This window comes from Flavobacterium sp. CG_9.1, from assembly GCF_015751645.1.
GTDB classification, from domain to species: domain Bacteria; phylum Bacteroidota; class Bacteroidia; order Flavobacteriales; family Flavobacteriaceae; genus Flavobacterium; species Flavobacterium xanthum.
The window spans coordinates 1-201,598 of record NZ_JADOVC010000003.1 but is presented as its reverse complement, the minus strand read 5'-3'; the positions used below and the strand labels follow the sequence as shown (position 1 = coordinate 201,598).

The 201,598-nt window shown below is 35.6% G+C and carries 168 protein-coding genes, 2 tRNA genes and 3 pseudogenes; 101 read left to right on the top strand and 72 right to left on the bottom strand.

Annotated features, from left to right (window positions below; genetic code table 11):
• Positions 1–872 precede the first annotated feature (872 nt).
• From IWX83_RS03065 to IWX83_RS03025, 9 genes are all read right to left on the bottom strand, one after another.
• Complete coding sequence (locus tag IWX83_RS03065; protein ID WP_196827537.1) at positions 873–1,664, bottom strand: DUF6503 family protein; 792 nt, start codon at positions 1,662–1,664, stop codon at positions 873–875.
• Positions 1,665–1,843: 179 nt separating this feature from the next.
• Positions 1,844–2,356: a hypothetical protein gene (locus IWX83_RS03060; RefSeq protein ID WP_073353248.1), complete on the bottom strand. Its 513-nt coding sequence runs from the start codon at positions 2,354–2,356 to the stop codon at positions 1,844–1,846.
• 507 nt (positions 2,357–2,863) lie between these two features.
• Positions 2,864–3,844, bottom strand: coding sequence for a phosphatidylserine decarboxylase (locus IWX83_RS03055; RefSeq protein WP_196827535.1), 981 nt, complete (start codon positions 3,842–3,844; stop codon positions 2,864–2,866).
• Between the two features lie 670 nt (positions 3,845–4,514).
• Positions 4,515–4,925, bottom strand: coding sequence for a BrxA/BrxB family bacilliredoxin (locus IWX83_RS03050; RefSeq protein WP_073353245.1), 411 nt, complete (start codon positions 4,923–4,925; stop codon positions 4,515–4,517).
• Positions 4,926–5,012: 87 nt separating this feature from the next.
• Positions 5,013–6,167, bottom strand: coding sequence for a lycopene cyclase family protein (locus tag IWX83_RS03045; RefSeq protein WP_196827533.1), 1,155 nt, complete (start codon positions 6,165–6,167; stop codon positions 5,013–5,015).
• An 88-nt stretch (positions 6,168–6,255) separates the two neighbouring features.
• Entirely contained in the window at positions 6,256–6,771 is a 516-nt protein-coding gene (locus IWX83_RS03040; protein ID WP_196827531.1) for a fasciclin domain-containing protein, read from the bottom strand.
• A 310-nt stretch (positions 6,772–7,081) separates the two neighbouring features.
• Positions 7,082–9,343, bottom strand: coding sequence for a TonB-dependent receptor domain-containing protein (locus IWX83_RS03035; protein ID WP_196827529.1), 2,262 nt, complete (start codon positions 9,341–9,343; stop codon positions 7,082–7,084).
• 148 nt (positions 9,344–9,491) lie between these two features.
• Positions 9,492–10,736, bottom strand: coding sequence for a GTP-binding protein (locus IWX83_RS03030; RefSeq protein ID WP_196827527.1), 1,245 nt, complete (start codon positions 10,734–10,736; stop codon positions 9,492–9,494).
• Positions 10,733–11,086 (bottom strand): MerC domain-containing protein, encoded by a 354-nt coding sequence (locus tag IWX83_RS03025; protein ID WP_073353238.1) that lies wholly within the window; start codon positions 11,084–11,086, stop codon positions 10,733–10,735. The genes IWX83_RS03030 and IWX83_RS03025 overlap by 4 nt, the downstream gene beginning before the upstream one ends.
• 89 nt (positions 11,087–11,175) lie before the next feature.
• Between IWX83_RS03025 and IWX83_RS03020 the strand changes: the two genes are divergently transcribed.
• The 4 genes from IWX83_RS03020 (at position 11,176) to IWX83_RS03005 (ending at position 13,679) form a co-directional block, all read left to right on the top strand.
• Positions 11,176–11,559, top strand: coding sequence for a Fur family transcriptional regulator (locus IWX83_RS03020; protein ID WP_073353236.1), 384 nt, complete (start codon positions 11,176–11,178; stop codon positions 11,557–11,559).
• A gap of 165 nt (positions 11,560–11,724) precedes the next feature.
• The gene (locus IWX83_RS03015; RefSeq protein WP_196827525.1) at positions 11,725–12,372 is read left to right on the top strand and encodes a metal-dependent transcriptional regulator; all 648 of its coding nucleotides are present in this window, start codon (positions 11,725–11,727) and stop codon (positions 12,370–12,372) included.
• 2 nt (positions 12,373–12,374) lie between these two features.
• The gene (locus tag IWX83_RS03010; RefSeq protein WP_073353233.1) at positions 12,375–13,193 is read left to right on the top strand and encodes a ZIP family metal transporter; all 819 of its coding nucleotides are present in this window, start codon (positions 12,375–12,377) and stop codon (positions 13,191–13,193) included.
• Between the two features lie 63 nt (positions 13,194–13,256).
• Complete coding sequence (locus IWX83_RS03005; protein WP_196827523.1) at positions 13,257–13,679, top strand: hypothetical protein; 423 nt, start codon at positions 13,257–13,259, stop codon at positions 13,677–13,679.
• Here the strand turns inward: IWX83_RS03005 and IWX83_RS03000 are convergent.
• The 6 genes from IWX83_RS03000 to IWX83_RS02975 form a co-directional block, all read right to left on the bottom strand.
• Positions 13,676–13,804, bottom strand: a complete 129-nt coding sequence (locus IWX83_RS03000) for a FeoB-associated Cys-rich membrane protein (RefSeq protein WP_072675702.1) — start codon at positions 13,802–13,804, stop codon at positions 13,676–13,678. The genes IWX83_RS03005 and IWX83_RS03000 overlap by 4 nt on opposite strands.
• 65 nt (positions 13,805–13,869) lie before the next feature.
• Positions 13,870–16,098 (bottom strand): TonB-dependent receptor domain-containing protein, encoded by a 2,229-nt coding sequence (locus IWX83_RS02995; RefSeq protein WP_196827521.1) that lies wholly within the window; start codon positions 16,096–16,098, stop codon positions 13,870–13,872.
• A gap of 238 nt (positions 16,099–16,336) precedes the next feature.
• Entirely contained in the window at positions 16,337–18,595 is a 2,259-nt protein-coding gene (locus IWX83_RS02990; RefSeq protein ID WP_196827519.1) for a TonB-dependent receptor, read from the bottom strand.
• A 122-nt stretch (positions 18,596–18,717) separates the two neighbouring features.
• The gene (gene feoB, locus IWX83_RS02985) at positions 18,718–20,820 is read right to left on the bottom strand and encodes a ferrous iron transport protein B (protein WP_196827517.1); all 2,103 of its coding nucleotides are present in this window, start codon (positions 20,818–20,820) and stop codon (positions 18,718–18,720) included.
• Positions 20,814–21,056, bottom strand: a complete 243-nt coding sequence (locus tag IWX83_RS02980) for a FeoA family protein (protein WP_073352424.1) — start codon at positions 21,054–21,056, stop codon at positions 20,814–20,816. The genes feoB and IWX83_RS02980 overlap by 7 nt, the downstream gene beginning before the upstream one ends.
• Positions 21,057–21,219: 163 nt before the next feature.
• Entirely contained in the window at positions 21,220–21,885 is a 666-nt protein-coding gene (locus IWX83_RS02975) for an SCO family protein (RefSeq protein ID WP_073352422.1), read from the bottom strand.
• Between the two features lie 137 nt (positions 21,886–22,022).
• Between IWX83_RS02975 and IWX83_RS02970 the strand changes: the two genes are divergently transcribed.
• Together IWX83_RS02970 and IWX83_RS02965 are read left to right on the top strand one after the other, a co-directional pair.
• Positions 22,023–24,086, top strand: a complete 2,064-nt coding sequence (locus IWX83_RS02970) for a M13 family metallopeptidase (protein WP_196827515.1) — start codon at positions 22,023–22,025, stop codon at positions 24,084–24,086.
• Positions 24,087–24,242: 156 nt separating this feature from the next.
• On the top strand, positions 24,243–26,306 hold the full coding sequence (locus IWX83_RS02965) for a M13 family metallopeptidase (RefSeq protein ID WP_196827513.1): 2,064 nt from the start codon (positions 24,243–24,245) through the stop codon (positions 26,304–26,306).
• A 54-nt stretch (positions 26,307–26,360) separates the two neighbouring features.
• On the opposite strand, the gene IWX83_RS02960 is transcribed toward IWX83_RS02965, so the two are convergent.
• The 5 genes from IWX83_RS02960 to IWX83_RS02940 form a co-directional block, all read right to left on the bottom strand.
• The gene (locus IWX83_RS02960; protein ID WP_370568388.1) at positions 26,361–27,302 is read right to left on the bottom strand and encodes a DMT family transporter; all 942 of its coding nucleotides are present in this window, start codon (positions 27,300–27,302) and stop codon (positions 26,361–26,363) included.
• Between the two features lies 1 nt (position 27,303).
• On the bottom strand, positions 27,304–28,107 hold the full coding sequence (locus IWX83_RS02955) for an SDR family NAD(P)-dependent oxidoreductase (protein WP_196827511.1): 804 nt from the start codon (positions 28,105–28,107) through the stop codon (positions 27,304–27,306).
• 12 nt (positions 28,108–28,119) lie between these two features.
• Positions 28,120–30,429 carry a M28 family peptidase gene (locus tag IWX83_RS02950; RefSeq protein ID WP_196827550.1) on the bottom strand — a complete coding sequence of 770 codons (2,310 nt, stop codon included), beginning with the start codon at positions 30,427–30,429 and terminating at the stop codon, positions 28,120–28,122.
• 103 nt (positions 30,430–30,532) lie between these two features.
• On the bottom strand, positions 30,533–30,880 hold the full coding sequence (locus IWX83_RS02945; protein ID WP_073352410.1) for a hypothetical protein: 348 nt from the start codon (positions 30,878–30,880) through the stop codon (positions 30,533–30,535).
• Positions 30,877–32,406, bottom strand: coding sequence for a bifunctional GNAT family N-acetyltransferase/carbon-nitrogen hydrolase family protein (locus IWX83_RS02940; RefSeq protein WP_196827509.1), 1,530 nt, complete (start codon positions 32,404–32,406; stop codon positions 30,877–30,879). The genes IWX83_RS02945 and IWX83_RS02940 overlap by 4 nt, the downstream gene beginning before the upstream one ends.
• A gap of 184 nt (positions 32,407–32,590) precedes the next feature.
• Here IWX83_RS02940 and IWX83_RS02935 point away from each other — a divergent pair, with 184 nt between their 5' ends.
• Entirely contained in the window at positions 32,591–32,914 is a 324-nt protein-coding gene (locus IWX83_RS02935; RefSeq protein WP_073352406.1) for a single-stranded DNA-binding protein, read from the top strand.
• Positions 32,915–32,992: 78 nt separating this feature from the next.
• Here IWX83_RS02935 and IWX83_RS02930 read toward each other — a convergent pair whose 3' ends face one another.
• The 7 genes from IWX83_RS02930 to metG all read right to left on the bottom strand — a co-directional run bounded on the left by IWX83_RS02930 (position 32,993) and on the right by metG (position 41,676).
• Positions 32,993–33,892 carry a histone deacetylase gene (locus tag IWX83_RS02930; protein WP_073352404.1) on the bottom strand — a complete coding sequence of 300 codons (900 nt, stop codon included), beginning with the start codon at positions 33,890–33,892 and terminating at the stop codon, positions 32,993–32,995.
• A 106-nt stretch (positions 33,893–33,998) separates the two neighbouring features.
• Complete coding sequence (locus IWX83_RS02925; RefSeq protein WP_196827507.1) at positions 33,999–34,628, bottom strand: chloramphenicol acetyltransferase; 630 nt, start codon at positions 34,626–34,628, stop codon at positions 33,999–34,001.
• A 177-nt stretch (positions 34,629–34,805) separates the two neighbouring features.
• Positions 34,806–36,065, bottom strand: a complete 1,260-nt coding sequence (locus IWX83_RS02920) for an OmpA family protein (protein ID WP_196827505.1) — start codon at positions 36,063–36,065, stop codon at positions 34,806–34,808.
• A gap of 286 nt (positions 36,066–36,351) precedes the next feature.
• The gene (locus IWX83_RS02915) at positions 36,352–37,041 is read right to left on the bottom strand and encodes an HAD family hydrolase (RefSeq protein WP_073352394.1); all 690 of its coding nucleotides are present in this window, start codon (positions 37,039–37,041) and stop codon (positions 36,352–36,354) included.
• Between the two features lies 1 nt (position 37,042).
• On the bottom strand, positions 37,043–37,960 hold the full coding sequence (locus IWX83_RS02910; protein ID WP_196827503.1) for a DMT family transporter: 918 nt from the start codon (positions 37,958–37,960) through the stop codon (positions 37,043–37,045).
• Positions 37,961–38,031: 71 nt separating this feature from the next.
• Positions 38,032–39,474, bottom strand: a complete 1,443-nt coding sequence (locus tag IWX83_RS02905; RefSeq protein ID WP_196827502.1) for a hypothetical protein — start codon at positions 39,472–39,474, stop codon at positions 38,032–38,034.
• A gap of 144 nt (positions 39,475–39,618) precedes the next feature.
• Positions 39,619–41,676, bottom strand: a complete 2,058-nt coding sequence (gene metG / locus IWX83_RS02900; RefSeq protein ID WP_196827500.1) for a methionine--tRNA ligase — start codon at positions 41,674–41,676, stop codon at positions 39,619–39,621.
• Positions 41,677–42,231: 555 nt separating this feature from the next.
• Between metG and IWX83_RS02895 the strand changes: the two genes are divergently transcribed.
• The 13 genes from IWX83_RS02895 (at position 42,232) to proC (ending at position 51,692) form a co-directional block, all read left to right on the top strand.
• Positions 42,232–42,543 (top strand): hypothetical protein, encoded by a 312-nt coding sequence (locus IWX83_RS02895; RefSeq protein WP_196827498.1) that lies wholly within the window; start codon positions 42,232–42,234, stop codon positions 42,541–42,543.
• A gap of 13 nt (positions 42,544–42,556) precedes the next feature.
• Positions 42,557–42,721, top strand: coding sequence for a hypothetical protein (locus IWX83_RS02890; protein WP_196827496.1), 165 nt, complete (start codon positions 42,557–42,559; stop codon positions 42,719–42,721).
• The gene (locus IWX83_RS02885) at positions 42,714–43,094 is read left to right on the top strand and encodes a hypothetical protein (RefSeq protein ID WP_231379777.1); all 381 of its coding nucleotides are present in this window, start codon (positions 42,714–42,716) and stop codon (positions 43,092–43,094) included. Before IWX83_RS02890 ends, IWX83_RS02885 begins: the two co-directional genes overlap by 8 nt.
• 52 nt (positions 43,095–43,146) lie before the next feature.
• A complete protein-coding gene (locus tag IWX83_RS02880) occupies positions 43,147–43,317 on the top strand; it encodes a hypothetical protein (RefSeq protein WP_196827494.1) in 171 nt (56 codons plus the stop codon).
• 146 nt (positions 43,318–43,463) lie between these two features.
• Positions 43,464–44,003 (top strand): DUF4375 domain-containing protein, encoded by a 540-nt coding sequence (locus IWX83_RS02875; protein ID WP_073352435.1) that lies wholly within the window; start codon positions 43,464–43,466, stop codon positions 44,001–44,003.
• A 335-nt stretch (positions 44,004–44,338) separates the two neighbouring features.
• Entirely contained in the window at positions 44,339–45,610 is a 1,272-nt protein-coding gene (serS, locus tag IWX83_RS02870) for a serine--tRNA ligase (RefSeq protein WP_196827492.1), read from the top strand.
• Positions 45,611–45,691: 81 nt separating this feature from the next.
• Entirely contained in the window at positions 45,692–47,470 is a 1,779-nt protein-coding gene (locus tag IWX83_RS02865; RefSeq protein WP_196827490.1) for a tetratricopeptide repeat protein, read from the top strand.
• A 138-nt stretch (positions 47,471–47,608) separates the two neighbouring features.
• Entirely contained in the window at positions 47,609–47,923 is a 315-nt protein-coding gene (locus tag IWX83_RS02860; RefSeq protein WP_073352377.1) for a DUF4286 family protein, read from the top strand.
• Positions 47,924–47,925: 2 nt separating this feature from the next.
• A complete protein-coding gene (locus tag IWX83_RS02855; protein ID WP_073352375.1) occupies positions 47,926–48,108 on the top strand; it encodes a hypothetical protein in 183 nt (60 codons plus the stop codon).
• A 1-nt stretch (position 48,109) separates the two neighbouring features.
• Positions 48,110–48,589, top strand: coding sequence for a DUF6036 family nucleotidyltransferase (locus IWX83_RS02850; protein WP_196827489.1), 480 nt, complete (start codon positions 48,110–48,112; stop codon positions 48,587–48,589).
• A 42-nt stretch (positions 48,590–48,631) separates the two neighbouring features.
• Complete coding sequence (gene rsmA / locus IWX83_RS02845; protein WP_073352370.1) at positions 48,632–49,411, top strand: 16S rRNA (adenine(1518)-N(6)/adenine(1519)-N(6))-dimethyltransferase RsmA; 780 nt, start codon at positions 48,632–48,634, stop codon at positions 49,409–49,411.
• On the top strand, positions 49,401–50,753 hold the full coding sequence (gene mgtE, locus IWX83_RS02840) for a magnesium transporter (RefSeq protein WP_073352368.1): 1,353 nt from the start codon (positions 49,401–49,403) through the stop codon (positions 50,751–50,753). The genes rsmA and mgtE overlap by 11 nt, the downstream gene beginning before the upstream one ends.
• A gap of 162 nt (positions 50,754–50,915) precedes the next feature.
• Positions 50,916–51,692, top strand: coding sequence for a pyrroline-5-carboxylate reductase (gene proC, locus IWX83_RS02835; RefSeq protein WP_196827487.1), 777 nt, complete (start codon positions 50,916–50,918; stop codon positions 51,690–51,692).
• A gap of 253 nt (positions 51,693–51,945) precedes the next feature.
• Here the strand turns inward: proC and IWX83_RS02830 are convergent, their stop codons facing one another.
• Positions 51,946–52,395, bottom strand: a complete 450-nt coding sequence (locus tag IWX83_RS02830) for a PA2169 family four-helix-bundle protein (protein ID WP_196827485.1) — start codon at positions 52,393–52,395, stop codon at positions 51,946–51,948.
• Positions 52,396–52,557: 162 nt separating this feature from the next.
• Here IWX83_RS02830 and IWX83_RS02825 point away from each other — a divergent pair, with 162 nt between their 5' ends.
• From IWX83_RS02825 to IWX83_RS02810, 4 genes are all read left to right on the top strand, one after another.
• A complete protein-coding gene (locus IWX83_RS02825) occupies positions 52,558–52,761 on the top strand; it encodes a Dabb family protein (protein ID WP_196827547.1) in 204 nt (67 codons plus the stop codon).
• 49 nt (positions 52,762–52,810) lie between these two features.
• Positions 52,811–53,077, top strand: coding sequence for a hypothetical protein (locus IWX83_RS02820; protein ID WP_196827483.1), 267 nt, complete (start codon positions 52,811–52,813; stop codon positions 53,075–53,077).
• A 3-nt stretch (positions 53,078–53,080) separates the two neighbouring features.
• Complete coding sequence (locus IWX83_RS02815; RefSeq protein ID WP_084129514.1) at positions 53,081–53,407, top strand: hypothetical protein; 327 nt, start codon at positions 53,081–53,083, stop codon at positions 53,405–53,407.
• 77 nt (positions 53,408–53,484) lie between these two features.
• Positions 53,485–53,901: a hypothetical protein gene (locus tag IWX83_RS02810; protein ID WP_073352360.1), complete on the top strand. Its 417-nt coding sequence runs from the start codon at positions 53,485–53,487 to the stop codon at positions 53,899–53,901.
• 72 nt (positions 53,902–53,973) lie between these two features.
• On the opposite strand, the gene nhaA is transcribed toward IWX83_RS02810, so the two are convergent.
• Entirely contained in the window at positions 53,974–55,134 is a 1,161-nt protein-coding gene (gene nhaA, locus IWX83_RS02805) for a Na+/H+ antiporter NhaA (protein WP_196827481.1), read from the bottom strand.
• 143 nt (positions 55,135–55,277) lie between these two features.
• On the opposite strand from nhaA, the pseudogene IWX83_RS02800 reads away from it, so the two are divergent.
• Positions 55,278–56,216 (top strand): annotated as a pseudogene (locus tag IWX83_RS02800) (2-hydroxyacid dehydrogenase); the annotation flags it as partial.
• Positions 56,217–56,670: 454 nt separating this feature from the next.
• A complete protein-coding gene (locus IWX83_RS02795; RefSeq protein WP_196827479.1) occupies positions 56,671–56,952 on the top strand; it encodes a TM2 domain-containing protein in 282 nt (93 codons plus the stop codon).
• A 154-nt stretch (positions 56,953–57,106) separates the two neighbouring features.
• Here the strand turns inward: IWX83_RS02795 and IWX83_RS02790 are convergent, their stop codons facing one another.
• A complete protein-coding gene (locus tag IWX83_RS02790; protein ID WP_073352359.1) occupies positions 57,107–58,909 on the bottom strand; it encodes a lysophospholipid acyltransferase family protein in 1,803 nt (600 codons plus the stop codon).
• 202 nt (positions 58,910–59,111) lie between these two features.
• On the opposite strand from IWX83_RS02790, the gene IWX83_RS02785 reads away from it, so the two are divergent.
• The 3 genes from IWX83_RS02785 (at position 59,112) to IWX83_RS02775 (ending at position 62,227) form a co-directional block, all read left to right on the top strand.
• A complete protein-coding gene (locus tag IWX83_RS02785; protein ID WP_196827477.1) occupies positions 59,112–59,873 on the top strand; it encodes an exodeoxyribonuclease III in 762 nt (253 codons plus the stop codon).
• A gap of 157 nt (positions 59,874–60,030) precedes the next feature.
• Positions 60,031–60,972 carry an OmpA family protein gene (locus IWX83_RS02780; protein WP_196827475.1) on the top strand — a complete coding sequence of 314 codons (942 nt, stop codon included), beginning with the start codon at positions 60,031–60,033 and terminating at the stop codon, positions 60,970–60,972.
• 217 nt (positions 60,973–61,189) lie between these two features.
• Positions 61,190–62,227 (top strand): aldo/keto reductase, encoded by a 1,038-nt coding sequence (locus IWX83_RS02775; RefSeq protein ID WP_073352351.1) that lies wholly within the window; start codon positions 61,190–61,192, stop codon positions 62,225–62,227.
• Between the two features lie 146 nt (positions 62,228–62,373).
• On the opposite strand, the gene IWX83_RS02770 is transcribed toward IWX83_RS02775, so the two are convergent.
• The 6 genes from IWX83_RS02770 to panC all read right to left on the bottom strand — a co-directional run bounded on the left by IWX83_RS02770 (position 62,374) and on the right by panC (position 69,258).
• Positions 62,374–64,341, bottom strand: coding sequence for a transglycosylase domain-containing protein (locus IWX83_RS02770; protein ID WP_196827473.1), 1,968 nt, complete (start codon positions 64,339–64,341; stop codon positions 62,374–62,376).
• Positions 64,342–64,536: 195 nt separating this feature from the next.
• The gene (locus IWX83_RS02765; RefSeq protein ID WP_073352347.1) at positions 64,537–64,971 is read right to left on the bottom strand and encodes a hypothetical protein; all 435 of its coding nucleotides are present in this window, start codon (positions 64,969–64,971) and stop codon (positions 64,537–64,539) included.
• A gap of 341 nt (positions 64,972–65,312) precedes the next feature.
• Positions 65,313–66,674: a DNA repair protein RadA gene (gene radA, locus IWX83_RS02760; RefSeq protein WP_073352345.1), complete on the bottom strand. Its 1,362-nt coding sequence runs from the start codon at positions 66,672–66,674 to the stop codon at positions 65,313–65,315.
• Positions 66,674–67,822, bottom strand: a complete 1,149-nt coding sequence (locus IWX83_RS02755) for an alpha/beta hydrolase-fold protein (protein WP_196827471.1) — start codon at positions 67,820–67,822, stop codon at positions 66,674–66,676. Before IWX83_RS02755 ends, radA begins: the two co-directional genes overlap by 1 nt.
• 222 nt (positions 67,823–68,044) lie before the next feature.
• The gene (gene panD, locus IWX83_RS02750) at positions 68,045–68,395 is read right to left on the bottom strand and encodes an aspartate 1-decarboxylase (protein ID WP_073352340.1); all 351 of its coding nucleotides are present in this window, start codon (positions 68,393–68,395) and stop codon (positions 68,045–68,047) included.
• A gap of 14 nt (positions 68,396–68,409) precedes the next feature.
• Positions 68,410–69,258, bottom strand: coding sequence for a pantoate--beta-alanine ligase (gene panC / locus IWX83_RS02745; RefSeq protein WP_196827469.1), 849 nt, complete (start codon positions 69,256–69,258; stop codon positions 68,410–68,412).
• 108 nt (positions 69,259–69,366) lie between these two features.
• On the opposite strand from panC, the gene IWX83_RS02740 reads away from it, so the two are divergent.
• The 7 genes from IWX83_RS02740 (at position 69,367) to IWX83_RS02710 (ending at position 80,589) form a co-directional block, all read left to right on the top strand.
• The gene (locus IWX83_RS02740) at positions 69,367–70,173 is read left to right on the top strand and encodes a glycogen/starch synthase (RefSeq protein WP_196827467.1); all 807 of its coding nucleotides are present in this window, start codon (positions 69,367–69,369) and stop codon (positions 70,171–70,173) included.
• 20 nt (positions 70,174–70,193) lie between these two features.
• Positions 70,194–71,864 (top strand): DUF4270 domain-containing protein, encoded by a 1,671-nt coding sequence (locus tag IWX83_RS02735; RefSeq protein WP_196827465.1) that lies wholly within the window; start codon positions 70,194–70,196, stop codon positions 71,862–71,864.
• Positions 71,865–71,873: 9 nt separating this feature from the next.
• Positions 71,874–73,721 carry a glutamine--fructose-6-phosphate transaminase (isomerizing) gene (gene glmS, locus IWX83_RS02730; protein WP_073352332.1) on the top strand — a complete coding sequence of 616 codons (1,848 nt, stop codon included), beginning with the start codon at positions 71,874–71,876 and terminating at the stop codon, positions 73,719–73,721.
• 377 nt (positions 73,722–74,098) lie between these two features.
• Positions 74,099–76,924, top strand: coding sequence for a carboxypeptidase-like regulatory domain-containing protein (locus IWX83_RS02725; RefSeq protein WP_196827463.1), 2,826 nt, complete (start codon positions 74,099–74,101; stop codon positions 76,922–76,924).
• A 34-nt stretch (positions 76,925–76,958) separates the two neighbouring features.
• A complete protein-coding gene (locus IWX83_RS02720; RefSeq protein WP_196827461.1) occupies positions 76,959–78,452 on the top strand; it encodes a G-D-S-L family lipolytic protein in 1,494 nt (497 codons plus the stop codon).
• A gap of 264 nt (positions 78,453–78,716) precedes the next feature.
• Positions 78,717–80,228 (top strand): F0F1 ATP synthase subunit beta, encoded by a 1,512-nt coding sequence (atpD, locus tag IWX83_RS02715; RefSeq protein ID WP_073352327.1) that lies wholly within the window; start codon positions 78,717–78,719, stop codon positions 80,226–80,228.
• Between the two features lie 79 nt (positions 80,229–80,307).
• Positions 80,308–80,589, top strand: a complete 282-nt coding sequence (locus IWX83_RS02710) for a F0F1 ATP synthase subunit epsilon (RefSeq protein WP_073352325.1) — start codon at positions 80,308–80,310, stop codon at positions 80,587–80,589.
• 152 nt (positions 80,590–80,741) lie between these two features.
• On the opposite strand, the gene IWX83_RS02705 is transcribed toward IWX83_RS02710, so the two are convergent.
• From IWX83_RS02705 to IWX83_RS02685, 5 genes are all read right to left on the bottom strand, one after another.
• Positions 80,742–80,951, bottom strand: a complete 210-nt coding sequence (locus tag IWX83_RS02705; RefSeq protein ID WP_073352323.1) for a helix-turn-helix transcriptional regulator — start codon at positions 80,949–80,951, stop codon at positions 80,742–80,744.
• A 2-nt stretch (positions 80,952–80,953) separates the two neighbouring features.
• The gene (locus IWX83_RS02700; protein WP_196827459.1) at positions 80,954–81,427 is read right to left on the bottom strand and encodes a DUF2975 domain-containing protein; all 474 of its coding nucleotides are present in this window, start codon (positions 81,425–81,427) and stop codon (positions 80,954–80,956) included.
• Positions 81,428–81,493: 66 nt separating this feature from the next.
• Entirely contained in the window at positions 81,494–82,006 is a 513-nt protein-coding gene (locus IWX83_RS02695) for a DUF2975 domain-containing protein (RefSeq protein WP_196827457.1), read from the bottom strand.
• A 327-nt stretch (positions 82,007–82,333) separates the two neighbouring features.
• Positions 82,334–83,461, bottom strand: coding sequence for a hypothetical protein (locus tag IWX83_RS02690; protein ID WP_231379774.1), 1,128 nt, complete (start codon positions 83,459–83,461; stop codon positions 82,334–82,336).
• Between the two features lie 471 nt (positions 83,462–83,932).
• Complete coding sequence (locus IWX83_RS02685; protein ID WP_073352318.1) at positions 83,933–84,472, bottom strand: hypothetical protein; 540 nt, start codon at positions 84,470–84,472, stop codon at positions 83,933–83,935.
• A 295-nt stretch (positions 84,473–84,767) separates the two neighbouring features.
• Here IWX83_RS02685 and IWX83_RS02680 point away from each other — a divergent pair, with 295 nt between their 5' ends.
• The 5 genes from IWX83_RS02680 (at position 84,768) to IWX83_RS02660 (ending at position 89,651) form a co-directional block, all read left to right on the top strand.
• Positions 84,768–85,907, top strand: coding sequence for an 8-amino-7-oxononanoate synthase (locus IWX83_RS02680; RefSeq protein WP_196827455.1), 1,140 nt, complete (start codon positions 84,768–84,770; stop codon positions 85,905–85,907).
• A gap of 48 nt (positions 85,908–85,955) precedes the next feature.
• Positions 85,956–86,342, top strand: a complete 387-nt coding sequence (locus IWX83_RS02675) for a GxxExxY protein (protein ID WP_196827453.1) — start codon at positions 85,956–85,958, stop codon at positions 86,340–86,342.
• Between the two features lie 49 nt (positions 86,343–86,391).
• A complete protein-coding gene (bioD, locus tag IWX83_RS02670) occupies positions 86,392–87,009 on the top strand; it encodes a dethiobiotin synthase (protein WP_196827451.1) in 618 nt (205 codons plus the stop codon).
• A gap of 57 nt (positions 87,010–87,066) precedes the next feature.
• A complete protein-coding gene (bioA, locus tag IWX83_RS02665) occupies positions 87,067–88,338 on the top strand; it encodes an adenosylmethionine--8-amino-7-oxononanoate transaminase (protein WP_196827449.1) in 1,272 nt (423 codons plus the stop codon).
• 155 nt (positions 88,339–88,493) lie between these two features.
• Positions 88,494–89,651: a beta-ketoacyl synthase N-terminal-like domain-containing protein gene (locus IWX83_RS02660; RefSeq protein ID WP_196827447.1), complete on the top strand. Its 1,158-nt coding sequence runs from the start codon at positions 88,494–88,496 to the stop codon at positions 89,649–89,651.
• Between the two features lie 168 nt (positions 89,652–89,819).
• On the opposite strand, the gene IWX83_RS02655 is transcribed toward IWX83_RS02660, so the two are convergent.
• Positions 89,820–90,299: a regulatory protein RecX gene (locus IWX83_RS02655; protein ID WP_196827445.1), complete on the bottom strand. Its 480-nt coding sequence runs from the start codon at positions 90,297–90,299 to the stop codon at positions 89,820–89,822.
• A gap of 450 nt (positions 90,300–90,749) precedes the next feature.
• Between IWX83_RS02655 and IWX83_RS02650 the strand changes: the two genes are divergently transcribed.
• The 3 genes from IWX83_RS02650 to IWX83_RS02640 all read left to right on the top strand — a co-directional run bounded on the left by IWX83_RS02650 (position 90,750) and on the right by IWX83_RS02640 (position 104,251).
• Entirely contained in the window at positions 90,750–95,015 is a 4,266-nt protein-coding gene (locus tag IWX83_RS02650; RefSeq protein WP_196827443.1) for a T9SS sorting signal type C domain-containing protein, read from the top strand.
• A gap of 256 nt (positions 95,016–95,271) precedes the next feature.
• Positions 95,272–100,185 carry a T9SS sorting signal type C domain-containing protein gene (locus IWX83_RS02645; protein ID WP_196827441.1) on the top strand — a complete coding sequence of 1,638 codons (4,914 nt, stop codon included), beginning with the start codon at positions 95,272–95,274 and terminating at the stop codon, positions 100,183–100,185.
• Between the two features lie 232 nt (positions 100,186–100,417).
• Complete coding sequence (locus tag IWX83_RS02640) at positions 100,418–104,251, top strand: delta-60 repeat domain-containing protein (RefSeq protein WP_196827543.1); 3,834 nt, start codon at positions 100,418–100,420, stop codon at positions 104,249–104,251.
• Between the two features lie 62 nt (positions 104,252–104,313).
• Here the strand turns inward: IWX83_RS02640 and bioB are convergent, their stop codons facing one another.
• From bioB to IWX83_RS02605, 7 genes are all read right to left on the bottom strand, one after another.
• The gene (gene bioB / locus IWX83_RS02635) at positions 104,314–105,399 is read right to left on the bottom strand and encodes a biotin synthase BioB (protein ID WP_066079348.1); all 1,086 of its coding nucleotides are present in this window, start codon (positions 105,397–105,399) and stop codon (positions 104,314–104,316) included.
• Between the two features lie 252 nt (positions 105,400–105,651).
• A complete protein-coding gene (locus IWX83_RS02630) occupies positions 105,652–106,107 on the bottom strand; it encodes a hypothetical protein (protein ID WP_066079607.1) in 456 nt (151 codons plus the stop codon).
• A 115-nt stretch (positions 106,108–106,222) separates the two neighbouring features.
• A complete protein-coding gene (locus tag IWX83_RS02625) occupies positions 106,223–107,152 on the bottom strand; it encodes a bifunctional riboflavin kinase/FAD synthetase (protein WP_196827439.1) in 930 nt (309 codons plus the stop codon).
• A gap of 99 nt (positions 107,153–107,251) precedes the next feature.
• The gene (locus IWX83_RS02620; protein WP_196827437.1) at positions 107,252–109,288 is read right to left on the bottom strand and encodes a M43 family zinc metalloprotease; all 2,037 of its coding nucleotides are present in this window, start codon (positions 109,286–109,288) and stop codon (positions 107,252–107,254) included.
• Between the two features lie 169 nt (positions 109,289–109,457).
• On the bottom strand, positions 109,458–110,132 hold the full coding sequence (pth, locus tag IWX83_RS02615; RefSeq protein WP_073352295.1) for an aminoacyl-tRNA hydrolase: 675 nt from the start codon (positions 110,130–110,132) through the stop codon (positions 109,458–109,460).
• 292 nt (positions 110,133–110,424) lie between these two features.
• Positions 110,425–111,036 carry a 50S ribosomal protein L25/general stress protein Ctc gene (locus tag IWX83_RS02610; RefSeq protein WP_066079356.1) on the bottom strand — a complete coding sequence of 204 codons (612 nt, stop codon included), beginning with the start codon at positions 111,034–111,036 and terminating at the stop codon, positions 110,425–110,427.
• Positions 111,037–111,079: 43 nt separating this feature from the next.
• Positions 111,080–112,021 (bottom strand): ribose-phosphate pyrophosphokinase, encoded by a 942-nt coding sequence (locus IWX83_RS02605; protein ID WP_091255999.1) that lies wholly within the window; start codon positions 112,019–112,021, stop codon positions 111,080–111,082.
• Between the two features lie 292 nt (positions 112,022–112,313).
• On the opposite strand from IWX83_RS02605, the gene IWX83_RS02600 reads away from it, so the two are divergent.
• Positions 112,314–112,393, top strand: a tRNA-Leu gene (locus tag IWX83_RS02600).
• A 104-nt stretch (positions 112,394–112,497) separates the two neighbouring features.
• Here the strand turns inward: IWX83_RS02600 and rhuM are convergent.
• The 3 genes and pseudogenes from rhuM to IWX83_RS02590 all read right to left on the bottom strand — a co-directional run bounded on the left by rhuM (position 112,498) and on the right by IWX83_RS02590 (position 114,704).
• Positions 112,498–113,252: pseudogene (gene rhuM / locus IWX83_RS02595) on the bottom strand (RhuM family protein).
• A 65-nt stretch (positions 113,253–113,317) separates the two neighbouring features.
• On the bottom strand, positions 113,318–113,509 hold the full coding sequence (locus IWX83_RS17130) for a death-on-curing protein (protein ID WP_231379773.1): 192 nt from the start codon (positions 113,507–113,509) through the stop codon (positions 113,318–113,320).
• Between the two features lie 197 nt (positions 113,510–113,706).
• Positions 113,707–114,704: pseudogene (locus IWX83_RS02590) on the bottom strand (GntR family transcriptional regulator).
• Positions 114,705–114,807: 103 nt separating this feature from the next.
• On the opposite strand from IWX83_RS02590, the gene IWX83_RS02585 reads away from it, so the two are divergent.
• The 7 genes from IWX83_RS02585 to IWX83_RS02555 all read left to right on the top strand — a co-directional run bounded on the left by IWX83_RS02585 (position 114,808) and on the right by IWX83_RS02555 (position 124,738).
• Complete coding sequence (locus IWX83_RS02585) at positions 114,808–115,860, top strand: aldose epimerase family protein (RefSeq protein WP_196827435.1); 1,053 nt, start codon at positions 114,808–114,810, stop codon at positions 115,858–115,860.
• A 1-nt stretch (position 115,861) separates the two neighbouring features.
• Complete coding sequence (locus tag IWX83_RS02580; protein ID WP_196827433.1) at positions 115,862–116,962, top strand: glycosyl hydrolase 53 family protein; 1,101 nt, start codon at positions 115,862–115,864, stop codon at positions 116,960–116,962.
• A gap of 7 nt (positions 116,963–116,969) precedes the next feature.
• On the top strand, positions 116,970–118,019 hold the full coding sequence (locus IWX83_RS02575) for a glycosyl hydrolase 53 family protein (RefSeq protein ID WP_231379771.1): 1,050 nt from the start codon (positions 116,970–116,972) through the stop codon (positions 118,017–118,019).
• Positions 118,020–118,205: 186 nt separating this feature from the next.
• Entirely contained in the window at positions 118,206–120,632 is a 2,427-nt protein-coding gene (locus IWX83_RS02570) for a DUF4982 domain-containing protein (RefSeq protein WP_196827431.1), read from the top strand.
• 54 nt (positions 120,633–120,686) lie between these two features.
• A complete protein-coding gene (gene galK / locus IWX83_RS02565; protein WP_196827429.1) occupies positions 120,687–121,856 on the top strand; it encodes a galactokinase in 1,170 nt (389 codons plus the stop codon).
• On the top strand, positions 121,857–122,909 hold the full coding sequence (locus IWX83_RS02560; protein WP_196827427.1) for a UDP-glucose--hexose-1-phosphate uridylyltransferase: 1,053 nt from the start codon (positions 121,857–121,859) through the stop codon (positions 122,907–122,909).
• A gap of 164 nt (positions 122,910–123,073) precedes the next feature.
• Positions 123,074–124,738, top strand: a complete 1,665-nt coding sequence (locus IWX83_RS02555) for a sodium/sugar symporter (RefSeq protein WP_132065252.1) — start codon at positions 123,074–123,076, stop codon at positions 124,736–124,738.
• Between the two features lie 265 nt (positions 124,739–125,003).
• Here IWX83_RS02555 and IWX83_RS02550 read toward each other — a convergent pair whose 3' ends face one another.
• Positions 125,004–125,348, bottom strand: coding sequence for a toxin-antitoxin system YwqK family antitoxin (locus IWX83_RS02550; protein WP_196827425.1), 345 nt, complete (start codon positions 125,346–125,348; stop codon positions 125,004–125,006).
• Between the two features lie 227 nt (positions 125,349–125,575).
• Between IWX83_RS02550 and aspS the strand changes: the two genes are divergently transcribed.
• The 17 genes from aspS to IWX83_RS02465 all read left to right on the top strand — a co-directional run bounded on the left by aspS (position 125,576) and on the right by IWX83_RS02465 (position 142,002).
• On the top strand, positions 125,576–127,321 hold the full coding sequence (gene aspS / locus IWX83_RS02545) for an aspartate--tRNA ligase (protein ID WP_196827424.1): 1,746 nt from the start codon (positions 125,576–125,578) through the stop codon (positions 127,319–127,321).
• Between the two features lie 132 nt (positions 127,322–127,453).
• A complete protein-coding gene (locus IWX83_RS02540; RefSeq protein WP_007137066.1) occupies positions 127,454–127,648 on the top strand; it encodes a cold-shock protein in 195 nt (64 codons plus the stop codon).
• A gap of 289 nt (positions 127,649–127,937) precedes the next feature.
• Positions 127,938–128,303: an NADH-quinone oxidoreductase subunit A gene (locus IWX83_RS02535; RefSeq protein ID WP_066079373.1), complete on the top strand. Its 366-nt coding sequence runs from the start codon at positions 127,938–127,940 to the stop codon at positions 128,301–128,303.
• Between the two features lie 86 nt (positions 128,304–128,389).
• Entirely contained in the window at positions 128,390–128,938 is a 549-nt protein-coding gene (locus IWX83_RS02530) for an NADH-quinone oxidoreductase subunit B (protein ID WP_066079375.1), read from the top strand.
• A 3-nt stretch (positions 128,939–128,941) separates the two neighbouring features.
• Complete coding sequence (locus IWX83_RS02525) at positions 128,942–129,463, top strand: NADH-quinone oxidoreductase subunit C (RefSeq protein WP_196827422.1); 522 nt, start codon at positions 128,942–128,944, stop codon at positions 129,461–129,463.
• A 35-nt stretch (positions 129,464–129,498) separates the two neighbouring features.
• Positions 129,499–130,737 carry an NADH-quinone oxidoreductase subunit D gene (locus tag IWX83_RS02520; RefSeq protein ID WP_073352276.1) on the top strand — a complete coding sequence of 413 codons (1,239 nt, stop codon included), beginning with the start codon at positions 129,499–129,501 and terminating at the stop codon, positions 130,735–130,737.
• 50 nt (positions 130,738–130,787) lie between these two features.
• The gene (locus IWX83_RS02515) at positions 130,788–131,318 is read left to right on the top strand and encodes an NAD(P)H-dependent oxidoreductase subunit E (protein WP_196827420.1); all 531 of its coding nucleotides are present in this window, start codon (positions 130,788–130,790) and stop codon (positions 131,316–131,318) included.
• Position 131,319: 1 nt separating this feature from the next.
• Positions 131,320–132,687: an NADH-quinone oxidoreductase subunit NuoF gene (gene nuoF, locus IWX83_RS02510; protein ID WP_073352272.1), complete on the top strand. Its 1,368-nt coding sequence runs from the start codon at positions 131,320–131,322 to the stop codon at positions 132,685–132,687.
• A 67-nt stretch (positions 132,688–132,754) separates the two neighbouring features.
• Positions 132,755–133,804 carry a 2Fe-2S iron-sulfur cluster-binding protein gene (locus IWX83_RS02505; RefSeq protein ID WP_073352270.1) on the top strand — a complete coding sequence of 350 codons (1,050 nt, stop codon included), beginning with the start codon at positions 132,755–132,757 and terminating at the stop codon, positions 133,802–133,804.
• Positions 133,797–134,849, top strand: a complete 1,053-nt coding sequence (gene nuoH / locus IWX83_RS02500) for an NADH-quinone oxidoreductase subunit NuoH (protein WP_073352268.1) — start codon at positions 133,797–133,799, stop codon at positions 134,847–134,849. The genes IWX83_RS02505 and nuoH overlap by 8 nt, the downstream gene beginning before the upstream one ends.
• Before the next feature lie 150 nt (positions 134,850–134,999).
• Complete coding sequence (locus IWX83_RS02495) at positions 135,000–135,545, top strand: NADH-quinone oxidoreductase subunit I (protein WP_073352267.1); 546 nt, start codon at positions 135,000–135,002, stop codon at positions 135,543–135,545.
• Positions 135,545–136,057 (top strand): NADH-quinone oxidoreductase subunit J, encoded by a 513-nt coding sequence (locus IWX83_RS02490; protein ID WP_073352265.1) that lies wholly within the window; start codon positions 135,545–135,547, stop codon positions 136,055–136,057. The genes IWX83_RS02495 and IWX83_RS02490 overlap by 1 nt, the downstream gene beginning before the upstream one ends.
• Position 136,058: 1 nt before the next feature.
• Entirely contained in the window at positions 136,059–136,379 is a 321-nt protein-coding gene (gene nuoK / locus IWX83_RS02485) for an NADH-quinone oxidoreductase subunit NuoK (protein WP_066079401.1), read from the top strand.
• A gap of 6 nt (positions 136,380–136,385) precedes the next feature.
• Positions 136,386–138,269, top strand: coding sequence for an NADH-quinone oxidoreductase subunit L (nuoL, locus tag IWX83_RS02480; RefSeq protein ID WP_196827418.1), 1,884 nt, complete (start codon positions 136,386–136,388; stop codon positions 138,267–138,269).
• A gap of 9 nt (positions 138,270–138,278) precedes the next feature.
• Positions 138,279–139,721 (top strand): NuoM family protein, encoded by a 1,443-nt coding sequence (locus IWX83_RS02475; protein ID WP_196827416.1) that lies wholly within the window; start codon positions 138,279–138,281, stop codon positions 139,719–139,721.
• A 13-nt stretch (positions 139,722–139,734) separates the two neighbouring features.
• Entirely contained in the window at positions 139,735–141,105 is a 1,371-nt protein-coding gene (locus tag IWX83_RS02470; protein ID WP_196827414.1) for an NADH-quinone oxidoreductase subunit N, read from the top strand.
• Positions 141,106–141,285: 180 nt separating this feature from the next.
• Positions 141,286–142,002, top strand: coding sequence for a DsbA family protein (locus tag IWX83_RS02465; protein WP_196827412.1), 717 nt, complete (start codon positions 141,286–141,288; stop codon positions 142,000–142,002).
• Positions 142,003–142,092: 90 nt separating this feature from the next.
• Here the strand turns inward: IWX83_RS02465 and IWX83_RS02460 are convergent, their stop codons facing one another.
• Positions 142,093–142,689 carry a hypothetical protein gene (locus tag IWX83_RS02460; RefSeq protein WP_196827410.1) on the bottom strand — a complete coding sequence of 199 codons (597 nt, stop codon included), beginning with the start codon at positions 142,687–142,689 and terminating at the stop codon, positions 142,093–142,095.
• A 188-nt stretch (positions 142,690–142,877) separates the two neighbouring features.
• Between IWX83_RS02460 and IWX83_RS02455 the strand changes: the two genes are divergently transcribed.
• Entirely contained in the window at positions 142,878–143,750 is an 873-nt protein-coding gene (locus IWX83_RS02455; RefSeq protein ID WP_196827409.1) for an AraC family transcriptional regulator, read from the top strand.
• Positions 143,751–143,845: 95 nt separating this feature from the next.
• Here IWX83_RS02455 and IWX83_RS02450 read toward each other — a convergent pair whose 3' ends face one another.
• On the bottom strand, positions 143,846–144,523 hold the full coding sequence (locus IWX83_RS02450) for a hypothetical protein (protein ID WP_196827407.1): 678 nt from the start codon (positions 144,521–144,523) through the stop codon (positions 143,846–143,848).
• A 391-nt stretch (positions 144,524–144,914) separates the two neighbouring features.
• Here IWX83_RS02450 and IWX83_RS02445 point away from each other — a divergent pair, with 391 nt between their 5' ends.
• The 5 genes from IWX83_RS02445 to IWX83_RS02425 all read left to right on the top strand — a co-directional run bounded on the left by IWX83_RS02445 (position 144,915) and on the right by IWX83_RS02425 (position 150,816).
• Positions 144,915–146,189, top strand: a complete 1,275-nt coding sequence (locus IWX83_RS02445) for a Y-family DNA polymerase (RefSeq protein ID WP_196827405.1) — start codon at positions 144,915–144,917, stop codon at positions 146,187–146,189.
• Positions 146,180–146,620, top strand: a complete 441-nt coding sequence (locus IWX83_RS02440) for a LexA family transcriptional regulator (protein ID WP_196827403.1) — start codon at positions 146,180–146,182, stop codon at positions 146,618–146,620. The genes IWX83_RS02445 and IWX83_RS02440 overlap by 10 nt, the downstream gene beginning before the upstream one ends.
• Positions 146,621–147,146: 526 nt before the next feature.
• Positions 147,147–147,317, top strand: a complete 171-nt coding sequence (locus IWX83_RS02435) for a hypothetical protein (RefSeq protein WP_175547759.1) — start codon at positions 147,147–147,149, stop codon at positions 147,315–147,317.
• An 82-nt stretch (positions 147,318–147,399) separates the two neighbouring features.
• Positions 147,400–148,194 (top strand): GLPGLI family protein, encoded by a 795-nt coding sequence (locus tag IWX83_RS02430; RefSeq protein ID WP_073354827.1) that lies wholly within the window; start codon positions 147,400–147,402, stop codon positions 148,192–148,194.
• A 6-nt stretch (positions 148,195–148,200) separates the two neighbouring features.
• On the top strand, positions 148,201–150,816 hold the full coding sequence (locus IWX83_RS02425; protein WP_196827401.1) for a carboxypeptidase-like regulatory domain-containing protein: 2,616 nt from the start codon (positions 148,201–148,203) through the stop codon (positions 150,814–150,816).
• A 102-nt stretch (positions 150,817–150,918) separates the two neighbouring features.
• On the opposite strand, the gene IWX83_RS02420 is transcribed toward IWX83_RS02425, so the two are convergent.
• The 5 genes from IWX83_RS02420 to IWX83_RS02400 all read right to left on the bottom strand — a co-directional run bounded on the left by IWX83_RS02420 (position 150,919) and on the right by IWX83_RS02400 (position 157,855).
• Complete coding sequence (locus IWX83_RS02420) at positions 150,919–154,086, bottom strand: efflux RND transporter permease subunit (RefSeq protein ID WP_196827399.1); 3,168 nt, start codon at positions 154,084–154,086, stop codon at positions 150,919–150,921.
• A gap of 90 nt (positions 154,087–154,176) precedes the next feature.
• Positions 154,177–155,238 carry an efflux RND transporter periplasmic adaptor subunit gene (locus IWX83_RS02415; RefSeq protein WP_196827397.1) on the bottom strand — a complete coding sequence of 354 codons (1,062 nt, stop codon included), beginning with the start codon at positions 155,236–155,238 and terminating at the stop codon, positions 154,177–154,179.
• A gap of 4 nt (positions 155,239–155,242) precedes the next feature.
• Positions 155,243–156,583, bottom strand: coding sequence for a TolC family protein (locus IWX83_RS02410; protein WP_132065232.1), 1,341 nt, complete (start codon positions 156,581–156,583; stop codon positions 155,243–155,245).
• Between the two features lie 2 nt (positions 156,584–156,585).
• The gene (locus IWX83_RS02405) at positions 156,586–157,182 is read right to left on the bottom strand and encodes a TetR/AcrR family transcriptional regulator (RefSeq protein ID WP_073354816.1); all 597 of its coding nucleotides are present in this window, start codon (positions 157,180–157,182) and stop codon (positions 156,586–156,588) included.
• A gap of 151 nt (positions 157,183–157,333) precedes the next feature.
• A complete protein-coding gene (locus IWX83_RS02400) occupies positions 157,334–157,855 on the bottom strand; it encodes a YceI family protein (protein WP_073354814.1) in 522 nt (173 codons plus the stop codon).
• Between the two features lie 213 nt (positions 157,856–158,068).
• Between IWX83_RS02400 and IWX83_RS02395 the strand changes: the two genes are divergently transcribed.
• Positions 158,069–159,043: a polyprenyl synthetase family protein gene (locus IWX83_RS02395; protein ID WP_073354812.1), complete on the top strand. Its 975-nt coding sequence runs from the start codon at positions 158,069–158,071 to the stop codon at positions 159,041–159,043.
• A gap of 158 nt (positions 159,044–159,201) precedes the next feature.
• The gene (locus IWX83_RS02390) at positions 159,202–159,552 is read left to right on the top strand and encodes a hypothetical protein (RefSeq protein WP_132065229.1); all 351 of its coding nucleotides are present in this window, start codon (positions 159,202–159,204) and stop codon (positions 159,550–159,552) included.
• Here IWX83_RS02390 and IWX83_RS02385 read toward each other — a convergent pair whose 3' ends face one another.
• Both IWX83_RS02385 and IWX83_RS02380 read right to left on the bottom strand, forming a co-directional pair.
• Complete coding sequence (locus tag IWX83_RS02385; RefSeq protein ID WP_196827395.1) at positions 159,553–160,884, bottom strand: alkaline phosphatase; 1,332 nt, start codon at positions 160,882–160,884, stop codon at positions 159,553–159,555.
• 9 nt (positions 160,885–160,893) lie between these two features.
• Positions 160,894–161,436: a hypothetical protein gene (locus tag IWX83_RS02380; RefSeq protein WP_073354806.1), complete on the bottom strand. Its 543-nt coding sequence runs from the start codon at positions 161,434–161,436 to the stop codon at positions 160,894–160,896.
• A gap of 120 nt (positions 161,437–161,556) precedes the next feature.
• On the opposite strand from IWX83_RS02380, the gene IWX83_RS02375 reads away from it, so the two are divergent.
• The 3 genes from IWX83_RS02375 to IWX83_RS02365 all read left to right on the top strand — a co-directional run bounded on the left by IWX83_RS02375 (position 161,557) and on the right by IWX83_RS02365 (position 169,070).
• Positions 161,557–164,331, top strand: a complete 2,775-nt coding sequence (locus tag IWX83_RS02375) for a 2-oxoglutarate dehydrogenase E1 component (protein WP_196827393.1) — start codon at positions 161,557–161,559, stop codon at positions 164,329–164,331.
• A gap of 204 nt (positions 164,332–164,535) precedes the next feature.
• Positions 164,536–165,774, top strand: a complete 1,239-nt coding sequence (gene odhB, locus IWX83_RS02370; RefSeq protein WP_196827391.1) for a 2-oxoglutarate dehydrogenase complex dihydrolipoyllysine-residue succinyltransferase — start codon at positions 164,536–164,538, stop codon at positions 165,772–165,774.
• Positions 165,775–166,181: 407 nt separating this feature from the next.
• Entirely contained in the window at positions 166,182–169,070 is a 2,889-nt protein-coding gene (locus IWX83_RS02365; RefSeq protein WP_196827389.1) for a T9SS type A sorting domain-containing protein, read from the top strand.
• A 57-nt stretch (positions 169,071–169,127) separates the two neighbouring features.
• Here the strand turns inward: IWX83_RS02365 and IWX83_RS02360 are convergent, their stop codons facing one another.
• Positions 169,128–169,571: a retropepsin-like aspartic protease gene (locus IWX83_RS02360; RefSeq protein WP_196827387.1), complete on the bottom strand. Its 444-nt coding sequence runs from the start codon at positions 169,569–169,571 to the stop codon at positions 169,128–169,130.
• A 138-nt stretch (positions 169,572–169,709) separates the two neighbouring features.
• On the opposite strand from IWX83_RS02360, the gene IWX83_RS02355 reads away from it, so the two are divergent.
• The 5 genes from IWX83_RS02355 to IWX83_RS02335 all read left to right on the top strand — a co-directional run bounded on the left by IWX83_RS02355 (position 169,710) and on the right by IWX83_RS02335 (position 174,156).
• Positions 169,710–170,489 carry a TatD family hydrolase gene (locus tag IWX83_RS02355; RefSeq protein ID WP_196827385.1) on the top strand — a complete coding sequence of 260 codons (780 nt, stop codon included), beginning with the start codon at positions 169,710–169,712 and terminating at the stop codon, positions 170,487–170,489.
• A gap of 65 nt (positions 170,490–170,554) precedes the next feature.
• Positions 170,555–171,691, top strand: a complete 1,137-nt coding sequence (locus IWX83_RS02350) for a 1-acyl-sn-glycerol-3-phosphate acyltransferase (protein ID WP_196827383.1) — start codon at positions 170,555–170,557, stop codon at positions 171,689–171,691.
• Positions 171,681–172,709, top strand: a complete 1,029-nt coding sequence (locus tag IWX83_RS02345; RefSeq protein WP_196827539.1) for an asparaginase — start codon at positions 171,681–171,683, stop codon at positions 172,707–172,709. The genes IWX83_RS02350 and IWX83_RS02345 overlap by 11 nt, the downstream gene beginning before the upstream one ends.
• A 60-nt stretch (positions 172,710–172,769) precedes the next feature.
• Positions 172,770–172,854: transfer RNA gene (locus tag IWX83_RS02340), tRNA-Ser, on the top strand.
• 600 nt (positions 172,855–173,454) lie between these two features.
• On the top strand, positions 173,455–174,156 hold the full coding sequence (locus IWX83_RS02335) for a porin family protein (RefSeq protein ID WP_196827382.1): 702 nt from the start codon (positions 173,455–173,457) through the stop codon (positions 174,154–174,156).
• Here the strand turns inward: IWX83_RS02335 and IWX83_RS02330 are convergent.
• Entirely contained in the window at positions 174,151–174,756 is a 606-nt protein-coding gene (locus tag IWX83_RS02330; RefSeq protein ID WP_196827380.1) for a hypothetical protein, read from the bottom strand. The genes IWX83_RS02335 and IWX83_RS02330 overlap by 6 nt on opposite strands.
• A 224-nt stretch (positions 174,757–174,980) precedes the next feature.
• On the opposite strand from IWX83_RS02330, the gene IWX83_RS02325 reads away from it, so the two are divergent.
• The 8 genes from IWX83_RS02325 (at position 174,981) to IWX83_RS02290 (ending at position 185,883) form a co-directional block, all read left to right on the top strand.
• Positions 174,981–177,422 carry a bifunctional UDP-N-acetylmuramoyl-tripeptide:D-alanyl-D-alanine ligase/alanine racemase gene (locus IWX83_RS02325; RefSeq protein ID WP_196827378.1) on the top strand — a complete coding sequence of 814 codons (2,442 nt, stop codon included), beginning with the start codon at positions 174,981–174,983 and terminating at the stop codon, positions 177,420–177,422.
• Between the two features lie 90 nt (positions 177,423–177,512).
• The gene (gene mscL / locus IWX83_RS02320) at positions 177,513–177,929 is read left to right on the top strand and encodes a large conductance mechanosensitive channel protein MscL (RefSeq protein ID WP_091172689.1); all 417 of its coding nucleotides are present in this window, start codon (positions 177,513–177,515) and stop codon (positions 177,927–177,929) included.
• Between the two features lie 381 nt (positions 177,930–178,310).
• Positions 178,311–179,306 carry an aspartate-semialdehyde dehydrogenase gene (locus IWX83_RS02315; protein ID WP_196827376.1) on the top strand — a complete coding sequence of 332 codons (996 nt, stop codon included), beginning with the start codon at positions 178,311–178,313 and terminating at the stop codon, positions 179,304–179,306.
• Positions 179,307–179,461: 155 nt separating this feature from the next.
• On the top strand, positions 179,462–179,806 hold the full coding sequence (locus tag IWX83_RS02310) for a hypothetical protein (protein ID WP_066079479.1): 345 nt from the start codon (positions 179,462–179,464) through the stop codon (positions 179,804–179,806).
• Between the two features lie 75 nt (positions 179,807–179,881).
• Positions 179,882–182,266: a TonB-dependent receptor gene (locus IWX83_RS02305; RefSeq protein WP_196827374.1), complete on the top strand. Its 2,385-nt coding sequence runs from the start codon at positions 179,882–179,884 to the stop codon at positions 182,264–182,266.
• Between the two features lie 17 nt (positions 182,267–182,283).
• Entirely contained in the window at positions 182,284–182,841 is a 558-nt protein-coding gene (locus tag IWX83_RS02300; RefSeq protein WP_196827372.1) for a type 1 periplasmic binding fold superfamily protein, read from the top strand.
• A gap of 158 nt (positions 182,842–182,999) precedes the next feature.
• Positions 183,000–185,102 carry a prolyl oligopeptidase family protein gene (locus tag IWX83_RS02295; protein WP_231379779.1) on the top strand — a complete coding sequence of 701 codons (2,103 nt, stop codon included), beginning with the start codon at positions 183,000–183,002 and terminating at the stop codon, positions 185,100–185,102.
• 466 nt (positions 185,103–185,568) lie between these two features.
• Positions 185,569–185,883, top strand: coding sequence for an HPF/RaiA family ribosome-associated protein (locus IWX83_RS02290; protein WP_196827368.1), 315 nt, complete (start codon positions 185,569–185,571; stop codon positions 185,881–185,883).
• A gap of 95 nt (positions 185,884–185,978) precedes the next feature.
• On the opposite strand, the gene IWX83_RS02285 is transcribed toward IWX83_RS02290, so the two are convergent.
• Complete coding sequence (locus IWX83_RS02285; RefSeq protein WP_196827366.1) at positions 185,979–187,556, bottom strand: murein L,D-transpeptidase; 1,578 nt, start codon at positions 187,554–187,556, stop codon at positions 185,979–185,981.
• A 503-nt stretch (positions 187,557–188,059) separates the two neighbouring features.
• On the opposite strand from IWX83_RS02285, the gene IWX83_RS02280 reads away from it, so the two are divergent.
• Positions 188,060–190,516 (top strand): AsmA-like C-terminal region-containing protein, encoded by a 2,457-nt coding sequence (locus IWX83_RS02280; protein WP_196827364.1) that lies wholly within the window; start codon positions 188,060–188,062, stop codon positions 190,514–190,516.
• Positions 190,517–190,529: 13 nt separating this feature from the next.
• Positions 190,530–191,039, top strand: coding sequence for a nuclear transport factor 2 family protein (locus IWX83_RS02275; protein ID WP_196827362.1), 510 nt, complete (start codon positions 190,530–190,532; stop codon positions 191,037–191,039).
• Between the two features lie 2 nt (positions 191,040–191,041).
• On the opposite strand, the gene IWX83_RS02270 is transcribed toward IWX83_RS02275, so the two are convergent.
• Positions 191,042–192,646 (bottom strand): murein L,D-transpeptidase, encoded by a 1,605-nt coding sequence (locus IWX83_RS02270; RefSeq protein WP_196827360.1) that lies wholly within the window; start codon positions 192,644–192,646, stop codon positions 191,042–191,044.
• 179 nt (positions 192,647–192,825) lie between these two features.
• Here IWX83_RS02270 and trmB point away from each other — a divergent pair, with 179 nt between their 5' ends.
• The 6 genes from trmB (at position 192,826) to IWX83_RS02240 (ending at position 196,751) form a co-directional block, all read left to right on the top strand.
• On the top strand, positions 192,826–193,503 hold the full coding sequence (trmB, locus tag IWX83_RS02265) for a tRNA (guanosine(46)-N7)-methyltransferase TrmB (protein WP_073353575.1): 678 nt from the start codon (positions 192,826–192,828) through the stop codon (positions 193,501–193,503).
• A gap of 42 nt (positions 193,504–193,545) precedes the next feature.
• Positions 193,546–194,181, top strand: coding sequence for a LysE family transporter (locus IWX83_RS02260; RefSeq protein ID WP_196827359.1), 636 nt, complete (start codon positions 193,546–193,548; stop codon positions 194,179–194,181).
• Positions 194,182–194,232: 51 nt separating this feature from the next.
• Positions 194,233–194,562 (top strand): MGMT family protein, encoded by a 330-nt coding sequence (locus tag IWX83_RS02255; RefSeq protein WP_196827357.1) that lies wholly within the window; start codon positions 194,233–194,235, stop codon positions 194,560–194,562.
• 201 nt (positions 194,563–194,763) lie between these two features.
• The gene (locus IWX83_RS02250; RefSeq protein ID WP_073353583.1) at positions 194,764–195,894 is read left to right on the top strand and encodes an Mrp/NBP35 family ATP-binding protein; all 1,131 of its coding nucleotides are present in this window, start codon (positions 194,764–194,766) and stop codon (positions 195,892–195,894) included.
• 100 nt (positions 195,895–195,994) lie between these two features.
• Complete coding sequence (locus IWX83_RS02245; RefSeq protein WP_073353585.1) at positions 195,995–196,234, top strand: NifU family protein; 240 nt, start codon at positions 195,995–195,997, stop codon at positions 196,232–196,234.
• 199 nt (positions 196,235–196,433) lie between these two features.
• The gene (locus tag IWX83_RS02240) at positions 196,434–196,751 is read left to right on the top strand and encodes a 2Fe-2S iron-sulfur cluster-binding protein (RefSeq protein ID WP_196827355.1); all 318 of its coding nucleotides are present in this window, start codon (positions 196,434–196,436) and stop codon (positions 196,749–196,751) included.
• 31 nt (positions 196,752–196,782) lie between these two features.
• Here the strand turns inward: IWX83_RS02240 and IWX83_RS02235 are convergent, their stop codons facing one another.
• From IWX83_RS02235 to IWX83_RS02210, 6 genes are all read right to left on the bottom strand, one after another.
• Positions 196,783–197,679: a metallophosphoesterase gene (locus IWX83_RS02235; protein WP_196827353.1), complete on the bottom strand. Its 897-nt coding sequence runs from the start codon at positions 197,677–197,679 to the stop codon at positions 196,783–196,785.
• Positions 197,680–197,759: 80 nt separating this feature from the next.
• Positions 197,760–198,491, bottom strand: a complete 732-nt coding sequence (locus IWX83_RS02230) for an SGNH/GDSL hydrolase family protein (RefSeq protein ID WP_196827351.1) — start codon at positions 198,489–198,491, stop codon at positions 197,760–197,762.
• A 63-nt stretch (positions 198,492–198,554) separates the two neighbouring features.
• Positions 198,555–199,337, bottom strand: coding sequence for a DUF3050 domain-containing protein (locus IWX83_RS02225; RefSeq protein ID WP_196827349.1), 783 nt, complete (start codon positions 199,335–199,337; stop codon positions 198,555–198,557).
• Between the two features lie 92 nt (positions 199,338–199,429).
• Positions 199,430–200,608, bottom strand: a complete 1,179-nt coding sequence (locus IWX83_RS02220; protein ID WP_196827347.1) for an acyl-CoA dehydrogenase family protein — start codon at positions 200,606–200,608, stop codon at positions 199,430–199,432.
• A 292-nt stretch (positions 200,609–200,900) separates the two neighbouring features.
• A complete protein-coding gene (locus tag IWX83_RS02215; RefSeq protein WP_196827345.1) occupies positions 200,901–201,173 on the bottom strand; it encodes a type II toxin-antitoxin system YafQ family toxin in 273 nt (90 codons plus the stop codon).
• Positions 201,173–201,382 carry a hypothetical protein gene (locus tag IWX83_RS02210; RefSeq protein WP_196827343.1) on the bottom strand — a complete coding sequence of 70 codons (210 nt, stop codon included), beginning with the start codon at positions 201,380–201,382 and terminating at the stop codon, positions 201,173–201,175. Before IWX83_RS02210 ends, IWX83_RS02215 begins: the two co-directional genes overlap by 1 nt.
• Positions 201,383–201,598: the final 216 nt, after the last annotated feature.

Sequence of the window (201,598 nt, the reverse complement as noted above, 5' to 3'; positions counted from 1 at the left end):
GTGGTTATTTTGTCATTCTGAGGAACGAAGAATCTCTGTATGGTGAGCAGCATCTGCTGGCATGAGAGTTTTCAGAAAGGTCAGGAGACCTTTTAACGCCACCTCAAAGTTGGAAACTTTGCGGAGCAGATGTGGTGGTCTGTGGTTATTTTGTCATTCTGAGGAACGAAGAATCTCTGTATGGTGAGCAGCATCTGCTGGCATGAGAGTTTTCAGAAAGGTCAGGAGACCTTTTAGCGCCACCTCAAAGTTGGAAACTTTGCGGAGCAGATGTGGTGGTCTGTGTTTATTTTGTCATTCTGAGGAACGAAGAATCTCTATATGGTGAGCAACATCTGCTGGCATGAGAGTTTTCAGAAAGGTCAGGAGACCTTTTAACGCCGCCTCAAAGTTGGAAACTTTGCGGAGCAGATGTGGTGGTCTGTGTTTATTTTGTCATTCTGAGGAACGAAGAATCTCTGTATGTTGAGTAGCATCATTAGGCATAAGAGTTTTCAGAAAGGCCAGGAAACCTTTTAACGCCACCTCAAAGTTGGAAACTTTGCGAAGCAGATGTGGTGGTCTGTGTTTATTTTGTCATTCTGAGGAAAAAAGAATCTCTGTATGGTGAGTAACATCATCTGGCATGAGAGTTTTCAGAAAGGTCAGGAGACCTTTTGACGCCACCTCAAAGTTGGAAACTTTGCGGAGCAGATGTGGAGACCCTTCCTTTTTCTGAATGATAGATTGGGGTAAAAAAATTGATGCAATAGTAAGTGTTCACAAGCAGAATACTCATGCTAATGCGATGCAAAAGAGTTAGGAATCTTACAGAGATTCGCCCGCTTTGTGGTTTAAATTTTTAAAGGTCGTAGATTTTGCAATCCAGTTGCTTACTTGTGATTATTGACCACATTCTCCGTCAGTATTTGAGATACTTCTTTTAGTTTTCCTTGTTCGTATAATTTTGGTAAGTCTTTCAAAGGAGTTTTCAAAGGGGCTTCATAATTAATGTAATCCTGAAAAGTTATACCGTCAATTACGCGGGTGTTAAAGGCCACTCTAAAGCGCACACCACCATCATTCACGCGGTAATTATAGGCCAAGTAATCCATTTTATGCGTGGTTGTATTCATCCAGTAGTGATACTCATCATCAAAATCTTTGCCGCCACCGTCTTGACCAAAAGTTACACCTATTGCATCGTATTGCTGTCCTTTGATTGTGATTTCTTCAATGAATTTTTTATTTACGGAAGCATCTTGAAGTTTGTAGGGAAGTGTGGCAAAATAAATAACCGAATTTATTGCCTCTGAATACTTCGCAGAATCTTCTTTGGATAAAGATTGTAACTTGCTATTTATAGAACGTTCAAACTTTTCTGGAGTCAGTAGGTCTTTGATAAGAGAATCTCCCTTTTGAATTTCAGAAGAATATATATAGGAAGCTCCATTATTCTTAAAACGGTACTCTTTACCTCTAAAAATAAAGGAGTAGTTGGCAGTAGTATATAATTTTCCGCCGTGTGCTTCAATGGCTTTATTAATTATAGAATCTGCTTTTGAGAATTTTTTTTCGGTTGCAAGGGTGTCGTTTTTGACGGTTGCTCCATTACTTTCCTTTTTCTTGTTACAGGAGAATAAAAGTGTTGCCAAAACGCAAAGCAATATTAGATTTTTTTTCATTTTTTAAAAGTATCATATTTAGTAACGAACGTTGAAACAATTGCTCTTTTTATAAAAATTTTAACTTAACCATTATTCCTTTCTGATTTTAATAAAATGACTTAGAAATGAATTTTTCGCTGGTTGCAGTTACGTATTCTGATTCTTGGGACTGTCTGTTTAGCGAGGAGATTTGGTCTTTACTTTTTCTTTTCTTCTTCAACAATTAGTTTTAAAGAATTGATATAATCGGTATCAAATTCTATGACTCTTATTTTGCTGGGCTTAAAACTCATTTCGCCTTCAAATTTTCCTTCGGTTCCTAAAAAGTCTATTACGACCTCTTCCTCATTCATTTCTATGAGTTTACCAAGATATAGTGCTTTTTCAGACTTCGTTGCAATTTGAAAAATCTCATATTTGCTTGCTACAAAATAGAGAATGGAAAATACGTCTTTAAGCGGAATTATTTCGGAAGCGCTTGTTTTTAAACCTTTTAGTTTAATTACTCGTTCGGTAAATTCGTGATCCTTATCTTGGATAATAGCCTTTACATTTTTGTTTTTCAATATGGTATAACCATCAATTATAAAATCGACAGGGTTATTTTTAAGTAAGATCCAATCTTCAGTCCAATCAATTAGAAAGCCACTAAAAATTTCTTTTTTGTCGTCAAACTCTATTGTAATTAATTGCCGTAAGTATTTGTCCATGCTAGTTTTTTTAATTTTCAAAAGCGGTTTGTCACTCCTAGTCGTTTTTAGAATCGTCGCGATAAAAGGAAGTTGCTATCTTTGGTTACTTCATACAAAAGTAAAGATACCGATTTTAATACACGACGGCTTGTATTTTTTCGTTCCAATTGCTTACTCCAAAGAGAGTACGGATTTTTAATCAGCATCCGGAGCGACTGCTAATTATTTAAGTGGTATCTAACTATAATATGACTATCCGTCAGTAATACCAATACTAATTTTTGCCAGAGATTGCACAGATTAAAGAAAAGGTGAATTAGAATTACTGGATAAATTCGTGAAAATCTCTTAATTCTGTGGCAAAAAAAGAAAGTTAGTCCTCAAAGTGGGCGGTGATAAAATATAAAATAATACTTTTTAAAACCTTTTTTTGTGGAGAACTAGTGAAAGCAACGAAAAAATTTCTTCGCTACCGTTTTGCCACTATTCGGGCAGTGGGTGCCCATTACAACCCAAATCTGGAAATTAGTGTCTAATCATCGAAACACCAATTTTTTCTCCTACTTTGACGGAAGTTTCATGTCCTTTTAAAGTATTAAGCAATAGATCGGCATCGATATTAATTTTATTTTTTTCAAACAGCAGCACTACCGTGGATCCCCCGAATTTGAAATATCCTTTCTCGTCCCCTTTATTTACAAAATCTCCTTTATGAGTCTGGACTATGCTTCCTACCATGGTCGCGCCTACTTCGGCTATGACAACATCTCCAAACAAAGGGTTGGTAACGATTGTATATTCCCTTTTGTTTAAACAGAATATTTCAGTCATTTTGCGCAAAGCAAGTGGGTTAACTGAATAATATTCACCCTCAATCCGAGTGTTTGACGATACGTTTCCGCTAATGGGAAAATGAAAACGATGGTAATCAGCAGGGGCGAGCCGGATAATCACCAAGGCACCATTAATGTATTTTTTAGCAAGGTTAGCATTATTTAAAAACGATAAAATGTCGAAGAGGTACCCTTTGATGATAAAATCGCTATTGCTGATATCGGCATAGGCCAATATTTTTCCATCTGCCGGTGAGACTGTACTAGTTGCCGTACTATCTACTGGTCTGGCATTATTTTTTAGTTTCCGGGTAAAGAAATCGTTGAAAGTGCGGAACTCTTGTTTCTGGAAGGAGCTCCTGTCGATGTCAAATTCGGCAATAAAGGGTTGTATTTTTTTAGTCGATGAAGGACGATCCATCATAGTACCGTAAAGAGAAGAAACCAACTTTCTTTTCACCAATGCCCACAATGTTGCTTCGCCAACCGGATTATTATACAACCAAACCAGCCATTTTTCGGCAGCCACTTTTTCTGTATTTAACACCCCAGTTTCCCTATCATAATACTGGATGGGAGCTTGTGGCGGCACTGGATAAATAGCAAATAATGCAATGATTACCAATAATAACAGAATGATACCCCAGCTTTTTTTAGTTTTTGTAATTTTCATGCTTGACTTTCTTTTTTATTTCTGGTCGTTTGGCAGTCAAAACTTTTCTGCCATCGTTTCGCTTTCTTTCTTCCGCGGGCTGGATATATTTTATCCAGTTGCTTACCGCAAAGATAACGCGGATTTTTAATTGACGCCCGTAAAGATTGAACAGTGTTTTATTTAGTATCTAGATATGGAAGTGTGCTTTTTAAAATTATTTGTTTTTTTGTGTCTAAGTCTTGAGGGAGAACCTTAACCTTTTCTCAAAAAATCACATACAAACTGTATCAGGTTTAGGAGCTACTCAGTTTCCGTTTGTTTCAAGTGAAATAGACTTTTGGTCGTTTATTACATCAATTCCAAGGAAAAATAGGGTAATAACAAAAAGAATTTTCATAATTATACGGTTCGAATTGGCGCATAAAGTATAGATACCACCAAATAGAGACTTCTTTTTGACACTAATTGTTATTTGGTAAGTTGATTAGTAAAACGGAGTTATAGCAAGGGATTGCAGGAATTATTAAGGATTGTAATTTAAATCCAGACCATTTCTAGCCCTGATTGTAGTGAAAATCCTTTTTTATCCGCTTCTTTAGCGGGAAAAAAGATTGCAACGGAAAGCAGGAAACAGCTCCAAATAAAAAAACCACGAATGAACGTGGTTTTAGTTTGACTCTTTAATGAATTAGCAGTACTCGTTGAAAGCATCTTTTAAGTTTTCAGCAATTAGTTCTGCTGGGCGACCTTCAATGTGGTGACGCTCTAGCATGTGGACTAATTCTCCGTTTTTGAACAAAGCCATAGCGGGCGATGATGGAGGAAAAGGGAACATGTGTTGTCTGGCTGCATCAACAGCATCTTTGTCAACTCCTGCAAAAACCGTGATTAAATGATCTGGTTTTTTACCACCTTCTAAACTCATTTTTGCTCCTGGACGTGCATTTCTTGCAGCACAACCACAAACCGAATTCACTACCACAAGGGTTGTTCCTTCTAATTTCATTGCATTTTCTACTGCCTCAGCACTATGTAAATCTTGAAAACCGGCAGTCGTTAGTTCCGCTTGCATTGGTTTTACCATTTCTTCTGGATACATATCTTTTTTATTTTAAATAAATACTATTTTGAGTTGCAAAGTTACAAAGTTTACCTTCAAGATTTAGAGATGAATTATAAAGTTTTGTTATAGTTTGATTGATTTGAAAACGACATGAAAAATTGCTTTGATAAATAGTGTTTTGGGACATTTCAAAATCACTTTTATGTCTTCTATCAAAGAGGTTTCTTCATCTAAAAACTTAAAAATTAAGCTGGGATTGCCTTTTTTGAACATGGAAGAAAAGATGTGAGAACCCAATTCATTTTTTCGGTCTAAAATATCCAATAATAGGAGATCATAAAACCAGAATTTACTTCTTTTATGAAATTTTCTAAAGTCAGTTTCTCTTTGTAAAAAGGCCACGAGTTCAGTTGATTTTTTATCAGAATTTTTAAAAGTATAGCCCGTACTTGCTTTGGTCCATCCGCCAGAAGTTCCTATATTCAGTACGTTTTTTGTATTCGCCTTCCAAAAAGGGAAACACGTCATAGGAATGCTACCCTGTTCTTTCTCTAAGATTTCATAATTTGTGATACCCAGTTTTTCGATGTAGTGCTGGATCTCGTTTTCGTATTCTTCCTTTTTTAAATGCTGGTGAGAAAACAAGGTGTATTCTAATAACGCTTCTGTTTTAGATGTTGGCAATACGTACATAAAACGGGTATTCCCTTTTTGCTCCACCGAAAAATCCATGAAAGTAGCTTGCTCTGGATTAAAAACGGGCTGCTCGCTTTTTATAAACCAGCCAATAAAATGCTGCTGAAGCAAAGGATATTTTGTCTGACTTACAGCTTTTTGGTTGTTGTAAATGCTATTGAATAATTTGGAACACGAAAAACTATCTTTTTCAGTTTGTACTAGAACAATGGTCTCTGATTCTTCAATGGCCAATACCTTCTGATGAAGGAAAGTAATGTTGTCTTGTTTTGAAAGCAAGTCAAATACTTGGTTGTAAAAATCGAGCCCTTTTGCCATATTATATTGATACGGTTTCAAGTGTAAATCGCGGCGAAAATTTTCATTGGCAAACAAAGCTAAATCCCATTTTTTAGAAATCGATGGTTCCCAAGCGGAGTCCTGCGTTTTCCAAAAGCACCAGGTTCTATCATTCGTTTTTTTGGTGTTTTCGTCCAATATCAAAATACTGCTACCGGCAAATGAACAGGATTGCACCATTTTATATACGGTCATCAAAGCCGATAGTCCTGCGCCTGTAAAAATATAATCATACTGTTTCACTTTGCAAATATAATTTTTTAGAGGCAGTATTAAAAGAATAAACCACGCCAAAGCGTGGTTTATTGATCAATCGTAAAATAAGTAAATATTATTTGTGCATTAAAACAGTGTCAATTACATGAACTATACCATTTGACGCATCTAAATCTACAGCGGTAATTGTTGCAACTCCACCTTTTTCATCCGTAACCATTACATTTTCACCCTTTAAAGATGCTGTTAATGTTCCACCCTGAACGGTCGTCAAAACAGCTTTACCTTTTCCTGCTTTAATAGCTGCAACAACTGCTTTGCTATCGATTTTACCAGCAACAACGTGGTAGGTTAGAATGCCTTGTAGTGTTTTTAAGTTTGCTGGTTCTAATAAACTTGCGACTGTGCCTTTAGGTAATTTGTCAAAAGCAGCGTTTGTAGGTGCAAAAACAGTAAATGGTCCTGCTCCTGTTAAAGTGTCGACTAAGCCTGCTGCTTTCACAGCCGCTATTAATGTCGTATGGTTTTCAGAACCTACGGCTACTTCTACAACGTTTTGTGCAAAAGAGCTAATACCAGTGAAAAGTGCAATTGCTAGAATTGCTGACGAAATAATTTTCTTTGTTTTCATAGTGACAGTTGTTTTCAATAAAATTACGGAGTTTCTAAAACGTACTAATGAAAGTTTGTATAAGTTTAACTTCCGTTTACTCTCAATAGTTTAAAATTATATATTGAAAACTAGTGATTTATAAGGTTACAGCAAGTAATTTCGACTCCTTGCCAAATTTTAAATTTTATGGTATCGTTTTATGAAAACAAAATATAATGAAACAAAACGGTTTTGATAGATAATTACTCAAAAATGGTTTTCAATTTGATGGAGGTAAAAGTAAAACACAAGCTTCTCAGCGCTAAATTAATTTAGGAAACGATATTATCTAATCAATATGATACCGCAGTCCAAGGAACATTCGCCTGCCTTGATTGGGACCGTAGGCGTAGGTTGGGTCAAATGTCAAGGCATAAGGGTTGTCAGCAGTGGGTACAACATTTCCAGTGTTGTCGAACTGCACATTTTTGTCAAAGGGATCATTTGCTCTGGCAATTATAAAAGGATTGCCACGATTGGGCGTCCAATTCAATAGGTTTTTAACACCACTATAAATTTCTAAATTATGAATTTTTTTGAATGTAAATTGAATGTTTTGAATACTAAATGGCAGAGACTTTTCACGTCTTGGGTCCAGAGCACCAAGAAGTGGTAAGCGCATCGATCCTGTGGTATTTCCCGTGTAATCAATAGCTAAAAACCAAGAAGGAATTTCATAATTAATAGCCCAATTGATTGAAAATTTTTCCGTGAATAAGGGTACGAACTTCTGTTTGTTTTGCTTCGTTATTGGATCATAATAACTTGCGCCAACGGTTGCTTTTAGTCCAAATGGCGTAATCCAATCCACATTAGAACTGAGTCCGAAAATTCTAGAATAACCATTTAAATTGTCATAAATAATCTGATTAGGATTTATATCATAATTTGCAAAAATCTTGTTTGTAAAATACGTGTACCAAGAAGAGAGTTCTAAGTTAATTACCCCGGCGTTGGTAAGATTGTATTTTTTTAAATAATTCAAATTTAAATTATAGGAGGTTTCAGGCTTTAGGTCTGTTAGTAAAATAACGGTTCTTGCTCCTGATAAGGCTTGATGATCTTCAGTAAAAAGATTAACAACTCTAAATCCAGTTCCAAAATTAAGCCGCAAAATATCAGTTGTGGATGGCTTGTATTTAAAAGCGAAACGAGGCGTTACGATAGAGCCATGAGCCGCATTATAATCATAGCGCAAACCAAGTAGTGCACTTGTTTTGTCACTGAATTTAATTTCGTCTTGTAAAAAAGCACTATAAATTTTAGAATGATCAGCGTTTATAGTTGCTGCCGTGTTATCATTATAATATTGATATCGAAATGCTGTACCCAAAAGTACCGAATGCTTGTTCCAGTTTTTATCCCAAAGCAGTTGTCCAAAAGCGATTTTTTGACTGGCCAGAAAAGTGGAATTACCGTAAACAGAGTTTTGGTCGTGACCAATTAATGAAAATTGCAAATACATTTTTTCTTTAATGGGAAGTTCATATTTGCCCAAAACTTCATAACGGGAAGTATAAATACTTTCACCATAAACGGCACTTCCGCCTCTAAAACTTTTGTTCCACTGCATTTCGCCGCCCCATCGATCTTCATACAAATACCTTGAAACCAAACTAAATTCTTTTTTTGATTCTCTATTGAAGTTCAATTTACTGAAAATAGAAACTCGGTTTTGTATCGATAAATCTGTAAAATTATCGTTGTTGTTATCAATAGGGTTGTTATAGGTAAAATAATTTACCCCAATCAGGGCGTCGGTCTTTTTGCCGATGGTAGTTCGATAACCCAAATCAATGTTGGTCTCTAGCCACGAAGTGGAGAAAATATCAGCTGTAAAAACAGGAACAGCTTGGGGTCTTTTAGTTATGATGTTGATTAGTCCTCCCACTGCTTCGCTGCCGTATAAAGTAGAAGCCGCGCCCTTGACCACTTCAATTCTATCGATCATCGAAGTGGGTATTCCTGACAACCCATATACTGTCCCAAGGGCGCTGACTATGGGCATGCCATCAATAGTAACCATGGTGTACGGGCCATCTAATCCATTGATGCGTATATCGCCGGTATTGCAAACATTACAATTATTTTGTGGTCGCAATCCATTTACATTTTGCAATGCATCAAAAACAGTACTAGTTGGATTTTGTTTTAAAAACGTTGCCGTTATGATCTCAACAGGAACGGGGTTTTCCAAACGTTTTACAGGTTTTAGCGTTCCTGAAATTACCACTTCATTGAGTTGATTTTGAACCGTTGAAAGTTCAATGTCAATAGTTAGATTCTCATTTTTTTTAATGATGATGGTTATACTCTGAGATAGGTAATCTTCAGCCGAAATGGTAAGTTTATATTTTCCCTCAACAATATTTTCTATGCTATAATGTCCTAAACTATCCGTTTGTGCAGTATAATCAGTTTTGATTAAAAGAAGTCGTGCCGCTTTAATTTTACTTTCGTTAGAAGAAACAAAGCCTGAAATACTCCCTTTTTCTTGGCTGTAGCCAAAGTTTAAAGTCAAAAAAAGCAACAATAAATGTATTTTTTTCATTCAATTTAAATTAAATTTTAGACAAATCTAAAAAATATATTTGACATTTTTAAAATAGTAGCAATTTATCCATAAAATAAAAACGGCTCACCTTGAAGATGAACCGTTTAAGCACCCAATAATTAACCAAAACAATCGGGATTTATAACTAATTTAATTCATTTAATTGAGCCGTTACGGCATTGGTAACGGCTGCTCTTGGAATAGGAAAATCATCTTTGCTTGAGAAAAATCCATCTTGTAAATCCATAATTTCATCGGCTGTGCACAGGCAATTATCGAGTTGGCTTCGAACTTCTGTTTCATTTAATGCCATGCCTATAAATACGATTTCGTTCAGTCGGTCACCAAAATTAGCGGTCCATCGTTCCTCAATAATGTCTTGGTATTCGACAAAATTATTGAAAGTCATCCGTTCACCAAGAGGCATACTTGCCCACCATACGCCGGCACCTTCAGCTTTCATGGATCCGCCGGCTTGACTCCAGTTAATTGCTTGTTCGGGTCTAGAAGCAATCCAGCAAAGACCTTTGCTTCTAAGAATGTTCTGCGGAAAATTGACGGTGAGGTAGTGCCAAAAACGTTGTGGATGAAACGGGCGCTCGTCTCTGAAAACAAAAGATGAAATTCCATATTCTTCGGTTTCAGGCGTATGAATTCCTTCCAATTCCCGCATCCAACCCGCAGAAGATTCCGCTTCTTCGTAGTTGAATAAATGCGTATTTAGTAGCTCACTTGCCGGTACTTTTCCAAGAATTGAAGTGATTATTTTAGCCACAGGATTCAGTTTTGTGATTGAGGCTTTTAATAATGTTAATTCGTTTGCAGTAACTAAGTCGGTTTTATTTAAAATAATAACATTGGCAAATTCAATTTGATCTACGAGCAGGTTAACAATGGTCCGATTATCATTTTCAATATCGGATGCTTTTCTATCTTGTAAGGTTTGTGCTGAACCAAAGTCTTTGAAGAAGTTGAACGCATCTACTACAGTCACCATAGTATCGATGTAGCTAAATTGAGACAAATCAATATTTTCCTCTTCATTAACAAACGAAAATGTTTGTGCCACGGGAATAGGTTCACTTATGCCTGAGCTCTCAATTAACAGATAATCAAAGCGATTTTCTTTGGCTAATTTTTTAACCTCAAGCATCAAATCTTCGCGCAGCGTACAACAAATACAGCCGTTACTCATTTCAACCAACCGTTCTTCGGTACGTGACAAGGTGTTTTCAGCTTTTACTAAATTGGCATCAATATTTACTTCGCTCATATCATTGACAATTACAGCTACTTTCAAGCCTTCTTTATTGTGAAGAATGTGATTGAGTAAAGTGGTTTTTCCCGCTCCAAGGAAACCAGATAATACAGTTACTGGTAATTTTTTCATAAGTGCTTTTTTTTATGATTTTTATAATTCATAAGATGACCCATTATCATCCCGATACCTCCCAGCAGAATTAAACTAGTGTGGTAGTCCAAAAAGATTTCGATCACTACGCCCAAAAGGATCAGTGTTATAGAAACTAAAAGCAACATAATAACACCTAATTTAGCCGTTTTGATAATCCGTATGACAGCCCAAAGCCCTATAAGAACAAATAGTAAATCGATGTAGGGATTGTGAATCAATCCTATAGGCAGTATAGTCAGTAAAGGGAAAAGTAAACAATGAACTAGGCACAAACTGGCAGTTGAAATCCCTAAAATATCCATGTTAAACGATGTTGTTTTCTTCATTTCTCGTATATTTGCTTAATGCAATTGTTTTGCAAATATATAAATATATTTTATAATGCAACAATGTTGCGTTAATAATTTAAGCAAAGATGAAAGCCACTCGAAATACCACTGCTAAAACCACTATTTTAGAAATTATAAAAAATTCAGCAGTCGCTTTGTCGCATACTGAAATTCAGACTTTAAGCCATACTATTTGTGATCGTGTTACTATTTACAGGGTTTTAGATCGTTTAGTAAGAGAAGATATAATTCATAAAATTGTAAATTTAGACGGAACTATAAAATATGCGAGTTGCCATCACGCTCATAATGAAATAAAACATACCCACAATCACATTCATTTTAGTTGTGAGAAATGTCACTTAGTAACGTGCTTAGAGCATGTTGAGCCTACTTTTGATTTACCACCCAATTATCAAGTTAATGAAGTCAATTTTACGCTTTCTGGTTTGTGCCCGAACTGTTTATAAAAAGTAAAATTGTTTTAGACTAGACTAAAAAAATATTTTTGGTGTTCTTTTTTGTTTATATTTGTTGCTGAAGTTATGTTGCAATTTTAATTGTTAAATAATTTTAGCAACACAATTTATTTCTACATCGTTATAAGATGTAGGGAAAATATCCAAAATAATACTATGACCTTTTCAGAAGAAAATTATCTCAAGACCATATACCACCTTATGGCAGTGTCGGATGCTGATATTAGCACCAACGCCATTGCTGAAAAAATGGAAACAAAAGCATCATCTGTCACCGATATGCTTAAGAAACTTGCCGAAAAAGAGTTGGTTAACTACATAAAATACCAAGGGGTATCTCTTACCGAAAAAGGACAACTAGCAGCCAAAATGATTGTTAGAAAGCACCGTCTTTGGGAAACTTTTTTAGTCGAAAAACTAGATTTTTCATGGGATGAAGTACACGATCTTGCGGAACAACTGGAGCATATTAAATCAGAAAAACTAATCAATAAATTAGATGATTTTTTGGGAAATCCTACGGAGGATCCTCATGGAGATGCTATTCCCGATGCTAGTGGAAGAATTACAAAAACAGAAAAACAGCTACTTTCGGAAATGGAGAAAAACCGAGTAGGAATTTGTGTGGGAGTCAAAGACACTTCTTCTGATTTTCTAAAATATTTAGACAAGCAAGAAATCGCTTTGGGTTCCCAAATTGAAATTATAGAAAAGGAAAGTTTTGATTCCTCTTTTAGAATTCGGGTAGAGACCAAAGAAATAACGATTTCATATAAAATAGCCAGTAATTTATATATCAAGTAATTATGTATCAATCAATAGTTGATTATTTCACGAGTATCGACCCAATTTTAGCCGCTTTGTATGCGAGTTTATTCACTTGGTTTCTTACCGCTTTAGGGGCTTCTTTTGTTTTTATGTTTAAAACCATGAATAGAACCGTTCTCGATGGAATGCTCGGTTTTACCGGAGGCGTAATGGTTGCCGCAAGTTTCTGGAGTTTATTGGCCCCAGCCATAGAAATGACTGGTGGTGAAGGTTTTGAAAAAGTTATTCCCGCAGCTTTTGGATTTTTCCTTGGTGCGCTGTTCATTTTTGGCATAGACAAAGTATTGCCGCACCTTCATATCAATTTTAAAGTTTCAGAAGGTGTTAAATCACCTTGGCAACGCACCACATTGTTAGTTTCGGCTATTACACTGCACAATATTCCAGAAGGATTGGCTGTTGGAGTTCTTTTTGGAGGTGTCGCTGCTGGAATTCCTGAAGCTTCTATCGCAGGAGCCGTCACTTTAGCGATTGGAATAGGAATTCAGAATTTTCCCGAAGGGATTGCTGTCGCTATGCCGCTGCGACGTATGGGTATGAGTAGGTGGAAAAGCTTTATGTACGGACAATCTTCCGCATTGGTAGAACCAGTTGCGGCGGTTTTAGGGGCTTTTGCAGTTACATTTTTTACGCCAATCTTGCCGTATGCCTTAGCTTTTGCCGCAGGAGCCATGATTTTTGTAGTAGTTGAAGAAGTAATACCAGAAACACAACAAGATAAAAACACAGATATTGCCACGCTTGGATTCGTTGGTGGGTTTATTGTGATGATGGTGTTGGATGTGGCTTTAGGCTAGGAATCTTTTTTTATTAAGATTTTCAGGCAAATAAAGCGTAGTTTTATATTTCAAAAATAGCCTATGAAAAAGTCAATACTATTCTTTTTTATCCTTATCGGTACTTTTGCTTTGGCGCAAAGCCCAAAAGATCAAAAGATAAAATATGTAACTATAGATCAAAAAGTATGTTCCAATCTAAAGGGTTTTCAATTAGTTTTAAAATCGATTGTTGCTGATTCCCGCTGTCCTGACGGCGTAACTTGCATTTGGGCCGGAGAAGTAACCGCTGTCGTTTCGGTGTATAAAGATTCAAAATTAATTGAAGATGCAACGTTGCTATTCGCAATGAAAAATGAAAAAGAAAATAAAGAGTGGTTTGCTAAGTACTTACCAAGGAAGCAGAAGAAGATAAAAACCATGCAGGTGTTGCCGTATCCAAAAGAAGGAAAGAAAATTGATTCCAATGAATATTGCCTAAAAATTGGCTATTATAAACAGGATTAACTGCAACCACAATCGCCACTTCCACAATTTTTGTCCGACTTTTTCTTTTTGAAAAAGAATTTTTTAATTAGAAAAGCGAGTGCGACGGCTAGTGCGGCAAAGGCTAAAATTTCTTGAATATCCATACTGTAAAAATAAGAAAAAGCAACCGATACCGGTTGCTTTTTTGAGTTAAACTAATGACAATTTTTTACAATTGTGCCATAATTCCAAAGTTGATTCCAAAAGGTTGCCCTGGTCTTAAGCCTGCAGGAACTCTAGAAACTGCATATTCCTTATCTAACAAATTGATTATATTTCCCATTAAGCTAATGTGCTCGTTAAGATTATATTTTGCCGAGAAATCTATAATGAAATTCGAAGCCACTCTGTTATTTGCTGGAATAGTTCCAGTACCAGCTTCTGTTCTGAAAGCATCTACGTATTTTCCGCTAAGGGCAAAATTAAATTTTTCAGTTTCAAATGCTGTTGTGATAGCCAATTGATTTTTAGCAATGTATGGGATTTCATCCCCACTTTCTACATTTCCCCAAATTGTGCTGTTGAAATTGTTTTTCAACTCTGTATCCGTTAAAGTGTAGGAAACAGTCACTGGTAATTTAAATCCTTTTTCTAGGTTGTCTATAATATTATAGGTTGCTAGTAATTCAATTCCTTTTACAATTGCTGCACCCGCATTAAATAAATCACCAGTTCCAGCGCCTCCTCCTGACATCGAATCAGATCCTTGCAGATTTGAAAAATTATTATAGTATCCTATGATCTCTCCTTGTAAAGAATTCTTGTGGAAACGGAAACCCAATTCTGTATTTAAACTGTTTTCGGCATCTTCTCCTGCAGATACACCAGGTGGCGAAAAACCTTTGTGAACACTAGTAAATAAGTTGTAATCATCATTTATTTTGTACAAAATTCCCATTCCTGGAATCCATACATTGATGTTGTTATTGGCTTTTGCCAAGGTAGTCCCAACTCTATTAATATCATTTGTACCATAATTCAGTGAATTTAATTTGATATCTTCATAACGAATTCCTGGAGTAAAAGTAAATCGATCAATGTTCAAATTATAAAGTACATGTGCTGCAATAGCTTCTGCCTTTGTAATTCTATTTGCATCAGTTCCTGGAGTTCCGGTACTAGTTCTGTTCATTACTCCGTTTTGGATAGCGTACCCATCTACCCATTGAAAACGATCTTCGTAATCCTCATGGTAGCGAATACCAAAATCAATATCATGTTTTGCTTTTCCAGTTTCAAAAGTGTAGTTCCCAACGGTTTGAATCCCTTTAGCTTCATACTTACGGTTGTTTGCCTTCACTAACAAGGCGTTGTCAATGGTATTGTCAGCTCCAGTTACGGCTTGATATTCCGCATTGTATTTTGCAGGATTGGTCAGGATATTATTGATGCTCACCTTTGATGACCCTAGTTTTAAAGCGTCTAATTTATACCAGTTTCTTGCGAATTCGTTTTGATACGCTTTTGTGGTTATGCTAAAGTTTTTAGTAGGTCTTATGAAGTGCGTCAGCATGATTTGACGGTGTTCTGTATCGATAAAATCTTCGTTTGAACCTACATATCTTCTGTAGGCATTTTTAGCATAATCTTCATCGGTCAAACCAAGGTAGGTTTCGTTTGCCAAGTCTTCACTGTATTGAACTTTAGCGGTCAAAGACTGATATACTTTAGCATCAGCATCAGTATTAATTCTGAATTTTGCCACGTAATCATTGGCCTGAAAACCTGTATTTCGGGAACTATTGTCAATTTTTTTAAACCCATCTGAATTTCGGTTGTTGTATTCTAATACGTAACCAAAATTTTTATGTTCATCACCAATATTTATGTAGGTCTTTTTAGTATTAAAACTTCCTATGCTTGCGATGACACGTCCAGAAAAACGGTTAGGAATTTGGGTTGAAACCATATTGATAGCGCCACCTGTAGTATAAGGACCGTATTGAATCTGGCTTCCCCCTTTTAATATCTCAAAGGATTGCATTCTGCTAACGGTTGGGAAATAATACGCTGCTGGAGCAGCATAAGGTGCTGGAGCAATAAGAATTCCATCTTCCATTAAAGTGATTTTCTCGCTTCTATTAGGGCTAGTACCTCTCATTCCTATGTTGGGTCGCAATCCAAAACCGTCTTCTTCCTGAATCGTTATTCCGGGCACTGTTCTTAGAATTCGGGAAACGTCATCGTAGTTGAACGTTTTCAGTTCTTTTGGAGAAATAAAATAAGTCGAACCTGCTTTGTTTTTGGCATTGAATTTACTTCCTATAATGGCGTCGGTGGTAATGATAACTTCGTTTAAGCTTTTAATACTGTCTTTTTGTGTTTTCGAAAGTTGTTTTTGTTGTGCAAACACAACTGATGTAACTAGTAAAGAAGCTACGATTAAATTATTCTTCATTTTTTTATTTAGATTGATTCTACGGTGCAAATGTAAAACACAAATCTTATTTAGACAAATTAAAAATAATAAAAATAGATATTTAACGTTTGTTCACTAAGTTGAAAACAATCTGCGTTTGAATAATATTGGTTAGGTACTTATTAGCATAAAAAAAAGGAGTATAAACATTTGTTATACTCCTTTTTAATACTAAATGATTTTCAAACAATTTAGTGTCGATGGTTCACTTTTAGTCTTATAATTTTGCTCCAATAGAGATAAAGAATGTTCGCCCTTCACCAGGTAAAATACCAGGTCCAGGATACCCTCCAGCTCTTCTGGTGGTATATGCTTCATTTGTTAAATTATTAATTCCAGATCTAATATTGTAATTTTTAAGGAACTTATATTCAGCAGATAAGTCAAGCACTCGATAACCGTCTAGTAAACCAGTTACTCCATTTGCTGAAGGTGCTGTAGTATTATTAGCATCAGTATAAATCTTACCAGATGTTTTGTATTGAAGAGTGGATGAAAAATTATTTTTGCTCCAACTTATTCCAAAATTGTGTATGTATCGTGGCGCATTTTCTACTCTATTTCCAGAGAGATTTCTTTCCGAAATGACAACGTTTGGTGCAGTTCCAGTGGCGGAATTAATTTTGAAATCGGTATAGCGAGAGTCAATAAAACTAACAGTAGAGAAAATATCGATATTCCCAATAGTGTTTTCAATCTCTAAAAACCGTGTAACATTTAGGTTTACAAAACCTTCAATCCCTTTATTTACAGTTTCGCCCAAATTAGTTCTGTATAGGAAAGTGCCTTGGTTGGGGTCGTTGTTAACAAATTGTCTGACGCCACCAATTCTATTATTATAGCTCAGATAAAACAAACTAAAATCAAAATTCAGGTAATTTTTAATCGTACCTCTATAACCAAGATCTGCGTTGTAACCGCTAGCATCTTTTAGATTAGGATCGATTACATCCGTAACGGCAGGAGGGGTAATATCTGAGAATAATACGGGTCTGAAAGCTTGTGTAATATTCCCATATATATTAGTTTTACCTATTTTGTATTCCATTCCAAGCCCAAATAATGGTTGGTTGCGGGTAATTTTGTTATTTTGAAATGGAATATCATTTCCAGAGCTGATCCCAAATCTTCCATTTCCAGTTGAGCTAATATACTCATAACGAACACCAGGTATGACACTAAAATTATCGGTCAATTTGAACTGATTTTCGGCAAATAAGGCAATGTTTTCCGTGTTAAAGTTTAAATCCCGTGGATATTTACTTAAAGTCTCTAAATTAAAATCAGAACGTGTTGTTCCTGTACCTTCTTGCTGTCTTCGAGTATTAGCTTTGTAATAGCGTACTCCAAAAGCTAAGTTGTTTATGTTTTTACCAATGGTATAGCTGAAGATATTTCGGTTTTCGATACCAAAATTTTTGTAAAAATCGCGATCTACTCTTCTATTAGCGTAATCGTTAGTAGACGGTTTAATGGCGTCAGCAATATTAGGTGTGGCAGTGAAACCGACACTATTTCTTTCTCCAATTAATCCAAATAGCTTAGTATTAGAGGTGAGCTTATTAGATATTTTGGTGTCAAAGTTTAGAGAAAATAAGTTCCATGGCGTACCAAGCCAGTTTCTTTCTCGTAATGATTGTCTTGGATTGTCTTTGAATTGTTGATCAGTTAAGCCACCAGCTTGCTGCATTTTGTAATCCATACTAGTATATTCTGCGGACAGTTTAGTATCTTTCGTAAAAGCATATTCCATAAACAGATGCGAATTTCTTACCTTATATTTGCTATTTTCTCTCCAGCCGTCAGCACTTCTAGAATGATTGTAAGCATAGTAAGAAAATTTATTTATTTTTCCGCCAATAGCATTATAGCTACTCATCAAGTTATAACTGCCTAACGTGTTTTGAGTCTCAAAAGTGAAGGCCTTTTTTTGTTCGCGCTTTAGTACATAGTTTATCATTCCACCAAATTGTGGTCCAAATTGTAAAGAAGCACCACCACGAACCAATTCAATAGTTTCAACTGCTTCCAATGGCGGATTGTAATAAGCTTCAGGATATCCAAAAACGTCAGATGAAATATCATAACCATTCTGTCTGGTGTTTAATTCCCAACTTCTATTTGGACTTAACCCACGAACACCAATGTTGATTTGAATTCCGGAACCATCATTTTCCCATACAGTGACGCCGGGAACTCTAGAGAAAACTTCGCGTGCATTATTAGTGGTTAAATTAGCAGTGAAACTAGATAGTTTTAAGACTTCATTTTTTTTGCCAGAAAAAAGTACGGTACCCTTTATTTCAGGTTGTCTTTCAGGGCTTTGTTGTAGTGGCGTTATAGCGACATTTTGTAAATTTATGACAGCTGCATTCAAATTTTTAATACTGTCTTTTTGGGTTTGTGAAAGCTCTTTTTCTTGTGCAAACACAACGGTTGTAACTAATAAAAAAGCTACGATTAAATTATTCCTCATTTTTATTTAGATTGATTCTACGGTGCAAAAGTAAAACACAAATCTTATTTAGACAAATTAAAAATAGTGAAATTATTAAATTTAACGTTTGTGGACCGGTTAGCCGTCCGGCTAGGGATCAATTATTTCAAAATCTGATAGGCGATGAGAGCGACTACATAAGCAAAACCCGACATGAAAATTAATTGTCCTACAGGCCATTTCCAAGAATTGGTTTCTTTTTTAGTGATGGCAAGTGTACTGGCACATTGCAGGGCAAAGGCATAAAACAACAACAAGGATATTCCTGATGCGAAATTGAAAATTTTCTCTCCAGTAACTGGATTGACCTCGGCAGCCATTTTATTTTTTATTGTTACCTCATTATCACTTCCTCCCACGCTGTAGATTGTAGCTAATGTGCCTACAAAAACCTCTCTGGCGGCAAAGGAGCTTATGATTGCAATTCCTATTTTCCAATCGTATCCAAGCGGCGAAATAGCAGGTTCGATTGCTTTTCCCATGATACCAATGTATGAGTTTTCTAACTTTTGCGAAGCGACAGCATTTTCAAAATCAGCTGGTGGCAGTGGCTTGTTTTGGTTGTTTTCAATAACAATTTTTTCTGCATTGTCAAATTTCGCACCAGGGCCATAAGAAGCTAGAAACCATAATACGATAGAGATGGCAAGTATAATTTTTCCTGCACCATAAATGAACGCTTTGGTTTTTTCTATCACATTGATTCCAACATTCTTGAAAAGCGGTAATTTATAATTTGGCATTTCAACTACAAAGTAGGTTTTTCCTTTGATTTTCAGAATTTTATTTAAAATGTAAGCGGAAAAAATAGCCATTCCAAAACCTAGTAAATACAACAACATCAAAGTCATTCCTTGCATGTTCAAAAATCCAAAAACACGAGTATCAGGAATTACTAATGCAATAATAATGGCGTAAACGGGTAATCTAGCAGAACAGGTAGTAAAAGGAGTTACTAAAATAGTAATTAAACGTTCTTTCCAGTTTTCAATATTTCGGGTCGCCATTATCGCTGGAATAGCGCAGGCTGTGCCAGAAATAAGCGGGACAACACTTTTACCAGATAAACCAAATTTCCGCATGATTTTATCCATTAGGAAAACCACTCGACTCATATAGCCGCTTTCTTCTAGTATCGAAATAAACATAAACAAGAAGGCAATTTGCGGAATGAATATCAAAATACCTCCAATTCCAGGGATGATTCCCTGCGAAATTAAGTTGGTTAAAACACCGGCTGGCAATTCTTCGGCAGCAAGCGTGCTCAAAGAAGCAAAAGATGCATCGATGAAGTCCATTGGAATTTTAGACCATTCAAAAATAGATTGGAAAATAACAAATAAGATTAGAAAAAAGATCACGTATCCCCAAACTTTGTGTGTAAGTACACGATCTAATCTGCTGCGGTAATCTCTAGCAACGGAAGCATCAATTTTCAATCCTTCTTTTAGAACATCATTGATAAATTGATAGCGTTTTATAGTTTCTTTTTGCTGGAGTCGCTTTAAATCGGAATGCGATTTAGTAAAAGAACTTCTAATTTCATTTCGTTCTAAATTCAGGAAGTTGACGTCCTGTGTAATAACCAACCACAACTTGTAAAGCAGTTGATTAGGAAATGCTTTGCGCAAGCTATTGAAGTAATCTGGGTCGATTACGGAGGCATTCAAGCAAGGTTCAGTTGAAATGGTGCGGTAACTGATAATCAATTTTTTCAATTCGTCAATTCCGTATCCTTTTCTGGAACTAATTAGCGCAATCTTGGTTTTTAGATGATCTTCCAGATACGGAATATCCAGTGTAATCCCTTTGAACTTCATTCTATCTGCCATATTGATGACTAGGATAGTTGGAATTTCGAGGTCTTTTATTTGGGTAAAAAGTAATAAATTCCGTTTTAAATTTTCCACATCGGTAACAACAAGTGCTACATCTGGATACAATTTGTCATTTTTGTTGAGCAATAATTCAATGACTACATTTTCATCAATCGAACTGGCGTTTAAGCTGTATGTTCCAGGTAAATCTAGAATATTCGCCTTAATATTAGTAGGTAATTTGCAAAAACCAATCTTTTTTTCAACCGTAATTCCAGGATAATTCCCCACTTGTTGATTCAGCCCAGTCAGCTGATTAAAAACAGAAGTTTTACCCACATTAGGATTTCCAATTAAAGCGACGTTGATGTTTTGTTTGCTTACCATAAGTTGGTTTTTATAATGTCAACTTCAATTTCTTTTGCAGTTTCTACCCGAATGGCCACATGTGATCCATTAATGTTCAAGTACAAAGGATCTCCAAAAGGAGCAATTTGAAGTAATTCTACTAGATTGCCAGGCAAGCATCCCATTTCCAATAATTTTAAAGGAACGGCATCGATGTCAAAGTCTTTTATAATGGCTTTTTCACCTTTTTTGAGAGAATGGATCGTTGTTTGCAAAACTTATTTAGATTGAATTAAGATTGCAAAAATACACATTTTAAAACAAACACAAATGATATATGTCACATTTATATGGTAATTAAAGCAATTGAATCCAGCTTAAAATAAAGGGGTTGTCTTCGCGAAACCCGAGTTTAAGGATAGGTATTGTAGTAATAGGCTATTCGTTACTCAAAAAAGTAATGTCCTCAATTAAACGTTTCATATCCTCTTTGTTTGTTCCGTCATAAAAACCACGAACTCTCCTTTTGGTATCTACTAAAACAAAGTTTTCGGTGTGAACCATATCGTACAGTTCGCTCGGTTTTCCCAGTTTTACAGCTAAATAAGATTTCCTAGCCATAGTGTAAATTTCTTTTTTATCGCCAGTTACTAAGTTCCATTGGGATGCATCAACCTTATACTTTTTGGCGTAAGCCTGCAAAACTGGAACGCTATCCGTTTCCGGAAAAACAGTATGTGAAAGTAATTTTACTTTTGGATTATGGGCAAAAGCGGTTTGAATTTCAGACAAATTAGTCGTCATTTTGGGACAAATCGATCCGCAAGTGGTAAAGAAAAAATCAGCTACATATATTTTTCCTTCATAATCTTTTTGGGTAATGGTTTTTCCATTTTGATTGATAAAGGAAAAATCAGCAATAGTGTGGTACTTGCTTTTGTACTGAACCGTACTATCTACTAATTCCGGATTTACATCTGCGGGATTATAAATGGGAAGTGTTTTTTTTGGCTTTAAAGCCGAATAAAATAAGGTCAAAACAATGATTGAAAAAACAATAAAAACGCCTAAAAAAAGACGGTATTTTTTTAAAAACTCGGACATGGTACTATTTTGATGCAAAAATACGAAAACGGGATATATTTTTAATTCAAATTAACACAATCTTATTCTGTATAAAGTACATAACTAATCGCTTTTTTATTAATAGCTTTGTGAGGATAACTAAATAACTTAAAATAATGAAGAAAATAAGTAATAAACAGTTACTTTTTGTGATTCCCGCAATCATGGGTTTTGCAGTAAGTGAAGCTCAGACCACGCCAGCTACTAAAGAACCGGGAATTAATGTAATGAACATTGATAAAAAGGTGAAGCCAAGCGATGACTTTTTTAGATATGTAAACGGGACGTGGTTGGACAAAACTGAAATCCCAAGTGATCGAACTTCATGGGGAAGTTTCAACGAATTATTGAAAAAAACGGATAAAGATGCAATGGATATCTTGAAAGAAGCATCTAGAAACCCAATCTATAAGTCCACTACAGATCAAGGAAAAGCAATCAATCTTTTCAAATCAATTTTAGATACGGTTGCCAGAGACAAGCAGGGAATTAATCCTTTGAAACCGTATTTGGCTAAAATTGACGCCATCAAAAATACCAAAGATTTGCAAAAAGTCTTAAGCGAAATGGAACCAGTCGGCGGTATTGGTTTTTTTGGAATTTATGTTGGAGCAGATGATAAGAACAGCAGTAAAAATTCGCTTTATGTAGGTACAGGATCATTAGGATTACCGGATAAGGATTACTATTCAGCGGATGATAAAGATTCGAAAGAGAAACGCGAAAAATACGAATTGCATGTGGCCAAAATGCTGCAATTCATTGGTGAAAACCCAACAAAAGCGAAGGAAAGTGCTCGTAAAATTGTAGCGTTGGAAACGGCAATGTCACAACCAAGATTGGATCGTGTGGAACAAAGGGACGGCAGATTACAATACAATCCAATGACCATTGCAGATTTGCAAAAAATAACACCAGCGCTGGATTGGAAGCAATATTTTACAAGTATTGGTTTCACGAAGCTAGATACGGTGATTGTAAGTGAGCCGCGATATATGAAAGCTTTGCAGACTATTTTGGCACAAAATAAAGTAGAGGATTGGAAAGCATACATGAAGTGGACGTTGCTGCGGGGAGCATCTAGTCAGTTGTCATCTAACATAGAAGTGGCTAATTTTGATTTTTATGGAAAAACATTAACCGGAGCCATCAAGCAAAGACCGCGTGAGGACCGTGCTTTACAAACCGTAAATGGTACTATTGGAGAAGCTTTAGGAAAATTATATGTAGAGAAAATGTTTCCGGCTGAAGCCAAAGTAAAAGCGGAAAAAATGATCAAAAATGTAGTTTTGGCTTACCAAAATAGGATAAATGATTTGTCTTGGATGTCAGCGGAAACGAAAGTGAAAGCCGTGGAGAAGCTAAATAAAATTGCCATTAAAATTGGATATCCGGATAAGTGGAAAGACTATTCTGCTCTGAAAATTGCTAGTACAGAGGAGGGTGGAAGCTATTTTGAAAATGTAAAAAATCTTTCTCGTTGGTCCTTCAAAGAAGACTTGAACAAACTGTACAAACCAGTAGATAAAACAGAATGGGGAATGTCACCGCAAACGGTAAATGCATATTACAATCCCTCGTACAATGAAATTGTTTTCCCAGCCGCTATTTTACAACCACCATTTTACAATTATCAGGCGGATGAAGCAGTAAATTATGGGGGAATTGGTGCTGTCATTGGACATGAGATTTCTCATGGATTTGACGATTCTGGTGCGCGCTACAATGCAGATGGAAATCTTGTTGACTGGTGGACTGCCGAGGATTTAAAACAATTTACAACTTTAGGAACCGCTTTGGCAGACCAGTACAGTGCCCTAGAACCACTACCTGGAATTCATGTTGATGGGAAATTTACTTTGGGAGAAAATATAGGGGATTTAGGTGGTGTTAATGCGGCTTATGATGGTTTACAAATGTATTTAAAAGCTAACGGAACGCCAGAATTAATTGATGGTTACACTCCAGAACAACGGTTCTTTATTTCTTGGGCAACGGTTTGGCGTACTAAAATGCGTGATGAAGCGATAAAAAACCAAGTAAAGACGGATCCACACTCTCCTGGAATGTACAGGGCGTATGTACCTGTGCAAAACGTAGATGCCTTTTATGATGCTTTTGACGTAAAATCAGGTGATGGAATGTACATTCAACCAGACAAACGAGTGAAAATTTGGTAGTATTGTCAATTAGATTAAAAAAAATCCCATTTGCTCTAAATGTTCGAGCAAATGGGATTTTTTATGTCCATTAATCAATAGTTGAACAACAAAATTTAACAAAAACTTTAATAATTTATTGATAGCTTTGCGAGGTTAACTAAAAAACTAAAAAAAATGAAGAAAAACAGCAATAAGCGACTGCTTTTTGTGATTCCCGCAATCATGGGTTTCGCGGTGAGTCAAGCGCAAACTACTCCTGCAGCTAAGGAACCAGGTATCAATGTAAATTACATGGATAAAAAGGTAAAACCAAGTAATGATTTCTTCCGTTATGTAAATGGAACTTGGTTGGATAATACAGCAATTCCAGCAGACAGAACCCGTTGGGGTAGCTTTGATGAATTACGTCAAAGAACTGATGCGGATGCATTGGCAATTTTAAAAGAAGCCACAACAAATCCAAGCTACAAATCGAATACCGATCAAGGTAAAGCAATTAACTTGTACAAATCGATATTAGATACTGTAGGAAGAAATAAGATGGGTATTGCTCCCTTGAAACCCTATCTTAAGAAAATTGACGCGGTTAAAAACGCTAAAGATTTAGAAGCCTTATTAATTGAAATGGAACCTATTGGAGGCATCGGATTTATGGGTGCTGGCGTAGGAACAGATGCGAAGAACAGCAGTAGAAACGTGATTAATTTAGGCCCTGGCGGCGTAGGTTTACCAGACAGAGATTATTATGTTTCTGATGATGCCGATTCCAAAGAGAAACGGGCAAAGTATGTTTTGCACGTGGCTAAAATGTTGCAATATCTGGGCGATAACCCAGCCGTTGCTAAAGTAAACGCAGAGAAAATTCTAGCTCTTGAAACTGCAATGTCGAAACCAAGGTTAGACAGAGTTGAGCGCAGAGACCGTCGTAAGTCATACAATCCTATGACATTGAGTGAGTTGAGTAAATTAACTCCGTCAATCAATTGGAATAATTATTTCACAAAAATTGGCCTGACAAAAGTAGATACCGTAATTGTATCGCAACCCAAATACATGACGGCGCTAGAAACTATTTTCAAAGAAAATAAAGTAGAAGACTGGAAAGCCTACATGCGTTGGAGTTTATTAAATAGAGCTTCTAGTCAACTGTCTACTGAGATTGAAAATGCCAACTGGGAGTTTTACGGAAGAACATTAACCGGTGCAGTAAGTCAAAGACCACGTGACGAAAGAGCCTTGCAAACGATCAACGGAACGGTTGGAGAAGCGTTAGGTAAATTATATGTGGAGAAAAAATTTCCGGCTGAAGCCAAAGCCAAAGCGGAGAAAATGATCAAGAACATCTTCTTAGCTTTCGAAAACAGAATCAATAATTTGTCTTGGATGTCTGCAGAAACAAAAGTAAGCGCGCTTGCTAAACTGCACAAATCAAGAATTAAAATTGGATATCCTGACAAATGGAAAGATTATTCAGCCTTGACAATAAAAAGTCCAGAAGAAGGTGGAACCTATTTTGAGAACTCAAAAAGTATGGCTTTATGGCGTTTTAATGAAAACATAGCCGAATTAAACAAGCCAGTTGATAAAGAAAAATGGGGAATGTCACCACAAACGGTGAACGCGTATTACAATCCATCCAACAATGAAATTGTATTTCCAGCGGCTATTTTGCAACCGCCTTTTTACAATTACCAAGCAGATGAAGCCGTAAATTATGGTGGAATCGGTGGGGTTATTGGTCATGAAATATCTCATGGTTTTGATGATTCAGGATCACGATACAATGCAGAAGGCAATTTAGTAGACTGGTGGACGGCTGATGATTTGAAACAATTCTCCGCTTTGACTGGAGCATTGGCTGCTCAATACAGCGCTTTGGAACCAATACCTGGAACTTTCGTAGATGGTAAATTTACGTTAGGTGAAAATATTGGTGATTTAGGTGGAGTAAACGCGGCTTACGATGGTTTACAATTGTACTTGAAAGAAAATGGTAATCCCGGATTAATTGATGGCTATACTCCAGAACAACGTTTCTTTATTTCTTGGTCGACTATCTGGCGTTCGAAAATGCGTGATGAAGCGTTGAAAAACCAAGTAAAAACGGATCCGCACTCTCCTGGAATGTATCGTGCTTATGTTCCTTTGCAAAATATAGATACGTTCTATAAAGCATTCGATATCAAAGCAAATGATGGCATGTATATCGCACCAGAAAAAAGAGTTAGAATCTGGTAATACAATTTAATACTTTTGAAGAATCCCATTTGTTGCGACAAATGGGATTTTTTTTTAGAGCTTTTCAGTACTTGTTTTTCGTTGTTTTCTCAACGAAACATTAACCATATACAATCCAAACAAAGTAACGCTTCCTCCTATTGCAATAGCCACATTTAGGGTTTCTCCAAAAATTAAAGCGCCTAACAAAACGGCAACAATTGGATTAATATAAGAATAAACAGTGCTGACGGCTGCAGGAAGATTTTGAAGAACATAAATAAAAGCGATGAAGGTAAGAATAGAACCAAAGAGTACTAAGTACGCAATCGACCACCACGAAATCGCTGGAATTTCGCTTAAAGGTACAGATATTCCAGTGGCGCCAGTATACGCAAAAATCAAAATACTAGACAAGAACATTTGTAAACCCAAACTAAAATAGGGATTAAAAGTGGCTGCTTTATTCTTGGTGTATAAAGTTCCAAATGCCCAAGTTAAAGTAGAGATTAACGAAATTATAATTCCAAATCTGAAACTTGGAATTAAAAAGTCACTTAAATGGTCGTAAAAAATGACACAAACACCGCCAAAGCTGATAATCAAACCTACAACGGATAATTTGGACAAACGCTCTCCTCTAAAAAAAGTGATAATAACAATCCACAAAGGAACAATCGCTGCTATGATGGCGCCAAGACCGCTGCTTATGTATTTAACTCCCCAAGTACTTAATCCGTTACTTAATACAAAATTAAGGATGCTTAAAATGATGATCGTTTTCCACTGCTTTCCTTTTGGCCAAGGCGCTTTTTTAAATAGAAAATAGGAAATGTAAAGGAAACCGCCAAGAAACTGTCTAATGGCTACAAGTTGCAAGGCAGGCATGTGTTTTACTCCTTCTTTGGAAGCAATCCAGGTGGTGCCCCAAAAAAAACTAACCCAGCACAAAGCCAACATAGGTAATCCAATATCGCTAACTTTCGACGAAACAACATTCTTAATTTTAGTTCTCACGTTACAAATTTGGTTTCGCAAAAGTATACTTTAAAACCGTTTCTACGCGATCACCCAAAATTATTTTTCCAACTGAATTAGTTGAAGAAATAAACTTTGGCAGGGCCAAATTCAAATCAACAGCCTTTTGTGTATAATACTGCTCACGTGAGGGATGAAAGGGCGCCACCGCATTAAAAGTTTCATTCCAAGCATGCGTACTTATAATTTTTTGAATGATACCAATGCAATCTTCTTGATGGATTAAATTTATAGGCGCATCAGGCTGGTCTAAATTTTCGCGCCCAGCCAGAAATTTTATGGGATGACGGTCATCGCCAATCAAACCACCAAAACGCAATACTGTAGTTTTAAAATGGCTGTTGTTTTGTAAAAGTTGTTCTGTTTGCAGTAATTGCTTGCCGCTTTCCGTATCTGGTTGAGGTACTGTTTCTTCTGAAACAAGAGCAGCAGCATCATTATAAACAGAAGTAGAACTTATAAAAAGTACTTTTGTAACAACTGATTTTTCTATAAACGGAATTATATTCCTAATCTTGGAAACAAAATTCTCGTTCTCTGAACCACGAAGTTTTGGGGGAATATCTATAATCAGAATTTTAGAATTTTCTAGAAAAGCAGTCACGTTTCCAGTAGTTTCTTTTTCTGAAAGCGCAATCAAGAAAGGCATGATTCCTTGCTGTTCCAAAACTTTTAATTTATCCTCGGAGGTCGTTGATCCGCTTACTAAAAAGTTGTTTTGCAGTAAGGCTTTCGCCAAAGGCATGCCCAACCAACCGCAACCCAGAATACTAATTTTTGTCATTGTTACCTTTAATTATTGGATTGTTGAGCTGTCTTTTACAACTTTTAAAATAGGATTTACAGGCGTAGGATTTAAACGATTGTCCACAATTACCGTACTTGGCTTTATTTTTTGTCTAATAACCACGGCATCGTTTAAAACAAAAGGAGTAGGCATCATCCAGTTTTCTCTTTTAGTTATTTCAAATAATGGGTTTGACATTAAATCAAAAGAACTTTCTAGTAGCTCCATATCTACAATCGTTGAAGCATTACAACTAAATTGCATTTCCAAAGGGGCGTTTCCAACCACATAATAACTCAATAATTTTTTTCCTTTACGTTCATACAATGAATTTTTCTGTCCTAAGGTACTTACGCCATTTGCTTTGAAATTATGAATGGTCATTTTTTCATTGGCAAAAATATCATACCGATTGACATTTCGATTTGGAGAAATTCGTATTTTCAAAAACCTTTGATTGCCTACCAATCGGTCCTCTAGGAATTCGATAGTCGGTTTTTGAAGCTCTTTTTTAGGGGCATTTGCAGCGTATGTAAACCCAGAATTGTATTTGCTGAATAACGGAATTTCATTTAAAGAGGATGCTTCTTTAGACTTTTTGCCTAAGTAGCTTTTGGTCCAGGAATCCAGATTAGTGTCATAAGTAGCCCAACTGGCCTTGTCCGTGTCCGCATTATAGACGTATAATAAACTATTCGATTTCGCTTTACCAAATTCATAGCTGGATTCAGAATGTGCTTTCACAAAAAAGCCAATGGAAAGCACTAAAAATGCCAAAGCCCAGATTCCCTTTTTGGCGAAAGCCCCAAAAACGGGAAGCAATAATCCAAAGGTCAAAACGGTAAGAATAGCACTTCCAAACAATACTTTAAGGCCTAAACCAATTGGGAACATTTGGATAAAAGGCGCTATGATTAGTAACGCAGGAATACTTAAAAACAGATTTACTAGTTTATTCGATTTTTGAGTCACAATAAAAATACCAAAAACAGAGAGGCCAAAGAAAATGGGAATAATCAAAAATCCTGCACCTGGTAAAATAAAGGCGACAATTCCGTTGATGATTATCCAAAGGAACAATGGGGCTACAAAGTGATTGATGGTTACCCTTCGTTGTGAAAAAAAATGATAAAAAGCCATACTTATCGCTAAAGCAAGCAACACAAAAGCAGCAATATAAGCGTGCCCGTTATAGGTAAATCCGTTGAGTAAATCGTTGTACTGCGGATAGGCAAACCGTAATCCTTTCCATCCAAAAAAAGTTATAAGTCCGCTTAAAAGCAGGGAGCCAAAGAGAGGAATAAATCCTTTCCCAATTTCCCGTAAGGACAATATGCGTTTGGCTCTTCCTAAAAACAGTAGAAAAATAAATAAGACTAAGGCGAGCAGAACCATTGGCAAAACCCAGCTGAAGGGATAACTTATAAACGTGAAGGGAAGGGTAAAATAAACATAATCTTCGCTAGCTTGTGTGGCGTTTAAATTGGCATTCGAAAAATAATTTAACAGTGGCATCAAGTAAGAACCTTGATGTGCTAAGGTGTTTTTGTTTAAATGATTGATGTCGTCTTGTGCCGTATGATAATTAAAATGGTCATCTATAAAAGCGAAATTATAGCCTTGGATATTACCTTGTTCTCTAAACACGGTCAAGTCAGTATCGTTGGGTAGCATCTTGTAAATGCTGTACATCAGCGAGTTTGAGACTGGAAAAGTAGCCTTTGCCGCAGCGAACTCTTTGACTAATCCTGCATTTCCTTTGTTGGTTTCCATCAGCATGTAACTTGGTCCAGAAGAACCACGTGCTTCAAAATTCAGAACTAAACCTATTTCCTTTGCCCATTGATGTTGCGTCACAAAGAGAGCAGCGCCATTTAACCCTAATTCTTCAGCATCCGAAAATAGAATAATGATGTCGTTTTTATGTGGAGTTTTATTGTACAAAAAGGCGCGAACACTTTCTAAAATGGTTGCAACACCTGAGCCAGCATCACTTGCGCCTGGTGAGTAGGAATGCGGAGCGCTATCATAATGGGAAAGTAATAATAAGGCTTTGGAATTATTGGAGCCTTTTATGCGAGCCAAAATATTTTTTGACTTTACCAGGTTTCCCCAATCACTTAACGTATATCCTCCCTGTATGGAAGTTTGTAATCCCAACTTCTTGAGCTCTCTAACGAGATAGTTGGCGACGACTTCGTGATTTTGTGAACCCACATAATGCGGTTTATTTGAAATGGCTGCTATTAGGTTGGTGGCCCTTTTAGTCGAAAAATCAGTAAGAGAACCTTCGTTGTCAGATGTCCATTGTGGCAGCATCGTAAAGAATAGCAGCCCCAGAATTAGGGAAATGAACAGAACGACGAAAATGGAGGAAAAATCTTTTTTCATTTTTGGTGGGGTAGATTTTGGAATTATAACATTAAATATCTTTTTTGACTAGCATATAGAAATCATTATCCAAAACCATGTACCCTTGATCGTAGAGAAAATAATATGTGTTCCCTGTTTTGGTTTGTAGGATATTTGTAAAAAACTGAAAATCAAATCCTTTACTAAAAAGTTTTGCTTTAGTAGTTTTTGATTTTCCATCAGTGTTAAGTTCAGATAGAATGCGGTAATTTTTGCGCAACTTATTGTTGATGTTGCGCATAAAATTAGTGCTGTCTTTATTTATTTTATTATTGTAGGCATTGCGGCAACCGTCGGTGCAAAACTTTTTGTCTTCGCGGCCTATAATTTTCTCTCCGCATTCTAAGCAGGTTTTCATGGATTTATTTTTTTGATGTCGTACAAATCAGTTCTGCGGTCTTTTAGAATTCGAACGCTTCCATGCTCATGAAGTTCTTTTAGTAAATCTAAATCTACATCTACGATCAGTGTCATCTCTGTATTTGGAGTAGCTTCGGCTTTGATTCCGTTGCTTGGAAAAGCAAAATCTGAAGGGGTAAACACAGCGGATTGTGCATATTGAATGTCCATATTGTTCACCTTTGGTAGATTCCCCACACAACCAGCTATGGCTACGTAACACTCATTTTCTATAGCTCTGGCTTGCGCGCAGTGTTTGACTCTGGTATAGGCATTTTGGGTGTCTGTCAAGAAGGGAACAAATAAAATATTCATACCCTCATCAGCCATTAATCTGGATAGTTCAGGAAATTCCACATCATAGCAAATCATAATACCTATTTTTCCGCAATCGGTGTCAAAAGTCTTGATTTGTGATCCACCCGTCATTCCCCAATGTTGTACTTCATTTGGAGTTACGTGAATTTTGGCATACATCTCTGATGTTCCATCTCTTTTGCATAGAAAACCTACATTGTATAACGTACCGTTTTCTAAATACGGCATGCTTCCTGTGATGATGTTGATATTATACGAAATGGCTAATTCTTGAAAGCGTTTGCGGATTGGTTCTGAATGTTTGGCTAGTTCTCGTATTGCTTCTGCCTCAGACAAATGGTTGTAATCGGCCATTAAAGGTGCGGCAAAAAGTTCTGGAAATAATGCAAAATCACTTCCGTAACCAGAAACGACATCAACAAAAAATTCACATTGTTCGAATAAAGCTTCCAGATTGTTCAATTGGCGCATTTGCCATTGAACCAACCCCAAGCGGATAACACTTTTTTCGAGGTTGATCAATTTGGGACTTTCATCATAATAAATGTTATTCCATTCTAGTAAAACCGCAAATTCCTTAGAGTCGGTATCGCCTTCTAGATAATTTTTCATTACCCTGATTACGTGGAAATCGTTACTCAACTGGAACGAAAGAACGGGATCATGTAATTCTTTTCTTTTTACTTTTTCAATATAATTCTTGGGAGTGAGTGTATCCGAATGTTGACCGTAATTAGGAATCCTTCCAGCAAAGACAATGGCGTTCAGATTCAGTTGTTCACATAATTCTTTTCGGGCGTCATATAATCGTCTTCCCAGACGTAGTCCTCTGTAATTAGGGTGAATAAAAACGTCTATACCATATAACACATCTGCTTTTGAATTGTGTGTCGAAAAAGTATATTTTCCAGTTATATCTGAATAATTATGATTTTTGTCGACTAAACTTTCATCAACAATTAGGGATAATGCAGAACCTACTACTTTTCCATCTACTAAAATTACTAACTGCCCTTCAGGGAAAATGCTTAATAATTTTTCTATATGGTGTTCTCTCCAGTAGGAACCAATCATTTCTGGATATGATTCTACCATAGATTTTTTTAGCTCTTTGTAGTCATCAATTTTCAGATTTCGTAATTCTACCTTGTTTATTTTGGCTTGCATAATAATGTGATTTTTAACAAATATAACTAAATTAATCCATTTACAAACGGTTACAAATAGTTACAACCGAAAGTAAATAGTTAGCAACCGAATAAAGATTTGAACCTGTTGCATCTTTGCCCTGTTGAATCGAAAGAACGTTTTAACAAAAAACTATAAACACTAATATATAAATTTACACGCCATGAAAAACAAAGTACAATTAATCGGAAGAGTAGGTCAAGATCCTGAAGTAAAAACTTTAGAAGGAGGAAAAAAATTAGCAACCGTTAGCATAGCCACAAATGATGTATACTATAAAGAGAACGGTGATAAAGTAGAACAAACCGAATGGCATCGGGTTACTGCTTGGGGGAAAACAGCTGATATCATTGAAAAATATGTGACTAAGGGAAAGGAAATTGGTATCGAAGGAAAACTAACCCACAGAAGTTATGATGATAAAAACGGCGAAAAACGCTATGTAACTGAAATCGTTGCCAATGAGGTGTTGCTTTTAGGAAAATAGATTATATTTAAAAGGCACGAATTTCTGTATTAGAAGTTCGTGCTTTTTTTTTGATCCATTAGCGGTATGAAATGTTTTTTAAAAAATATCTTTTGCCACTCTATAGGTATTGGCGTGCGCTTCAATAATCGTTTTTATATCAGGAGAGTAGCCACCACCCATAGAAACCTGTACAGGAATTTGATGTTTTGAGCAAAGTTCAAAAACCAGTTCATCTCTTTTTTTACAGCCTTCCACGGAGCAGCCTAGCTTTCCTAATTTATCCGTAGCTAGAATATCAACTCCTGCTAAATAAAAAATAAAATCGGGCTTTTGAGTCGCTATTAATTTCGGAATTACACTTGCAATGGTATGGAGGAATTCCTCATCCGTTGTCCCATCGTTGAAAGCAATATCTAAATCAGAGGTTTCTTTTTTGAAAGGATAATTGGTTTTACCATGCGTAGAAAAAGTAAATACATGCGGATTGTTCTGAAAAATGGTAGCCGTTCCATTGCCTTGATGCACGTCTAGGTCGATAATTAAAATTTTCTTAGCCAAGTTGTGGTCTAGTAAAAACTGAGCAGCAATGGCTTGATCATTGAGCAAACAAAAAGCTTCTCCATGAGTAGCATACGCATGATGTGTTCCACCTGCTATATTAAAAGACACTTTTGTATCAAATGATTTTTGAGCACCAGTGATAGTTCCTTGGGCGATTATTAGTTCGCGTTGCACTAGTTCTTTAGAAAGTGGAAATCCAATTTTTCTTGCTGCCTTTGCATTTAGGGTCATATGCAGCAAATCATTTACATAGTCTGGTTTGTGAATGGCTAAAACAGAATCTAAATCACATAGTTCAGGTTCAAAAAAATCAGATGGTGAAGCGGTTCCTTCGTACACTAATTGTTGTGGTAGCAATTCATATTTCAACATGGGAAAGCGATGCCCTTCTGGCAACGGATGCTGGTATATGGGATGAAAAGCTATTGGAAACATAAAAAAGATTATTTTATTAAAGTTCAATCTTCAACGCTGGTGTAAAAAAAACGAGGTGTATAGGCACTTTTAAAAGTTAGTTTGGTAGTGTTTTCAATCCTATTTTTTACTGATTCATCAACTCCTGGAAACAATCCACAAACTGACCTACATGGAAACCATCCATCAAAGCATGATGCACATGAACAGACATGGCCATGGTTCTTTTTCCATTATCAGCAATTTTCATTTTTCCAAAAGAGATTTTAGGACAGCTATCTGGAAATGTATAACTACGGGCATGTGATAACGAGCTAAAATCCAGCCAAGGAATCGCCGAAAAGTGAATGACATTATCATCGTCAAAGTTTCGGGTAAAAAGTCCTGTCGTGGTCTGTATTCGTTCTATTTCTTTGGTGCTACTTGCTGCGAAAACTGAAAAATCAGAATTGTATTCCATTAAAGAAAATCCAAAACTGCCATCTTCACGGCCAATGGTGGCCGAAGCATTAATTTGATCACAAACGTATATTTGATCATCAGCAATTCGATACCGAAATGATTCAATTGTGTTTACTGCTCTTAAAGTGTGGTATAAATAATAACTGAAAAAGGAGGTCTTTAAGATTTTTGCTGAAGCATAAGCTTTGGTACAATCAATTTCGACGGTAGCACCAAAAAAAGGTTCTTCAAATTGTTTAAAGAATTTAAAATGTTCTTTTCTGTTCCAATTTTCTAGGTCTAAAAGTGTTCTCAAAAGGATAGGATTTTAATTTTTTCAAAAGTACTTCTAATCTTCTTAAACCCGAAATTCATTTCAAGAACTTTTTATGTCTAAAAATATAAAATAGCATTTTACTAAAATATAAATTTAGTACAAAAAAAGCCCTAAAAGAAAATTCCTTTAGGGCTTTTTGTTGTACTAAAAAGTAAATTATTTCACTGTGAAAGTAACTCTTCTAACCAGTTTTCTAGCGCTTTCAGAATCTTTGTTTACTGAAGTATCTTCTCCAGCAGCAATTAGATTTAATCTTGATGCATCAATATTAGCTTTTACTAACGTGTTTTTAACATTTTTAGCTCTTGCATTAGATAATTTGTCATTGTAAGCTGATCTTCCTAATTCGTCAGCATGACCAATAATGTCCACTGAAGCGGAAGGATTGTTTCTCAAGTAGGTTAAGATAAAATCAGTTCCTTCTGTAGAAACATTAGTTGGAGTACTTTTGTTAAAGTCAAAATAAACAGCAACATAACCTCCATTGATTAAACTTTTAATTAGTTCGTTATCATAAACTACGGTACTGTCACCAGTTTTGCTAGCATAATTCTTTAAGATGTAAGCTTCAGTCTCGTCTGGAACATTATTATTGTTTTTATCAATTGATCTTCCTTTGGTATCAACCAGTGCTCCTTCGGGTGTATTTGCTTCTTGATCTAAATAATCAGCTACTCCATCTTTATCAGTGTCTAACATTGAAGTTTCAATGGCAGTAATTTTTTGTCTTAACTCTTCGATTTCATTCTCATTGTCAATCACCCAGTCCGCATGTTTTTCGTTTTTACCTAAATAAACCGTTAAACCTACGGTACCGTTAAAAAGGATTCCTTGAAAACCACGTGCTTCAGGAGTAAGGCTGGCTCCATCAAAAGCAGTTCCTTGGCTGAAATTAACAATCGTAGTAAAATCTCCGGTTAATGCCAGTCTGTTGCTTAGTTTAATTTGTCCAGTTACACCAGAAATAAAGTTACCCATCTTGTCTTGCATGTCATTGTCTTTATTTCTTAACTGTGCATAACCAAAACCAGTATGTGATAACAAACCAATTGATTTAGTCCAAGTCTCAAAGTTCAAAATTCTTCCTAAATTGGTAACGGCTTGTAAATTTGCTCTGTAATAATTCGTTTCGAAATCAATAGATTCTTTTTTTGCTTGGAAGCTATTGTATCCTACATCCGCTTTCAAACCAAATTTGTTGTTGAACATGTATCTAACGCCAAGATCTGCTACAAAAGCACTTGGTGTAGAAGTAAAATATCCGGGAGTCATTGGTTGCTGTGGTTTGTTGACACCGCCCGCAAATTCAATAGACCATTTGTTATAATCCATTTCACTACTTTTTACAGGTTCAGTTTGTGCACTCATTGTACTAATAGTTGCACCAAAAACTAGGCTAAGTATGATTCTTTTCATGTGGTAATTTTTTAATTTTTTGCAAAACTACAGCACAAAGTTGGATGATAAATTTTAAAGCGTAAATTATATAACGATTCGTTTTAATTCTATAAAAACAGACTGTTTAGTACGTTTTTATAGAAGTTTTTGTCAGATTTTTGATGATTTCAGTAGTTTTTTCACTTTCAGATCAATCGTATTTTTCTATTCAAAAACTAGTTGAACGAAAGATTTTATTCCAAAATGGGAATAATGAACAAGCGTATAAAATTTTTATCTCCTTCAGTTTTGCTATTGAAAATACTCATTCCAATCGTTTTAAAACGTCTGTGATTTTTTCTAAAGCACTAAAATTGGCATGAACGACCTTATGATCTATTTTTTCATGTGCCCAAGTGGTGTGAAACGGAATATGTACGGCGTGTCCGCCAATGGCTAAAACCGGTAAAACATCCGATTTTAAAGAATTTCCAATCATAAAAAATTCTGACGGCTCTATCTCTAGACGTTTAATCAAATCGGTGTAATCTACTTCTTGCTTGTCCGACATTACCTCAATGTGATGAAAGTAATGCCCTAAACCAGAATTGTGTAATTTTCTTCGTTGGTCTAATAAATCACCTTTGGTGGCCACCACTAATTTATATTTTCCGTGTAAAGCATCTAGAGTTTCTTCAACACCGTCTAATAATACAATTGGCTTCTCTAATAATTCCTTTCCATATTGGATGATTTTAGCGATCATTTCAATTGGCAACGTATGATTAGAAATGGACATTGCTGCTTCAATCATGGAAAGAATATACCCTTTGATTCCGTAACCGTATAATCGTAAATTATCAATTTCGACCTTAAAAAGTTCTTTAGAGATCCCTTGATTGGACAGGTAATCGCTCATTAAACTGCAGAATTTTTCTTCGGTTTCAGCAAAGTACGTTTCATTTATAAATAGAGTGTCGTCCGCATCAAAAGCGATTACTTTTATATTTTTCATATTATTTTTTTAGAATTAAAGAGGAATGTTCTTTGTGTTTTTTACTATTTTTTTTATCAAAAGGGTTTTTAGTGTAAAAGGTAATTCGGATACCCAACAGCAAAATAAGACCACCAATAATCATATTTAAGCTGATTTTTTCATCCAGAAATACCCATGCCAATAGCGAGGTGATAACTGCTTGGCCTAACAAACTTAGCGAAACTCTAGTAGGTCGCATGTGTTGTGTCGCAAAACTAATAGAGAGCCATGCCATTAATTGACAAACCACTGCTTGAATGAGTAAAACGAACCATCCCAGATCTGAAAAACCAGAAAAAGGTTCGTTCATGAATACACAAACGATCGCTAAATATACGGTGGATGCCAATAAACTAACGGTCATAAAGGAAAGTACATCTATTTGGGAAAGGGCTTTTTTACTCACTAATAAATAGATTGAATATAATACTCCTGACAATACCGCCAAAAGGAAAGCAGAATCAAAATCCAATTCTAGAAAAAACTGAAAACCTACTAACATTGCCATTCCAAACAAAGCCACTATCGTTCCAATCCAAAAATTAGTAGCCGGTTTTGTTTTTAAAAACACATATGAAATAATCCCCACCCAAAGCGGAGACAAATTGGTCAATAAAGAAGCTTGAGTAGCACTTGAATGTTGAATAGCAATATTCCACACCGCTACATCGGAGGCAAATAATATGCCGCAAATCACAGCCAAAATCAAGTATTTTTTTTGAGGAAGTTTAAATTTTTTTGTAATAAGTACATAAGGTAAAAGCAACATTAGTGCGATGGCCATTCTGTAAAATGCAGAAATTAATCCAGGAGTAAGTTTGAGTTTTACCAATATTGGAAAAATAGAAATACAAAGTATTCCAAAGGCTAAAGCCAATCTTGGTTTTGTTGGTTTCATGTTTTTTATCTCATAAAACACAAAATGCCAAGCAATAGTTTGGCAATGTGTATGTTGTCTGTTTTGTTTTATTAATCAGTAAATTTTCTAATGGTATATTCGTTAGTTTTATTATCGTAATACCCTAAATAGTATGTACTGTTCATTTTGAATAAAGTTTGTGATGAAACATCATTGTTTTTGTCAAAAAATGTTCGGATTTTATCAAATGCCAAAGGTTGTAAGTCACCTTCTAAATGATTTCCATCTTTATCAAATAGTCCTTCCACTTTCACTACTTTTCGGTTAGAATAGGAATTAAAACTTTCCATTGTAGGATTAAATGCTATTGCAGAAACTAAAGCACCAATGAAGCCAAATTGACCTAAAGCAGCTTGCCCAGCGGATTGTTGAACTGCCGAAATTCCTCCAAAAACAATTAAAGTATTTTTACCAATGTGATAACAAGTTAAACCCGAATTTAAATTATTTACTTTTCGAATAAATTGAGAAGTATTTTCCAAAACTCGTTTTCCACCTCCAAAATCTCCTCCTTCTTGGTAAATATCTGAGTTCTTAAAATCTAATGGTTTAGTGTCATTGGCAAAGTATTCCTTGATAATGTTGTCATCTAAGTCCTTAATCGTAAAATAAATTAAATCTGACGTGCTTTTCATTTGATATAACTTATTTTCAAAATAAAATGAATTTGAATTCAATCTATCAAATTCAGCTTTGGCTATTGCAGGTTTATTTACAATTTTTTCTTCAGCAGTGAAGTTCACTAAATCAACAATGACAACTTGAGTGAAATCGACATTAGTATCAAATGTTATTATAAGTTGTTTGTCATTAAAATAACATTTCCTTTTTTTAGCAGCGTCTGTCAATGATGTCGGATTTTCAACATTGATATTTTGTAAAGTAAAAGGAGCTTCAAAAGGAAGTAAATTGACACCAAACATACCGTAAAGCGTTGTTTTAGTATATTGTGAAGTGTAAAAATGAAAATTGCTTAAATCAATATTTTTTTCTTCATATTTTCCATCTTTATCAAAAATGTGAAATTTGAGCGTATTTGTTTTTTTTACAACAGTTAAAATATAAAATTTCTCATTTTTGCTGAATTTCTGTAAAACTTTTTCGTCCTTAAAAACCAAAGTGTGCTGTTGTGTTTCAACTTTACGATTAGTAAAATCATACAATTGAGTGAACATTTCGTCGAAATCATTAGACGACCAAAATAATCTGGTATTTCCATTACTAAAATTATACCCAATCATATTGGTATAAGTTTTAGGATTAGGTCTTTCTGTAGAGATGCTATCAACAATATTCATTTTTTCATTAAGCTGAATAGCTGTTACTTTTATTTTGTCACTAACAAATAAAGTGACCTGTTTATTGCCATCGTTAACGGTCTGAAAAACATCACGATTTTTTTTTAGTGCAAGTGGAGTAGCAATTACTAACTCTTGTGAAAATGATGCAAAGCCATGTAGCACCAAGAAAGTAAGAAGTAAATTTTTAAGCATAATAAATATTTGTTATGGTTCTTTTTTTAGCTAATATCTTATTTTTTTGTTCAAAAAGTATAAATTTTAATAAAAAATATTTCGAAGAGTTATTTAAGAAAAATTGCCACTAATTTAGTGGCAATTTGTTTACTGTACTCTTTCTTAATTTATTGTCTCCCCATTCGCTGCTTCAGCATCTGGATTTACAAAAACTAATTTTCCTTCTGCATTTGTAGTCATCAAAATCATTCCTTGACTTTCTACGCCGCGTAGGTTTCTTGGTGCCAAGTTCACTAAAACAGTTACTTTTTTTCCAATGATATCTTCTGGTTTAAAGCTCTCTGCAATTCCCGAAACAATCGTGCGAACATCAATTCCAGTATCTACTTTCAAAATCAAAAGCTTGTTGGCTTTTGGCATTTTTTCTGCTTCGATAATCGTACCGACACGCAAATCCATTTTGGCAAAATCATCAAATTGAATCGCTTCTTTTTGTGGTTCGGACACCTTGTTTTCGGCTTTATTCGCTGTTTTTGTAGCTTCCAATTTATCTATTTGTTTTTGGATTTCCTCATCTTCAATTTTGGCAAAAAGTAGTTCTGCTTCTCCTATTTGGTGTCCAGCCGGAATCAAATCTGAAGATTCTGAAATGGTAGCCCAAGACAATGGAGATGCTATTTTTAAAATTCGAGATAATTTTTTAGCGGTAAAAGGCAAGAATGGTTCACAAAGAGAACTCAAGGCAGCAGCAATTTGTAACGCTACATACATTTGTGTTTGCACGCGCTCTGGATTATCTTTAATCACTTTCCAAGGCTCTTCATCGGCTAAATATTTATTTCCTAAACGCGCCACATTCATCAATTCACTCAACGCTTCACGGAATCTGTATCGTTCAAGCGAACTCGAAATCACCGCTGGATAAGCCTTCAATTCTGTTAAAGTCGCTTCATCCACTTCTGAAAGTTCGTTTGGTTGAGGTACAACGCCATTGTAATATTTATTGGTCAAGACCACCACACGATTAATGAAATTTCCGTAAATAGCTACCAATTCATTGTTGTTTCTCGCTTGAAAATCTTTCCAAGTAAAGTCATTATCTTTTGTTTCCGGTGCATTCGATGTCAGTGCATAACGCAAAACATCTTGCTGGTTTGGGAAATCTTCTAAATATTCGTGCAACCAAACCGCCCAGTTTTTAGACGTAGAAAGTTTGTTTCCTTCCAAATTCAAGAACTCATTTGCAGGAACATTATCCGGTAAAATATAGCTTCCTTCGGCTTTTAGCATCGCAGGGAAAATGATGCAGTGAAAAACAATATTGTCTTTTCCTATAAAGTGAACCAGCTTGGTATCTTGATCTTTCCAGTACGGTTCCCAATCTTTTCCTTCGCGCAAAGCCCATTCTTTCGTAGATGAAATATAGCCAATTGGCGCATCAAACCACACGTATAATTTCTTTCCTTCAGCGCCTTCGACCGGGACATCAATTCCCCAATCGAGGTCACGAGTTACCGCGCGAGGTTCTAGTCCGCCATCAATCCACGATTTTACTTGTCCGTAAACATTGGGTTTCCAGTCATTTTTATGTCCAACAAGAATCCATTCTTTCAAGAAATCTTCATAACGATCCAAAGGTAAAAACCAGTGTTTCGTTGATTTCATGATCGGAGTTTCTCCCGTAATAGTCGATTTTGGATTAATCAAATCAGTAGCATTCAGCGTCGAACCGCATTTTTCGCATTGATCCCCGTAGGCTTCTTCGTTACCACATTTTGGGCAAGTACCAATTACAAAACGATCCGCCAAAAACTGATTGGCTTTCGCATCGTATAATTGCTCCGTTACTTGTTCGATAAAATCGCCTTTTTCATATAAAGTCCTAAAAAATTCCGAAGCCGTATCATGATGAATTTTAGCTGAAGTTCGAGAGTAATTATCAAAAGAAATATCAAAGTCAATAAATGATTTGCGGATGATTCCATCATATTTATCGATAACTTCCTGTGACGTAATGCCTTCTTTTTTGGCTTTCATTGATATGGCAACACCGTGTTCGTCGCTTCCGCACACAAACAAAACGTCTCTACCTTGCAATCGCAAGTAACGGGAATAAATATCCGAAGGTACGTAAACCCCCGCCAAATGGCCAATGTGAATGGGTCCGTTCGTGTAAGGCAATGCCGCTGTAATGGTATATCTTTTTGGATTCTGTGTCATAAAATTATTTTTAGATTCTGAAATTAATTCAGAACGAGGTGCAAAAATAAGGAATTATTTATTGTCATTTTTATTGAGGCCGAAGGATTAGTAGCTATTTCCCGCTCTCCGCTGTATCTATTGTGCCGAACCCCGGCACAATAGGATGTCGCTTTGATCCGGGCTAGGGCATTTCGAATTTACATTGTACTTTTTAATTAATTCCTTCTTTCGCTTTTAGAAGGAATCTCAACACTATTGATTTAGTAGCTAACAAGGAGGCGCTCTCTGCATGACAAATTAGATTGGAAAAATTAGATGGAAACTTCAATATGTAAATTGTAACAAAACAAACCAATTTTAAGTTAACCTTTATACTCTACGATAGCAGTTTTAAAAATGTTCAGCCCCAATTATTAGACTCTCGAAACAGATAATTTCGTTAACTTTGAATCAAAGTATTAAATGAATTATACTGCCTCATGGTCCATCTATAGGATCTATGTAAAAATTCTGTTCTAAATAATTTGGCTATCAGATAAACTGGGTTAAAAGTTAACTAAGAGTAAAACTTCAATGAATAAATCATATATAAAGTGTTCAGAATGTGGCACAGTAAATTACAATAACGAGTATTGTAGCAATTGTAAGGCTCTACTAGATGTCGTTTTAAAACGTAAACTTGAAAGTGAAAGTAAACTTCAAAAAAAAATTGAGCAACAAAAAAATACAAAACCAAATAAAGTGGAGGCATTTTTAAAAAATGGTTTAGAACATTCGAACCTTGTAATTCGATTTTTTTTTAAAACAGGTTATGCCATTTGGCTTTTCTTTGCAGTTCTAGTGGGAGGTATTATTGCCTTGGTTACAGCCGCAGCCGCTGGTTAAAATATAAATCGAAATGAAAGTATCCAAACAAAATCAGCATTGCTCTTTCTCAGAAAGAGCTACAAAAAATAAAAAAGTTATAATTAGAAAAATAGCTCAAGCGTTTAGTTCTTCTTGGACTATTGGTGCGATTTTAGCAGTAATCTCCGCTTGGACAGCTGGCATTTTGTATGTTTAGAGTAGTGATTTACATAGGTATGTTTGTAACCGCTTTGGCAATCTATGTCTTGCAGCGGTTCAGCTTGCCATTGCCATCAGTAATCAATAATTATGCGAATGATTTGTTTTGTCTTCCACTGTTGTTAGGTGCGATGGAATTTACAATTCGCCATTTAAAAAAAGATAAAGATTTTAAATTTCCATTAGGCTTTGTTATTCTTTTAGCGAGTTATTACTCTTTTTATTTCGAATATTATCTTCCAAGTTTCAATCAGAGATATACAGCAGATTGGGCAGACGTAATTTTATATTTTCTAGGTGGATTACTATTCTATTTCAGTGAAAATAAGAAAGGCGTAAAGCTTTCAGGAAAAGGTTTACAGGATATTTAAAATAAAATCTTCGATTATGCATTTTAAAAGAAAATAAATCAAATCAAAAACCATGGCAAAAGGACCCGAAAAAAATACTAAAAATAAAGCTTTGCATACTAAATTGCTAAATCGAAAAAAGGCTAAACTTCAAGAAGAAAAAAAAGAAAAAGCCTTGCGCTTGAAAACTTTGGTTACTAAAATGAATCAGCAAAAAAATAGTGACGAATCTGATGCCGGATAAATTTGAAAAGAATCTGTGCTAATTTGTGAAATTTGCTATTAAAAAATAATCTCTTAAAACACGACTCCAAAAAAAATCCGTTTTAATCCGTGTAATCTGTGGCAAAAAAAACGAAATTTGCCGCCAAACTCCTTAAACACAAATCCATGGAATTCGGTAGAATCATAATTTCAGAAACCGCAGCAAATAGCGAAAACCCACAAGACATAATCAACTCTAATATTTCGGTAATCAACCTGATGCGTGAGGAAAAAATTGATGATGATTTGATTCACGAAGATGCCTTAATGAGTTATTATCTGGATTATTACACCTCGCAATGTACCGAAGGGAATTTTGCTCAATTTGTCCATAATTCAGGTTGGGACAAGGAGCTCAACGAACTTATTGAAGAAGGTTTACAAATATTGGGCGCCGAAAAACATTTAGAATTGTTTCAACAACAGTCCAAAAAAGTAAAACTAATGAGTAGCGTAAAATTGAGTAAGTTCTTGAAAGGAAAGCTCGAGGGCGTAAACCCAATTCGTGATTTGCTCAATACCGATACTTTTTTCGAACTAGAAGAAAATCTAGTAAACTTGAATGCTGATTTCTTAAAATCCCATCCCGATCTCGAAGTGCTTTCGGTGGATGATATGTTTGCTGTTTTGGAAGAATTTGTGGGACACGAGATAAAAAGAGAGTAAGTTGCTTGGGTAGAGCTATTTCGCAGAGGCACACAAAGAAAAAAACAGAGAGACTCGCAAAGATTATAAAGGCAAACTATCTTGTTCTTTTGTTAAACTTCGTGAATCTCTTCTTCCTTCTTACGGCTCTTTGCGAAATAGATTTTTCATAAGTCGCTTAAAAAATTTTAAAGTTAAACTTCGTGAATCTCTGTGTCTGCTTTGTGCATCTTTGTGAAATAGTTTTTTACAGACTCAGTAAATCGTTTTTCCTCATAACTTTCCCACGTAAGTCCCAAACATTTCCTTAAATTTGCTTCCATTATTATACAAGTTAGCCCAAAAAAAATCAAGCTATGTTACAAATCGCATTTATTAGAGAGAATCAAGAAAAAGTAATCAATGCTCTGGCAAAAAGAAATATGGATGCCAAAAGTATTGTTGAAGAAGTGGTACAACTGGATGAAAAACGCCGCGCAACACAAGTGGAGCTAGACGGAATTCTATCCGAATCTAATAAATTATCCAAAGATATTGGCGAATTGATGAAAAGCGGAGAGAAATCAAAAGCAGCTATTCTAAAAGAAAAAACCGTTTTAAACAAAGAGAAAAGTAAAAAATTAGCTGAAAATGCAGATGTACTTGCAGCATCACTTTTAGAAAAATTATATACGTTACCCAATCTTCCTGCGGATATCGTTCCTGTTGGAAAAACTCCCGAGGAAAACTTAAACGTTTTTGAAGAAGGTGAAATCCCGGTTTTGCACGAAGGAGCGCAACCACATTGGGAATTGGTAAAAAAATACGACATCATCGATTTTGAGCTTGGAGTAAAAATCACGGGTGCAGGATTTCCGGTGTATAAAGGAAAAGGAGCCAAATTACAACGGGCTTTAATCAATTATTTCTTGGATAAAAATACCGCTGCAGGTTACAATGAAGTTCAGGTGCCACACATGGTAAACGAAGCATCTGCTTATGGAACGGGACAATTGCCCGACAAAGAAGGGCAAATGTACCATGACAAAACAGATGATTTATATTTAATTCCAACGGCTGAGGTTCCCGTAACCAATTTATTTCGTGATGTAATTTTGAACGAAAATGAATTACCGGTTTTAACCACGGCTTACACGCCATGTTTCCGTCGTGAAGCAGGTTCTTATGGAGCGCATGTCCGCGGATTAAACCGTTTGCATCAATTTGACAAAGTGGAAATCGTTCGAGTGGAACATCCTGATAAATCATACGAAGCGCTTGACGGAATGGTAGAACATGTGAAAAGCATTTTGCAAGAGCTAAAATTACCTTACCGAATATTGCGTCTTTGTGGTGGCGATATGGGATTCACATCGGCTTTGACGTATGATTTCGAAGTGTTTTCAACGGCGCAAGACCGTTGGTTAGAGATTAGTTCGGTTTCTAATTTTGAAACTTTTCAAGCGAATCGTTTGAAATTGCGTTTCAAAGACAAGGACGGAAAAAACCAATTGGCACACACTTTAAACGGAAGTGCATTGGCTTTGCCAAGAGTTTTGGCCGGAATTTTAGAAAACTACCAAACTCCAGAAGGAATTGTAATTCCTGAGGTTTTACGTTCGTACTGTGGGTTTGATATTATAAATTAGTGGTCAGTGATCGGTGTTCAGTTAGTTTTTGGACAATGTACCGTTTAGCAAACTGAACACTGAATACTGAACACTTTCAAGATGAAAAATATTTTTCTACATATCGCGCTGTTTTTTTCATTGGTTTGTTTTTCGCAAAACGAGCAATTAGCACAGTATTATTATGACAAAGGCGATTTTGAAAAAGCAAAAATCAGCTACGAAGAACTGCTGAAAGAGATTCCTCAAAACTCTCAGTATTTCCTTAGAACAATTGATTGTGCGCAACAATTACTACAATTTGAAAGTGCCGAAAAAGCCATTCAACAGCGACTGGAGAAATACCAGCAGGGAAATCTTCTGGTGGAATTAGGGTATAATTTCCAGCTGCAAAAAAAGGATGACACAGCTAAAATATACTACGAGCAGGCAGTAGAACGAATTAAAAAAAATCCAAATGAAGTCTACGGAATTGCTAACGCTTTTGAGCGAAAAGTGTTACTCGATTATGCGCTGAAATCCTATCAAACCGCTTCAGAATCGGATCAGAATTTTAATTTCAATTATCAAATAGGGTTGCTTTACGGTCAAATGGCTAATATGGAAATGATGATTGCTACCTTTTTGGACGAAGCGTTTACGAATCCTCAAAACTCTATCAGAATCCAAAATCAGCTGGTTCGCTTTATGGTTGACGAAGGAGATGCAAATTTCAATGAACTCTTACGTAAGGCATTAATCCTAAGAACCCAGAAAAATCAAGATATTTTTTGGAACCATTATTTGAGTTGGTTTTATGTACAGCAAAAAGAGTTCGAAAAAGCATTTATTCAAGAGAAAGCCATTTACAAACGCAACTCAGAATCACTTGCTAATATTGTGAATTTAGGGCAACTGGCTATTGAAGAGGAAAATGAGGCAGCGGCTAAGGAAATACTTGGTTTTGTATTGGAAAACACCCAAGATTTAGAATTACTTATCCAAGCCAATTCGTATTTGATTGAAATGAAAATAGAAAAAGCAGCGGATAATGAATTGGTTATCATCGGCAAAGAATTAGAGGATTTGTTGAAACAATTTGAAATAAGTCCTTTTACCTTATCTTTGCAGCTAATTCAGGCTCATTTCACGGCTTTTAAGTTAAAAAAACCAGAGGAAGCAAAAGCAATTGTCAAGAGCGCATTGGAGTTGCAACTGAATGATTACGAAGTGGCTAATGCCAAAATGGAACTCGCAGATATTTTGCTGTACGAAGAGAAATTCAATCAGGCATTGATCTATTATTCACAGATTGAATTGGATTTGAAGAACGATGTCATGGCGCATGAAGCCAGTCTGAAAGCAGCCAAAACGAGTTATTTTAAAACCGATTTCGTTTGGGCATTGAAACAGTTCAAGGAATTAAAATCGGCAAATACGCAATTGATTGCTAATGATGCCTTAGAGTATTTTCTGTTAATCAATGACAATACCGTTGCGGATTCGACACAAACCGCTTTGAAACAGTTTGCTAAAGGAGATTACCTGTTGTTTCAAAAAAGGAATGAGGAGGCTATAACACAATTTCTAGCCATACTTAGAAATCATAAAGGAGAAGAAATCGAGGCAGTCACCTTGTTGCGATTGGGCAAAATATATAAAAAGAAAGGTGATTTTGCTTTGGCTTTAAGCCAATATCAAACGATTATCGACCAACATAGCGACGGAATTTACATAGACGAAGCTTTGTATTTTGCAGCAGAAATTTATAACAAGCAAGTGGTGCCAGAGAAAGCGAAACCACTATACGAAAAGATAATTTTCGGTCATGAGGATAGTATTTATTTTGTGGAAGCTAGGAAGAAATTCAGGCAGTTGCGGGGAGATACGATAGCCCCCTAACCCCCGAAGGGGGAATTAAAGGAACACTATAAACAATGAATTTTTGCTATAATTATAGCGAATGGTATATAAATTAATGACATTTTTAACCCTACTTACCCCTAGTAGGATTCCCCCTTGGGGGGTTAGGGGGCTGATATGATACTATACAACGTTACTACAAACATACACGAAAGTGTTCACGATCAATGGATGATCTGGATGCAACACAAGCACATTCCTGAAATTCTGGCTACAGGAAAATTCTCTGCTGCAAGAATGGTTCGGGTTTTAATTGAAGAAGAAATGGGCGGAGTAACCTATTCTGTTCAGTACACCACGGATAGTAAGGAAACTTTGGAGAAATATTATCAGGAAGATGCGCCAGGTTTTCGTGAAGAAGGATTAAAATTATTTGGAGATAAAATGTTGGCGTTTAGAACAGAATTAGAACTGATTGCAGATTATAAATAGCCATGGAAATCCATTTTCAAACCAAAGAGGAAAGCAACAGAAAACAATTGGAGGATTTTTTGAAATTGTCCAAAGCAGAACGTTTTTATCAATTTTTGCGTTTGATGGAGAAGGTTAATCAATTTCCGGTGAAGCATAAAAACGACACAAATTCGAATTTTATTATTCAAATAAAAGCAAGCTGATATGTTTCAAAAATGGGAAGAAAATATTAGTCAATTCATTGCTATTGCCAATAAACATAATGTCAGAATGTTGATGGTTGGCGGAGGAGCAGTAAATTTTCATGGATACCAGCGTCATTCAGCAGCTGTCGATTTTTGGATTGAGACCACGGATGAAAACTTTAAAAAATTAGTGTCCGTTTTTAATGAAATGGGATATGAAATTGATGATTTCCCCGAAAATGTAAAAAAACAAGAACAAAATATATCCGTTAAATTCTCTCCAGTAGACTTAGATTTAGAATTAATCACAAAATTTTCTGTAAATAAAACTTTTGCAGAAGCGTTTGAAAGTAGTGAAGAAGTTCAAGTGAAGGACACTCTCTTTTTAAAATGGAATGTACTGTCATTAGAGGATTTAATAACAAGCAAAATTAAAGCAAACAGGCCTAAGGATTTATTGGATATTCAGCAATTGCGAGAAATAAACAAAAATCAATAAATTAGGGTAATAAAAAATACTGGAAAGTATTCAGCATAAAAAATGGAAAAAGTAAAAGCCAAAAAACACCTCGGACAACATTTCTTAAAAGATGAAAGCATTGCAAAAGATATTGCAGACACCTTGAACTTAGAAGGATATGAGGATGTATTAGAAATAGGTCCCGGAATGGGAGTTTTGACTAAATATTTATTGGATAAACCCGTGAATACCTATGTTATTGAAATCGATGCGGAATCAGTGACATATTTAGATGAAAATTATCCAAAATTAAAGGACCGAATCATTTCTAAAGATTTCTTGCGGTACAATATAAATGAGATATTCGAAGGAAAGCAATTCGCTATCATTGGAAATTTTCCCTATAATATTTCGACTCAAATTGTATTTAGAACTTTGGAATATCGTGATCAGATTCCCGAATTTGCAGGAATGTTCCAGAAAGAAGTAGCGCAACGAATTTGTGAAAAAAAAGGAACAAAAGCGTATGGAATTCTATCGGTTTTGGTTCAAGCCTTTTACGATGCCGAATATTTATTTACGGTAGATGAACATGTTTTTATTCCGCCACCAAAGGTGAAATCGGGAGTTTTACGTTTGCGCAGGAAGAAAGATTATAGTTTGCCATGCGGCGAAAAGTTATTTTTCACTGTAGTCAAAACTGCTTTTCAACAACGACGTAAAACATTACGAAACAGTTTAAAAACCCTAAATTTGTCCGATAGTTTGCGAGAAGACAAAATCTTTGATCTACGTCCAGAACAATTAAATGTAGAAGAGTTCATTGCACTTACCCAAAAAATAGAAGCCGATGGAGTTTAAAATCAGCAAAGTACTAATTCAAGAATTAGAGCAACTTATTCAAAATAAAAACGACGAGCAACTGGGCGTTTTATTGAATGATATGCACCACGCTGATATTGCTGAAATTCTAGATGAGCTTGATTTTAATGAAGCGACCTATATTTTTAAAGTATTAGACAGTGAAAAAACCGCTGAAATTCTTCTAGAATTAGAGGATGATTTACGCGAGAATATATTAAGCAGGCTTTCGCCAAAGGAGATTGCGGAAGAGTTAGACGAGTTGGAAACCAATGATGCAGCCGATATTATTGCCGAGCTTTCGCAAGATTTGAAAGCCGAAGTAATATCAGAACTTCAGGATGTAGAGCATGCCAAAGATATTGTGGATTTGTTGCGTTATGACGAAGATACCGCAGGTGGAATCATGCACAAAGAATTGGTTAAAGTCAATGAAAATTGGAATGTACTTACTTGTGTCAAAGAAATGCGCATTCAGGCCGAAAATATTTCCAGAGTTCATTCTATTTATGTGGTGGATGATGAAGACCGGCTAAAAGGACGTTTGTCTCTCAAGGATTTATTGACTACTTCTTCCAGAACGCCAATTAACGATGTTTATATTAGGAAATTGAACTCGGTAAAAGTAGATACTGAAGATGTTGAGGTGGCGCGAATCATGCAAAAATACGATTTAGAAGCCATTCCTGTGGTAGATGAATTAGGAAGACTAGTAGGCCGAATCACCATTGATGACATTGTAGATGTAATCAAGGACGAGGCCGATGAAGATTACCAGTTGGCAGCAGGTATCTCACAGGACGTAGAAGCGGATGACAGTATATTTGAACATACAAAAGCACGTTTGCCATGGCTGGTTTTGGCTCTTTTGGGGGGATTTATCTCTGTAAAAGTGCTTGGATTATTTGAAGGCGCGATGCTTGAACATGGGAATTTGTTCTTTTTCACGCCCCTTATTGCAGCTATGGCAGGAAATGTTGGGGTGCAATCTTCGGCAATTATTGTGCAGGGTTTGGCAAACAATACGTTAAGCGGATCATTATTTAGTAGATTGGTCAAAGAAGTGTCACTAAGTTTATTAAACGGACTTATTTTGGCTACGATATTATTTTTAGGAAGTCATTTTCTGTTGAATGTTGAAATTATAATCGGAATTATTGTTACCGTAGCATTGATGTCGGTAATTATTATTGCTTCATTAATAGGAACTTTTGTTCCGTTATTGCTGGATAAATTTGGTATTGACCCCGCTTTAGCAACGGGACCGTTCATCACAACGAGTAATGATATTTGCGGAATTTTGATTTATTTTTCGATAGCAAAAATGATTTTAGGGTTTTAAGAGAGAGAATAGAACAAAGAAGAAAGATAATAGAATTTGATAGGGAATTAAACAACAAACTAATACAACTATAACTACACAACCAACACTTTACCCTAACAGAACGCTATCTTTTGGAGAGGTACCGAAGCTTCGGGAGGGGAGAGGAAAACCACAACCAGCATGAAAGTACACATCATTGGCGGAGGAAACTTAGGTGTTTCTATCGCATTAGGACTATCCAAATTTTCACCAGAAAATCAAGTTACTATAACCCGAAGAAACACGTCTAGTATTCTGTATCTTGAAAAATTAGGTGCAACCGTTTCCACTAGTAATATTCATCAGATTCAGGAAGCTGATGTCATTATTTTAACGATAAAACCGTACCAAGTAGATACCGTTTTAGCCGAAATCCTTCCTGTAATCTCCAATAAAATCATCGCTTCGGCAGTGAGCGGCTTGTCCATAGAAAATTTACAAAACAAGATTGGTACGGCTAATAGTGCGATCCGAATCATGCCTAATATTGCGGCACAATTTGGCGCATCAGCCACTTGTATTGCATTCCACGAAAAAGACAAAGAGAAAGCACAAGGCGTAGTTTCCCTTTTTCAGAGTTTAGGAACCGATCCTATTATTGACGAAAAATTAATGGATGCCGCGACTGTTTTGGCAGCCAGTGGAACCGCTTTTGCGTTGCGATACATTCGCGCATCGATGCAAGCCGGTATCGAAATAGGTTTTGACTGGCAGACCGCATTAGCCATTTCAGCACAAACCGTAAAAGGCGCTGCCGAAATGCTACTCGAAGAAAAAGTACATCCAGAACAATTAATTGACCGTGTAACTACGCCACAAGGCTGCACCATTGCTGGTTTGAATGAAATGGAAATGCACGGATTTAGTTCGTCTTTGATACGAGGAATCAAAACGTCTTTGAAACAAATCAAGGGATAAACGTCATTTGGGGTGACCTTCTCCTTAAATTAATATTGACATTTTGTATAAGTTTTTGCTGCTATAATGAGGCAATTTATACAATTCCAAAAAAAGGTCCCGTTGTTTTTTTATAGAAATCGCTTAGCCATTATTCAAGATTCTGAAATTAGATATCTACATTAATGGCTAAGCGATTTTTTACTTGAATTAAATATAACCAGCGAGTTAGTAAAATTAATTTTGACTAATACTTGTTGCTGTAAATAAAAATTTAAGCCATTAGATTGCTTAGTTCTTTTACTTTTTGATAGTTTGCTTTTATTGCTGCGTGTTGTTTATTTATCATCATCAATTGTTCAGCAGATAGATTTTCAGCATTGTTTAATGCCTCATCATAGGTTTCAAGTGCAGCTTCTTCTCCATATTCACATGAATTGATTATCGCCTTTCTGTCGCTACCTGTCATTGCAGATTTAATATCCATCCATACTCTAAACAACTTACCTGATGTAGTTGTTCCTTCAATGGGTGTTCCGCCTAATCTTTTTACTTCTGTAGCAAGATCTGCTTTACATTTCAAACTTGTTTCAGTAAAATGAGAAAATAATGTTTTTAAGTCTGTTTCATCAGCCTCTTTTGAAGCAGTTTCGTACCCTTGAATTCTATCGTTGTTGATTTGGACTAACGAATTTAGTATTTCAATTGATTTTTCAGTGTTCATATTTTTTGTATTTAAGGAGTGAATTAATTTTCACTTACACAAATATCAGGATACTTTACAATAAAACTTTTACACAATTTTTCTAAAATATTGTAATATTGACATGTAACTAAATAACTGATAAACAGATATTAAAATCTAAACCAGTGAGATGGTTAGTTACTGATTAGATGTACTTATGAGTGGGGAGTTAACAACAGTCCTGAAAATTTGAATAACGGTTTGACGCATTGTTTTACTTTAACATTTAATAGTGAAGCTGATAGAGATGCGTATTTAATTCATCCCGATCATAAAGCTTTAGTAGCTCTTTTGAATCCGGCTCCAGATAAAGTGACTGTAGTAGATTATTGGACTACAAAGTAGAAATTAAGTCAGTAGAAAATCTAAATATTAAAAAACAAGAGAATTTGACATGAAAAAAGTAGCAGTAATTCTGATCTTAGTATTTAATCTAAATGTAAATGCTCAAGAAGTAAGTGTTGAAAAATCCATTTTTGGAATCCAAGCCGGTTTTGGAACACGTGTGGGGATTTGGTTGAATAATGAAATGAAGTTGACTAATAGCATTGCTTTGCGAAGTGAAATTGGTCTTGAAAATGATTATACAGTAGGAACTCATTATGAAGGTGCAGGTTTTATTTTGCAACCCATAGTATCCTTAGAACCAAGATATTATTAGAATTTGGAAAAAAGGAACTCCAACGGTAAAAAAATTAATAATAACAGCGGTAATTATGTTTCGGTTAGAACCAGTTATCATCCGGATTGGTTTGTGCTTAATTTAGACGATGCTATAACTAAAACAGCTGATTTAGCAATTGTTCCTACTTGGGGATTAAAACGTCAAATAGGTGCTCATTTTACGTATGAAACCGCTGTAGGAGTCGGATATCGTGTAGTATATGTAAAGGAGAATTCTTTTAATGACAATGCGACAAATGTAGATGAGGACTATAATAGAAACCAATATATAATTCATTTACAGCTATCAATTGGATATGCTTTTTAGAAAAAGTATTTTGAAATTGTAAAAAAAATTAATAATGAAATATTTATCATCATACTAATCAGTTAATCCATTTACTTATGAATCAAGGTACAATTATAGTTAGAATGTCTAAAAGTAGTGGAATTTATAATAAGGCAAATATGTATTCAGTTCGCGTGGCTAATGAAACAGCTTGCGAAATGAACTTCAAAAACAACCGCCGAGAATTTCTTGTTGAGAGCGGAAAGCACTTTATTGAAATTGGCAACGAAGTATCCTGTCAAAAAGAAGAAGTGGTTTTGAGAGCTGGTCAAACTAAGATAGTTACCATAAACCCAAGTTGTACATACCATCTTGGAAGAGGAATCATGATAGGATTAGTGTTGGCAAGTATCGTTATTCAGTTTGCTATACTTCAGAAGTTCACTCCTCTAATGGTGATTCCTTGCGTAGGTTTCTTATTTATCAGGAAAAGTAATTTTGAAAATAGTTTTGGAATAACCCAATCAAGCTAAGGTCAATTGTCACTAAAAAAATGCCTCGTTTACAGTTTTGTAAACGAGGCATTTTTATAAATATAACCGAGGTTATTTAGTTACTTTTTTTCTTGCGGGCCTTAGTACAAACTTTAGCCATATAAAACCAATTGTTCCAGCAATAAAAGAGGCAATTAGAATCGCTATCTTGGAGTAGGTAATGACTTCTTGTCCATCATTTTTAAAAGCCAGTAGCGTAATAAAAATAGACATCGTGAAACCGATACCACCCAACATTCCCGCACCTAAGATGTCGCTCCATTTTAAATCTCTTGGAAGTGTACAAATCCCTAAACTCACAGCAATAAATGAAAATAGCCATATCCCTAATGGTTTTCCTACCACGAGACCTAGAATGATTCCAATTGTGTTGGGATGATTCAATCCTTCGTGCCATTCGCCTCCAATAGCGATGCCTGTATTAGCGATGGCAAATAAAGGAAGAATAAAAAAGGCAACGGGATTATGCAAAAAATGCTGTAATTTATAGGAGGAGGTTTTCTTACCTCCATTACCAAATGGGATCACAAAAGCTAGTAAAACGCCGGTGATCGTGGCATGTACTCCAGAATTTAACATAAAATACCACATTGCGGCACCACCAATCAGATATGGTATGAGATTGTGAACCTTTCTTCTATTGAGAATAAACAGCCCGCCCATGATGGACAAAGCAATAAACAAATTTATGTAGGCAATGGACTCTGTATAAAATATGGCAATGACCATGATGGCACCTAAATCATCTATTACAGCAAGTGCAGTCAGAAATACTTTGAGTGAGGTAGGAACGCGATTCCCTAATAACGATAAAATACCAATAGCAAATGCGATATCAGTTGCCATTGGGATTCCAGCACCATTTTGTGTGATTGTACCAAAATTCAATAGTAAAAAGATACCTGCCGGAATAATCATTCCCCCAAAGGCTCCAAAAAGAGGTAAAGCTGCATTTTTTATACTAGATAATTCCCCTTGATACATCTCTCGCTCTAATTCCAAACCAATCAAAAGAAAGAAGATTGTCATTAAACCATCATTTATCCATTCCGTTACAGAATGGCTGCCTAGTTTGGCTGCCCAAAATGCAATATATTCAGTTTGAATGGATGAGTTAGCTAATAAAAGAGAGACTATTGTGACAGAGAGTAGTAGAAGACCACCAGATTTTTCGCTTTTGAAAAAAGCTTTAAATGTTTTCGTTAATTTCATTACTGAGTTTTCTTTTTTTACAATGATTCGATTTGTAAAAAAAATTGAAGTTGCAAATTTACAAAATTGCACTCTATTTTCCTTTGTTAAAGCAATAAATCGTATTTTTTTTGTTAATTTGAGGGATCAAAAAAAGAACACTTATGGACATCAAAATCCTTCACATAGACAGCAATCATCCCTTACTTTGGAATCAATTGCAGGATTCTGGATTTATAAATCATAGCGATTTTAACTCTTCAAAAGAAGAAATTGAAACTAAAATTCAGGAGTATCAAGGAATTGTTATTCGGAGCCGTTTCAAAATAGACAAAACCTTTTTAGACAAAGCCATTAATTTACAATTTGTAGCGCGAGTAGGAGCTGGATTAGAAAGTATTGATTGTGACTATGCAGCCTCAAAAAACATTACGCTTATCGCTGCGCCAGAAGGAAATCGAAATGCTGTTGCCGAACATACCTTGGGAATGATTTTATCCCTTTTTAATAAATTGAATGAAGCCGATAGCGAGATACGTTCCGGGCACTGGAATCGAGAAAGCAATCGTGGTCATGAATTGGACGGAAAAACCGTGGGGATTATTGGCTATGGAAATATGGGAAAATCTTTTGCTAAAAAACTCCGTGGGTTTGATGTGGAAGTATTGTGTTATGATATTAAGGATAAAGTAGGTGACGTCAATGCAAAACAGGTTTCATTAGCAAAATTTAAGCAAAAAGTAGATGTAGTGAGTTTACACATTCCGTGGACTCCTAAATCCGATAAAATGGTTGACAGCGATTTTATTAATGGATTTTCAAAATCCTTTTGGATTGTCAATACGTCTCGTGGAAAGAATATTGTCACTGCTGATTTAGTTTCGGCTATGAAATCCGATAAAATTCTCGGTGCAGGTTTGGATGTTTTGGAATATGAGAAATTATCTTTCGAAACCCTGTTTACTGATAAAAATACACCGGAAGCTTTTCAATATTTATTGAAAGCCAAGAATGTCATTCTGACACCACATATTGCCGGTTGGACATTCGAGAGCCACGAACGATTAGCGCAAGTCATAGTTGATAAAATAAAAACGAAATATTTTGGTCAAGCCAAAGCTGTTGAACCGGAAAAACGAGTTACAGGAATAGGCGGTTTCTTTTTTAAAGCAGAAGATCCGATGCAGTTGATTGCCTGGTACGCCAAACATTTAGGTTTAAAAACAGATGATTATGGTGCTACTTTTCATTGGAAGGATGCAGTAGGGGAGGATTGTACTACGCAATGGTCGCCTTTTGCCGCAGGTATAAAATATTTTGAACCAAGCGAAAAACAGTTCATGCAAAATTTCAGAGTGGAGAATTTAGAACGCTTGTTGCAAAAATTATCGGATGAAGGTGTAACAATTATAGGTGATGTACAGACTTATGAGTATGGAAAATTTGGCTGGATTTTGGATGTCGAGGGAAATAAAATCGAACTCTGGGAGCCTATTGACGCTACATTTCAATAAATTTCTATTATAACTACCAAAAAATAACCTAAAACCAACTTTTATGGAAAACGCAAAGTTTGAAGCTTGGAATAACCCAACACCAATTCGTAAAGACAATAAAAAACTTCCAGCGGGGATTTTAGCCATACTTTTGGGGCCTTTTGGCATTCATAAATTCCTTTTAGGATACACAACAGAAGGAATTATCTGGTTAGTGATTAGTCTTTTTACTTGTGGTACGGTTACTTATATATTAGGTGTTATCGAAGGAATAATTTACTTGACAAAATCAGATGAGGAATTTTATATTACATATCAACTAAATAAAAAAGCGTGGTTTTAAAGGCTGAAATAAGCGATTTTTAATAGCTATACTTTAATAAATAAGAAGGCCACTACTTTCAAAAAAATCCTGCCATTTATAGGGTTTTGATTTTGAAAGTAGTGGCTTTGTGAGCGTTGTAATCGTGTTGATTTTCAAAAAGTTTTGAAAAAAATCAATCTTCTTTATCAGCTAATTTTCGTTCTAATTCCGCTTGAAATTCCTCCATCACAGGTTTCATGGTACTTTCTGGAATATCAGCAATTCGGATGTACATTAATCCATCAACGGCATTGTTAAACAGTGGATCAACATTAAAAGCAACCACTTTTGCATTTTGTTTGATGTATTTTTTAATCAAAACCGGCAAACGCAAACTTCCTGGTTCGAGTTCATCAATAATTTTATCAAACTTATTTAAATCGGATTCTGCTTCATCAAAAATGAAATCTTTATCGGCATCTTTCAATTTTACTTTGTAGGCTTTCTTTGGGTGAATGTATTGTGCAATATAAGGATCGTAATAATTGGACTTCATGAATTCAATCATCAGCGATTTAGAAAAATCTGAAAATTGATTACTGATACTTACGCCTCCCAATAAAAATTTGTGTTCTGGATATCGTAAAGTCGTGTGCATAATTCCTTTCCAAAGCAAGAAAAGCGGCATTGGTTTCTGTTGGTACTCTTTGATGATAAAAGCTCTTCCCATTTCTATGGATTTGTGCATCATATCATGTAATTCGGGTTCAAATCGGAACAAATCGTTGAGGTAGAATCCATTTATTCCATATTTAGGATAAATTTCTGAACCCAATCCCATTCGATATGCACCAGCAATTTTATTGGCTTCATTGTCCCATAAAAAAAGATGATGGTAATATTGATCGTGCTTGTCTAAATCAATGGATTCATTTGTTCCTTCGCCCACTTCGCGAAAAGTAATTTCTCGTAAACGACCTATTTCATGGAGGATATTTGGAATTGCATGTGCTTCAGCAAGAAACACTTCGTAATTTTTACTTTGTAAAAGTCGACAATCGGTACTTCGTAATACATCTACTTCTTTAGTCATTTTATCTTGACTAGCCCCAGTAACAATAGTCTTTGGACTTTTAGGAATTTTTAAGGTAGGTGTAGGCAAAAAAGGGATTTCTTTCTCGAAAGGATTCGCTAACATGTAGGTTTTCTTTCTTAAAAATTCAGAATATTCCTCTATCGTTGTATGCTCATTTTGTTCACTTACGGAAATAGGTTTGCCAATGCGCACTTTGATCACACGGTGTTTTTGACTAAACACTTCCGAAGGCAGTTTTGCCGTTCTAAATGTTCCGCTTATTTTAGAAAGTAAATAAAATAATCGGCTGTTTTTTGCATGAAAATAAATAGGGACAACAGGAACTTGGGCTTTTCTAATGACTTTTATAGCGCCTTCTTCCCAAGGTTTATCTACCATCAGTTTTCCGTCTTTATAAGTAGAAACTTCTCCGGCTGGAAACATGCCTAGCGGCTTTCCATCACTCAAATGGCGAAACGTTTCTTTTAATCCTACCACACTTGATTTTGTATCTTTGTGATTTTCAAAAGGATTTACAGGCATGATGTATTTCTTGAGCGGGGCAATGCGATGCAAAAGAAAATTAGCTATAATTTTGAAATTTGGTTCTCTTTCCAACATCAATTTCAGTAACAAAACCCCATCAATTCCTCCCAATGGATGATTTGAAATCGTGATATAAGCACCTTCCTTTGGCAAACGTTTTAAATCTTCTTCTGGAATTTCGAATTTTATTTGTAAATCATCTAGTATACCATTCAGGAAATCAACTTCCGTTAAATGCTTATTTCTGTCGTATACTTTGTTTAAAGTGGAGATTTTTAGCACCTTCATCAAGATCCAGCCGGAAAAAGTCCCCAGAACTCCATACTTGTCTGCATTTATTGCTTTTGCAACTTCCTTCGCGGTTACTAAACCCATGTATTTTATCTTTTTTTAGAGCAAGAAACAAAGATAGCAAAAAACTCCATTTTCTCTATTTTTCTCCATCAAACTTCTACTTTTTTGTTACATTTGAAACCCACATACAAACAATATAATTTTTCCGATAAAATAAAAAAGTGGGTTCCTGACAACGGCAGGTAAAAATAATTTTTTCGGAAGAATTTCAAAAAAGTATTCAATGAAAATTATTTCATACAACGTAAACGGAATCAGAGCCGCTATTTCAAAAGGATTTATAGACTGGTTGCAACAAGCAAATCCAGATATTATTTGTCTTCAGGAAATTAAAGCAACCGAAGACCAAATTCCAGTAGACGATATCACAAAAGCTGGATATCCCTACCAATATTACTATTCAGCAACCAAAAAAGGCTATAGCGGCGTGGCTATTCTTTCCAAAATCAAACCCAATAATGTGGTTCACGGAACCGGAATTCAGCACATGGATTTCGAAGGTAGGAACCTTCGTGCTGATTTTGATGGGTTTTCTGTGATGAGTTTGTACTTGCCATCGGGAACTAACATCGATCGATTGGACCATAAATTCACGTTCATGGATGATTTTCAAAACTACATTGACGAACTCAAAAAAGAAATTCCAAACCTAATTATTTGCGGGGATTACAATATTTGCCATGAGGCAATCGATATTCATGATCCTGTCCGCAACAAAAATGTTTCCGGTTTTTTGCCGCAAGAAAGAACTTGGCTTGACGGCTTTATGAAATCTGGATTTGTAGATAGTTTTCGACATTTTAATAGTGAGCCACACCAATATACATGGTGGAGTTACCGCGCTGGAGCCAGAGGAAACAACAAAGGCTGGCGCATTGATTATAACTTAGTTAGTGATTCTTTAAAACATAAATTAAAAAGAGCCGTTATTTTATCAGATGCAGTGCATTCGGATCATTGCCCAATTTTGGTGGAATTAGAGTAACATTTTTAGGAGCTATTTCCCGCTTTACTCTGCAATCTTGTTGTTTTTGGCAGCAAAAACAACAAGGATTTCCGTTTCAATCGGGGCTAGGGGATCCGGATAAAATTTGAGTTTTTGTTTTCAAAACAACATTAGAAACAACATAAATACAAACAAAATGATTAAAAAAGTTTCCATCGGATTAGTAGTATTGGCACTTTCAACTTCCTGTGTGTCCAAGAAAATATACAATGACTTAGAAAGTAAATACACCGATTCCAAAAAAGAAAACAGAAGTTTAGCAGATGAAAATGCCGATTTGCTAAAAACTAAAAACCAATTAGAATTAGACCGTGATGGTTTAAAAACGGATCTAAGCAAGTCTAAATCAGAACTAGATAAGTTGAAAGCAGATTACGCTGCGGCTCAAAATAAATTCAAAGTCTTGCAGGATTCGTATGCCGCTTTAGAAAAAAATAGTGGTGATGCGTTGCAAAGCAACATGAAAAAAAATCGTGATTTGCTAGAACAATTGGACGAAAAAGGAAAAGCATTAGCAATGGAACAAGAGCGATTGAGCAAAAGTGCACAGCGTTTGCAGGAATTAGAAGATTTGATTGCTGCCAAAGAAGCCAGTATGAAAAAATTAAAAGAGACCTTGTCAAATGCCTTGAATAGTTTTGAAGGAAAGGGGTTGACAGTCGAGCAAAAAAATGGGAAAGTATATGTTTCTATGGAGAACAAACTACTTTTCAATTCAGGAAGTTGGGCAGTTGGTTCCGAAGGGAAAAAAGCAGTAATAGAAGTTGGTAAGGTTTTGGGTGATAATCCTGATATATCCGTATTAATTGAAGGTCATACAGATGATGATGCTTTTACGGCATCAGGACCTATTGCTGACAACTGGGATTTATCCACAAAAAGAGCCACAGCAATAGTTGCTATTTTGAGTGAGAACAAGAAAATCAATAAACAGAGTCTAACGGCTGCTGGAAGAGGAGAATTTTCACCATTAGCAAGCAATTCAACAGCGGACGGAAAAGCTAAAAATCGTAGAATCGAAATAATTCTAACACCTAGATTAGACGAAATCGCCGAAATGCTAAAGGAAATCAATTAAAGATCAAAATTGTAAAGAGGGAAAGGTTCAAAGTAGTTGCTTTGGTCCTTTCTCTTTTACCGCTAATTCGCTAATTTTATCTTTGGAATGGAGCTTTTTAATTCGCGAATTCGCGGATATATTTTGTAAACGTTTCTCAATTTTCTGTTAACTGTAAATCTAAACAACAAACTAATTTTATCTTTGTTTTCGAAAATATAATACAATTTCCTTAAAAATGAAATACACAACTTTACCAAATACGGATATAAAAGTCAGCAAAATTTGCCTTGGAACCATGACTTTTGGGCAACAAAACACAGAAGCGGAGGGTCATGCCCAAATGGATTATGCCTTAGAAAATGGAGTCAATTTCTTTGATACTGCTGAGATGTATTCGATTCCAGGGCGCCAAGAAACGTACGGAAGTACGGAGAAAATTCTTGGAACTTGGTTCAAAAAATCAGGTAAAAGAGAGGAAGTGGTTTTGGCATCCAAAATTGCTGGACCCAATCCGAATTTTGGTTACATGAGAGACAAGTTAGATTTTTCACCAGCTAGCATCAAGTTTGCATTAGACCAAAGTTTACAACGCTTACAAACAGATTATCTTGATGTGTACCAATTGCACTGGCCGGAGCGCAAAACCAATTATTTTGGCCAACGCGGTTTTAAAGTTCAGGAGGATGCTTGGGAAGACAATATTCACAATGTTCTCGAAACATTAGACGGTTTTGTCAAAGAAGGAAAAATTAAACATATCGGACTTTCAAATGAAAATCCTTGGGGAATTATGCGTTTTCTAGAGGAAAGCAAATACAATGATTTGCCAAGAGTAAAAACGATTCAAAATCCATATTCATTATTGAATAGACTTTTTGAAAATGGTTCTGCTGAAATTTGCTTGAGAGAAAATGTTGGGTTATTAGCTTATTCACCAATGGCTTTTGGCGTTTTATCGGGTAAGTTTTTATCGGGCGAAGTGCATCCAAATGCTAGACTTAATTTATTTCCACAATATTCGAGATACAACAGTGCGCAATGTACAGAGGCTACCCGATTGTATCAAGAAATCGCTAAAAAAAACGGACTGACTCTGACAGAATTGTCCTTGGCATTTATAGCCCAACAACCTTTTGTAACCAGTACCATCATTGGCGCAACCTCATTGGAACAGTTAAAGGAAAACATAGATACGATTCAAGTAACACTTTCCGAGGAAATTCTAAAAGCAATTGATGAAGTTCAGGCTGTTATTCCTGATCCGGCACCGTAAATTAAAAAACCATTTTTTGTCATTCCGACAAAGGAGGAATCTCATATAATGGGATTTCTCCTTTGTCGGAATGACAATATAATAGCAAATTTAAACCTTGTGAACTTGTCGATTTCTTCGTGAACTTTGTGGTTAAAGCTGCAGCATTAAAGATCAAACTCATCATCATTAGCTAAAGAATCTACTTTTATTTGTGTGGAATCCTGTACTTTGAATTTGATAAAAGATTTTGCAGGTCCTGAAATTAGTATGGCTAACGACTTGTAAATAGTGTCATCCGGAGTCAAAAGTCCTCTTCGAAACATAATATTGGTTAAGAACGATTCTTGTTTTACGGCAAAATCTTTCAACATCCCTTGATTGTTAATCTGATACATGAATTTTTTAGGACTTGGAATAATTCGAGCGAGATACAAGCATTCGTTCAGCGATAATTCTGCAGGAGTTTTTTGGAAATAAAACTGACTTGCTTCGCCAATTCCATACACATTTGGACCCCATTCGATAATATTAAAATACACTTCGAGCATGCGTTCCTTACTCACAATGCGGTTGTTTTCCAAAATGTAAACCAATAAAATTTCTTCTAGCTTTCGAGAAACCGTTTTCTCCCGACTTAGGAATGCATTTTTTACTAATTGCATGCTGATGGTACTAGCTCCGCGGGAAAACTTTTTGGTTCTTATGTTTTTGACTATGGATTGTTTAAATGCTTCGGTGATAAATCCTCTATGACTAAAGAAAGAGGGATCTTCGGTTGTCAATACCGACTTTCTCAAATACGGTGAAATCTGTTCTAGTGGCGTGTAATTTGGATTCGCATTTCCTACCAAAACACCTCGTTGAAAAACATTGTTGATTAAAGCCCGATACATAAATTCGCCATTAAGTTTGTTGAGATTGGCTTCGCCGTATTTTGTAATTCTAAGGTTTTCTTTCTTCAATTTACTGTCAAAAACCAGTTGATTGGGTTTGTTTTGGTTGAAAGCAAAATCCAATTTATAATCAAAAGTTCCAGTGGCCTCCATTCCCTGAAAATGCGTAAACAAACCATCAGGAAGCGAAGTAATAAAATCCTGCGCTTTCATTTTTGGTAGGTTTACCTTGAGTTTGTAAATGGTATCTTTCTCTGTTTCGTAAGCGGCATAAGGATGAAATTTTATCTTATTCAACTGAACCGTTGAGCTGCTATCAATCGAGATAAAATTAGAACCGAGTAAGAAGCGGTAATCGAATTTGGCGTTTTTTAATAATACATCTTTGCTCGCAATTTTTGGGTGGTTGAGTTTTAAATTGGCAATAGCCATAAACCCATCAATATGTAGTTGATCACCATCTCTATCTATGTTTTGAATATTCAATCGAATAGAGTCAAAGCTTGATTTTAGGTTGAAACGCTCGTCTAAATACGGCATTTGGATGGCGCCAGTATCGATATTGACGAAACGGATATCGGCTTTTTTATTTCTTGGATCTGCAAATCCCTTGATTTTCCAACGTTGTGATATCGTATTGGTTTGAACTTGTATCGAAGTTTCGAGCTGTTTGTTGACCAAGCGCAGTTTTTGAAAATTGATGGTTGCTTTTTTCCCGTTATCATCGAGTCTAAAAGAAAGATTGTCCAGAATCATATCCGTTGGGACTAAATTCAGTGCTTTTGAGATGATTCTATAGGTAAACTGCGCGTAATCTTTTTTCTCATCGCGTATTTCTGTTTGATTGTCTTTTTTTAGAAAAGCATCAAAATTTCTCACTTTTCCTTTTTTTACTAACTGTACAAAACCGTTCTGGACTTCTAAAGTTCCCAGTTGAACATCACCAGTTAGGAGATGCCATAAATTGACACTAGTTTTTAGTTTCTGTATTTTAAACAACGTGTCTGCATTTTTAGGAACTAATATAATCTCCGAAAGATTCAGTCTTGAGAGTCCATCGAAGGACGCTTTTTTTATAGTAAAAGAGCTATTGTATTCGACTTGCATTTCATGGGAAACTTTGGCTATTGTTTGCTGTAATACGGCATCTCTAAATATATAAAAAGCAATAAGTATAGCGACAAACAATACAAAAAGTACTTTTGCTGCGATAAGTAGTTTTTGTTTTCCAGTTTTCATAAACAGTTGATTTAAGTATAAAATACAGCGACATGCATCTTGGGTATAAAGAAAAGGAATATAATACTAAAGGAAACATTTTTATGGTATTCTTTAGTACTTTGATTTGAAATTGAAAGTGTAAAATAAAAAAACTACAACGGAGAAAGCGTTGTAGTTTCTAAATTATTTTGCGGTAACGATAGTTTCAGTGTGTTAGGGCTTTGGTGTCTTAAATTGGGAAGGATTGTAATAGCGTCTCACTTTTTCTACAATTTGGTTTAACGTCATTTTATCGGCCGTTTCGACTGCTTTTAGTTTTCCGGGTTCTAATAAATGTTCTGTTAATAATTTATGTTCCAGTTTAATTTTGGTTTGTGCTGGACCAAAGACAATAAGCTCATCTGATTTTTTAACATACGAAAGGACTGATTTTATAAAATAGTCCAACTCTTGTTTTTTTCTTTCCTCAAATTTTTTGTCACTATTGCCATGATGAGCTCCAGAGAACGTCCCTTTATCGCCTTCTTTATTATGATAGACGCTATTTTCAACCTCAGAATCTATTTCAGTAATTTTTTCTGTATCACCATCAAGAGCGACAATTATCGCTTTTGAGGAATCAATCCAAATACCAGTTTGTCTTTTCATGGTTTTGATATTTTAAATTAAAATTGCTCGTTTTTGTGTTGTTTTATGCCAGCAAAATCAGATACAGTGATTTGAGCAGAATTGAGTCTACTTTATTTTTATTTTAGCAAGAAGTGGGCCGTGACTCTACTTCTTGCTAGAATTAGCACTTTGCCGAGATGTTTGGAATAAGAATTAATAGCAAGGAGTAAATGCTTCATTTTGTATCTTAATGTGTTGTTAGACATAAAGTTACAAAAAATAATATACCCTTTTCTTAATTTAGAGTATTTATTTTAAATCGTAAAGTAGGGCAATAAAAAACTGGAATGAGGCTCTTTAAATTTATGTGGTTTTAAGAATTATCCAAACAGTTCACTTACTACATCTTCAATTTTGGCAACCAATCGGATTTTGATCCCAGTGTTTTTCAAAGCGATTTTATTGTATTTGGATACAAAAATGGTTGAAAAACCTAGTTTTTCTGCTTCCTGTATGCGCTGGTCTACGCGATTTACGGGACGGATTTCACCTGAAAGTCCTACCTCGCCGGCAAAGCAAAAGTCTTTATTTACGGCAATATCTTCATTAGAGGATAAAATAGCGGCCACAACAGCCAAATCTATGGCAGGATCATCTACTGAAATCCCGCCGGTTATATTCAGGAAAACGTCTTTGGCGCCAAGCCTAAAACCAGCTCTTTTTTCTAAAACGGCCAAAATCATATTGAGCCTTTTGGCATTATAACCTGTGGTGCTGCGTTGCGGTGTTCCATAAACGGCGGTGCTTACCAAGGCTTGTATTTCAATCATCAACGGACGCATGCCTTCTAATGTGGAAGCAATTGCTGTTCCTGATAGTTCCTCATTTTTATGTGAAATCAATATTTCCGATGGATTTGAAACTTCTCTCAAACCATTGCCTAACATTTCATAGATACCAATTTCGGCAGTAGATCCAAAACGATTTTTTAACGAACGTAAAATGCGATACACGTGATTTCTATCGCCTTCAAACTGTAAGACGGTGTCAACCATGTGTTCTAAGATTTTTGGTCCAGCAATGTTTCCGTCTTTGGTGATGTGACCAATCAAAATTACGGGAATATTGGTTTCTTTGGCAAACTTGATCAGTTCAGCTGTGGTTTCCCGGATTTGAGAAATACTACCGGGAGTAGATTCAATATAATCCGTATGTAAGGTTTGAATGGAATCGATAATCACGATTTCCGGTTGTATGGCTTCAATTTGTTTGAAGATGTTTTGTGTTTTGGTTTCGGTAAGAATATAGCAATTATCTCCGCTGGGCGTAATTCTTTCGGCACGCATCTTTATTTGTTTCTGACTTTCTTCACCGGAAACGTATAACGTTTTATAAGGTAGCTTTAAAGAAATTTGGAGCAAAAGGGTACTTTTTCCAATGCCTGGTTCGCCACCCAAAAGGATCAATGAACCGGGAACTATTCCGCCACCTAGCACACGATTCAGTTCAGCGTCAGTAGTATCCATTCGGATTTCCTGAGCGGAATCAATTTCATTTATTCGTAAAGGTTTTGGTGCTTTGCTGCTAGTGGAAGTCTCACTTTTCCACGCTGTTTTTTCTTGTTTTTGGATAATTTCCTCTGCGATGGTATTCCATTCTTTACAAGAATTGCATTGTCCTTGCCATTTGGCGTATTGTGCTCCGCAGTTTTGGCAAAAAAAAGTAGTTTTTACTTTTGTCATTATTTTTTTGGTGTTTGACTGATCATATCATCGTATTTTTCCATCATACTATCTTTGGTAAGGTTACCGATTTCCTCTAATTGAGAAGCACTTTGATAGCGTTTCGCCGCTTTTTTTGGATCGCCCATTTTTTCATACATCAATCCCAATTCATAATCAGCAAGCATTGATTTTGGGTAGTTTTTGTTGGCTATTTCGGCTAATTTTTCTAATTCAGCGTATGCTTTATTTTTTAAAATGGCCGCTTCAATTGCTTTGAAATCATTGACGCGAATGGGTATTCTTAAGCCTAAATTTTTAGATATTACATCATATTTGTTAGTTAAGTAATCTACATAACCAGATTGAAGGACGGCAATTTTCTCCGAATATTCAGTAGAAGAAATGGGTTTGTACGTATCGAAAAATTGGTATAAAGCATTTGGAATCGAATACAAAACCAGTGAATAATGAGATGCACCTTTGAAATTGTCAAACTTGTAATTTAGTAACGGATTGGTAACCAGTTTTATATTTGTGTCTAATTTTTTGATAGAGGTTTGCAGTTTCTTTACATCGCCATCACCATTGGATTGATAATAAAAAATAGGTTGTTTAAGTTTTGAAAGTGACTCTGGAATACGGTTTTCCATATCAGGTGCTAGTTCTGGACTCAATGAAATATAGGCATTAAAAATAGGATTGTCTTTGTACAGAAAAAAATTCAAAAATCCCGCAGTCGTGTCATGGCCAGCAATCATTCGAAAAGGAGCTACAGGGTACTTTTTTTCTATGTATGGCAACAACTCCGCTCGAATGAATTCGAAAAATTTAGCGCCTTTTCCGGAAGGGACACCATCAGCTTTGTCATAATTGCAGTCGTCAAATCGTTCGTTATTTTTGTTTTGGCTGATGCCAACAATGATAATTTCAGGTAAATCATCCCAATAGGCTCCATAATTTAAGGCGCCGTAGAAAGGATCAAACAGATAATCGCCATCCAGTAAAATAAGAATAGGGTATTTTTTATTTGGGTTTTTATCAAAAGAAGTTGGGAGACCGATGGTGATTTCCCTGCTTTCACCAAGCACTTGAGAATCGAAAGCAATCACAGTTTTTTGTGAAAATACAGAAATGGAAAAGAGTAATAAGAGTATTAGTTTTTTCATGATTTGGATTGTTTTAGAATCTAGAGAATACTCTAAATAAGAGCAAGCAAGATAAACATTATTACTTTTAATTGAAAAAGAGTAGCGGTAAATGTTACTATTGCGCTTTGATTATAAGGTAGGAACTAGCGTTTAAAAAATAGCCACTAATTCTCTGATTTTAAAATGCAAAATCAGAGAATCAGTGGCTAAAAGATAGTGTTGATTGAATTCGTATAGCAATTAAGTCAACGAGTTGTCGTTTTCATTTGGAAAAATCACCCACGGTTTGAAGGTTTTAGCTTCTTCAAAATCTAGGGTTGCGTAGGATATGATGATGATGATATCGTCTTTTTGAACTTTTCTTGCTGCAGGACCGTTGAGGGTAATGGTTCCTGAATTTTTTTCGCCTTTAATGGCGTAGGTTTCAAAACGTTCTCCGTTGTTGATGTTTACAATGGAAACTTTTTCGCCTTCAATGATATTTGAGGCCTCTAATAATGATTCGTCAATGGTGATAGACCCGATGTAATTTAGATCGGCACCTGTCACTTTAACTCGGTGAATCTTTGATTTTAAAACTTGAATTTGCATGCTACAAAAGTAAATTAATTTAATGAAATGGTATCAATCAAACGGATATTGTTGACTAATACGGCTATGAAAGCGCGGTATTTTTTATTTTTATTTTTTCGATTACACGATATAAGGGTTGCTTCATCGGCAATGGTGAAGTATTCCAGCGTAAATTGAGGATTTTTTTTAAGGAATTTTTGAACCCATTCTGAGATTTTTGCTGCGCTATTTGTCGGAAATTTAGCTTTGACAGATGTCAATATTTGATATATAACTGCCGCTTCGTCTCTTTCCTGAGCAGATAAGCGTTCGTTTCTAGAACTCATGGCTAGATTGTTACTTTCTCTGTAAATGGGACAACCAACGATAACTACTTTTAAATTATTTTTAGCTACCATTTTTTTTACAATTTGCAATTGTTGGAAGTCTTTTTCTCCAAAGTAAGCATGGGTAGGTTCCACTATTTCAAAAAGGCGTTTGACCACAGTACCTACACCATTAAAATGTCCGGGTCTGAATTTGCCTTCCATTGGATATTCGAGGCCATCAAAATCAAACGATTGAGAAACGGGTTGTCCGTCATAAATATCTTCAACTGTAGGGGCGTATAAAATAATATTCGGATCCAAATTCGTAAGTTTTTTCACATCTTCTTCTAATGTCCTTGGGTATTTTGCCAGGTCTTCAGGATTGTTGAATTGGGTAGGATTCACAAAAATACTCACTACAGTATTTGTGTTTTCCGCCAATGATTTTTGCATTAAAGCCAAATGACCTTGATGTAAAGCGCCCATTGTTGGAACAAATCCAAGGGTAGAATGGATTGTTTTTATTGATTTCAAATAGTCCATTAAAGATGCTTTTCCGTAGAAAATAGGCATGGCAGTTTTATTAAAATTAAATGCAAACTTACTATTTTAGTTAATAACTGCATAAATTTTTGTAATTTTGCATGGTTTTTATTGCCAATAAATAAAGTAAATTACAATATGAAAGATAAGAGGATATTATATGTATCATCTGAAGTGGTGCCCTATCTTGCTGAAAACGAGGTCTCTTTAATGTCTTATGACGTTCCAAAAATGATTAATGATCAAGGTGGACAGATAAGAATTTTTATGCCAAGGTATGGAAATATTAACGAGAGAAGACACCAATTGCACGAAGTAATTAGACTTTCGGGGATGAATTTGGTAGTGAATGACTTGGATATGCCATTGATTATAAAAGTAGCTTCTATTCCAAAAGAAAGAATTCAAGTATACTTTATCGATAACGATGAATATTTTAAAAGAAAAGCGACGTTTACAGATGAAGAAGGAGTGATGTATCCTGACAATGACGAACGTGCTATTTTCTTTGCTAAAGGAGTTGTGGAAACCGTTAAAAAACTCAATTGGGTTCCAGATATTATACATGTTCATGGATGGATGGCTGCCATGTTGCCTATTTATATGAAGCATTTTTATAAAAATGAAGCCTTGTTTTCTGAAACAAAGATTGTTACTTCTGTTTACAGTCAGTCCTTTGAAGGAACTTTGAATGTGGAAATGATCAATAAAGTAAAGTTTGACGGAGTTCCTGCTGATGCAATTGCGGATTTGGCAATACCAGATTACGAAAATATTATAAAGTCGTCCATAAAGCATTCTGATGCCGTGATTATTGCCTCAGAAAACCTCTCTTCAAGTTTAACAAAATTTATAGAATCTTCAGGAAAACCTTTTTTACCTTTCGCTCCGAAAGATGCATTCGCAGAAGCGTATACTAACTTTTACTTAAACGAGGTTCTTTAAATTAAACTTTTTTAATAAATATGTACAATAATTCTTTTTTTAAGAAAATCCTGATAGTGGCAACTGTTGTGTTTTTATATTCATGTGATAAAGATTACAACGAAGTTGGTGGTGATTTGATTGGTGGAAACAATTTTGATCTTAATAAAGCCTCCTACGGTGTTTTAGGTTACAATCAAAAAACAGGACCAATTCAATCTAATAATCTTGAAGTAAATCCATTGGGAATTTATAGTAATTCAAACTTTGGGGAAACCACTGCGAATTTTAATACCCAATTAACTCTTCCAGTTTTTACCACTGTTGTCAGTTCAAATCCTTATGTTGAAAGTGTTGTGTTAACACTTCCTTATTATACGGATCCATCGCAAACGAAAGTAAATGCCGATGGCAGCCGTGCATATGTTCTTGATTCGATTTACGGCGTGGAAAAGGCTAAAATGAAATTGAGTATCTATGAATCAGGTTATTTCATGAGAGATTCAGATCCTGATTCCGGTTTTCAGCAACAGCAAAAATATTTTACAGATCAAAATACTGAGTTTAACAATTTAAAAAAAGCTACACTTTTAAATGACAGTTCAGATAAGTCTCAAAATGAAGAGTTTTTCTTTAATCCTGAGGAACATGTAGTTGTAACGACAGATTCAATTACTAATGTAAAATCTACGGCTTACACGCCACCAGGTATGAAGTTGAATTTGAGCAGAGACTACTTTAAAACCAGAATTATTGATGCAGTTAATAGTGGTAAATTGGCTTCAAATGATGTTTTCAAAAATTATTTTAGAGGACTTTACTTTAAAATGGAAAAATCAGGAAGCAGTGCTGGAAATTTAGCAATGTTAAATTTTAGAGCGGGAAAAATTACGATTAAGTACAATGAAGATTTAGTGTCTACTACTGCTGCCGGTATTACTACAACGACGAGAGTAAAAAAGACTATTGAGCTTAACTTAACTGGAAATACGGTTAGTTTGTTGAACAATGATTTTACCACCTCTGGTGCTGCTTATGCTGCTTTGCCAAGTACAGGAAATAGAACAGACGGTGATGATAAATTGTTTCTAAGAGGGGGCGAAGGTTCCGTAGCGGTGCTGCAGCTTTTTGATCCTAAAGATCTAAAAGGGTACGATGCTAACGGAGTTCTTACAGGCCCTAATGGAGTTTCCGATGAATTAGATGATTTAAGAAATCCAGCCGATGGTAAAAAGCTTTTGGTAAACGAAGCAAATTTAGTTTTCCATATCGATGCCGATGCAATGTCGTCCAGTAATGAGCCGCAAAGAATTTATCTTTACGATTTTAAAAATAGCCGACCATTAGTAGATTACTCCTTAGATCCTACTTCTAATAGTACTAATCCAAAGAAATCCAAAGCTTTTTTTGACGGTATGATTAAAAAGGATGCAACTAGTAAAAGAGGAGTTACGTATAAAATTAGAATTACAAATCAGATACGAAATCTAATAAATAATAAAGATTCAACTAATGTTAGTCTAGGACTTGTTGTTACTGAAGATATTGGTATAATAGCATCTTATAAAGTAAAAACGCCAAATGCTTTTATTTCTCAGGCCCCAAAAGCTTCAGTGATGAATCCTTTAGGGACGATTTTATATAGCGGAAAATCTACCGTTCCTGTGGAGAAAAGATTGAAACTTGAAATTTATTATACAAAACCTAATTAAACCAAGACTATGTGTGGAATCGTTGGATATATTGGATACAGAGAAGCTTATCCTATTGTAATTAAAGGATTAAAAAGGCTGGAATATAGAGGTTATGACAGTGCTGGTGTGATGTTGTACGATGGTGAAAATTTAAAAGTTTGTAAAACCAAAGGAAAGGTGTCAGATCTTGAAGAGCGAGCCTCAAAGGAAATGACAATCAATGGAAGCATTGGAATTGGGCATACACGTTGGGCCACTCATGGTGTTCCAAATGATGTGAATTCACATCCTCATCTTTCGAATTCAGGTGATTTGGCTATTGTTCACAATGGAATTATCGAGAATTATGCTCCTTTGAAAGCAGAATTAATTAAAAGAGGGTATGTTTTTCATTCGGATACAGATACAGAAGTGCTTGTAAACCTTATTGAAGAAGTACAGAAAAAAGATAACCTAAAATTAGGTAAAGCTGTTCAGGTAGCTTTAAATCAAGTAGTAGGAGCTTATGCGATTGCTGTTTTTGATAAAAAAAATCCAAATGAAATCGTTGCGGCCCGTTTAGGTAGTCCATTAGCAATTGGGGTTGGAGAAGGAGAGTTTTTCATAGCCTCAGATGCTTCACCTTTCATAGAATATACGGCTAATGCTATTTACCTAGAAGATGGTGAAATGGCAAATATCCGATTGCACAAACAAATGAAAGTACGCAAAATTAAAGATGATTCTTTGGTTAATCCTACGATTCAAGAACTTCAAATGAACTTGGAGCAAATTGAAAAAGGAGGGTACGATCATTTTATGTTGAAAGAAATTTATGAGCAACCTAGCGTTATTAAAGATACTTACCGTGGAAGGCTTCATGCAAATGAAGGATTAATCCAAATGGCAGGTGTTGAAGATAATCTAGAAAAATTCTTAAATGCAGAAAGAATTATTATTGTTGCCTGTGGTACTTCTTGGCATGCTGGTTTAGTTGCCGAGTACGTTTTTGAGGAGTTTGCTAGAATTCCAGTTGAGGTAGAATACGCCTCTGAATTTAGATACAGAAATCCAATTATTAATAGTAAAGATATCGTCATTGCTATCTCTCAATCAGGAGAAACGGCGGATACGATGGCAGCAATAAAACTAGCTAAAGAAAATGGTGCATTTGTTTTTGGAGTTTGTAATGTAGTAGGTTCTTCTATTTCAAGAGAAACTCACGCTGGTGCTTACACGCATGCAGGACCTGAAATAGGTGTTGCTTCCACCAAAGCTTTTACCACGCAAATTACTGTTTTGACTATGATTGCTTTGCGTTTGGCTAAAGCCAAAGGAACATTGTCGAATTCTGTTTTTCACAGCTATTTGCAAGAATTAGAAATTATTCCTGACAAAGTAAAAGAGGCTTTAGAAACAAATGACAGAGCAAAAGAAATAGCTGCTGTCTTTAAAGATGCCCCTAATTGTTTGTATTTAGGTAGAGGATATAATTTTCCTGTAGCTCTGGAAGGTGCATTGAAATTAAAAGAGATCTCCTATATTCATGCTGAAGGATATCCTGCAGCAGAAATGAAACACGGACCGATAGCATTAATTGATGAGCACATGCCGGTAGTTGTAATTGCGCCAAAACAAGGACACTACGATAAAATTGTTAGTAATATCCAAGAGATTAAATCCAGAAGTGGAAAAATCATAGCAGTAGTAACTAAGGGTGATACACAAGTGCGTGAATTGGCGGATTATGTGATAGAAATTCCAGAGACATCAGATGCGCTATCGCCATTGATTACCACAATACCTTTACAGCTTTTGTCTTATCATATTGCTGTTATGCGCGGATGTAATGTAGATCAGCCCCGTAATTTAGCAAAGTCAGTTACTGTAGAGTAAATTTATAGTATTCTATTTTTATACTAAAGCCTCGAATATTCTTTTCGGGGCTTTTTTATGCGTTGTTTTTTCGAGGCACGGTAAAGCCCTGATACTTGGCGATAGTGACAAAAAAATGATAAATTTTTAAGGTTTTATCACTTTTATCAAATATCTAAAAATTAATAAAAATTTTGTGATATCTGTATTTTTTATATGCGCGCATAGTGATATTCTGTTTTTTTGATGCAAATTTTAACATTAAATAATTAAATTCAAATATAGAATAAGTGCAAATGAGGCAAATTAACTGATAAATATGAAATTTTTAAGGTGCTTTTTTATTAATATCAAAAATATTTGTACTTTGGCTTCATAAACCAACAAATTATAACCCAATGAGAGTGTATTTACTTTTTTTGTCATTGTTTTTTTGTAGCCTAACCTTTGCTCAAAACTCAATTTCTGGTATTGTTACAGACAGTAGCAACCAACCTATTCCTGGAGCCAACATTAAGATTGTTGGAGATTCTTCGGGTACAACTACCGATTTAGATGGTGCATTTACATTGCAATCTACAGCAAAGCCACCTTTTACAATTGAGGTTACTAGTGTGGGATATCGATCCCAAAAAATTGCAATTTCTTCAAATAATCAAAAAATTGCTGTAACGCTTTTAGATGAGGAGAATAAGCTAGACGAAATTGTGGTTTCAGCTTCAAGAACTCCTGAAAGAGTGATTGAGTCACCAGTTACTATTGAAAGAATGGGTATTCAACAAATTAAAAACACTACTGCACCTACATTTTATGATGGTTTAGAGAATCTTAAAGAGGTGCATTTTAATACAAGTAGTATTTCCTTTAAATCGATTAATACTAGAGGATTTTCTAGTGTGGCAAATACGCGTTTTATGCAATTGGTGGACGGAATGGATAATTCATCACCTGCTTTGAACTTTGTATTAGGGAATTTAATTGGACTATCGGATATCGATGTTGCTAGTGTGGAGTTACTTCCAGGAGCATCTTCAGCTTTATACGGTGCAAATGCCTTCAATGGTATTTTGTTTATGAACAGTAAAAATCCTTTTACAAATCAAGGGATTAGTACGTATGTAAAATATGGTCAGACCACGCAACAGGCTGCGGGTACTAATGATTATTTTGATTTTGGATTAAGAGCTGCCAAAGCGTTTAGCAAGCATTTTGCTGCTAAAGCAAATTTTAATTTTTTGAGAGCAACGGAGTGGATTGCTGCTGATCAAAGAAGTATTACCGGTGGTTCCGTTGGGCACGCTAATAATCAAAATTATGATGGTTTAAACTTGTATGGAGATGAGGTTACAACCTTCATAACTAATGTAGGTCAAGTAAGCAGAACGGGATACCGTGAACAAGATTTGAATGATAACAAAGTAAGAAGTGTAAAAGCTGATTTTTCTTTGCATTTTAAACCTTGGGAAGGGGAAACTGAAATTATTTTACAACATAAAATAGGTTTAGGAAGTACAATATATCAAGGAGCAAATAGATACGCATTAGGCGATTTCTTCATGCAACAATCGAAATTGGAAATAAAAGGAAAAAATTTCTTTATCAGAGGATATGTGACTGACGAGGATGCGGGAAATTCTTATGATATGCGTTTTGCTGCTTGGAATGTTAACAGAGCTGCAAAATCAGATACAGAATGGTTTACGAACTATGCTACGGCATACCAACTTTCGGGTGCTGTTTTAGGTACTAACGCACAACAATCAGCTGCAAATGCTAGAAATTATGCTGATTTCAATATCAAACCAACAGGATTGCCTTTTTTACCAACTCCAGCGGGAAGTGCAAGATTTGAGCCAGGTTCTATCCAGTTTAAGAATGCTTTAGCAGTAGCAATTGCTGAGCCAGATCTAACAAAGGGAGCTAAATTTATTGATCAGTCAAAAATCTATCATTCAGATGTGAATTATAATTTTAAAGATTTAGTGAAATTTGCTGAGATTCAATTAGGTGGTTCTTTTAGACAATATGAAATGAATTCTCAAGGAACAATCTTTACTGATTTTGATGGTCCTTTACGATATAATGAATATGGTGCTTACGGGCAATTGACTAAAAAATTCATGGATGACCGCTTGAAATTTACAGGATCAGCGCGCTACGATAAAAGTCAAAATTTTAACGGAAACATTTCGCCACGTGTATCCTTGGTGTATTCTGCAGGAGCAACTAAAAGACACAATTTTAGAGCTTCATATCAAACAGGATTTAGAAATCCTACAACACAAGATCAGTACATTGGTCTTGACTTAGGGCCGTTTGCTTTGATTGGTTCTGCTCCTGAGAATTTAGATCGTTTCACAGAGGTTAGAGGAGTTAGTGCTGCAAGTCAAGCATTGGGAATACCTGCAACTTTGACATTAACAGGTCAAAATGCATACAATAATTCATATACTTTAACTTCGGTACAAGCATTTAGTGCTGCCATTGCCGCCAACCCAACAAATGTTCCTGCAGCAGCAGTTTTATTGAAAACGGCTAATCCTAGATTAGTTAAACCAGAAGAGGTACAAGCAATTGAATTGGGGTATCGTTCTGTTGTAAACAACGATTTGTCAATTGATGTGAATGGATACTATAATATTTACAATGATTTCATGAATACTTCAAGAGTAATCAGTCCGTATTATGGAGATGTTAATACAACATTTGACTTTGGTAATCCAGCTACATTGGCTACGCTATCGGCTTTAGGAAATGGTGATAGAAGAGTTTATCAAGTATATACCAATACAACTGCAAAAATTACTTCATTAGGTTTTGGTGTAGGTTTATCTAAAAAAGTTTATAAAGATTTTGAATTGGGCGTGAATTACAATTATGCTGAATTTAATTTTAACCAAGAAGAAGATCCTAGTTTTGTAGCTGGTTTCAACACTCCAAAACACAGAGTAAAAGCTTCAATTGGAAATTCAAGATTGTTTGAAAACTTTGGTTTCAATATAAACGCAAGATACAACACGGAGTATTTATGGCAGTCTTCTTTTGCTGATGGGATTGTTCCAGAAAACACAGTGTTAGATGCTCAAATTAACTATGGTTTTCCTAAATTAAAATCAGTACTTAAAGTAGGTGCTACTAATATTGGTGGAAAGGATTATATTCAAGTAATTGGAGCGGGTGCTATAGGTCAACAATGGTTTGCTTCATGGACAATCAACCCATAAAACTAAAAAGGGCAATAATTTTAAAAAATATATTATGATAAAAAATTTCAAATGGCTGTTGTTGATTTCGCTAACCTTCGCAGCATGTAATAACGACGATGAAGTAGTTGTCGAAGAGCCGTTAACAGCGGGTACAGCAGATTTTTCGAAATTTGTTGCCTTAGGAGATTCATTTGCAGCTGGATACAGTGATGGAGCGCTTTTTAAAGCGGGTCAAAAAAATTCGTATCCAAACATCATGGCTGAGCAGTTTGCTTTAGTTGGTGGAGGTGCTTTTACAAATCCATTCATGGCAGAGGACAATAGAGGAGGTTTTTCTATTGGTGGGAATCAAATCCCTCAGTTCCCAACGCGTTTGTATTTTAATGGAGCTGGACCTGTAAATGTTTCTGGTGTTTCAGGGACTGTTTTTGGTGCTAGTATCTCTGGATATTACAGTAATATGGGTGTTCCAGGTGCAAAAGCAATTCATTTAGGAGTAGCAGGTTACGGTCAAGCAAATCCATATTTTGGACGATTTGCTAAAACGGCAATGTCAAGTGTGCTTAAAGATGCTACGGATCAAAACCCAACTTTTTTCTCCTTATTTATTGGTGGAAATGATGTTTTGGGATATGCAACTAATGGGGGTGTGCCAACGTCACAAGATCCAGTGTTAGGGAATGACATTACGCCTACAGGTACTTTTAATGCGGCTTATAATGCTTTAGCGACGACTCTTGCTACTGGAGGCAGAAAAGGGGTTGTTGCAAACTTACCGTATATCAATAATCTTCCATTTTTTACAACAGTTCCTTTTAATCCAGTACCGTTAGATGCAGCTACAGCAACACAGTTGAACACGCAGTTGTTGGGACCTGTCAAACAAATTCTTACAGCTTTGGGTGCAGGCACTAGAATTAAAACATTAACTGCTTCGGCTACAAATCCGCTATTGATAAGAGATGAAACCTTAGTGAATTATAGCGCTCAGATTACTGGTGCATTAGTAGCTGCTGGAGTTCCTGCTGGTCAAGCAGGCTTAATGGGTAGTTTATATGGGCAGGCACGTCATGCTAATGGTGGTGCAAATGTGGCAAATAAAGATTTTATATTACTGACTACTAGAACCGTTATTGGAACGCCACAAGCTGGAATTCCAGCTCCTTTTAATACAGTTGGGGTGACTTATCCTTTACAAGATAGTAGAGTTTTAACAGCTTCAGAGGTTTTAGAGATAAAAGTAGCTACAGATGCTTATAATGTAACAATTAAAGCTGCTGCAGAATCTAATGGGTTGGCTTTTGTTGACGCTGCTTCCGTTTTGAATCAGTTGAACAATGGCGGAATTCGCTTTGGTAATTTTCACATGACTGCTGCTTATGTGACTGGAGGTACTTTTTCTCTGGATGGAGTTCATCCAAGTCCTAGAGGTTATGCTCTGATTGCGAATAAATTCATAGAAGCGATTAATGCTAAATACGGTTCTAATCTTAAAGGGGTTGACTTAGGTTTATATGGAATTCAATATCCAGCGACAATTCAATAATTAAAATTCATTTTTTTTTTTTTACAATAAACAGCCACCCGTCTTTTGACGTGGTGGTTGTTTATTTTAAGGATATTGCTGTCTTTTGTCCGTTTCTTGGTCATTTCTATGCGAACTATTAAAAATATCCTTTTTTTATCGCAAAAGGTGTTGATTTTTTATTTTAAAAAATTATCTTTGCGCTCTGAAAAAGGCATTTAATCGATACGTTTCGATTAGTACTAATTCATAAACCTAAATAGCTATTTAATAAACACATAAGTAATGTCAAAAGTAATAGGAAAAGTTGCCCAGATCATTGGACCAGTAGTTGACGTAGTTTTCAACGGTAAAGATGTTGAACTTCCAAAAATTTATGATTCGTTAGAAATCACAAAAAAAGATGGTACTTTATTGGTACTTGAAGTACAATCTCACATTGGTGAAAATACAGTACGTACCATTTCGATGGACTCAACAGATGGTTTGAGCAGAGGTTATGAAGTAGTTGGAACAGGGAATCCTATCCAAATGCCAATTGGTGCCGATGTTTACGGTCGTTTATTCAACGTAATTGGAGATGCAATCGACGGTTTAGGTAATTTACCAAAAACAGGAGAAAACGGAATGTCTATTCACAGACAAGCACCAAAATTCGAAGATTTATCTACTTCTTCTGAAGTTTTATTCACCGGTATTAAAGTAATCGATTTAATTGAGCCTTATTCAAAAGGAGGAAAAATTGGGTTGTTTGGTGGTGCAGGTGTTGGTAAAACAGTATTGATTCAGGAGTTGATTAACAATATCGCTAAAGGTCACGGTGGACTTTCTGTATTCGCAGGAGTAGGGGAAAGAACACGTGAAGGGAATGATTTACTTCGTGAGATGTTAGAGTCTGGAATTATAAAATACGGGGATGAATTCATGCACTCTATGGAAAATGGAGGATGGGATTTATCTAAAGTGGATATGCCAGGAATGAGAGAGTCTAAAGCTACTTTCGTTTTCGGTCAAATGAATGAGCCACCAGGAGCTCGTGCTCGTGTAGCACTTTCTGGATTATCTATTGCGGAGTATTTCCGTGATGGAGCAGGAACTGATCAAGGGAAAGATGTATTGTTTTTCGTGGATAATATCTTCCGTTTTACTCAAGCAGGTTCTGAGGTTTCGGCACTTTTAGGTCGTATGCCATCTGCAGTAGGATACCAACCAACATTAGCAACAGAAATGGGTGCTATGCAAGAACGTATTACTTCTACAAACAAAGGGTCTATTACATCTGTACAAGCGGTTTACGTGCCTGCGGATGATTTAACGGATCCAGCTCCGGCTACAACTTTTGCTCACTTAGATGCAACAACAGTATTATCTCGTAAAATTGCGGAATTAGGTATTTATCCTGCGGTGGATCCATTGGATTCCACTTCAAGAATTCTTACTCCTCAAATTTTAGGTGATGAGCATTATGATTGTGCACAAAGAGTGAAAGAGATTTTACAAAAATACAAACAATTACAAGATATTATCGCAATCCTTGGTATGGAAGAGTTATCTGAAGAAGATAAATTATCTGTTTCAAGAGCGCGTCGTGTACAACGTTTCTTATCTCAACCATTCCACGTTGCAGAGCAATTTACAGGATTGAAAGGAGTTTTAGTTGATATCAAAGATACCATTAAAGGATTTAACATGATTATTGACGGTGAATTAGATCACTTGCCAGAATCAGCTTTTAACCTTAAAGGGACTATTGAAGAAGCTATCGAAGCTGGAGAAAAAATGTTAGCGGAAGCTTAAAAATTAGTTTTAAAGTTTAAAGTTTAAGATTCTCAAGTAACCTTAAACTTTAAACTTTTAAGCTTTAAACTGAAAAATTATGTTATTAGAAATAGTGTCACCAGAAGCAAAATTATTTTCAGCTGACGTAACTTCGGTTACATTGCCAGGAGTTGATGGAAGCTTTCAGATTTTAAATAACCACGCACCAATCGTTTCTATTTTAGGAAAAGGTGTAGTGAAAATTACAGCTTCTAACTTTGCTTTTGCAAAAGAGGTTGCAGGTAAATTTACTAAACTAGATGCTCAAAATTACACCCTTGCTATCAATTCAGGAACAATTGAAATGAAAGACAATAAAGTGATTGTTTTAGTAGATTAAGACATGTCAAAATAAAAAACAAAAGTCATACAGTAATGTGTGACTTTTTTTTTGAAGCTATTTCCAGCTATACGTTTCAATCTTTTGCTTTTTAAAGAAAAAAGCAAAAGGATTTCCACTGCTATCTGGGCTAGGGATTTGACTTTTCCAGATTATTCTTCTTTTACAAACTCCATAATGTCCCCGGGTTGGCATTCCAGAATCTCACAAATTGCCTCCAAAGTAGAAAACCGAACCGCCTTTGCTTTTCCGGTTTTCAAAATAGAAAGGTTAGCTGTTGTGATTCCCATTCTTTCAGCTAATTCATTTGAGCGCATTTTTCGCTTGGCAAGCATAACATCTAAGTTGATAATGATGGGCATGGCTATATTGTTAGATTGTTTTCTGTCTCGATGGTATTTCCTTTTTTAATAACATCAGCTAAAGCCAATAAGCCAATCCCTATTGCAAGTAATAGTAGATACATAATTATATCAGATAGTGTTTGTTCTTCTGGGGATTGATACATTACCAACAGACTAATGATGATTCCAAAGAGGCTAATGAATAGCAGCAAGTAACCACTTTTTTTAAATCTATCAGAGCTTTTGACGTTAAAAAAGCCTTCTTTAATAAATGCTTGCAGCCCCTTTTGAATATTAAATAGGGCAAATAGTACTATCGCTATTCGTACTAACATAATATAGGGACTGAAATCCCCAAAAAGGGAATCTTTATACATTAAAGTTATTGCTTCATTAGATAGGTTATAGCGCAAGCATTCGTTTATGGGGATAGCCAAGAGTAAAATCCCTATAAATATTTTTAATACCCAATTCAGAATAATTATTTTTTTCATCTTATTTCAATTTTTTAATCTAGTTAATTGCTGATTTTAATCGGAGGCTGTAATTGATTAGTAGTGCTAAATTGTTAATTCGTTTTCTTCCTTTATATTCTTAGCTATTTTGAAAACCTCACTAATCACCATGAAAAACAATCCCAAACTAATTGAAATTAAGAAGGAGTCATAGCTTCCAAATTCTATTGAGAAGCCTACAGTGCCTCGATTGATGTAAGTAAAGATAAATAAGGATAGATGGCTAATAAGCGAAGAGCTGATAACTAATTTACCGATTAAATTAAAATTTTCTATAACCTCAGATTTAAAGATTTCTTTTCTTTGGAAATACCCAACCACTTTTCTCAATACGTAGATGCTGTATAAAAAGAGAAATCCACTGATCACATTTGCTAAAATAATCAGCTTAGAAAGTAGCGTAGTAGGTGTTATTACGTGTCCCTTTATTTTTACAGGGATATCCATATTAGAATCAAATAAATATAAAGTTAGCAAAATCAGAATTCCAATTCCGCTGATTAAAGAAAAAAACCAGAAAAAGTCCAAAACAGCTCTCAAGATTTGTAATTTTTTCATTTTTATAAAGTTATAAGTTGTGACAAATATATGATAATTATTGATAAACAATAATTAAATATTCTAAAACAATAAAATTTTTTAAAGATTAATTTTAGGAACTTTTATTTTATTCTAATTCTAAGATTGAAACTATGTCAAGAGAAGTCGATTTATAGATTTTCATTAAAAAAGCCTAACAGGTTTCCAACATCTGTTAGGCTTGAGTTGATAAAGAATTTTTAAACAAACCTTTAAACAAATTATCAACCGTGAAAATCAATATGGATTCTTTTTAATTCATTTTTCGCATGTATGTTTTAATGATGTTTTAGAAACTGTTTGTAGCTAAAATCTAGTTGATATACCAATGTTGATAGTATAATCAGCAAATGCCGCGTCACCTTGAACATGAGTTCCTGTTTTGATCGAATTTTCTTTGTCGGTTACACTTTGCGTACGATTGCGAACTACTGCAAATGGTACAGAAGCAAATACTACTACTTTTTTATATTCATAGTTTAAAGAAGGTTCTATGGACCAAATGTATCCAGGACGACGGAAATCTCCGCTTCCACCCACGAGATCATTCACAGGGATTCCTTCTAATCTAACTCCTGCGGCTACAGACAAACCTTTTATTTGATTCACGGAATAAGTAAAACCTGCTCTAAACATATATTGATCTGGAACACTCATAGTCGCTTCGTTGGCTAATCGTGATGCTAACGTTTCTCTGTAAGTTCTTGTACCGTTTTGCTCGCGTGGATTTATTAAATAATAGAAATTTCCGTAAACGCCAAAGTTTTCTATGAAGTTGTAAAATGTATTTACTTCAAAAGTAAATCCGGTTCCGCCGTCTCCCAACTGTATGGATTGATCTACTGGACGCAACTCTTTTGTCCCGTTTGGACCTACATTGTAAAAATAATCTTTATAGTTGTAATCACCGGTTGGTAACTTTATCCCTAATCCTAATTGCAGATTGCCTTTAGCGTATTTTGTCGGATCTAACATCCATCGGTAAGCGGCGAATCGGATGTCGCCTATTCCAAATGAGCGAGTAGAGTGGCGTTCTCTTTTTACGTAAGTGCCATTGACTAATCCATGTTCGTATAAGGAGGAACGAACATTGTTCGAAATAGGAAGATCGACCATAACGGACCAGCGGTTGTTTAATATTCTGGTTAACGAAAGATTGAAAACAGAGGTATAATTGATTACTTCTGTTTTATGAAGCAACCTATCTTTGTTTTCTTTTCTTCCTGAAAAGTGTCTAAATGATCTAAAATAGCGACCGCTGCTGGCAAATTGCCATCCGGAAACGGCACTGCTGTCAGCGTGAATCGACATGCAACTTGTCGCATTCCCTTTGATAGCCACACATCCTTGCGCAGCTGTTGTTTCCGAATTAAACGCAATTGTTACAAATAGGATAAAACTACAAACGGATTGTAATGGAGATAGATTTTTCAATTTTTGGTTTTTTTGAATGGTTACTGATATAAAATAAGCCTATAACAACTTCTTCCAAAAAGGAAGTCATTTTTTAAAATAGTGGTTTGTTGATTAAAAGTGTCGCTTTAAATCAAGAATTACTGTTGGCTTTCGCCAAAAATGTACTTGTTGTTTAAATGGAAATTTGATGAATTAAAGCATTTCTGTGAAATAGTGACGCTGTTCAAAATCTAAATTTGCTATCAATTTAATTCAGGATACTAGAAGCTAGTGCTACAAAACAAACCAGAATTGAAATATAGTATGCCGGTGAAATCATCTAAAAAAATGAAATCAGAAAACACAAAAGTTTATTTTGCATTTTTGCAGGCTTAATTTTTAATGAAAGGTTTGGTAAATGTACAGCTTTAGCCAAAAAGCAATCGTGAAGTATCTTGGCTTTGCAAATGCCAGATCAAAGCGAATGATTTCACTAAAATGAAAGAGGATTTAAGCGAAATCGGGTGGTGAATATGACACCGAATAGTACCCGGAAGCAAGTGCTTGAGTTGGAGTAATGATAGATTCAATTGAATGTAGGATTGTTTTTGGAGAAAAATTCAGGCAAACAGTAGTGTTTGGAATATAATCTTGAAGAAAAGATTTCATGAGTTTTTTAACCGGAGACTCTTTTGATGAAGATCCGTTGAATAATTGATTGTCTACAATGTCTTTTAAATCTTGACTGATCGCATCTTGATGTGAATTGCGCAGGTAGTACAAACTAAGTATGTTGTTTTGAATTCTTTTCTTGAAAATATGGTAGCTTTTATTGTTAATGACAACATCTTCATTGACATACTCAAAATCAGTGTCTTCAATAAAAGAGTATAAAGTGGCGTTCAACTCGATGACTTGAAACTCTGAATCGTGTCTTTTTTCCATAGCAGCTACCCACGCTTGCTCTTCTTGATAAGCAAACATAAGATAGTAACCCATCGCATTGTAGAATAAAGTTACGAGTAAGAAAAGCGATGCAATTCGTTTCATTGTCGTCGAAAGTAAAAAACTATTCAATACGTTAACAGTTCTATTATTTATTTTAAGTTTTTTTTAACACATTTTCATGAAATTTGAAAATCGAAACCGTTTTCGTAAAAAATTGTATAATATTTATCTATTCTTTTATTGTAATTGTTAAATCATAATTAAATTATTGCTTTATGAAAACCGAAATAATTTTTATTCATCAATAAAAACAGATTTTTTTTGAAATTTTACTTAAAAACGAAACAAATAACACACAGAATTCATAAAACAAAAAAGATGCTTATTTTTGCAGACTATGAAACAATTTCCAGAGAATCTAACAGGCAAACTTCAAATTCGAAAACAAGCTAATGCTTTACGAAAGTTACCCATTTCAAGTAATTTAATTGATTTTGCTTCGAATGATTATCTTGGATTGTCGAAGTCGGAATGTATTTTTCATAAAACACATCAGTATTTAATAGATAAAAAGTGTGTTCAAAACGGTGCGACTGGCTCCCGACTGTTGTCAGGGAATCATAGTTTATTTGAGGAAACAGAAGACGTTATTGCTACGTTCCACCAATCAGCCACCGCCTTAATCTTCAATTCCGGTTACGATGCCAATGTTGGTTTTTTTAGTGCCGTTCCACAAAAGGGCGATTTGATTTTATACGATGAATTGTGCCATGCTTCTATTCGGGACGGAATTCAATTATCCAATGCCAAGGCCTATAAATTCAATCATAATGATTTTGAAGATTTAGAAAAGTTAATTTTAAGGAATCCAGACACCACTATTTATATTGTCACCGAATCTGTTTTTTCTATGGATGGCGATTGTCCAAATCTAGAAGAATTGGTTTCGATTTCAACTAAACACAATTGTTATCTTGTTGTTGATGAAGCACATGCTTTGGGGGTTTTTGGTTCAAAAGGTGAAGGATTTGTTCAAATGTTGGGATTGCAAGAGCATGTTTTTGCTCGAATTATGACTTTCGGGAAAGGATTGGGGTGTCATGGAGCCGCGATTTTAGGTTCGGTTGAATTGAGGGATTATTTAGTGAATTTTGCCCGAAGTTTTATTTATACCACAGGGCTTTCGCCGCATTCGGTAGCCACGATTTTGGTAGCCTATCAATTTTTAGAAAAAGATAAAAAAAATATAGAAGTACTTCGAGAAAACATCATTCAGTTCAATCAAGAAAAGAATATGTTGGGATTAAAACCACTTTTTGTCCGAAGTAAATCCGCGATACAATCGGCTATTGTTCCAGGAAATGAAAAAGTAAAAGCAATAGCCAGCCAGCTTCAAGAAAAAGGATTTGATGTGAAAGCAATTCTTTCGCCAACCGTTCCAGAAGGTCAGGAACGACTTCGTTTTTGTTTGCACAGTTATAATTCGCATGAGGAAATATCCGAAGTGTTGCGATTGTTGAGTACTTTTGTTTTTTAGCCACAGATGACACGGATTAAACGGATTTTAACTTTTAAATAGTAAAAAATGACTGAAATTTTGCACAAAGAATTGTCGGAATCTATTTTGAAAGTTTTTTATGAAGTTTACAATGAATTGGGGTATGGTTTTCTTGAAAAGGTATGTCAAAATGCAATGTATTTGGAATTAAAATCGCAAGGTTTTAAAGTGGAACCTCAAAAGCAAATTAAAGTATATTATAAAAACGAACTTGTTGGTGACTTTTTTGCTGATTTATTAATTAATGGTGTTATAATTTTAGAATTAAAGGCTTGTGAGAGTTTGGTAAAGGCGCATTATGTTCAAACTTTAAATTATCTAAAAGCTACAAATATTGAAATAGGGTTGTTATTAAACTTTGGAGAAAAACCAGAAATTAAAAGACTGATTTTCACAAATAATAGAAAAAATTAAAGAATCTATATAAATCCGTTTAATCCGTGTCATCCGTGGCCAAATATCTATGAAACTATTTATAACAGGAATTGGAACCGATGTTGGTAAAACCATTGCATCATCCATCATTACAGAAGCTTTAGAAGCTGATTATTGGAAACCCATACAAGCGGGAGATTTAGATAATTCCGACAGTCACAAAGTCAAATCGTTTTTATCGAATACAAAGACCGTCATACATCCCAATAGTTATGCGTTGAATACGCCAGCGAGTCCACATTTTGCAGCTGAAATAGACAAAATTACTATTGATTTAAAGAAAATTATCGAACCGGAAACAGCTAATCATTTAGTAATTGAGGGTGCAGGAGGAGTTTTTGTTCCATTAAATTCAAATGATTGTGTCATCGATTTGATTCAGCCGGATTATAAGGTTGTGGTGGTTTCCCGTCATTATTTGGGCAGCATTAATCATACTTTATTGACTATTGAAGCATTGCAAAACAGAAAAATTAGTATAGCGGGAATTGTTTTTTCGGGCGATGAAAATAAAGCTACTGAATCTATCATTTTATCTAAAACAGGAGTTAAATGTATCGGTCGAATAGAACAAGAGCCCTATTTTGATCAAAATGTAATCAAAGAATACGCTGATTTGTTTCGGGAACAGCTATTGAGTTTATAAAATCTTTGTGAGACTCTGTACTTTCTCTGTGTATCTTTGTGAAATATATTATTTAAAATGACTTTAACAGAAAGAGACGGCCAATATCTTTGGCATCCGTATACTCAACATAAAACCGCAGCTTTGCCTATTGCCATCAAAAGAGGAAAAGGTGCTTTGCTTTGGGACGAAAATAATAAAGAATATATTGACGCCATCGCTTCGTGGTGGGTCAATCCGTACGGACATTCGGACACATTTATTGCCGATGCCATTTACAAACAACTCACCACATTAGAACACGTTTTATTTGGTGGATTTACACATGAGCCCGCTATTTTGGTAGCCGAGAAGTTGATGGAAATTTTGCCAAAAAACCAAAAAAAGATATTCTTTTCGGATAATGGTTCTACGGCTGTTGAAGTCGCAATTAAAGTCGCTTTGCAGTATTTTTTCAATAAAGGAGAAAAGAGAACGACGATAATTGCTTTTGAAAATGCTTTTCATGGCGACACTTTTGGTGCGATGGCAGCAAGTGGAATTTCTTTTTTTGTCGAAGCTTTTGAAGGAATGTTTATTAATGTGGTTCGGATTCCGGTTCCAGTAAAAGGTCAAGAGCAAGAAAGTTATGATGCGTTGCAAGCGGTACTAAATAACAACAACTGTGCAGGTTTTATTTTTGAACCATTGGTTCAAGGAGCTGCAGGAATGGTGATGTACGAACCGGAATCGTTAGATAAATTGATGCGAATTTGTCAGGAGAATAATGTACTGACCATTGCGGATGAAGTGATGACAGGCTTTGGGAAAACTGGTAAAACGTTTGCAACAGATTATTTAATTGAAAAACCAGACATGATGTGTTTGTCCAAAGCGTTGACTGGAGGAACGATTCCTATGGCAATTACGACTTTCACGCAAGATTTATTCGATGCTTTTTACGATGACGACATTAACAAAGCATTGTTTCATGGCCATACTTTTACAGCAAATCCTACAGGTTGCGCAGCGGCTTTAGCTAGTATGAAATTGTTGCAAACGGATGAAATGCAAGCCAACATAGTTCGTGTCAATCACCAACATTTGGAGTTTCAGGAGCGTGTTAAAAATCATCCGAAAGTAGTCACAACCCGAGTGCTGGGCGTTATTTTTGCATTAGAAATAAAAACTGAAAGTGCTGCTAGTTATTATGGAACATTGCGGAATAAACTCTATGATTTTTTTATCGAAAACGGAGTGATTTTGCGTCCGGTTGGTAATATTGTCTACATTTTGCCACCGTATGTTATTACTGATGAGCAGTTGCAAAAAGTGTATCAAGTGGTCGAAAATGCTCTAGAAATAGTTTAATTTTGCCTCCAAAGTTATTACACAAATATTCACAAAGAAGACGCAGAGATTCACAAAGAAAGAGGATTGAAAATTTTCTTTAATAATAGAAAAACGTAGCGCATCTTAGCATTTTCTTTTTGAATTTTCGTGAAACAAAATAAAAAATTATCCACTTGCAACAACAAACAATCTCCATAACCGCCATAGCTTCTATTTCTCCATTGGGTACTGACTCAAAAACAATTTGGGAAAATTATCTCCATGAAAACCACTGTTTTACGGAACATGTTTTAGATCATAAAAAGACTTTTGTAGCGACTTTAGACGCTAATTCAGAGCAAGTTGTTAGTGCTTTACGAGAGTCAGATCACAAATACAAGTCGCTAGATAAATCCGTATTGTACGCTATCGCAGCTTCTCGCAAAGCGATTGAAAATGCGGGCTGGACGCAAAATGACGTTTTTGGAATCAATATTGGATCCTCTCGAGGTGCCACGGTTTTATTCGAAAAACACCATCAGGATTATTTGAAAACTGGGAAAGCACAAACTTTGGCTTCGCCTACAACTACTTTAGGGAATATTTCATCTTGGGTTGCCCATGATTTACAAAGTTCTGGCCCTGAAATTTCACATTCAATCACATGTTCTACTGCTTTACACTCGGTATTAAACGGCATGGCTTGGCTTCGAGCTGGAATGGCGGATAAGTTTTTAGTGGGTGGAAGTGAAGCGCCATTAACTGATTTTACGATTGCCCAAATGCGCGCTTTGAAAATTTATTCCAATAAAGAGGAAGATTATCCTAATCGCGCTCTCGATTTGGAAAAAAAGCAAAATACTATGATTCTTGGCGAAGGTGCTGGGGTTTGCTGTCTCGAAATAGGAGCGACCGAAAATGCTTTGGCTCACATTGTTGGAATTGGCTACGCTACAGAGATTTTGGAACATAATATTTCCATTTCGGCAGAAGCGACTTGCTTCCAGAAATCAATGAAAATGGCATTGGAAAATACCGAATTATCCGAAGTAGATGTGATCGTGATGCACGCGCCAGGAACCATCAAAGGGGATTTAACGGAATATAATGCTATTGAAAAAGTATTTGGAAAAAACCTTCCTTTGTTGACCACTAATAAATGGAAGATAGGCCACACTTTTGGCGCATCAGGAATTTTGAGTATGGAATTCGCTATATTGATGATGCAACACAATAGGTTTATTGGGGTGCCTTTTGCGAAAGCACAAACCCAAACCAAACCCATCAGAAAAGTTTTGATTAATGCGGTTGGTTTTGGTGGAAATGCGGTGAGTATTCTTTTGAGTTTGTAACGATTTACTTGCACTGATTGAAACAAAAAAAGTAAGTCCATAAATTGCTCTAGTTTTTAGTGCTTTTTAAAATAGGAACCTACAAATTCGAGGTAGTTACTGTTATTCGTGACTGAGATAACCTATAAATACTAGTTTCAGTTCGCAATTAAATTGTAATAATCGGTACTAATCCGTGTCCAGATTCTCCAGCTCCTTTACTTTTTCATAAACTAAAGTGCTTTCAAAGCCTTTTCGAAGCAAGTAATCACAGCATTTTTTACGTTTTTTCAATAAATTAGTTTCTCGTACGGATTCCCAGTTTCTTTCTGCGACGGTATGGAAAGTAGCTAAATACTCTTCTGCTGAGATTTCTTTGAGTGCCAGATTGATGTTGTATTGCGTGATTTTCCGAAACTTTAATTCATTCACAATTCTTATTTTTCCCCAAAACTTAATCCGGTGTTTTCCTCTGGCGAAACTGCAGGCAAAACGACTTTCATTCAGGAAATTATCTTTGATTAGATGTACTAAAATAGTGTCGATCTCATCTGAATCCATTTTCATAGAGCGTAATTTTTGGACTACTTCTTCGTGACAGCGTTCTTGATAGGCACAGTAATGCTCTATTTTGTGGGTGGCTTCTTTTATGGAATAAATTGGATTCATTTTATGGGTGGTTACAACTGTTTGTGTGTTCACAAAATAGCGACGGCTAACAAGAATACTATTTCAAAAGTAAGGGATTAAATCGATTGAATCTTAACTAAAAAGAAAGGAATGCAGCTTTTGTTCTTTGTTTACCAAAAAAGCAAAATTAGTTGCAGCAAGGAATACTGTTTTTAGGAATGACAGCAGGTAATAAAAAGTAGTACTAGAGGCAACTTACTGCACTTTTTCCTAAATTAAGTTATAGGATTGTAGTCTATTAGAAGCTCATTGATAACGACTCATAAATGGTGTATTTAAACGACTTATTTTGTAGTTGGTCGATTAAATTTCATTTTATTTAAAAAGACAAACTATATTGCTATGATCGCTGAACTTTCAGTTTTAAGTCAATAAAACCAAAGCTTTTTAAGTTAAAAAAAGTTACGGAAATATATAAAATTCACCCCAATGAATAAAAAATTACTTTCAATTAAAAATAGCTTAATCTTTGTATTGCTATTGCTCTTTTCTTTTTCTTTTGGTCAAACAACGCAAACCTATACTACTTCAGGGACTTTTACTGTTCCAGTTGGGGTAACTAGCATTACTGTTGAAGCATGGGGTGGTGGAGGTGGAGGTCAACAAGGTGGTAATGGTGGTGGTTCTAGTGGAGGAGGAGGAGGAGGATATGCAAGATCTACTTTTGTAGTCACCCCAAATTCAACTTATAATTATACAGTAGGAGCAGGTGGAAAACAAAACCTTGACGGTGGGGTATCAAGGTTTGGAGTAGATTTATTAGTAGCTTCAGGAGGGATATCTGGTGGATCTGGTGGATCTGCTAACACAGGAACAATAACTTTTAAAGGAGGTAACGGAGGTGTTAATTCATCTAGTAGCTTAAAAGGAGGAGCAGGAGGAGGAGGTGCAGCAGGCACTAATAGCGATGGTAATAATGGTAAAAATGCTACTGGCGATTCAGGTTCAAGTGGTGGTGAAGCTACTTTAGATGGTGGCGCAGGTGGTAATGGTGGAAAAGACGGAGAGCCAGGGTTAAATGGACTAAATCCTGGGGGCGGTGGTGGCGGTGGCGGAAAACAAGATTCAGGTGGTATAGGTGGAAATGGTTTAGTTAAGATAACTTATTGTCCTTCCTCTGCTGGTAATTTATCGGGGAACCAATATATTTGTACGTATAATTCAAGAACTACAACTTTTTCTTCCACGGTTTCAGGAGGTACTTGGTCAAGTAGCAATACATTGTTAGCAACCGTTAACTCTTCAACAGGTTTGATAACAAGTGTGGGAACAAATTCAGGTGTTGTCACCATAACTTATACAGTCGGAGGTTCAGGAGGTTGTACGCTATTTACTGCTACCAGAACACTTTATGTAGCCAATGGTGTATCATCAAATGCAGTTTTGACGGGCTCAAATTTACAGTGTCAAGGTACAACAGTAAATTATACTGCAGCTCCTGTAGCAGGCGTTTCCGCTTATAATTGGTCATACACTGGCTCTGGTGCAACTATTTCAACAGCGTCAGATGGACTTTCTGCGAGTATCTCTTTTAGTTCAACAGCAACTTCGGGAAATCTCAAAGTTACCACCACAAATGGTTGTGCTACTTCAACTGGAGGTAACGAATTTTGGATTACTATTAATCCAATTATTACATCAGTACCTGTTGCAACTTCTGCAAGTGATATACAATGTAATTATGCTAAGTTAAATTTTACTACAGTAACCAATAGCAATGTTACAGGAGTTTATTTGGATATAGCAAAAGACAACGGATTTACTAATTTTTTACCAGGGTATAATAATTTCCCTGTAAATTATAATAATGGTAGTATTCCAGTTGATAATCTCCCAGCAGGTATTTTATATTATAGAGTAAGAGGGTTCAATAGTTGTACTACGACGGCAAATTCTAATACTGTAAGTTTCCAGACTTCAGCCCCACTCGGAGGTACAGTTTCTCCTGCTCAGACAATTTGTTCTGGAGCACAACCTTTCAATTTAACGTTGTCGGGACATTCAACGGTTAATATTGGTATTTTGAAATGGCAAAGATCAACTGATGCCGCATTTTCAAATCCAATTGATATAAATGTTACAGCAACAACTTTGACAGGAGCTATAATTGGTAATTTAACCGTAAATACATATTTTAGAGCAATCGTTAGAAATCAATTTGGAAGTTGGTGTGAGACAGCCTCTACTGCAGCTTTAATAACAATTAATATTAATTCAGTTTCACCACCATCATCAACACCAACAGTTTGTGCTAATTCAGCTTTAACTCCAATAACACATACTACAAGTGGATTTGCTGGAATATTTAATGGTGGAATTTCTGGAGCAAATGGTCTACCAACAGGAGTTAGTGCAGCTTTTGCTTCAAATACAATAACAATTAGTGGTGCGCCAACAACCGCAGGAACTTATAATTATTCAATACCTTTAACAGGAGGTGGTTGTGGATCTGGCAATGCTGTAGGTACAATAACTGTGAATGCATCTTCAGTTGCGCCTACGGGAATAACCGGCACTAATGTAATCTGTAATGGAAGTTCTACTACACTTACACTTTCAGGTGGAACGGCTGGATCGGGTGCTGTGCCACGCTGGTATATCGGGACATGTGGTGGAACTTTGGTTGGTACAGGAGATAGCATTACTGTTTGGCCTACCGTGACAACTACTTACTTTGTTAGATATGAGGGTACTTGTAATATAACTGGCTGTGCTACGAGAATAGTAACCATCAATCCAATACCAACAACTCCAACAGTGGAAAATCCTGTTCAGCCTACTTGTGCTATAGCAACTGGTTCTTTTACCATTACAAATTACAATGCTTCCTATACTTATACTTTTTCACCATCCATTGGAATATCTAGAACAAATGATCAGGTAACGGCATCTCCGGGGAACTATACGATTGTAGCTTCTAGTGCTAGTTGTAATTCTGAATCCACGACTCCTATCGTGATAAAAGGTATAGAAACTAACACTTGGAGAGTGACTAGCGGACTCGGTGCTTGGGATAATGGAACAACCCCTAATAAAGATCAACATTTAATTTTTGCTGGAAATTTTAATTCCACAAAAGATGTGATAGGTTGTGACTGCACTGTTAATAGTGGTGCAAACGTTGTGTTCAAATATATAAATCCTACTTTGGGGCATACTTTAACTGTAACAAATGATGTTAAAGTTATAGGGTCTGGTAAATTGACTTTTGAGAACAATGCAAGTTTGGTACAAACGGCTGATGTTATAACAAATACAAATACAGGAAAAATCAGCTATCAACGGCAAACCTCACCCTACAAACCATTTGATTATATCTATTGGTCTTCTCCTGTTGCAGGTCAGAAATTACGAGATGTTTCTGCACAAACACCTTTAGATAAATTTTATTCTTTTGATGTAGCTGCTTATGACTGGAAGCAGGAAGATCCTAATATGATTATGAAGAATGGAGTTGGTTATATAATTCGAGGACCTCAGTATGTATTACCTATACCACCAGGACTTCATCAAGCCTCTTTCTTTGGAGTGCCAAATAATGGTTTAATTACTGTTCCAATTCCTTCTACAGCTGTAAATTCAGAGTCGTCAGCGCTCTTGGGCAACCCTTATCCATCAGCATTAGATGCAAACAAGTTGTTAAGGGATAACAGTTCGATATTAGAAGGAACTTTATATTTTTGGACGCACAATACGGCAATTCAAGATGTAGGAAACATTACAAATGGTTCCCAAGGATCAGGAGCTTTAGCTTATACATCTGATGACTATGCTACTTATAATTTGACTGGAGGTGTTACAGTAGTTGCAACAGGAAATATTTTGGGAGGAATTACTCAAATTGTAAATAAACCTTCAGGAAAAATTGCCTCAGGCCAGTCTTTTTTTGCGGGAATTAAAGCAGTTGCTGGTACAGTAAAATTTGAAAATAGTATGCGAGTAGGTGTTGGTGGTATAACAGGAACTAATAGTCAGTTTTTTAGAACAGCAAACAAGAAATTTGATGCGACAACTACTTCCGAAAATCACCGCGTTTGGTTGAATCTTACTAATACGCAAGGTGCATTCAAACAACTTTTAGTGGGTTATATTACAGCAGCTACAAATGCTTATGACCCTTCTTTTGATGGAGTAAGTTTTAATGGAAATGAATTCATTGATTTTTATAGTATTACCGGCGATGAAACGCTAACCATACAAGGAAGAGCGTTACCTTTTGACGAAAATGATGTTGTCCCCTTGGGATATAGTTCCGCAATTGAAGGTGGTTTCACCATCAGTATTGATGAGGTAGACGGATTATTTACGTCTCAAAATATATTCTTGGAAGATAAACTAAATGGCTCTGTTCATGATCTTAAGAAATCAGGGTATACTTTTGAAACCAAAATAGGAACCTTTGATGATCGTTTAGTTTTGCGGTATACAGATAAAACATTAGGAGTAGCTGATTTGGACCAACTAGAGGATCAAGTGATTATTTCTAAGGACAAGAATGAATTGAAGATAAAATCAGCAAACGAAACGATAAAACGAGTGACTATTTTTGATTTACTAGGGAAAAAAGTATTTGATAAGGAAGCTTTAGATGAAACTGAATTCCGTTCTTCAAATGTTAGTTTATTTAAGCAAACGGGAATCGTAAAAGTGACTTTGGCTACTGGTCAAGTAATCTCTAAAAAAGTGGCTTTTTAGCACTTTATAAAAATTTATGTATCGAGTAAAAATCCCATTTTATTTTTAATATAATGGGATTTTATTTGCTTTATAATTTTTTTAATATGTAAAATTCAAAATGAAACACACCTTTTTATGTACTTGGTCTATATAAATTGCCTTTAATCGGATTAATTTTGAATTGTGGGGAATATGATTTGCTTTTGTAGCTATTATGCTAAAACAGATTTAGTTGTTTTTTTATAATCGCCCCGCAAATCAATTCTACATCCTTATGATTAAAAAATTACGTTCTCCATTATTTATACTTTTAGCGCAGTTTGTAGCTACTTTTCAAACCCAAAAAACAGAAAAAAACAGTAACAGTATTACTGATTTTCCTTCCGAATTTGGTGATCTATTGGGTGCGATTCATTCTAGTTTTACAGTTCGAAAAACACTGTTCTTTGTTGCGTTGTTTTTTTCTTTTATAGGGGCTAGTGCAGCGACCAGAACGAGCACCGCTGCAGGAGGAACATGGGCAACAGGTTCAACATGGGTTGGAGGCGTTGTGCCAGTTGCCGGAGATGATGTTATTATTGCCACTACGGGAGTTAATGTAGTTACAGTTGGAACAAGTACCAGCATAGTAAATGTTACTATTAATGCAGGAGCAACTCTAAACATAGCCAATAGAACACTCACTACCGCTGGATTTTTTGTAAATAACGGAACGTTGACGGGAACAACAGGTATTCTAGCGTTGACAGGTAATTTTATTAATAACGGAGTCTTTACACTTTCCTCGGGGCAAGTGAATGTTTCAACAGGTAGCTTTTCAAGCACAGGTTCATTTGTTTTTAGTGGTGCAGGGATTTTAAAAATAGGAGGAGCTTTTGCGTATTCAGGAACTTTTACTTTAGGCACGGCAGCAGTTCAGTTTACAGGTATGGCTAATCAGTCAATACCTAGCTTTACCACAACAGGAACAGTAAGTATGCTGAAAACGGGTGGTGGTGTGGCTACATTTACTGGAAATGTGAGTGGAGGGGGATTAACAATTGATGGATCAGGTGGAACTTTGAATCTTGGAACGGGAATGACGCATACTTTTTCAGGAACTTGGACCAATAGAGCTGGTACACTTAATGGTGGTTCAAGCACGTTACGAATAGGAGCCAGTATTTCAGGCGCTGGAGGGACATTTATCGCAGGCACTGGAACGGTTGTATATTACAGAGGAGGTAATCAAGCAGCTGGTGTTTTTGTGTACAACAATTTAATAGTATCAGGTACTGGTCAAAAAACATTTGGAGCGACACCTACAGTAAATGGAAAGCTTACAATAGCTGGAACAGCAACTGCTTCTGTAAGTGGAGCAGGAGTTGTTACTTATGGACCCAATGCAACATTAGAATACAATACTGCAAACGCAAGAACAGTAACTCCAGAGGAATGGGTAACTCCTTTTACTGCATCTGGAGGAGTTGTGATTAACACAACCCAAAACATAACACTCAATACAGCCAGAACGTTTAATAATTCAGTTCCGTTGACCGTAAACAGTGGCGGTAAACTACTTTTATCTAATTTAGTGTTGACTTTAAATGGAGACCTTATAAATAACGGTGGTACTGTTACTGGAACTACAGGCGGCGTTACAATTGCTGGAACGGTAGGGCAAAACATTGGCGCTTTCTCAACAACAGGAACAATATCTATGGTAAAAACAGCCGGTACAGCAACATTTACTGGTCCTGTCAGCGGAGGTGCACTAACAATTAATGGAGCTGGGGGAACTTTAAACTTAGGTTCAGGGTTGATTCATTCTGTGTTGGGTATTGTAACCTTATCAAACGGAATATTAAACGGTGGTTCGAGCAGGCTTAATGTAAATGCGACTAGTGCTACTGCTTGGAATGGTACCGGTACTAATTTTGTTAGTGGAACGGGAACAGTAAATTTTGGTGGAGTGGCACAGACATTGGCAACAGTATCAACGTTTACTAATTTGATATTTTCAAATTCTGGGGTAAAAACGCTAAATGGGATTCCTACCATCAATGGAATTTTATCCATGGAAGGGACCGCAACCGTTTCAGCAGCTCCAATTTATGGTTCTACAGCTACGTTACAATATAATAGGACAGCTTCTCAGGTTACAGGATTAGAATGGAGAACTCCATTTACAGGAACGGGTGGAGTTTCGGTTTTGAATACAGGAATCATAACAGTAAACGGTGCAAAAGTTTTTGGCGCTTCATCGCCTCTTACAATTGCAACTGGGGCGACTTTGGACAATGGTGGTTTTGAATTGTCCGGAGGTTCTTTACTTACTGTAAATAATGGTGGATTATTAAGAGTTACTGCTGCAAGTACATTGCCTTTGTTTACCAATACTGATTTAGCAGCTTTAAGTACAGTAGAATACGGAGGAGCTGCTCAAACGGTTGCTACACGAACTTATGGAAACTTGATTCTTAGTGGTACTGGAAATAAGACATTCCCAGCCGCTTCAACCATAATGGGAGATTTAAAAATTATGAGTTCGGCAATTGCCTTATTATCATCAGGATTTTCTTCTGCACAATCTTTAACCTTCGGAACCGTATTACAGAGTATCGGATCATGGGGTGGTACCGCATCAGAAGCCACAAACAGAAGTGTAGTGCGATTTGGTTCTACTACAACTGGTATTTTAAATGTGAATGTTTCTTGTATCGAAGGCACTTGGATAGGTAATATCAGTTCTAATTGGAATACAGCTGCAAATTGGTGTGGTGGAATACTGCCATCTTCCACTACCGATGTGATAATTACATCAACATCAACGAATCAACCATTATTGGGAAGTAATCAAAGCGTTCGAAATGTGACTATTTCTAGTGGAGCAACTTTATCACTAACAGGAACAACAACCTTAAACGTTAGTGGGAATTGGGATAACAAAGGAACTTTTGTCCCTAACAGCAGTACTGTGAATTTTAATGGTACTTTACCGCAAGTCTTAGGAGGAACAACAGCTTCTACTTTCCATAATTTAACTAACTCAAATGGGCTTTCAAAGGTTACTGCTGCCATAGGAATTACAGTCAATAATTTGCTAAACATAAGCATTTCATCATCATTGCTTGAGATGTCCAGTTTTGTATTGACTGGCGGAGGGGCTTTTTCAAATTCAGGTAGCGGACAAATTCTAACGGCCAATACTACTGCAATGCCAATTCCTGCTGGAAAAACTTGGAATTCTAAAGTAGTTTATAATAATCCTTTAGGAGGTCAAACCATTGTTGCTGGAACTTATAATGGTGTTCCTTCCTTAGAATTGCAAAACACTTCTGGAACTCAAACAGCATCAGGAAATATTACTACCGGTAATAAATTAAATATTGTAACTGCTGGCACGACGGTATTCAATATGAATGGATTTAATTTAACATCCACTATTTTAAATATTAGCGAAGCAGAAGCTGTACTGGATATGAAAAATGGAACTTTGGCATACACTATTGTTGACGCTATGGATGGTACAATACGTTTTTCGGGCGCTTCAAATGGATTATCATTCCCTTCTGGAACTATAGATTATTATGGTGTAGGTCAAACTGTAGCGGGCGGAAATTATTACAATCTTCTTTTTTCTGGAATTGCAGGAAGTTATACTATTGTAAGCGATATAGATGTTGCGAATAAATTTAACGTACACAATGGAGCATTAACTGTAGACGATTCAGTTTCCTTAAACCTTGATGATGCCATTACCGTCGTTCTTCCAGGTACTATGATGTTGAAAAACAATGCAAGTTTAGTGCAAACCACCTTTACAGGAACTAATGCAGGGCGCATTACCGTACAAAGAAATACCACTCCTATTGTAGTAGATGATTTCACATATTGGTCATCGCCAACAAAGGGTACACAAACATTACTTGATTTTTCGCCTAATACCCAACTCGATAAGTATTTTGAGTACAATAATGATTGGGCTAATGTGAATGCAGCCACAACTGTTTTTGCACCGGGAATTGGATATGCGATTCGAGCAGAAGGAACGCTGATTCCGCCTGGAATGCCAGCAGTTGATGATTCCTTACGATTTATCGGAGTCCCTAACAATGGTACAATTGATATTCCAGTTACGGTGAGAGCCTCGGATGGTGTGGGAGAAAGATTAATAGGAAACCCTTATCCTTCAGCCATTGATGCTGATGCATTTATCAATGCCAATCTTTTAGGGACTGGAACAATTAACCAAACTATTACAGGAACTTTGTATTTTTGGACACACAATCATACGCTGTTGGGTAATGATTATTTAGCATCGGATTATGCTACCTATAATTTATTTGGAGGAGTTGGAGTAGGTTCTGGAACAGGTAATTTGACGGATCCAAGTCAATATATTGCATCTGGTCAAGGGTTTTTTATTGAGAATGATGTGGCAGGTAATGTGACTTTTGATAATAGTATGCGAATTGTGGCTAACAATACTAATTTTTACAGACAGAAGAAGACCAAAAATACAGTAGAAGAAAGCCATAGAATTTGGCTAAAATTACAAAAAGGAGTCGGAGATGTAACGGGTACATTAGTTGGTTACGGGTCTAATTCTACTAATGATTTTGATCCAGGCTATGATAGTTATGTATATGACGAAAATCAAGTATTTGCATTATATAGTTTTATTGGATTGTCTAAAATGGCCATTCAAAGTAAAAGTTTGCCTTTCGTAGATACCGATAGGATTCCTATGGGATACAGTACAAATGCCTCAGGTACTACAACAATAAGCATCGATAAAGTAGATGGATTGTTTTCAGACAATCAAAACATTTATTTAGAAGATAAAGTGTTAGATGTAATTCATAATTTAAAAGAAGATCCTTATTCTTTTCAAACTGAAAAAGGAACTTTCAATGAGCGTTTTGTATTGCGTTATACGGATAAAACATTAGCATCAGCTGATTTTGAATTAAATGTGTGTGGTGTTTTTATTGCTAAAGATCGAAATGAATTAAATGTAAAGTCTGTTACTGAGAATGTTTCTCAAATTGCAGTTTTTGATTTACTAGGCAGAAAAATATTTGAGAAAAAAGCTGTAAATAGCCAGGAATTCCGCACCTCAAATATTCCTTTAAACAAGCAAGCAGGCATTGTCAAAGTAACCTTAAGCAACGGTCAAGTGACCACAAAAAAAGTTATTTTTTAACAGGTAGGAATTAATTTTAAAGTCAAATAGGTATCCCATTTTGTTTAGTACAGAATGGGTTTTTTTGTACAAAAAAATCTTTTTTTTAATTGTAAATATCACTAAATGTGGGTATTGTGAATAGGAAAGATTGTCTTTACTTTTATTAAAAATACTTTAGTTCTGATACTATCGCTATTGCTAATAGATTTTTAAAGCCACTCTAGATTTGAAAACAAAACTACTTTACTTCGTGATTGCATTTCTCTATTCGACCTTAAATCTCGCTTATTCTCAACAAGGAAAGGTAGATGTAGCATTCAACACCTATGATGACGGTTTACAGGGCGACGGTTTTGATGGAACTGTCAGAACAACGGCGTTGCAGGCTGATGGAAAACTGATTGTGGGAGGTGATTTTTTGAACTTTAATGGAGGTGCAACTCCCTATTTATGTCGATTACTGCCGGATGGTTCCAAAGATCCTTCCTTTACATTGGGTACCGGTTTTCAGGCTAATGTGTATTGTACTTTAATACAACCGGATGGAAAAATAATTGTAGGAGGAAACTTTACAGCATTTAATGGATCTAGCACCGGAAAAATAATTCGATTGAATCCTGATGGCTCTCGGGATCCTACTTTTGATACTTCGAATGCGGCAACTACTGGAATCGTGTATGACTTAGCCTTGCAATCTGATGGTAGCATTATCATAGTTGGTAGCTTTACAAAGTATGGTTCAGCTACTGCAAACCGTGTGGCTAGAATTTTACCCAATGGAAATTTGGATTTAACATTCGGAATGGGAATTGGTGCCAGCTCATTGGTAGAGGAAGTCCATATACAGCAAGACGGAAAAATTTTGTTGGGTGGTTCCTTTATTTCATTCAATGGCGTTGCCTGTGGTAGAATAATGCGATTGAACTCCAATGGTTCTGTTGATGCTACTTTTGTTACAGGAACGGGTTTTGATGCCAACGTATCAGCACTTACAACGCAAACGGATGGAAAGATTTTGGTAGGAGGTTCCTTTTTAAATTTTAATGGTGTTACGGTTAATAAAATAATTCGGTTGAACTTCAACGGATCGGTCGACAGTTCTTTTATTTCCGGATCAGGATTTAGTAGCGGTACAGTTGAAATTATTAATGTAAGCGCTGCTGGTGCTATAATGATTGGAGGCTCGTTTAATGACACTTATAATGGAACTGATGTTAATAAGATCATCTTGTTAGAGGCTAATGGAGTGATAAATCCAGCATTCGATATTGGATCTGGACCCTCAACTGGCACAGTGAATGCGATTACAGAGGAAGTAACAAACTCGTGGTATATCGGTGGTTCGTTTTTAGTTTTTGATTCCCAAACTCAAGGTCGTCTAGCAAGAATTGATGTTTTTGGATCTTTAGATATCGGTTACCTTACCGCTGGAGTGGGTTTTAATAATTCGATTTTAAAAGTAATTGCTTTAGCAGATAATAAAACGATGGTTTTTGGAAGTTTTATCAAATTCAATGGAACCATTTGCAATAGAGTAATGCGGTTGTCCGAAGATGGATTCCTGGATTCTTCCTTTAATGAAGCTGCTACCGGAGCCAATAATTCTGTAAAAACCGCTATTGTACAGCCTGATGGCAAAGTTCTTATTGCCGGCGTTTTTACAAATTACAATGGTATCGTAAGAAATAGGATTGCCAGAATCGAAGCGAATGGAGAAATTGATGCGGCTTTTACTATTGGTACGGGTTTCAATACTCAGGTATATGCTTTGGCGTTACAGCCAGATGGCAAAATAATTGTAGCGGGAAATTTCACCAGTTACAATGGTATTAATGTCAATAGAATTGTTCGATTATTACCTGATGGAACTTTGGATTCTGGTTTTGCCATTGGTTCTGGTGCGGATGCTATTGTAGACTGTATTTTGTTGCAACCAGACGGAAAAATTGTTTTGGGTGGCCAGTTTACTCTTTTTAATGGGGTGTCTCACAATAGGATGGTTCGGTTGAATGCAGATGGAAATTTAGATTTGGGATTTTCAACAGGTGTAGGTTTTGATAAAAATGTCTACACAATTGTATTACAATCAGATAACAAGCTAATTGTGGGTGGCGTATTTTTAAATTACAAAGGCGTTTCCGCCAAAAGAATCCTGAGATTGAACAGTGACGGTAGTTTAGATACGTCATTTACAACCGGAACTGGTTTTAGTAGCGGAGAAATTAGGGCAATCCTTGTCCAGCCAGATGACCGATTGTTGATTGGAGGAACGTTTGCTGGAAATTATAATGGAACAGCAGTCAGGCGAATGGTGCGTCTTCTTTCCACTGGAATCTATGATGCGACCTTTAGTGTGAATTTAAACAATACGTTATTTAGTATTTGTTTTACACCAAGTAATAAAGTGATGATTGGAGGTAATTTTAATTCTGTTTCTGGTGTAGCAAAGCATCGTTTGGCTCGGATTAAGCTTTGTACCAATAGCTCTGTTTGGAATGGGTCTTTTTGGAACAATGGAATCCCCTCGGCAGAAAAGACTCTTATTTTTAACAAAAATTATACCGCAGTAAGTAACCTAAATTCCTGTTCTTGTACTATCAGTGCAGGAAATACAGTTACAGTTCTAGATGGAAACACCTTAGGTTTGGCTTTTGACTACGGGGGTTTAGGGACCTTAATTCTAGAAAATAATGCGGCTTTGTATCAATCTGAAGAGCAAGTCAATAATTCAGGCACCATTGAGCAGAAAAGAAAAACAACTCCTATGCTCGTGACTGACTACACGTATTGGTCCTCACCCGTTTCAAGTCAAAAATTGATTGACGTTTCTCCCGACACGCCTATAGATAAATTTTATTCGTTTGATGCATTGAGAGATTCCTGGTTTAATGAGAATGCAAGTAATTTAATGTCCGTCGGTAGAGGTTATATTATACGTGGTCCAAAGGCTTTTTCCGAAACTACCGCAGCAAACTACGAAGCTATTTTTAAAGGAGTTCCAAATAATGGTTTGGTTTCAGTTCCAATAGCGGCAACCGATACTTCCAACTTGATTGGTAATCCTTACCCTTCAGCCATAAATGCAGATTCCTTTATAAATGGGAACAAAGGAGTTATAGACGGAACCATTTATTTCTGGACACACAATACTGCTATTAATAAAAACGTATATACTTCAGATGATTATGCAGTATACAATCTTCTAGGAGGTGTAGGTACAAGTGCTGCTTTAAATTCAGGAGTTAATAATGCAAAACCAGATGGAAAAATAGCCTCTGGACAGTCTTTTTTTGTGACGAGTAATAATGGCGGTGGATTTGCTGTTTTTAATAATACAATGCGGCTTGTGGGTCAGAATACTAATTTTTTTAAAGTAAGTTCACCAAAAAAATCCAAATCCAGCACGATGGAAAAACATCGTATTTGGCTCAATTTATCGAATAGCGATGGAGCTTTCAAGCAGATTTTGATAGGATATGCCGAGGGAGCTACAAATGATTTTGATCCTTCTATTGATGGAGAGAGTTTTGATGGGAATCAGTATTTAGACTTTTACAGCATTAATCAAGAGAAGAATTTAGTGATACAAGGGAGAGCTTTACCCTTTGATCCAACAGATGAAATTAAATTGGGATTCACTAGTACAGTAGCGGGGAACTTTACAATTGAAATCGATGAAACAGATGGGCTTTTAGCAAATCAAAGCATTTTTATCGAGGATAAATGGAGTAATACCGTAGTGGATGTAACCCAGGAAGATTATGCTTTTACTACTGCAATTGGGACTTTTAATGACCGTTTTGTTATTCATTTTATAAGTAGAATCTTGAGTGTGAAGGATACGGAAAAGGATACAGAATCCCTTTTTGTTTCATGTAAAAATAAAGAATTGCGCATAAATTCAACCAAGGAATTCATCGAGGAAATTATAATCTACAGTCTAGAAGGGAAAAAAATATACCACAAAAACGGTATAAATAAGACCGATTTTTCCATAACAAATTGGTTTTTAGCTCCTCAAATAGTGCTGGTAAAAATAGGTATGCAAAACGGGCTGTCTGTTACTAAGAAAGTGCGCTACTAATTTTCATAAAAAAACCATCTTGCTTCAACAAGATGGTTTTTAGTATTGATTTTAAAAAACTATTATTTTCCTTTAGCAGAAGCCTCAATGTTTTTTTCGATAGTATGTCCGGGTCTGGACCATTTTGGTTTTTCACCAAGTGGAGCAAATTGAGAATTTTCAGCTTCAACGGTTTGTGGTTGAGAAACTTTTGTAAATGGTTTTTGAGGGTTTAAACCTAACATTTCAAACATTTTCATGTCTTCGTTTACGTCAGGATTTGGAGTTGTAAGTAACTTATCACCAGCAAAAATAGAATTGGCACCAGCAAAGAAACACATGGCCTGACCTTCGCGGCTCATGTTCATTCTGCCAGCAGATAAACGAACTTGGGTTTCCGGCATGATGATTCTGGTAGTGGCTACCATTCGGATCATTTCCCATATTTCAACTGGTTTTTCTTCTTCCATTGGAGTTCCTTCCACGGCTACCAAGGCATTAATTGGAACTGATTCAGGTTGTGGATTTAATGTAGAAAGCGCCACTAGCATTCCTGCTCTGTCTTCGATGCTTTCGCCCATTCCAATGATTCCACCGCTACAAACGGTAACGTTGGTTTTGCGAACATTGGCTATGGTTTGCAAGCGGTCTTCAAAGCCGCGTGTCGAAATAACTTCTTTATAATATTCTTCAGAGGTATCTAAATTGTGATTATAGGCATACAAACCTGCTTCCGCCAACCGATGTGCTTGGTTTTCAGTGATCATCCCAAGAGTACAGCACACTTCCATATCTAGTTTGTTGATGGTGCGAACCATTTCTAAAACTTGATCAAATTCAGGACCATCTTTTACGTTTCTCCATGCTGCTCCCATACAAACACGGGACGAACCACTTGATTTTGCACGTAAAGCTTGTGCTTTTACTTGACTAACAGACATTAAATCATTTCCTTCAATGTCAGTATGGTATCGTGCCGCTTGCGGACAATACCCGCAATCTTCTGGACAGCCACCTGTTTTTATTGACAATAAAGTCGAAACTTGAACCACGTTAGGATCGTGATGCTCTCTATGAATAGAAGCTGCTTCATAAAGCAAGTCCATCATAGGTTTGTTATATAGTGCAATAATTTCTTCTTTGGTCCAATTGTGTTTTGTAATGCTCATTGATACGATTTTATAATGCGTCAAAAGTAGTTAAATTGTTCTAAAGAACCAATGCAATAGTATTGAAAAGCCCAGTATAAAAATTTACTCAACTATAATTATGTAGGGATGTACAAGTGCTTTTGTATTAAAAAAGCTGTTTTTAATTAAATAGGATTAATTCATAATTATAAATAAATAAAAAAACCGCGTAAAAGACTTTGATATTGCTTTTACGAAGTTTTTTTAAAAAATGACTAAGGATAAATTAATTTAAGATTTTGTATTGTGTTTGTCTGTAGTATAACGGGTATCCCAGTATAACATAAGCATAAAGGTAACAATTACCGCGGAAACAATTCCTTCAAATAATAAGGAGATGGAATAACTCATTATAGATGGATCACCTCCAAATAAAAACGTTCTGGACAATGATGCAATGTAGGCATTTCCACCTCTAGAATAGCTGTAAATAATTAGTGCAATAATGCTTAAAAAGACTCCTGTTAATGCTGTGAATAGTGCGGAAACGGAATTAGAAACCAGTATCCTTTTCCCTTGAGCAAAATTTTCCTCAAGTGTTTTATGCGTACCATAAAAAATAAACAGGACGTTGAAAAGGCGTAAAAGATAAATATCTGCTAGACCCAAAAGTTCCATTATTAAGAAATAAATTCCAATGCCTACTACTATAATGAATCCATTTACTAATTCTTTCGGTATTTTCATAAAGCTGGTTTTAAAAGTTGAAAAATCATTTTTTTTAGATAAAAAATGTGTGACACTCAAAATTAAATAAAAAAAGGGAATTTTTTATCAAAAAACGAAAGAATTTATTGAGAAATTACAAAGTGTTTATAAAGGCAAGTGCGTTTTTTTTGTCAATTTGTAGTTGCTCTTTTAAGAGGTCAACCGATTCAAATTTTTGTTCGGAACGAATTCTTTTTAGTATTGAAACACAAATAGATTTGTTGTAAATGTCTTTGTCAAAATCGAAATAATGGATTTCAATAGACTGAACATCTCCATTAACTGTTGGGTTGAATCCAATATTCATCATTCCAAAAACAGTTTTTTGGTCCAATATACTTTTTACAATGTACACTCCATTTTTGGGAATCAGTTTGTAGTTTTCTTCGATTTTTAAGTTGGCTGTTGGAAAATTAATCGTTCTTCCCAGTTGTTTTCCTTGAATAACATTTCCAGTTAGGAAATAATCATAACCTAAATATTCATTGGACAAAGTCATGTCTCCGTCCAATAACGCATTTCTAATTTTGGTTGAACTCACGGAAATGTCATTGATTTCCTGAACCGATATTTGTTCAACTTCAAAATCATATTGTTTTCCAAAAGCAATCAGATCATCAATGTTTGCTGTTCGATTTCTTCCAAATCTATGATCATGACCAATAATTATTTTCTGGATATGAAAGCAATCTACAAGAATCGTCTTTACGAATTCCTCAGCAGTCAATCTTGAAAATGTTTCGTCAAAAGGATGAATTACAAGGTTTTCGATGCCAATTTTCTCCAGTAAATCTATTTTTTCATTGATGGTGTTGAGCAATTGTATGTCCGAATGTTCTTGTAGGACCATTCTAGGATGCGGAAAAAAAGTAAGCACTAAGCTTTCGTATTTTTCATTATCAGTGTTTTGAAGTACTCTTTCCAGAATTTTTTTGTGACCAATGTGAACTCCGTCAAAGGTTCCTAACGTTATAATTGTTTTTTTTGTGGAACTGAAATCGTTTATAGAATGAAAAATATTCAAAGCAAGTGTTTTATAATAGCGCAAATTTAAGGTATCCAATTGATATAACTAAAAAAGGATTGAAAACTTCAATCCTTTTTTAGTTAATTAGGGGTTATTTTATTTCTTAATGAACTTAACGGTGCTTGTTTCGGCTTGATTTTTAGATAATTTTAAAAAATAAATATCTTGAGACAAAGTGGAAACGTTTATGCGTAGATCCTCTTCTGTTTCTATCTTTTTTGTTTTTATGATTTGACCTAAACTATTGATAATGGTGTAGGCTTCCGGAGTTTCTAATTTATTTTGAACAACAAGATTTAATATATTTGATGTAGGATTTGGATACAGGTATACAGCGTTTGAGTTTGTTATGTCGGCTGTAGCGAGTAATCCAATTATAAAACTTTTAGACTCTACTTCGCCAAACTTTCCACCGGTAGCAATAATTTCATCTGATGGTGTCGATAAGGTATAAGATCCAACTCCGTAATCACAACAAATACCATCCATTTCAGTATCGTAAATAGTAAAGGTATAACAGCCATTAGTTGGTAGGTCAAAACTAGTTTTTATAGGTGCGGGAAGTGGACTGCTTGTAGGCGTGTCAGTATAAGGACCACCTTGATACAGTTTAGTCCCTGTTGCATTAGTAAGTTCCCAAGTGGTCTCTGTTCCAAAACGGTCTAATTGCAATGAAAAGGCCACCGTATTAGTAGCGTAGTTTTTGGTAATGTCAAAATTTACCGTGTTGCTATTGTTATTCGAATTTTGATCCGTGGTTCCATTTGCGCTAATGATTGTTGCAGTGAAATTATGATTTCCTCCACTTGAAGTCACATTATTTAAGGTGATGTTTTGGGATTCGTTGTTGGCAAGATTACCGGTCCAATTATACGTTTGCAAGTTCGTATTGTCAACTCCGTAAGTGATTGAAGCCGAAGTTAATCTTGCGCTTCCTTTGTTGACTATTTTGATAACTGGGATAAAGGAATTGCTGCAAGGAATAATATTTAAGTTTAGAACAATTGTAGCAGCATCATTTGCAAATACAACGCCTGGGGTAAGCGCATCAGAAGTTTTTAAAGCGGCTCTTCTTATGGAATTATTCATAACGGTGATCATACGCGTTTTTTGATCTGCCGTAAATATGTTCATGCAGGCATCATTGGTATAGTCCATATAGTTTTCAATCATGTCTAAGCCAGGAGAAGTGGGGCAGGAGTCAACACCTGTTGGACAGCCTTCATTTGATTGTCCCGCGTTGGGTGTGTCATTGCAAAAATCATCTACACCGCAACCTCCGTCTCCCCAAATATGTCTTAGGCCAAGCCAATGTCCTACTTCATGTGAGGTAGTTCGTCCTTTGTCGTAATTTGTTAAATAAGTTCCACCAGGAAAGTAGCTAGATGATCCAAAAAAAGCATATCCAATCACGACCCCGTCGGTAGCAGCTGATCCAGCATCTGCGTTTATTCCTGAAAGTCCAGATCCACTTGGAAACTGTGCATACCCTAAAAGTTCTGTACTCGTAAATTTTACTATCCAAATGTTTAAGTATTTTTCAGGATCCCACTGTGTTTGTGGTTTTACAATAGTATTAATGTCATCGGTAGACCAGCTTTCTTGCTCTAAATTCACATGGTTTATTCCGTTTGATAAGACGCCTGCAGGATCTCGTTTTGCTAGAGCAAATTCAATTTCTACATCGGCTCCTACTGGGTTGGTGTTATAGCCTGGAGTGTTTAGTTTTTTTCTAAAATCTTCATTTAGTACTTGAATTTGAGAAATTACTTGCTCATCAAATATATTTTCATCTGCACCTAATAAGTCTCCGTTGTGAATCACGTGCACAACTACAGGAATGGTTATAACAGCATTTGTTTTAAATTCTTTAGGCGAATTTTCTGGTTTGTTTTTCTCCAAGTTGACTTTGGGAGCAATCCATTGTTCAAATTCAGCTGTAGACAATCGGTTAGGATTTTTGGCTTTCAAATAGTCTTCATATTCCGTGGTGGCACATCGAATTATGGAGCCTGCTTTGATTACTTTCTTTTTGCCAAAAAGCATTACTTCCTTTGTGTTGCTGACCTGAGCGAAAGTAGCGCTGACCGTAAAATGGAGAGTTAATAATAAAAGAAAAGTAATTTTTTTCATGGTGTCAGTATTTTTTGAATTCAAGGAAATCAGCTTAATTATTGGTGAGATTCGAAAATAGGATTAGGGTTATATTTTTCTACGTAAGTAGGTGAACGAGGTCAAGTTAAAGATGCTATTTTGGTATAAAATTAAATAATTTTTCTTTTCGATGGACATTAAGGCTTTTTTATTTCCCATTAAAAGCAGTCATGGTATTTTCTAATCCTGCGGTGCCAAAAGATTTTATTATCTCTGATGCTACTTCTAGTCTTTCTGGCAGTGCTGTTTTTTCTGTATCATCCCAGTCGCCAAGCACATAGTCTACTTGTTTTCCTTTTTTGAATTCATCACTGATGCCAAAGCGGAATCGAGCGTAGTTCTGCGTGTTTAGTACTAAGTTGATGTTCTTTAATCCGTTGTGTCCACCATCGCTTCCTTTTTGTCGGATGCGAATGGTTCCAAAAGAGAGGTTTAAATCATCAGTAATTATCAAAATATTTTCCAAAGGAATTTTCTCTTTGTCCATCCAGTATTGAACGGCTTTACCGCTCAAATTCATATAAGTGTTTGGTTTCAAAAGTAGAAACGTTCTTCCTTTGAATTTGTATTCCGCTAGTGCGCCTAGTTTGACAGTTTCAAAATTGATTCCTTCTTTCTTAGCCAAGAAATCCACTATTTTAAATCCGATGTTGTGTCTTGTATTGACGTATTCAGCGCCTATATTACCAAGTCCAACTATTAAAAATTTATTACTCACGCTTTCTATATTGTTTTTTTTGTGTTCGTGAACCTCCGGTTTCATATTAGCTGTATTGTCTTCTATTTGTGGTGATGAGATTAAATTTGAAATCCATTTTATCATATTGCAAAAGTAAACTTAATTACATGATTTGACTATTACATATTTAGATAATTTCCAGATGTTAGGGAGGAATTACATAAAGAATAATAAAAGTGTAGAGTAGCCCAGATTGTAGTGAAAATCCTTATTGCTCGCTTTTTAGGGTGCAATAAGATTGCAACGAAAAGCGGGACGATTAGGGTGTAATATCGAAGGAGTGTTGCTCCTAAAAATGCGAAATAAGTAGCGATTATAAATCATAAAAAAAGCACCAGTTTTACAACTGATGCTTTTAAATTTGATAGAAAAAAGATTATTTTTTCTTTCCTTTTACTGGAGCTTTCGCTGCTTTTGCTGCTTCTTGAGCTGCTTTCATAGCCGCACGAGAGATTCTTACTTGAGCAACAACCGTGTTTTCAGGGTGAATCAATTTGTAGTTGTCGTTTGCTAATTTAGTAACGTACAATTTGTTCCCCATTTCAAGTGGAGTAATGTCAGCTTCAATAAAATCTGGAAGATTTTTTGGTAAAGCTTTTACTTTAAGTTTACGCGTGTTCAAACGCAAAACACCACCTGCAAGAACACCTTTAGAGGTTCCAACAACTTTTACAGGAACTTCCATAGTGATTTCTTTGTCATCAAATAATTGAAAGAAGTCAATATGTAAAATCTTGTCAGACACTGGGTGAACCTGAATGTCTTGTAAAATTGCGTTAAATGATTTTCCTTTTCCAAGATCGATCTCAACTGTGTGAGCGTTTGGAGTGTAAACCAAGTTTTTGAAAGCCATAACTTCTGCTGAGAAATGAACTGCCTGATTTCCTCCGTATAATACGCAAGGAACCAATCCAGCATTACGTAGGGCTTTAGTCGCAACTTTACCCACGCTTTCTCTTTCTGATCCTTTAATTGTAATCGATTTCATTGTAAAAAAAATATAGTTATTAAATAATATTACTTGTTTAGGGTTACATTATAAACTTTCCACTAATGGAATTGTTATGATGTACCATGTGCATAACTTCAGCAAAAAGTGGCGCACAACTCAACACTCTTATTTTGTTTGATTCTTTCTTTAACGGAATAGAATCGGTAACGATTAATTCTAATAATTTAGAATTTTCTATTTTTTCGTAAGCATCGCCAGATAAAATCGCGTGGGTACAAATCGCTCTTACGCTCAATGCTCCTTTTTCGATCATTAAATCTGCGGCTTTCGCCAAAGTGCCTCCGGTATCAATCATGTCATCTACTAAGATTACATTTCTACCTTTTACCTCACCAATTAATTCCATGGTATCGATAATGTTGGCCTCTTTTCTTTGTTTGTAACAAATTACCACATCCGATTCTAAAAATTTAGAATACGCATACGCTCTTTTTGAACCTCCCATATCTGGAGAAGCAATAGTCAAATTGTCTAAACCTAAACTTTTCACGTAAGGTAAAAAGATGGTTGATGCAAAAAGATGGTCTACCGGTTTTTCAAAGAATCCTTGAATTTGATCGGCGTGCAAATCCATGGTCATTACTCTTGTTGCGCCTGCTGCATCTAATAAATTAGCTACTAGTTTAGCTCCTATCGGAACTCTCGGCTTGTCTTTTCTATCTTGTCTTGCCCAACCGAAGTATGGGATTACTGCCGTAATGTGTCTTGCCGAAGCACGTTTTGCAGCATCAATCATTAGTAACATTTCCATTAAATTATCTGCTGTTGGAAAAGTAGAGCAAACAATAAATACGCGCAATCCTCTTATAGACTCTTCATACGAAGGTTGAAACTCACCGTCACTGTACTTTGACATGGTAATTTTCCCTAAAGGGATTCCGTATTCCTTTGCTATTTTCTCAGCAAGATAGACACTTTGTGAACAAGCAAAAATTTTAGCTTCTGGTTCTAGGTGTAACATTTAGTTTGTTGTTTTTTATTCCGATTTGCTACAAACAGGCTTGCTTTGTGATTTTGCATCTGCTCTCTGTTTGTATTTGCCTCGGGTGTAGTTAGTTGTGTGTTGTGTTTTTAACGAGGTGCAAATTTATAAAATTTATTCAACTCTGAAAGGAAAAAATTAAGTATTTTTAGTTGAACATTTAATATTATTTTTTACATTTGCACCGTGTTAAAGGAATTGATGGTTGATTTAAACACAATCACATCTTTTATTGCGTTGAAATAACTGTTGTTATTTCATGTCTAGCTAAGCCCGGATGGCGGAATTGGTAGACGCGCTGGTCTCAAACACCTGTGGGAAACCGTGCCGGTTCGACTCCGGCTCCGGGTACTTAAAAACCTCTTAATCGTTTGATTAAGAGGTTTTTTGCTTTTTAAGGGTGGCTAAAAGGTTGCTGAATTTTATTGTTTCTCAAAATTTTACAAACTCACTCTTTAATTCTTTTTATCCAAACCTTTAATCTGCTTATCAAAATCAGAGTTTATTTTTTGTGTTTTATTAAAATTATCGTATTCGTTGGATGCTTTATTTATCGCTTGTTGGTGCGAAATTGTTCCCAAACCTTCTAAAACTTTATATTCGTTAAAACTTAGGAACTTGTTCACGCTTTCTGCTAAGGCTGCCATTGTAAAGGTGTTTCTACGTTCAATAAGATTTTCGATATAATCAAAATACCCAGAAACGGTACGTTCCAATTGTTAATTTCTTTTTCTTCGAGATAGTTTTTGGCTATTCCAGTGTCCAATTTTAAAATTCTTCCGTTTGGGGAATTTTTGAAAGTTGTCAATCCCATTTGTGGTTTTGAACTATCCGCTTTTATATAAATGATTTCAGCAGCTGTTTTCCCTGTAATAGCAAAATGGAATTTGTTTTGAATGGTAGCGTAAAAGTTTTTGGTTACTTCTGCTTTTGGAGTGTAATCTATGCTACATTCTGCAAATATATCAGTGATTTGTTGGTATATTCTACGTTCACTTGTTCGAATACAACGAACTCTATCCAGTAGTTCTTTAAAATAATCTTTGTCAAAAGCAGTAGTCCCTTGCTTTAAACGTTCGTCATCCATGGCAAAACCTTTGATGATGTACTCTTTAAGGGTGTTTGTTGCCCAAATACGAAACTGGGTTGCTTTGCTGGAGTTTACACGGTATCCAACTGAAATAATTGCATCTAAATTGTAGTATTCAATATTGCGTTTTACTTCTCTATCACCTTCTGTTTGAACTTGTGCAAATTTTGCACTTGTTGCCTCTTTTAGTAATTCATTCTCTTAAAAAATGTTTTCAAGTGTTTGGTCACGACTGTCCTATCAACATCAAATAAATCAGCTATTTTCTGTTGTGTTAGCCAAATGGTTTCTCCTTGAATAAATGCCTCTATTTTAATACTGCCATTTGGTGCAGTATATAAGATAAAGTTATTATTATTTAGTATTAATTCACTCACGAAAGTACATTTTAGATTTTAGTTCTATTGTTCAATCTTGGAATTCTCTAATTTGAAAAAGTTAGGTAAAAATAGGGTATTATTGCTACACATTCATTACTCTATGTAGTTTTGAAAATAAAGTAATTTGGATTATATATTTCTTCAGCTCCGGGTACAAAAACCGCTTCGAAAGAAGCGGTTTTTTTGGTTTTATATCACAATGAACTCCTAATAATCAAAGCGCTTTTATTCTCAATTTGTTCTTTTTTGCCTTTTAAAATCATTTCTGCCAATACCTTTCCCATTACCTCAAAATTGGTTGAAATTGTTGTGATTCCGTTTTCAACTACTTTTTTTAGTGGTGTTTCATTGTATGAGATAATGCCGTAATCACTGCCTAATTGTAGTTTTTGAATTTTTGCTTTTTCAATAACGCGTACTAAATCTCTATCACTCGGAATGATGTAAACTTCCCCTTTCTTGATTTCCCTGTTTTTAAATTTGGTAATAATATCACAACCAAAATCATAGTCTTTGCAAAAATTTTGAAAGCCAATTTTCATTCCTAGCGGTTCGCGGAATCCTGGGAATATCATAATCAGTTTTTCATATTTGTTCAGCTTGGATTTTCCTTTCAATAATCCGTCATAGATATCTTTTACGAAATTCTGATATACGGCCGGATACGATATAAGTTCGGGATTGGTTTGATCTAATATGTATACTTCGTTAACTGGTAGGGTTTTTATAGCTGATGCTGCCTCGGCTAAATTGGTTGGCATAATAATGTATTTAGTGTAATTGCCGTTACTGTCATTAATAAGTTTTTGGAAAACGGGAGCGTTAAAATGATGAAAGAAAATGTCTACTTGAACATTATTTCCAATGTTTTCCAGAAAAGAATTATACAAGTCTTCCTTGAAAATATTCAGTTCGTCAAAAAGTAAAAATATCCTTTGTTTTATGGTGATTTCAACGCTTTTTACATAATATCCTTTACCGGGAATAGCATAAATTATTCCTCTTTTTTTAATTCTTCGTAGGCTTGCAAAACCGTATCACGGGACAAGGAGAATTCAAGGCAAACTTTGTTTACGGAGGGTAATTTGTCTCCTTTTTGTAGGTTTTCGTCTTCTATTGCCTTCTCGACGGAACTAATTATTTGTCGGTATTTAGGAACTCCAAGGTTGTTCTGAATCGAAATTATTTTCATACAGCAGTGAATTTCTTGGCAATATACAAAAAACTGGTAGGTACTGGTATGTTAATAATAGCAATTAATTTACTTTTGGTTTTTCACATTTCATAATTAAATCATGAAAATAAAACACATATCACATTTTAAATTCAATTATGCAATGGAATCATTTGGTTTCATGCCAGATGGGGAAGAGGTTTCTATTTGTAAACTTGCAAATAAAAATGGTATTCAAATGAAAGTGATGGGTTTTGGCGCTACACTTACTTCCTTGAAAGTTCCATTGAAAAATGGAGATTTTGTAGATGTAGTTTTAGGTTTTGACACTTTGGATGCCTATGTGCAGTCCTTTAATTTAGAAAGCGCGCCTTATCTGGGCGCAACCGTAGGACGATTTGCCGGAAGAATAAATGAAGGTGAATTCAAACTGAACGGAAAAACAATTTCCCTTAATAAAAACAACAACGGGAATTCATTGCATGGCGGCACCATTGGCTTTAGCCAAAAAAATTGGAAATTAAAAAAATACAGGGAAGGCAAAAATCCTTCCGTAACTTTTACGTGTGGAAGTGCAGATGGTGAGGAGCATTTTCCCGGTGAACTATCGGTTGATTTGACTTATATGCTCTCAGACGACAATGAATTAATCATAGAATACATTGCCAGCACAACAGAAGATACTATTATAAACTTAACGCACCATAGTTATTTCAATCTTGATGGACATCAATCTAACGTTGTAAATCAGGAAATGCGTGTAAATTCTCAACGAATATTAGAAACCACAGCTTCGGGAATTCCAACAGGACGGTTTCTCAATGTTGCTAATTGTCCTTATGATTTTACCGCGGCGAGAACCTGTCCGTCAAAAATTGACACTACTTTTATTTTAAATAAGGAAAAAGAATACGCAGCATCTCTTTTTAATAGTGACAAAACTTTGAAAATGTCTGTTTATACGAATCAGCCCGCAGTTCACATCTATGTTGGCGGAAATTGCTTTAATACAATAAAGGGGAAAGAAAATGCTAGTTATCATCCCACAAGCGGCATTTGTTTTGAGACCCAAAATTTCCCTGATGCGCCCAATCACGAACATTTTCCATCTTCTGTTTTGAGAAAAGGAGAGTTGTATTATCATAAAACCATTTATAAATTTCAATCTTTTTAAGATGAAAAAAAACATTCTAATTTCAGTGTTTTTAACCCTTTTTGTATTTCTTATTTCCTGTTCTACTAGTAATGAAACAGGTGAAACTCCAGTAGTGGAGCCGCCGGTTGCCTTAGATTCTTTTATTAGAGCTGCTGATCTTTCTTTTTTACCGGAAATAGAAACATCAGGTGCGGTTTTATACAACAGCAACAACCAAGCAGAAGATATGATTACAACTCTGAAAAATGCTGGTTGTAACACGGTGCGCATTCGTCTTTGGAAAAATCCAGCAAATGGACGTTCTGGTATGGCCGAAGTTAAGGCGCTTTCGCAACGCGTCAAACAAGCTGGACTGAAAGTCTGGTTAACAGTACGTTTCTCGGAAACTTGGGCTGATCCTGCGGTTCAAACTACGCCAGCGGAATGGAAAAATTTATCGTTTACTGATTTAAAATCGGCTGTGGCCAATTACACGTCGACAATTCTCACGGAAATTGATCCAGATATTATCCAGATTGGGAACGAAATTAATAGCGGATTCCTTTGGCCGCAAGGAAATTTAATCAATCAAGAAGTACAAAGTATTTCTTTATTGGCAACTGCCAGCGCAACTATTCGCGCCAAAGCACCAAACACTAAAATCATGATTCATTATGCAGGTGTGAAAGCTTCGGATACGAATTGGTTTTTCAACAAAATTAAAAGTGTAGATTACGATTACATTGGGCTGTCGTATTATCCTATTTGGCACGGAAAAGATTTAGAAGTTATAAAAACTACGATTAATACATTAGGAAAAACATACAGTAAAAAAGTGATTATTGCTGAAACCGCTTATCCTTTTACTTTAGGCTATAATGACTGGACGAATAATATAGTGGGTTTAGATTCGCAACTCGTTTCGGGTTACCCAGCGACTCCTGATGGACAAAAAAACTTTGTATTGGCAATAAAAACACTCGTTAAAGAGTCAGAGTACGGTTTGGGATTTGCGTATTGGGGTGGAGAATGGATTTCTTTCAAAGGGAATCAAGCCGCAAATGGTTCCACTTTTGAAAACCAGGCATTTTATGATTTTAATAATAAAGCATTACCTGTTTTACAGGCGTTTAATAAATAATTTAAAAATGAAAAACATACCGATGCATTTCCGATTCGTTGTCACTTCTGTACTGGTTTCAATACTTTTTTCTTGCAGTGCATCAAAAAATGTGCAATTAACAGCTAAGAACTCTTTTTCAAAAGGAGCTGATGTAGGATGGTTGCCGCAAATGGAAGCCACAGGATATAAATTTTATGATACCGATGGCACCGAAAAAGATTGTTTGCAGTTACTGAAAGATAGAGGAATGAATACTATTCGTCTAAGAGTTTGGGTCAATCCAAATGATGATAAAGCGAGTGGACATTGCAGCAAGGAAGAAACGGTTGTCATGGCTTTGCGTGCGCAAAAAATGGGAATGCGCATTATGATCGATTTTCATTATAGCGATTCATGGGCAGATCCTGCTAAACAATTCAAACCAAAAGCCTGGGAAAATCATACTTTCCCGGAGTTAATGACGGATGTGTACGACCATACTTTTGACGTTTTGACTGCTTTAAAAGCAGTTGGAGTTACTCCAGAATGGGTTCAAGTAGGAAATGAAATTCCAGGAGGTATGCTTTGGCCAGAAGGGAGTACGAAAAATTGGAACCAATTGGCACAATTACTTAACAAAGGGTATGAAGCAACAAAAGCTATTGATGCTAAAATCAAAGTAATTGTACACGTTGATGAGGGGAACAATAACGAAAAATTCCGCTGGTTTTTTGATAATGCTACTGCAAATAATGTAAAGTACGATGTAATTGGATTATCGTATTATCCTTTTTGGATTAAAAAAGATTACACAAAAACCATTGCAGATTTAGCCTATAATCTTAATGATATGGTTGCTAGATACAATAAGGAAGTGATGATTGTAGAGGTTGGCGGCATTGATGAAGAAGTGCAAAACACTAAAGAACTGCTCGCTGCAACCATGAAAGCCGTGAGAGCAGTTCCTAATAACAAAGGTTTAGGCGTTTTGTATTGGGAACCGCAAGGAGCCAAATCTTGGAGCGGTTATTCCTTGAGCGCTTGGCAAAAAGACGGAAAACCTTCGCCAGCTTTAGATGCATTTAAAGAATGGTAAACAGATAAGTCATTTAAGTGTTTAAAATCAAATGACTTACGTCAAAGGTATAAAAGAGAGTATAGACTGATATTATTCTTTGCAAAGCCATCAGAGAGTACGTGAATTCACTGTGATTTTCACTTTAATTATTCAAATTAAATGACTTATATGTTTCAAAAAAATAAATTCTAATTTATTATAAAAATGAAGAAATTGATATGTTTTCTGTTTGCAATTTTAGCATTTACACCAGTAGCTTTCTCTCAATCAAGAGATGTAAAAGTGCTTAACGCCAATTGGAAATTTCAAAAAGGTGATTTTGAAGGGGCATCTAAAGTAAATTTCAATGATTCGAAATGGGAATCCGTAACCGTTCCGCATGATTGGGCAATTTACGGACCTTTTGATAAAAATGTAGATATACAGAAGGTTGCCATTGTTCAAAACGGAGAAACAATAGCTACCGAAAAAACAGGACGAACAGGTGCGCTACCACATATAGGCACAGCGTGGTACCGCAATACATTCACCTTACCTAAAGATTCAAAAGGGAAAAAAATAATTTTGCTTTTTGAAGGTGCGATGAGCGAGCCTCAAATTTATTTAAAAGGAAAAAAAGTGGGAGAATGGGCGTATGGTTATAGTTATTTCTATTTTGATGTTTCCCAATTTGCTCATGAAGGAGCCAATACTTTGTCCGTAAAACTAACCAATAAAGAATTTGCGTCCCGTTGGTATCCTGGTGCAGGTTTGTATCGAAATGTAAGTGTTATTATAAAAAACAACGAAAGCATCGATCAATGGGGACAGTTTATAACGACACCTTTTATTAGTGAGGAAGTTGCAAAAGTAAATATAAAGACAAAAGCATCGGGTGAAAACACGCGTTTAGTCACGACTGTTTTTGATTCTGAAGGACGTAAACTAACTTCAGAAGAGTCGACGCAACAATTCGGAAATGAATTTGACCAAAATTTAAAAGTAGCAAACCCAAAATTGTGGAGCCCTGAAACTCCTTATTTGTATAAAGCAGTTTCGCAATTGTATGTTGGAACAGAACTAAAAGATGAAATTACAACACGTTTTGGAATTCGGGAAATAAAATATGAGGCCAATAAAGGCTTCAGTCTTAATGGAAAGATAACCAAATTTAAAGGCGTGTGTCTGCACCACGATTTGGGTCCGCTTGGCGTTGCGGTAAATAAAGCGGCATTGCGCAGGCAAATGATGATATTAAAAGACATGGGTTGTAATGCGATTCGGAGTTCGCATAACATGCCTTCTTTCGAGCAATTGGAACTGGCGGATGAAATGGGTTTTCTATTTTTAGCGGAGAGTTTTGATGAATGGGCAAAGCCAAAAGTTGAAAATGGATACCATCGTTTTTTTGAAGAATACGCCGAAAAAGACATCGTTAATTTAGTACAAGCCACAAGAAATCATCCTTCTATTGTGATGTGGAGTTCCGGTAACGAAGTGCCTGATCAATGGGGTGAAGAAGGAGTGAAACGTGCTAAATGGCTGCAAGAGCTATTCCATAGAGAAGACCCAACACGTCCCGTAACGGTGGGAATGGATCAAGTAAAAGTAACTATTGAATCTGGTTTTGGTGCTTTGCTTGATATTCCGGGACTGAATTACCGCGTACATTTATACGATGAAGCCTATAAAAAATTTCCGCAAGGGTTTATTTTGGGTTCGGAAACAGCTTCAACGGTGAGCTCTAGAGGGATTTATAAATTCCCTGTGGTTCAAGAAAAAAACAAGCAATATCCAGATTTTCAATCTTCTTCGTATGATTTGGAAGCCTGTAGCTGGTCGAATGTACCTGATGAAGATTTTGTGCTTCAAGATGATAAACCTTGGGTCATTGGCGAGTTTGTTTGGACTGGTTTTGATTATTTAGGAGAACCGACACCCTATGATGAAAGCTGGCCGTCTCGAAGTTCTTATTTTGGAATTAACGATTTAGCGGGTTTACCTAAAGACCGTTATTATTTATACAGAAGCCGTTGGAATACCAAAGAATCAACGCTACACATCTTACCACATTGGAACTGGGAAGGCCGTGAAGGAGAAACAACTCCCGTTTTTGTTTACACGAGCTACAGCAGCGCTGAACTTTTTATTAATGGAAAAAGCATGGGCGTGCAGACAAAAAATAGGAACACGCCACAAAATCGCTATCGTTTGATGTGGATGGATGTAAAATATGAGCCGGGAACGGTAAAAGTTGTGGCTTATGATGACAATGGTAAAGCTGTTGCTGAAGAAGAAGTCAAAACCGCAGGAAAACCGTACCAAATTGTTTTAGAAGCAGATCGAAAAACCATTAGTGCCAACGGAGAAGATATTTCTTTTGTAACCGTATCTGTAGTGGATAAAAATGGAATTCTTTGTCCAACAGCAACCAACCAATTGAAATTTAAGGTTTCAGGAGCGGGTACTTACAGAGCTGCCTGCAATGGCGATGCCACTTCGCTTGAAATGTTTCATAAAGACACCATGAAATTGTTTAGTGGTAAATTGGTAGTGCTCGTAAAATCGACTTTAACTGCAGGCGATATAAAACTTGAAGTAAATGGTTCTGGCCTTAAGAGCGGTAAATTAAACTTGAACGCGACAAAATAGTTAAAACAACAATAACAGCGAGTTCCTAAAAAAGGAATGGATAATTTTTAAATCATGAATGACATTTTAATACACAAAACAACTGATTTTTTTCAGCAGACTTTTGGCTCAGAACCATCAAAAATAGTTCTTTCTCCAGGTAGAATCAATATTATTGGAGAACATATTGATTATAATGACGGCTATGTTTTGCCGGCAGCTATCGATAAAATCATTTGTTTTGCTTTCGAAAAAAACAATTCGGATACAGCTAAAATTGTGGCTATCGATTTAAATGATGAGTTCCAAGTTGATTTAAACGAGGATCAAAAGCAGTCGGAAAGTGTTTGGACAAATTACTTGCGTGGTGTTCTGAATCAGCTGAAAATGAACGGTTATTCCGTAGAGGGTTTCAATTGTGTTTTCAGTAGTAACATTCCAGTGGGATCTGGTTTGTCTTCTTCAGCGGCTTTAGAATGTGGCTTTTTATTTGGTTTAAATGAACTCTTCGATTTGAAAATTAAACCCATAGATATTGCGCTTATGGGACAAAAAGCGGAACATTGGGTAGGAATCAATTGCGGAATTATGGACCAGTTTTCCAGTGTGATGGGTTTAGAAAATAAAGTCATAAAAATTGATTGCAAGACACTAGAATTCGAATATCATGATGCTAATTTTAATGATTATTCCTTAGTTTTATTTGATAGTAATGTCAAGCATTCCTTATTTAGCTCGGCTTACAACACCAGAAGAGAAGAATGTGAAGAAGGAATTTCGATAATTAGTGCTAATTTCCCAGAAATTAGTAGTTTTAGAGATTGCAACGAAGAGCAAGTTTTGAGTCTGAAAGATAAAATGACGGCGAATGTTTTCAAAAGGAGCCTTTTTGTGGTGAAAGAAATTAATCGCGTGAAACTGGCTTGTGATGCTTTGGATGCTGGAAACATTGAGCTTTTAGGAAAATTAATGTTCGAAACGCACGAAGGTTTATCAGTGGATTATGAAGTAAGTTGTGCCGAATTAGATTTTTTAGTAAATACGGTTAAAAAAGATACATCAGTGATAGGTTCGCGATTAATGGGCGGCGGTTTTGGCGGCTGTACTATTAATTTGATCAAAAAAGGACAAGAAGAAGCCTTGAAAAACAAACTATCAAAGTTGTATCAGGACGAATTTGGAATAGAATTAAAAATTTATGATGTCAAAATTGGAAACGGAACATCACTTTATATTGCGAAATAAATGAAAAATTTTGACATCAACGAAGATCCGCACAGACGTTATAATCCGTTAATCAACGAATGGGTTTTGGTTTCTCCACACCGCTCCAAACGACCTTGGCAAGGCCAAAATGAAACAGTAACTTCGGATGCATTGCCGGAATATGACCCGACTTGTTATTTGTGTCCGGGAAATGTTCGAGCGAATGGAATGGTAAATCCAGATTATGAAAACTCATTTGTATTTGAAAATGATTTTGCCGCTTTAAAGCAAGAAGAAATAGCTTTTGAAGAAAATAGTAGTGAAATTTTTTTTAGAGCAAAACCAGAAAGAGGAATTTCTAGAGTGGTTTGCTTTTCGCCAAAACACAATTTGACCTTACCAGAAATGCCAGTCGAAGCGATTGAAAATATCATTCATACCTGGCAAAAAGAATACACGGACTTAGGTAATGTGGATTACATCAACCATGTTCAGATTTTTGAAAACAAAGGAAGTGTGATGGGTTGCAGTAATCCGCATCCGCACGGACAAATTTGGGCGCAATCCTCTTTGCCAACTGAAGTCGAAAAAACGCAAAATAATCTGAAAAGGTATTTTGATACACACAACAAAACACTTTTAGAAGATTATGTAAAAGAAGAGTTGAAACTGGACGAACGCATTGTTATTGAGAACGAACATTTTGTGGCATTAGTTCCTTTTTGGGCCATTTGGCCGTATGAAACGATCATTGTCAGCAAGCGAAATGTGAGTAAAATAACTGATTTCACGGAAACGGAAGTGACTGATTTTGCTGTCATTTTAAAACAGCTAACTACTAAATACGACAACCTTTTCGAAACGTCTTTTCCGTATTCATCCGGAATTCATCAGTCGCCAACAGACGGTAAATTGCATCCAGAATGGCATTTTCACATGCATTTTTATCCGCCATTGTTGCGCTCGGCAACCGTAAAGAAATTTATGGTAGGTTATGAAATGATGGGTGAATCACAAAGAGATATTACACCAGAGAAAAGTGCTGCAGTTTTAAGAGGGCTGTCGGATGTTCATTATAAAAATAGAGTTTAAAAAAAGTTTCACTTGGGTAATGTTTCTGAACCATGGTGTTTCCGCTGGAAAAGCTTTTGCAATTGTTCAAAAAAGTAATTGTTAGTGGTTGGGATGAAAACAAAGCTTTAGGAGCGAATCTTAATAATTAATTTGAAATACTTCATTAACATTAATACAATAGTATGACAACAGAATTTGGGTTTATCGATTATTTAGTTTTTACTGCCTATGCAGTACTTATTTTAGGCGTTGGATTATGGGTCTCTCGCGAAAAAGACGGTCATCAAAAAAATGCTGAGGATTATTTCCTGGCCAGTAAATCATTGCCTTGGTGGGCCATTGGGTCTTCATTAATTGCGGCTAATATTTCTGCAGAGCAATTTATCGGTATGTCAGGTTCTGGTTTTGCATTAGGATTAGCGATTGCGTCTTACGAGTGGATGGCGGCTTTCACGCTAATCATTGTAGGGAAATATTTCCTACCCATTTTTATCGAAAAAGGGATTTATACTATTCCTGAATTTGTAGAAAAACGATTTTCAACAAATCTTAAAACAATTTTGGCGGTTTTTTGGATTGCTTTATATGTTTTTGTCAATCTTACTACGGTTTTGTATCTAGGAGGTTTAGCCATAGAGGCCATATTGGGTATTGACATGATGTATGCAGTTGTAGGATTAGCACTTTTTGCTGCGGCATATTCTTTATATGGTGGTCTTTCTGCTGTGGCTTGGACAGATGTTATTCAAGTTATATTCTTGGTATTAGGTGGTTTGGTTACAACGTACATCGCATTAAACACGGTTTCTGATGGTGCTGGAGTATGGGAGGGAATGAAAACGGTTTATTATGCTGCTCCAGATCGTTTTGTAATGATTTTAGATAAATCTAATCCAGAATACATGAACCTACCAGGTATTGGTGTTTTGGTTGGTGGTCTTTGGGTCGCTAATATTTATTATTGGGGATTCAATCAGTATATTATTCAAAGAACATTAGCGGCTAAGTCTTTAGGTGAAGCCCAAAAAGGGATATTACTGGCTGCATTTTTAAAAATGCTTATTCCTTTCATTGTTGTCATTCCAGGAATTGCAGCGTATGTAATGGTAAATGACCCTGCGATAATGGCTCGATTGGGAGCGGCAGCGGCAGACAATATGCCTGGTTTTGGTACTGCCGACAAAGCATACCCGTGGTTGTTGCATTTCTTACCGGCAGGTTTCAAAGGTTTGGCGTTTGCTGCATTGGCGGCTGCTATTGTATCTTCTTTAGCATCGATGTTAAACTCGACTTCGACCATTTTTACGATGGATATTTACAAACAGTATATTGATAAAAATGCAAACGATAGAAAGACAGTAAATGTAGGTCGTATTTCTGGAGGAATTGCACTATTAATAGCGGTAATTATGGCGCCACTTTTAGGTGGAATTGATCAAGCGTTTCAATTTATTCAAGAATATACTGGTGTGGTAAGTCCTGGTATTTTAGCCGTGTTCGTGTTAGGATTGTTTTGGAAAAAAACAACTAATAAAGCAGCTATTTGGGGTGCATTAGTTTCTATCCCAATTGCGATGTTCTTTAAAGTGGGACCAAAATCATGGGCAGCAGGAAGTAATTTTGAATCTGTTTTTCCAACATTGCCATGGATGGACCAAATGGGGTATACTGCTATTTTAACGATGTTGTTAATTGTTGCCATTAGTTTAATTCAAAATAAAGGAAATAACGATGCTAAAGGAATTCCATTAACGAAAGAATTGTTTAAAACAAGTCCTCTTTATACTATCTGTTCATTTGCATTAATGATTGTATTGGTGGTGGTTTATGCAGTTTTCTGGAAATAAATCTTCTAAAGTTTAATATGGGAAAAGTGAAATTAAATTCGTTTAGTTTCACTTTTTTTATAAAATAATGTAGCCATTTGTTGTTTAGTTGATACCACGAAGCTACTGCAAAACTTGAATGTTTTAATAATAGGTTTGTTTTGAGTTACAAATAGTGTTTTTTTTTGAACGAAATAATCTTTTAAAGTATAGCTTGGCCAAAAAATATAAGGCACAAAAAAAGCCTTCGAATAAAGAAAGCTTTAGTGGTATTTAAATTTATTTTTTAGTTGTTAACCAACGCATCTTGTTTCCACGTTTTAACTGAAGCGATTCTGCTATTAGAATAATCTACTTCACTTAGGTTATTTCCATTCCAGAAAAACCATTTTCCAGTTTTTTCTCCGTTTTTATAAGTGGCAACAGATTGTTTATTACCATTCGTATCGTATGAAGTCCAAACTCCTTCCAGTTTCCCGTTTTTAAAGAAACCTTCTTGTTGTACTTTTCCGTTTTCAAAGTAGTACGTTGTTTTAACTAATTCACCTACAGCTTCTAGTTTTGGATTGTTTTCTTGAGCGAATGCTATTCCTGAGAAAAGTAATGCGGTTAATATTATATATTTTTTCATGTCGTTTGGATTTTTAAATTCATATTAGCTTAACAAATGTATAAAACATTTTACAATAAAAAAACTTTTACTTAACAATTTAGTAACATTAGAGTGAAATTTAACATTCGAAATAAAATGGGCTTTGAAACCAATCACTAAAATTTGTGAATTCGCAATTCATTATTCATAATTAGTCCTAAATTTGCAGCGGTGTCCAAAGGGCAAAATAATCAAAAATTTAGAACATGTATAGAAGTCATAACTGTGGCGAATTGAATGCCTCACATATTAATACAGAAGTTACACTTGCGGGATGGGTTCAAAAATCCCGAGATAAGGGATTTATGAATTGGGTTGATTTACGCGACCGTTATGGAGTTACGCAGTTAATTTTTGACGAAGGTCGTTCGGAAAAATCTGTTTTTGAGTTGGCTAAAACATTAGGTCGTGAATTTGTAATCCAAGTTAAAGGTACTGTTATTGAGCGGGAAGCCAAAAACAAAAACATGACCACGGGTGATATTGAAATTTTAGTTACGGAGTTGACTATTCTAAATGCATCATTGACGCCTCCTTTTACAATAGAGGATGAAACGGATGGTGGCGAAGATATCCGAATGAAGTATCGTTACCTTGACATTCGAAGAAATCCGGTAAAAAACAGTTTGATGTTTCGTCATAAAGTAGCCATGGAAGTGCGTAAATATCTTTCTGATTTAGATTTCTGTGAAGTTGAAACGCCTTATTTAATTAAATCTACTCCAGAAGGAGCTAGAGATTTTGTGGTGCCTTCCAGAATGAATGAAGGTCAGTTTTATGCATTACCACAATCGCCTCAAACGTTCAAGCAATTATTGATGGTGGGTGGAATGGATAAGTATTTCCAAATCGTGAAATGTTTCCGTGATGAAGATTTACGTGCAGACAGACAACCGGAATTTACACAAATCGATTGTGAAATGGCTTTTGTGGAGCAAGAAGATATTTTGAATGTTTTTGAAGGATTGACAAGACATTTACTAAAAGAAATTAAAGGCATCGAAGTAGAAAAATTCCCAAGAATTACCTACGAATATGCGATGAAAACATACGGAAATGACAAACCGGATATCCGTTTCGGAATGGAATTTGGGGAATTAAATCAAGTAACACAACACAAAGAATTCCCTGTTTTTAATGCTGCTGAATTTGTGGTTGGTATTGCAGTTCCGGGAGTTGGAAACTATACTCGTAAGGAAATAGATGGATTAATTGACTGGGTAAAACGTCCTCAAGTAGGCGCATCCGGAATGGTTTATGTAAAATGCAATGAAGACGGAACCTATAAATCATCCGTTGATAAATTCTACGATCAAGATGATTTAGCGCAATGGGCAAAAATTACCGGAGCAAAACCTGGAGATATGATTTTTGTACTTTCTGGTCCTACGGATAAAACAAGAACACAGTTGAGTGCATTGCGAATGGAATTAGCAACTCGCTTAGGCTTAAGAAATCCAGCGGAATTTGCTCCGCTTTGGGTAGTTGATTTTCCATTATTAGAGTTTGATGAAGAAAGTGGTCGTTACCATGCCATGCATCACCCGTTTACTTCCCCAAAACCGGAAGACATGCACTTATTAGAAACAAATCCAGGGAAAGTTCGTGCCAATGCGTATGATATGGTTTTAAATGGAAATGAAATCGGTGGTGGATCAATTCGTATTCACGATAAAGCAACACAACAATTAATGTTCAAATATTTAGGTTTCACCGAAGAAGATGCGAAAGCACAATTCGGATTTTTAATGGATGCGTTCCAATTTGGTGCGCCGCCTCATGGAGGTTTGGCTTTTGGACTGGACAGGTTAGTCGCAATTTTAGGTGGGCAGGAAACCATTCGTGATTTTATTGCTTTTCCAAAAAATAATTCTGGAAGAGATGTTATGATTGATGCTCCATCTAAAATAGATGAATCGCAGCTGAAAGAGCTTCACATTAAATTAGTTTAATTGTTGTTCATCGGTAAAATTTGTTAGAAAACGTTGAATATCAATATTTTTACAAAATAAAAACATAAGATAGTATTTCGTATTATATTAAATATTACATTTGCCTCATTATAAATTATTATTACAATTACAATGCGTACAGGTACAGTTAAATTTTTCAATGAATCTAAAGGTTACGGATTCATTACAGACGAAGAAACAGGAAAAGACATTTTTGTTCATGCATCAGGAATCAACGCGGAAGAATTACGCGAAGGTGATAGAGTAAGCTATGAAGAAGAAGAAGGAAGAAAAGGAAAAGTTGCTGCGAAAGTAGCAGTTATCTAAGCAAAAAATTTATTTTTTGTCTAAGAATGTGTAAAACGTTTCGATTAAATTCGGAACGTTTTTTTTGTTTTATATCCATCCTAAATGGGCATAAGAATGCGATGTATTAGTGTTGTTAAATCCTCTAAACGTTAAACACATCTTAATAGAACCGTCGTTTCTTATTTATAATAAATAAAAATTGTAAATTTACATCGATGTAGTGGCGATGTATTTCTTTGTTTTAATTGTTATTTAATAATTTGAAAGTTATCTTTGTCGCTTATTCTTATTCATAAATAACTGCCATATGCAATCCGATCAATTAAATTATATTCCTATTTTAATGCAGTTTATTTTAGCTGTAGGATTTGTTGTAGGAACGATAATAGTTTCAGGGAAATTAGGTCCTAAACGTTCTTCTGAAAACAAAGATAAAAACTTCGAGTGCGGTATTGAGTCCGTTGGAAACGCTAGAATACCCTTTTCAGTAAAATATTTTCTTGTTGCGATTTTATTTGTTTTGTTTGATGTTGAGGTTATTTTTCTCTATCCATGGGCAATAAATTTCAAGGAGTTGGGAATGGAAGGAATGGTGAAAATGGTGATCTTTATGCTTTTGCTTTTGGTGGGTTTTTTCTACATCATCAAAAAGAAAGCGTTGGAGTGGGAGTAAAATTTATTTTAAATGTTGAATTATAAATTATAAAAAGTTTTGTTTTTAATTGATAATTCAGAATTTTTAATTCTAAATAACAAAAAATGAGTGATTCAAATATAAATATGGTTGCCCCTCCAGAGGGTGTTGTTGGTGAAGGTTTCTTCGCTACAAAACTTAATGACGTAGTGGGAATGGCTCGTGCAAATTCATTGTGGCCTTTGCCTTTCGCCACTTCTTGTTGCGGAATTGAATTTATGGCAACGATGGCTTCGCATTACGATTTAGCACGATTTGGTTCGGAGCGCGTTAGTTTTTCGCCTCGTCAAGCGGATATGTTAATGGTAATGGGAACGATTTCAAAAAAAATGGCGCCTATTTTACGTCAGGTTTATGAGCAAATGTCGGAACCTCGTTGGGTAATTGCTGTTGGAGCTTGTGCTTCATCTGGTGGAATCTTTGACACGTATTCGGTTTTGCAAGGGATTGATAAAGTGATTCCGGTTGATGTTTATGTCCCAGGTTGTCCACCAAGACCGGAACAAATTGTAGATGGCGTTATGAAATTGCAAGAGTTGGTGAGAACAGAATCGGTAAGAAGAAGAAGTTCTCCTGAATACCAAGAATTATTAGCTTCTTATAACATCAAATAAATAATGGCTTTAGAAACGATACAAATTCAAGAAAAATTAGTTGAATCATTTGATTCAGCTGTTTTTGAATTCAAGCAAGAAAGAGATCTGTTTTCATTTGAAGTCGCTGCGGATAAAATAACTGCAGTGATTCTTTTTTTGAAAAATGATCCAACATTACGTTTTCATTTTTTAACAGATTTATGTGGGATTCATTATCCTGACAATGATGAAGAGCATCAATTTGCAGTGGTATATCATTTACATAATTGGTATGAAAACAAAAGAATCAAGATCAAAACCTATATAAACGGTGAAAATCCAGAAATAAAATCAATATCAAATATTTTCTTATGCTCCAATTGGATGGAAAGAGAAACGTATGATTTTTATGGAATAAACTTCATAGGACATCCTCAGTTGAAAAGAATTTTAAATATGGATGAAATGATTTCTTTTCCAATGCGAAAAGAATTCCCGATGGAAGATAGCGGAAGAACAGATAAAGATGATCGTTTCTTTGGAAGAACAACCGACAATTATTAAAAACACACACTATTATAATTTTTCACATTAAATAAATGTCAGAACTATTATTACCACCAGAGCATCGCTATGCTAAAAGAATTAAAGAACAACTAAATGAAGACGGAAGCGAGCTTTCTATCTTGAATTTAGGACCAACACACCCAGCTACACATGGTATTTTTCAGAATATCTTGCTGATGGATGGAGAAAGAATTCTGGAAGCGGAACCAACCATTGGTTACATTCACAGAGCTTTCGAAAAAATTGCAGAAAACCGTCCTTTTTACCAAATCACGCCACTTACGGACAGAATGAATTATTGTTCATCACCTATAAACAACATGGGTTGGTGGATGACATTAGAAAAATTGTTGGATATTGAAGTTCCTAAAAGAGCGCAATATTTAAGAGTTATAGTAATGGAATTGGCAAGAATCACGGATCATATCATCTGTAATTCTATCCTTGGTGTGGATACTGGAGCCTATACTGGATTTTTATATGTATTCCAATTTAGAGAAAAAGTATACGAGATCTACGAAGAAATTTGTGGAGCACGTTTGACTACTAATATGGGTCGAATTGGTGGTTTCGAAAGAGATTGGTCACCAAAGGCATTTGAATTACTAAACACGTTTTTAGAAGAATTTCCAGCTGCTTGGAAGGAATTTGAAAACTTATTTGAAAGAAATAGAATATTTATTGATAGAACAGTAAATGTTGGACCAATATCCGCTGAACAAGCCATGGCTTATGGTTTTACTGGTCCAAATTTACGTGCTGCAGGAGTTGATTATGATGTTCGAGTATCGCAGCCCTACTCTTCTTACGAAGACTTTGACTTTATTATTCCTGTAGGGAAATCAGGTGATACCTACGACCGTTTTTGTGTTCGTAATGCTGAAGTATGGGAAAGTTTAAGTATCATTCGTCAAGCACTAGCAAAGATGCCAGAAGGAAATGACTTTCACGCTGATGTTCCGGATTATTACCTTCCTCCAAAAGAAGATGTTTACACAAGTATGGAATCGTTGATTTATCATTTCAAAATTGTAATGGGAGAGGTTCCTGTTCCAGTGGCCGAAGTTTATCATCCTGTAGAAGGTGGAAATGGAGAATTAGGTTTTTATCTAGTTACTGACGGAAGTCGAACACCTTATAGATTGCACTTTCGTAGACCTTGTTTTATTTACTACCAAGCGTATCCAGAAATGATTAAAGGAGCTTTGCTCTCAGATGCGATTGTTATTTTGTCGAGTTTAAATGTTATTGCAGGCGAGCTAGACGCTTAACGAATTAAGATTGCTGATTAACGATTTTAGATTTCAGATTTAAAAGAAAAATGGAAAGAACACATTACAAACAAGAAATAAACATAACTGAAGCATTGATGTCTCGCATCAATGAGTTAATCAGCCATTATCCTGAAGACAAAAGAAAATCGGCTCTATTGCCGGTTTTGCATGAAGTTCAAGATGCGCACGAGAATTGGTTGAGTATTGAATTGATGGATAAAGTAGCCGAAATTATTCAAATAAAACCTATTGAGGTTTATGAAGTAGTTTCATTTTATACCATGTACAATCAAAGGCCAATTGGGAAATACATGTTTGAATTTTGCCAAACTTCTCCATGTTGTCTGAATGGTGTAGAAGATCTTATGGATTATACCTGTGAAAAGCTAGGTGTAAAAGTAGGCGAGCCTACTCCAGATGGTCTTTTTGAGGTAAGAGGTGTAGAATGTTTAGGAGCTTGTGGCTATGCGCCAATGATGCAACTAGGTGATTTTTACAAAGAACATTTGACAAAGGAAAAAGTAGATCAGCTAATTGAAGATTGCAAAAATGATACAATAATACTACACGATATATAATATGTCACAAAAAATATTATTAGACAAAGTAACTATTCCAGGAATTAAAACCTACGAAGTATACCGTGCAAACGGAGGATATGCATCTGTAGAAAAAGCCCTGAAAACATTAACACCGGATGAAGTAGTAGAGGAAGTGAAAACTTCTGGATTACGTGGCCGTGGTGGAGCTGGATTCCCAGCTGGAATGAAATGGAGTTTTATTGATAAAAAATCAGGAAAACCGAGACATTTAGTTTGCAATGCGGATGAGTCAGAGCCAGGAACTTTCAAGGATCGTTATTTGATGGAATTTATTCCTCATTTATTGATTGAAGGAATGATTACTTCTAGTTATGCATTGGGAGCAAACCTATCTTATATCTACATTCGTGGAGAGTACATGTGGGTTTATAAAATATTAGAGAGAGCCATAAACGAAGCAAAAGCTGCTGGGTTTTTGGGGAAAAACATACTAGGTTCAGGCTACGATTTAGAACTTTATGTTCATTGTGGTGCTGGAGCTTACATTTGTGGAGAAGAAACCGCGCTGATTGAATCTTTGGAAGGGAAAAGAGGAAATCCTCGTATTAAGCCACCCTTTCCTGCTATTTCAGGACTTTGGTCAAATCCAACGGTTGTAAATAACGTAGAGACTATTGCCGCAGTGCCTTGGATTGTAAATAATTCAGGTGCAGAATATGCTAAAATTGGTATTGGTCGTTCTACAGGAACTAAGTTAATTTCAGCTTCAGGACACATTAAAAATCCTGGTGTTTACGAAATTGAATTGGGTTTAAGTGTCTATGAATTCATGAATTCTGATGAATATTTAGGTGGAATGAGTTCTGACAGACCATTGAAAGCATTTGTGCCAGGAGGAAGTTCTGTTCCTGTTTTACCCGCTCATTTAATTTATAAAACAGCTAACGGTGAGGATCGTTTGATGTCATACGAATCCTTGAGTGACGGTGGATTTGCAACAGGATCGATGTTAGGATCAGGTGGATTTATTGTTTACAATGATACATCTTGTATTGTTCGTAATACTTGGAATTTCTCTCGCTTTTATCACCATGAAAGCTGTGGACAATGTTCCCCTTGTCGTGAAGGTACTGGGTGGATGGAAAAAGTATTGCACCGAATAGAAAATGGTCACGGTCGTGAAGAAGATATCGATTTGCTGTTGAGTATTCAAAGTAAAATTGAGGGAAATACGATTTGTCCATTGGGAGATGCAGCAGCTTGGCCAGTGGCAGCAGCGATTCGCCACTTTAGAGAGGAATTTGAATACCACATTCGTTTCCCAGAAAAAATAAAAAATAGAGATCATTTTGTTGCTGAACCTTTTGAAAAAGTAAAGTATTTAGTAGCGAAGGAATTGATTTAAGATTGCTGATTAACGATTTTTGATTTCAGAAATAAGATACTCCGTAGGAGTTAAATAGAGTTAAATAATGAAAGTAACAATAGACGGACATTCAATAGAAGTTGAACCAGGAACAACCATCCTGCAGGCAGCACGTATGATAGGTGGAGAAGTAGTTCCGCCAGCGATGTGCTATTATTCTAAACTAAAAGGAAGCGGTGGAAAATGCCGTTGTTGTTTAGTGGAAGTTGCTAAAGGAAGTGAAGCGGATCCAAGACCAATGCCAAAATTAATGGCATCTTGTGTAACCGGTTGCATGGACGGAATGGAAGTGAATAGTAAATCCTCGCCTCGAGTGCAAGAAGCAAGGAAATCAGTAACTGAATTTTTGTTGATCAATCACCCCTTAGATTGTCCCGTTTGTGATCAAGCAGGAGAATGTGATTTGCAAAACTTAAGCTTTGAGCACGGGAAATCAGAAACTCGTTTTATTGAGGAAAAGAGAACTTTTGAACCAGAGAATATAGGTCCAAATATTCAGTTGCACATGAATCGTTGTATTCTTTGCTACCGTTGTGTAATGGTAGCAGATCAATTGACGGATGATCGTGTTCATGGAGTTATGGATAGAGGAGATCATTCGAATATATCGACTTGTATTTCAAAAGCGGTTGATAATGAGTTCTCAGGAAATATGATAGATGTTTGTCCAGTAGGCGCATTGACTGATAAAACGTTTCGATTTAAATCTAGAGTTTGGTTCAGTAAGCCGTATAACGCACACAGGGATTGCCCTACTTGTTCTGGAAAAACTACCGTTTGGATGTTTGGTGACGAAATTCAACGTGTTACTGGAAGAAAAGACGAATACCATGAAGTAGATGAGTTTATTTGTAATGGTTGTCGTTTTGATCACAAAGAAGTGAAAGACTGGATTATTGAAGGGCCAAGAGCTTTTGAAAAAGACTCGGTTATCAATCAAAACAAATACAACAGAAAGTTAGAAAAAGTTGAAATAGCTACTGAATCGCATATCCTTATTGGTAGAGAAGAAGATCGTAAAAAAATCAGTATGGCTGAATTTCCATTGACCGAAGAAGATATTATAAATCAAAAAAGTTTGGGCAATAATGGATAGTACTATTATCATAGAAAAAGGTGTCATTATTGTAGCGGTTTTTGCTTTAACAATGTTGATGGCAATGTATTCCACTTGGGCAGAACGTAAGGTGGCCGCTTGGCTTCAAGATCGTGTTGGACCTAACAGAGCTGGTCCTTTTGGATTGTTTCAACCGCTAGCTGATGGTTTAAAATTATTCTCGAAAGAGGAATTTGAACCGAATACACCAAATCGTTTTTTGTTTTTTGTAGGTCCTGCCATTGCAATGAGTACGGCTTTGATGACAAGTGCTGTGATTCCCTGGGGAGACAGATTGCACTTGTTTGGAAGAGATATTTTATTACAAGCCACCGATTTGAATATAGGTTTATTATATTTTATTGGAGTTGTATCCGTGGGAGTTTATGGAATTATGATTGGGGGTTGGGCTTCAAATAATAAATTCTCTTTGATTGGAGCTGTTCGTGCTGCTTCGCAAATGGTTTCTTATGAAGTGGCCATGGGACTTTCCTTGATTGCCTTATTGATGATGACCGGAACATTGAGTTTAAGAGAAATTTCGGCGCAACAAGCTGGGATGGATTGGAATGTTTTTTACCAACCATTATCTTTTATTATCTTTTTAATTTGTGCTTTCGCAGAAGCCAATAGAACTCCTTTTGATTTAGCGGAATGTGAAACAGAATTAATTGGAGGATACCACACAGAATATTCGTCGATGAAAATGGGATTCTATTTATTTGCTGAATATGCCAATATGTTTATCTCCTCTACTATTTTAGCAGTTTTATTCTTTGGAGGGTATAATTATCCGGGAATGAGTTGGGTAGTTGAAAATTGGGGTGTAAATATTGCCAATATAATGGGATTTGGTGCTTTGTTTATCAAATTGTGTGGGTTTATATTTTTCTTTATGTGGGTTCGATGGACTATTCCAAGATTTAGATACGATCAATTGATGCATTTGGGTTGGAGGATACTAATTCCGTTATCGATTGTAAATATTATGATTACTGGAATTGTAATGTTAAGAGCGGATATTGCGGCCTATTTTGGTTTTTAACAATCCAAATGGAGAGCAAGAAATAGCAAGATAAAATAGAATTGAGACAGAAAAAGCCCTAGCCCTGATAGTAGTGAAAATCCTTTTAATCGCCGCAGCGATTAAAAGATTGAAACGGATAGCAGGAAACAGCTACAAATAAAATAAAAAATGAGTATAGAAAGTATATCCTTATCGGGAAGAAAAAAGCTAGTCTCTAACAAGGAGATGACTTTTTGGGAAAGAATGTATCTTGTTGCGATTGTCAAAGGATTAATAATTACAATTCAGCATTTGTTTACTAGAAAAGTAACGATTCAATATCCAGAGCAGGTACGTGAAATGAGTCCGGTTTATCGCGGTCAACACATGTTGAAACGTGATGAAGAAGGTCGGGAAAATTGCACGGCTTGTGGTTTGTGTGCTTTGTCTTGTCCAGCGGAAGCAATTACGATGAAGGCGGAAGAACGCAAAGCCGATGAAAAACATTTGTACAGAGAAGAAAAATATGCTTCTATTTATGAAATTAATATGTTGCGTTGTATTTTTTGCGGCTTGTGTGAGGAGGCTTGTCCTAAAGATGCAATTTATTTGACTACCTCCAAAGTATTAGTTCCTTCGAGTTACGAAAGAGAAGATTTTATTTTTGGAAAAGATAAATTAGTGATGCCTTTAGATATCGCAATGAAAAATGCTCAACTTAAAAACGCTAATTAATGTCTACGATACTTATAATTTTTTGCGTACTATCCGCGGTAACTTTGGCAACCGCTTTTTTGACAATCTTCAGTAGAAATCCAATTCATAGTGCTATTTATTTAGTGATTTGTTTCTTTTCGATAGCAGGTCATTATCTTTTATTAAACTCCCAGTTTTTAGCGATTGTTCATATTATTGTGTATTCTGGAGCGATTATGATTTTATTCCTGTTTACCATTATGTTGATGAATTTGAATGAAGAAAAAGAAGTGCACCGACCTAGGATTACGCGCTTAGGAGCAATTGTTTCTTTTTGCTTAATTTGTTTAATATTGATCGCTATTTTCATCAACTCAAAACCTATTGTTGGTGAATATGTAACTACTGGCGAAGATTATCAGTCTATAAAAGTATTGGGTAAAGTACTATTGAATGAATATATGGTTCCATTTGAATTTGCTTCTATTTTACTTTTAGTGGCTATGATTGGAACGGTATTATTGTCTAAAAAAGAAAAATTGCAAAAATAAGATGAACAATATTTTAAACCACATTGGTATTGAAAATTATATATTCCTAAGCGTAATACTTTTTTGTATTGGTGTTTTCGGAGTATTGTACAGACGAAATGCCATAATCGTATTTATGTCGATAGAAATAATGCTGAATGCCGTGAATCTTTTGTTCGTTGCATTTTCGACTTATCATCAAGATGCGCAAGGACAAGTTTTTGTGTTTTTCTCGATGGCAGTTGCTGCGGCAGAAGTTGCCGTAGGATTGGCAATTTTAGTTTCTATTTTTAGAAACTTAGGCTCTATTACTATCGATAATTTGAAAAACTTAAAAGGATAAACTATAATGAATACGAATTTAGCTTTACTCTTATTATTAGCTCCTTTTTTAGGATTTTTATTAAATATTTTATTTGGATCGCGTTTGGGAAAAACATTGTCCGGAATAATCGGGACAATGGCTGTTGCTGTTTCATTTGCGGTCACATTTTATTTCTTTGGAGCAATTGCTGCAATACCAGAAGGGATTCATATTTCACTTTTTGAATGGATTCAAATCAGTAATTTTAAAGTTGATTTTGGATTTCAATTGGATCAATTATCCGTTTTATGGTTGCTATTCGTTACTGGAATTGGTTCATTGATTCATTTGTATTCGATCAATTACATGCATGATGATGAGAATATGCATAAATATTTTGCCTATTTGAATCTGTTTGTATTTTTCATGATTACACTAGTAATTGGTAGCAATTTATTAGTAATGTTCATCGGATGGGAAGGCGTTGGTCTTTGTTCCTATTTGTTGATTGGATTCTGGCATAAAAACCAAGAATTTAATGATGCGGCAAAAAAGGCATTCATTATGAATCGTATTGGTGATTTAGGGTTGTTGATTGGGATTTTTATTTTAGGAATGTTATTTTCTACTTTAGATTTTGCCACATTGAAAACGGCTATTTCTGGCGCAACTGATCTTAATATGTATTGGCTTTCGGTAGCTGCATTTGCTTTGTTTATTGGAGCTTGCGGTAAGTCCGCACAAATACCCTTATATACGTGGTTGCCGGATGCGATGGCAGGTCCAACGCCAGTATCGGCATTGATTCACGCAGCGACGATGGTTACTGCAGGGATTTTTATGATTACGAGATTAAATTTCTTGTTTGATTTGACTCCGGATGTCCAAAATATAATTGCCATAGTGGGAGCTGTTACGGCTTTAGTAGCGGCAACAATTGGTTTAGTTCAAAATGACATCAAAAAAGTATTGGCTTATTCTACCGTTTCACAATTGGGATTAATGTTCTTGGCTTTGGGATTGGGTGCTTACGAAGTGGCTGTTTTCCATGTGATTACTCACGCTTTCTTCAAAGCTTGTTTGTTCTTAGGATCCGGTTCCGTTATTCACGCGTTGCACGGAGAACAAGATATGCGCAACATGGGTGGTTTGAAAAAAGCAATGCCAATTACATTTGCGACCATGCTTATTGCGTCATTGGCTATTTCAGGAGTTCCATTGTTTTCTGGTTTTTTCTCTAAGGATGAAATCTTATTAGTGGCGTTTCATCACAACATACCGTTATGGGTTGTGGCTTCTATTGCTTCTATAATGACAGCTTTTTATATGTTCCGTTTAATGTTCTTGACGTTCTTTAAAGAATTTAGAGGAACTGCAGAACAAAAACACCATTTGCACGAAAGTTCTCCGTTGATCACCATTCCATTGATTGTTCTAGCATTTTTAGCTACTATCGGTGGATTGATTAGTTTGCCTGGAAATAGTTGGTTGAATGAGTATTTAACTCCTATTTTACCTAAGTTAGCAACCGCTGAACACCATTTAGGAACTACTGAATATATCTTGATGGCTATTGCTGTTATAGGCGGATTAGTTGGTATTGGTATTGCTTACGCCAAATACATAAAACAAAATGCTGTCCCAAGCGAAGATGCAGCGATTACAGGATTTTCTAAAGTGCTCTACAATAAATATTATGTTGATGAATTTTATGATGCTATTTTTGTCAAACCGATTAATTTCTTGTCTCGTTTTTTCAGAGATACAGTAGAATCAGGTTTATCAGCTTTGGTTTTTGGATTCGGAAAACTGACCAACGAAATAAGTTATCAAGGAAAGAAAGTACAAAACGGAAGTATAGGTCTTTATCTTTTTGCCTTTGTTTTAGGACTTTGTGCCATTGTTTCTTATTTATTTTTAGCTCAATAATTTTTCATTATGAACGTATCTCTTATTTTAATTATTCTTTTAGTTGGTGCTTTTGCAACCTTTCTCGCGGGTGATAAACTAGCTTCAAAAGTAGCATTGTTGTTTGGCTTAGCTGCTGCAGGCGCTTCTATTGTATTATTAAATCACTATAATTTAGGTGAAAATATTAGTTTCATCAATCAGTGGGTCACACAACCCAATATATCTTTTGCGCTGAAAGCAGATGGATTGTCATTGGCTATGGTTTTACTGACTACTGTTTTGACTCCTATCATTATATTTTCTTCTTTTGGAAATGAATTTAAAAATTCCAAATCATTTTATGCTTTGATTTTGTTTATGTCTTTTGCTATGGCGGGAACATTCTTAGCATCAGACGGTTTATTGTATTATATTTTTTGGGAATTATCTTTAATACCTATTTACTTCATCGCTTTGGTTTGGGGTAACGGAGATGCAGAAGAACGTAAAAAAGCAGTTGTTAAATTCTTTATTTATACCCTAGCAGGTTCCTTGTTCATGCTAGTAGCATTTGTTTATCTGTATCAAAAAGCGGGAAGCTTTTTATTAGAGGACTTGTACAAAGTAAATTTATCTGCTGCAGAACAGTTATGGATATTCCTAGCTTTTTTCTTGGCGTATGCCATAAAGATTCCATTAATTCCATTTCACACTTGGCAAGCCAATGTGTACCAAAAAGCACCGACCGTTGGAACGATGCTTTTATCTGGGATCATGTTAAAAATGGGATTGTATAGCGTTATTCGTTGGCAATTGCCTTTGGCTCCAATGGCCGCTAAAGAATATATGTATATTTTTATTGGACTTGGGATTGCAGGTGTGATTTACGGATCTATCGTGGCTTTGAAACAGAAAGATTTAAAGAAATTATTGGCTTATTCGTCCTTAGCGCACGTGGGTTTAATTGCTGCAGGTAGCTATACTTTGACGTTAGACGGATTACGTGGAGCAGTTTTACAAATGATTGCTCATGGATTTGTGGTTGTTGGATTGTTTTATATTGCGGAGATCATTTTCAGAAGATATGAAACTAGAGTAATTGCTGAAATGGGGGGTATTCGTTCGCAGACACCAAAATTCACCTCCATGTTTTTAATCTTAGTTGTGGCTTCAGTTGCGTTGCCATCTACGTTTAACTTTGTTGGAGAATTTACCGTTTTATACAGTCTTTCACAAATTAATATTTGGTTTGCCATATTAGGGGGAACTACGATAATTTTAGGAGCCTATTATATGTTGAAAATGTTTCAACAGGCCATGTTAGGTGAAACTAATACACGAATATTTACGGATGTAACTAGCAACGAAGGGATAACTTTGGTACTAATAATCGCCGTGTTATTCTTTTTTGGAATGTATCCAAAACCGATTATAGATTTGATCACACCAAGTCTTGAAGAAATTTTAATTCAAATAAACCGAATAAACTAAGTCAAGTAAAAAAATGAATACATTAATAGCTATAATAGGATTAGGTGTTTTATGCCTTTTATTTGAAATTTTTAATTTACGAAAAGCCATTGTGCCACTTACAATTATTGGATTGTTAGGAGTTCTTGGTTTGACTATCTCTGAATTTAATTCAACAGAAAGTTACTATAACAATATGATTGTTGTGAGTAAATTTTCGACTACTTTTTCGTCTTTGTTTATTGTTCTAACTATTTTCTTAGTGACTTTAGGACATAATTTTTACGAAATTCACCAATCTAAAATCTCTGATTATATTGCCATAAAAATATTTTTATTGGCTGGGGCGGTGGCAATGGTTTCTTTTGGAAACTTAGCCATGTTCTTTTTAGGAATCGAAGTATTGTCTATTTCGCTCTATGTACTTGCTGCTAGTGATCGTATGAATCTAAAGAGTAACGAGGCGGGAATGAAGTATTTCTTAATGGGATCCTTTGCTTCTGGAATCATTCTTTTTGGTATCTGTTTGATTTATGGAGCGATGGGGAGTTTTGATGTTACTGAAATCAGTGAGTTATCACAATCAGCGGAATTGCCGGTATGGTTTCCTATTGGAATTGTATTAGTTACGATAGGAATGTTGTTTAAAGTGGCTGCAGTTCCATTTCACTTTTGGGCACCAGACGTATATGAAGGTTCTCCAGCATTGACAACCGCATTAATGAGTACCTTGGCTAAAGTAGTTGCTATGGCTACTTTGTACAAATTGTTATCCGTTATGAATGCTGATGTGTCAGAGTCATTCAAAATTGTTGTAGTAGTGATTTCTATGGCGTCGATGACCGTAGGAAATATTATGGCATTGAGACAAACAAATGTAAAAAGGATGTTGGCTTTTTCCGGTATTTCACATGCAGGATTCATGTTAATGACTTTACTTAGTCTTTCTACTTCAGCAGGAAGTTTGTTGTATTATGCTTCAGCGTATTCGCTATCTGGAATCGCTGCTTTTAGTGTAATCTTATACGTTTGTAAAAATAGAGATAATGAAGATGTTGTAAATTTTCATGGTTTAGGAAAAACGAATCCTTTGTTAGCGGCTATTCTTACTGCTTCTTTACTTTCTATGGCGGGTATTCCTATTTTTGCTGGATTCTTCGCCAAGTTGGTTTTATTTAGCCAAACGATTCAGGCGGGTTATTTAGCGTTAGTAATTGTAGCCGTAGTAAACTCTATTATAAGTGTTGGTTACTACTTTAAATTGATTTTGGCAATGTATTCCAAAGAGCCAAATGAAGAAAAAAAACCAACTCCATTTGTAATTTATGCAGTGGCTGTCGTAGCTATTGTTTTGAACATCGCGTTAGGATTGTTTCCTTCTTTAGTACTAGATTTATTGGCATAAACCAAATTTTAAGATAATTCAAAAACCATCAATAGCAATGTTGATGGTTTTTTTTATGTTCTGTTGTAAACTAATTCTAATTGGTCTATTCATAATATAAATACAATGTATGCTCATTTTCTGTTTGTTTTTCGTAAATTTGTATATACAAATGATTTAATCATTATTAAATAAAAGAAGATGCAGAATACATTAAAAATACAAATCTGGTCCGATATCATGTGTCCATTTTGTTACATAGGAAAAAGAAGAATAGAAGGTGCTTTACAAAATTTTGAACATAAAGACGCAGTCCAGATTGAATGGAAGAGTTTTCAGTTGGACCCAAGTTTTATTGCTTCTCCAGAAGATAATATGGTCGAGCATTTAGCAGAAAAATATAGAAAGGATGCAGATTGGGCTCAAGGAATGCTTGATGATATGACTCAGAATGCTAAAAATTCAGGATTGGATTTTCATTTTGAAAAAGCGGTTATGGCCAATTCATTGCATGCGCATCGCTTATTGCATTTGGCTAAAAAGTATAATTTGGCAAATGACCTAGAAGAGTTGTTATTCAAAGCCTATTTAACCGATGGTAGGAATATTAATGATTTGGATACATTGAGAGCATTGGGACTGGAAGTAGGACTACACGCTGAATCCATTGATGAAGTATTGCATTCTAATGCTTACGCAGATGAAATACAGCAGGATATTAATGAGGCGCAATCTATCGGTGTTCAAGGCGTTCCGTTCTTTGTTTTCGATAATAAATATGCAGTTTCGGGTGCGCAACATGTCGAAACATTTGTGAAAACATTGGAAAAAGTATGGGAAGAGGGCAAATTTGAAGCTAAACCAACGCTATTAAACACTACTGATGGAGACAGCTGCGGGATAGATGGTTGTAATTAAACTATAAATTGTAGTGTTTTCAATTTTTACCACAACAAAAGGCTGTTCCAAAAAAAGACAGCCTTTTAATTACGATTATTTATTTAATCACTACTTTGTAGCAACAGTTTCGATAAACGTTTTGCCATTGTAAGTAATCTCAAACGTATATATACCGTTTTGAGCATTAGTTAAGTCAAACTTTTTCCCAACATAAAGGTCGGCAGCTAAAGTTTCATTATAGACTTCTATTTGATTAGGGTCGTAAAGTGCAACAGTAACTGGAGCTTTTTCTAAGTTTAAAATGTTTACGGTAATCATTCCGTTTTTGTTTACCAAAACGGGTTTGTACACTTCAGAAATAGCATCAGCTGATAATTTAGCTTTGTTACCTACAACTTCAATTCTATACTTTGAAATTTTAAGATCACTCTCTGCTTTCAGGAAGTAGATTCCGTCTGGTAAAGCAGTCAAATCGTATGTTCTGCTGATATTATCTTCGGATGTAACTTTTTCTTGATAGATTAATCCGTCATTGGTGTCGTAAATGGACAAATCAATTTTCTTTGTCTCTTTCAAACTAAAACTCACCGTTTTTCCTTCTTCTTTTATTAAATCCAGTGAAAAATCTGCGTTTCCTGCATGTGCTTGTACGGCAGTCAACACTACTGCAGCTAACACTAAACTAAATTTTAAAATCTTTTTCATAATTGTAAATTTTTAGATTTATAATGATACTTATCTGGTGCTAAATTAATGCAACTTACTGCGTATGAGTAATGCTGAATTTTCTAATTAGTGTGCTATTTTACCTTTTACGAAATCGATTAAGGTTAAAAAAGTTAATTGAGTGTCTGTTTTTGGTAAATTTGTGCTCATTCTAAATACGGATTCGTATGAAAATTATACCGCCAGCTTTTGAAAGTATTGCGCCATCGTTTGGGAGTTCTTTTTACTTTTCGAAATATGTTGAAAACGCGAATAGTAAGGCGCACTTATGGCATTACCATCCTGAAATTGAATTGGTTTATGTGAATGGTGGTTCCGGAAAACGGCAGATTGGAAGTCACATTTCGTATTATACCGATGGTGATTTGATTTTGATAGGAAGTAATTTACCGCATTGTGGGTTTACCAATGAAGAAACCGGCAATAAAAACGAAACGGTAATCCAAATGAAACCAGATTTCTTGGGCAATGGATTTTTTGATATTTCGGAAATGACGAATATTCGGAATCTTTTTAGTCAAGCTAAAGCTGGAATTGCTTTTCATGATGAAACCAAAAAAAATATAGGAAAGAAAATAGAATCAATGGAACAGCAGACGCAATTTGATCGCTTGTTGACCATGTTAAGTATTCTAAATGAACTTGAATTATCTAAAGAAATGACCGTTTTGAATGCAGATGGATTTTCGATGGAAATGCAAATGCAAGACAATGACCGAATCAACGCAGTTTTTAATTACGTAAAAGATAATTTTCAGGAACATATTACGCTGGAAGAAGTTTCAGAATTAGTGAGTATGACAGAACCTTCTTTTTGTAGGTATTTTAAAAAGATTACGAATAAAACTTTTACCAAATTCGTCAATGATTATCGCTTGGTTCATGCCTCGAAATTGCTGGCGGAGAAACCCATCAGTATTACTGAGATTTGTTATGAAAGCGGTTTCAACAATTTTAGTTATTTTAATAAATTGTTCAAAGAATTTACGGGCAAAAGCGCTTCGCAATATCGTCAGGAGTTACGATTGGTGCTGAAATAATGTACATGGTACTATTGAAGAGTACTTTTATACAAAAAACCCGCTGATACGAATACCAACGGGAATTTTCAAACCAAACCATTCAAACCAAATAATTATCTTCTATTTAATACAATGACAGCGTTATCAACTACTTTAGTTTTTTCAATTTTAGCTTTTGTGCCATTTGATCTGTAATAGTAGTAGTCCTGTTCATTTGAGTTTTGGTTGTTACCAAAATCATTGTTACCAAAATCATTGTTACCAAAACTGTTTTGACCATATTGATAGGCTTTACCTCCTTTTACGGAACCAAAAGTATCAACTATTTGACCACGACGGTTGTAAATAATTTCTAATCCGCCTACTCTTTCTAATGCAAAACGATTGTAGGTCATGTAAACAGAACCAATTCTTTTTACTCTGTCATTCACATCGTAATTAATGAACACATTCCCAACTTGTCTTACTCGGCCCCTATTGTCGTGTTCCACTCTTACGCCATAATTCTCATTTCGAACATTTCCAGGAGAGCCAAATGTTTTATTGACACTATTTTTTCGGGCTGATTTGTAATACATATCTCGTCCTGTTGTTGGGCGTGTATTAAAATCTAATTGTCCGTCAGGGAACACGAAGAACTCAATTCCTCTTTCTGTGAACACAATTGGGTCGGCGTTTCTAAAATCTACGGGAGATCTTCTTTCTACAGAAAAATCGATTTTCTCTGCTGCGTTTACTATACTACCTCCCAATACAAAGATACTAGCAACTAAAAAGGTAATTTTTTTCATGATACAGTTATTTTGAATTTTGCCTACTCTTCAGCTTTTCGGCTTTCGCTTTTTGTGTTATTTGATTTAAGATATTCAAGTAGTATGCCAAAATTTTGAATCATGGTCTTGTGTTTTGAGAGCGAATGTTGTGGTTTTGGATTTAAATACATTAAAATCAATGCTTTGTGTCTTAAAATAATTTTATTAAATATGATATATTAAGATTTATTTAATGGAATTGATGGCTCATTTCATATTCTTTCTTGCGGTTTTTAAGATGAAATAATTTGGGTAAAAGTGAATGTACTGCTGTGGAAAGACGCTCTAATATGAAAACTACTTATTAACAGTGCTTAAAATTAACTTATGTTACGAACTCGCTTCAACTGATATTGAGTAATTTTGTAGCATGTATGCATTAGTCGATTGTAACAATTTTTACGCTTCCTGTGAACGTGTTTTTCAACCGAAATTCAACGGGAAACCTGTTGCAATTTTATCAAACAACGACGGCTGTGTCATTTCTAGAAGTAATGAAGCGAAAGCGGTTGGAATTCCTATGGGCGCGCCAGCATTCCAGATCAAGGAATTAGTAAAAGAGAAAAATGTGCAATTATTTTCTTCAAATTATGCGTTGTATGGCGATTTAAGCAATCGGGTAATGGCAATTTTAGGTCAGTTTACACCAAATCTAGAAATTTACAGCATTGACGAAGCTTTCCTGAATTTTGATGGCTTGGTGATTTCCGATTATCATGAGTATGGAATCCAAATGAAAACCCGTGTCCAAAAATGGGTCGGAATTCCTGTTTGTATTGGTTTTGCTGATACCAAAGCATTGTCAAAAGTAGCTAACAAAATTGCTAAGAAATTCCAAGACAGAACGAAAGGTGTTTATGTTATTGATAGCGAAGAAAAACGAATCAAAGCTTTGAAATGGACAAAGATTGAAGACGTTTGGGGCATTGGGCACCGCATGAATAAAAAGATGAAAGTTAAAAATATTGTGACTGCTTTAGATTTTACTGCACCGCAACACGAAGCTTGGATCAAAAAAGAAATGGGTGTGATAGGTATGCGTTTAAAATACGAACTCGAAGGAAAATCAGTCTTGGATCTAGAACCCATTGTTGAGCAAAAGAAAAGTATTGCTACGACCAGAAGTTTTCCAAAGCAAATTGCTGATTTTGATTTATTGCGAGAACGTGTAGCAACTTTTGCAGCCGTTTGTGCAGAGAAATTGCGCAAACAAAATTCCTGCTGCCATACCATTATTGTAATGCTTGTGGTGGATAAACATACGGTGCAAACCTCAAAATATTATTTTAACATGGCAGTAACTTTGCCGTTTGCGTCAAATTCTACGTTGACAATTAGCAATGTAGCCATCGATATGTTGAAAAAACTGCACCTAGGAAATGAGCATTTGAAATTCAAAAAAGCGGGCGTGATCGTAACGGAATTGATAGATGAAAACAAAAAACAGTTGCAGTTGTTTGCTGAGGAAAATCCAAAACATTTGATGCTGATGAAAGTAATGGACGGTTTGAATAAAAAAATTGGAGATAAAAAAGTAAAGTTGGCTACCCAAAATTTAAGTTTGACTTGGAACATGAATCAGAAGCATTTGTCACCTAAATACACAACTAATTTTAAAGATATACTCGAAATCAAATGTCTATAAACAAAGAACAAAAACTGACTTTTTTTCTACCTGATTTTGAAAGTGAATTGCGAATTCCTTTCATCAATGAAGGTGTTTCGGCTGGATTTCCATCGCCGGCAGCAGATTTTATGGAAATGAGTATCGATTTAAACAACCAATTGAGTGAAAATCCGTTGGCTACTTTTTATATTAAAGTCAAAGGAAATTCAATGATTGATGCCGGGATCAATGACAAAGATGTTCTTGTCGTGGATCGTAGTTTAGAACCGCAAAACAACAAAATTGCGATTTGTTTCATTGATGGAGAGTTCACGGTGAAACGAATGCAAGTCGAGAAAGACTGTTTGTTTCTGATGCCAGAGAATCCCAATTATCCACCCATAAAAGTCACCGAAGAAAATCAATTAATCATTTGGGGAATAGTGACGTATGTGATTAAGAAGTTGTAAAAGCAATTGTAGGATGTGTTAAAATAAAATTCTTGTTTGGATTTTGTCATAAAAAAAAGCCTGTTCAAATGAATGAACAGGCTTTCTCAGTATTTATTATTTTACAATTTTAGTGCTTTGGTGTAAAACCATCTTCACTCAATTCTCTATGCTCATAATCGGCGATTATTTTGGTTTTGTACGCTACACCCGCTATACTACAAAAGATCTTAAATTTTTTCAATATTACGATGGTAATTTTTTTTTAAATTATTGTAGATAAGCGATCTAGTTTTTTTGATACAAGATTATTTTTGTTAAAAAAATGTTAATAAATCATGTTTTTTTTTTTTAGATTTGTCTTGCAATAAGAATCAATAAATCTTAGTGTAAAAAATATTCAGTAGCTACGAATTGCGGGGATTTGTTTATTTATAACCAAAGAAAATTGAAAATAAAATAGTGATAAGGAATCACGATAAACTTTCTATCAGGACGAAAACTAACCGCTCAAATCCTTAATGGAGTAACTATTAAACTATAAATTATGAAAAAAACATTTTTAATTGCAGCAGTAACCTTTCTATCTATTTCATCTTATGCTACAACATGGTCTTATAACTGTTCAGGTGGTGGAAAAGTTATTTTCACATCATCGGATGATACAACAGTAAAACAAGCAACAGCAATGGGAAGAGCTTGGTGCGATAACAGATAATAGTATTTTTCTGTTATTAGCGAAATCTTGTAGAGGTAATATTATTACCTCTACTTTTTTTAAATTATAATCTTTTTAAATTATGAAAAATATTTTATCACTCTTGTTAATTATAATTTGCCAAATGGGTTATACTCAGGATGGGATTGTTTATTATGAATTTACAGATGCTATTGGTGTAGGAGGAGGTAATGGAGAAATATATAATGCATATACAATGTTCTCTAAAGACAAGTCCTATTATGTAGCTGCAAAAGATTCTCTAGAGAATGCAGTTAGTATTTCTAAAGCAAAGTCTCATTATCAAAATAGTAGCGGAAGTAAAAATAAAATTTCAAATGGTTTAGTTTTATCTGCGCAAGGAAACCAAGTGGTTTGTAATTATAGCACAAAAAGACTTGATAGCAATGTATTTGATGGAAAACAAATTTATATGTCGGAAACGTTGCCAAAGTTTAACTGGAAAATTACAAAGCAAAAGAAAAAAATAGGTTCATTTGAGTGTATTTTGGGGATTTCTAATTTTAGAGGTAGGAAATACTATGCATGGTATGCTCCTGAAATTGCAGTTTATTCTGGTCCTTGGAAATTAAATGGTTTACCTGGAATGATTCTTGAAGCGTATGATGAGGGCAAGAATGTGATGTGGAACTTTAAAAGTTATAAATTTCCAATTACTGTTAAACAAGATTACAATATACGTAAAGAGAAAAACAGTAAGAAGGTTACTTTTTTGACAATCGATGCGTTTAAAAAGTACTGTATAAATACTATCGAAAGTAATTACGAGAGTGCCATAATAATTGCAAAAAGTCATCCTGGAATGACTCCAGTGAAGGCACCTATGACTTCGTACTATATAGAATCTTTTGAATAATTTTTGATGCAAAAAATCATTTTTTTATTCTTTTGGTTTGCTTCAATTTCTGTTAACTCTCAAGAGATTGTCTTGACAGGAACTATTACTGACAAAGAGGGACTTGGGATACAAAATGCGTCTATTATTTTATTAGATAGTAATAATGATAGCGTGGATTATGCATTTACAGATGTTAAAGGAAATTATAGTTTATCATATCAGAAAGGCAATCTTTCATCATTGAAACTAGAAGTCTCTTGTTTGGGGTATAGTAAAACATATAAATTAATAGGCGTTTTAAGTCAAGTTCAAAATTTTGTTTTAGAAAGAAAAGTAGAAACATTGAGGGAAGTAGTTGTCGAGGCTAACCAAAAAATAAAAAAAGAGCAAGATACTACTACCATTAAAACAGCTAGTTTTACTAATAAAACTGAACAAACATTAGAAGATGTTTTGAAAAAATTGCCAGGAATAGAAGTTCAACAAGACGGATCTATAAAAGCGCATGGAGTGGCAATTGATAAATTATTGATTGAGGGTGAAGATATGTTTAATAAAAATTATAAACTGCTTACTAAAAATCTTGATGCAAATGTGCTAGATGCCGTGCAAATTATTGACGATTATGAAGATAATCCAGTTCTAAAAAAATTGAATAACTCTGATAAAGTTGCCTTAAATCTTAAACTTAAAAAAGGCAAAAAAAATATTTGGTTTGGTAATGTTACTCTTGGTGCCGGAATAGTTAGTGAAAACCGCTGGAAAGAGAGTTTGAACTTAGGATTGATAAGGAAAGAAATAAAGTTATTTTATCTGGCTGATTATAATAATCTTGGAGAGAAAGCAACCGATTTAGTCTCGTCTAATGTTATAGAAAACGATATTTTTGGTGAGGACAGATTGGAGTATTCAGCTAAATCTTTATTTACTATTAATAGTAACGAAATTGGACTTTTTAGTAAAACACAAAGTGTTTTTAATAATGCTTTTTTAAACTCTTTAAGTTTTACTAAAAAAATTAAAAAAAATCTTTCTCTTAGGGGTTCAGCATATCTGACTAATGATATACAAAATCAAAATTCATTTGCAGAAACAAATTATAATTTTGGATCTAATCCAATTTCTTTCACTGAAAATAGTTTTTACAACAGAAGAAGTTCGCTTGCATCAATAGAATTAGAACTAAAGTATTATCCTAATGATAAAAACTACATCACGAACTTATTCCTTTTCAAAGAACACCCAACGCACACTAATAACAATTTGCTATTTAATTCTAATCAAATAAATCAATCTTCAAAAAACGATAATTATACATTTTACAATCATTTTAACCATACGCTACAACTAGACCGTAATAAAGTTCTCAACAATTACATCTATTTTGGTTATGATAAAATGGAAGAAAATACCAAGATTGTTTCTCCTTTACTCAATTCCTTTTTAGAGGTAAATAGTGGGGATGCTATTCACCAAAAGTCGAATAATAGTTTGTTTTATATAGGCGAAAAGACAAAGTTAATTGCTCAATTTGGGAATTTTGATATTACAAATAGCTTGCAATTTGAGTATAGCAAAGAAATATTTGCTAACCAGTTTACAATTACTGAACAAAGATTTTCTAACTACGAAAACAATTTAAATTTTAATAAGATTAAATTGGATTTTGATAATGCTCTCCGTTATAATTTTTCTAAAAAGATAAATTTTACTGCATCATTGACTGTTAAAAACACCAACTTTAACACCACCATCGGTAATAAAAACTTCTGGATTGTCAATCCAACTATTTCATTGAATATCAAAAAAACAGGGTTTGGTAATTTTGCAGTATCATACTCTGAAAATAATGATTTGCCAGAAATAAATCAGCTTACTTCCAATTTTCAGTTGATAGATTATCGTAGTTTTTTTAAAGGCACAAATTTTCAAAATCCAATAAAAAATAGTGTTTCTCAGTTTACATATTCGATTTATCAAGATCAAAAAAGATTTTCAGTAAATACTGGTTTGATTTACATGAAGTCAAAGACAATTTTGAATACTATTAGTACAATTACTAATGATTTTAATTTTAGTTCTAGTTTACTGACTCCGGGAGGTGATAATTTTAATTTTAATTTTAGTGTTGTAAATTACTTGCGTAAATTAAAATTAGCATCAAAAATTGAAACTATTCAAAATTGGAATAGTACACCGACAAGCGTTAATAGTGATGTTTTTTTAATTTTAAAAAATTATTCTAACACAATCAAATATACCGCCACTACGTATTTTAAAAAAGGAATTAACCTTGATGGAGGTTTTGCGTATCATTTCAATAAGTCTGAATTTGATAGTAGTACAAATGAAAACAATACGAAAGATATTTTTCTAAATTTAAATGTTGATATTTCTAAAGTGCTTTTGGCAGAATGTAAAAATGCATCGTATTTTGTTAATAGTCAAAATTATACATTTAGTAACCTTGTGTTGAATTACAATCCGGAACAAAGTAGGTTCTCCTATAGACTTGTCTTTAATAACATGTTCAATGAAGATAAATTTACGTTTGTGACTTTAAATAATTTTACATTTTATCAGTCAAGTGTTGACTTAGTTCCAAGATATTTATTAGGCACTGTTAAATATCGCTTCTAGTTTGCAGGATACAATTAACAGATACCTTTTGCGTGCTTTATTGAAAAACAAAACGACCTGCTCAAACTAATGAACAGGTCGTTTCTTTATTAAAAATAGGACTTAGTGCTTTGGTGTAAAACCATCTTCACTCAATTCTCGATGCTCATAATCAGCAACCATTTCGGCTTCATAATCTACTTTCTCACCTTTAGAGAATTTAGCAATTAGTTTCTCCATAATTTCGTAAATTACTGGAACGACAATCAAGGTTAGGAATAAGGAACTTATTAATCCACCAATAATTACCCAAGCCAAACCATTTTTCCATTCGGCTCCAGCTCCAGCGGCTAATGCAATTGGGAACATACCAAAAACCATTGCAATTGTTGTCATTAAAATTGGACGAAGACGCGCATGATTCGCTTGAATTAAAGCCGTTCTAATTGTTTCGCCGGCGGCTCTACGTTGATTGGTATAATCCACAAGCATAATCGCGTTCTTACACACCAGACCAATAAGCATGATAACTCCAAGAATAGTAAAGATATTCAAGGTGTTATTTGTTAAGGCTAATGCCAGTAATGCTCCAATAAACGAAAGCGGAATGGCAAACAATACTACGAATGGATGCACAAAACTGTCGTACAAGGAAACCATTACTAGATAAACCAAGATAATCGCAGCCAATAAAGCAATTCCTAAGGTTCCAAAACCTTCAGACTGGTTTTCTTGATCACCACCAAAAATGTAGTTTACACCCGTTGGTTTTTTCAGTTGATCTAATTTTTCTTGCCATTGTGAAACAATTGTTCCAGCAGCAACTCCTACGTTTTGCCCTTTTACCGTTACCGATGCCGTTTTATCTCTTCGTTCCAATTGGCTTGGACCAGAACCTTCCGTTACGGTTGCAAACTGGTTTAACTTGATTTGTTGCCCCATATCATTAATAAAAATCAAGTTGCTTACATCAGCAATACTTTTTCTATCAAATGCATTGTATTTAATGTTTATGTCGTATTCGTATTCCCCAGCTCTAAAACGTCCGTCGGTGTTTCCACTAAAAGCAGTTTGCATAGTCATCCCTACAGTTTGTAAGCTTAAACCAAGTGCAGCCATTTTATCGCGGTCTACTCTTACGTTTACTTCAGGATTTCCATCCTCTACTGATAGTTCAATTTCAGTTGCTCCTGGAATGGTACGCAATTCTTTTTCAGCAGCAATAGCGAATTGCATTGCACTGGCTACATCTGGACCGGTTACAATCAAATTCAAAGTCGCATCTTCAGCCGTTCCTAAAATACCTACTGGAACCGTTTTAACTTTGGCTCCAACTAATAATTTCTCTAATTTTCGTTTTGTTTTTGCGGCATATACATTTGCAGGTTCATCGCGCTGGTCTAATCCAACCATTTTCACGTTGATTTCTGATTTGTAGGCTGTTGCTTGCGAAGCGCCAAGCCCACCACTGATTTGACCTACAATAGTAAACTGGCTATGAATAAAAGCTTCTTCTTCTAAAAACGCTTCTGCTTTTTGCGTCATAAAGTTGGTTTGTTCCAGCGAAGCATCTTTTGGCATTTCGATTTGAACTAAAAACTCTCCACTGTCTGAGGCTGCAAAGAATTCGCCACCAATAAATCCTGCAGGGACTAAGGCAACCGAACTAAAAAATAAAACTAAAACAATGGCAAGTGTTGTTTTATAATGATCCAAGGACCACGTTAACAATCCGGAAATCCAGTTGATGAAACGGGTTAAGTAACTTTCAAATCCAAGAATAATTCTTCCGAAAAAGTTTTTACCTTCAATATGTTCTAGTTTTCCGTATCGCGATGACAACCAAGGAATAATAGTAAACGAAGCAACCAACGATAATAAAGTAGATATAATTACAGTTACACAAAATTGCGTAATGATATTAGAAACCAGACCAGAACTCAATGCAATGGGTAAAAATACCACCACAATTACAAGTGTAATCGATACTACAGTTCCGCCTATTTCGGCCGTTCCATCGTATGCAGCACGCACTTTGTTTTTGCCCATTTCCATGTGCCTGTAAATATTTTCAAGAACCACGATCGCATCATCTACAAGAATACCTACAACGAGGGACAATCCTAATAAACTCATTAAGTTCAGGGTATATCCCATTAAATAAATTCCAATAAAAGTGGCAATTAATGAAGCTGGAATCGACACCATTACAATCAGCGAGTTTCTAATACTGTGCAAGAAAAATAACATCACTAAGGCCACTAAAAGTACGGCTATAAGTAAATCGTGTACTACCGCATCAGCAGCTTCAAGAGTGAAAACGGTACTGTCTTTTGCTATTTCTAATTTTAACCCATCGGCTTTATAGTCCGTTTCTAGTTTAGCAATTGTTTTTACCAATTCTTCGCTTACCGCAACGGCATTGGCATCTGATTGTTTTATGATTTGTAATATAATCGCACTTTTCTGATTGACACGTGCCACTTTTTCAGTGATTTTCTGCGTATCTTGAACATCGGCAATCTCACGTAAACGAATTTGAATTCCGTTTTTTGAAGATACAATTAGATTTCTTAGCTCCTCAACATTCTTGTATTTTCCAGCCAAACGGATTAATATTTTTTGCTCTCTCGTTTGAATATTTCCTGTTGGGAAATCCAAGTTCGAGGATAAAATATTTTGTTGTACCTGTGGAACCGAAAGGCCATAAGCCTGCATTTTTACCGCATCAAGATTGACTTGAATTTCTCTTTCTTGTCCACCCGTAATAGTTACTTGTGCCACACCTTGAACTCTTGAAAGTACGGGTGCTAATTTTTTATCTACTAAGTCGTAAAACTCAACTTCGTCCATTTTGCCGTTGGCACCAATAGTCATAATTGGTAAATCGCTCAAAGAAAACTTGTTTAATGAAGGCGCTTCCGCATCATCGGGTAAGTCGTTTATGATGGCGTTTATTTTACGTTGTGCATCATTCATCGAAATATTAACATCAGCATTAGATGTCAATGTTATCGAAACCGAAGATAGACTTTCAAAGGACTTAGAGTCGATCTTCTTGATGTTTTCTAAAGAGGAAATCGCGTCTTCAATCTTTTTAGTAACGGTGTTTTCCACTTCGCTAGGTGATGCACCAGGATATATAGTAGCGATTGAAATTACGTTAGTTTCAAATTTTGGAATCAATTCGTAGCCTAATTGGCTGTAGCTGAACAGCCCTCCTAAAGTTAGTATCGTAAACAATACGATGACTAATGAGGGACGTTTTATGGATATTTCTGCTAATTTCATTTTTTTATTTTAAAAGAGTGATAAGTGATAAGTGAATAGTAAATAGTAAAAAGCTTTTGGCTAACAACTGTTCAATAATCACTAATTACTTTATTTAATAACATCTACTTTAGATCCGTCTTGAAGGTTGATTTGACCCGTAACAATTACAGTTTCACCCTCTGAAAGTCCGTTTAAAACTTCTACTTTATCACCAAGAATTCTTCCGGCTGTAACTGTTTTCAGTTTAGCAGTTCCGTTTTCGATTACAAAGATTTCGTTGCTGCTTACACTTCCCACAAAAGCATTTCTAGGTACGACCATTAACGATTGTTTTTGTTTACTAGCACTAAAAGCAGCAGTTCCATACATTCCAGCTTTTAGGTCATTGGACGCAGTATTAGCAATTTCAATCTCTACAGGAAAGTTCAGACTAGCATCCGATTTTGGTGCGATGAAGGTAATTTTTCCAGAGAATTGAGCATCTGGATACACACTAGCGGTAACACTAATTGAATTGCCTAATTTTAAACCTGCTACTTGATTTTCATTGACATTTACTTTCAGTTTCAATTTGGAAACATTTACGATGTCAAATAATGGAGTTCCAGCCCCAAGAACAGATCCGGGTTCTACATATTTTTTATTTACAATTCCGTTGATTGTGGCTTTGATATTGGTATCCCCGATGTTTATTTTTGCTTGCTGTAATCTTGATTTTGAAGTTACCAAACTCAATTTAGCTTGGTCTAATTGTTGTTTTGTAACTCCACCTGTTTTATAAGCGTTTTCAAAACGACTGTAATCTGTTAAAGCATTTTGATAGGAGGCCTGTGCAGTTTGCAAGTCAGCTGTAATTTGTTCGCTTCTTACAATGGCTAGCGTTTGACCAATACGTACTCTATCGCCTTCATCAACTAAAACACGAACTACTCTTCCTGGTTTTTCTGCTGAAAAGCTTAATTCTTGTAGCGGTGCAAAATTTCCATTGGCCACAAAATCAAGGGAAACTTCTTCCGTTTTAACCGTTGCTACTTTTACTGAAATACTAGCATTTTTCTCTGCTACTACAGCAGTTTTTGCTTCATTTTCTTTTTTATTATTGTTTAAAACGTAGGCAATAATTCCTAAAGTGGCAACAATTAGTACTATGGTAAGTATGCTTTTTTTCATTTTGTTAATTATTTATAAGTGTTTTTAATTCGCCTTTTGATTTGATTAATTGTATTTCTGCCAGTTTGTAATCTAATATGGCCGATGTGTAGTTGTTTTGTGCTTCTGTCAAAGAGTTTTCAGCATCCAATAAGTCCGTTAAAGAAGCAAGACCTTGAACATAATTATTTCTGGTATTGTCTAAAACTTCTTTAGCTAATTGTGCATTCTCTTTTTGACTGGTAATAGTGGTTAGGCTATTATCAATTTGCGTTTTAGCATTGGCGAAAGCCAGGTCAAGCGATAATTTGGTATCAACCAAGTCTTCTTTTATCGAGCGCAAATCAATATCAGCTTGTCTTACTTTGGCACGAGTACCAAATCCAGTAAAAATGGGCACTTTCAAATTCAAACCAATGGAAGAGAAATCCGACCAATACACGCCATCAGCTGGTTTGCCGCCAATAGGCATTTTAGGACCTTGACCAATGTAATTGTATCCAGCGCTCAATGATAAAGTAGGGTAATATCCTGCTTCGATTGCCTTTTTTTGATAGGTCAAAAGTTGTTCTTGCTTTTTCAATAGTAAAAATTCTGATCTGTTCGAAGTATTTGGAACTTCGGACAATGCTTGTGGACCTACTTCAAATGCAGTTTGTGGAATCTCGATTTGAGTTTCTATAGGCATTCCCATATAAAATTTCAATGCATTTTCTTGAATTTGAACTGCATTCAAAACTTGCTGGCGCTGCGTGCTGATGTTTGAAATTTTCACTAGAATTCGATCTAGGTCAATTTTTTTAGCTAATCCGTTGTCAAATTGTCCTTTGATAATGTCTTTAACTTTATTGGTGGTTTTAAACGTACTGTCAATAACCGTTAGTTTTTGTCTTTGTACGTAAACCTGATAATAGTTATTGGCTACGCGCTCAATTACTTGTTCCTCTGTTAATTGTTCGTTGATTTGGTAAAATTCTCTGGTCGATTTTGCCGCTTTTAAACCGGTGAAAACCGTTTGGTCGAAAATTGCTTGAGTCAAAGAAACACCAGCGGTAGAAATCCAAGGTTGGCCAAAAGCAGCTTGAATAGTCGTTCCAGGCTGTCCAAATCCTGCACCATCAATTACGGTTGTTTGTATTACAGGGTTGTACGTCAAATTACCATTTGCCGAGATTTGAGGCAATGCTCTAGAACGTACTTCTTGAATTTGATATTCGCTGTTCTCTACTTTCAGTTTTGCTTTTTTAGCATCGGCTTTATTCTCTAAAGCATAGTTGATAGCTTCTTTAAGCGTAAGTGATTTTACTTCTTGTGCATTCGCGCCCAGAGCAAATGACAATATTATTAAAAGAATTGTTTTTTTCATTGTTATGTAATTGGGTTAAGTAAGTTTTTTTCTAATTCGGCAATTCCCTTTTCTGTCGCCATTGCTCGGGTGTGGTATTCCAGTGCTTCCATTTCTAAGGCTGCAGCTTCTCTTTCGGAACGGGTATTTTCATTAATGGTAAAAATCAAAGCATAATAAAGTTTAACATAGACGTCGATATTGATGTCTTTTCTATACAAGCCTTGAGCAATTCCTTTTTCAATGTTTTGTTTGAAACAGCTTTCACATTCTTGAACTTGATACTCTAAAGCCTTTTCGTATACTTCCGGATAATGCTTTTTTAGCTGATAAATAGGAGAGGTGTCAGTAGATTTGAACATGTCAGCAAACATTTTTCTAATCTGGAAGTTTTCCTCAATTGCGTTATAACCTCGAGAAATAATTTCGGTTATAATTTCGTGAACTTCTTTGTGAAGTACTTGTGTGCTCTCGTGTATCAATAATTCTTTATTGGCAAAATACTTATAGATTGTTTTTTTAGAAATACACATTTCACCGGCAATATCATCCATCGTTATGCTTTTGAAACCCAGTCTCAAAAACATATCTTTCGCTTTATTTATAATTTTTTCTTTCATCTTTTTATGCTGAAATATTTTCAGTACGTTTTAATTAAGTTCTATTGTAAATTCAGATTTATATCGAGTGCAAATATAAGAAGGAAACTTTGAACACTAAAATAGTTTCCTTTTTTTTAGAGTTATTTAACGTTTATTTAAAATAGCTACGCTAAGCCGTAAATTCTAGATTAGCAATTAGTTTGATGTCTTGTCCTAAAGCCAAGCCGCTGTTTTGATTGAAGGAGTTAAAGGTTAGTCCAAAATCCTTACGGTTGATTTTACCAGTTATTTCAAATGCTGCTTTTTGATCGCCATTATAATTATTTATCCCAATGAATTCTGCATCTAGTTCCACCATTTTAGTGATGTTCTTGATGGTCAAATTCCCCTTCAAGAAATTGATGTTCTTGTTTACTTTTTCGAATGAGGTCGATTTAAAACTAATAATAGGATATTGATTGACATCAAAAAGGTCATTCATTTTTAAATGCGTGTCTATTTGTTCCAGTTTTGCATCCTTGCTTTTTACATCCAATGAAAATTCGATAGCAGCATCTTGAATTTCATTGTCTTTAACGTCAATGTATCCGTTGAATGTATTTATGGAACCGGCTAGATAAGCCAGTATTGAATGCCTCATTTTAATCAGAACATCAGATTGGTTGGAGTCAATGGTCCATTTAGTTTTCATAATTCGTCGGGTGTATTAAAAATTGAATTGATCTCGCAATCATTTGAAAAAAGCATCTTAGGATTTGAATGGTAAAATTCAAGTGCAAATGTATATTGGAAACTTTGAATACCAAAATAGTTTCCTGTGTATTTTGATTTATTTAACATTTGATCGTAAAACGGAGTTTGTAATGCAAATTGAATACTGTAAATTAGCCGAAAAATTTGTCTTATGCATACCATTTATCAGTATCAAGAGTTTCTGTCGGAATATTTGCACTCACAATATGAAACCAAAGAGCCTAGAAATCTATATGAACCTATACATTATATTTTAGATCTTGGTGGAAAAAGAATGCGTCCAGTACTGACTTTGATGAGTGCTGAGGTTTTTGACGCTGATTATAAAAAAGCACTTCCTGCTGCTCTGGCGGTTGAGGTTTTTCATAATTTTTCGTTGGTACATGATGATATTATGGATGATGCGCCTTTGCGTAGAGGACAGGAAACCGTGCATGAAAAATGGAATTTGAACACTGGAATCTTATCCGGGGATGCCATGTTAATTTTAGCGTACCAATATTTCGAACAATACGAACCTCTTATATTTAGGGATTTAGCAAAATTATTTAGCAAAACGGCACTCGAAGTTTGCGAAGGGCAACAATGGGATGTTGATTTTGAAGAGCGTACTGATGTAACTATTGCGGAATATTTGAAAATGATTCAATATAAGACCGCAGTTTTAGTGGCAGCAGCCATGAAAATGGGGGCGATTATTGCTGAAACTTCTGTAGAAAACGCTAACTTAATCTATGATTTCGGTCTCAATTTAGGTTTGGCTTTTCAATTGCAGGATGATTTCTTAGACGCTTTTGGTAATCCAGAAACCTTTGGAAAGCAAGTAGGTGGTGATATTATTGAAAACAAGAAAACGTATTTGTACCTGAAAGCGGTTGCGTTTTCAAATGAAATGGAAGCGCAGGAATTGAAAACATTATTTTCGATTCAACCTGAAGACAGCACGGATAAAATTGAACGTGTGAAAGCGCTTTTCAATAGTTCTGGTGCTTCAAAAGCAACTCAGGACGCGATACAAGATTTTACATTTAAGGCTTTTCAAACTTTAGATCAAATGAATATTAGCACCGATAAAAAAGAAATGTTGAAGGCTTTTGGAGAAAATTTAATGGGAAGGAAAGTGTAGATTTTTGATTGCAGATTAACGATTTTTGATTGTAGAAGTTTTACTTCGGATAAATAATGGTTTATTTCAAAAATCAGTATAATTCAAATAAATCAAACGTTTAGAGTAGTTTATTAAAATCAAAAATCTGAATTCGTTAATCAAAAATCAAAAATCAAATGTTTATAGTTCCAAAAAATACCGATTTATTGCTTACCGAAGCAGCTGGTGAAAATTTATACTTGAAATTAATTGAACAGATAAACAAGGATTTCAATTTGGCTAATGAAGCAATTGATCTTGCCCTGAGCAGTACTCCAGATGAATTGAAACTGCAATTGCATGAAAAAATTTACCGACTAATACAATACAAGTTTGCCGAATATCTCAACTTGCTTTACATAATAGATGTATCCGAAGAAGAAATAAAAAAACTCGACGGTTCAGATTTAGTAATTCTCGCTGAGCAAGTTGCCTTTTTAATTTTGAAAAGAGAATGGCAAAAAGTATGGTTTAGAAATAAGTATTAGTTATTGCAACTCCTTTTTTAAGATTGTTTTGTTCCACAATTCACTTCCGTTTGCATCAAATAAAGTGAGTTTCATTTGTCGGTTTTCTTGGGTACCCAAAAAGGAGATGGTGCCAAAATTATGCTGTACAAAGGCGCTTCCTGGAACTTTGTATTTATTATCTTCCTTTAAAACCTTTTGAGAGGCAACACCGGATGTTAATGGAGAAACAGTCCAGTCATAAATAGGATAACTATTATTTCTAGGCATCATGGACATTTCAGCAAAATGTCTATCCCCACTTAAAAAGAAAATACCTTTAATCTTATTGGCTGTAATTTCTTGGAGTAGTTTCTCTTTTTCTTCTGGAAAGTGGCTGTAGTTTTCGCTATCGAGTACGGTGTTTAAAATTTGGCCTCCAATAACCACTATTTTAAAACTCGCCTCCGATGCGCTCAATGCGTCAATCAACCATTCAAACTGCGTGGTGCCTAACATCGTTTTAGCTCCTGTAATTCGTGCTTCCGGCGATCTGAAAAACCGTCCATCAATTAGAAAAAACTGTGCGTCTCCCCAAGTAAAAGTCGAGAAAACACCTTCGTTTTGATTTGGGTTCATTCCGTAGTATTTATTCGCCCAAAAATCTTTAAAAGCTTTTTGAGTAATTTGTTTGTTATAAAAGCTACGATCACTGTTGTCTGGTCCATAATCATGATCGTCCCAAATAGCAAAATTTTGAGTTTTTGCTAGTAAAGGCTGAATTTCCTTAATCGATCTAGAGTGAGTGTTTCTGTGATAAATCCCCGTTTTACTGTCCCAATCCGATTCCCTTAAATAGGTGTTGTCACCACCCCAAATCATGATATCTGGATTTTTTTTACTGATGCTTTCAAAAATGGTGTAGCCGCTGCCATAAGGTTTTCCCGGTCTGTCGACTTCGGGTTCGTTAATATACATGCAGCTACCAAATGCAACTGTAAAATCAGGAGCGTCTTCGCGCCATTCCCATAATTTTTTTGATGAAAAAGAAGTTTCGTAAGGCAAGATTACTTTTTTGTTGTCTATGAAAACAGTGTAATTGTATTTTTTGCCTGGTTGTAATTGGTCTAAAATAATATGATAGGTATATCCAATCTCTTTTGAACTGGTATAATTCTCAGAATGTAAGACTTTAGACGGATTGTCAGTTGTAGAATAGTCTACTTTGATAGTGGAATTTTTATTGGTTTGAAGCCAAATAACAGCTTCTTTCATTTCACAATAGCCTACCATAGGGCCAGATTGTAATATAGACTTTTGGGCAAAACAAAAATTTATAGATAAAATTGATAGTAAAAGAATGATTTTTTTCATGGGATGTATTTAAAAGTAGAATCGGATAAATGGCATAAATGCGCTGCCGTAAATATTGTTTTTATCTGTCAAAACATTGTAGCGGACGCCAATTGTAGCATTTCCAGATCGATAACCAGCCCCTATAAATAAGGCTGTATTCCAGTAATTTTCTGAATTACTGTTGGATCCATCTAAATTCACATTGACTCTTAATTGTTCTAGTTCAGCCGAAAGTTGGATTTCATGTAGGGGATTAAAAAAACCTATTGCACTCCCTCCATATAAATGAGAAGCGTAAAAATCCTTTTGTTTTAAATATTTATATTGTAGTCCAACACCTAAAGCGACATATTCATTGAAATTATAAATCACACTTGGCGCCACTGAAATATCCGTATAGCCTGATCCAAAACCTAAGCCAATACCGCCTCCAAATTGTACATTTCTCCAGAACTGATTTTCTAATTGTACTGGCACGTCATTTTGTTGTGCAAAGAGACAACTTGAAAAAAACACAGTGATTATCACCAAAAATGATTTGGAATAATTCAAAAAGCAATTCTTTGTCATAAGTTTCTAGTTTTTTAACAATATTCAATGTAAAAGTATCTTAAAATAAATTAGAAATTTATTGTATTATCGTACTTTTGCGAAACTATTTTAACAAAAAAGGTATATTCACTAAACATTATGGATAGGTTTTCATTTTTAAACGCAGCACACACAGAATTTTTCGCACAATTATACGATCAATATTTAGAGAATCCAGATAGCGTAGAGCCAAGTTGGAGAAGTTTTTTTCAAGGTTTTGACTTTGGGATGACAACTTACAATGAGGAAAACCCAGTGGAACAAATTGCAAATTTTGCCTCTAATAATACGGATGTAAGTTTGGTCTCAGATAAACTTCAAAAAGAATTCAATGTATTGAAATTGATTGATGGATATCGTTCCCGCGGCCATTTGTTTACTAAAACGAATCCGGTTCGAGAAAGACGTACTACATCGCCAACACTTGAAATCACTAATTTTGGACTTTCCTCCGCGGATTTGAGCACTGTATTCGATGCAGCAAAGGCCATTAACATACAACCGTGCACCCTTCAGGAAATTATAGCGCACCTTGAAACTATATATTGTCAGCATATTGGGGTGGAGTACATGTACATCCGTAAGCCAGAAATTGTCGAATGGATTCAGAAAAAATTAGGAGTCAATGACAATCAACCTAATTTTTCTTCAGATGAAAAAAAATCTATCCTGAATAAATTGAACCAAGCTGTTTCTTTTGAAACCTTTTTACACACAAAATATGTGGGTCAAAAACGTTTTTCTCTTGAAGGTGGAGAGTCAATTATTCCCGCTTTGGATGCTTTACTAGAAAAAGCAGCCGATAAAGGGGTGGAGCAATTTGTAATGGGAATGGCACACCGTGGTCGTTTGAATGTTTTGGCCAATATTTTTGGCAAGTCAACCCAAGATATTTTTGGTGAGTTTGACGGTAAAGATTACGATCAAGAATATTTTGATGGGGATGTAAAGTACCACTTAGGGCTAACGGCTGATAAAGTGACGGCTTCAGGTAAAAAAATAAATATTAATTTGGCTCCCAATCCTTCTCACCTTGAAACAGTAGGTGCTGTAATCGAAGGAATCACAAGAGCTAAACAAGACAAATATTTCCCAAATGATTTCTCTAAAGTATTACCAATCGCTGTTCACGGGGATGCCGCAATTGCAGGTCAGGGAATTCTTTATGAAATTGTACAAATGGCGCAACTGGACGGTTATAAAACCGGCGGTACCATTCATATTGTAATTAATAATCAAGTAGGATTTACCACTAATTACCTTGATGCACGTTCATCTACCTACTGTACGGATATTGCTAAAGTAACACTTTCTCCAGTACTGCACGTAAATGCAGATGACGCTGAAGCAGTAGTGCACGCCATGTCATTTGCACTGGATTTCAGAATGGAATTTGGTAGAGATGTGTTTATTGATTTATTAGGGTATAGAAAATACGGGCACAACGAAGGGGATGAACCTCGTTTTACACAACCCGTATTGTATAAAATTATTGCTAAACACAAAAATCCAAGAGATATTTACATGGAAAAATTACTTGCAGACGGAGTAATTGACAACACTTTTGTAAAAGGATTAGAGCAAGAATACAAATCAAAATTAGAGGTAAATTTAGAAGAATCTCGCAAGAAGGATTTAACTATAATTACGCCATTCATGAAAAATGAATGGAAAGGTTTCGAGCAAGTTTCTGATGTTGAAATGTTAAAAAAAGTAGATACCACCTTTCCTATAGCAGGTCTTACGGAGGTAGCAAATGCTATTTGTAACCTACCTGCGGATAAAAAATTCATCAGTAAAATTCAAAAACTGATCAATGATAGAAAAACAATGTTTTTCGAAACGAACAAGTTGGATTGGGCTATGGCCGAACATTTAGCCTACGGTTCCCTTTTGAAAGAGGGATATGATGTTCGTATTTCCGGACAAGATGTGGAGCGTGGTACCTTTTCTCACCGTCATGCGGTTGTTAAAGTAGAAGATTCAGAAGAAGAAGTAACATTGATTAGTAGTCTAGAAGGTGCAACGGGTAAATTTAATATATTCAATTCACTTTTATCTGAATATGGTGTTTTAGGATTTGATTACGGTTATGCCTTGGCCAATCCTAATACCCTTACCATTTGGGAAGCTCAGTTTGGAGATTTTGGTAATGGAGCCCAAATCATGATTGACCAATACATCTCTTGTGGAGAAGATAAATGGAACAATCAGAACGGAATTGTTTTGTTGTTGCCTCATGGATATGAAGGACAAGGAGCAGAGCATTCTTCTGGCAGAATGGAGCGTTTTTTACAACTTTGTGCTAGACATAATATGTATGTTGCGGATTGTACAACACCAGCCAACTTCTTTCACTTGCTAAGAAGACAAATGAAAACAACTTTCCGCAAACCACTTATTGTATTTACACCAAAGAGTTTGTTGCGTGATCCAAGAGTAGTTTCTACAGTCGAAGAGTTTGCGACAGGCACTTTTCAAGAAACTTTTGATGACAATACGGTGAATAAGGAGGAGGTAAAAACACTAGTTTTCTGTACCGGAAAATTCTATTATGATATTACTGCTGAAAGAGAAAATTTGGGTAGAAATGATGTAGCGGTAGTCAGAATCGAACAATTATTTCCATTGCCTGTGGAGCAATTAAAAGATATTATTGCTAAATATCCAAATGCGGACGATTATGTTTGGGCACAAGAAGAGCCTAAAAATATGGGAGCCTATAGTTTCATGTTGATGAATTTCGATTTAGTAAAATGGAGATTAGCATCGTTGAAAGCATACGCAGCTCCTGCCTCAGGAAGTTATACAAGAGCAAAACGCCGTCAGGCAGATGCTTTGCGAATGGTTTTTGATAAAAATTTATATAGATAGTCCTTGTGGTAAACGAAGCAATCGCATCAAAATAGATATTTTTAGGAGCTATTTCCTGCTGTTCACTATATCTTTTTCTCCGCCAAAAAAAGCGGAAGAAAAAGGATGCCGTTGCCATCAGGGCTAAAAAATAGCACATACAATAAACATAGATTGTTCTAGAACAATTTAAAACTTAAAATTCATAATTTAAAATAATAGAACATGATTTTAGAAATGAAAGTCCCATCACCAGGGGAATCTATAAAGGAAGTTGAAATTGCAACTTGGTTGGTAAAAGATGGAGATTATGTAGAGAAAGACCAAGCCATTGCTGAGGTTGATTCTGATAAAGCAACATTAGAATTGCCTGCAGAAGCCAGCGGAATCATTACTTTGAAAGCAGAAGAAGGCGATGCTGTAGCAGTAGGAGCAGTGGTTTGCCATATTGATACGGACGGAGCTAAACCCGCAGGTGACGCAGCCGTTGCGGAAGCACCAAAAGCAGAAGCACCAAAAGCGGAAGCCCCAAAAGTAGAAGCGCCAAAAGCGGCTCCGGTAGCGGCAGCTCCAGTAGCAACTTATGCTGCGGGAACACCTTCTCCAGCAGCAAGAAAGATATTAGAAGAAAAAAACATAGCCCCAGCTTCCCTTTCAGGAACTGGAAAAGATGGACGAATCACTAAAGATGATGCTGTAAATGCAGTGCCTTCAATGGGAACGCCTACAGGTGGTTCTCGTGGGACGGAGCGTACTAAATTATCTATGTTGCGTCGTAAAGTAGCGGAGAGATTGGTTGCCGCTAAAAACGAAACAGCGATGTTGACTACTTTTAACGAAGTAAGCATGACGCCAATCAATTTGATTCGTAACGAATACAAAGAGGCGTTCAAGGCTAAACATGGTGGAGTAGGTTTAGGATACATGTCTTTCTTTACGAAAGCAGTAACCAGAGCCTTAAAATTATTTCCAGATGTAAACTCTATGATGGATGGTGATCACAAAATTGCATTCGATTTTTGTGATATTTCAATTGCGGTTTCCGGACCTAAAGGTTTAATGGTTCCTGTAGTTCGTAATGCGGAGAACTTGACTTTCCGTGGTGTTGAAGCTGATATTAAAAGATTAGCGATCAAAGCACGTGATGGTCAAATCACAGTGGATGATATGACAGGTGGAACCTTTACAATTACCAATGGTGGTGTTTTTGGAAGTATGTTGTCTACTCCAATTATCAATCCGCCGCAATCAGGAATTTTGGGAATGCATAACATTATTGAGCGTCCAATTGCCGTAAACGGTAAAGTGGAAATTCACCCAATGATGTATGTGGCACTTTCTTATGATCACCGAATTATTGACGGTCGTGAGTCTGTAGGTTTCTTAGTCGCTGTAAAAGAAGCTTTAGAAAATCCTAGGGAATTACTGTTAGAAAATAATCCTAAAAAAGCATTCGAATTGTAATCATAAGTACTTTATCCAGTTTTTAAAGTACCCATCTTAATCCCGTTTTGTTCAATAACAAAACGGGATTTTTTATGCATCCAAATTTAATTTAGTAAATAAGCATTTATTTGTCTAATTTTTTATGTTTATTGTTTTTTATTAGTAAATAAATTGCATTTAGCATAAATTTAAATCATAAAAACAGATAATTCACCTTAACATTACCACAACATCGTGAATTAAATAGCATCATATTTTTATTTAAAATACTCCTAAAATAATGTTAAGTCCCAGCACTGTCGATATTTGGGGCTAATTACAAATAAGTAATTTCTTTATTACACTGTATAGTTTTTAGATGGGTATCATTTTCAATGATGGAACAATACATTCTTAAATTTGAGAATAACTATAAACTCAAAATTATGAAGAACTTTACTTTATTTATTTTCCTGTTGGTTTTTTCAATAGGATTCTCACAAAATGCACCAATTACCTTCGAGACTGGAGCGTTTGGTGCAACATGGTCCTTTACCACTTTTGAAAATGGATCAGGAGCGGGTTACTCTAAAGTTGCCAATCCATTCCCTGGTGGAATAAACAGCTCAGCAACGGTTGGAAAATTTGTTGCAGGAAGTACCGCTTCAAACGCTGCGCCATACGCAGGGTTTGAAACTGCTCACGCTTCGGGTGCAAACGGAATTGGAACTTTTACCTTAAGCGCTTCCAACAGTATCATTAAAATAATGGTCTACAAGTCTGTTATTAGCGATGTAGCTATAAAATTTGCTATTGCAAATGGTGGTGCGCAACCAGAAATCAAAGTGCCAAATACTAAAATTAACGAGTGGGAAGAATTAACTTTTGATTTTTCGGGAAAAATAGGGTTATTTGAAACTATCAATATTGATCAAATTATTTTCTTTTTAGATTTCAATGCCAGAACAGTTGAAACTACTAGTTATTTTGATAACGTTTCCTTTTCAGCAAAGCCAGCAGCGACTGTACCTACGATTGCTGCACCAACGCCTACCCCAACAGCTGCTAATGTGATTTCATTATTTAGCGATGCTTACACCAATGTTACAGTTGACAGTTGGAGAGCAGATTGGGGACAATCAGGAAATGTATTGTCTGACATTCAAGTGGCTGGAAATAACACTAAAAAATATACAGACCTAACTTATTTTGGAGTTATAACTGAAGCTAATAAAATTGATGCCTCTTCAATGCTTAATTTTCATATTGATGTTTGGACACCTGATGTGACCACATTTAAAATTAAAATAGTTGATTTTGGTGCTGACGGTGCTTATCAAGGCGGAGATGATAAAGAGTTTGAAATTACTCGTACTTTAACTTTAAGCGGTTGGAATAGTTTAGAGATTCCGCTTTCTGAATTTACTGGTTTGACGACTAAAGCGCATATTGCACAGTTCGTGTTCTCCGGTTCTGCAGGAACAATTTTTATAGATAATGTTTATTTTAATAAAGTGGCAATAGTAGCGCCACCTGCTGCTGCACCGTATGCGCCGGTTACTTTTGAAACGGGCGAATATGGATCTACGTGGACTTTGACCTCTTTTGATAATCCTTCGGGAGGATCTACAGCATCTTTATTGGCCTCGAATCCTGATAAAACGGGAATTAACGCCTCCAATACTGCTGCTAAATTTACCGCTTTGGTTGCAGGTGCTTGGTACACAGGTTTTGAAACCGCTCATGCTTCTGGTACAAATGGAATTGGAACATTTACATTAAATGAAACCAATAGCACGGTAAAAATAATGGTATATAAAGATGTAATTAGTAAAGTAGGGATAAAATTTGCCCGTCCTGATAGTGGATCAACAGGGGAAATCACCGTTGCCAATACTAAAATAAACGAATGGGAGGAACTAACTTTTAACTTTGCCTCTAAAATAGGAGAAGGGGTTTCTACCGGAATCGATCAAATGATTGTATTTCCTGATTTTATTCCTGAAGGAACAACAAGAAGCGCGGATCATATATGTTATGTTGATAGTATTACGTTTTCTGCAAAAATAGCTGCTCCGGTTGCCGCAACGGCTCCTACTGTAGCTGCGCCCACTCCTCCAGCAAGAGCAGTGGCAGATGTGAAATCTTTGTACAGCGATGCTTATGCAGTTTACAAAGCAGGAGACTGGTATAAATGTTGGGGTCAGTCTACGGATGTTACTGAAGAACTTATTGCGACTAATAATACAAGAAAATTAAGTAATTTCAATTATCAGGGAATTACCTTGCCTGGTGCAGAAGTTTTTGATCTTTCTGATATGACGACCATGCATGTAGATTTATGGTCTTCCAGTGCAACTTCAGTTAAAATTAATCTAATAAATCCAGGTCCAGTAGAATCTGGAGTAACTTTAACCATTGCGCCAGGGTGGAATAGTTTCGACATGACGTTGAATGCTGCTAATTTTCCTGGGATAAACTTTAGTAACGTATTTCAAATGAGTTTGTCTTCTACTCCTTCTGGAACCACGGTTTATTTAGATAATTTTTATTTTTACAAGTCAACGGTGGTTGTTGCGCCAACAGAACCTACTGTTGCGGCGCCAACACCTACAACGGCGCAGGTAAATGTCATTTCTATGTTTAGTAATGCCTATGCAAACGTTCCTGTTACGACTTGGAGAACGGATTGGTCAGTTGGAAGTAGTTTGACAGATCTGCAAATCGCTGGGAATGACACAAAAAAATACACAAATTTGAATTATTTTGGCGTTGACGTTACCGGTACTATTGATGCAACACAAATGCTGTATTTTCATATTGATGTGTGGACACCAGATTTGACCGCTTTCAGAGTTAAATTAGTTGATTTTGGAGCAAATGGAGTGTATCAAGGAGGTGATGACGTAGAGTTTGAAGTGACTCGCACGCCAACTTTATCAGGATGGAACAGCTACGATATTCCATTCTCTGACTTTACCGGATTATCAACCAGAGGACATATTGCTCAGTTAGTAATGTCAGGAGCGCCAGCAGGAACGGTTTACATCGACAATGTTTATTTTAGCAAAGTAGCCACCAATTTAAGCGTTACTAATTTTGAAGCTTCAAAAGTGATGATGTATCCTAATCCGGTTACTAATTATTTAACAATTGAAGCAGATAGCGCAATCGAAAAGGTGAGTTTTTACACTATATTAGGCCAAGAAGTGCTGGTGAAAAATCCAAAAAGTAATTCTACGACCATTCAAACTAGCGAACTTTCAAAAGGAGTTTATATTGTTAGAACAGTGGTTGACGGAAAGGTAATTACCACTAAAATGATTAAAGAGTAGCAGTATTGCATTTTGTAGTATAAATAGAGCGTATCGAATTTCGATGCGCTTTTTTTTTTAGAATTTTAATAAATACAAATAGTGGTTGTAATAGTCTACAATCGCTTTGCCTTTCATCAAAATGTCGGCTCCTATAATTCCATGAACTGGTTTTGACTTATGTTGCACTAACGCCTCATTGACGTGAGATAAATCAAAAATTACAAGTTCAAAGTTAGTGTCTTTCCATGAGCCAAGCTGCAATTGATTTTTTAAAGCGAGTTGCGTAATCATTCCAGATGCGCCTGCTCCCGAAGCTTTAGTCTTAGATTTTTTTGCTTCCAAGAGAAATAAATCAATACTTTCAAATCCTACACAGCTGTTTGACGCTCCAGTGTCTAAAATAAAATTACCTATAACACCATTAATTTTTGCTTTTATCAAAAGATGCTGTGTTTTAGTGATTTTAAATTTTACTTTTTTATAATTTTCCTTTTTAAGGATATGGTGGAGGTTTTTCATTTAAGCTGAATTTATTTCACGAACTTTTTTATGTTTCGCAAAGATACATGGAGTTTGTGAAGGAATCCAACGAATCTTTTTAAAACCATTTTTTCGCCAACTTTTATTCTTGTAATTTTGTACCCTTAAACGAGACCCTTGGAAACAAAAGCAATACTTACCGATACCCACACACACCTTTACAGCGAAGAATTTGATCAAGACCGAGGCGAAATGATACAGCGTGCGCTTGATGCTGGTGTTTCACGTTTTTTTATTCCCGCCATCGATTCTACCTGTACTGAAGTGATGTATGATTTGGAAAAAAAGCATCCTGATACTGTATTCTTGATGATGGGCTTACATCCTACCTATGTTAAAGACAACTATCTGGAGGAAGTACAACATGTGGAAAACGAATTGGCCAAAAGAAAATTTTATGCGGTAGGCGAAATTGGAATCGATTTATATTGGGATAAAACCCATCTGAAGGAGCAGCAAATTGCTTTCAAAAGGCAAATACAACTAGCAAAACATTATAAATTACCCATTGTCATTCATTGTCGAGAAGCTTTTAATGAAATTTTTGAAATTTTAGAAGAGGAAAAATCACCTGAATTATTTGGTATTTTTCATTGTTTTTCGGGAACGTATCAACAGGCATTACAGGCGATTTCGCATAATATGAAGCTAGGAATAGGCGGTGTAGTAACTTTTAAAAATGGAAAAATCGACCAGTTCTTGAATCAAATTGATTTACAGCACATTGTTCTAGAGACGGATTCCCCTTATTTAGCACCTATTCCGTATCGAGGTAAAAGAAATGAGAGTAGTTATATTGTGAATGTAGCGGCTAAGTTAGCCCAGATTTACGGTCTGTCAGAAAATGAAATTGCTACGATAACCACAGAGAATTCTAAAGCTATTTTTGGGATTTAAAATAGAATTCACATTATTTTGATATTTTTTTTGTTCATTTGCCATCACAAAAATTGAGAACCCCAATGCAGAAATTTGACGCTATTCGGCCATTTTATAATTCCGAAATAAACGAAGCACTTCAGAATGTTGTTAATCATCCAATGATGAAAGCATTGATGAATTTTACTTTTCCCGGCGTAGCAGACGAAGTTTGGAAAGAGCAACTTCGAAAAACACATTCTATTCGGGATTTTCAGTGTAATTTCATTTACCAATCCGTGCAAAGAGTATTGGAAAAAAGCTCTGACGGGTTAACGACTTCTGGTTTTGAAAACTTACGACCAAACACCTCTTATTTATTCATTTCGAATCACCGCGATATTCTTTTGGATACCACATTATTGAATACGGCACTGTTTGAGCATGGTTTAGTGATGACTGCTTCAGCAATAGGAGATAATTTAGTTAAAAAATCATTTTTAAATACATTAGCAAAACTAAATCGAAACTTTCTAGTGCAGCGTGGCTTAACGCCAAGGGAAATGTTACAAAGTTCAAAGCTACTTTCAGAATATATTGGTGAGTTGTTGCTTCACGAAAATCGGTCGGTTTGGATCGCTCAACGCGAAGGAAGAACGAAAGATGGTAATGATGAAACCAATCCTGGTATATTAAAAATGTTAGGAATGGGCTCAGATGAAAAGAATTTGATGGATTATTTCAGAAAAATAAAAATTGTACCCGTTTCTATTTCTTACGAATACGATCCTACTGATGCTTTGAAAATGCCACAATTAATGGCTGAAGCCAATAATGAAGTATACATCAAGGAAAAAAATGAAGATTTCATGACGATTCTTAGTGGTGCCTTAGGACAAAAGAAACGGATTCATATTCATGTAGGGAAAGTGCTGGATACTGAAATCGACGAAATTAAAGCCGAAAATGACAGCACTAACAAACAGATAGTTGCCGTAGCACAAGTAATTGATGATGCTATTCTAGGTAATTATGAGTTGTGGCCTACCAACTTTATTGCTTATGATATTGTACACAAAACGAATCGCTACTCGCATTTATACACCGAAAATGAAAAATCATTATTCGAACGCCGACTCGAAATGCGCATTGACCATGATAATCCAGTAGCTTTGGATGGTTTTCTGGCCATGTATGCCAATCCAGTTGTGAATAAGTTAAAATACCATGATGTTGTATAAGGCTAAAATACTGTTGATCTACACCGGTGGAACCATTGGGATGAGGAAAGATTTTGAGACAGGAGCACTAAAAGCATTTAATTTTAGTAAATTACTACAGCGAATTCCAGAATTGAAACAATTGGACTGCGAAATAGAAACTATTTCGTTCGAAAATCCCATCGACTCTTCCAATATGAACCCGGAAGAATGGTCTAGAATAGCCACTATTATTGCCGATAATTATATAGAATTTGATGGATTTGTAGTGTTGCACGGGTCAGATACCATGTCTTATTCCGCATCAGCATTGAGTTTTATGCTCGAAAATTTAGCAAAGCCAGTTGTTTTTACGGGTTCCCAATTGCCAATAGGAGACTTACGTACTGATGCCAAAGAAAATTTAATCACTGCGATTCAGATCGCTTCTTTACGAGATAATGACGGGCCTGTTATTACAGAAGTGTGTCTTTATTTTGAATATAAATTATACAGAGGCAATCGAACTACAAAGATAAATGCGGAACATTTCAAAGCCTTTACATCTCCAAATTATCCTGAATTGGTCGAATCTGGAGTGCATTTAAATTTGAATCCAGAATTATTTTTGCCTAAAAATATAAATAAGGAATTTATTGTACATAAGACCTTAGATAATAATGTGGCTATTATAAAAATGTTCCCGGGTATCAGCGAGGCCGTTTTATCTGCTATTTTAGGTATTCCTGGTCTTAAAGGAATTGTTTTAGAAACCTATGGAGCTGGAAACGCCCCTACCGAAGATTGGTTTTTAAACTTACTCAAAAAAGCATTGTCCGAGGGTTTACAGGTAATCAATGTGACTCAGTGTTCTGGCGGAAGTGTTAGCATGGGACAATATGAAACCAGCACTGGAATGAAAGAAATTGGAGTGATTTCTGGAAAAGACATCACTACCGAGGCAGCAATAACAAAATTAATGTATTTATTGGGTCAAAAAATAGCAGCAAAAGACTTTAAAAACGTCTTTGAAACTTCTTTACGAGGTGAAATCGCATAATATTGATTTTTTACTTTCGAAACTCATTTTTTTTCTTGTTCTTTGCAGCCTTAATAAAATAGAGAGGTGGCCGAGTGGCTGAAGGCGCACGCTTGGAAAGCGTGTATATGGCAACATATCGAGGGTTCGAATCCCTTCCTCTCTGCAAAGAAAAAATGCTTCCTGAAAGGGGAGCATTTTTTGTTTTAAAGCGGGACAAACGTTTTAGTTTGACTATGCTTTAAAACAAAAAAGGGTCAGGCTTGGAAAGCCAAGCATTTTTTCTTTGTGAGACGCCCTCTGTGGGATCAACGGAGTTAATCCCTAATTTAAGCAGGGCAAACGTTTTATTTTGACAACGCTATAAAAAAGGATCTGGCATGCAATGCCAAGCATTAATTTCGTTGTGAGACACCCACTATGGGATCAACGGAGTTAATCCCTACTTGAAAATTACACTAGCGTGTCAAACTTTTTAGTTTGGCTTCGCCATAAAACAAAAAAGGATCTGGCATGCAATGCCAAGCATTAATTTCGTTGTGAGACACCCACTATGGGATCAACGGAGTTAATGCCATGACCGCTGCGAATAAGAGGGATCTCAATACTATTAAATCAGATTTTTTTTAAAGTAGAAAAGTAAAAGTTTATTTGTCTATAATACACTTTAGAAAACCGTCAAAATCCTATATTTGTAGAGTTATAATGAGAATTAGAATTGGACCGTGTTTGAAACAATCATATAGCAATTTAAATCAATCAAAATATGCGAATTTTTCTTAGTTGTTTTCTGCTGCTTTTAGTTGCTCCTGTTTTCTCTCAAGAAAACACAATAACTCAAGATACACTTGTTTTGAAAGTCGATTCCTTGTACCGAGAAGATCAGTTTTATTTTGCCATAACCTACAATACACTTACGGATAAGCCAGAAGGATTGTCGCAAAGTAAATTTTCTTCAGGATTTTCAGGAGGATTTTTAAGAGACATGCCAATCAATAAGAAAAGAACCATAGCTGTTGCTTCCGGTATAGGTTTTACCTACACGAATCACAATCAGAACTTGGCCATTTCTTCAACAGCTGAAACCCCGTTTTATGCCCTTATTGATCAAGAAACAAAGTATAAGAAAAATAAGTTTTCCATGCTTTCTATTGATGTTCCTGTTGAATTCAGGTGGCGCACCTCGACTTATGAAAGTCATAAATTTTGGAGAATTTATACTGGAATAAAGTTTAGTTATTTGCTGTATGACAAGTCTATTTTTGATAGCAATGCGGGAAAAGTCGAAGTTACTGGAAATAAAGATTTTAATAAATTTCAGTATGGAGCGTATGTTTCATCAGGATACAACACGATAAATCTTTATTTGTACTATGGTTTGAATCCATTGTTTCAATCGGCTAAGGTAAATGGCGAATCCATTAACATGAAGTCCTTAAATTTTGGAATTATTTTCTACATTTTATAACCATAAAACTAATAAAAGCAGTTGTGGGATAGCGCCCAGACAAAAACCTATAACCAGTTCTTTATAGGTGTGCGCTTTCATTTCTAACCGGGAAGAGGCTATGAAACCGTTGAGGAGAATTAAAATTGTAATCGTGAATATACTCTGAATACGAAGGTGCAGGCTTAAGCCAATAATAAAAACGGTCAAAGAACTAATGGCGATCAGGTGAAGACTCGCCTTAATATTAGCAAATAATAGAATCAAGGCTAACAAAGTGCTTAAAAGTCCTCCCAATAAAAAAAAATGCAATTCGGTATATCGATCAATGGTGATGCTCTTGCGCACCAATAAAATAATCAAAAAACAGTGAATGATCAATGGGATTTTGCGTTGTGATATTTTTGAAATCATAACAGAATCTATGTTTCCTGTTGCTCGCAATAGTAAAAATGCTAGGATGGGAATGAATACTGTGACGATGACAACTTGAAAAAAAACAAATATTTTTTCATGAGTAACAAAATCAGCATCATTATAAAAAAGATAAAACAGCGTGGCAATTGCCGGTATAAATATCGGATGGAAAATATAAGAAAACGATGGTAGAATTTTTTTCAAAAGGACTCATTTTTAGCTAAAAACAAATATAAGTAATCTGCTAAAATTAGTAGAGCTATTGCGACTGTTTCTTTTTCAAAAATAAACGAGATGGCTTACATTTAAAGTATATCTAACCCTTCGTTTTGAAAAGAAGTGGTATTTTTGAGGAAGTTTTATAAACGCATAAACGGTAAATCGCTTGCTTTCCAGAAAAGAAATTTACCTCAATCACTTCTAATTTCATGAGCCAGAAAATCCTAAATAGCATCCAAAAAATTCCTGCAACATTCCTAGGAAACCAAGAAAACAGAGCCTTAGACGCTGTTTCGATTGACAGTCGGTCTTTGCAAAATGGTCCTCAAACCTTATTTTTTGCCTTAATAGGAGCCAATACTGATGCACACCTTTATGTCAAGGATCTAATGGTGACTGGTGTTCGCAATTTTGTTGTGACGCACATTCCAAATGGCTGTGAGACCAAAGCTAATTTTTATGTTGTCGACGATACCTTAGTAGCCTTGCAGCAATTTGCAGCAAACTACCGCGATTTTTTCGATTTCCCTATCATTGGACTTACAGGAAGTAACGGAAAAACAATAGTAAAGGAATGGCTAAATTTTTTGCTAAGTCCTGATTTTAATGTTATTCGGAGTCCAAAAAGTTATAATTCTCAAATTGGTGTTCCCTTATCTGTTATTGCAATCAATGAGAAACACAATCTAGGAATTTTCGAGGCAGGTATTTCAACTAGTTCTGAAATGGCCAAATTAGAGGAAATTATCAAACCTACCGTTGGAGTTCTTACCAATATAGGTTCCGCACACGATCAAGGTTTTTTAAATGTCGAAGAGAAAATAAAGGAGAAAATGTCGCTTTTTGAAAATTCGAAGGTCATGATTTACCAAATCGATAAAAGGGTAGATCCTTTTGTTTGTTCAAAAACAAAGGCATTTACCTGGAGTTTTGTCAGCAAAGAGGCAGATGTTTATATTGTTAAAAAAAGTGGTTCTGACAATACGATTTTGAACGTGCAATACGGCGCTGAAAATTTTGATCTAAAAATACCGTTTCAAGACGAGGCATCCATAGAAAATGCAAGCTCGTGTCTGATGGTTTTATTGTACTTTAAATACGATATTAATACCATTCAAAACCGAATGCAACTATTGTATCCTTTCGAAATGCGTCTAAAAGTCAAGAACGGAATCAATAATTGTAGTATTATCGATGATAGTTACAGCTCCGATTTTCAATCACTAAAGATTGCATTGGATTTTCTCGAAAGTCAGAAGCAGTATGAAAAGAAAACAATTATTTTATCTGATATTTTTCAAAGTGGCTTGTCTAAGGACGAATTGTATACTAAAGTTTCTCAGTTAATTGTCTCGAATAAAATGGATCGCGTTATTGGCATCGGAGAAACAATTTCGGAGTTCAAAGATAAATTTACAAACTGTATTACTTTTAAAAACACAGCTGCATTTATTGCTGATTTTGAAAGTTTAGACTTCAGTAACGAAACTATTTTGATAAAAGGAGCGCGATCTTTCCAGTTTGAAGAAATCGTTTATTTACTGGAAGAGAAAACCCATGAAACAGTTCTGGAAATTAACCTCAATGCGATCAGTTATAACTTAAACTTTTTTAAATCCAAGCTCAAGCCAAAGGTCAAAATTATGGTAATGGTGAAGGCTTTTGGATATGGAAACGGTGGATTGGAGATTGCCAAATTACTGGAGCATCACAAAGTAGATTATTTAGGAGTGGCTTTCGCCGACGAAGGAATTTCGCTTAAAAACGGAGGTGTACAAGTGCCTATCATGGTTCTCAATCCAGAGAATACCAGTTTCGCAGCCATAATTCAACATCAGCTAGAGCCAGAGATTTACTGCTTGAAAGGATTGCATGCTTTTTTGAAAATAGCGAAACAAAAAAACTTAGAACAGTTTCCAATTCATATTAAATTTGATACGGGAATGCATCGCTTGGGGTTTGAAGAAAATACGATAGAAGAGCTTATAACAGCGCTCAAAGGGAATAATACAGTTCAAATTAAAAGTATTTTATCCCATTTGGCGACCAGTGATGATCTCGAACATATGGATTTTGCACATTCACAAATTGCTTTATTTGAAAAATTGTCTTCTAGGTTGATGTCTGAATTGCACATCAAACCTTTACGACACATTTTGAATACGTCGGGCATCAGTAATTTTCAGGAATCACAGTACGACATGGTTCGGTTGGGAATTGGTCTTTACGGAATTTCAAACGATCCCGAAGAACAGAAACAACTGGAGGATGTTGGCACATTGAAATCGGTGATTTCACAAATAAGAACCATTGCTGCGGGAGAAAGTGTGGGTTATGGAAGGAAGTTTATGGCTGAAAAACCAACAAAAATTGCTACTATTCCTATTGGATATGCCGATGGAATTTCCAGAGGTTGGGGAAATGGAGTAGGATTTGTAACCATCAAAAAAGAGAAAGCGAGTATATTAGGGAGTATTTGTATGGATATGCTAATGGTAGATGTAACTGGTATAGAATGTAAAGAGGGCGATGCGGTAATTGTTTTTGGACAAAGTCCAACTGTGGGATATATGGCTCAAAAATTAAATACCATATCGTATGAAATCCTTACTAGTATATCGCAGCGTGTGAAACGGGTGTTCTTCCGTTAATTTTTTTCAGCGTAAAAGATACAAATGTTAATTTTTTGTCTATTTTAGCTATTAAGTATCGAAAATAGGGACAATCAAAAAATGAAAATTATGGGATTTTTCAGTGATTTTAAAGCTTCTTTAATGAAAGGAGATGTTTTAAGTTTGGCAACAGCAGTTGTTATAGCGGGTGCATTTGGTAAAATTGTTGGATCCGCTGTGGATGACATCATTATGCCAATAGTAGGTTTGATAACTGGTGGAATCGATTTCACCCAGAAATTCATCACTTTAGATGGTAATAGTTATGCTGATTTACCTGCAGCAAAAGCAGCGGGTGCGGCAGTGATCACTTATGGAAATCTGGTACAAGCAATTATTAACTTTGTTATAATCGCATTTTTTGTTTTTGTGATTTTAAGAGCGGCTGAAAAAGCGAAGAAAAAAGAAGTGGTTGTTGTAGCTGCTCCGGCTGGACCAACTCAAGAAGAATTATTGACTCAGATTAGAGACTTGTTAAAAAAGTAATTTCCGCTACATTATATATTCTAATTTATCCTGAATGTGTTTTAGGACTAAACCGCTTCTTAATTGAGGCGGTTTTTCTTTAAAAGTTTATCTAAAACAGTAGCGACTATTTACCAGTAGGAAATTAAGATACATTAAGAAACACTTTAAAACTTAATTTTATTGAAATCTTAATGGTTCCAAAACAATTTAAGACCTTATTTAGGAATGTTTTAAAATCAAAAAGAAATAATTCCTTAAAAAACGGCTCTCCTGATTTGCATTTTTTCACTAAACGTTATAAATATAACATTTTGTTATTTTTTGTGAAGCTGATTGTTTTGATTTCAATATTAGTTACTTTTGTACTTCAAATTTAATATTCAATACTAAAAATATACTATGAAAATAGCAGTTGTTGGTGCTACCGGAATGGTCGGCGAAGTAATGTTGAAAGTTTTAGCAGAAAGAAATTTCATTGGTAAAAATGATGAGCTGATTCTTGTTGCATCGGAAAGATCTGTTGGCAAGCAAATAGATTATAACGGAGATATGCTTACGGTTGTGGGTTTACAAACAGCAGTTGATATGAAAGCAGATATTGCTTTGTTCTCTGCAGGTGGCGATACTTCACTGGAGTGGGCTCCAAAGTTTGCAGCAGCAGGAACAACTGTTATTGATAACTCATCAGCTTGGAGAATGGATCCGACTAAAAAATTAATTGTGCCGGAAATTAATGCTAGCGAATTAACAAAAGAAGATAAAATTATTGCAAATCCAAACTGTTCTACGATACAAATGGTATTGGTTTTGGCTCCTTTGCACAAAAAATACAACATCAAGCGTGTCATTGTTTCCACATATCAATCCATCACTGGAACAGGTGTAAAAGCAGTGCAGCAATTGGAAAATGAATATGCAGGCGTTCAAGGTGAAATGGCATATAAATATCCAATTCACAGAAATGCGATTCCACAATGCGATTCTTTTGAAGAAAATGGATACACGAAAGAAGAGATGAAACTGGTTCGTGAAACTAAAAAAATCTTAAGTGACAATACCATTGCCGTTACAGCAACTGCAGTTCGTGTGCCTATCGTAGGTGGACACAGTGAAGCGGTAAACGTAGAATTCTCGAATGATTTTGACGTAGATGAGGTAAGGAATATTTTGCATCATACTGATGGTGTGGTAGTTCAGGACAATAACGACACCTATACGTATCCAATGCCAATGTATGCACAAGGAAAAGATGCTGTTTTTGTAGGTAGAATTCGTCGGGATGAAAGCCAAGAAAACACCTTGAATATGTGGATTGTAGCGGATAACTTAAGAAAAGGAGCGGCGACAAACACCATACAAATTGCTGAATATTTGATTGCAAAGGGATTGGCGTAGTGCTTTTGGGGTTGAAAACAGCCTTATTTTGCGGCTCTTTAAGAAACTAGAATTTGGTTTTTGGGCATAATTTTTTAAATCCATTTGTTTTTATGAAATGCATATTTTGTAAAAACAAATGGATTTTTATTTCAGTATCGCTATATTTGCCAAAGATGAAAAAGAAATTTTCTATATTTAGTCTCGTGCTAACGCTGACAGTATTGCTTTCGATGCTGTTTCAGTCGGTGCATAAATACGAGCATATAGCAAAACAACTTTCTGAAATTCAATGCGTTCATGAGAAAAATTCTACTGCAGAAATAACGCATCAGCATCACAATTTTGATTTTTGTGGAATCTGTGCTTATAAATTAGGCAGCTTTACATTTTTAGTTTTTCCTACTTTTGAATTAAAATCATTAGAATTATACCCAAACAACGCTGATTTTGATTCCAAAGAAATCACGCAATTCTTTAAAGGAAGCCTTTTTGCGCTTCGTGCTCCACCAGCAGTCTAAATAGTTTTTTAAAACAATATATCATTTTCAAATCTTGGAAATGATTCACATGTTTATCTATTTTGAACAAAGAAAATGCAAACAAAAATCTATATTTTTTTCTGCTTCTGTTTGTTTTGCACCATTGGTTTTTCGCAAAATACAGTTAGTGGAAAAATTACTACTCAGCAAGGATTACCTCTTTCAGGAAGTCATGTACACATTGGGACAAAAACAGTATCCTCAGATGTTTCGGGTAACTATCTTATAAAAAGATTGCCAAAAGGGAACGTAAAAGTATATGTGTCTTTTATTGGTTTTCAGGCTATTGATACCTTAGTAAATTTAGCGGGTGACCAAGTTTTGAACTTTGCCTTAAAGGAAAATGCTGCACAGTTGCAGGAGGTGATCATCAGACAAAAAGCCAATACGCTGAACAAATCTCTTTTAGAACAAAAGATTAAAACGGAAACGATTGAGAAGTTCAGTAATCAAACCCTTGGTGATATTTTGAAGGAAATTGCAGGTGTTTCTAGTATGAAAACAGGAAGTTCTGTGGTAAAGCCGGTTATCAATGGTTTGTTTGGAAGTAGAATTCCCATCATCAATAACAATGTCCGTTTAGAAGATCAGCAATGGGGAACGGAGCACGCGCCTAATTTTGATGTAAACGCAGCGGGCAAAATTACGGTTATCAAAGGAGCGTCTGGGTTGCAATACGGTGGTGACGCGGTAGGTGGATTAGTTGTGATCGAGCCTATTTCTGTAAAAAGAGACACGCTTTTTGGGAAAACAATCCTGAATCTAGCGTCAAATGGAAGAGGCGGTTCTATCAGTTCTAGTTTGCACAAAGGAAACGACAAAGGATGGAGTTGGAACGCACTAGGAACATTCAAGTATTCAGGCGATAGAGAAGCTCCTGATTATGTGTTGTCTAATTCAGGGAATCGGGAAGCTAATTTTTCTGGCGATATAAAATTTACTGGAAAAAAATATGATGTCTCTGGATATTACAGTTTCTACAATACCACTATTGGAATTTTGAGTGCTTCGCACATAGGTAATGTCAATGATTTATACAATGCTATTAAGAATAAAGTTCCTTGGGCTGTCTATGATTTCACGTATGACATAAATAATCCTAAACAAAAAGTGCAACATCATTTAGCAAAACTGAATTACAACTATTATTTTGATCAAACAGCGTCATTGGCGGTACAGTATTCTTTTCAGTTTAATAAGCGTCTCGAGTTTGACGTTCGTAGAGGAAATTTTAATAACCTAGCTGCCTTAGACTTGGCGTTAACCACTCATGCCATAAATATAGATTATAAAAAAACGGTGCATGATTGGTCTTTAAAGTCTGGATTTAATGGCTCTTTTCAAAACAATTTTGCAAATCCAGCTACAGAAATAAGACCATTGATTCCTAATTTCGATAGAATAGAATTTGGTACGTATGGTATTGTAAACTATGATATTTCAGATAGTTTTTCTGTAGATGCTGGATTACGATATGATTTTTCACAAGTACAAGCCACTAAGTTTTACTTTAAATCCAGATGGGATGAAAGAGGCTATAACTCTGAATTTGCTGATTTTATTGTGGGCGAACAAGGCAATCAATGGTTGGCAAAGCCTAGTTTTACTTTTCATAATATTTCAGCTAGTACAGGATTTCACAAGGAATTTGGTCAAGACTTACACTGGTACACTAATGTTAGTTTGGCAACCAGAAACCCAAATCCGTCCGAGTTTTTTAGTGACGGTTTGCATCATTCAACTGGGGTCATCGAGCTCGGTGATATAGCTTTAGACAAAGAACAAGCGGTAAAATTATCGACCACCTTGCAAAAAAAATGGACAGCTTTCTCAGTTGAGGTTAATCCTTTTATAAACAGCATTCGCAATTTCATGTTCTTACGGCCTGTTGGTTTTGAAAAAAACAATCGCGGTTCGTTTCCAGTTTGGGAATACCAGCAAACTAATGCAAGGTTAGCAGGAGTTGACGTGCAAACACATTGGAAAATAAACAATCAATGGCAGCATGATTTTGCTTTGGCTTATGTAAATGGGAGAGATTTGACTAACAACGAATTCTTGATTGATATTCCACCATTAAATCTGAGTAACAAAATTCAATTTGCAAAAACGGAGTGGAATGATCTCAAACTCGAATTAAAAAGCGAAATGATAATGCGTCAAAATCAGTTTCCAGATAACAATTTCATAACCAATATTATTGTGAATAATGAATTGACTGAGGTTCTAGTAGACATTAGTACTCCGCCGCCAGCCTATCAGTTGTTGCATTTCTATTCGGAGATGAAATTCAAGACTTTCGGTAAATCTAATACAACAATCGCATTTTCTGTTCAGAATATTTTAAACACTAATTACAGGGACTACCTCAATAGGCAACGTTTTTTTGCTGATGAAATGGGTAGAAACTTTCAAATTCAATTAAAATTCAATTATTAAAAAGTAAACACAAAAAAATGAAAAATTCAAAAATTTTAGCACTAGCATTATTATCGGTATTCACGTTTTCATCTTGTAACAATGACGATCCTATTGCAGTAAATGAGGAGGAAGTAATTACAACAGTTACAACTACTTTGACTGCAGGGAATCAAATCATTACCTTGACTTCTAGAGATCTGGACGGAGACGGACCAAATACTCCGGTAGTTACTGTTTCAGGAGATTTAATAGTGAACACAACGTATACAGGAACAGTGCGTTTCTTAAACGAAGCCGTGACGCCAGTTGATGACATAACATTGGAAGTGAAAGCAGAAGGAGTAGAACATCAGTTATTTTATCAAGCACCAGCAGCAATAGGAGCTTTTACGTATACTGATACTGATGACAACGGAAAACCGATTGGATTAACTTTTACTTTGAAAACAGGAACAGTGGCAGCAACAGGAAATATAGTGGTGGTTTTGAGACACGAACCAGCTAAAAGTGCTGCTGGAGTTGCAACAGGAGATATTACAAATGCTGGCGGTGCAACAGATGCACAAATCACTTATCCAGTTCAGGTCAAATAAGCACTTCGTTCTGATGTCAACCATTCTAAAAAACGCTATTCGAAAGAGTAGCGTTTTTTTTGGTTTTATTTAAGACTTCCCCGCTGCTACTAAACTAACTATTTCCCTATTTTTGTAACAACCTAAAAAATTAACTAATGAAAAAAACTTTTTTAATAATGGCTGTATCTTCTGCAATGGCGACTTTTGCACAAAACCAAAAACCAAAACAGGTAACTTATCCCGTAACCACCAAAGGGGAAACGGTTGATGTGTATTTTGATACCAAACTTCCCGATCCGTACCGCTGGCTCGAAGACGACAAATCTGCTGAGACCGGTGCTTGGGTAAAAGCACAAAACGAAGTGACGTATGATTATTTGGCTCAGATTCCATTTCGGGATTTGCTAAAAGCAAGAATGGAAAAATTATGGAATTACGAAAAAATAGGAGCGCCTTTCAAAGAAGGAGATTTTACGTATTACTACAAAAATAACGGTTTGCAAAACCAATCGGTGTTGTATAGAAAAGACGCTAAAGGAACCGAAACCGTATTCTTGGATCCCAACACCTTTTCTAAAGATGGAACCACATCGCTTGGTGGATTAAATTTCTCTAAAGATGGTTCTAAAGTGGCCTACTCTATTTCAGAAGGAGGAAGCGATTGGAGAAAAGTTATTATCATGGATGCCGTTTCTCAAAAAATTATCGAAGACACCATCGTTGATGTAAAATTCAGCGGCGTTTCTTGGAAAGGAAATGAAGGATTCTATTATTCCAGTTATGATAAACCGAAAGGAAGCGAATTATCGGCGAAAACAGATCAACACAAATTGTATTTTCACAAGTTAGGAACCGCACAAAAAGTAGATCAAATTATTTTTGGCGCCGATCAAAAACGACGTTATGTTGGGGGCGGAGTTACAGAAGACGATCGTTTTCTAGTAATCACGGCAGCAAATTCTACTTATGGGAACGAATTGTACATCAAGGATTTGACAAAGGCCAACAGTCCTATTGTGACGATTGTGGATAATTTCAAAAGTGATAACAACATTGTCGAAAACGAAGGCACAAAAGTATTCATAGAAACCGATCTAAATGCGCCCAACAAACGCATCGTTACTGTTGATGTCAACAATCCAAAACCAGAAAACTGGAAAGATTTCATCGCAGAAACAGAGAACGTTTTGTCTCCATCAACAGGTGGCGGATATTTCTTTGCGAATTATATGAAAGATGCCGTTTCAGTGGTGAAACAATACGATTATTCTGGGAAACTGGTTCGCGAAATCCAATTGCCAGGCGTGGGTACTGCCGGTGGTTTTGGCGGAAAGAAAAAAGAGAAAACCTTGTATTATTCTTTCACGAATTACATCACTCCAGGTTCTACGTTTTCATTTGAGCCTTCAACAGGAATTTCTGCAGTATATCAAAAACCAAAAGTAGATTTCAATAGCGATTTATACGAGTCCAAACAAGTGTTTTATACTTCTAAAGACGGAACAAAAATTCCAATGATTATCACCCATAAAAAAGGATTGAAACTCGACGGAACAAATCCAACAATGCTATACGGTTATGGAGGGTTCAACGTGAGTTTGACGCCAAGTTTCAGTATTGCTAACGCCGTTTGGATGGAAAACGGGGGCGTTTACGCGGTACCAAATTTACGCGGCGGCGGAGAATACGGTAAAAAATGGCATGATGCAGGAACCAAGATGCAAAAACAAAATGTATTTGATGATTTCATTGCAGCAGCAGAATATTTAATTGCTCAAAAATATACAGCTCCTCAATACCTTGCTATTCGTGGTGGTTCTAACGGAGGATTGCTTGTAGGTGCCACCATGACACAGCGTCCAGAGTTGATGAAAGTCGCTCTACCTGCAGTAGGCGTGATGGACATGTTGCGTTACCACACTTTTACTGCAGGAGCAGGGTGGGCGTATGACTACGGAACAGCACAAGACAGCAAGGAAATGTTTACCTATATCAAGGGATATTCTCCTGTACACAACATACAAAAAGGAATACAATACCCAGCAACTATGGTTACAACGGGCGATCACGATGATAGAGTAGTGCCAGCACACAGTTTTAAGTTTGCAGCGGAATTACAAGAAAAACAAACTGGAACCAACCCAACCCTAATTCGTATTGATATCAATGCAGGACATGGCGCAGGAAAATCTGTAGCAGCAACCATTCAGGAAAACGTCGATATTCAGGCCTTTACCTTATTCAATATGGGAGTCGTGTTATTGCCAGAATTGGAATAAAGGTAATTGTAGGTTAGGATTTTACCCTGAGCGTCCCGAAATTTTGGGAGAAGGGAGGAGCTTTTTCCTGCTATCCGTTACAATCTTTTTCAACGCTTTCAGGGTTCAAAACCCTGAAAGCGTCTAGAAAAAGGATTTTCACTTCTATCAGGGCTAGGAAATCCAATACAATAACAGCACTTATTTTCAAAAACACCAGTCGAAAGATTGGTGTTTTTTTATGCGCTATTTCTAAAAAAATCGAGTAGATAAGTTGCAAGCAGAAGAGAAGATCTTGTTCCACTTGGCCTATTTTCCTCGATCATAATTAATTGTTTGAAAAAGAGAATAAAGCAAATCCCTTAATTCTAAACCTACCTTGAATCCATTTCTTTTGTCCTTAATTTTCACAATGTTTTACTAATGCAGTCGTTTTTTGAAACTTCGTTCGTTAAATTTGAAAGACAATCATTAAATAAATAAAAACATGACAGTACAAATCAACACAGACAATAACGTAGAAGGGAACGCACGATTGAAAGCGTATATTTCAGATGAATTAGGAACCGCTTTAGCACGTTTTGAAGATAAAATCACCCGTTTAGAAGTGCATCTTGGAGACGAAAATAGTGCCAGGTCTGGACTCGATGACAAACGATGTCTTATCGAAGCCAGGCCAATTAATATGCAGCCCTTAGCCGTTACAAATTATGCCGATACTACCGAGAAAGCATTTCACGGAGCCTTGGATAAAATTAAAAAAGTGTTGGAAACAACTTTTGAAAAAAAGAAAACGTATTAAAAAATTGCCTCTAGATAAATAAAAAAAATGACACTGACTTTTAAATAAGACAGTGTCATTTTTTTTGGATTAGTATTGTTGAGCAGATCAAACTATCATTTGTCAAACAATAATGTTGCTAACGTTTCATCCCTTTTGTAGACATCTTCATAAAAATGAATCACGCCTTCCTCATCTACCCAAGCAGTAAAATAACCAATATACACTGGGATTTTATTTTTAAGCGTGTACCAAAACTCTTCTCCGCCGTTCATTGCGGTTTCTATTTTAGCAGGATTCCATTTTTTATCATCTTTCATAATTACTGCGGCAAGTTCTTTTGGCTTTGCTACACGAATACATCCATGGCTGAAAGCACGGTCTTCTTTTCCAAATAAACTTTTGGATGGGGTGTCGTGTAAATAAATTGCATTCGAATTAGGGAATAAAAATTTTACTAATCCCAATGAGTTTTCTGGTCCAGGTCGCTGTCTAACATAACTATCTTTCCATTCCATGTCATGTTCTTCTAAATAATTTGGATTTTTCTCAATGGCAGGAAGGATTTCTTTCTTCAGAATGCTTGTTGGTACATTCCAATATGGTCGGAACACAATATATTTCATTGGTGCGCTAAAAATTACCGTTTTGTGCATTGCTTTTCCTACCACAACCTTAGAACGCAACTCTGGTTCACCATCCCTAAAAAAAGTCAGTTCATAGGCAGGAATGTTGACCACAATTAATTCTTCAGATTTAGTAATATCATCGGATATCCATCGACAACGTTCCATATTAACCATGATGGTTTTGATGCGTTCCGCAACTGGCACGTTCATGTATTTAATATGTTCCGGCAGAATCGTTTTGTTGAGGGTATTGCCACTTCTTTTTTTAAATTTCAAAATTCCTGTAGCTAATTCAGTATCATACACGGCACTTTTAGAATCTTGTGAAATATCATCGGTGATAAACAAACGGGTTCTGATTTGTGCAATAGCCGCAGCGCTATCTCCAGGTTTATAGGATTTAACATTTGGATCAAGAGCAATCGCTTTCCATCCGCCTTTTTTTTCTATTTTGCGGTATTCCTGTAAAACATCTTTTAAAAGGAAGTATTGCTTCAAAACACCTTTTTCTTCTTTGTGAATTAACGTAGGATTGATTAACAATGAATCTAGGTAATTTCCGTAAGATTGCCTTTTTCGAGGTAAAAACCAACCTAAATCTTTTGTTTTCTTAATGTCGATTCCGTCATATACTTTTTCAGCATAAAAAAAGTACAGGGCAGAGCTCAGTAACTCCGTTTCAATACTAGCCTTTTGATTGTCATCCGGATTATCGTAGATATCGTCTAATTTTTCTTTATATGGAATGGCGGTTTCAATTCCTTCCAGATTCATGCTATTTACTTTGTTGTAAAGTAAACCAGCAAATTCATTTAGGCCGTCCTTATCAAACCAGATATAATGAAATTCATGTTTGCGGTACAATTGCTCAACATCGCCTCGATAGTTTTTTAGCTTTGGATATTTACCAAAGAAGGTCCCAATTTGAGTACTGTCAAAAGGTATTTCAATTTCGTTTAAACGCGCTGGTGCCATCGCAACCTCTTTATTTTTCTTTTTGCAAGAAACAACAGTAAACAGTAGTGTAAAAACAACAACTAATAATAGGGGAAATAATTTTTTCATGATTCAATTTTAATTCGTGAAGAATGGATGGTTGGCAGTACAAAAATACATCAAATCAAGTACGGTAGTATCGGTTGCAAAGGAGCTGTATCATTGAACATGGAACACGTACTTATTATGTAGAGGTGTAAATAATAGAAAATAACGTATAAGTATCTAATAATAAAATATTTAAGATTTAAAGATTGTTGTTTAGCAGATTATTTTCATCAAATATTTTTTTATTAATCCAAAAATTATGAAATAAATAGTATTCGTTTTTGTAAATTTTTGGCTGTTTTTATCTTTTATAGCTGTAGGGTAAAGCCTTATTTCAGAGAGTACTACCTTTTTTAAAGCAGCTGTTATTCGCTAATAAATAAGGGGCTTTTCCAAGTTCTTTATCATTAATAGTACTGCGCTCGAACTGTGGCGTAAAAATTTGAATTGTAATTTGTAGTTTGAAATCAGTAAGAGCATCAGTTTTTATAGTATCTTGTATTTTAAACAGTAAAGGAGTACGCATGAATCAATTTTGGCAGGGCGCAAGAACTTATTTTAATACGGCAAGTTTCAAGAAAGTAAGCAAAAGAATTGGTTTTTTCTTTGCGGGAGTTGTTGCGCTTATTTTAATATCTTCAGCGGTTGTGGCACTTTATTTTAATACTAATAAAGAAGAAATTGTAACCCAAATCAATGCTAAGATCAACGAAAATATTACCGGCACAATCCACATTGGAGATATTAAATATAAATTCTTAAAAGGTTTTCCCAATATGACTTTGGCGTTAAGCCAAGTTGAATTGAAGGATAGTTTGTGGGTCTTTCATAAACGTACACTACTCAAGGCACAACAAATTGAGATTAGAATTGATCTTTGGGACTTGGTTTCAAACGAGATTAACATCAACAAAATCGAAATTCAGCAAGCTACTTTGCACTTATTTAAAGGAAAAAATGGAATTGTAAACACACACATCTTTAGGGCTAAGCCAAAAGGTGAAAAAACAAAAAGTGCTACTACTTCGACCTTTGATGAAGTCATAATGGATCAAGTTCATTTTATTTCTGAAAATCAAATGGGAAACAAGTTGTTTGATTTTGATATTCTAGCTTTACGAAGTAAAATTGCATTTAAGGACGAAAATTGGCAGACGAATCTGTATTTGAAAACACTAGCCAAAAGTATGGCCTTCAATACCAAAAGAGGAAGTTTTATCAAGAACAGCATGGTAGAAGGTGTTTTGAAAGTTGATTTTTCCAACGCTAAAAACCAGATTAGTGTATCCACCACTAATTTTGGAATTGGCCCTGAGTTTTTTGATATCAAGGCTCATTTTAGTTTGGATGCAAACAAATCTCCTTTTGATATTGCCATTAAAACCTCCATATTGTGGCGCGAAGCTTCTGCTTTATTGAGTGCTAATATTAGTGCTAAAATTAACCAATTTGACTTGAAAAACCCTATAAATGTGAGTTGCTCCATTATTGGGGACATGAATGCTAAAGGAGATCCAGAAATTATTGTAAAGACAAACATTAGGGATAATGAACTCAAAATACCGGACGGGATTATTACCGACTGCACTTTTGACGCGACGTTCACCAACCAATATAAAAAAGGAGCGGGTTGTAATGATGTTAATTCTACGATTACCCTGACCGATTTTTCAGGGAAATACAAAACAATTCCTTTTAAAATTCCCATCGGAATTATTTCTAATTTTGAAAAAACAACTGCGGCAGGAAGTTTTAAATCAGATTTTAATGTATCTCGATTGAATGAGATTGTGACTAAAGATTTTATCCATTTTTCTGATGGTCAAGCCAAAGTGAATCTGGAATTTAAATTTGATATCTTGGATTTAAAAATACAACAACCATTGTTTACTGGAAATGTAGACGTTAAAAATGCAACAGTAAATTACGGACCAAGAAATTTGACTTTCGTAAAAACAGATATTGAGCTTGATTTTACTGAAGAAGCACTTTTGATAAAAAAAATTAATTTCAAAGACCGTAAGAATAAGGTTTTTATGGAGGGGAAAATTGATAATTTTCTGACGTTGTATTATGAAAATCCTGAAAAAATGATTGTCAATTGGGATATTTATGCTCCTTTTCTGGATATAAAACAATTTGTAGGTATTATCACTAATTCAGGTCAAAAAGCAACTAAAAAGAAAAATACAAAAGATGATTTTTCATCTGAATTGTATGCTGTAATTGATAAATGCCAAGTGGTGCTGAATTTGAAAGCAGACCAAATGGTGTACAGTAAACTGGAGGCGACTAATGCTAAAGCTACCATCCTATTGGTAAATAATCAGTTAATCGTGAAGAATGGCTGGGTGCAAAGTTCTGGCGGTACAATCTCCTTTGACGGAAAATTGGTCCCAAAAGATGACCTTTTCTTTTTACAGTCAAACACACAAATCAATCGTGTCGATATTGCCCGATTCCTGACTTCGTTGAATAATTTTGGAATTCAATCTTTTCAACCTAAAAACATTAAAGGGTTTCTCTCCGCTTCCACCTCGGTGCAAGGAACGCTTCTCTCTGGTGGACAATTGAAAATAAATTCATTGGCAGGCAGTGCTAAATTTAAAATAGACCAAGGAGCATTGATTGATTTTGAACCCATCACTGCGATAGGTAAATATGCTTTTCCGTTTAGAGACGTCAATAATATCGTGTTTAGAAACCTATCTGGTAATTTTGACATAAATGGTGCTTTAGTTGGGGTAAAAGATTTGAAAGTAAGCTCTAACGTTTTGAATTTGGATGTGAATGGTGTTTATTCCTTTGGGAGAGGGACAAATTTGGCTTTGACGACACCGCTTAGAAATCCTAAAAAGGATGAGTTGATCACCGATAAAGTTGAAAGAGCTGAAAAGCGAAATAAGGGAATTGTATTGCATTTACTAGCAGTTGATGAAGAGGGAAAAATAAAAATCCGATGGGATAAAAACCATGAATAAATAGCAAAAAGGTATGAAACAAATAGTGATTTTACTGATTATTATGACTTTGTCAGGTTGCAAAAGTACGATGGTGAATCAAGCAAGCTTAAAAGCAAACAGCAATGCTACGCTTGATGCATGGCACAAAGCCGCAGCAGATGCGGATTACAATGCCTATTTTAATTTAATGACTGATGATGCTGTTTTCATAGGTACCGATGCAACCGAAAACTGGAGTAAAGCAGCTTTTCAAACGTATGCAAAGCCGCATTTTGATAAGGGAAAAGCATGGAGTTTTACTACTTTGGAACGGCATATTTATTCTGATGCAACGGGTAAAATAGCTTGGTTCGATGAATTGTTGAATACCCAAATGAAGATTTGCCGGGGTTCAGGTGTTTTGGTAAAAATAGATAAAGAGTGGAAAATACAGCAGTATGTGTTATCAATGACAGTACCTAATGAAAATTCGAATGAAGTGATTAAGGTAAAAGCTTCACTGGAAGACATGATGATCAAAACATTAAAATCGAAACAGTAGTATTATTTGGAGTCATTGTCAAAAAGGAGTTCTGCTAAACGATCATCCCTTAAATAGATATCATTAAAAAAACTAATTTCGCCAGAATCATTGACCCAAGTAGTGAAATAACCCAAGTGAACTGGAATTTTATTTTTTAGATAGCAGGTAGTTTCCTTATCGCCATCCATCGCTTTCTTTATGCGTTCCACGGGCCACTCAGGATTGTTGTTTAAAATTAAATAAGCCAATTCTTGTGCCTTATTTATGTTGATACATCCATGACTATAGGCGCGGTACTCCGACTCAAATAAAGTTGTGGATGGTGAGTCGTGTAAGTATATGTCATTAGAACTGGGAAAGATAAATTTTACTTTTCCTAATGGATTTTTTGGACCTGGTTTTTGTCTCACTCGACCCTTATTCCACTCCATGTCATTATCAATTAAGTAGTTTTTATCTCCATCCATCGCTGTTTTTATTTCGCTTTGAACAATACTTGTTGGGATATTCCAGTAGGGACTAAATACCAGATGACTAATCATACTGCTAAAAATAACGGTTTCATTCATGGTACTACCGACAAAAATATTTGATTCTAATTCGGTTTTGCCGTCTCTTTTAAAAAATAGTTTAAAAGACGGGATGTTCACAATGATGTATTCCGGTGCTTTGTTAAGTTCTGGCGCAACCCAACGGCAACGTTCCATATTTACCATAATTGTTTTGATATAATTTTCAATAGGAATGTTTAGCCTTTGAATGTGGCTTGAGGTAATGAGTGGATCTGATTTATAGCCATTTCTTTTTTTGAAATTTAGAATACCAGCCAGCAGCTCTTCATCGTAGCGATTGCTTTTAGAGTCTTGTTTTAAATCACCAGTGATAGCAAGTCGTTGCCTGATTTGAGCAATGGTTTTGGAAGTGTCACCTAGTTTGTATTCCCGTATTGAGGAGTCTTTAACAATTACGTTCCAGTCCCCATTTTGTTCCATTTGTTGGTATTTTTTTAACACATCGCGGAGTTTGTAATACTGTCCAAATAGCAAATTATCATCTTTTTCTAATGATTGTGGATCAGTTAATAAAGACTGCAGTAGAGTGGTGTAAGAAAGATTTTTTGGGGGTATAAACCAGCCAATTTCCCTTATTTTTTCAGGATCAATGCCCTTGTAAACTTTTTTGGCATAAAAAATAAACATTGTGGATAGCAGTAATTCAGTTTCAGTAGGAGTGAGAGTTGGCGTTACTTGTTTATTAAAAATGAGAGCAACTTTATCTTTGTAGGCAAAGCTTGACTTTAAGCCTTCCTGCTCGAGTTGATCTACTTTGGAATGGAGTAAATGGGCAAACTCTATAATTCCTTCCTTGTCAAACCACACGGAATGGTAGTTTCGTTTTTTGTATAAAGCCAGTACATCCAATTTGTGTTTTTTTAAATTAGGATATACTTTAAAAAATCTAGTAATGACTAAGCTGTCCACTTTGATATATGAGATGGTGTTTTTCTTTTTAGGGAGCGGTAGGTTCAAAGAAGGTTTGTTACTTGTTGTGTTTCTTAAACAAGAAGCGCTAGAATTTAAAAAGCTGAACAACAGTAGTATAATAAATAAAATAAGGTTTTTCATGGCCTGATTATTTATCTAAAGGTAAACAAAAATTTCCTTGATAGAAAGCGAATTAACAACTAGGGCATAGGCTGAAAGGATGAAAATAGGATGCTGGTGAAAAACGTTTTTTCATTTTTTTACCGCGATGGCATTCGGTCTTATATAATTCCTTAATTTTGCCGAAATATTGTAAAAAAGTGGGAAGCAAAAATAAATTAAAAAGATTCAAGGAAAACGAAACATTCACAAATGTTTTTCAACCAACGAGAGAGGAAGTAGTAGGAGATTTATTTCCCCTTAGAGGAAAATGGAATTCTGAATTTTTCAGAAATGATAATCCCCTAGTGCTAGAATTAGGTTGCGGAAAAGGAGAGTATGCGGTAGGTCTTGCCGAAAGATATCCCAATAAAAACTTTGTTGGAATAGATATTAAGGGAGCCCGTTTTTGGCGCGGTGCCAAAACTGCAGTTGAAACCGGCCTTCATAATGTGGCGTTTATCCGAACTCAAATTGAATTAATCAATCATATTTTTGCTGAAAATGAAGTAGACGAAATTTGGATTACTTTTCCAGATCCACAAATAAAATACAAAAGGACAAAACACAGAATGACCAACTCTGAATTTTTGCAGTTGTATAAAAAAGTACTCAAGAAAGACGGTGTGGTAAACTTAAAAACCGATAGTGAGTTTATGCATGGTTATACTTTAGGGTTGTTGCACGGGGAAGGACATGAAGTGTTGTATGCCAATCACAATGTATATGTAAATGAAGGAAGTCCAGAGGAAGTGACTGCTTTTCAAACTTTTTATGAGAAACAATATTTGCAAGTTAACAAAGCAATTACGTATATTCGATTCAAAATTAAACAATAGTTTTATATTTGAAATAGATTTTTTTGATTTTGCACTTGGCCTATGAATTTAATTACTTCCTTGTTTTTGGGTTTCGTTACTGCCTTCGTAGGGATTACACCTCCGGGATTGATTAATATGACAGCTGCCAAAGTGAATCTCAAAGAAGGAAAAAGAAGTGCTTTTTGGTTTGTTTTAGGAGCCGTAATTGTAATTTTCTTTCAAGCTGCACTAGCCATATTTTTTGCCCAGTTTATTAAGGAACGACCAGATGTAATTGTTTTATTGCGGGAAGTAGGTTTTGGGATTTTTTCAGCATTAACTATCTATTTTTTGTTGGTCGCTAAAAAGCCAAAAAAGAAAAAAGGTAAAATTAAAAAAAAGAGTACCTCCACCCGTTTTTTTCTCGGAATGCTGCTTTCAGCACTGAATTTTTTTCCTATTCCTTATTACGTCTTTGTAAGTGTCACTTTAGCGTCGTACAATCTCTTTTACTTTGATACTGCACACGTTTTTATTTTTGTTTCAGGAGTGGTATTGGGTTCTTTTTTGGTATTCTATTTCTACATTACCTTCTTTCAAAAAATACAAGATAAAACTGATTATTTGATGCGTAATATGAATACTATTATTGGAAGCATCACAGGATTCATATCGTTAGTTACCTTGATCAATATCATACGGTATTATCTAAAGTAATTTCCGTAAATTACTACTTAAATTAGGCACCCTTATTATCCTTTTGGAAGCATGACAAACGACAATTTTTTCGAAAGAGTATATGCAATTGCGAGGCAAATTCCATTTGGGAAAGTCACTTCGTACGGAGCAATTGCAAAAGCTTTAGGAACTGCTCGTTCAGCTCGAATGGTGGGTTGGGCGATGAATGCTTCGCATAATTTGGACGATGTTCCTGCACATCGGGTAGTTAACAGAAAGGGATTACTGACAGGGAAATTGCATTTTGACGGAACGAATCTCATGCAGCAATTATTAGAAAATGAAGGGATAGTTGTGGTTGAAAATCAGATTGTAGATTTCGAAAAGCATTTTTGGCAGCCGGAAGTTAGGATTGAGTAATCGATAATGGAGCACTACTTAAGTATTCATAGTCGAAAAAATAGATTGGTTCCTGATAATCTCCAACAATTTCTTCATCAATAAATCCAATCCAATTCCTTTATTTAAAGAACTTAATCCGCTATCTTTGTAATCTGAAATCAGTTTAAATAAAGATAATATTCTGGCGTTACATTGCCAATAGAAAACAATTAACTAAAAATGAAATTAGATAGAAAAGATATTCTTAAAGCTTTAGAAACGATTACTATAGCTGGAGAAGGAAAAAACATGGTGGAGAGTGGAGCAATTGCAAATGTAATTACTTTTGGCGATGAGGTTGTAGTTGATTTAGTTTTGCATACACCAGCCATGCATATTAAAAAACGGGCAGAAGAGGACATTAAAAAAGCAATTCTTGAATTAGTATCTGCTGCTGCAAAAATAAAAATCAATAGTAAAGTAGAGGTTCCGGACAAACCAGAAATTAAAGGGAAACAAATCCCTGGAATAAAAAATATCATAGGAGTAGCTTCTGGTAAAGGAGGAGTAGGGAAATCTACTGTTACTGCTAATCTAGCGGTGTCTTTAGCAAAAATGGGATTCTCAGTTGGGATCCTTGATGCTGATATTTACGGGCCGTCGATGCCTATTATGTTTGATGTTGAAAGCGAGAAGCCAATTTCTGTAACCGTTGATGGGAAATCAAAAATGAAACCTGTTGAAAGTTACGAAGTTAAAATTCTTTCTATTGGGTTTTTTACAGCGCCAAGTCAAGCAGTAATCTGGAGGGGACCTATGGCTTCAAAAGCGTTGAACCAAATGATATTTGATGCTGATTGGGGAGAATTAGACTTTATGTTAGTCGATTTGCCACCGGGTACTGGAGATATTCATCTTTCGATTGTACAATCATTGCCTATCACGGGTGTTGTAATCGTAAGTACGCCGCAAGCGGTTGCTTTGGCTGATGCCAAAAAAGGAGTTTCCATGTTTATGTCTGAAGCGATAAATGTTCCAGTTTTAGGAATTATTGAGAACATGGCCTATTTCACACCAGAAGAACTACCTGAAAATAAATACTACATTTTTGGAAAAGAAGGAGCTAGAAATCTAGCAGATGATTTAGAAGTACCGTTTTTAGGTGAAGTGCCCATAGTACAATCCATTCGAGAAGCAGGAGATTACGGCCGACCTGCAGCAATGCAAGCGGGTTCAATAATTGAAACTGTTTTTGAAGAAATTACGAGAAATGTAGTACGCGAAGTTATCAACAGAAATGAAAGTTTACCAGCCACAGAAGCGGTTAAGATTACAACGATGGCGGGTTGTTCAGCAGTGAAAAAAAATTAGAAAATTGACAATTAGAGAATTAGAAAAAGTAGAAATTAGGATCTTTTACATGATTTCTACTCTTTACATTTTCTACTCTTTAAATCTATAAACAAACAAAATGACAACAGAAGAATTAACAATAGAAGTTCAAAAGGCACTAGAAGAAATTAGACCCTTTTTAAATTCAGATGGTGGGGACATAACACTGATTTCTATCGAGGATGGTAAACACGTAAAAGTTCGCCTTGAAGGAGCCTGTACTAGTTGCAGTGTTAACCAAATGACACTGAGAGCCGGTGTGGAAACGACCATCAAAAAGTTTGCTCCCCAAATTGAAACTGTTGTAAATATCATGTAAATACGTTAAAATTTTCCCTTTAAAAGAAAATGCCCTTTTTAATAGGTATTAGATTTTTTTAAAAGGGGTATTCTTTTGATGATTTATTTGTGGTTTTTTTGTACTGTTAAAATCGCTAATTTCTAATTAAGGCGCTCAAATCTTCCACGACTTCCAGTACGCTATAAATTGATGACCAACCAATTCCAAATTTAAATAAATGGATGTATTAATAAAAATTAAAGACAGAGAAGGAATAGTACATGAACTGCAAGCTCCTACGGATATGGCCATGAATATCATGGAATTATGTAAAGCTTATGAGCTTCCTGTAGAAGGAACCTGTGGCGGTATGGCCATGTGTGCATCTTGTCAGTGTTATGTTTTGAACGATGTGCCCTTGCCAGAAATGGGTGATGATGAAGAAGCCATGTTGTCAGAGGCATTTTATGTCAAATCAAACAGCCGTTTGGGCTGTCAAATACCAATCACCGAAAGCCTCGAAGGATTAGAACTAGAGTTGGCTCCAGAGAATTAAATTAAAAAAAGCGAGAAGAGATTCTCGCTTTTTATTTATAATCTTTTAAGTTGGTTGGACCTTCCAGCACTTCTCTAACTACCTGAAGAATGCCATTTTCCTTAGTGTCGATAAACCATTTTATCAATGTTATCGTTCCATTTGCAATTTCAATTCCGGTGATGCTTCGGGGATGTACGCAACTTCCATCATTGAAATATGGAGTTGAATTTGGGCTTGGATAAGAAAAACTGGGGCGATGGGTGTGTCCCACAATAGTAATTTTTCGATTGTTGTTTTCAATCCACTTTTTGATACGGAGTTCAATTTTTATTCGTTCAATGTAGTTTTTAGCTGGACTCGTTGGGTCAGAAATGCCCCATATTTGTAATGGTTTCCATAGTATTCGTACCATAAACCGATTGATTTTCCAACCGATGTAATTCATGAAATCTGCTTGATGACCGTGCGTTAAAAACAATTCTTGATTCGTTTCCTGATGGACTAAAACAAGAGCTTCATGGCATTGTATCCCAGTAAATAAAGGTTCTATTCTGTCATTTTGGGTATTGGTATACGTTGAGAGTGCTTTTTTTGCATGCTCATTATCTCTAAAAGTCATCTCATGGTTGCCCCAAATTTTGTAGTATCTTTTAGAATCATGAAATTTCTTGAGCAATAAGTAAACGTTTTTGTGTGCTTCAAAAATAGTTTTAAAAAAAATATTTTCCCATAATTCATCACCATCTCCCAATTCGCAATAAGTAAAGCCTTCATTGTAATATTGATTCATTGCATGAAAATAAACATTTCTATTGCTTGCAAAATCATCAGCAAAGCTATTGTCGCTTCTGTGGCAATCACTAAAGAGAATAAATTTTGAGTGATCGTCAAAAGGAATTCTTTTAGCTTCATTATAAGCTCTGGTTAATCGTTCTTGAGAAGCCATTTTTTTATTTTAAAAAATAAAGATAACCAAAATAGACTAGAATGTTATTTTAGTTAGGTTTGTGTCTTTACAGAATCATTTTAATTGTGGACGGCAACAGTTGCCTTTGGTAAAATTCGCTCTACAAATAAAGAATAGGCAAATTCGGATGGGTGTAAACCATCTGTAGCCACGAGGTTGGGATTTGTTAAACCTTGTCGAGTAATGTCGGTAATGTTTATAAAAATAATCGAATTGTCCTCGCAATATTTTTTCGCAAATGCATTATAGTGATCTAGTTCTGTTGAAATTTTGGTTTGATTGCCGGATGCTTGTCCAAAAGGAGTATAGGTATAATCTGGGATAGAGACTACAATTAAGTTTGTTTTGTCTCCTTTTGCGGCAGCGATAGCTTTAAGCACTAATTCAGGAAATTCTTTTTCATATAATGCAAAAGGCTTGTTGAGATATTGATTGTTTACACCAATAAGTAAAGTGACTAAATCGTAATTTGAAGTTGGGTTTTGAGTTGCAATAGCCGAAAGCAAGTTGGTCGTTGTCCAGCCTGTTTGTGCAATAATTTTATGGGAGTAGGTATCGCTCGGATTTAAATCAGCTAGTTTTTTTGATAATTGTGCTGGAAAGCCACACGTTTCGCAAACGCTTTGTCCGATGGTGTAACTGTCTCCAAGGGCTAAATAAGTATAGGTCTTTCCTTGTGTTTGGGGGACAGTATTTATTGGCGTTGGTTCTGGAATCGAACTCTCCGTAGTACAATTGGCATTAGAAAGTAATAAGAAGAACGCAACTATTATTTGAAAGTGTTTTTTCATTATTTCGAAATTAAAGTGAATTCAGTTTCAAATAATAGTTACGTATATAGGAAAGTAATGGTTTTAGGCCAACTCTACTTTCAAAGTAAGTGATTCTTCAATAGCATCCCAAAGTCCAATGCGTTTTTCGAGTGCTAGGATAGAAATTTCCTCCACATCGGACCATTTTTGTGCATCTGTTCCGCATAATTCCGTGATCATTTTCATTGCCATAGGACCATGTTCATCAGCGTCTAATTCAATATGTCTTTCGAAATAATAAATAAGTTTAGTTAAATCCGTCTCGGGGAAATTGGCTTGAAAATTTCTTAGGATTTCGGTAAACATACTCGGAATTAAATCCTCGCGACCAAAAGTGAATGCAGCAGCAATTTCATGTGATTTTCCTTCTTCTATAACTCGGAATGTAAAATCTAAAAAAGCTTTGATATTAGGATGCAAATTGCTTTTTTTGATTGCAACAAATATGTTTTTAAGCGAATCTACCTCAGTTAAAAAATGTTCGATTCCACTGGTGTTCGCATCACAGGCTTTCATCGCTTCAATATACATCTCATAATGACTAGAGCGCTTTCCGTCTAATGTTAAATCAGATTCCTCCGCAACCACAATTTCGTTAATTAAATACCTAGTTTGTGGGTTTTCTGTTGCGAACCACGGAGTTGTTGTACACGTTAATTTAGACTGTAAAGCTTTTAACAAAGACATAAAGTCCCAAACCGCATAAACATGATTTTCTAAAAAACACTGTAAATCCTCAACGGTTTTTACTTTTTTGTATAAAGTATGTTGTAACAATAGTTCTTTTTGGGACTGAATACTATTGTTGATTGTTGCAATATTCATAGGTGGTATTTTTTATGTAAATATAAAAAAGCTTCTTGTTTCCAAGAAGCTTTTACTATCAATTTTATAAATACTTTAATAGTCGTTTACTACTATTTAAAAGCTGGAATTCCTGTGATATCCATACCAGTAATTAGTAGGTGTATGTCATGTGTTCCTTCGTAGGTAATTACAGATTCTAGATTCATCATGTGTCGCATAATAGAATATTCTCCAGTTATTCCCATTCCTCCTAATATCTGTCTGGCTTCTCGAGCAATGTTAATTGCCATGTCTACGTTATTTCTTTTTGCCATCGAAATTTGAGCGGTTGTTGCACGTCCTTCATTTCTTAAAACACCCAATCTCCAAGTTAACAATTGTGCTTTGGTGATTTCGGTAATCATTTCGGCTAACTTCTTTTGTTGTAATTGTGTTCCTGCAATGGGTTTGTCAAATTGAATTCTTTCTTTGGCGTAACGCAAAGCAGTATCGTAACAATCCATCGCGGCACCGATAGCACCCCATGCAATTCCGTATCGCGCTGAATCAAGACAACCAAGTGGCGCTCCTAATCCTGATTTATTAGGCAATAAATTTTCTTTTGGTACTTTGACATTATCAAAAATAAGTTCCCCTGTTGAGGACGCTCGAAGTGACCATTTGTTGTGTGTCTCAGGAGTAGAAAAACCTTCCATGCCACGTTCTACAATTAAACCGTGAATTCTTCCTGCTTCATTTTTTGCCCAAACTACAGCTATATCTGCAAAGGGAGCATTTGAAATCCACATTTTAGCACCATTCAATAAATAATGGTCCCCCATGTCTTTAAAGTTGGTAATCATACTTCCTGGATCTGAACCGTAATTAGGCTCTGTCAATCCGAAACATCCCATAAATTCACCGGTAGCTAACTTAGGCAGGTATTTAACACGTTGTTCCTCGTTTCCGTATTTCCAAATAGGATACATCACGAGAGAAGACTGCACAGATGAAGTGGAGCGAACACCAGAATCGCCACGTTCAATTTCTTGCATGATCAGCCCGTAGGAAATTTGGTCTAAACCAGCTCCGCCATATTCCTGAGGAATATATGGGCCAAAGCCACCTATTTCACCTAACCCTTTAATAATTTGTTTTGGGAATTCTGCTTTTTGAGCATATTCTTCTATAATTGGGGACACTTCACGTTTTACCCATGCTCGGGCAGAATCACGAACTAATTTGTGTTCTTCTGTTAGTAAATCGTCTAGGTTATAGTAATCTGGAGATTGAAATAAGTCTGGTTTCATGGTGTTGCTAATTTTTATATGATACAAATTTACATAAAGAAATATAACAAAAGCATCAACAATTGTTATAATTTTTTATTTTACGTGAAAATAACGAATTTCGCAATCAAATAAGTAGTTTTCAAAGCGTGATTTTAATAAAAAAAATCATTGTCTAACAATTTACAATAACACCCTTAAATGTTTTTTGAAATTTACATGAAACAAGAGAGAGCTACTAACTAACCTAAAATTATTTGTACAATAACTTTTCAAATAATTTACTTTGTTAGTATCATAAATTTGAAAAAAATTAAAATAGATCAGAATTCGTTCCTGTACGAGTTAGGGACATGAGTTTAATTTCATCATCTTGTTGCCAAATTAGCAACCAATCTGGTTGAATATGACATTCCCAAAATCCTTTAAAATTTCCCTTTAACAAATGAGGTTTTAAATTTGAATTCAAAGAGCCATTTTTTTCTAACTGAAAAATAACGTTCTCAATTAAATCGATATTCAAACCTCTTTTTATACAAAGTTTAAAATCTTTTTTAAATTTATTTGTCGCAACTACTGTAAACATTATGACTTTAAAATTGCAAGTAATGCTTCAGCATTTTTAGCTCTAATAACTTTGCCCTTTTTAGCATCTTCCATAGATTTTAACGTGTCAAAATTTGGAGTGTTTATAATTTCAACATCACTTTTGTTTTTACTAAATAAATGTATCATAGCAGTCAGTAGTTTACCTGCTTTACTTTTTTCGTTTATTTTTAAAGTTATAGTTCTCATAGTCGTTTATTTTGACAAATTTACAAAATTTTTTGATCCAAAATGCAACGTTTAGGAATGCAACAACTTCCATTGTAATTTATTTTTCAGATTATTTCTGTTTCAATAATGCAATCTCATCTATTTTAGCCCCCGATAAGTTCGGAGTGTTATTTTAAATTTCAAACTTATATATTTGAAACATGAAATACAAGAAATGGACTTTAGATCAGAAGC

Coding starts and splice junctions, on each gene's coding strand:
- IWX83_RS02915 (WP_073352394.1), bottom strand. CDS start 37,041: ATGAAAAATATAAAAGTAATCGCTTTTGATGCGGACGACACTCTATTT.
- IWX83_RS02495 (WP_073352267.1), top strand. CDS start 135,000: ATGAGTATAGAAAGTATATCCTTATCGGGAAGAAAAAAGCTAGTCTCT.
- nuoL (WP_196827418.1), top strand. CDS start 136,386: ATGAATACGAATTTAGCTTTACTCTTATTATTAGCTCCTTTTTTAGGA.
- nuoK (WP_066079401.1), top strand. CDS start 136,059: ATGAACAATATTTTAAACCACATTGGTATTGAAAATTATATATTCCTA.
- IWX83_RS02220 (WP_196827347.1), bottom strand. CDS start 200,608: ATGAAACCAGACTTATTTCAATCTCCAGATTACTATAACCTAGACGAT.
- IWX83_RS02245 (WP_073353585.1), top strand. CDS start 195,995: ATGACAACAGAAGAATTAACAATAGAAGTTCAAAAGGCACTAGAAGAA.
- IWX83_RS02310 (WP_066079479.1), top strand. CDS start 179,462: ATGAAAAAGAAATTTTCTATATTTAGTCTCGTGCTAACGCTGACAGTA.
- nuoH (WP_073352268.1), top strand. CDS start 133,797: ATGGATAGTACTATTATCATAGAAAAAGGTGTCATTATTGTAGCGGTT.
- IWX83_RS03000 (WP_072675702.1), bottom strand. CDS start 13,804: ATGGATATTCAAGAAATTTTAGCCTTTGCCGCACTAGCCGTCGCACTC.
- IWX83_RS02435 (WP_175547759.1), top strand. CDS start 147,147: ATGAAAAAAACATTTTTAATTGCAGCAGTAACCTTTCTATCTATTTCA.
- IWX83_RS02325 (WP_196827378.1), top strand. CDS start 174,981: ATGAGCCAGAAAATCCTAAATAGCATCCAAAAAATTCCTGCAACATTC.
- IWX83_RS02360 (WP_196827387.1), bottom strand. CDS start 169,571: ATGAAAAACCTCCACCATATCCTTAAAAAGGAAAATTATAAAAAAGTA.
- IWX83_RS02390 (WP_132065229.1), top strand. CDS start 159,202: ATGTTTATAGTTCCAAAAAATACCGATTTATTGCTTACCGAAGCAGCT.
- IWX83_RS02725 (WP_196827463.1), top strand. CDS start 74,099: ATGAGAGTGTATTTACTTTTTTTGTCATTGTTTTTTTGTAGCCTAACC.
- IWX83_RS02645 (WP_196827441.1), top strand. CDS start 95,272: ATGATTAAAAAATTACGTTCTCCATTATTTATACTTTTAGCGCAGTTT.
- IWX83_RS03030 (WP_196827527.1), bottom strand. CDS start 10,736: ATGAAAAAATTACCAGTAACTGTATTATCTGGTTTCCTTGGAGCGGGA.
- IWX83_RS02905 (WP_196827502.1), bottom strand. CDS start 39,474: ATGCTTAAAAATTTACTTCTTACTTTCTTGGTGCTACATGGCTTTGCA.
- IWX83_RS02535 (WP_066079373.1), top strand. CDS start 127,938: ATGCAATCCGATCAATTAAATTATATTCCTATTTTAATGCAGTTTATT.
- radA (WP_073352345.1), bottom strand. CDS start 66,674: ATGACAAAAGTAAAAACTACTTTTTTTTGCCAAAACTGCGGAGCACAA.
- IWX83_RS02440 (WP_196827403.1), top strand. CDS start 146,180: ATGTCTATAAACAAAGAACAAAAACTGACTTTTTTTCTACCTGATTTT.
- IWX83_RS02400 (WP_073354814.1), bottom strand. CDS start 157,855: ATGAAAACTAAATGGACCATTGACTCCAACCAATCTGATGTTCTGATT.
- IWX83_RS02405 (WP_073354816.1), bottom strand. CDS start 157,182: ATGAAAGAAAAAATTATAAATAAAGCGAAAGATATGTTTTTGAGACTG.
- IWX83_RS02525 (WP_196827422.1), top strand. CDS start 128,942: ATGGCTTTAGAAACGATACAAATTCAAGAAAAATTAGTTGAATCATTT.
- IWX83_RS03035 (WP_196827529.1), bottom strand. CDS start 9,343: ATGAAAAAAATACATTTATTGTTGCTTTTTTTGACTTTAAACTTTGGC.
- IWX83_RS02810 (WP_073352360.1), top strand. CDS start 53,485: ATGAATCAAGGTACAATTATAGTTAGAATGTCTAAAAGTAGTGGAATT.
- IWX83_RS02655 (WP_196827445.1), bottom strand. CDS start 90,299: ATGAATCCAATTTATTCCATAAAAGAAGCCACCCACAAAATAGAGCAT.
- IWX83_RS02240 (WP_196827355.1), top strand. CDS start 196,434: ATGGATGTATTAATAAAAATTAAAGACAGAGAAGGAATAGTACATGAA.
- rsmA (WP_073352370.1), top strand. CDS start 48,632: ATGGAAAAAGTAAAAGCCAAAAAACACCTCGGACAACATTTCTTAAAA.
- odhB (WP_196827391.1), top strand. CDS start 164,536: ATGATTTTAGAAATGAAAGTCCCATCACCAGGGGAATCTATAAAGGAA.
- glmS (WP_073352332.1), top strand. CDS start 71,874: ATGTGTGGAATCGTTGGATATATTGGATACAGAGAAGCTTATCCTATT.
- metG (WP_196827500.1), bottom strand. CDS start 41,676: ATGACACAGAATCCAAAAAGATATACCATTACAGCGGCATTGCCTTAC.
- IWX83_RS03025 (WP_073353238.1), bottom strand. CDS start 11,086: ATGAAGAAAACAACATCGTTTAACATGGATATTTTAGGGATTTCAACT.
- IWX83_RS02695 (WP_196827457.1), bottom strand. CDS start 82,006: ATGAAAAAATTACAAATCTTGAGAGCTGTTTTGGACTTTTTCTGGTTT.
- IWX83_RS02455 (WP_196827409.1), top strand. CDS start 142,878: ATGAAAATTATACCGCCAGCTTTTGAAAGTATTGCGCCATCGTTTGGG.
- IWX83_RS03055 (WP_196827535.1), bottom strand. CDS start 3,844: ATGAAAATTACAAAAACTAAAAAAAGCTGGGGTATCATTCTGTTATTA.
- IWX83_RS02610 (WP_066079356.1), bottom strand. CDS start 111,036: ATGAAATCGATTACAATTAAAGGATCAGAAAGAGAAAGCGTGGGTAAA.
- IWX83_RS02920 (WP_196827505.1), bottom strand. CDS start 36,065: ATGAAAAGAATCATACTTAGCCTAGTTTTTGGTGCAACTATTAGTACA.
- IWX83_RS02775 (WP_073352351.1), top strand. CDS start 61,190: ATGAAATACACAACTTTACCAAATACGGATATAAAAGTCAGCAAAATT.
- IWX83_RS02850 (WP_196827489.1), top strand. CDS start 48,110: ATGTTTCAAAAATGGGAAGAAAATATTAGTCAATTCATTGCTATTGCC.
- IWX83_RS02930 (WP_073352404.1), bottom strand. CDS start 33,892: ATGTTTCCAATAGCTTTTCATCCCATATACCAGCATCCGTTGCCAGAA.
- IWX83_RS02450 (WP_196827407.1), bottom strand. CDS start 144,523: ATGAAAAAAATTACCTTTTTAGTTGCTAGTATCTTTGTATTGGGAGGT.
- IWX83_RS02965 (WP_196827513.1), top strand. CDS start 24,243: ATGAAGAAAAACAGCAATAAGCGACTGCTTTTTGTGATTCCCGCAATC.
- IWX83_RS02460 (WP_196827410.1), bottom strand. CDS start 142,689: ATGAAAAAGATTTTAAAATTTAGTTTAGTGTTAGCTGCAGTAGTGTTG.
- IWX83_RS02935 (WP_073352406.1), top strand. CDS start 32,591: ATGAAAAACAAAGTACAATTAATCGGAAGAGTAGGTCAAGATCCTGAA.
- IWX83_RS02420 (WP_196827399.1), bottom strand. CDS start 154,086: ATGAAATTAGCAGAAATATCCATAAAACGTCCCTCATTAGTCATCGTA.
- panC (WP_196827469.1), bottom strand. CDS start 69,258: ATGCCTATTTTCTACGGAAAAGCATCTTTAATGGACTATTTGAAATCA.
- IWX83_RS02315 (WP_196827376.1), top strand. CDS start 178,311: ATGAAAATAGCAGTTGTTGGTGCTACCGGAATGGTCGGCGAAGTAATG.
- panD (WP_073352340.1), bottom strand. CDS start 68,395: ATGCAAATTCAAGTTTTAAAATCAAAGATTCACCGAGTTAAAGTGACA.
- IWX83_RS02290 (WP_196827368.1), top strand. CDS start 185,569: ATGACAGTACAAATCAACACAGACAATAACGTAGAAGGGAACGCACGA.
- IWX83_RS02945 (WP_073352410.1), bottom strand. CDS start 30,880: ATGAAAACCTGCTTAGAATGCGGAGAGAAAATTATAGGCCGCGAAGAC.
- bioB (WP_066079348.1), bottom strand. CDS start 105,399: ATGAGCATTACAAAACACAATTGGACCAAAGAAGAAATTATTGCACTA.
- IWX83_RS02275 (WP_196827362.1), top strand. CDS start 190,530: ATGAAACAAATAGTGATTTTACTGATTATTATGACTTTGTCAGGTTGC.
- IWX83_RS02555 (WP_132065252.1), top strand. CDS start 123,074: ATGACAACAGAATTTGGGTTTATCGATTATTTAGTTTTTACTGCCTAT.
- IWX83_RS02560 (WP_196827427.1), top strand. CDS start 121,857: ATGAAAAATTTTGACATCAACGAAGATCCGCACAGACGTTATAATCCG.
- IWX83_RS02720 (WP_196827461.1), top strand. CDS start 76,959: ATGATAAAAAATTTCAAATGGCTGTTGTTGATTTCGCTAACCTTCGCA.
- IWX83_RS02955 (WP_196827511.1), bottom strand. CDS start 28,107: ATGACAAAAATTAGTATTCTGGGTTGCGGTTGGTTGGGCATGCCTTTG.
- IWX83_RS02210 (WP_196827343.1), bottom strand. CDS start 201,382: ATGAGAACTATAACTTTAAAAATAAACGAAAAAAGTAAAGCAGGTAAA.
- IWX83_RS02285 (WP_196827366.1), bottom strand. CDS start 187,556: ATGAAAAAATTATTTCCCCTATTATTAGTTGTTGTTTTTACACTACTG.
- IWX83_RS02740 (WP_196827467.1), top strand. CDS start 69,367: ATGAAAGATAAGAGGATATTATATGTATCATCTGAAGTGGTGCCCTAT.
- IWX83_RS02235 (WP_196827353.1), bottom strand. CDS start 197,679: ATGGCTTCTCAAGAACGATTAACCAGAGCTTATAATGAAGCTAAAAGA.
- aspS (WP_196827424.1), top strand. CDS start 125,576: ATGTATAGAAGTCATAACTGTGGCGAATTGAATGCCTCACATATTAAT.
- IWX83_RS03040 (WP_196827531.1), bottom strand. CDS start 6,771: ATGAAAACAAAGAAAATTATTTCGTCAGCAATTCTAGCAATTGCACTT.
- IWX83_RS02515 (WP_196827420.1), top strand. CDS start 130,788: ATGGAAAGAACACATTACAAACAAGAAATAAACATAACTGAAGCATTG.
- IWX83_RS02575 (WP_231379771.1), top strand. CDS start 116,970: ATGAAAAACATACCGATGCATTTCCGATTCGTTGTCACTTCTGTACTG.
- IWX83_RS02865 (WP_196827490.1), top strand. CDS start 45,692: ATGAAAAATATTTTTCTACATATCGCGCTGTTTTTTTCATTGGTTTGT.
- IWX83_RS02550 (WP_196827425.1), bottom strand. CDS start 125,348: ATGAAAAAATATATAATATTAACCGCATTACTTTTCTCAGGAATAGCA.
- IWX83_RS02260 (WP_196827359.1), top strand. CDS start 193,546: ATGAATTTAATTACTTCCTTGTTTTTGGGTTTCGTTACTGCCTTCGTA.
- IWX83_RS02605 (WP_091255999.1), bottom strand. CDS start 112,021: ATGTTACACCTAGAACCAGAAGCTAAAATTTTTGCTTGTTCACAAAGT.
- IWX83_RS02570 (WP_196827431.1), top strand. CDS start 118,206: ATGAAGAAATTGATATGTTTTCTGTTTGCAATTTTAGCATTTACACCA.
- IWX83_RS02580 (WP_196827433.1), top strand. CDS start 115,862: ATGAAAAAAAACATTCTAATTTCAGTGTTTTTAACCCTTTTTGTATTT.
- nhaA (WP_196827481.1), bottom strand. CDS start 55,134: ATGAAATTAACGAAAACATTTAAAGCTTTTTTCAAAAGCGAAAAATCT.
- IWX83_RS02780 (WP_196827475.1), top strand. CDS start 60,031: ATGATTAAAAAAGTTTCCATCGGATTAGTAGTATTGGCACTTTCAACT.
- IWX83_RS02650 (WP_196827443.1), top strand. CDS start 90,750: ATGAATAAAAAATTACTTTCAATTAAAAATAGCTTAATCTTTGTATTG.
- IWX83_RS02365 (WP_196827389.1), top strand. CDS start 166,182: ATGAAGAACTTTACTTTATTTATTTTCCTGTTGGTTTTTTCAATAGGA.
- IWX83_RS02795 (WP_196827479.1), top strand. CDS start 56,671: ATGGAAAACGCAAAGTTTGAAGCTTGGAATAACCCAACACCAATTCGT.
- IWX83_RS02490 (WP_073352265.1), top strand. CDS start 135,545: ATGTCTACGATACTTATAATTTTTTGCGTACTATCCGCGGTAACTTTG.
- IWX83_RS02910 (WP_196827503.1), bottom strand. CDS start 37,960: ATGAAACCAACAAAACCAAGATTGGCTTTAGCCTTTGGAATACTTTGT.
- IWX83_RS02375 (WP_196827393.1), top strand. CDS start 161,557: ATGGATAGGTTTTCATTTTTAAACGCAGCACACACAGAATTTTTCGCA.
- IWX83_RS03010 (WP_073353233.1), top strand. CDS start 12,375: ATGTATCAATCAATAGTTGATTATTTCACGAGTATCGACCCAATTTTA.
- IWX83_RS02895 (WP_196827498.1), top strand. CDS start 42,232: ATGAATAAATCATATATAAAGTGTTCAGAATGTGGCACAGTAAATTAC.
- IWX83_RS02770 (WP_196827473.1), bottom strand. CDS start 64,341: ATGAAAACTGGAAAACAAAAACTACTTATCGCAGCAAAAGTACTTTTT.
- IWX83_RS02475 (WP_196827416.1), top strand. CDS start 138,279: ATGAACGTATCTCTTATTTTAATTATTCTTTTAGTTGGTGCTTTTGCA.
- IWX83_RS02675 (WP_196827453.1), top strand. CDS start 85,956: ATGACTGAAATTTTGCACAAAGAATTGTCGGAATCTATTTTGAAAGTT.
- IWX83_RS03050 (WP_073353245.1), bottom strand. CDS start 4,925: ATGTATCCAGAAGAAATGGTAAAACCAATGCAAGCGGAACTAACGACT.
- IWX83_RS03020 (WP_073353236.1), top strand. CDS start 11,176: ATGAAAGCCACTCGAAATACCACTGCTAAAACCACTATTTTAGAAATT.
- IWX83_RS02470 (WP_196827414.1), top strand. CDS start 139,735: ATGAATACATTAATAGCTATAATAGGATTAGGTGTTTTATGCCTTTTA.
- IWX83_RS02305 (WP_196827374.1), top strand. CDS start 179,882: ATGCAAACAAAAATCTATATTTTTTTCTGCTTCTGTTTGTTTTGCACC.
- IWX83_RS02620 (WP_196827437.1), bottom strand. CDS start 109,288: ATGAAAAAAATTACTTTTCTTTTATTATTAACTCTCCATTTTACGGTC.
- IWX83_RS02710 (WP_073352325.1), top strand. CDS start 80,308: ATGTTATTAGAAATAGTGTCACCAGAAGCAAAATTATTTTCAGCTGAC.
- IWX83_RS02940 (WP_196827509.1), bottom strand. CDS start 32,406: ATGCAAGCCAAAATAAACAAGGTAGAATTACGAAATCTGAAAATTGAT.
- IWX83_RS02735 (WP_196827465.1), top strand. CDS start 70,194: ATGTACAATAATTCTTTTTTTAAGAAAATCCTGATAGTGGCAACTGTT.
- IWX83_RS02705 (WP_073352323.1), bottom strand. CDS start 80,951: ATGCCCATCATTATCAACTTAGATGTTATGCTTGCCAAGCGAAAAATG.
- pth (WP_073352295.1), bottom strand. CDS start 110,132: ATGATAAAATGGATTTCAAATTTAATCTCATCACCACAAATAGAAGAC.
- IWX83_RS02860 (WP_073352377.1), top strand. CDS start 47,609: ATGATACTATACAACGTTACTACAAACATACACGAAAGTGTTCACGAT.
- IWX83_RS02425 (WP_196827401.1), top strand. CDS start 148,201: ATGCAAAAAATCATTTTTTTATTCTTTTGGTTTGCTTCAATTTCTGTT.
- IWX83_RS02685 (WP_073352318.1), bottom strand. CDS start 84,472: ATGAAACGAATTGCATCGCTTTTCTTACTCGTAACTTTATTCTACAAT.
- IWX83_RS02380 (WP_073354806.1), bottom strand. CDS start 161,436: ATGACAAAGAATTGCTTTTTGAATTATTCCAAATCATTTTTGGTGATA.
- IWX83_RS02950 (WP_196827550.1), bottom strand. CDS start 30,429: ATGCTGCCACAATGGACATCTGACAACGAAGGTTCTCTTACTGATTTT.
- IWX83_RS02785 (WP_196827477.1), top strand. CDS start 59,112: ATGAAAATTATTTCATACAACGTAAACGGAATCAGAGCCGCTATTTCA.
- IWX83_RS02415 (WP_196827397.1), bottom strand. CDS start 155,238: ATGAAAAAAAGCATACTTACCATAGTACTAATTGTTGCCACTTTAGGA.
- IWX83_RS02225 (WP_196827349.1), bottom strand. CDS start 199,337: ATGAATATTGCAACAATCAACAATAGTATTCAGTCCCAAAAAGAACTA.
- bioA (WP_196827449.1), top strand. CDS start 87,067: ATGACTTTAACAGAAAGAGACGGCCAATATCTTTGGCATCCGTATACT.
- nuoF (WP_073352272.1), top strand. CDS start 131,320: ATGTCACAAAAAATATTATTAGACAAAGTAACTATTCCAGGAATTAAA.
- IWX83_RS02250 (WP_073353583.1), top strand. CDS start 194,764: ATGAAATTAGATAGAAAAGATATTCTTAAAGCTTTAGAAACGATTACT.
- IWX83_RS02230 (WP_196827351.1), bottom strand. CDS start 198,491: ATGAAAAAACACTTTCAAATAATAGTTGCGTTCTTCTTATTACTTTCT.
- IWX83_RS02350 (WP_196827383.1), top strand. CDS start 170,555: ATGCAGAAATTTGACGCTATTCGGCCATTTTATAATTCCGAAATAAAC.
- serS (WP_196827492.1), top strand. CDS start 44,339: ATGTTACAAATCGCATTTATTAGAGAGAATCAAGAAAAAGTAATCAAT.
- mgtE (WP_073352368.1), top strand. CDS start 49,401: ATGGAGTTTAAAATCAGCAAAGTACTAATTCAAGAATTAGAGCAACTT.
- IWX83_RS02280 (WP_196827364.1), top strand. CDS start 188,060: ATGAATCAATTTTGGCAGGGCGCAAGAACTTATTTTAATACGGCAAGT.
- IWX83_RS02755 (WP_196827471.1), bottom strand. CDS start 67,822: ATGAAAAAACTAATACTCTTATTACTCTTTTCCATTTCTGTATTTTCA.
- bioD (WP_196827451.1), top strand. CDS start 86,392: ATGAAACTATTTATAACAGGAATTGGAACCGATGTTGGTAAAACCATT.
- IWX83_RS02385 (WP_196827395.1), bottom strand. CDS start 160,884: ATGAAAAAAATCATTCTTTTACTATCAATTTTATCTATAAATTTTTGT.
- IWX83_RS02890 (WP_196827496.1), top strand. CDS start 42,557: ATGAAAGTATCCAAACAAAATCAGCATTGCTCTTTCTCAGAAAGAGCT.
- IWX83_RS02295 (WP_231379779.1), top strand. CDS start 183,000: ATGGCTGTATCTTCTGCAATGGCGACTTTTGCACAAAACCAAAAACCA.
- IWX83_RS02395 (WP_073354812.1), top strand. CDS start 158,069: ATGCATACCATTTATCAGTATCAAGAGTTTCTGTCGGAATATTTGCAC.
- IWX83_RS02855 (WP_073352375.1), top strand. CDS start 47,926: ATGGAAATCCATTTTCAAACCAAAGAGGAAAGCAACAGAAAACAATTG.
- feoB (WP_196827517.1), bottom strand. CDS start 20,820: ATGGTAAGCAAACAAAACATCAACGTCGCTTTAATTGGAAATCCTAAT.
- IWX83_RS02585 (WP_196827435.1), top strand. CDS start 114,808: ATGAAAATAAAACACATATCACATTTTAAATTCAATTATGCAATGGAA.
- IWX83_RS02680 (WP_196827455.1), top strand. CDS start 84,768: ATGAAACAATTTCCAGAGAATCTAACAGGCAAACTTCAAATTCGAAAA.
- IWX83_RS02445 (WP_196827405.1), top strand. CDS start 144,915: ATGTATGCATTAGTCGATTGTAACAATTTTTACGCTTCCTGTGAACGT.
- IWX83_RS02270 (WP_196827360.1), bottom strand. CDS start 192,646: ATGAAAAACCTTATTTTATTTATTATACTACTGTTGTTCAGCTTTTTA.
- IWX83_RS02255 (WP_196827357.1), top strand. CDS start 194,233: ATGACAAACGACAATTTTTTCGAAAGAGTATATGCAATTGCGAGGCAA.
- IWX83_RS02630 (WP_066079607.1), bottom strand. CDS start 106,107: ATGAAAATACCGAAAGAATTAGTAAATGGATTCATTATAGTAGTAGGC.
- IWX83_RS02765 (WP_073352347.1), bottom strand. CDS start 64,971: ATGAAAAGACAAACTGGTATTTGGATTGATTCCTCAAAAGCGATAATT.
- IWX83_RS02820 (WP_196827483.1), top strand. CDS start 52,811: ATGAAAAAAGTAGCAGTAATTCTGATCTTAGTATTTAATCTAAATGTA.
- IWX83_RS03015 (WP_196827525.1), top strand. CDS start 11,725: ATGACCTTTTCAGAAGAAAATTATCTCAAGACCATATACCACCTTATG.
- IWX83_RS02215 (WP_196827345.1), bottom strand. CDS start 201,173: ATGTTTACAGTAGTTGCGACAAATAAATTTAAAAAAGATTTTAAACTT.
- IWX83_RS02885 (WP_231379777.1), top strand. CDS start 42,714: ATGTTTAGAGTAGTGATTTACATAGGTATGTTTGTAACCGCTTTGGCA.
- IWX83_RS02520 (WP_073352276.1), top strand. CDS start 129,499: ATGTCAGAACTATTATTACCACCAGAGCATCGCTATGCTAAAAGAATT.
- IWX83_RS02970 (WP_196827515.1), top strand. CDS start 22,023: ATGAAGAAAATAAGTAATAAACAGTTACTTTTTGTGATTCCCGCAATC.
- IWX83_RS02975 (WP_073352422.1), bottom strand. CDS start 21,885: ATGTCCGAGTTTTTAAAAAAATACCGTCTTTTTTTAGGCGTTTTTATT.
- IWX83_RS02990 (WP_196827519.1), bottom strand. CDS start 18,595: ATGAGGAATAATTTAATCGTAGCTTTTTTATTAGTTACAACCGTTGTG.
- IWX83_RS02875 (WP_073352435.1), top strand. CDS start 43,464: ATGGAATTCGGTAGAATCATAATTTCAGAAACCGCAGCAAATAGCGAA.
- IWX83_RS03060 (WP_073353248.1), bottom strand. CDS start 2,356: ATGGACAAATACTTACGGCAATTAATTACAATAGAGTTTGACGACAAA.
- IWX83_RS02410 (WP_132065232.1), bottom strand. CDS start 156,583: ATGAAAAAAACAATTCTTTTAATAATATTGTCATTTGCTCTGGGCGCG.
- IWX83_RS02430 (WP_073354827.1), top strand. CDS start 147,400: ATGAAAAATATTTTATCACTCTTGTTAATTATAATTTGCCAAATGGGT.
- IWX83_RS03065 (WP_196827537.1), bottom strand. CDS start 1,664: ATGAAAAAAAATCTAATATTGCTTTGCGTTTTGGCAACACTTTTATTC.
- IWX83_RS02335 (WP_196827382.1), top strand. CDS start 173,455: ATGCGAATTTTTCTTAGTTGTTTTCTGCTGCTTTTAGTTGCTCCTGTT.
- IWX83_RS02995 (WP_196827521.1), bottom strand. CDS start 16,098: ATGAAGAATAATTTAATCGTAGCTTCTTTACTAGTTACATCAGTTGTG.
- IWX83_RS02345 (WP_196827539.1), top strand. CDS start 171,681: ATGTTGTATAAGGCTAAAATACTGTTGATCTACACCGGTGGAACCATT.
- IWX83_RS02300 (WP_196827372.1), top strand. CDS start 182,284: ATGAAAAATTCAAAAATTTTAGCACTAGCATTATTATCGGTATTCACG.
- atpD (WP_073352327.1), top strand. CDS start 78,717: ATGTCAAAAGTAATAGGAAAAGTTGCCCAGATCATTGGACCAGTAGTT.
- proC (WP_196827487.1), top strand. CDS start 50,916: ATGAAAGTACACATCATTGGCGGAGGAAACTTAGGTGTTTCTATCGCA.
- IWX83_RS02830 (WP_196827485.1), bottom strand. CDS start 52,395: ATGAACACTGAAAAATCAATTGAAATACTAAATTCGTTAGTCCAAATC.
- IWX83_RS02880 (WP_196827494.1), top strand. CDS start 43,147: ATGGCAAAAGGACCCGAAAAAAATACTAAAAATAAAGCTTTGCATACT.
- IWX83_RS03005 (WP_196827523.1), top strand. CDS start 13,257: ATGAAAAAGTCAATACTATTCTTTTTTATCCTTATCGGTACTTTTGCT.
- mscL (WP_091172689.1), top strand. CDS start 177,513: ATGGGATTTTTCAGTGATTTTAAAGCTTCTTTAATGAAAGGAGATGTT.
- galK (WP_196827429.1), top strand. CDS start 120,687: ATGAATGACATTTTAATACACAAAACAACTGATTTTTTTCAGCAGACT.
- IWX83_RS02465 (WP_196827412.1), top strand. CDS start 141,286: ATGCAGAATACATTAAAAATACAAATCTGGTCCGATATCATGTGTCCA.
- IWX83_RS02540 (WP_007137066.1), top strand. CDS start 127,454: ATGCGTACAGGTACAGTTAAATTTTTCAATGAATCTAAAGGTTACGGA.
- IWX83_RS02790 (WP_073352359.1), bottom strand. CDS start 58,909: ATGGGTTTAGTAACCGCGAAGGAAGTTGCAAAAGCAATAAATGCAGAC.
- IWX83_RS02700 (WP_196827459.1), bottom strand. CDS start 81,427: ATGAAAAAAATAATTATTCTGAATTGGGTATTAAAAATATTTATAGGG.
- IWX83_RS02505 (WP_073352270.1), top strand. CDS start 132,755: ATGAAAGTAACAATAGACGGACATTCAATAGAAGTTGAACCAGGAACA.
- IWX83_RS02530 (WP_066079375.1), top strand. CDS start 128,390: ATGAGTGATTCAAATATAAATATGGTTGCCCCTCCAGAGGGTGTTGTT.